The following is a 228,050-nucleotide window of genomic DNA, read 5'->3' as shown; positions in this document are numbered from 1 at the left end:
CACTTCAATCATCCGGCCCTGCACCCAGAGCGCCTGTTCGAGGCGCTGCTGGACGTGGCCGGCGGCCTGATGACGTTTTCCAAGAGCTGGACCCTGGCCGACCTGCCCAGTTACCAGCACCACGATCCCGGCCCCGCCTTCGCCAAGCTCTACCTGCTCATCCGTGAGCTGCTCGACACCGTGATCTCGGCCAAGTACTTCGGCATCGCCCTGAACGAGGTGCGGCCCTGCTACCACATCGGCATGCTCGACTCGGGCAAGATCGACGACGACACCACCTTCTATATCGCCGTCTCGGCCGACATCCCGGCGGTGGAACTGGTCGACGTGGCACCGCTGCGCTTCAAGGTCGGCGCGCCGGACGACGTCGAGAAGTTCGTGCTGTCGGCGCTGCCCGGCGTGCGCCTGCAGTACACGCCGCAACCGCCGGCCGCGATTCCCGTACGGCCCGATACCTGCTACTTCATCCTCGAGGCGAAAGGGCCTATGTACGAGCGCATGCTCAAGGCGCAGTCGATCTCGATCTATGTGCCGGCCGGGATGAAGGAACTCAGGCTCGAGTTGCTGGCGGTGATGTCCTAGAGCGGAAAGCGCGCCGATGAGAGCTTTTCCCGATCCCGCCTCGCTCGGCCTGTTCGGCACGGGCCTGAGCCAGCACGCGCGGCTCCTCACCCTGGCCAGCAGCCAGCAAAGCGGCTTGCCGCAATCGCTGGTGGCGGAGCGGTTCGCGGGGCGCGAAGCCGTCAACGCCTTGTTCCGCTTCGAAGTCGATGCGCTCAGCACCTCGACCGATCTCGATCTGTCTTTGTTCATCGGCGAAGAGCTGACCGTCGGGCTGCTGCAGCCGGACGGCGGCCGGCGCGCCTGGCATGGCCTGTGTACGGCGGCGTCCTGGGTCGGCGCCGATGGCGGCGTGGCCCGCTATCGCATGGTGCTCGAACCCGCGCTGGCGCTATTGACGCTGCGGCGCGATTGCTACCTGTTCCAGAACAAGACCGTGCGCGACATCGCCTGTGAATTACTGGCCGATTATCCACAGGTGAATGTCGCGTTCGAGGTGACGCAGGAATTGCCGGTGCGGCCGGTATGCACGCAGTACCGAGAAAGCGATTACGACTTCTTCGTGCGGCTGCTGGCATCCGAAGGCTTGAGCTGGCGCTTCGACCATGCGCAGCCGCTCGATGCGGCCGCGGCCGACCACGGGCAGGCGCGGCACCGGCTGGTGATCTTCGACCGGCGCGCACGCATCCCCGCGATGCCAGGAGGCGCCACGCTGCGCTTCCACGGCGTGCGGGCGACCGAGCGCGATGACGCGATCGACGCCTTCCACGCACGGCGCAAGGTCACGGCGAACGGCGTCAGCATCAGCAGCTGGAATCCGGCGGTCTTGCTGGCGCCGGCGGCCGAGTTGACTTCGCACCTCGATGCGGGCGCGCTGCCTGCGCTGTCCGTCCACGATGGCAGCGGCGAGCGTGTCGGCGGCGAGACCGGTGCGGCGGCGCGCGCCCACAGCGAATTGATGCTGCTGGCGCTGGAGTCGGGTAACAAGGTCTTTGAAGGCGCGGGAGCCGTACGGCGGCTAGCGGCCGGATATGGCTTTACGTTGAGCCAGCACGATCGCTATCCGGCCGGGGCCGATGCTTTTACAGTGTTATGGGTCCAGCACGAGGCACGCAACAAGTTCGAGACCGGGATCGCGGGCGCGTCGAAACAGGTCGAGAACGGCAGCTACCGCAATGCCTTCGCCTGCGTGCGCGATGTCGTCGCGCTGGTGCCCGCCGCGATCGTGGCGCCGCATCCTTGCACGAGCCTGGGACCGCAGACCGCGCTGGTGGTCGGCTTGCCGAATGCGGTCGCCACCAACACGCGCGACCATCAGGTGAAAGTGCAGTTTGCGTGGCAGCGTGGCGTCAATCCGAACCCCGGCGGCGTATCTCACAACCTGGATGAGCGGGGCAGCGCGCCCGGCAACGATGCTTGCGGCAGTTGGATACGCGTGGCCGAGGCGCTGGCCGGCCCGAACTGGGGCAGCGTGTTCACGCCACGCATCGGCACTGAGGTGCTGGTCGATTTTATCGAAGGCGATATCGACCGGCCGGTGATCGTGGCCCAACTGCATAACGGCGTCGACCTGCCGCCGTTTTCGGCTGGCGTGGATTCCGGCGCCGAGCATGCCGGTGTGCTGTCGGGGATTCATAGCCGGAACTTCGATGGCGGCGGATTCAATCAATGGCAGGTGGACGACACGGCTGGACAGCTGCGCACGCGGCTGGCCAGCAGCAGCGCCGGCAGCGAACTCCATCTCGGTTACCTGGTCGAGCAACCGCCCGGGACGTCGCAACGCGGGCGCTATCGCGGCAGCGGCTTCGAGCTGCGCACCGATGCCTGGGCGGTCGTGCGCGGCGGTGAAGGCGTGCTGCTGTCGACCAGTGCGCGGCCGCAACTCGGGAGCGGGATCGCGTCGACGCAGATGGATGTGGCGGAAGCGCTGGCGCAGTTCAAGGCGGCGCAGTCGTTGGGCGATGCGCTGCGGGACGCCGCGACCGCGCAGCAGGCACTGTTTAGTAGCGATGCGGCAAAGGCGCAGGAAGCATTCATCGAGCAGATCGATCCGAAGGCCAAGGGCAAGTACGACGGTGCGGTTGGTGGGCAGACGGCGCTCAAGGCCAAGGCGGGGTCGCGCGAACTCGATGGCGGGCAGCCGGTCGAGAAGTTCGGCTCGGCGATCGTGCTGATGGATTCGGCGGCCAGCGTGAACTGGGCGACGCCGGCGTCGACCGTCGTCTATGCGGGGCAGCAGATGCAGTGGACGACGCAGTCGGATCTGCACATCGCTGCGGGGCATACGGTGTCGACCGTGGCGGGCGGCGCGGCCAGCCTGTTCTCGCATGCGGGCGGGATCCAGGCGATTGCGGCGAATGGGCCGGTGTCGCTGCAGGCACATACGGATGGGCTGGAGATCCTGGCGGACAAGGAAGTCACCGTGATCTCGGTGAATGATCGGATCGAGATCAAGGCCAAGGAAAAGATCGTGCTGCAGGCGGGCGAGTCGGCGATCACGCTGGAAGGTGGGGATATTACCTTTGCTTGTCCAGGAAAGTTCTCGATCAAAGGTGGTAAACACCAATTTGACAAAGGCGGAAGCAGCCCAGCCAGTTTAGGCAGTTTGCCCGACTCGGATGCAAATCTCTTTGATGAAGCTTTCATCATACGTGATAAGGCAACTGGCGCACCACTTTCTCACGCCGATTACAGAATCAAGCGCGAAGACGGAACATTTGAGTATGGGAAAACGGATGGGAACGGCCTGACTCATATCGTCAGATCTGCCAAGCCAGAAACGGTGACTATCGAGGTTAAAGAATGACGAAGACGCCGACCGGAACAATCAAATGGGCGAATATCGGATCCTCAAGTACTTCGCCTGTTGAGCAGACAGTCAGAAGAATCGTAGAGCTGGACGTCTTCTATCTTGTTATAGGCTTTGAAGTAAATAGCGCCGATGCTTTCAAACATGAAATTCATGATCTCGCAATTGATTACGGCCACGCATTTTATTATGTCGTTAAAAATCTTAAAATAGTTCAATCCTTCAGCTTTGGACCTCATGGCCTTGGAAAGATAGGTTGGCTTGATAAAGGCCGAAGCACGGGAAAACAGATATATACCGTTGGCGCCATAAAAAAGGATGGAGTCAAGAATTCACGACCTGGCACTGCTGACTACGAGATCACTGAAAAAGTAAAATCTTTCAAAATTCCGATAACTGGAAAACAGGCAGATGCACTGATTCAAAACACTAATAAAGCACGAGCTGAGATATATAGTGGAAAATTAACCTACTCGGCAATAGTTAACGACACGTGCGCCGAAACTGCGAAGGAAATTCTCGACGATTCTAATATCGACACGCCCAGCGGCTTTGGCTGGATCAAGCATAGCAGCATCTCCGAGATTCCGATTGCATACGCTGTCAATCCCTACAAATGGCATAGAGCCTTCAAGGCCTCATACGACGAAGTTACTTTTCGTCCGGGTGATCCTCCCACATGGAGGCCGATAGTTGGCGAAGCTGATCCTATATATGGAACTCTATCATCGGCCAAGTCCGAATCAATTACTTAACTGTGGTTATGATTTCAACCCGACATCTACCTCTTCTCGTCATCATTCCGTTTCTTATGAGTTGTAAGGAGAAATCCTCTTCGTCGGTTGCACAGAAACTGGCTGAAATCGATCAAAGCCCGAGGACAGGCATGAACCAGATATCCATCCCCAATAAATATGACGACAAAAACATTCTTGAAATTCCATCCATAGTGGAGATGAATGATGACCAGAGGTCATATTTAATAAAATTGCTCTCCTCCATTCGTAGCGTCATTGATACGAGTTCCACACTGGAAATTGAAGAATCGAAAATTTTAGGCGAGGGCGATTTCTTCTGGCCCAAAGATCCGCAAAAGCCAGTCATGCGGTCAAAATTTTATTCGGCAGAAAATTTTCAGATTCGCGGGACTCGTCTACAAATAAGCAGGGAAGACATTTCACAAACATGGAACAAGGCCGGGATTTCAGTAACTCCTCAAAACTTTCCTATTGGTGTTTTTTCGATGAATCTTCCTGAACAATTCTATAACGACTATGTTCTCGTACATTCAGAACAGGAAAATCGACCAGAACATGGAATTAAAGACCCGATAGTCTTTGTTTTCGCCCACAGAACCGACAAGAAATTCTTTATGAAACTTGAGGCACGACGTGATGTAGCTAATGTTGCTGATGCTTTTCCCAAGAGCTTCCACGCGCTATGGTTTGAGCGAAAATGAACGATCTCGTCTTATGACAGCCACTCTATATATACCAACCACAGTAAAAAAATCATATATATATCTTATGACAAACCTCATTACCCGCATAAGCGAGGCACTTTGTTGTTAATCAGGTGAATTCCAGATCACATAATTAACGTTATCCAGACGAGGAAAACCATGCCAGGAGCAATCATCAGGCTCGGCGACAAGACTTCCCACGGCGGCGTCGTGCTCGAAGCCTCGCCCCACAGCGATATCGACGGCGTCGGCATCGCCCGCATGGGCGACAAGACCAGTTGCCCGATGCACGGCCCCGGACCGATCGTCGAAGGCGATGCGACCCTGATCGTCGACGGCAAGGCGGCGGCGCGGCATGGCGACAAGACCGCCTGCGGCGCCACCCTGATCGCCGGCCAGCAAACCACCATCGATCAGGTCTGATCCATGTCCACCACCACCACATTGCCACCGGCCCAGGGCTGGCTCAGCCGGATCGGCGGCAGGCTTGGCCGCCAGGCCGCCGCCCCTGCGCTGCCGCAAGCAGCCATCGAGGAACGGCGCAACCCTCCTGCGGTTCCCCCTTTAGCCATCCTCGCCGGCGCGCTGCGCACACCCCATGGCGCATCCGCCGGGGAACTGAACGCCGCACTGGCCGCCAACAAGGTCGATGCCGACCTCGATCGCACACTGGTGGACGACGACGGCCTTCCGGTCATGAGCGTGCGCTGCGGGCAGGCCATCGATGAACCGGTGCGCGAAGAAATCGCCGACTGGCTGACGGCCCACGCCGCGCCCGTGCCGCACTTGAGCGACGAGCAATGGCGCGCCCTGGTGCTCGGCACCGCCGTCCTGCGCGAGCTGGCCGGGCACGCCGCGGCGACCCTGCTACAGCACGACGGCGGCGCGCCAGCCTTGCAACTGGCGCCGGTGCTGCCGGACGACTGGCTACCCGAACAGCGGCAGGCAGCATCGATGTGGTGGCAGCAGGTGCTGGTCCAGTCGGGCTGGCCCGCGGCGCAGGCCGCCGTGGTGACGCCGGAATCGCCGCCGGCCTTCATCGCGCGCTTCGCACATGAAGCGGTGACGTCCACGACGCCGGTCGCCACGATCCTGCTCGCCTGCGCCTCGCATATCGGGCAGGAGACGGTCGACCGCTGGGCGGCGGCTGGCACGCTGTTTACGTCGGTTCACCCGCGCGGCCGTATTCCCGGCGAAGGCGCGGCTGGCCTGCTGCTGGCGCCGGTCGCGGGCGACGCCGGCCGCGTGAACCTGAGCCTCGACATCGAGGCCCGCGATCCTTCGCTCGCCAACCAGAAGCGCCTGTCCCATGACCAGCTGAACACGCTCGCCGAACGCCTGCTGCAGGGCGCGGCGGTGGCGCCGGCCGACATCGCCATGATCGTCGCCGACACCGGACCGGATACGCGGCAGGTGCTCGAACTGATGGAGTTCGCCAGCGCCAGCGCGCCGCACCTGGACAATGCCAGCGACATCGTGCGCCTGGGCCCGGCCTGCGGCGCATGCGGCGCGGTGCCCTTCGTCGCCGCGCTGGCAGTAGCGGCGCATGCGGCGCTGGAACACGGTGCGCCGCTGCTCTGTGTGAGCAATGACAACCCGGCCTTGCGCGCGCTGGCCCTGGTGCACCCCTTCCCGCCGTCCCAGGATGGATCATGAACTCACCCTACTATGCACCGTCTGGCCGCCTGCCGGTACAGGCCGTCGTGCTGGCCGCGGCCGGCGCGCTGCTGGTCGCCGTCCCCGCCTGGCTGTACGCCTGGCTCACGATCCACTCGCCCTTCGTCCTGCTCGACTGGTTTGCCATGATCGCTTTCGCGGTCGCCATGGGCTGGGTGGCCGAGCGCGCGGCGCGGCGCGGCAAGGCGCGCCATCCCGTGTGGATGGGGCGGCTGGGCCTGGCGATCGGCATCGCCGGCTGGTACGTCCACTGGGCTGCCTGGCTGGCCATCGCCGACGCGGGCAGCTTCACCGCCCTGCTCGCCGATCCGCAGGCCATGTGGCGCTACGCGATGGCCCTGGCGGACAGCGAAGTGCGCCGAATCGCCGGGATGCGGATCGAGAGCAGCGTGCTCGTCGCCGGCTGGATCGTCGAATTCATCCTGCTGACCATGTTGCCCCGCTCGCTGGCGCGCGGCGCCGCCGAAGCGCCGTTCTGCGAGCTGACGAATACCTGGGCGACGTCGTTCGCGCTGCCACGCAAATTCGCCTGGATCGACGAGCCCCAGGTCGTGGTACACCGGCTCGAAACGGCGCCCGGCCAGCTGCTCTCCATCCTCGACGCCTGCTGCGGGAAGGACCCGGTCCGCTACTGCGCGGTGACGCTGTACCGTGGCGGCGGCGACCCGTTCATCTCGATCGACAACGTCGAGGTCAGGCGGGACGCGAAAAAGGAAAAGACGACCACGCGACCGGTCCTCGCCTACCTGCGCCTGCCGGACATGGATGCCGACCGGCTCATCGAATACTGCGCCGTATCTACTCCCGAATCGATGCCGGAATCGACGCCAGGGTCGACGTCGGAATCGCCGCCCGCACCGGACGATCCGCCGGAACTGGTCGAGGCCATCGGCCACCTGACCGCAGGCCGCTTCGAGCAAGCGCTGGCCGGCGCCACGCCCCATGTCGCAGCGGCGCGCGACGAGCTGCGTGTCGATGCGATCCGCCTGTGCGCGTTTGCCAACGCCCGCCTTGGCCGCTGGTCCGAATCGCTGCGCTACTGGAATGCCTTGTTCGACGCCGAGCCCACTGCCTTCCATGCCTCGCAAGTGGGATGCTGCTACGCCATGACCGGCGAGTGTACCCAGGGCCAGGCGTGGATCGCCAGGGCGCGCGCACTCAATGCCGATTCAGACGAGATGCCCGACCCACAGATCGTGACCAGCTATATCTCGGCCTTGACCCAGGCCGGCCAGCCGGCGCGGGCCATGCCCTATCTCGAGGAAATCCGCGCGCTCTACACCGGCCTGGGCGTCATCGATCCCACCTTGCTGTTCGTGCGCCGCATCCCGCTGTTCGGCACCTTCCTGCAGAATAGCCTGCCCATCGTGCGCGCCGTGCTGGGCGACGCCGAAGGACGCGCCTGGTACACCGCCATGCTGGCCCATCTGGACCAGGCCGGACAGGACGAACTGGCATCCTGGCTCGACGCCAGTTTTGTCTCGATGACATCGAGCACGGTGGCGCCAGCCTGAAATAGCAGCAAATCCGCGACACTTGGCGGCATTCTTCTAATGCCTTTGAGCAACTAAACCATCGTCTCGCGTATGATGGAGAGCCTTACAACGAACATCCTGGCGCGGTATGAAAACGGATATGGCACACCTGGACGTGACGTTTGACGACGTCAGCGAGGCGGCCGACACCCTACAGAACGACAAGCAGCAGGTCACGATCGAGGCGGTGCGCGGCCTGATCGGCGCCGGCTCGACCAAGACCATCCACCAGCACCTGGCCGCCTGGCGCGCCAACCATGCCAAACCGGCCGAGCAGCCGAAGGCGGAAATGCCGCCCGAACTGCTCGCCGAGCTGGGCCGCTGGGCCCAGCAGTATGCGCAGGATGCCGGCGCCGGCATGCGCGACGCGCTGGCGCGCGCCGAGAGCGATATGGACGCGCTGCTCGCGGCCGGTAACGAACTCGAAACCGAGCGCGACGGCCTGAACGCCGATCTGACGGATGCGCGGGTCGCGCGCGAACAGGCGCAATTGATCGCCGATGAGCGCAACGAAGAGATCGAGCGCCTGACGGCCGAGCTGCGCAATGCGCGCCAGATCGCGGCCGACGCGCTGGTCGGCAAGGCCAAGGATCAGCTGGCGATCGACGGCAAGGATGCCCAGCTGGCCGACCTGCGCCAGCAGCTCGAGCGCAATGTGGCGGCCACGGCGGCCGAATCGGATGCGCGCCTGCGCGCCCAGATGGAGCTGGTCGGCGTCACGACCGAGCGCGACAACCTGGCGGCCGAGGTCCAGGAAATGCGCATCAAGCTCGACACCTCGCGCACCGAGCGCAGCAATCTGCGCGCCGAACTCGAAGCCCTGCGCACGCGCAAATAAGGCAATCGGCACGTCATCAAAGCCGCATAAAAAAAAGGCCTCGGTGCTGTCAAGCACCGAGGCCTTTTTGTCGGCTGCGGCATGCGCCGCAGCCATTCTCTACACCATCACTCCTGGCCAGCCGCCGGCACATCCAGCGTGACCGCCTTCAGGCCCAGCACGGCGCTGCTCTGCTGGCGGATCTGGTTGGCGAAAGCAGGATCGTCGTTCAGCTTGCGGCCGTACGAAGGAATCATTTCGTGCATCTTGGCTTGCCATGCAGGCGTTTCCAGCTTGTCCTTGAAGGCCGATGCCTTGAGCACCTTCAGCATGATCGGCGCGGCGGTCGAGGCGCCCGGCGATGCACCCAGCAGGGCAGTAATCGAGCCGTCGTTCGATGCCACGACTTCGGTGCCAAACTGCAGCAGGCCGCCCTTCTTCGGGTCATCCTTGACGATCTGGACGCGCTGGCCGGCATTGACCAGTTCCCAGTCCTCGAGCTTGGCTTCCGGGAAGTATTCACGCAGGGTGGCCACGCGGTCTTCCTGCGAGTTCATCACCTGCTCGACCAGGTACTTGGTCAGCGGGATGTTGTCGATGCCAGCTTGCACCATCGGACGCACATTGCCGGTGCCGATCGAAGCCGGCAGGTCGATCCACGAACCGTTCTTGAGGAACTTGGTCGAGAAGGTCGCGAACGGTCCGAACAGCAAGGCTTTCTTGCCGTCGATGATGCGGGTGTCCAGGTGCGGCACCGACATCGGCGGCGAGCCGACCGAGGCCTTGCCGTACACCTTGGCGTGGTGCGCCTCGATCAGCGCCGGGTTGGTGGTCACCAGCCACTGGCCGCCGACCGGGACGCCGCCGTAGCCCTTGGCTTCAGGAATGCCGGTCTTTTCCAGCAGCGGCAGCGCGCCGCCGCCGGCGCCGATGAACACGAACTTCGCGCTCACGGTCTTGAGCTTGTCGTCCGCTAGGTTCTTGACGGTCACGTTCCACAGGCCATTCTCGCCACGCTTGATGTCCTGCACTTCGCTGCGCAGGCTCAGGGTCATGCCGTGGGTGCCGGTCAGGTGCTTGACCATGCTGCGGGTCAGGGTGCCGTAGTTGACGTCGGTACCGATGTCCATGCGGGTCGCGGCCACTTTCTGGTTGGCGTCGCGGCCGTTCATGATCAGCGGCGCCCACTTGCGGATCGTCTCGTGATCCTCGGTGAACAGCATGCCCTTGAACAGGTTTTCCTTTTGCAGCGCGGCGTAGCGCTTGCGCAGGTAGTTGATGTTGTCGTCACCCCAGACAAAGGCCATGTGCGGCACATTGTTGATGAAGGTGTTCGGCGCGCCCAGGTATTGCTTCTGCACCTGGTAGGCCCAGAACTGCTTCGAGATTTCGAACTGTTCGTTGATGTCGACAGCCTTCTTGGTGTCGATGGTGCCGTCCGGCATTTCGGGCGTGTAGTTCAGCTCGGCGAAACCGGAGTGACCGGTGCCGGCATTGTTCATCGCATCGGAGCTTTCGGCCGAGACCGAATCCATGCGCTCGTACATCTCGATCGTGAGTTCAGGATCGAGTTCCTTGAGCATGGTGCCGAGGGTGGCGCTCATGACGCCGGCGCCGATCAGGACGACGTCGACCGGCTTGTCATTGGAAGGAGCGGGTGCTTTGCTGCACGATGCAACGATAAAGCAAGAAAGGACAACGAGAAGCGAGGTACGCATACGAGTATCACCTGAAAAATGTTTGCGATGGCCTGGCATGCAATCAGATTTATAAAGTTCAACGGCTCGGTAAAGGAATGTCTCCACACCGCCTGCTGGCGGCATGGAAGCACCGATAAGGAACGGGTTGTCGGGACCTGTCGCGGTCATTGAAAACAGCAACAAAACTCGGCAACCGACGCAGTGCGAAGGCGAGGCAACGGTCGACTCGATAACAGTCAAACCGGCTTTGCAGGCAACACGGATATGACGCGCTGACATCGATTGTCAGGCGGGCCAGTCGATATCCCTGGCGTCCATTGAGCGGGAAGTCCTATAGAGGACTGAGCGGAGTATAGCCCAAACAAATCAGGCTTGCGCGGGCCGCTGTCGGTAAACGGGTCGCTCTCAGTATTCGACCTGTTGCGTTCTAAGTAGTAGTACCGAGAGCCCGCCGCTACAGGCCGCTCGCTACAGTCCGCTCACCCGCCGGTCGAGCTGCTGGATGCGATTCTCGGCCGCTTCGGGACGTCCGAACAGATAGCCCTGGAAATGCGAACAGCCTTCTTCCAGCAGGCGCCGGAACTGCTCCTCCGTCTCCACGCCCTCGGCCGTGGTTTCGATCAGCAGGCTGCTGGAAAGACCCGTGATGGCGCGGATAATCGCCATCGCTTCCCGGCTTTCGCCGATCTCTTGCACGAACGATTTGTCGATCTTGATCTTGTCGAAGGGGAAGGAGCGCAGATAGCTCAGCGACGAGTAACCGGTGCCGAAATCGTCGAGCGAGATGCGCACGCCCAGTTTCTTCAACGCCTTCAAGGTGCGGATATTGCCATCGCTATTGTCGAGCAGGACCGACTCGGTGATTTCCAGTTCCAGGCGCGCCGCGGCCAGGCCGGAATCGGCCAGCGCCAGCGCCACCATGCTGACCAGTTCGCTGCTCTTGAACTGGACCGGCGACAGGTTGACGGCAATCGTCTCTCCATTGGTCCAGGTCGACGCTTCCTGGCAGGCCAGGTTCAATGCGCGCGCGCCGAGCTCGTGGATCAGGCCGGTTTCTTCGGCGATCGGGATGAAATCGATCGGCGCAATCGCGCCGCGTTCCGGATGCTGCCAGCGGATCAGGGCTTCGTAGCCCGAGATGCGGTTGCCGGCCTTCTCGATGATCGGCTGGTAATGCATCTGCAGCTCGCCGCGGTGCAGCGCGCGGCGCAGGTCGATCTCGATCTGGCGCCGCACGCGCGCCGCCGCTTCCAGCTCGGGACGGAATACCTCGTGGCGGTTGCGGCCGTTGCGCTTGGCTTCATACAAGGCCATGTCGGCATATTGCAGCAGTTGCTCGGCCGTGTTGCCGGCGGGCGCGGACAGGGCGATGCCGATGCTGATGCCGACCGCAAAACTGTGGCCGTCGATCGAGAACGCCGGCGCGACCGCCTCGATCAGGCGCTGCGCCGCCTGCTGCGCTTCTTCGAGGCGTTTTACGCGCGGCAGCACCACGGCGAACTCGTCGCCGCCGAGGCGGGCCAGCGTGTCCTGGTCGCGCAGGCATTTGCGCAGGCGGCTGGCCAGCATGAGCAGGATCTTGTCGCCAAAGCCGTGGCCGAAGGCATCGTTGATGTTCTTGAAATTATCCAGGTCGAGGCACAGGATGCCCACGCCCGAGCCGTCGTCCGCACTGTGCGCGATGGCGCTGTTGAGGCGATCGTTGAACAGGTTGCGGTTCGGCAGGTTGGTCAGGCCGTCGTGCTGCGCCATATGGTGGATCTGGGCGTAGGCCGCGAGCTCGTCGGTTACGTCTTCGGTGATGATCAGGACATAATCCGCCTCGCCATCGGGCTGCTTGCCCAGCACCGTGCGGCTGCGCAGGCTGCGCGGGCCGACCGAGGTCTGCACCAGCACGGCGTCATCGAAGCCGGCCCTGGCCGGCGCCGAGTTCGCCGTCTGGCACGCGATGTAGTCGGCCACGCCCGGGGCCAGGCAATCGCCGGCAACCAGGCCTTTCAAGTCGACAAAGGCCTGGGCGAACAGGCGCTGGGCCTGCTGGTTGGCCAGCAGTATGGTGCCGGACGCAACATCCAGCACCAGCACGCTGGCCGGGATATTGGCGATCACCGAATCGAGGAAATGCGACAGCGAACTCATCTGGCGGCTATAGGCCTCGGCCAGGTCCTTGGCCTCGACCAGCTTGCGCTGCTGCTGGTAGCGCTCGGTGATGTCGCGCGTGATCTTGGCGAAGCCGACCAGGCGACCGTCCTCGCTATGCACGGCATCGATCACGACGTGGGCCCAGAACGCGCTGCCGTCCTTGCGCACGCGCCAGCCCTGGTCTTCGAAGCGGCCGGTGCGGGTGGCGATCTCGAGGTTCTTGGCCGGCAGGCCGGCGTCGATATCGTCGCCTTGGTAGAAGCGCGCATAATGCTGGCCGACGATCTCGTCGGCGGTATAGCCCTTGGCGCGCTGGGCGCCGGCATTCCAGCTCGAGACGACGCCATCGGGCGTGAGCATATAGATGGCGTAGTCGACCACGCCCTGGACGAGCAGGCGGTACATCAGGTCGGGATTCTCGGAAGTCATAGGCATGGAAAGGGAGGATGGGCCGGCAAGCGCAAGTCCGGCAAGCGCCCAGATCGCAGTCCAGGGCTCGATTTCCCACTATACGCGGATTGATTCCACCAGGAAACTAGGCGCGGACATCGACAGACTGCATGCATGATAAAACAGACGCCGAGCTAAATTTATATACGCCTATAGATCGTCCCACGTGGTACGCGCCTGGTCTATCCGGGCATTTCATGAAAAGCCGGACTTGCGAGTCCGCTGCGATGCCGAGGCTCAGCAGAGCGCGCTGCGCGACCAGGAAGCGGCGCAGGGGAAGCCTCCCCAGCGCGCATGGTGAAAAAATGAAAAATGCCGGGGCTGGGCACGCCGGCGACATGGATCGGCTCGATCGCCTGCTCAGCGCGCTACTCACATGGACATGCCGATGCCCGGGATGACAGGCGGCGGGCATGGATGCCGACTGCGACAGAAACAGCCAGCGTCAGCAAGGCGGGCACGGCCCGGTCTGCGGCGCCATTCAAGACCAGCGTAGCCAGGGCCGCCACCATCACCATCGTACCGAGGGCAGCCCCGTAGACGCGGGTGCGTGGAAAGCCCAGCGCGATCGCCACCAGGAACTCGCAGGCGGCGGTCACGACATGAAAACCCTCCGGATATCCCCACTTGACGTAGGCCTGGGCACTGACGCCCGACGCGTTCGAGTAGGCCCCGAACAGGAAGAAAGCGGCCAGGGCCAACGCTACGCGGTTCCAGACAAGTGATTCACGCATGATGCGCTCCGTGTTCATGCCGCCGCTGCTTCGGCCAGCCTCGGATAGTCGGTGTAGCCCCTTGCGCCGCCACCGAAGAAGGTCGAGCTTTCCACGCTGTTCAAGGGCGCGCCGATGAGAATACGCTGCGCGAAATCGGGATTGGCCAGCACCATCGAGCCATACGCTTCGATATCCGCCAGGCCGCTGACGATATCGGTCCCGACCAGCTCGCGCGAACGGCTCGGGCGGTTCAGGATAAGCGTCTGGCGCCAGATGCTGCGCAGGTCGGACAGCAGCGCATCGTCGCCCCAGTGCATGACATCCAGGAAGGCCAGGCCCAGCTTGTCGAGCTCGGTCGCCAGGTAACGGTATAGCGCGGGACCGTCGGGGCCTTCCGCCAGGTCGCCCAGCGTGGCGCCGGGCGAGATGCGGAAACCGGTGCGATCGGCGCCGATTTCCGCGACCACCGCGGTCGCGATCTCGATGGCAAGACGCGCCCGGTTCTCGATCGATCCACCGTAGGCGTCGCTACGGGTGTTGGCATTGGCGGCGAAGAATTGCTGGAGCAGGTAACCGTTCGCGCCATGGATCTCCACACCATCGGCGCTGGCGTCGATGGCGCAGCGCGCCGCATGCCGAAAATCGTCGATAGTCGTCCTGATGTCGTCAAGCGTCATCTCACGCGGCACCGGAATGTCCTGCATGCCGTTTGCGGTGTGGATTTTCTGCTGCGCAGCCAGGGCCGACGGGGCGAGGGCCTGCAAATTCCCAGGCACATTGTCCGGGTGGGACATACGCCCGGAATGCATGATCTGGATGAACAACCGCCCATCTTTGGCATGCACGGCCGAGGTGATTTTCTTCCAGCTGTCGATGTGCGCTTGCGTGTAGATGCCAGGTGTCGAAATGACGCCCTGGCCGATATCGGACGGCTGGGTTGCCTCGGTAATGATCAGGCCGACTCCTGCACGTTGCTGGTAATACTCGGCCATCAGCTCGGTGGCCGTGCCGTCCGGGTTGGCGCGGCTGCGCGTCATTGGCGCCATTGCCAGGCGGTTTTCGACAGTGTAGCGGCCGACCTTGGTCGTAGAAAACAGCTTGTTCATTTGATACCTCCAATTTGAGAAGAAAGATGTACGCCGTCCGGCTTCAACCACGAGACGAGGCGAAATCGCTGCGATTTCATCATCTCAACCACCGTCATGTATCATCCGAAGAAACATCTTGACGTCAAGAGATATTATTCTCGTGATTTCTCTTGAGGTCAAGATAAATCAGGCATAGAATCTTTCTATGGACTTGGTAGATAAAATCGTGATGCAGTGGAAGGCGGCCCGACCCGATGTCGATACCGCCACGGTCGGTCCCATCGGGCGCCTGACCCGTGTTTGCAAAAAAATGATTGCCGTGGAAGAGGCGACATTTGCTCGGCATCAGCTGAACATGGCGGGCTTCGATGTCCTGTCGGCGCTGCGGCGCGCCCAGGCGCCGTATGCGCTATCGGCTGGCGAGCTGATGGCGTCGATGATGATCACGTCGGGGACGATGACCAATCGCATCGATCAGCTCGAGAAGGCCGCGCTGGTCACCCGTTCGGCGGATTCCGTCGATGCGAGGAAGACGATCGTGGCGCTGACGCCGAAAGGCCTGGCCTTGATCGACCAGGCGATCGTTGAACACCTTGCCACACAGAAGTCGCTGCTCGCGGGGATGAGCGACGAAGAAATCGAGCAGCTCGATCGGCTGCTCAGGAAACTCAGCGTTTCAGTAGGCTTGTGATGCATGCCGCCAGCCGGGACAGACGCTAAGTGAGCATGTCCGTGCGCCATGCGGCGGGCGTCGCGCCGGTCATCTTGCGAAAGGTCCGTCCAAAGTGCACCGCGTCGGCAAAGCCGGTGGCTTCGGCCACATCCTGCAGGCCGCGATTGGTATTGAGCAGCAAGTGCTTGGCGCGCTCGACACGCGACTGCAACTGCCAGCGATAGGGCGCCTGCCCGGTCGATGCCTTGAAGGCGCGGCTATAGTGCGACTGCGACAGGCCGGCCAGCTCGGCGAGGGTGGCCAGTTCGACCCGGGCCGGCATGTTCGCCTCGAGGAAGCTCATGGCGTCCCTGAGCTGGATTGGCGAAAGCTTTTGTTCGCTGCCCTTGGTCTCCCTGGGCCGTTCAAAGAGCTTCGATGCAATCGCCGCGGCGAGCGAGTCGCCATACAGCTGGGCGCTGGGATCGGCGTCGCCGATCGCATCCGTGAGCAGCCTGATCAAGGTCCACAAGCGCTCATCGGTGAAGCGAAAGCGCGGGATGTCCATCAGTCCCAGCGCATCGGATATTCCCAGGCGCTGCTGGAGCAGGCTTGCGTCGAAGTTGATCGTCGCGCACTTGAGATAGCGGGCATCCGCGGAATGCGCCCACAGCGGCATATCCGCCGGCGCGATATACAACGACCGCGGCTTGTAGGCCAGTGGATTGGGTTTATTGGGCGCCAGCCGGGCCTGGATATAGTCGCGTCCTACCTCTTCAAGCTGGGCGGCAAGCCAGGTCAGCTCGTGTGACCGCTCTACCGGAAACAGGATCCGGCCCGTGCAGGTGTATTCGTGCAGTTCGACGTGCATGCCATTCCAGGAACGGTTGATGGACGTGAACATGGCCACATTCTCGGGAAGTTCGAGTGCGTTCGACATAGGAATGAGACCGATTGCGACACGCCCCGTGAGGCGCATCCTGTTGATTTGATGGGAATCGCGTCATCGACACGCGCCCGGCGCCGTGTCCATTATGCTTGCCTGCCTGACATCGATCTAGCTGCAAGTTCGGGAACGCTGTGTCGCAGGATGCAGAACGCCAGGCCGATGCTCAGAAGCGGTACTGTGCGCCGAGGCTGATAAAGGTCAAAGCATCGTCGGCCTTCGTCTCGCGCAGGAAGGCGCCCGGCTGTCCGTAGGCGACCACCGCGGTCGAGGTCCAGCCGCGGGGCAGCGTCCAGGTGGCGCCGAGCGATGCGATGGTGGCGACATAGCGCGCCCGGCTGTCGCCGGCGGGCCGGATCAGCATGCCGTTGGGCGCATACACGCCGTCGCGGGTGCTGTGACGCCAGAAGAAATCCAGGCTGGCGTTCAGCTGGACGTCTGGCGCGAGGCGCATGGTCAGCGCCGGGTGGATGTTGAAGAAGTTGCGCGGCCCGAGCGTCGCTTCGTCGCCGAAATAATTACCGCGCGGGTAGAGGGAATTGAGGGTGCCGAGGCGGTTGTCGTCGGGATTCTTGTCGCCGCTGGCGACGGCGACCAGCAGCGCCACCCGCGGTTGTCCCGCCACGCCATCGAAGGTATACCCGGTGTCGGTGGCGAGCGACCAGGCGCGGATGCCGGCGTCGCCGAAGCGCCCGCCCTGCACGGCGGTTTCCCAGTTCCAGTCCCAGCCTTCACGGCCGCCGAACACGCGGGCGCCGACCGTCCAGCGGCGTTCGTGCGCCTCGCCCTGCACGTAGCGGGCGACGGTATCCTCGAAATGCAGCGCATAGATGTCCCAGGAGGTGAGGCCGCCAGTGCGGGTCGCGTAGACGCCGCGCAGTGCCTGGGTCGGCGACTGGACGTCATCGAAGCTGCCCGGCAGGTTCTGGCGCGGCGCCGCGGTGAAGACGTCGACCCGCCAGGCGCCGCCCCTTGCATAAGCGCGCACGGCTTCGAAGCTGCGCCGCACGTTCGGACCTTCGCGGGCGTCGACGACGCGTCCCGATCCGAACTGCAGTTCCTGGATGCCGACGCGCAGTCCGACCTTGCCTGCGCCGTTCCCGTTCGACTGCCATTCGACGAACAGGTTGGTGGGGTCGAGCCGGTTCTCGTCCACCGGGGACGGGCCGGCGCGGCGGCCGTTGGTGGTCGACCTGGACAGCTGGGCGAAACCGCGCCAGTGTTCACCGAGGCGCAGGTCGGCGAAGACCGACGCACGCTGCATCAGCACGCCCCAGCGGTCTTCCAGTTGCAGGCCGTAGCGCGGGTTGCCGGTGTGTTCGTAGCGTACGCGCAGGTCGCCGCCGATGCTCAAGCGCACGTGATCGGCGATCGGGCGGTCCTTCCAGCATGCGCTGCGGCTGTCGTTCTCGATGCAGCGCTGGCGCTGTTCGTTGAATGCATCGTCGAAGCGCAAGGGGCGGAACTGCGCGAGCGCGGCATCGGTCGCCAACAGCAGGGGAATGGCCAGCCACGCCGCGCGCAGGTTCACCTTACTTGGCCTGGTAATAGCCGCCGAAGTGCTTGATCGGCGACCAGGCGGGCAGGATCTCGGGCAGTTTCGGTGTCAGCGGCTGGTAATCCTGCGCGCCGTACACCACCCGGCCATCCAGCACGGTCAGGACCGACGAGACGGACTTGATCTGCGATTCCGGCACCGAGAAGTAGTCCCGGTCGAGCAGCACGAAGTCGGCCAGGTTGCCGGGGGCGATCATGCCCATCTCGGTTTCGGTGTTCATGAACCACGCCGCATTACGCGTGAACAGTTTGAGGGCTTCGGCGCGGGTCAGTCGGTTGTCCTTGGCGAGGATTTCGGCACCCGAGATCGACTTGCCGGACACCATCCAACTGATGCCGATCCAAGGGTTGAACGAGGCCGCCCGGAAGGCATCGGTGGTCATGGCCACAGGAATGCCGCTGTCGACGATATGGCGCAGGCGCGGGGTCTGCAATGCCTTGTCGCGGCCGTGGGTCTTGACGAAGCCGTCGCCGTGCAAGGCCATCTTGGTGTCCAGCGCGATACCGCCGCCCAGCGCCTTCACCCGGGCAATGTTCGCGGGGCTGATGGTCTCGGCGTGTTCGAGGCTCCAGCGCAGGCCGTCGATCGGCATGGTTTTGTTGAGCTTCTCGAGCGCATCAAGGAAGGGCGTGATGTTCTCGTCGTAGCTGATGTGCTCGCGGAAAGGAATACGCCGCTGGATCAGTTTGGAGATATCGCGCTCCACCAATTGATGCATCTTGGCCGGCTCGATGATGATCGCCGGACGGTCGAAGTTTTCGTGGTCATGCACCTCCACCGAGAGCAGTTCGCCGGCACCCTGGTAGGAATGGCCATGGGCCAGGTGCGGGTGCAGGTTGTGGCCGGGGCCGATCGGCGCGGTCTTCGTGATCGCGGTGATCTGCGCGTCCACCACGTTGAAGTCGGCGCCCTCGCCGAACTGGATGTCCATGAAGGGCATGCGGATGTTGAGGCGGTTGTCGCGGGCGAGGACGTCCACCGTGCGCTGGGCCTTGGGATAGCCACGGAAGCCCGTGCCCGCATCGACGATGGACGTGACCCCGACGCGGTTGAGACTGTGGACCGTCTGGACGAGCGAGCTCACTTCTTCATCGAACGTCAGCTGCGGCACCAGGGTCTCGATGGCGATGTACTGGAACGTGTTACCAATGATCACACCGGTATTCTTGCCCTGCGCGTCCTTTTCGAACTCGGTACCCGGCAAGACCGGGAACTTGTCGGTGCCCACGCCCAGCGCATCCATCGCCTGCTGGTTCAGGAAGGCGCGGTTATAGGCGTACTGCACGATGAACGGGCGATTGGGAACGGCCTTGCGCAGTTCGTCCATGGTGGGGAAGCGATTTTCCTCGAACTGGTAGGGAGACCAGCCGCCGACCACCTTGACCCAGTGGCCTTCCGGGGTGCGCTTGGCTTGTTCGGCCAGCATCGACAAGGCCTGGCGCAAGGTCGGCACGCCGTCCCAGCGCAGGGTGTAGTTGTAGCCGCCTTCGTTGAGTATGTGGGTGTGGGCGTCGATGATGCCCGGGATCAGGCGACGGCCGCGCGAGTCGATGATCCTGGTGTTGGCGGTTTTCAGGCTCAGTATCTCGGCGTCGGTGCCGACCGAGTAGATGCGGCCGTTCTTGACGGCCAGGGCGGATGCCGCAGGTTGGGCGGGATTGCCGGTGAAGATCTTGGCGTTGTGCACGATCATGTCGGCGCCGGGTGCTTCTGGCTTGGCTTGTGCGTGGGCAGTTGTCAGGCCATGCGCGACCATGAGTCCCATCAGTAGTAGTAGCTTCACTGTCATTCCCCATTCTTGGATTGAAAAGAACCGTGACGGGCCGGCCCGCGGGTGGGCGGGCCGAGCTCGGCAGCGGTGTGTGTTGAATGGGAAAGATGTTATCGACGCGGGGCGGGACAGTCACTGATCGTTCCTGCTGTTTGCAGGACGATTCGCGCATGGTGTTGAGGGTTCGAGCCGGATAGCAAAAAGCCCATGGACCGGTCGGTCATGGGCTTTCACGAATTAACACTGGAAGAAGGCGGCCGGGACCGCCGATTCCTTACTCGACGGTTACCGACTTCGCCAGGTTACGCGGTTTGTCCACATCAGTCCCACGCGCCAGCGCCGTGTGATACGCCAGCAGCTGCAGAGCCGCCACGTGCAGGATCGGCGACAGCAGGCCATAGTGCTCGGGCAGGCGAATCACGTGCAAGCCATCGCCCGAGGTAATGCGCGAATCGACGTCGGCAAACACATACAGCTGGCCGCCCCGCGCGCGCACTTCCTGCATATTCGACTTCAGCTTTTCCAGCAGCGCATCGTTCGGCGCGATCGTCACCACCGGCATCTCTTCGGTCACCAGTGCCAATGGGCCGTGCTTGAGTTCACCAGCCGGATAGGCTTCGGCGTGGATGTACGAAATCTCCTTGAGCTTGAGCGCGCCTTCCAGGGCGATTGGATAGTGGATGCCACGGCCCAGGAACAGGGCGTTCTCCTTGCGCGCGAATTCCTCGGCCCAGGCGATGATCTGCGGCTCGAGCGCCAGCACCGACGACAGTGCGACCGGCAGGTGACGCATCATCTTGAGGTGTTCGGCTTCCTCGGCATCGGTCAGGCGGCCATTGACTTGGGCCAGGGTGAGGGTCAGCAGGAACAGCGCGGCCAGCTGGGTCGTGAACGCCTTGGTCGAGGCCACGCCCACTTCGACGCCGGCGCGGGTGATGTAGGCCAGCTGGCATTCGCGCACCATGGCGCTGGTCGAGACGTTGCAGATGGTCAGCGTGTGCTGCATGCCCAGGCTGCGCGCGTGCTTGAGCGCGGCCAGGGTGTCGGCCGTTTCGCCGCTCTGCGAGATGGTCACTACCAGCGTATCCGGATGCGGCACGCTGTCGCGGTAGCGGTATTCGCTGGCGATCTCGACGCTCACCGGCACCTTGGCCACCGATTCGATCCAGTACTTGGCGGTGAGACCTGCGTAGTAGCTGGTGCCGCAGGCCAGGATCAGTACGCGGTCGATCTTCTTGAACACCGCATAGGCGCCGTCGCCGAACAGTTCGGGCATCACGCCGGTCACGCCTTCGAGGGTGTCGCCGATCACGCGCGGCTGCTCGAAGATTTCTTTTTGCATGTAGTGGCGGTATGGGCCGAGCTCGGCCGCACCGGTGTGGGCGTGCACGGTTTTCACTTCGCGCTCGACCGGACGGCCGTCGACGTCGACGATCCAGTAGCGGGCCAGTTGCAGGTCGACCACGTCGCCTTCTTCGAGGTAGATGATCTGGTCGGTGGTGCCGGCCAGCGCCATTGCGTCGGACGCGACGAAGTTCTCGTCCTTGCCCACGCCGACGATCAGCGGCGAGCCCTGGCGCGCTGCGATCACGCGGTGCGGTTCTTCGCGGCAGAACACGGCGATCGCGTAGGCGCCGTGCAGGCGCTTGACGGCTTGCTGCACGGTTTCGAACAGGTCGCCGCTGTACAGGTGGTCGACCAGGTGGGCGATGACTTCGGTGTCGGTCTGGCTGGTGAATTTGTAGCCCAGGCCGGTCAGTTCGGCGCGCAGCTCGTCGTGGTTTTCGATGATGCCGTTGTGGACAAGTGCGATGCGCGCATTGTCTTCGGTTGGCGAGAAGTGCGGGTGGGCATTGTGCGAGGCCGGGGCGCCGTGCGTGGCCCAGCGGGTGTGGGCGATGCCCGTGAAGCCGTCGAGGCTGGCTTCTTTGACTTGCGATTCGAGGTCGGCCACGCGCGAGGTCGAGCGCGAGCGGGTCAGGCGGCCGTCCAGGTGGATGGCCACGCCGCAGGAATCATAGCCCCGGTACTCAAGACGCTTTAGGCCTTCGATCAGGACCGGGGTGATATTGCGTTTTGCGACTGCTCCGACGATACCGCACATGGCTAACCTCACTTGTAATTAAACTGTTGAGTCTTATCGTAGAGCAATCGATATGAAATAAGCTTTCAGAGTGCAGCTAATTTTGTTAGATTATTTCATATGCAGATGAACAAGAAATCTTGTTTCATTTATTTGAGAATACTTATTGAATATTTCATGACGATGACCGATTCACCAGCGCTGGACGACCTCGATCGTCGCATCCTGAACATTTTGCAAACTGATGCATCGCATACGAACGCCGAACTGGCGGCCCTGGTGCATGTATCGCCGCCGACCTGCCTGCGCCGCGTGAAGCAGTTGACCGACAGCGGCGTTATCGAGCGCCAGGTGGCGATCGTGGCGCCCGACAAGGTCGGCAGCCGGCTGTCCGCCATCGTCGAGATCACGCTCGACGTGCAGGCTGCCGAGCGCATGGAAGAGTTCGAGCACCTGGCCGCCAGGGAGGCGGCCGTGCTGCAGTGCTACCGGGTGTCGCCAGGCCCCGATTTCGTACTCGTCGTGCAAGTTGCCGACATGCCGGCCTACCATGAACTGGCGCACCGGCTGTTCACGTCGCACTCCAATGTGCGCAACGTCAAAGCCTATTTTTCGACCCACCGCAGCAAGTTCGATACCCGGGTCGACGTCTGAATTGCCAGGTGCCAGCCTGTGGATAATATTGTGGAAGACCAGGTGGATGAACAGGGGGTAACCATGGGATTACCCTGTGTTTATCTTGTTCACTTCCTGTGATTACCCTGTCGATAGCCGGTGGATTACTTCTTCACTTTCACTGGCCGCGTCCATCCCTCGATGGTCATTTGCTTGGGCCGCGAGATAGTCAGCTTGCCGGCCGGCGCATCCTTGGTGAGCGTGGTGCCGGCGCCGATGGTCGCGCCCTTGCCGATCGTGACCGGCGCTATCAGCTGGCTGTCGCTGCCCACGAACACCTCGTCCTCGATCACGGTGCGGAACTTGTTGGCGCCGTCGTAGTTGCAGGTAATGACGCCGGCGCCGATGTTTACGCGCGAGCCGACGGTCGTGTCGCCGACATAGGCCAGGTGGTTGGCCTTGCTGTGCGCGGCCACGGTGCTGTTCTTGACCTCGACGAAGTTGCCGATATGGACGTCCTCGCCCAGCTCGGTGCCCGGACGCAGGCGCGCGTAGGGTCCGATCTGCGAGGCCGCGCCAATGGCGGCGCCTTCGATATGGCAGAACGGCTTGATATTGGCGCCCGCACCGACCGAGGCGCCGACCAGCACGCAGTTGGCGCCGACCTTGACGCCATCGGCCAGCTCGACCCGGCCTTCGAACACGCAGCCGACGTCGATGACGACATCGCGGCCGCAAATCAGTTCTCCGCGCACATCGATGCGCGCCGGATCCATCAAGGTCACGCCTTTTTCCAACAGGGCATGAGCGATATTCAACTGATGACGACGCTCGAGCTCGGCCAACTGCACTTTGCTGTTGACGCCAGCCACTTCCCATTCGCCCGACGGTTGCGCCGAGACGACCGGCACGCCGTCCGCCACGGCCTGGGCCACGATATCGGTCAGGTAGTACTCGCCCTGGGCATTGTTGTTGGACAGCGCCGCCAGCCACTTCTTGAGGTGGCGGGTCGGGATCGCCATGATGCCGCTATTGATTTCGCGAATCGCCCGCTCGGCCTCGCTGGCGTCTTTTTCTTCGACGATGCGCACGATCTTGCCGTCCTCGCGCACGATCCGGCCCAAGCCGAAGGGATTGGCCTGCTCGACGGTAAGAATGCCCAGCTTGTCGCTGCCGGCAGCCTCGACCAGGCGGCGCAGGGTGTCGACCGTGGTCAGCGGCACGTCGCCGTACAGCACCAAGGTAGCGTCCGCATCGTCCAGTTGCGGCACGGCCTGCATGACCGCGTGGCCGGTGCCCAGCTGCGGCTGCTGCAGCGCGGTGTCGATCGTGCTGTCGGTCTCTTGCGCCAGCGCGGACACCATCTCGGGCACCGCTGCGCCGCCGTGGCCGTAAATCACACATAATTTCTTCGGGCTCAGGCTACGGGCCGCATCGATGACGTGACGCAACAGTGGCTTACCAGCCAATGGGTGCAAAACTTTCGGCAGGGCAGACTGCATGCGTTTGCCCATGCCGGCGGCGAGGATCACAACGTTCATAAGCCGTTCTCAAAAAGTTGAAAATATGAAAAATTTTAGCATGCAGGATACCGTGTTCCGGCACACCTTTGCGCTATTGGCCATCGCCTTGCTGGCCCTGGCCGCCGGTTGCAGCACCATTCGCTTCTCGTACAACCAGGGCGATACCTTACTGTACTGGTGGATGGATTCCTATGTCGACTTTGAAGGACAACAGGCCAGCGTCGCCAAGCGCGACATCAATGGCTTGTTCCAATGGCACCGCCAGACGCAATTGCGCGATTACGCCTCGCTACTGGGCAATTTCCAGCAGAAGCTGGCAGGCAATCCCAGCCAGGCCGACCTGACCGGCGCCTACCGCGAAATCCGCGTGCGCGGCGAGCGCCTGGCCCAGCGCGCGGTGCCCGAACTGACAACGCTGGCCATGTCGATCACGCCCGAGCAGATCGGCAATATCGAAAAGAAATTCAAGGACAAGAACGACGAATACCGGCGCAAGTTCATGAGCGGCAGCGTCGAAAAGCGCCAGCGCGCGCGTTTCAAGAAATCGATGGAACAGATGGAGTTGTGGTTCGGCCGCTTCAGCAGCGAGCAAGAAGCGGCCCTGCGCCGCGCTTCCGACCTGCGCCCGCTCGACAACCAGCAATGGCTCGAGGAACGCCAGCATCGCCAGCGCCGTGTCTTGGCGCTGCTGCAAGAGGTACAGCAGAAAAAGCTCAACCGCGACCAGACCACGGCCAAGGTGCAGGGCCTGATGCGCGAGCTGTTTACGCGCATGGAGTCGCCCGAGCGCAAGGCCTTCTATGACGCCAGCATCGACCATACGACGAAATACATCCTGAGCGCGATCAAGCTGGCGACACCGCAGCAGAAGGCCCATGCACAGCAGCGCATGCAGGGCTGGATCAACGATTTCGAGGCACTGGCGGCAGGCAAATAAACCGGGCAGGGCGGCCCGCGCAGACGTGGAAACCTGCATGCTATAGTGCCGCCCATGCAAAGAAAGTCCACAAAATCGAGGCCCCAGGCCGCCAAGCCCCACGGCGCGCCGCGCATGGCCCAGCATCAGGTTCGCATCATCGGCGGCACCTGGAAACGCACCCTGTTGCCAGTGGTCGACGCCCTCGGCCTGCGTCCCACGCCCGACCGCGTGCGCGAAACCGTCTTCAACTGGATCAACCACCAGCTCGGCAGCGACTGGGACCAGGCCAGCGTGCTCGACCTGTACGCCGGCTCCGGCGTGCTCGGCTTCGAAGCGGCCAGCCGTGGCGCCGCCTTGGTGACGATGGTCGACAACCACGCCCCGGCCGTGCGCCAGCTGGAAGCCAACCGCGACAAGCTCAAGGCCGCCAATATCACCGTCCTGCGCGCCGACGCCTTGATCCTGGCGCGCGACCTGGCCACCCGCGGCCAGCGCTTCGACGTGATCTTCCTCGACCCGCCTTATCAACAGGATTTGTTGGCCAAGACCTTGCCGCTGTGCGCCGCGCTGCTGGCCGAGGGCGGCATGGTGTATGCCGAAGCCGAGACGCCGTTGCCGACCGAAGGCGATGAGGTTCCCGAATGGCTGCTCGGCTGGGAAACGGTGCGCGCCGACAAGGCGGGCATGGTGTATTACCATTTGCTGAAGCTGCAAGAAAAGCCTGTTTAGCTCTCGCCGATGCGGTAGATACTGCACAACCATTGGGCAAAACCCGCCCCGGCATGGGGCGAATGCCGTGTTTTCAGGCATAATGCGCGTTCCAACAGGGTGTCATATTTAGGGAGCCGCAATGGTTGTAGCCGTTTATCCAGGTACGTTCGATCCGCTCACCCGCGGCCACGAGGATTTGGTACGTCGCGCATCCGGCCTGTTCGACCGACTGGTGGTCGGCGTCGCCGACAGCCGCAACAAACGTCCGTTCTTCACGCTCGAAGAGCGCCTGGATATCGCCAACGAAGTGCTTGGCCATTACCCCAATGTGCAGGTCGAAAGCTTCTCGGGCCTGCTCAAGGACTTCGTGCGCAAGCACGACGCCCGCGTCATCGTGCGCGGCTTGCGCGCGGTATCCGATTTCGAATACGAGTTCCAGATGGCGGGCATGAACCGCTACTTGCTGCCCGATGTCGAAACCATGTTCCTGACCCCGTCCGACCAGTACCAGTTCATCTCGGGCACCATCGTGCGCGAGATCGCGCTGCTGGGCGGCGACGTGTCCAAATTCGTTTTCCCTTCGGTCGACCGCTGGCTGCAAAAGAAGATCGCCAGCCTGGCGGACGCCCCGAAGGCCTGATCCTCGAGACTTGCCATGGCCTTACTGATTACCGACGACTGCATCAACTGCGACGTCTGCGAACCCGAATGCCCGAACGATGCGATTTCGATGGGCGAAGAGTATTACCAGATCGATCCGCACAAATGCACCGAATGCGTCGGCCATTTCGATGAGCCGCAATGTGTGCAGCTGTGCCCGGTTGCCTGCATTCCCCTCAATCCGGAATGGCGCGAATCGCGCGAAGAACTCCTCATCAAGTACGAACGACTGACGGCCGACAAAGCCGTCGCCTGACCCCTCCCAAGCCGGCCTTCTCGCCGGCTTTTTTATTTCCTGCTGAGTTTCCTGAGCGCGTGCCGGATCGACCGGCATGCGGCGTCCGTACGTGCATGTGTTTCGCATTGCTCCACAATCCAGACTTGGTCTTCGCATTCCCGTGCTTTCCGGTCTACTACTTTCGCTCGGTCGAGACAAAACCATAAGTAAAATTTCTATCGATCTTAAATGTGAACTATGTCAACTTCGTTCTATTTACTATTAAATCACATATATATTACATTAAATAGGCGTATCTTTCGAAGATCAGGACACGACAGTTAGCGCTAGGCTTGTCCATTAAAATCGGCTAACATCTGCTCTATTCACATTATTATTAGCTCATCTATACCTCAACCCGCAATATCAGCCATTACATAAGGGTCATCGATTTTTGACTATTTGTGAATTTTGTTAAATCAAATGACCAAGAAAACCCCGGTAACGCAAAGTCACTGGGCGTGACGAGACAACCGGGCATTTTCGAGCCCGTCAAGAAGAAGTATTGAGAGCCTGCAGAAAGCAGGGACGAAAAAAAACGCGGCGTCCGTTTCCGGAGACCGCGTCAGGGGAGGAGTTCGGTGATAATCAGTGGCGGATGCCCATTGCGCGCGCTTCGGCGGCGTCGACCGGATCCAGGCCGGCCAGCTTGCGCTTGAGCGCCAGCGCTTCGTCCAGGGCGCGGCGGGCGGCGATCTCGGCCTTGGTGCGGCGTGGGCGCACGGTCAGGTACAGCGCGCGGCCGATGCCGACCAGCAGCGGACGGAAGAACAGGACGAAGCCAGCCAGCATGGCAAGATAGACGGTCGTGCTGAATACCTGGCCGTAAGGTACGGCGGCGGCGGCTTGGACTAGGGTGGCGGTGGAAGACATGATAGGCTCGTTCTGTTATTGTTGAGAACTATAGTGCGTCGCAACATATAAATCTAATTTTGTTCCCTGATGGCCCTTATACTGTTTGTGAATGATTTGCGGTACACTTGTATCCGTCACTTGTATTCACAACAGTTTTCTCCTGACTCCCATGAGCTTTCTGACGCTTGACCTGAATCTGCTGCGCGTATTCGACGCAGTCATGACCGAGCAAAACCTGACCCGCGCCGCCGGCCATCTGGCCATGACCCAGCCCGCGGTATCGAATGCGATCAAGCGACTGCGAGAAAGCCTGGGTGACGAACTCTTGATCCGCACCGCCTACGGCGTGAAACCGACTCCGCGTGCCGAAGCCCTATGGCCGGCCGTGCGCCAGGCCCTGGCGGCGCTGGAAGCGGCGGTGATGCCGGAAACCTTCGACGTCTCCAAGGCGCAGGCCACCTTCCGCATGGCGATGGCCGACGCGACCGCGGCGCTGTGGCTGCCGTCGCTGATGCGCTCGATCGAAAGCGAGGCGCCGGGCGTCAACATCCGCATGGTGCCGCTGACCACGCGCGAACCGCGTCCGATGCTGCTGCGGGGCGACATCGACCTGGCCGTCGGCTTCTTCCCCGGCGTCGCGGCCCAACTGTCGTACGAAACGGGCTCGCCGATCCGCCACGAGCGCCTGTATTCGGGCGTGTATGTCTGCGTGATGCGCAAGGATCACCCGCTGGCCAAGGAAAAGCTCGATCTCGATACCTATTGCAAGGCAAATCACCTGCTGGTGAGCTTCTCGGGCCGCGCGCATGGCCTGGTCGACGAGGCACTGGCCCAGGTCGGCCGCGAACGCCGCATCCTGCTGACGGTAAACCAGTTCTTCACGGCGGGCAGGGTGGTGGCGAACTCCGACCTGATTACCGTGTTGCCGAAGCACTTGATGGTCTCGACCGGCATGACCGACGTGCTGATCTGGAAAGAGCTGCCCCTGCAGCTGCCGGCAGTCCACCTGGACATGTTGTGGCACGAACGCGACGGCCGCAGTCCGGCCCACCGCTGGTTGCGCAAGAACCTGGAATCGATGGCGGAAAGCGCGTCCAAGACCGGGGTACGCAAGATCGTCTGACAGCGCCAGCGCGTCAAATTGCTTCACGTGAAACAAAAACGGCCAGGCGATATGCCTGGCCGTTTTTGTTTGCAGCGCTGTCGTGTGCTTAACGAATCGGCAGCTTGGTCGTGTTCTTGACCTCTTCCATCACCGCGTAGGTGTGGGTTTCGCGCACACCTTTTTGCAGCAAGGTCTTGCCCAGGAATTCGCGGTAGGCCGCCATGTCCTTTACGCGCGCCTTGACCAGGTAGTCGAAGCCGCCGGCCACCATATGGCATTCCAGCACCTCCGGGATCATTTGCACGCTCTGCTTGAACGCATCGAATACCTCGGGAGTGGTACGATCGAGTACGACCTCGATGAAGACCAGCAGCGACACATCGAGCAGCTGCGGGTTGAGCTGGGCCGTGTAGCCCATGATGTAGCCCGATTCGTGCAGTTTGCGCACGCGCTCGAGGCAGGCCGCCGGCGACAGGTTGACCCTCGCCGCCAGCTCCACGTTGCTGATGCGGCCGTCATTCTGCAGCTCTGCTAGAATCTTCTTGCTGATCTTGTCCAACATCGGGTGTCTCCCGTAAATATTATTCGGTCAGATTGTCGCATCAAAAACTATCTATTGCTAGTCTGGTTTAAAAACAGAATAAATCCAGAAGAAATCCTTCTACAATCGAATCATTTCCACCGACGTCCAAACCGCGCCGACCACCATTTGTGGGACGGCGCTTTTGCTGTACGGTGCCCTTCGTTGTGATATTTCTTTTGACTAGATAGCCATGCAGATTGCTGCTTCGCCGGCCTCCACCTTCGTCCCCTTCGACGCCCTCCACGCTGAAATCAAGCGCGAGCAGACGTCACTGCGCGCCGCCATCACCGCTGCCTACCGCCGCGAAGAAACAGAGGCCGTGCAATGGCTGCTGGCCCAGGGTGCCACACCGAGTGCGGACGCCCAGCCGCTGGCGCATCGCCTGGTCTCGAGCGTACGCGAAAAGCGTACCCGCGCCTCGGGCGTGGATGCGTTGATGCACGAGTTCTCGCTGTCGTCCGAAGAAGGCGTTGCGCTGATGTGCCTGGCCGAAGCCCTGCTGCGCATCCCGGACAGCGAGACCGCCGACCGCCTGATCGCCGACAAGATCAGCCGTGGCGACTGGCGCAAGCACCTGGGCGAATCGCCGTCGCTGTTCGTCAACGCGGCGACCTGGGGCCTGCTCATCACCGGCAAGCTGGTCTCGACCAATAGCGAGCAGGGACTCGGCTCGGCGCTCACGCGCCTGATCGCCAAGGGCGGCGAGCCGCTGATCCGCAAGGGCGTCGACATGGCGATGCGGATGCTGGGCAACCAGTTCGTCACCGGCCAGACCATCGACGAGGCCCTGAAGAACAGCCGCGAGAACGAGACCCGCGGCTACCGCTACTCCTACGACATGCTGGGCGAGGCCGCGCTGACCGAGAGCGATGCGAAGAATTACTACGCCTCGTACGAAGCCGCCATCCACGCGATCGGCAAGGCCTCGAACGGCCGCGGCATCAAGGACGGCCCGGGCATCTCGATCAAGCTGTCGGCCCTGCATCCGCGCTACAGCCGTGCGCAGTATGCGCGCGTGATGGGCGAACTGCTGCCGCGCGTGCGCAGCCTGGTCCTGCTGGCCAAGACCTATAACATCGGCATCAATATCGACGCCGAGGAAGCCGACCGCCTCGAGATCTCGCTCGACATGCTCGAAGCACTCGCCTTTGACCCTGAATTGGCCGGCTTCGAAGGCATTGGCCTGGTGGTGCAGGCCTATCAAAAACGCTGCCCGTTCGTGATCGACTACCTGGTCGACCTGGCCAAGCGCAGCGGCCGCAAATTCATGGTGCGCCTGGTGAAGGGCGCCTACTGGGACGCCGAGATCAAGCGCGCCCAGGTCGACGGCATGCCGGGCTATCCGGTCTACACGCGCAAGGTATACACCGACGTGTCCTACCTGACCTGCGCACGCAAGCTGCTGGCGGCGGCCGACCTGCTGTATCCGCAGTTCGCGACCCACAACGCGCACTCGCTGTCGGTGATCTACACCTGGGCCAAGCTCGCCAACGTCAGCAACTACGAATTCCAGTGCCTGCACGGCATGGGCGAGACCCTGTACGACCAGGTCGTGGGCAGCAAGAACCTCGACAAGGCCTGCCGCATCTATGCGCCGGTCGGTTCGCACGAAACCCTGCTGGCCTACCTGGTGCGCCGCCTGCTGGAAAACGGCGCCAACTCCTCGTTCGTGAACCAGATCGTCGACGAGAACGTGGCGATCGATTCGCTGCTCACCGATCCCTTCGAGGTCGCACGCGCCAGCGGCGGCAAGCCGCATCCGGCGATCGCGCTGCCGCTCGATATGTTCGGCGCCGAGCGCAAGAACTCGAGCGGCATGGACCTGGTCAATGAAGACATCCTGGCCAGCGTGGCCGACGGCCTCGCGCAGCAGCGCCAGCACGTCGCCGGCCCGCTGATCGCGGGTTCGGTCGACGCCGGCCAGCTTGCCAATGTGGTCAATCCCGCGGTCTCGAGCGATGTCGTCGGGCAGGTGAGCGAGGCCTCGCGCGCCGACGTCGAAACCGCCCTGGCCGCGGCCTGCGCTTTCGCCGGCGAATGGGCCGCCACCGCGACGCACGAACGCGCCGCCATCCTGCAACGCACCGCCGACCTGTTCGAGCAGAACGGTATCGAGCTGATGGCCCTGGCCGTGCGCGAAGCCGGTAAATCGCTGCCGAACGCGATCGCCGAACTGCGCGAAGCGGTCGACTTCCTGCGCTACTACGCGGTGCAGGTGCGCGGCTCGGCGCAAGCTGAGGCACTGGGACCGGTCAGCTGCATCAGCCCCTGGAACTTCCCGCTCGCGATCTTCACCGGCCAGGTCGCCGCCGCCCTCGCGGCCGGCAACGTGGTGCTGGCCAAGCCGGCCGAGCAAACCCCATTGATCGCCGCCCGCGCGGTGGAGCTGTTCCTCGAGGCGGGCATGCCGCGCGCCGCGCTGCAGCTGCTGCCGGGCCGCGGCGAAGTGGTCGGCGCCGCCCTGACGGCGGACAGCCGCATCAAGGGCGTGATCTTCACCGGTTCGACCGAGGTCGCCCAGCTGATCAACCGCACCCTGGCCAAGCGCGCGGAGCAGGAAGGCATCGACATTCCGCTGGTAGCGGAAACCGGCGGCCAGAACGCGCTGATCGTCGATTCGTCGGCGCTGCCGGAACAGGTAGTGCAGGACGTCCTCTCTTCGGCCTTCGACTCGGCCGGCCAGCGCTGCTCGGCGCTGCGCGTGCTGTTCCTGCAAGAAGACATCGCCGACAAGACCGTCAAGATGCTCAAGGGCGCGATGCAGGAACTGCGCGTGGGCAGCCCGGACCGCCTGGCGACCGATATCGGCCCGGTGATCGATGCCGAGGCTCAGCGCAACTTGCTGGCCCACATCGAGCGCACCAAGGCCACCGCGCGCAGCCACTTCGCGCTAGACCTGCCGGCGTCGGTGCTTGATGCCGGCACCTTTGTGCCGCCGACGGTGCTCGAAATCGCCTCGCTGGCGGAGCTCAAGCAGGAAGTCTTTGGCCCGGTGCTGCATATCGTGCGCTATCGGCGCGCCGATCTGCCTTCGGTGATCGATGCGATCAACGCCACCGGCTATGGCCTGACCCTGGGCGTGCACTCGCGCATCGATGAAACCATCGACACCATCGTCAACCGCGCCCACGTCGGCAATATCTACGTCAACCGCAATATCGTCGGCGCGGTGGTCGGCGTGCAGCCGTTCGGCGGCGAAGGCAAGTCGGGCACCGGTCCGAAGGCCGGCGGACCGCTCTACCTGAAGCGCCTGCAGCGCGGCGCGGCGCCGTTGATGGACCACGTGCGCCAACCAGAAGCGGCGCTCGAAGCCTTGCTCGGCTGGCTGCGCGCCAACGGCCAGCAACCGGTGGCCGCGCTGGCCGAAGGCTATGCGCGCACCTCGCTCAACGGCGTATCGATGGACCTGCCCGGCCCGACCGGCGAAAGCAACCGCCTGTCGTTCACGCCGCGCGGCACGGTGCTGTGCGCGCCGGGCACGGCGGCCGGCCTGCTCAATCAACTGGCAGCCACCCTCGCCACCGGCAACCGCGCGCTGGTGCTGGCGCCGACGCCGGAATCGATCCCGGCCGACCTGCCGCCAGCGGTGAAGGAACGCGTGCGCTTCGTGGGCAAGGAAGAGATCGACGCGGCCGACATCGCGATCGCGCTGGTCGAAACCGGCCTGGCCGGCTCGCTGCGTACCCAACTGGCGGCGCGTCCGGGTGCGATCGTCGGCATCGTCGACACCGACGTCCTGGTCCCGGTCGACCTGTGGCGCTTGATCGCGGAGCGCGCCGTCTGCGTCAACACGACGGCGGCTGGCGGCAACGCAAGCCTGATGACGCTGGGCCTGTAAGAATCGTCATCACACCGGGTGGGCGGGTTCTCCCGCCACCCGTTCCGTAGGGTTGGCGGCTTTGCCGCCGACGCGTTCAACAATGAATAGAACAGCAGGAGAGTCAGCAGCAGCACAACACAACAGGAGACAACCATGCTTGTAGGCGTTCCAAAGGAAATCAAGAACCACGAATACCGCGTCGGCCTCACGCCGCCTTCGGTCCACGAACTCGTGTCACGCAGCCACCAGGTCATCGTCCAGCAAGGCGCAGGCATCGATATCGGCCTGGATGACGCCCAGTACACCGCCGCCGGCGCCACCATCGTCGACAGCGCACAAGAAGTCTTCGCACGCGCCGACCTGATCGTCAAGGTCAAGGAGCCGCAAGCGGCTGAATGCGCGATGCTGCGCGAAGGCCAGATTCTCTATACCTACCTCCACCTCGCCCCCGATCCCGGGCAAACCGCCGCCCTGGTCAAGTCGGGCGCCGTCTGCATTGCCTATGAAACGATCACCGGCCCGGGCGGCGGCTTGCCCCTGCTCGCGCCGATGAGCGAAGTCGCCGGCCGCATGTCGATCCAGGCCGGCGCAGCCCACCTGGAAAAATCGCGTGGCGGCATGGGCCTTCTGCTGGGCGGCGTGCCCGGCGTGGCGGCCGGCCACATCGTCATCATCGGCGCCGGCGTGGTCGGCACCAATGCGCTGCAGATGGCGGTCGGCACCGGTGCGCGGGTCACGGTGCTCGACAAGAATGTCGACCGGCTGCGCCAGCTCGACCTGGTGTTCGGCAACCGCATCTCGACCCTGTTTTCCAATGGCCACGCGCTCGAGGAAGCCGTGCTGTCCGCCGACCTGGTGATCGGCGGCGTGCTGGTGCCGGGCGCCGCAGCGCCCAAGCTGGTCACGCGCGATATGGTGTCGCGCATGAAGAAGGGCGCGGTGGTGGTCGACGTGGCGATCGACCAGGGCGGCTGCTTCGAGACCTCGCACCCGACGACGCATGCCGATCCGACCTTCCTGGTCGACGGCGTGGTCCACTACTGCGTGGCGAATATGCCGGGCGCGGTGGCGCGCACCTCGACCTTCGCCCTCAACAACGCCACCATCGGCCATGCCCTGGCGCTCGCCAACAAGGGCTGGCAGCGCGCGCTGGCGGACGATATCCACCTGCGCCGTGGCCTGAACGTCTGCCAGGGCAAGGTCACCTTCGAAGCCGTCGCCCAAGCCCTGGGCTACGACTACATTCCGGCCGATTCGCTGCTGGGCTAGAGGGACTCGTGCGCAAGATCCCGGCACAGGCGCCGAGTGATATGAAAAGCATACTGCGCGGCCACCGACATCACGAAGCGCATGAAGTCGTGGGCCGCGTTTTCGTTGGCGTTGTCCGAGATCGCGCGGATGACGGCGAACGGCACGTCCAGTTCATGGCAGACCTGCGCCACCGCGGCGCCTTCCATTTCCACCGCGACCAGGCCGGGCAAGGCGTCGTTCAGCGCCTCGATCCGCAGCCGATCGTTGACGAACTGGTCGCCGCTGGCGATCAGGCCGCGATGCACTCGTGGCTGTGCGAGACCGAAGGCCTGTCTTTCGGATTCGGCGATCGTGTCCAGGAAATCGGATTCAAGGAAAGCGTGGGCGGCGCCGGACAGGCGCGTCGAGAATTGCTGGTCGGGCTGGAAATGCGTCTGGCCGGTGAGCGGCACCTCGAATCGCGGGAACAAGGGACTCGCATCCATATCGTGCTGGACCAGCGATTCTGCCACCACGATGTCGCCGACCCGGATCGTTTTATCCCCCGCACCGGCAACGCCCGTGAAGAGGATGTGCGTAACTCCGAACTTTTCCACAAGCGTAGTCGCGGTCATGGCAGCAGCAACCTTCCCAATACGCGATAAAACGCACACAGCGTCGATTTCCCACAGTCGTCCGACCCGGAACTCGCGTTTGCCGTAGATGAGCGTGGCGGGCCCTTCCATGGCTTCTACGAGCCCTGCCTGTTCTTCGTGCAAGGCGCTGATGATCCCTAGACGCATGTTTTTCTACTAATTGAAAAGGTGGAGAGACGTTTTGGGGCGTTGCAAGCCTTCCAGCAAGGCGCAGCATCGGCATGTGCTGCGAATCGCTTCCAGCGCCTCCTCGACGCTTCTAAAGGTCGTTCAGACAGGCAACTGTGCATAAGGCACGGATTGTACACAGCTTGTATCGCTTTCAGTTTGTCATGTGTGTTGCTCGAGGAACTTGCTGGAAGGGGTGATCGATCTGTTCTGGAAGACGCTTTTTTTTGCTTGCCCTGTGTTTGCTTATTTAATTAAGAGATATGTATACAAGATTGATAGTAGTAGGTAAACGCGACGTTCTCTGTGGATAAAGCCCGTTTACTCCACAGTATCAATGGTTTACGGCGTCGTTTACGGGCTGGAAAAAGCTTGCGTTCGGTTTGAACGATTCTTGGACAACAAATTCGCTTTCAGGAAAACCACCTGTTCTGCACATCTGCTCCTGTGGATATGCAGCGGCTTTTCCACAAGCCCGATCCAGTCAGCATTGCCAAGTCATCGTCGATCGTTGTGACTCCCCCGTTTTTGGCTTGCAGTCGGCGGATTGCGTTGACGATGGTGGCGGCGGATTTCCTATGTTGTTGTATCTAAAAGCTTGTATACAGAATGGTAGTAATAGTAAACGCATACGTCTTTGTGGATAAATCCAGTTTTTTCCACAACATCAGTAGTTTACGGTCGTGTTAACCCGCTGGAAAACGCTTGTGATGGCGCTGTAGGAAAACTGGATAGAAATTTCGGTGGTCGATGAAGCAGGGGTTTTTGCACATTCCATGCTGTGGATATGCATCGGGTTTTCCACAGCCCCCAGATTCCTATTCAAGCTGGTCACGCAGGATGAGGAATCGACTTGCCTGGCGATGAAGGCGACTGGAATGTTTGGCAGGCGCGTCAGCGATGTTCCGATTTGCCACGGGCTGGCGAATTTTTTTTTATTCGGGGCTCGCCAGGTTTACAACCAAGATCTGTATACAACATTGATAGTAGTGGTTAACGGCAGCAGCTTTCTGTGGACAAGCCCATTAAAGAGCGCGAAATCATGGATTTACGTCACGGATAAGTCGGTGCACTGCTGCGCAAACTCCTTGGTGGCAAATCTGGACAAGATTTTTGCCTGTGCAAAAAAGCCGAGTTCTACACAAACGATGCCTGTGGATATCAAATAGCTTATCCACAGCTGGGGTCTGGACAGGCGTTTACGTTCTGGTAAGCTGTATTTCCGTTGAGCTGCGGTACAGGGGAAACGAATGGACGTCGTGTCGCAGTACGCCAATGTCAATGGCTTGAACATGCATTACGTGACGGCCGGTGAGGGCGCGCCAGTTGTGCTCCTGCATGGCTTCCCGGATACCCATGCGATCTGGCGCCGCCAGATTCCGGCACTGGCCGCGGCAGGTTTCCGCGTCATCGCTCCCGATCTGCGCGGCTACGGCAAGACCGATATGCCGGGCGAGGCCGGCGCCTATGCGATCGATTTCCTTGCCGACGATGTATTGCGCCTGATGGATGCGCTGGGCATCGAGCAGGCGACCGTGGTCGGTCACGACTGGGGCGCCCTGATCGGCTGGCATCTCGCCATGCATGCGCCGCAGCGGGTCAGCCGCTATGCAGCGCTGTCGGTCGGGCATCCGAAGGCGATCGCAAAAGCGGGGCTCGGGCAGAAGCTGCGCTTCTGGTATATGGGCGTGTTCGTAACGCCGGTCCTGGCCGAAACGCTGTTGAAAGCCGGGAACTGGGCGGCCTTGCGATCGATGAACCGCAGCCGTGAACAGCAGCAGCTCTGGATCGATGCATTGGCGCCCCAGGGCCGCCTGACCGCCGCGCTCAATTACTATCGGGCGAACCTGAAGGCATCCAGCACACGCCGATGGAAGCCAGTCGATGTGCCGGTGCTGGGTGTCTGGAGCGAACACGATCCCGCATTGGGCGAGCGGCAGATGCTCGAAACACGCGAGCAATGCCGCGCTGGTTTCCAGTATGCGCGCATCGATGGTGTCGGTCATTGGCTGCAACTGTCGGGTGCTGAAAAGCTCAATACCCTGCTCATCGAATTCGCCACGACCACGGCTGCCGTCACGCCGGCGTGAGCCGCCGTAGGAGAGGGCGGCGCCGTGTCGGTACGGCATGCTTGCCGTAGAATATCGGCTCTGCACCTCCCCTGAAAGTCTTCCATGATCGATGTTGTTTGGCTTGGCGGCGCTGCCTTCGCTGCCGGCCTGGTCGACGCCGTTGTCGGCGGCGGCGGCCTGATCCAGCTTCCCGCCATGTTTTCCCTGTTGCCGAAGGAAGCGCCGGCGACCATCCTCGGCACCAATAAACTCGCAGCGATCTTCGGTACGAGCTCGGCAGCCGCCAGTTACGCGCGCCGGGTGCGGGTTGCGTGGAGCACGGCGGCGCCGGCAGCGATCGCCGCGTTTGCCTTGTCCTTTGTCGGCGCCTGGACCGTGACGCGGGTGCCGGCCGATTTCATTCGCGCGCTATTGCCATTCGTCCTGGTTGCGGTTGCCGTCTATACCTTCATGAAGAAGGACCTGGGTGCGGTGCATGCGCCGCTGCATAGCGGGATGGCTGAGCGTTACTGGGCGATCGGCATCGGCGCCGCCATCGGTTTTTATGACGGCTTCTTTGGTCCGGGCACCGGCAGTTTCCTGCTGTTCCTGTTTGTGCGCTTCTTTGGCTTCGATTTCCTCAGTGCGTCGGCGGCGGCCAAGGTGGTCAACGTTGCCTGCAATCTGTCGGCGCTGATGTGGTTCGGCTATAGCGGACATTTGCTGTGGCAACTCGGCTTGTTGATGGCAGGCTGTCAGATCGTCGGTTCCGTGATCGGCACCAGGCTCGCCTTGAAGCATGGCAGCGGTTTTGTGCGCAAACTTTTCCTGTTCGTCGTCACGGCACTGATTGTAAAGACAGCCTACGATTCTTTCACAAAGCTGGGCTGGTAAATCTGATTGTTCCACGTGAAACATCGAGACCGGGTTCAAGCCCGGCTTTTTTATTTGCCACTTGTTCCACGTGAAACACCAGCGTAATAACTGCAGAATAAGGTTTCACGTGAAACAAAATATGTCGTTTTCGCGGCGACCGAGAGTCCGGCAAGAAAAAAGAATCTATAATCGCGCATTAAGTCTCCTCGCCTCACATCCCATCATGCTATTTCCAACTGAATTCGACGTTATCGTCGTCGGCGGCGGCCATGCCGGCACCGAAGCAGCACTCGCGTCCGCACGCACCGGTCAACAGACCTTGCTGCTGACACACAATATCGAAACCCTTGGCGCCATGTCTTGCAATCCGTCGATCGGCGGCATCGGCAAGGGTCACCTGGTCAAGGAAGTCGACGCCCTCGGCGGCGCGATGGCCATTGCCACCGACGAAGCGGGCATCCAGTTCCGCATCCTGAATTCGTCCAAGGGCCCGGCCGTGCGCGCCACCCGCGCGCAGGCCGATCGCGTCCTGTACAAGGCGGCGATCCGCTCGCGCCTGGAAAACCAGCCGAACCTGTGGTTGTTCCAGCAGGCCGTCGATGACCTGATGGTGGAGGGCGACCGCGTGGTCGGCGCCGTCACCCAGGTCGGCCTGAAGTTCCGCGCCCGCGCCGTGGTGCTGACCGCCGGTACTTTCCTCGACGGGAAGATCCACGTCGGCCTGCAGAATTACTCGGGCGGGCGCGCCGGCGATCCACCGGCCACCTCGCTGTCCGCGCGCCTGAAGGAACTCAAGCTGCCGCAGGGCAGGTTGAAGACCGGTACGCCGCCGCGCATCGATGGCCGCAGCATCGACTTCTCGGTGCTGAGCGAACAGCCGGGCGACCTCGATCCGGTGCCGGTGTTTTCGTATATGGGCAATGTGGCGATGCATCCGCGCCAGGTGCCGTGCTGGGTCACGCACACCAATGAGCGCACCCACGACATCATCCGCGCCGGCCTGGACCGCAGCCCGATGTACACCGGCGTCATCGAAGGCGTAGGCCCGCGCTACTGCCCGTCGATCGAAGACAAGATCCACCGCTTCGCGTCGAAGGAGTCGCACCAGATCTTCCTCGAGCCCGAGGGGCTGACCACCAACGAGTTCTATCCGAACGGGATCTCGACCAGCCTGCCGTTCGACGTCCAGCTCGAACTGGTGCGTTCGATGCGCGGCATGGAGAACGCCTTCATCCTGCGTCCCGGTTATGCGATCGAATACGATTACTTCGACCCGCGCGGCCTGAAGGCCTCGCTCGAAACCCGCGCGATCAAGGGCCTGTTCTTCGCCGGCCAGATCAACGGCACCACCGGCTACGAAGAAGCCGCGGCGCAAGGCTTGCTGGCCGGCCTGAACGCGGCGCTGCAAACCCAGGGCAAGGATGCCTGGACGCCGGGCCGTTCGGAAGCCTACCTCGGCGTGCTGGTCGACGACCTCACCACGCAGGGCGTGGCCGAGCCCTACCGCATGTTCACCAGCCGCGCCGAGTACCGCCTGTCGCTGCGCGAAGATAACGCCGACATGCGCCTGACCGAGGTCGGCCGCCAGCTGGGCATCGTCGACGACGCGCGCTGGCAAGCCTTCGAGACCAAGCGCGAAGCGGTCGCCCGCGAACTCGAGCGCCTGAAATCGACCTGGGTCAACCCACGTATCCTGGCTGCGGCCGAATCGGAACGCGTGGTAGGACAGGCACTCGAGCGCGAGTACAACCTGGCCGACCTGCTGCGCAGACCAGGTGTCGAATACAACACCCTGATGACGATGCAGGGCGCCGAAGGCCAACCGCTCGCCGGTCCCGGCGTCGACGATCCGGCCGTGAAAGAGCAGGTCGAGATCCAGCTGAAGTATTCGGGCTATATCGATCGCCAGGCGCGCGAAGTCGAACGCCATGACCACTACGAAAACCTGAAGCTGCCCGAGAACCTGAACTACCTGGAGATCGCTGCCCTGTCGTTCGAAGTGCGCCAGAAGCTCGACAAGCAGCGGCCGGAAACCCTCGGCCAGGCCTCGCGCATTTCGGGCGTGACCCCGGCGGCGATTTCGCTGCTGCTGGTGCACCTGAAAAAACGCGGTGTCCAGGGCTTTGCTCCAACCACGGAGGCGGCGCAATGAAGTATGCGTTCGACCGCGATGCGCTGGCAAAGGTGCTGGCCGATGGCATCGCCGAGATGGGACTGGACGTCACGCCGGAACAGCAAACCAGGTTGATGGCCTACCTGCAGCTGATGCACAAGTGGAATGCGGTGTACAACCTGACCTCGCTGCGTGACCCGATGCAGATGGTGACCCATCACCTGCTCGATTCGCTGGCCGCGGTGCCGGCATTCGAGGGCGCGCGCAATGTGCTGGACGTCGGGGCAGGGGGCGGCTTGCCCGGCACCGTGCTGGCCATCACCCGCCCTGACATGAAGGTGGCGATGATCGACACCGTGCACAAGAAAACGGCCTTCCTCACGCAAGTCAAGGCGGAGCTCGGGCTGGCCAACGTCAGCGTGCACACGATGAAGGTGCAGGATCTGCAGGTGAGCGACAAATTCGACGTGATCACCTCGCGCGCGTTCGCCGACCTGTCCGATTTCGTCAACTGGTCGGGACACCTGCTGCAAGAGGGCGGTAAATTCATCGCCTTGAAAGGGGTGGCGCCGAGCGAGGAGCGCGAACGGCTTCCACAGGAGTGGAAAGTGATGGGTTTGCAGCCGCTACAGGTTCCAAGACTGGGCGCCGAGCGTCACCTGGTGTTCATAGTGCGAACCGGGTAAATCATATTAACTGTATAAACCGTTTATATCGTTTATATAGTATGAACCATTCAAATGGTTTGTACGGTATGAACGGTATGGCGTCTTGTAGCCGCTTTCAAGAAAGAGAATAGATGGCGAAGATTTTTTGCGTTGCGAACCAGAAGGGTGGCGTCGGCAAGACCACCACCTCCGTCAACCTGTCCGCGGGCCTGGCAAAGCTTGACCAGCGCGTGCTGCTGGTCGACCTCGACCCGCAGGGCAATGCCACCATGGGCGCCGGCATCAACAAGGCCGAGCTGGAATCGTCGATCTACCAGGTACTGCTCGGTGAGTCGGACGTGGCCGGGGCGCGCGTGCGTTCCGAGGCCGGCCGCTTCGACGTGCTGCCCGCCAACCGCGAGCTGGCCGGCGCCGAAGTCGAAATGGTCTCGCTCGAGAACCGCGAACGCCGCCTGAAGGATGGGCTGGCCGCGGTCGACGCCGACTACGATTTCATCCTCATCGATTGCCCGCCCGCGCTGTCGCTGCTCACCTTGAACGGCCTGTGCGCCGCGCACGGCGTGATCATCCCGATGCAGTGCGAGTACTACGCGCTCGAAGGCCTGTCCGACCTGGTCAACACGATCAAGAAGGTGCACGCCAACCTGAACACCGACCTCAAGATCATTGGCCTGTTGCGGGTGATGTTCGATCCACGCATGACCTTGTCGCAGCAGGTCTCGAACCAGCTCGAGCAGCACTTCGGCGACAAGGTGTTCAAGACCATCATCCCGCGCAACGTCCGCCTGGCCGAAGCCCCGTCCTACGGCATCCCGGGCGTGACCTTCGATCCGTCGTCGAAGGGCGCGCAGGCGTATATCGCCTTTGGCGCGGAAATGGTCCAGCGCATCAAGACCATGTAATCACCAAGAGAGCTGACACGACAATGGCAACCAAAAAACTCAAGGGACTGGGCCGCGGCCTCGACGCCCTGCTCGGCGGCGACATGGACGCCGCGCCCGCCGCAAGCAACCTGCCTTCGGTGCTGGCGGTCACCCAGATCCAGGCCGGCAAGTATCAACCGCGTACCCGCATGGACGAAGTAAGCCTGTCCGAGCTGGCCGCCTCGATCAAGACCCAGGGCATCATGCAGCCGGTGCTGGTGCGCCCGCTGCCGGCGGGCAGCGGCACGCCGTACGAGATCATCGCCGGCGAGCGGCGCTTCCGTGCGGCGCAGATGGCGGGCCTGGACGAGATCCCGGTGCTGGTGCGCGACGTCGACGACCAGGCCGCCGCCGCGATGGCCCTGATCGAGAACATGCAGCGCGAAGACCTGAACCCGCTGGAAGAAGCGCAGGGCATCCAACGCCTGATCTCGGATTTCAACTTCACGCATGAGCAGGCCGCGGGCGCGGTCGGCCGTTCGCGCAGCGCGGTGTCGAACCTGCTGCGCCTGATCAATCTCGCGCAGCCGGTGCAGACCATGCTGATGGCAGGGGATATCGACATGGGCCATGCCCGTGCCTTGCTCGCGGTCGATAGCGCGAACCAGATCGCGCTGGCCAGTCACGTCGTCGCCCGTCGCCTGTCGGTGCGCGAGACCGAGAAGCTGGTCGCGCGCGCGCTTGAGGAACAGAACGCGCCGGCCATGCCGGCACGCGCGAAGGACAAGCCGGGCGATATCGTGCGCCTCGAAGAAGAACTCTCGGATCGCCTGGCGACGCCGGTCGTGTTCAAGATGGGAACGAAAGGGAAGGGGCAGATGATCATCGACTTCGCCGACCTCGACATCCTCGACGGCGTGCTTGCACGTTTGCGCGCCTAAGAATGCGGAAAACGCAGGGAGGCTACCCGGTCGGTCGCGGTAGCCTCTGCGCGTTCGGCCGACCGCAGCGGCGATAGCGCTATCACCACTTTTGCTACCACCGAGCAACGTCAGTACACGCTCACTCACCTCGAATTGTCACATCCCCCGCAATACACCATTTCGCGTTAAGTTACTGAAAATATTGCTCATTCCGTCAGTAAATTGTCACATTTTCGTCATCTTTACGGAGCAGTTATAAGTTGCGAATCGTTTGACTCACGTCCGTATAACCACTTATAATTCCGGCGTTTCATGTAATTACCACATCGTAGTTCGTCCAAAATACGCTGGCTTAAGACCTAAAAGAATATGCTGCGTATCGTATCCCTGCAGTTGATAGCAACGGTAGTCGTTGGCGCCATCGCCGCACTACTGGGGGGATGGGCTGCGATGATTTCGGCTGTACTGGGCGGTTTGTGTTGTGTCGTGCCCAACGGGATCATGGCAGTGCGCTTGTTTGCCGCTTCCGCATCTGGAACGGCTTCTCCCGCGACATTTTTCATCTGGGAATTTGTAAAGATTGCATTGACGCTGGCGCTCCTGGGCGCGACGGCGTGGCTGTACCGCGATCTCAACTGGCTGGCACTGGTCGCCGGGATCATCGTGGCACTGAAAAGTTACATCATCTTATTATTTAGGCAATGACGACATGGCGACTCCAGTAGACGGCGCAGCGCACGCGCCCACCGCATCAGAATACATCGTTCACCACCTGGGCCACCTGAAGAACCAGTACCAGGTCGGTCCGGTCGATTTTTCGGTCATCCACTACGACACGATGTTCTGGTCGATCGCGATGGGCCTGACCGCCTGCCTGTTCATGTGGGCAGCCGCGCGCAAGGCGACGTCGGGCGTTCCTGGCCGTTTCCAGGCCTTCGTCGAAATGCTGTTCGAGATGGTCGATGACCAGGCCAAGACCATCGTGCACGGCGACCGCAGCTTCATCGCGCCGCTGGCCCTGACGGTGTTCGTCTGGATCGTCCTGATGAACGCGCTGGACTTGCTGCCGGTCGACATCTTTGCATGGATGTTCGCCGCCTTCGGCGTCGAGCACATCTTCCCGTATCACCGTGTGGTCCCGACCGCCGACCTGAACGCGCCGATCGGCATGTCACTGGGCGTGCTCCTGCTGATGTTCTACTACGGCATCAAGATCAAGGGCCTGGGCGGCTGGCTCCACGAGCTGTTCGCAGCACCGTTCGGCATCTGGATGGCGCCGTTCAACCTGCTCCTGAACATCATCGAATACGCAGCAAAAATGGTGTCGCTCGGTATGCGACTGTTCGGTAACATGTTTGCCGGCGAACTGCTGTTCCTCTTGATCGCACTGCTGGGCGGAACCGCGACGATGTTCGGTTTCATCGGCCACGTGATTGCCGGTTCCATCTGGGCGATCTTCCACATCCTGATCGTGATCCTGCAGGCATTCATCTTCATGATGCTGACGCTGGTCTACCTCGGTCAGGCCCACGAAGGCCACTGATCGGCGCCGCAAGCATCGAACTAGATAGTGGTTGTAAAGAAGTTGTAGTTTTTAATTTAGTTTTCAATTTAACTTTTGGAGTTTTTCATGACTGACCTTTCTTTTGTTGCACTGGCTTGCGGTTTGATCATCGGTCTGGGCGCCATCGGTGCTTGTATCGGTATCGCTCTGATGGGCGGTAAATACCTCGAAGCTTCTGCACGTCAGCCAGAACTGATGAACACCCTGCAGACCAAGATGTTCCTGCTGGCTGGTCTGATCGACGCGGCATTCCTGATCGGTGTTGGTATCGCCATGCTGTTCGCGTTCGCTAACCCGTTCGTTCCAGTCTAAGACTCGCGTCTCGAGATCTTGAAGGGCCGAACCAGTTTCTGGTTCGGCATCCGTGTTTCTGTAAGAAGGATAACCCCGTGAACCTCAATGCAACCCTGATTGCTCAGCTCGTGGTTTTCTTCATCCTGGCACTGTTCACGATGAAATTCGTGTGGCCGCCGCTGATGAAGGCGCTCGACGAGCGCGCCGCGAAGATCGCGAGTGGCCTGGCCGCCGCCGATCGCGGCAAGGCTGACCTGGCTGCCGCCGAAAAGCGCGTCCAGACCGAACTGGCTGGCGCCCGTGACGAAGTCCAGAAGCGCATCGTCGACGCCGAAAAGCGCGCGGCTGCGATCATCGAAGAAGCCAAGCGTACCGCCACCGAAGAAGGCGCACGCATCGTCGCTGCCGCCAAGGCGGACGCCGAACAGCAAGTGACTCGCGCGCGCGAAGAACTGCGTGGCCAGGTTGCAACCCTCGCGGTTGCCGGCGCCGAGCAGATCCTCAAGCGTGAAGTGAACGCAGCGGCCCACGCCGACCTGCTGTCGAAACTGTCGACCGAGCTCTGATCATGGCAGAACTCGCAACCGTCGCCCGCCCTTACGCCGAAGCGCTGTTCCGTGTCGCCCAAACCGGCGACCTGAACGCGTGGTCGGCCATCGCGTCGGAACTGGGCCAGATCGGCGCCAACTCCGATGTGCAGGCCTTCGCCAGCAACCCGCACGTCACGCACGCACAACTGGCGGACACGATTGCGTCGCTGGTCAAGGCTCCGCTGACTGCAGAAGCGAAGAATTTCATCGCGATGCTGGCTGAAAACGGCCGCATCAACCTGCTGCCGGAAATCAGCGCCCAGTTCGCGCTCCTGAAAAACGCCAGCGAAGGCGCAGCCGACGCGACCATCTTCAGCGCGTTCGACATGTCGGCCGACCAGCTGTCGCAGTTGGCCGCCACGCTGGAAAAGAAATTTGGCCGCAAGCTGAACCCAACGGTAACAGTGGATCCCTCGCTGATCGGTGGTGTGCGCGTGGTCGTTGGTGACGAAGTGCTCGATACCTCGGTACGCGCCAAGCTGCAACGGATGCACGTTGCACTGGCATCGTAATCGATAGTGTGCACTCGCATCGGCCGACGTCCCGCCCTTGCCCTACGCATCAAGAAACTATAATTGGAGTTAGCAAGCATGCAACTTAACCCATCTGAAATCAGCGAGCTGATCAAGAGCCGGATCCAGGGCCTCGAAGCCACTGCCGACGTCCGCAACCAGGGCACCGTGATCTCGGTCGCCGACGGTATCTGCCGCATCCACGGTCTGTCGGACGTGATGCAGGGCGAGATGCTGGAATTCCCAGGCAACACCTTTGGCCTGGCGATGAACCTCGAGCGCGACTCGGTCGGCTCCGTCATCCTGGGTGCTTACGAGCACATCTCGGAAGGCGACATCGTCAAGACCACCGGCCGTATCCTGGAAGTGCCGATCGGTCCTGAACTGCGTGGCCGCGTGGTCAACGCCCTGGGCCAGCCGATCGACGGCAAAGGTCCGATCGATGCCAAGCTGACCGCCCCGATCGAAAAGATCGCGCCAGGCGTCATCGCCCGCGAATCGGTGTCGCAGCCTATGCAGACCGGCATCAAGTCGATCGACGCGATGGTGCCGATTGGCCGTGGCCAGCGTGAGCTGATCATCGGCGACCGCCAGACCGGTAAATCGGCTGTCGCTGTCGACGCGATCATCAACCAGAAAGGTCAAGGCGTCACCTGCGTGTACGTCGCGATCGGTCAAAAAGCATCGACCATCAAGAACATCGTGCGCTCGCTGGAAACCCACGGCGCGATGGAATACACCATCGTCGTGGCCGCATCGGCGTCGGAATCGGCTGCAATGCAGTACATCTCGGCCTACTCGGGCTGCGCGATGGGCGAATACTTCCGCGACCGCGGCGAAGACGCGCTGATCGTCTATGATGACCTGTCGAAGCAAGCAGTTGCCTATCGCCAGATTTCGCTGCTGCTGCGCCGCCCACCAGGCCGCGAAGCCTACCCAGGCGACGTGTTCTACCTGCACAGCCGTCTGCTCGAGCGCGCAGCCCGCGTGAACGCCGACTACGTCGAGAAGTTCACCAACGGCGCCGTCACCGGCAAGACCGGTTCGCTGACCGCACTGCCGATCATCGAAACGCAAGCAGGCGACGTCTCGGCCTTCGTGCCGACCAACGTGATTTCGATTACCGACGGCCAGATCTTCCTGGAGACCTCGCTGTTCAACGCCGGTATCCGTCCTGCGATCAACGCCGGTATCTCGGTGTCGCGCGTCGGTGGCGCCGCCCAGACCAAGGTCATCAAGGGCCTGTCGGGCGGTATCCGTACCGACCTGGCGCAGTACCGTGAACTGGCTGCATTCGCGCAGTTCGCATCGGACCTGGACGAATCGACCCGCAAGCAGCTGGACCGCGGCGCGCGCGTGACCGAGCTGCTCAAGCAGCCGCAGTTCTCGCCGCTGTCGACCTCGCTGATGGCGGCATCGCTGTTCGCCGTCAACAAGGGCTACCTGGACGATATCGAAGTCAAGAAAGTGCTGCCATTCGAACACGGCCTGCACGCCTTCCTGAAGTCGGGTCATGCGTCCCTGCTGTCGAAGATCGACGAAACCAAGCAACTGGACAAGGACAGCGAAGCACTGCTGGCCGCCGCTGTTGCTGATTTCAAGAAATCCGGCGCATATTAATTGATGGACCGGCGCCGCCCGCGGGTGGCGCCGGTGCCCGGAAGGAGTAAGGACTCATGGCAGCAGGCAAAGAGATTCGTGGCAAGATCAAGAGCGTAGAGAATACGAAGAAGATCACCAAGGCGATGGAAATGGTCGCCGCATCGAAAATGCGCAAGGCGCAGGATCGCATGCGCGCCGCCCGTCCCTACAGTGACAAGGTTCGTAATATCACCGCCAATCTGGCCAACGCAAACCCGGAGTACACGCACGCATTCATGGCGCAAGCCAAGGGCGTGTCGGCAAAGACCGTTGGTTTCATCGTCATCACGACCGACAAGGGTCTGTGCGGCGGCATGAACACCAACATCCTGCGCCAGGTAACGCAGAAGGCGCGTGAGCAGGAGCAATTGGGCAACCGTGTCGAGGCTGTCGCCATCGGCAACAAGGGCCTGGGCTTCCTGAACCGCGTCGGCATGAAGCTGGTGTCGCAAGCGACCCAGCTGGGCGACGCACCGCAACTGGACAAGCTGATCGGACCGGTCAAAGTGATGCTGGACGCGTACCAGGAAGGCAAGCTCGATGCTGTCTACCTGTGCTACACCAAGTTCATCAACACGATGAAGCAAGAAGCAATGGTCGAGCAACTGCTTCCGCTGCCAGCCAAGGCGCTGGAAGCCGACGCAGGCGCCCATGGCTGGGACTACATCTACGAACCGGAAGCACAGGTCGTCATCGACGAACTGCTGGTGCGTTACGTGGAAGCGCTGGTGTACCAGGCGGTGGCAGAAAACCTGGCGTCCGAGCAATCGGCGCGTATGGTCGCGATGAAGGCCGCGAGCGATAACGCCGGCAGCGTCATCAGCGACCTGAAGCTGGTCTACAACAAGACCCGCCAGGCTGCGATTACCAAAGAACTCTCCGAGATCGTTTCCGGGGCTGCCGCCGTCTAACGGCGGCACCCGCACGATCAAGTAAAAGAATCTAACTATATATCTGAAGGAACGAACATGGCTGATGGCAAAATCGTTCAGTGTATCGGCGCAGTGGTTGACGTGGAATTCCCACGTAACGCCATGCCGAAAGTGTACGACGCACTGAAAATGGAAGGCTCTGACCTGACCCTGGAAGTGCAACAGCAGCTGGGCGACGGCATTGTCCGTACCATTGCGCTGGGCAGCTCGGACGGCATGCGTCGCGGCATGATCATCCAGAACACCGGCAACCCAATCATGGTCCCGGTCGGCACCCCGACCCTGGGTCGTATCATGGACGTGCTGGGCAACCCGATCGACGAATGCGGTCCGGTCAGCCACGAGCGCATGGCATCGATCCACCGCGATGCACCGGCCTACGACGAACTGTCGCCATCGACCGACCTGCTGGAAACCGGCATCAAGGTCATCGACCTGGTCTGCCCGTTCGCCAAAGGCGGTAAAGTCGGCCTGTTCGGCGGCGCCGGCGTCGGCAAGACCGTCAACATGATGGAACTGATCAACAACATCGCCAAGGCACACTCGGGTCTGTCCGTGTTCGCCGGCGTGGGTGAGCGTACCCGTGAAGGTAACGACTTCTACCACGAGATGGCCGATGCCAAAGTCGTCGACCTGGAAAACCCTGCCAACTCGAAAGTGGCGATGGTCTACGGTCAGATGAACGAACCACCAGGCAACCGTCTGCGCGTCGCGCTGACCGGCCTGACCATGGCCGAAGCGTTCCGTGACGAAGGCAAGGACGTGCTGTTCTTCGTCGACAACATCTACCGCTACACCCTGGCCGGTACCGAAGTCTCGGCACTGCTGGGTCGTATGCCATCGGCAGTGGGCTACCAGCCTACCCTGGCCGAAGAGATGGGCCGCCTGCAAGAGCGCATCACCTCGACCAAGACCGGTTCGATTACCTCGATCCAGGCCGTCTACGTCCCTGCGGATGACTTGACCGACCCGTCGCCAGCGACCACCTTCGCCCACCTGGACTCGACCGTCGTTCTGTCGCGTGACATCGCATCGCTGGGTATCTACCCTGCGGTCGACCCACTCGATTCGACCTCGCGCCAGCTGGACCCGCTGGTCGTCGGTGAAGAGCACTACGCCACCGCGCGCGCCGTGCAGAACACCCTGCAGCGCTACAAGGAACTGCGTGACATCATCGCGATTCTGGGCATGGACGAACTGGCGCCAGAAGACAAGCTGGTCGTCGCACGCGCTCGTAAAATGCAGCGTTTCCTGTCGCAGCCGTTCCACGTCGCTGAAGTCTTCACCGGCGCCCCAGGCAAGTACGTTTCGCTGAAAGACACGATCAAGGGCTTCAAGATGATCGCATCGGGCGAGCTGGATCACCTGCCGGAGCAAGCGTTCTACATGGTCGGCACGATCGAAGAGGCTATCGAGAAAGCCAAGAAACTGGCTGCCTAAGTCGGCTTCTTCATTCACATTGAAGGACACACATGGCAAACACATTTCTCGTTGACGTAGTCTCGGCCGAAGAGCAGATCTTCTCCGGCCAGGCCGAATTCGTCGCGTTGCCGGGTGAAGCGGGTGAGCTGGGTATCTACCCGAAGCACACCCCGCTGATCACGCGCATCCGCCCGGGCGCCGTGCGCATCCAGGTGGCCGGCGGCGGCGAAGAGTTCGTCTTCGTAGCCGGCGGTATCCTCGAAGTGCAGCCGAACGGCGTGACCGTGCTGGCCGACACCGCGATCCGCGGCGCCGACCTGGACGAAGCGAAAGCAACGGCAGCCAAGAAGCAGGCTGAAGAGCTTATGCTGAACAAGGAGTCGACCATCGACTATGCGAAAGCCCAGGCCGAAATGGCCGCGGCGATTGCGCAGTTGGCGGCGATCCAGAAGCTGCGGTCGAAAGGCCGTTGAGCTGAACAAGCTCGGCAATGAAGAGGCAGCCTGCGGGCTGCCTTTTTTTATAGTCCTTGTCCAGCAGTCCGTCGGCCCGAATTGCCGTTCGTCGGATTTTTCACCGCTACCCATAAGGCAGAGTTACAGTATCAAGAATACAACTCGCCAAGAAGGGTAGTCGATCATGCTGAAACTCTCCGCCGTCGCCGTTGCTGTCATCCTGCTGTCGAATCCCGTGCTCGCGCAAGCGCAGCAGCCAGCCACCAAGGCCGCCGCCACGCAATCCCTGGCCGGCAAGCTCGATGCGATCTTCAAGCCCCAGTACAAGGCGGACGACCCCGGCGCCACGGTGATCGTGGTCAAGGACGGCAAGACGGTGCTCCGAAAGGCCTATGGCGCCGCCGACATCACGGCCAAGACCCCGCTGACGCCCGGCACCGTGCTGCGCCTGGGCTCGATCACCAAGCAGTTCACGGCGGTGGCGATCCTGATGCTGGCCGACGAAGGCAAGCTGGCCCTGAACGATCCGGTTACCCGTTTCTTCCCCGACTATCCTACCGGCGGCAAGGTCATCACGATCGAGCACCTGCTGACCCATACCTCGGGCATCGCCAGCTATACCAGCAAGCCGAACTATGTGGCGGGGATGGCGAAAGACCTGTCGGTCGCCCAGATGATCGACGGCTTCAAGAACGACCCGCTCGAGTTCGAGCCGGGCACCAAGTTCAACTACAACAACAGCGGCTACTTCCTGCTCGGCGCGATCATCGAGCAAGTATCCGGGCTCACTTATGCGAAGTTCCTGGAACAGCGTATCTTCACGCCGCTGGGCATGAAGGACACGGCCTATGAAGGCGCCGAGCGCTCGAACGCGCCACGCGCGGCCGGCTACAGCGCGCAAGAAAAGGGATACGGCCTGGCGCAGCCGCTGTCCATGAGCCAGCCGTATGCCGCCGGCGCGCTGGTGTCCACCGTCGACGACCTGGCGAAATGGGACGCCGCCATCGCGTCCGGCAAGCTGTTGAAACCAGCGAGCTGGAAGCTGGCCTTCACGCCCTACAAGCTCAATCCTGAGGAGTCGACTGATTATGGCTACGGCTGGGCGGTCGGCAAGCTGCAAGGCACGCCGGTCGTCCACCACGGCGGCGGCATCAACGGCTTCCGTACCTATGCGCTGCGCCTGCCGGAACAGAAGGTCTTTGTGGCGGTGCTGTCCAATTCCGACAGCGGCAATGTCCACCCCGAAGTGCTGGCCAAGAAGGCGGCGGCGCTGGCGATGGGCAAGCCGTTCATCGAGCCGAAGGAGATCGCGCTCGATGCGAAAGCGCTCGATGCCTTCGCCGGCATCTACGAGACCGACGACGAGGATAAACGCAGCTTCACCACCCGCGACGGTAAGCTCATGATGGCGCGTGGCGACCGCTCGCCGGTGGCCCTCAAGGCCTATTCGAAGAATGGCTTCTACGTTCCGGGAACGCTGGCGCGCTTCGAATTCGAACGCGATGGGGAGGGCAAGGTCAGCCACGTCACGGTCGACAACGAAGGCGAACGGGTGCGCAGTGTGCGCATCGGCGATGCGCCGCCGGAACGGGCGGCGGTCAAGGTCGACAACGCCCGCTTCGATGCCTGGGCCGGCACCTACCAGCTGGCGCCGCAGTTCACGATGGCGGTCAGCCGCGAGGGCGATCGCTACTATGCGCAGGCGACCGGACAGGCCAGGGTCGAGATCTTCCCGGCCAGCGACGACGTGTACTTCTCGCGCGACGTGAATGCCGAGATCCGGTTCGAGAAGGCGGCCGATGGGGCGCCGCGGCTGGTGCTGCACCAGAACGGCCAGGCCACGCCTGGCACACGCGTAAAGTAAGCGCTAACTGAACAGGCCGCGTTCTAGCGCGCGGCCTGCTCCTGCGCCAGGCGCAAGGCCACCTTGTGCCTGAAATAATCGTCTTTCACGTAGCGGTACAGGTTCTCGCCCGGGCACACGGTCTTGTCCGAATAATCGCGGTGGCTCTGGATGTCGTCCAGCGAGACCTTGTGTTTCGCCGCCAGCATCGCCATCAGGCGCACCACGGCATCGAGCTGCTGCCGGTTCGGTTCCACCTCTTCGAAATTGCCGACCACCTCGATCAGTGCATGTCCCTTCGGATCGTAGTCGGTATTGGTGTCGCCGGCATACGCGATATCGCGCGCACCGTAGATGCGGCCGTCCAGGTCGATCACGTAGTGGTAGGGGATGTCCAGCCAACCCTTCTCGGCGCGCGACCAGGCCTGCAGGCGGCGCAGGTAGGCTTGCGGATCGGTGCCCGGCTTGAACGGCTCGCCCTGGTGGTGCAGCGTGATGTGGGTGATCTGGTGGCGGCGCGCCCTGGCCGCATCGGACGGCGTGCCGCCCCAGCTGGCAACCGGCACGATGGCGCGTTCGACGTCGTGCAGGGAATCGGCGCCGTGCGCACTGGCGATCGAAAAGGCCAGCGCAAGAAAGGCGCCGATACGCGAAACAGGTGCAAGGCTCATGTCGAACTATTCAGGATGGATGAGCCGTCATCTTTCCATGTTTGGCCGTGCAGCGCCAGTGCATACAAACTGATAAGCTGGACCCAACGATAACAACACCAAGACACCATGAGAACCATCGCCCAGATCCTCCGCGACAGCAAGACCATCGCCATCGTCGGCATGTCCAACAAGAGCGACCGTGCCAGCAACGAAGTGGGCGCCTACTTGCAGCACAAGGGTTACCGTATCCTGCCCGTCAACCCCAGCTATGCCGGCCAGGCCATCCACGGCGAGACCGTCTACGCCACCTTGCAAGACGCGGCCGACGCCCTGGCCAGCAGCGGCCAGCGCATCGACATCGTCGACTGCTTCCGCAAGTCCGAAGACATCGGGCCGATCGCGCGCGACGCGATCGCGGTGCGCGCCGGCTGCCTGTGGATGCAGCTCGACATCGAGAACCAGCCAGCCGCCGACCTGGCGCGCGCCGCCGGGCTGGATGTCGTGATGAACCACTGCATCAAGATCGAGCATCGCAGCCTGGAAGAATAAAAGGGGATGGTTGCCGGGGGTGCGGCTTGCGCTACAATCGTCGCACCTCAATCCCGTCAATACCACGCCATGATCAAGACCATCGCCCTGCTGCTCGCCGCCACGGCCGCCATCAGCGTTACCCAGCCAGCACGCGCGCAGGCCGCGCCGGTCGCAGCACTGACCAAGAGCCCGGCCGCATGCCCGGCCGTGCTCAAGCACAGCTTCAAGCGCCTGCAGGACGAAGCGCCGCAAGACCTCTGCCAGTACGCCGGCAAGGTGGTGCTGGTGGTGAACACGGCCAGCTACTGCGGCTTTACCAAGCAGTACGAAGGCCTGGAAAAAATCTACGCCAGGTACAGCGGCCGCGGCCTGGTGATCCTGGGCTTCCCGTCGAACGACTTCGGCCAGCAGGAGCCGGGCAGCGCCAAGGAAATCGCCGACCTGTGCTTCAACACCTATGGCGTCAAGTTCCCGATGTTCGCCAAGAGCTCGGTGAAGGGCCCGCAAGCCAATCCGCTGCATGCGCAGCTGATCAAGGCCACCGGCCAGGAACCGAAGTGGAACTTCACCAAATACCTGATCGGCCGCGACGGCAAGGTGCTCGACTACTTCCCGAGCAAGGTCACGCCTGAAGACCCGCAGCTGACCGGGAAGATCGAAGCGGCCCTGTAATCGTTCAGCGCAGTGCCAGGTGCAGGATCGGGTAGGGCTTGCCGAACGGGTCCTGCCCGGAACGTCCTTGTACCGCGAATCCCATGCGCTCGTAGAAGCCGAGCGCCTGCCCATTCTGCTCGTTGACGTCGACCCGCGTGGCGCCCAGCGTCGCGATCGCGAATTCCACCAGGGCCCGCCCGGCGCCCTGGCCGCGGTGCTGCGGATCGACGAACAGCATCTCGATCGTTCCCTCGCTCACGCCCATGAAGGCGCAGGCCTGGCCGGCGGCGTCGCGCACGCAATGCAGCGGCGTGAACTCGCGCAACGTGCGCTCCACGATCGGCACCAGCAACAGGAAATCGTCCGGATTCAGGAAGTCATGGGTCGCCTGGACCGATGCCTCCCAGATGTCGAACAGGCGTGGAATGTCGTCGCTCGAAGCGATGCCGATACTGCGCATGGTGCGTCCTTTCGAATACCTATCCTCGGTCAAAGATATAACCTAGGAGATAGGCGTTTTATAAACCACACTAATAGCATGGTCATTTTGATGTACATCATAGTTCGTTTTGCCTCACATCAATAAGCTTACCTTCGTTGCAGATGACATAAAACGAAGAAAGGTAAGAAAAAGATGAAAACGACGATGAAAACCGTGCTGGTGGCTCTGATCGCCTTGAGCGCTGCGCAAGCGATGGCCCAGGAATCCCCATGGCTGGTGCGCGCCCGCGCCGTGCACGTCGATCCGGACAACAAGTCGACGCCGATCGGCGGCGTCGGCGCGGCGGACCGCCTCGAGGTGAGCAGCAAGACCATTCCCGAGCTGGACATCAGCTATTTCCTAACCCCGCACATCGCGGCCGAACTGGTCCTGACTTATCCACAGAAGCACAAGGCCCGCCTGGACGGCGCCGAGATCGGCACCTTCAAGCACCTGCCGCCGACCCTGAGCCTGCAATACCACTTCGCCCCTGGCGCGGCCATCAGCCCATATGTCGGCGCCGGCGTGAACTATACCCGCATGTCGAGCATCAAGCTGCTCGATGGCGCCGGCGACCTGGAAAACGATAGCTGGGGCCTGTCACTGCAGGCCGGCGTCAACTTCCGCCTCGATGAACACTGGTCGATCAATGCCGACGTCAAGAAAATCAATCTGCGCAGCGATGTGTATGTCGGCGGCGCCAGGGCCAGCCACCTGAAGGTCGACCCGGTCCTGGTTGGACTGGGCGTCGGCTACCGCTTCTGAGAGGAGCACCGATCACGTCCGCCCGTTTCCCTGCGCGAGCTTCCAGCAAAAGCAGCGGGCATGGAGACGGGCAGGACGTGAATCACCGGCGTCAAGCCACTTTCAGCACCAGCAGTACCAGCACATTGTGCAGCGCATGCGCCACCATCGGCACCACGAAGGCGCGCTGCCGGTCGACCTCGAACAGCCGCGTGAACGCATAGCCGTGCACCAGGAACAGGGGCAAGGCAATGAAGCCCCACAGCATGCTGTTCAGGGAATGAAATGCGCCCAGCACCAGCGCGGCCAGCATGATCGAGTGGTGTTCCTTCTGGCGCTTGCGCAGGTGGATGAGGATCGCGCCGAGCATCAGCGTTTCGATCACCGGACTCACGACCAGCCACGTGAACGGCTCCATATCCCGCTGCAGGCCGGCCGGGAACACAGTCAGGAACAGCGCCGCCACCAGCGCCACCGGCAGCATGGCATAGCCGAACAGCCACAGGCCCGCGCGCCAGATGCCCGGCCCTGACATCTTCTCTACAAAACGGATGCGGTCGATGAAGGCCGCACTCATGGCGCGTTTGCAAGGACGGCGCGCAGCGGCCCGCGCAGGGCATTGCAGACCACGATGTCGTCGGCCTGTTGCAGCATGTCGCGCGTGATCGTGGCTTCGCGCGCATTCCAGGCCGGTGCGGCCAGCAGCACGCCGCGCATCACGCCCGGCAGCACGCCGGCCGACAGCGGCGGCGTGAGCCACGCCTCGCCGAAGCGCAGGAACACGCTGCTGCGTCCTCCTTCCGTCAATTCATCGCGCTCGTTGAAGAACAGCGCATCGAAGGCGCCTTGCGCCTCGGCCGCCTTCCACGCCGCATCGTAGCGGCTGCGGATGCTCGTCTTGTGGCGCAGGAAGACTTCGCCGCCGTGCGTCGGCTCGGCCGCCAGCAGCAGCGTGACCGGCTCGTGCAATGGCGCCAGCTCGCCCGACGTCAGCGTCAGGTCTCCGGTATGCGACACGGCCAGGCGCAGGCGGTGCAATACGTCGGAGGGTAGCGCCTCGCTGGCTTCCAGCAGCGCGACGTGGGCCGCGCCGCGGTCGAAAGCGAAACCGAAATAGGCGCAGGATGCGGCCAGGCGGTCGAGATGCTGTTCCAAGTGGCGGCAGCCATGCTCGCGCGAGGCGCGGATTGTCTCGAAGAGGGTGAATTCGTTGGACAGGCCAGTCAGGAAGCGCGCCTTCAATTGGCATTCGGCGAATTCGGATGGCGCATCGCTGTCGTACACGATGCCGGCGCCGACGCCTAGCTCCCCACGCCGGACACCGTCTCTTGCGGCATCGAGCGCCAGGGTCCGGATCGGTACCGACAGGCAGAAGTCGCCGAAGGCGCGGCCCGGCGGCGCCGGATCGAACCAGCCGATCGCACCGGTATAGATGCCGCGCGCCTCGGGCTCGAGTTCGTGGATGATCTCCATCGTGCGCCGTTTAGGCGCGCCGGTGATCGAGCCGCAGGGATACAGGGCATCGAAAATTTCGCCCAGGTCCGCGTCCATGCGCAGGCGCGCCTGCACCGTGGACGTCATCTGCAGCACGGCGCCATAGCGCTGCACCTCGAACAGGGCGGGAACCTCGACGCTCCCGGTCTGCCCCACGCGACCGAGGTCGTTGCGCAGCAGGTCGACGATCATCAGGTTTTCGGCGCGGTTCTTGGTGTCCTGCGACAGCGCCAGGGCGCGCGCCGCGTCGACGTCAGGGTCGCCGCTGGCCGGCGCCGTGCCCTTCATCGGCCGCGCCTGCAGCAGGCCCGCTTCGTGGCGCACGAACAGCTCGGGCGAGAACGACAGCAGCGCGCCGCCGCCAGGCAACGACACCAGCGCGCCGTACGGCACCGGCTGGCGTGCGCGCAGGCGCGCGTACAGGGCGAACAGCCCGCCGAAGGCGTCGAAGCGCAGGCGGTAGGTGTAGTTGACCTGGTAGGTGTCGCCGGCCGCGATGTAGTCGCGGATGCGGTCGATCGCAGCGGTGAATTGCGCCGCGTCGACATTGGCCGCGATGCCGGCCACCCCGGCCAGTTCGCTGTCCATGGTCCGCGTTACCAGCCACGACGCGACCTGCTCGCCCGTCATCTGCTCGCAGTGCGTGAACAGCAGCACCCGCGCCAGTGGACCATCCAGCGGCCGTGCAGGCAATCCCTGCAGGTGCGCGCCCAGCTCGTAGCTCAGCAGCGGCACCGCGTGCAGGCCGTCCTGCAAGGCCTGCGACAGCGCTGCCAGGAGCGCGGGCCAGCCGGCGCCGTCCTCGCACGCCAGCGTGCCCGCATGTCCGCTGTACAGGCGCGAGCGGGCTTCCCCGGCGGCGCCGGCATCGTCCAGCAGCGCGAAGACTTCGCCGGTATCCATGCCCCCGATTCTACGCCGCCAGCAGCAGGGACAGCTGGAGCGACGTGCCTTCGGCCGGATTGAGCTTGAAGCCGGTCTTGGCGAAGCGGTGCCAGCGGCCGGTGACGTAGTTCACCAGCAGGCTGGCGCGCGCCGCGACGTCGGCTTCCTGGCCGTGTCCCTGCGTGACGGCCAGGCGCAGCGCGCCCTTGAAGGCCAGTTCGACCTTGTCGTAGAACCCGTTCATGCGGTGCTGCAGGCGTTCGTCTTCATTGACCAGCGCATCGCCGATCAAGACCCGGGTCATGCCCGGATTGTTGGCCGCGAAGCCGAGCAGCATCTGCAGCATCGCGTGTGCCTGTTCGAGACCGCCTTCTTCTTTTTCGGTGATCTGGTTGATCACGCCGAATACCGACGATTCGATGAACTCGATCAGCCCCTCGTACATCTGCGCCTTGCTGGCGAAGTGGCGGTACAGCGCGGCTTCGGACACCGACAGGCGCGCCGCGAGCGCGGCGGTCGTGATTTTCTCGCCCTTGGGCTGCTCGAGCATCGAGGCCAGGGCCTGGAGGATTTGCAGCTTGCGCTGGCCTGGCTTCGTGCTTGCCATGGGATCCCTAGGGTGTGTTATTGGAACGACGCAGCCCGGAGAGCCGCGTCGGAAGTTGCCGCACGGATTTTACTTTGACATTGACGTAACCGGGGCATTTCAAGGTCCTCGGAAGCGAGGCTTTTCCAATCGGATCGCTGATCCGGAGATATTGCGTGACCCAAACTGTGCGCAGGCCGAGCTGGCGCGCGGTGCGCAGGTTGGCCAGCGTGTCCTCGACCAGGATGCAGCGCTGGGCCGCAATGCCGTGCTTGCGCAGCAGGCGGCGCAGCATCAGCTTCGACGGTTTGGGCCGCAACTGGCCATGCACGTGCATGTGCTCGATCGCCACATGCTGCGAGAAATGATTGTGCAATTTCAGGCGGCGCACGATCTCGGTCGAATAGCTGTTCGGCGCATTGGTCAGCAGGATCTTGCGGCCCGGCAGGCGGCGCAACAGGCGCGCCAGGCCGCGCTCGGCGCGCAGCAGGGCGTCGAGGGGGCCGATATCGTGGGTCTGGTGCAGGAAATCCTTCGAACACACCTGATGGTGGCGCATCATGCCGAGCAGGGTGGCGCCGTAGCGCTTCCAGTAGCCGAGGCGCGCGGCGTCGACCATTTCTTGCGTGGCCGGCACGCCGTCGATGCTCAGCACGCGCGCGATATACGTGTTCATATTGGCGCTGATCGCCGGGAAGATCGCGTGCGAGGCGTCGTGCAGGGTGTTATCGAGGTCGAATAGCCAGACCGGGGCTTGGAGCGAAGAGTGGGACACGGGAATTCAATCGCAGTGGATGCAACACGCGATTATGCCAGCGGCGCATGACAACGTCATGGAGCGAGGAAAAACAGAAGGGGGAGGGGTATTGCAGGAAGAAATGGTGCCCTTGACGTGGATTGAACACGTGGCCTCTCCCTTACCAAGGGAGTGCTCTACCACTGAGCTACAAGGGCATCTTGTTTTTCGTGGCGACTGTTGCCGCCACAAAAAATTTAGTGAGACCGGATCATAGTGCCAAAAGCCTGTTCGGTCAAGACTTCGAGCAGTAAAGAGTGCTCGATGCGGCCATCGATGATGTGCACGGTGTTCACGCCCGACTTGGCCGCGTCCAGTGCCGACGAAATCTTTGGCAGCATGCCGCCCGAAATCGTGCCGTCCGCGAACATCTCGTCGATTTCGCGCGCCGACAGGTCGGTCACCAGATTGCCCGCTTTATCTTGCACGCCGGCGATGTTGGTCATCATGATCAGCTTTTCGGCTTTCAGGATTTCCGCGATCTTGCCGGCGACGACGTCGGCATTGATGTTGTAGGCCTGGCCGTCCTGGCCGAAACCGATCGGCGAGATGATCGGGATGAAGGCGTCGTCCTGCAGCGCTTTCACGACGGCCGGGTTGATCGCTTCGATCTCGCCGACGAAACCGATGTCGAGGAACTCGCCCGGTTTTTCCTTGTCAGGCATCGCCATGCGGCGTGCGCGGATCAGGCCGCCGTCCTTGCCGGTCAGGCCGACCGCCTGGCCACCGTAGTGATTGATCAGCATCACGATGTCTTGCTGGACTTCGCCACCCAGCACCCACTCCACCACTTCCATGGTTTCTTCGTCGGTGATGCGCATGCCCTGCACGAAGGTGCCCTGCTTGCCGATCTTCTTGAGCGCATTGTCGATCTGCGGGCCGCCGCCGTGGACCACGACCGGGTTCATGCCCACCAGCTTGAGCAGGATGACGTCGCGTGCGAAGCCGTGTTTCAGGCGCTCTTCGGTCATGGCATTGCCACCGTATTTGATGACGATGGTCTTGCCGTGGAAGTTGCGGATGTAGGGAAGCGCTTCGGCCAGGATCTGAGCCTTCAAAGCCGTCGAAACGGCGGTCAAGTCGTCAGGTTGGTCGTCGGTCTTCAGGCTGGTCACTTGAGCGTTCATGGAGGGTCCAAAATAAATGTCGCGAGATTTTACAGCCATTGTCGTAAAACCAGCGTAAACCTTGTGGGGAAAGGGCGGCGTCCTGTTGTATTTTATGGCAGCAATCGGTACTTTATCAGTTATGAGTATTTGTACGCGCTGCGGCGCTGAATTTGGGTGTGCGATGACGGATGGCGCCGGGGAGCCGTGCTGGTGCACCAGCTTGCCGCCGGCGGTGGCCGTGCCGCAAGAGGCAGTCGGCTGCTGGTGTCCGGCCTGCCTGCGGGCACATATCGCTGCCCACCCCTCACCACCGCCGGCAACGACGCACTGACACCTCAGCGCCGCGTGCGGAAGAAGCGCATCATCTCGCGGCTTGCGTCCGGCCCCTTGCCATCGGTATAGCTACCGCGCGCATTGCCGCCGAACCAGGCGTGGCCGGCGCCATGCACCAGCCAGTGCTCGGCCTGCACGGTACCGTCCTGGTCCGGATACAGGGTGCGCGTATAGGCGTGGCCGTCCGGCACCCGGCCAGGTTCGGCCATGCCTGGTTGAGCCAGGTGGCGCGCGCCTTGCGCGACCAGTTCATCGCCATTGGCCGGATGCACGGTGGTGTCGCGGTCGCCATGGAAGACGATGATCGGCAGCGGTTGTCCGCCGCCGTCCTGGCTGCGCCGGAAATCGCCCTTCATCGCCGCCAGCGCCGACGACAGATCGTTGGCCGAGGCAAACGGCAGGCCGGAATGCACGCCCACTGCCGCATACAGCTCGGGATACAGCGTGCCCATGATGGTCGCCATCGCGCCGCCGGCGGACAGGCCCGCCACATACACCTGGGCCGGGTCGACCGCGTGGCTGGCCATGATCGCCTGCGTCATGCCGGCGATGATCGAGGGCTCGCCTTCGTCGCGGCGCTGGTCGACCGCATTGAACCAGTTCCAGCAGCGCGAGGGATTCGCGCCCTTGCTCTGGGCCGGATACAGCACCAGGCAGCCGAACTCTTCGGCCAGCGCATTCATCTGGGTGCCGTTGGCAAAGTCGTCCGGGTCCTGGGTGCAGCCGTGCAGCATCACCAGCAAGGTCGCCGGGGCGCCGTTGTAGCTGCCCGGGATATAGAGCTTGTACTCGCGGCGGCCGGCGGCGTTCACGTGGAAACCGTCGACGAAGTTGCCGGCATGGCGTTCACGCGCCGGCTGCACCGGCGCCGGCGCGGGTGGCGCCGTAAAATCGCGCAGCTGGCGCTGGGCCACCCGCTGCATGGCCGCCGCATTCTTCATGGCCTGCTGCACGGCGGCGCCGGGCGCGGCCGGTCCCGTGCGCCACAGCGAGCGGGTAGCCGAGCGCATCTGCGCCAGCAGTAGTCGGTTGAGTTTCATGGCAATCCTTTTTGTGCACTGCACCAATTTCAGGCCACGAGCTTACACCAACCTGTCAAACGCTGCCGAACGAGTTGCTGCGGCATTTCTGAGATTTATTTACCCACAGGTCTCCACGTATTCGACGGCCGGTTTGACGCCGGCGCGCATGCGCTTGATCTTTCCCTGGCTGGCCTCGAAGATCAGCGCCTTGTCCTCACCTTGCGGTAGCACCAGGTATTGGCCGTTCTTGTCGTATTTGTGCAGTTCGCTGCGCATGGCCGGGGCATGGCGTAGCGCCACCTTGGCCGACATGCGGGCCGTGATGCCGGCGCTGTTGCGCACCACGCCCTTGGCGTCGGCGCGCGTGATCACGCCGTTCTCGACCATGAAGCGCACTTGCGGATAACGCTTGAAGCCGACCATGGAACAAGCCGGATCGGCGGGCCGCGGCGTGGCGCGTTGACCAAGCTTGTGCTCGACCTGGTCGAGTCGTTGGCCAAACTGGATCTTGCCGTAGCCGTCGGGCGACAGGGTCTGGCTCGATGCGGTGGCGGAAACGCCCAGCAGGGCGGTCAGTACGATGAAACGAATTTTCATGGGTCACCTCGTGCAAAATGGCACTGTATTGACGAGTATAGTGACTCACAAGCAAAAACGGCGCTGGACTGCCGAACACGCGATAATGCGGCTCCACTACACCTTCGCACCAGGCTTTAAGGCAATGGCTCCAGAACTGCAAACTCCCGTCCCTTCGCCCTGCATCAATATCTGCAAGATGGTGCCCGAAACCGGCCTGTGCCAGGGCTGCATGCGCACGATCGACGAGATCCGCGCCTGGCGCAATGCGAGCGAGGACGACAAGCGCGCGATCTGGGCCGAGATCCGCCGCCGCGAAGCCGCGCTGTTCGGCGCCGACTGAGGCCGGGCCATGGACCTGCGCTTGCCCCCGTCGGTTCATGTGCTTGAGCGCAATTGGCTGTCGTCAAATAACGTCCTACTGATCGGGCCTGGCGACACGGCCCTGATCGACAGCGGCTATGTCACCCACGCATCGCAGACGCTGGCGCTGGTGCGCCATGTGCTCGGCGCACGGCCGCTCGACCGCCTGCTCAACACCCACCTGCACTCCGACCACTGCGGCGGCAACGCGGCCCTGCAGGCGGCCTATGGCTGCCACACGGCGATCCCCGCGCTGGATGCCGACAAGGTCGCGCGCTGGGACGACGACGCATTGAGTTTTCGCGCCACCGGCCAACAATGTCCGCGCTTCGGCTTCGATGGCGTGCTGGCGCCCGGAGACGTGCTGCGGCTGGGCGGCCTGCGCTGGCAGGTATTGGCCGCGCCGGGCCACGATCCGCATGCGCTGCTCATCTTTTGTGCAGAAGAGGGCGTGCTGGTGTCGGGCGATGCGCTGTGGCAGGACGGTTTTGGTGTGATTTTCCCCGAACTGGCCGGCGAACCCGGTTTCGATGAGGTCGGGGCTACGCTCGAGCTGATCGACAGCCTGGCGCCGCGCGTGGTCATTCCGGGCCATGGGCCGGTGTTCGGCGACGTCGATGCCGCGCTGGAGCGGGCCAGGCAGCGCCTCGACTACCTGGCGGCCGACCCGGCGCGCAATGCGCGCAACGCGGTCAAGGTGCTGGTCAAGTTCCTGTTGCTCGAGCGTGGGAAGATTGCCTTGGCGACGTTGCCGGGGCTGCTAGCAGCCATCCCGTTGATCGAGCGGGTGCGGTCGGCCATGCTGGGAATGGATGCGGACGAGCTGGGGGAATGGGCCGCCACGGCGCTGGTGCGCGCCGGCGCCGCACGGATCGAGGGTGAGCATTTGCTCGATGTTTAGAGCCTATCCCGGTAGGTGGGAGTCGCTCCTGGCGCGCCTGGCTGGCGTGTGCTGCGTTGCTCGTCGTTGCATGGCTCGCCATGCGGCCTCCTCGCGCCTTGCCCACGCCAGCCATGCATCGCCTACGCGCATGTCGCCATGAGCTTCCCCCCACCTACCGGGATAGGCTCTTAGAGGAAGGCATCTATCCACATCGATCTAGCACGACCGTTCTTTTTTCGGCGCTATAATGATTTGATTCACTATCCAACCACCGAGAGCTGCCCATGACGATGCCCGCCGTGCTGCAAGACCTGTCCCTTCCCGTGATCGCTTCGCCGATGTTCATCGCCAGCGGTCCCGCCCTGGTGGCGGCCCAGTGCAAGGCCGGCATCGTCGGTTCTTTCCCGGCCCTGAACGCCCGCCCGGCCGAGCTGCTCGACACCTGGCTGACCGATTTGCAGCGCGAACTGGCCGAGTACGCGGCCGCCAATCCGGGCGCGAAAGTCGGGCCGATCGCGGTCAACCAGATCGTCCATCAATCGAACGACCGCCTGGCGCACGACGTCGAGGTCTGCGTCAGGCACCAGGTGCCGATCATCATCTCGTCGCTGCGCGCGCCGCCGCGCGAGATGATGGACGCGGTGCATTCGTATGGCGGCATCGTGATGCACGACGTGGTCTCGATCCGCCATGCCGAGAAGGCGCTGGAGGCGGGCGTCGATGGCCTGATCCTGGTGGCCGCCGGCGCCGGCGGCCATGCGGGCGCGCTGTCGCCGTTTGCGCTGGTGGGCGAGGTACGCAAGTTCTTCAAGGGGCCGATCGCCCTGTCCGGATCGATCGCAACGGGCGACGCGATCCTGGCCGCGCAGGCGATGGGGGCCGACTTCGCCTACATCGGTTCGCGCTGGCTGGCCACGAAGGAGTCGAACGTCAGCGATGGCTATCGCGATGCGATCGTCGAATCGAGCGCGGCGGACGTGGTGTACACCAACCTGTTCACCGGCGTGCACGGCAACTACCTGAAGAAATCGATCGTGGCGGCCGGGCTCGATCCGGATAAGCTGCCTGAATCGGACAAGAGCAAGATGAGCTTCGGTTCGGGCGCGGCCAAGGCCTGGCGCGATATCTGGGGCGCGGGCCAGGGCGTGGGCCTGATGGACGACGTGCCGACGGTGGCCGTGATGGTCGAGCGGCTCAAGCGGGAATACGACGCGGCGCGTGCGCGGTTGGCGTTGTAGGCACGTGATTGCGGGCGCTGGTTGAACGCGTCGGCGGCGAAGCCGCCAACCCTACGCCGGCTTCAAATCCTCGGGCCGGATCGTCCACAAGCCCGGCAGGTTGCGCCAGTAGCCATACACGTCCATGCCGAAGCCGACCACGAATTTGTTCGGCAGGGTCAACCCAACCAGGTCGGCCTCGATCGGCTTGGCGCGGCCCAGGTCCTTGTCGGCAAATACCGCGACGATCACCTCGGCCGCGCCCATGTCGAGCAGGCGCTGCTTGACGTGGGCCAGGGTCTCGCCTTCGTCCAGGATATCGTCCACCACCACGATCTTGCGGCCGACCACGTTCTGGCGCGGGATCACCTTCCAGACGATCTCGCCGCCGCGGTCTTCGTCGCCATAGCGGCTGACATGGATGTAGTCGAAGTCGAGCGGGAAGGTCAGTTGCGGCAGCAGGTGGCCGGTGAACACCACCGCGCCGCCCATCACGCCCAGCACCAGCGGGAACTCGGCCGCATCCTCGGCGCCGAAGCGGGTGTTGAGTGCATCGGCAACGCGCCGCACGGCGGCATTCACTTCAATGGGTTCGACGATCTCGGTGGCATTCGCCAGTAGCGCTCGCGCGCGCTCGTGGTGGAATTCGTGCATGGTCTTCAGGGTCAGTTGAGTGCCTGGCCATTATGCGTCATCCGACAGAGGCATGCGTTCCCGTTGGCCATTCGGAAGGATTGCGGCGTATGATACGTGGCTTGGAAAACCAAACCGACGCACTTAGCCATGTCCCATAACGAATTCCAGGCCGCACGTGCAGGCCGCCTCGCGCAACTGCGCGCCGCCATGGCGCGCCACGGCATCGACGCCTATATCGTCCCGTCGAGCGATCCGCATCTGTCCGAATACCTGCCCGGCCACTGGAAGGGCCGCGAATGGCTGTCAGGCTTCACCGGCTCGGTCGGCACCTTCATCGCCACCGCCGGTTTCGCCGGCGTCTGGACCGATGGCCGCTACTTCACCCAGGCCGAGACCGAACTGGCCGGCTCGGAGATCGCGCTGATGAAGATCCCGGGCGCCGCGAGCCAGTTGCACGTCGACTGGCTGGCCGCGAACCTGGCCGTGGGCCAGACCGCTGCGGTCGATGCGCGCGTGCTGGGCCTGGCCGGCGCCCGCCTGTTGGGCGATGCCTTGAAGGCCAGGGGAGTCAACCTGCGTACCGACATCGACCTGCTCGATGAGGTGTGGAGCGAGCGTCCATCGCTGCCGACCGAGCCTGTCTTCGAACACCTGGCGCCATACGCGACTGTCAGCCGCGCCGACAAGCTGCACGCCACGCGCGCTGCGATGGAAGCGCACGGCGCCGGCTTCCACTTCATCTCGACCCTGGACGACATCGCCTACCTGTTCAACCTGCGCGGCGCCGACGTCAGCTTCAATCCGGTGTTCCTGGCGCATGCGCTGATCGGCCGCGGCGATGCGACCCTGTTCGTCCTCGACGGTAAAGTGCCTCAGGATGTGCGTGCCCGCCTCGAGGCCGACGACGTGCACCTGGCGCCGTATGCGAACGCCGTGCATGCGCTCGAATCGCTACCAGAAGGCGCGACCCTGTTGCTCGACCCGCGCCGCGTCACCTCCGGCATGCGCGCCGCCGTGGCGCAGGGCGTCAATGTGGTCGAGGCGATCAACCCGACCACCTTCGCCAAATCGCGCAAGCTCGACAGCGAAGCGGTCAATGTGCGCGCCGCGATGGAACAGGATGGCGCCGCGCTGTGCGAATTCTTCGCCGCGCTCGAGCCGCTGCTGGCCGATCCGAACCGCACGCCAATCAACGAAGTCGACATCGACACCCGCATCGTCGCCGCCCGTGCGCGCCGTCCGAATTTCGTCAGTGCGAGCTTCTCGACCATCGCCGGCTTCAACAGCAATGGCGCGATCATGCACTACCGCGCCGAGAGCGCGAGCTGCGCGGTCATCGAAGGCGACGGCCTGCTGCTGATCGACTCGGGCGGCCAGTACCTGGGCGGCACCACCGACATCACGCGCGTGATCCCGGTCGGCACGCCGGGCAGCGCGCAGATGCGCGACTACACGCTGGTGCTCAAGGGCCTGATCAACCTGTCGGCCGCGCGCTTCCCGCGCGGCACCCGCGCGCCGATGCTCGACGCGATCGCGCGCGCGCCGATCTGGGCCGCCGGCATCGACTATGGCCACGGCACCGGCCATGGCGTCGGTTATTTCCTGAACGTGCACGAAGGCCCGCAGACGATTTCGCCGGCGGTGCCGCCGGAACCGCATACCGCGATGGAGCCGGGCATGATCACCTCGATCGAGCCGGGCATCTATCGCCCGGGCCGCTGGGGCATCCGCATCGAGAACCTGGTGCTGAATGAACATGTCGAAACGTCCGAGTTCGGCGAATACCTCGGCTTCGAGACCCTGACCCTGTGCCCGATCGATACGCGCTGCCTCGATAAATCGTTGCTGCGCCCCGACGAAATCGCGTGGCTGAACGACTACCACGCGACCGTGCGCGCGCGCCTGACGCCGCACGTCGAGGGCCCGGCCTTCGAGTGGCTGATGCTGCGCACGGAGGCGATCTGATATGGCCAGCTCGCGTTCCACCCGTGCCAGCACCGCCGTCGAGCGCCTCAAGCAGCGCACCGGGAACAACCTGTACTCGATGGCGCGCACCGGCGACGGCCACTTCTACCTGTCCGAAGCGCCCGGCAGCCCGCCGCTGTGCCCACCGATGGAGCTCGACGACTTCGTCGTCTTCGTCAAGGGACTGGGACCGCAGGAGCAGCCGCGCATCAGCAAGAACGACCTGGCCTTCGAAAAGCAGCTGGTCAAGAAGAAGCCCTGAGGCTTGACGCAATTCCAACGCGATAGCGCATGACCGAATACAACCTGATCGCGGCCTATTGGTCGAAGAACGAGCTGTTCACCAATGGCCTGATCCTGTTGCACCTGGTCGGGGCCTTGCTGCTTGGCCTGCTGGTCGGCTACGAGCGCGCCTACCACGGCCGCGCGGCCGGCATGCGCACCTATGGCCTGGTGTGCATGGCCTCGGCCGCGCTGACCATCCTGGCCGGCTATCCAGACTTCTGGTACGGTGGCCATTCGGGCATCCTGGCGCCGATCGATCCGACCCGCATCATCCAGGGCGTGGTCACCGGCATCGGCTTCCTCGGCGCCGGCGTCATCATGCGCGACGGCTTCAATATCAGCGGCCTGACCACGGCCGCCTCGATCTGGGCTTCGTCGGCGATCGGCATCCTGATCGGCGTCGGCTTCTATCTCGCCGCGATGGGCCTGGCCTTCCTGTCGGCGATGATCATGATCTACCTGAATCGCCTGGAGACCTTCCTGCCGTCGCGCCATGCGGTGGCGGTGCGGATGCGCTTCAAGCAGGAGTTCATGCCGCGCGAAGATGCGATCCGCAAGCTGGCGCTCGAGCGCGGCTACGAGATCGCCGGCAGCTCGCTGACCATCAGCAGCGACGAAGGCCGCCAGGAATGGCGCTTCGTGGCGCTGGCGCTGTCGCGCAAGACCGGCGCGCCGCTGTCGGAGCTGGCGCGCGAGCTGGCGGCCTTTGACGGCGTCGACTCCTTCCAGCTGTCGCACGCGCGTAACTGATCCATCAAGTTCGCAAGACCAAAACAATGCCAAACGGGGTTTTCCAATGGACGCACAAGCAGTTCTCGATTTCTGGTTCCTGCCATCTTCGAACGCAGGCCACGGCAAGCAGCGCGCCGAATGGTTCCGCAAGGACGACGCCTTCGACGCCGCGATCCGCGAACGCTTCGGCGCGGCGATCAACCACGCGATCGCCGGCGGCCTGCGCGAATGGGACGAGCAAGGCCCGCGCGGCGTGCTGGCGCGCATCCTGGTGCTCGACCAGTTCACCCGCAACGCGTATCGCGGCACGCCGGAATCCTTCGCCGGCGACGCACTGGCCTTGAGCGCCGCGCGCCAGCTGGTCGAATCGGGCGCGCACCTGGACTTGAGCCCGTGGGAGCGCTCTTTCGTCTACATGCCGTTCGAGCACGCGGAAGACGCGCGCATGCAAGAACAGGCGGTCGACCTGTTCACCGAGCTGGCCGCCGCGCACGAAGGTTTTGGCCAATCGCTCGACTACGCGCACCGCCACCGCGGCGTGATCGCTCGCTTCGGCCGCTTCCCGCACCGCAATGCCATCCTGGGCCGCGCCTCGACGCCGGAAGAACTCGACTACCTGTCCCAGCCCGGTTCGGGCTTCTGACGTGGCGTCGACCCTGAACCTGATCGGCGCCGGCCATGTCGGCAAGGTGCTGGGCCGGCTGTTTTCGCACGGCGGCATCCTCGAAGTGCAGGACGTGCTGACCCGCTCGCAAGCCAGCGCCCGGGCGGCGGTCGATTTCATTGGCGCCGGCCAGGTTTGCGCCGATCTCGCGGCGCTGCGACCGGCCGATATCTGGCTGCTGGCCGTGAGCGACGACCAGATCGCGCCGATGGCGGCGGCGCTGGCGCAGGCGCAGCAGGACAAGCTGCGCGATGCGGTGGTGTTCCACTGCAGCGGCGCCAAGGCCTCGAACGAACTGCAGGCACTGCGGGACAGGGGCGCGCTGGTCGCCAGCGTGCACCCGATCCGCAGCTTCGCCGATCCCGACGCAGTGGCGCTCGACTTCACCGGCACCTATTGCGGGACCGAGGGTGACGCGGCGGCGCTGGCGCGCCTGACCCCGGCCTTCGAGGCGATCGGCGCCCGCCCGGTGCCGATCGATGCCGCGGCCAAGACGGTCTATCACGCGGCGGCGGTGTTCGCCTCAAACTACCTGACTACGGTGCTCGACGCCGCCTTGCGCGCCTACCAGGCGGCCGGCGTGCCAGAACATGTGGCGCGCGAACTGGCGCGCCCGCTGGCCAGCGAGACCATGGCCAATGTGTTCCGCCTTGGTCCAGCAGCGGCCCTGAGCGGCCCGGTGGCGCGCGGCGACCATGCGACCGTGGCGCGCCAGCAGCAGGCCTTGCTCGAGTGGGATGAAGCGACCGGCAAGCTGTATGAGGCGCTGCTGCCGTTGACGGCCGACCTGGCGCGGCGCAAGCGCGCCGGCGATTGAGCGCCTCATTTTTTTGCCATTCCAATAACGAAGGAAAAACACGATGTTCTTTACCGCCTGGGCCACGCTCGCTGTTCTCGGTGTCTATTTCTGGACCTGGGGCGTCGCCGGCTATGCTCGCGTGCGCTACAAGGTGCCAGCGCCATCGATGGACGGTCCCGAAGCGTTCCAGCGCGCCCACCGTGTCCAGATGAACACGCTGGAAATGCTGCCGCTGGTACTGGTGCCCCTGTGGCTGTGCGCCAGCTTCCTGGGCGATGTGTGGGCGGCGGCCGGCGGCCTGCTGTGGTGCCTGGGCCGCATCCTGTACGCGCTGGGCTATTACCGCGACCCGGCCAAGCGTGAAGCAGGCTTTATTTTGGGCATGCTGGCTTGCGCCGCGCTAATCGGCGCCACAGTTGTTGGTTTATTGATGCGCTAACGCCAAGAAACCCAAGACAAAGGTCGACAAAGTTCCCGTATGGAAATATGCTTGAGGACTGACTGACTAATAAGCATTGCGCGTCCTGTCCTGTAGGTCACTGGCGCGCCAGGAGAACATCTATGTTGTTTCTGAAGAGCACGAGTGTAACCAAGGCACCAGGGATTTATGAGGTCGACATCGCCGCCAAACCGCCGGGCAAGACCTTTGGCGTGTTCCTGGCCACCGACCCGGAAAACCCCCCGAACACCGTGCTTGCCGGCCTTGCCGAGCTGGGTTTCCACAACGTCCACCAGCAAAACTACGTTCACCGCGACAAGGGCAAGGTGCTCGACCTGCACTTCCAGAAAGATGGCACCGATATGTTCAAGGGCTGGAAGGCGGAAGAGTGCAGCGCCAACCTGGCCGCCATCGATGCCCTGTTCGGCAATGTCGGCATCAAGGTGGCGCCACGCGTGATGAGCCTGGCCGAAGCCTACGCCTGATTCTCTACCCCATCACTTCCAGGTGATACAGGGCCCAGGGGCAAGCGCCGAAACGTTGCGCCACCGGGAGCGCTGCCATTTGCGGCACCCGGTCGGCGTCATATACGGCCCATAGCGGCCCCAACCCGCCCAGCGGGATCGGCTTGCCATCCAGGTGGGTGGCGACGATGAAGTTCCACGCCCGCAATTGCCACATCTCGAGCACGGCCGCATAGCCGTCGACCGCCCGCATCAACACCTTGGCCGCATCGCGCGGCCTGGCGCCGGCCTGGGCCAGTACCTCGGCCAGCAAGGGCCCGCGCAGGGTGTGCGGCTTGCCGTCGTATTCCAGGGTCGGGCGGATGGTGCGCGCCGGCAGGGCGGCCAGGGCCGCGAAGTCCAGGGCATAGGCCCGGTCGAAGGCCAGCTTTTGTTTCGCCATCATCTGGTCGAGCGCCGGATCGAGGGCGCCGCGGTTGCTGCGCGTGATCGCGCCGGTGATGGTCAGCAGCGTTGGGCCGGCCGCTTGGGCCGCCGGTCGGCTGGCGAATGCCGGCGCCACGCCCGTGACTAAGGCGGCGCCGAGGAAATGGCGTTTGTCCATGCGAGAATGCGGTATTGGTGGAAAGTCCACCATGATAGCCGTGGTTTTTACTCTTGTTATTGACGATGGATTTGTTTGCCGCCGACGCCATATTGCGTCCGATCCCGTTCGAAGACGGCCAGCTTGCCTGGATGCCCCAGCTGCCGCTGCCCTGGTCCAATGCCGAGGTCATGGCGCGCCTGATCGCCGAGACCGCTTGGCGCGAAGAGACCGTGGTGGTCTATGGCAAACGCCATCTGCAGCCGCGCCTCTCCGCCTGGCATGGCGACGCGGCCTATACCTATTCGGGCCTGCGCCTCGAGCCATTGCCATTGACGCCGCTGCTCGAGACCCTGCGTGGCGCGGTGCAAGCGGCCACCGGGCAGTCCTTCAACAGCGTCCTGCTCAATTATTACCGCAACGAGCGCGACAGCATGGGCATGCACAGCGACGATGAACCGGAACTGGGGCCGCGACCGGCCATCGCATCGCTCAGCCTGGGCGCCGCCCGCACCTTCATCCTGAAGCATAAACACAACAAAAAGACCGTGCGAGTGGATCTGACGGATGGCAGTCTGTTGTTGATGTCCGGTGAAACCCAGAAATATTGGTTGCATGGCATCAATAAGATGACACGCGCGTTACAAGCGCGGGTCAACCTAACTTTCAGGAAAATCATCTAAACTGGCTTCAACCTCTTCGATCCACGCAGAAATATTAATAACCGGCCGGTCAGTAAGTTACACTTTCTTACAGTTCTTACTGAATCACCACTTACTTGACGTTTCGGCAGTGCTATCTTGGTCACATCGCGATTCGTTGGGAATCACGAGCCAGATGAACAAGAAGAGGAATTGAGATGAAAAAGCTGATCGTTGCACTGCTCGCTACCACCGCCGCTGTGTCGGCAGTCCAGGCACAAGAATTCACCCCACGCGCCTATGTTGGCGTCGGTGCGGTGGCTACCGATTATGAAGCCCGTGTCCCAGGTGCAACCAGCGCCGACATCGATACCATCAAGGCATCGGCCAAGCTGTTCGGCGGCTACGAGTTCACCCCGAACTGGGCAGTCGAAGTCGGCCACACCGACTTCCGTAGCGCCGACATCTACTACAGCCTGGGCGCCGCGAACGCCAGCGGCCAGGTAGATGGCCGTTCGACCTACGTCGCTGCCAAGTTCAGCTCGCCGCTGACCGAGAAGCTGGTCGGCTACGCCAAGCTGGGCGTGTCGCATGACGTCAACGAACTGTCGGCCTACAATGCTGTGCTGAACCGTCGTGACAGCGACAACAACGCCTACGGCGCCCTGGGCGTGCAGTACAACATCAACCAGGACGTGGCAGTGATCGCCGAATACGAACGCTTCGGCGGCACCCGCGACTTCGGCGTGCGTCCAAATGCACTGACCATCGGCGCGAAATACTCGTTCTAAGCCGAGCGTGTAGCAAACGAAAAAGGCCCTGCGGGGCCTTTTTTCGTTGCTGGACGAGGCGATATGAGCGGGGACATCTACAGCCGCGCCAATGCCTGGCCTTGCGGCCGATGCACCCACGGCGGCACGATGATCGCCACTTCGGGCGCCGCATGCCCGGCCGAGATGAAGCGGTGCAGCGACGACCAGGGCCAGTGCTGCGCCTCAAGGCAATGGCCATGGCGCACGGCATCGGTGTGGACGTAGTCGACCAGGGCCGCGTAATCGTCGTCCGGCCCCACCCGGTAATGGCGGTAGTGGCGCTCCCACACCGCGCCGTCGTCGACCTCGGGCCGGCCGGTCTTGCGCAAGGCCTTGGAAAAGGCGATCTTGACCGCCCGCCAGCGGCTGGAGCAATCGTGGTCGCCCGGGGGCAGGGTCCAGATCGCATGGGCGTGATCGGGCAGGACGGCCCAGGCGTCGACATGGAAGGGACGGCGCGCACGCGCCAGCCGCATGGCTTCGCCGAATGCGGAAATCTGCTCCGTCAGCAGCATGCTGCCGCGATCGAGCAAGCGCACTGTGAAAAAGAAAGTCCCACCCGGAACCCGGTTGTCGCGGTAATTGAGCATGGTCTGGCCGGCGCCGCGCGCGCAATGCGGCTGCGGTCGACAAGCTTTCGAGAGTCCTGATACTCCAGAGTTTTACACAATTTACATTCAGACCGCGTTCCGTTTCCGCTAATAAAAAAGCCTGCCGAATGGCAGGCTTTCCCTTATGAAACAGACACTTGCAACCTGTCTATATTTTCGATCAGGTCGTCAGCGGCTTGTAGCGGATACGCTTTGGCTTGGCGCCTTCTTCGCCCAGGCGTTTCTTCTTGTCGGCTTCGTATTCCTGGTAGTTACCGTCGAAGAAGGTCACTTGCGAATCGCCTTCGAAGGCCAGGATGTGGGTGGCGATGCGGTCCAGGAACCAGCGATCGTGGGAGATCACCATCACGCTACCGGCGAACTCGAGCAGCGCGTCTTCGAGTGCGCGCAGGGTTTCCACGTCCAGGTCGTTCGACGGTTCATCGAGCAGCAGGACGTTGCCGCCTTGTAGCAGGGTCTTGGCCAGGTGCAGGCGGCCGCGTTCACCGCCCGACAGGTTGCCTACGATCTTCTGTTGGTCGGAACCCTTGAAGTTGAAGCGGCCCAGGTAGGCGCGCGACGGCATCTCGAAGCGGCCGACGCTGAGCATGTCGGCGCCGCCCGAGACGTCTTCGAACACGGTCTTGGCATTGGCCAGTTCGTCGCGGTGCTGGTCGACCAGCGACACGCGTGCGGTCTGGCCGATCGCGACTTCGCCGCTGTCCGGCTGTTCTTTACCGGCGATCATCTTGAACAGGGTCGACTTACCGGCGCCGTTGGGGCCGATGATACCGACGATGGCGCCTGGCGGCACGGTGAACGACAGGTTGTCGATCAGCAGGCGCTCGCCGAAGGCCTTCGAGACGTTCTTGAATTCGATGACTTCATTGCCCAGGCGCTCGGCCACCGGAATAAAGATCTCTTGCGTCTCGTTGCGCTTCTGGTATTCGAACTCGGACAGCTCGTTAAAGCGGGCCAGGCGGGCTTTCGACTTGGCCTGGCGCGCCTTCGGATTCTGGCGCGACCATTCCAGTTCTTTCTGCAGCGCCTTCTGGCGCGCCGATTCGGTCGATTCTTCTTGCTTGAGGCGGGCTTGCTTCTGGTCCAGCCACGACGAGTAATTGCCCTTCCATGGGATGCCATGGCCGCGGTCCAGTTCCAGGATCCATTCGGCGGCGTTGTCGAGGAAGTAGCGATCGTGGGTGATGCCGACCACGGTGCCCGGGAAGCGCAGCAGGAATTGCTCGAGCCACTCGACCGATTCGGCATCCAGGTGGTTGGTCGGTTCGTCGAGCAGCAGCATGTCGGGCTTGGACAGCAGCAGTTTACACAGCGCCACGCGGCGCTTCTCGCCACCCGACAGCACGCCGATCTTCTGGTCCCACGGCGGCAGGCGCAGTGCGTCGGCCGCCATTTCCATCTGCAGGTTCAGGTTGCCGCCATCTGCCGCCGCGATGATCGATTCCAGGCGTTCCTGTTCCTTGGCCAGCGCGTCGAAGTCGGCGTCTTCTTCGGCATAGGCGGCGTACACGGCTTCCAGCTTGGCTTGCGCCTCGAAGGCTTCGCCCAGGCCGGATTCGACCTCCTGGCGCACGGTTTTTTCTGGGTCGAGCTGTGGTTCTTGCGGCAGGTAGCCGATGTTCAGGCCCGGCATCGGGCGCGCTTCGCCCTGGATGTCGGTGTCGATGCCGGCCATGATCTTGAGCAGGGTCGACTTGCCCGAGCCGTTCAGGCCCAGCACGCCGATCTTGGCGCCCGGGAAGAAGGACAGCGAGATGTCCTTGAGAATTTGACGTTTCGGCGGGACGATTTTGCCCACGCGGTTCATGGTATAGACGTAATTGGCCATGCTTTGACTCTGATGTTGTTTAAGGTGCACAGGATACGACAGAACCCGCGCCCGACACAGGATTTCTTGGCCGATGCCATGGAAATCCCGTGCGACGCTGCGCGCGATCAGGTCTTGGCGGCCGGCGCCGACCGGCGCAGCAGGCCTTCGCCGGCGAACAGCAGCAGCGCACCCCAGATCAGCGCGAAGCCGACCAGGCGATCGGCGCTGAAGGCTTCCTTGAACAGCCACACGCCAAGCAGGAATTGCAGGGTCGGCGACAGGTATTGCAGTAGTCCCAGGATCGACAGCGGAATCCGGCGCGCGCCGCTGGCGAACAGCAGCAGCGGGATCGCGGTGAGCGGACCGGCCATTACCAGCAGCACGCGCGTCAGGTCGGAATCGGTATTGATGAACACGTTCTCGCCCTGCACCGTCAGCCAGATGACGTAGGCGGCCGCCAGCGGGAACAGCACGATGGTCTCGAACGACAGGCCCTCGAGCGCGCCGAGCGCCGCGGTCTTGCGCAGCAGGCCGTAGCTGCCGAACGAGAAGGCGAGGAACAGGGCGATCCACGGCACCGTACCGGTCTGCCAGGTGAGCCACCCGACGCCGAGCGCGGCGATGGCGATCGCCACCCACTGCACGCTGCGCAGGCGTTCCTTCAAGATCAGGTAGCCCAGCATGATGTTGACCAGCGGATTGATGAAATAGCCGAGGCTGGCCTCGATCACGTGGTGGTTGGCGACCGACCAGATGTACACCAGCCAGTTGGCGCTGAGCAGCAGGGCCGATAGCACGAAGCTGAAGAATACCCGCGGCTGGCGCACGACACTCAGCCACTTCCACTGGCGCCGCAATATCAGCACGATCAGCAGGAAGCCGAGCGACCACAGCATCCGGTGCGCCAGGATCTGCATCGGCGGTACCTCACCCAGGGCGTGGAAATAGATGGGGAACAGCCCCCAGCAGAGAAAGGCCAGGGCCGCGTAGATGATGCCGGAACGCATGGGGGATGGGGATTGGATTGCAGGGATAACATTATCCCTGAAACCGCACAGGGCTGCTGGCGCGGGCCTGTATTTGCACCAGTGTATGATGCACAACGAAATATTCTTGCTTTTTTCCAGCCACTATTTTATGGTGCGCCGCACCAATACAAAAGCGATGGTGACATCTTGACATCAGATAGCAAGAAAAGCAGCCTGGCTGCGCTCACCCTGGCCGCGGTCGGCATCGTCTACGGCGACATCGGCACCAGCCCCCTGTACACGCTGCGCGCGGTATTCGACGATACCCACGGCCTGCCGCTGAACACCCCGAATATCCTCGGCGTCATCTCGCTGATCTTCTGGGCGCTGACGGTCATCGTTTCGCTCAAGTACGTGACCCTGGTGCTGCGGGCGCACAACCGCGGCGAGGGCGGCATCATGGCCCTGATGGCGCTGGCGACCACCTCGGTGGCGCGCAATTCGCGCTGGAGCTTCCCGCTGCTGGCGATCGGCGTCATCGGCGCCACCATGTTCTATGGCGATAGCGTGATCACGCCGGCGATTTCGGTGCTGGGCGCGATCGAGGGGCTCGAGGTGGCGGCGCCCGGCATGTCGCACTACGTGGTGCCGCTGGCAGTCGTGGTGCTGGTGGCCCTGTACAGCGTGCAACGGCACGGCACGGCCGGCATCGGCCGCTTCTTCGGTCCGGTGATGCTGGTGTGGTTCCTGGCCCTGGCCGCGATGGGCATCGTCAATATCCTCGAATCGCCCGAAATCCTGAACGCGCTCAATCCCTGGCATGCGGCGCACTTCATGCTGGACAATAAACTGCTGGCCTTCATCGCGCTCGGCGCGGTGGTGCTGGCGATTACCGGCGCCGAGGCGCTGTATGCCGACATGGGCCACTTCGGCGCCAAGCCGATCCGCACCGCCTGGTTCCTGATCGCCTACCCGGCGCTGACCCTGAACTACCTGGGCCAGGGCGGCCTGTTGATCGCCGACCCGGGCGCGGTCGAAAACCCGTTCTACCACCAGCTCGGCACCTGGAGCGTGATCCCGCTGGTGATCCTGTCGACGATGGCGGCCGTGATCGCTTCGCAGGCGACGATCTCGGGCACGTATTCGATGACCAAGCAGGCGATCGCACTCGGCCTGCTGCCGCGCATGCGCATCATGCATACCTCGGAAAGCGAGATCGGCCAGATCTATATCCCGGCCGTCAACTGGCTGCAGCTGGCGGTGGTGCTCATCGCCGTGATCGGCTTCGGCTCGTCGGACGAGCTGGCCGGCGCCTACGGCATCGCGGTCACGGCGACCATGACGATGACCACCGTGCTGACCTTCTTCGTCACCCGTTACCGCTGGCGCCTGCCGCTGTGGTTGTGCGTGGGGGCGACCGGCGTCTTCCTGGTGATCGACGTGCTGTTGTTCTCGGCCACCAGCACCAAGATTTTCCACGGCGGCTGGTTCCCGCTGCTGATGGGAGGCGTGCTGCTGACCTTGATGCTGACCTGGAAGCGCGGTCGCGGGCTGGTGTTCGAAAACCTGCAGAAACACGCGATCCCGCTCGACGCCTTCATGGAATCGCTGTTCGTGGCGCCGCCGACCCGGGTGCCGGGCACGGCGATTTTCCTGCGCGGCGAAAGCGATGGCGTACCACATGCGATGTTGCACAACCTGTCGCACAACAAGGTGCTGCACGAGCGGGTCGTGTTCCTGACTGTGCACATGCGCGAAGAACCCTGGGTACCGTTCGAAGAACAGATCGACATCGTCGACCTGGGCCACAACTGCTACCAGCTGAACATCCACTACGGTTTCAAGGACGAGGCCGATATTCCGGACATCCTCGACCGCTGCGCTGCGCTGGGCCTGTCGTTCGAGATGATGGAAACCTCGTTCTTCATCGCGCGCCAGACCGTGATCTCGGCCCCCGGCGGCGGCATGGCGCCGTGGCGCGAGCACCTGTACGTCGCGATGTCGCGCAATGCGCGCAGCGCGGCCGACTATTACCAGATCCGCAGCAACCGGGTGATCGAGCTGGGGACGCAGATCGAGATTTGAGCCCGAAATGGGGCTGCCCGGAAGGTCTTCCTTTCGGGTGTTGTGCAAAAACGTCAGCTTTGCTAGCAGGCCCTCATTGCTAAACTACAATTATTAGACAAATTATGGACAGTTTCATGCGACTGATTCGATAAGGTACGGGGCTTCGTTGCACAAACCTTGTTTGCCTTTCCTTGTCGAGGACACCCCATGAAGCTGAAGTTCCCCCTGATCGCCGCCTTTGCCGCCATGCTCGCCCTGACCGCCTGCGGCGGCGGCAGCGACGACGATAACAAGCCTGTCGTCAGCAGCCCTGCCACGCTGACCTTCAAGGACGATACCGTCGGCACCGGCGCCGTCGCGGCCAAGGGCAAGCGCGTCACCACCCAATACACGCTGTGGCTGTACAACGACAAGGCCGCCGACTTCAAGGGCACGCGCATGGAGGCGGGCGAACTGAAACCCTTCGTCCTCGGCGACGGCAGCGTCATTCCCGGTTTCGACCAGGGCGTCACCGGCATGAAGGTTGGCGGCAAGCGCACCGTCCTGGTCCCGTCCGGCCTCGGCTACGGCGCGCCGGGCCGCGGTCAGATTCCGGGCAATTCGGGCCTGGTGTTCGAGATTGTCCTGAGCAAGGTCGAGTAAGCGGGCGCACCGCGTCGCGATCCACGAACCGGGGCCATGCCCCGGTTTTTTTTCGCGCACGGCTGAGCCGGCGCACATGCTGGCGGGCGGCGGCGGGCCATGCTCGGGGCTTTTCATGCCGAGCCGATCATGCGATCTTTCATCTTGGTCATTGTCCTCCTGCTGCCGCCCTTGGCGGACGCCGCGCCGCCCGGGCCAGTGCCGGCCAAGGTATTTGCGGCCTGTAGCGCCGCTGCGCCGGTCCCGCCCGGCGAACCGCCAGCGTGGCTCCTGCTGGCGGCGGCGGTGATCTTACTGGGCGCTGGCCGGGTGGCAGCATCCTGACGCCAAGCGCCTGCGTCGGCGATGCGTCGCCATGTTGCCGCAATGCGCAGCAGGTATGCTCGGTCGAGCGCGCCATGCTGCGCGCCCTTGTCCATGGAAAATGCCCGATGAGAATCCTGCTGGTAGAAGACGAAACCGAATTGGCCGCCACGGTCGTCGGTGCGCTCGAACGCGAGAAATTCGTCGTCGATCACGTCGACAGCCTGGCGCTTGCGCGCGAGGCGTGCCGCCTGCATGCCTACGACCTGGTCCTGCTCGATCGCACCCTGCCGGATGGCGATGGCCTGACGCTGGTGCCCGCCTTGCGCGCCGCGATTGCCGGCCTGGCCGTCATCGTGCTGAGCGCGCGCGGCGACCTGCTCGACCGCGTCGCCGGCCTCGACGAGGGCGCCGACGATTACCTGGTCAAGCCCTTCGCGCTCGAGGAATTGTTCGCGCGCATACGCGCGGTGCGGCGCCGCCCCGCGGAACTCGGTCCTGAAGAAATCCACGTCGGCGCGCTCGTGTTCGACATCGCCAACGACGAGGCGAGCGTGGCCGGCCTGCGGCTCGATCTCGCCCGGCGCGAGCTGCGCGTGCTGGCCACGCTCGTCAAGCGCCGCGGGCGCACCGTGCCGCGCGAAACGCTCGAGCAGGGCGTATACGGCTTCGACGATGTGATCCAGTCGAACACGCTCGACTCCCATATCTCGCGCCTGCGCCGCAAGCTGGCCGCGGCCGGCGCACAAGTCGAGATCCACGCGATCAAGGGCGTCGGCTACCTGTTGCAGGCGCGGCCGTGAAGCGCAGGCCGCCATCGCTCAAGCGGCCGCTGATCGTCCAGCCGCTGCTGTTCCAGCTCGCCATCCTGGTCGTCAGCTTTCCCATCATCGTCGCGCTGGCGCTGCGCGCCGACAGCGGCGGCGCCTACACCGACGAGCGCATCACCCCTGTGATCGCCGCCGCCATTGTGCGCGCCGACGATGGCGGCCTGGCGGTGCGCATGACGCAGGAACTGGCCGCGCTGCGCGCCGAGACGCCGGCGATGTGGTTCGTGGCCGAAGACGACGATGGCCGCCGTGTCAGCTTCGGCCAGGTGCCGGCGGAGTTTGCGGCTTCGACCGGCCTCCTGCGCCATCTTTCCTACGGACATGTACGTGACCGCTTCGCGCCCCATGCGCTGAGCGCCGTGATCCGGCGCGAAGACTCGCCCGCCGGACCGGTAGCGATCCTGGGACATGGCAAGCTGGTGCGAATAGACATTACCGTCATCGCGGCCTCGGGTGTCACGGCCCTGCCGATCTTTTTGGTGATGGTCGTGGTGTCGCTGGTCGTCATCCCGTGGATCGTGCGGCGTTCTCTGGCCGGCGTGGCCAGGATCGCGCACGAAGCCGAGCAGATCGACGCCGGCCGGCGCGGCATGCGCCTGAGCGAAGCGCAGGTGCCGGCCGAGATCGCACCGCTGGTGCGCGCGGTGAACGACGCCCTCGGCCGTCTCGACGAAGGCTACGAGCGGCAGCGGCGCTTCATCGCCTCGGCCGCCCACGAATTGCGCACGCCGATCGCCATCCTGCGGGTCAAGGTCGATGCGGCCGACGACCCGGCCATGCGCCGGCTCGGCAGCGACGTCGAACGGCTGGCCAACCTGGCCGAACAGATGCTCGACCTGCAGCGCCTGGATGCCGCGCGCCACGACGACGAAGTCGACCTGGCCGCGCTGGCGCGGCGCGTGGCCGGCGAACTGGCGCCGCTCCTGATCGCCGCCGAGCGCACGATCGAGGTCATGGTCGAGCATGCACAAGCGATCCAGGGCGATGCCGGCGCGCTCGAGCGGGTGTTGACGAACCTGGTGCAGAACGCGATCGGGCATGGCGGCCGCCATGTGATCGTGCGCGTGCAGGGCGCGGCGTTCGAGGTCGAGGACGACGGCCCGGGCATCCCGCCCGAAGAGCGCGAACGCGTGTTCGAACCGTTCCACCGCCTGCGTCCGCGCTCGGCCGGCAGCGGGCTTGGCCTGCACCTGGTGCAGCAGGTGGTCGAGCGCCACGGCGGTCGCGTGGCGCTCCTCGGCGCACCCGGCGGCGGCACGCTCGCGCGCGTCGAATTGCGCGCGGCGCGGCCCGCCGCGGTCGATAAGCCGTGAGCCCATGATCCTGCAATCCCGGGCTGTTCTACTGTCTTGTGTGGCGACGCCACGCCTGGCGGCCACGATGGTCGTGCGCCGGGCTATCCAGACAGGAGAACTACAGAATGAACCGAACTTACCTCAACGCGGGCCGCCCGCTATCGACGCTGGCTCTCGTCGCTGCGCTGGGCGCGGGACTTGCCGCATGCGAGTCGTCGGAACAACGGCGCTACGCGAACCTCTCCGAGGATAACAATACCTGCGCCACCTTCGGCGCCGGCCAGGGTTCGCGCGACTACACCGATTGCATGCTCAAGCAGCAAAGCCGGCGCGATAGCGAAAAGCTCAATGCGCTCGAGCGCCAGCGCATCGCGACCCAGAACAGCAAGGACAGCCTCGAGATGGTGCGCAAGCTCGAGTGCGACCGCGAGGCGAAGAAGGACCGCGAGGCCGGCCGCCGGCCGCGCAACTGCCACTGATCCACGCGATCAGCGCAGCATATCGATGTGCATGATGCCATCTTCGTCGTAGGGTTCCGAGACGGTCTGGAAGCCGAAGCTGCCGTAGAAGCGTTCCAGGTATTGCTGGGCGCCGATGCGGATGCGGTGGCCCGGATGCAGTGCCTCGGCCTGGCGGATGCCTTCGTCGATCAGGGCGCGGCCGGCGCCGGTGCCGCGCGCGGCCGGGGTGGTGATCACGCGGCCGATCGACATCTCGTCGTACTTGGCGCCCGGCGCCAGTACGCGCAGGTAGGCGGCCAGGCTGCGCTTGCCGTCCACGGTGCGCCAGCCCAGCAGGTGATGGGCATCGAGGTCGTGGCCGTCGATGTCGGGATACAGGCAGGTCTGCTCGAGGATGAAGACGTTCTGGCGCTGGGCCAGCACTTCGTACAGGTCGAACGGAGACAAGTCGGCGAAACGCGAGAATTGCCAGTCGATCAGGCTAGGGGTGGTCATGGATGCGAAGCGGTGGTGGTTGAATGTGAAGCGAATATCATTCTGCGGCGGTCTCGAAACCTTCCAGCACGTTGACGGTATGGATGCCGAGTTCGGGACCTGGATTGCCGCCCTCGAACATGAAGGCCGTCGGCAGCCCCAGGTGGGCGATGCGTTCGCCGATGCGCAGGAAGTCGCCGCCCTGCAGGCCGAAGCGCGGATCGCGCCCTTGCGCGACCGTATCGACGCCGAGCGACACCACCAGCGCCTGCGGCCGCGCCATCGCGATCTTGAGGCAGGCCGTTTCCAGCGCCGCAAACCAGGCGCCGCTGCCGCAACCGGGCGCCAGCGGGATGTTCATGGTGTGGCCGACGCCGGCGCCGCTCCCGGTCTCGTCGGCATGGCCGAGATAGAACGGATACTCCAGGCGCGGGTCGGCGTGGATCGAGACGAACAGCACGTCGCTGCGGTGATAAAAAATGCTTTGGGTGCCGTTGCCGTGGTGGTAGTCGATGTCGAGTATGGCGACCCGTTCCAGGCCGTCGTCCAGCAGGTGCTGGGCCGCCAGCGCGGCATTGTTCAGGAAGCAGGAACCGCCAAAGAAATCCGCGCCCGCATGGTGGCCCGGCGGACGGGTGAGCGCAAAGGTGCCGCGCTCGCCGCGCTGCAGGGCGTGGGCCGCGTTGACCGCGCAGTCGGCGCCGGTCTTGGCCGCGATCCAGGTGCCGCCCGTCAGCGGGGTGCCGGCGTCCATCGAATACAGGCCGAGGCGGGCGCAGAAGTTCTCGGGCTCGACGTCGTCGCGCAGGGTGCGTACCGGCCATACCGCCGGGAAGGCATCCTTGCCGGCATTGCGCGCGTCGAGACCGATCCACTCGCTCCAGGCCGTGCGCAGGAAGTGCAGGTAGCGCGGGCTGTGCACCCGCTCGAGCGTCATGAGGGGCACGCCGTGCGGCGTGACGATCGCGCCCAGGCCGCGCCGCTCGCATTCTTTCAGCACGATGGCGGCGCGCTCGGGTTTTTCGGAACACGGCACCAGCTCGCCGCGATGGATCTCGACGCGGCCGTCATGCTGGGCATGGTGTTCGTTGTAAAACGTGAGCAAATGGTCCTCGCGGCTGCGGAATCGATCGGGCACCGCGACTGGCGGCTATCTTAGTTGTTGGAGCATAGCTTACTGCTGTTGTAGGCCGCAACAAAGGCGTCGAAGCTGCCGGTATCGGTCGCTTCGATATTCGCCTGCTCGGCGTGCGAGCTGGCCGCCATCTCGTCGAACAGCGCCTCTTCGGCCGGCATCAACGGGCTGTCGCGGAACGTGGCCGCGTGCAGGCGGCTCTGCTGCAGGCCGAAGGCCGCGGCCGAGCCGAGCGCGCGCACTTCTTCCAGCACCCGCGCCGACGGGGTGAGTGCAGGATCCTCGACCTTCGCCTTCTGCTTGCCGAGCGAAGCCTGGTGCACGTCGCCTTCGTTGTGCTGGTCGTCCAGCAGCTGCGCCACCGGGCGGATGCGCTCGATCAGTTCCAGCGCCCATTCGGTGAGCGGCACCTCGAGGCCGTCGCGGGTCAGGGTCAGCTCGGGGCGGCGCCCTTCCTTGACGGTGCGCGCGAAGTTGCGGGCGTGCAGCTGGCTGTCGTGGGCGCTGATGAGCGGGCTTTCTTCGAGTGCGCAGAACAGCAGGAAGGCATCGAGGAAGCGGCCGGTGTCGAGGGCGATGCCGACCGGCTCGAACGGATCGACGTCGAGGCAGCGCACCTCGATGTACTGCACGCCGCGGTTGCACAGGGCCTGCACGGGACGCTCGCCGGTGCGGATCACGCGCTTGGGACGGATGGTCGAGTAGTACTCGTTCTCGATCTGCAGCACATTGGTCGACAGCTGGATCCATTCGCCGTCCTTCTGCGTGCCCAGTTTCGCATAGGGTTCGTAGGGACGGTTGACTGCATCCATCAGGCTCGTGACATAGCTTTCCAGGCTGTTCTCGTGCGGACGCAGGCCCGACTGGGCATCGTTCTGGTAGCCCAGGTCGCTCATGCGCAGGCTGGTCGCGTACGGCAGGTACAAGGTGTCGTCGGACAGTGTCTCGAGATTGTGTTCGCGGCCGCGCAGGAAGCCGGTAGTCAGGGCCGGGGTCGCGCCGAACAGGTACATCAGCAGCCAGGAATAGCGGCGGAAGTTGCGGATCATCGCGATATAGCTCTCGGACTGGAAGTCGCGCAGCGCGTGGCGGCGTTCCTCGGTGACCCCTTCGTCTTGCGCGAACAGCTGCCACAGCCGTTCCGGCAGCGAATAATTGTAGTGGATGCCGGCGATGCATTGCATCGCCTTGCCATAGCGCAGGGCCAGGCCGCGCCGGTACACGTGCTTGAGCATGCCGATATTCGAGGCGCCATACCAGGCGATCTCGATCTCTTCTTCGGGCGGCAGTTCGCCCGGCATCGACACGCCCCACAACATCTCGTCGCCCAGCTTGGCATAGGCATAGCGGTGGATCGCATCGAGGCGGTGCAGCGCCAGCGCGATATCGTGTTCGGCCGGGGTGATGAATTCGAGCAGCGCCTCGGCGTAGTCGGTGGTGATGTGCGGGTGCGTCAGGGCCGAACCGAGTGCCGGGGAGTGCGGCGTGCGCGCCAGTTGTCCCGCTGCGTCGACGCGCAGGGTTTCGCGTTCGATGCCGCGCAGGCCCTGGCCCAGCAGGGCGCGGTGTTCGTCGTCGTCGAGCATGGCCAGGCGGCGGTTGAATTGGTTCGACACGGTGTTTCCTTTCTTATACTGCTATTTCGATTGGAGCAGAGATTAACCGAAAAACGGACGGCGCGTTCGGGCGCCCCTCATTCAACCCAGGCCGGCGCCCGGACGGATTTGCGCACCGGCGGCGGCGCCGGCAGGGCGGGTGGTTCGAAATCGGGCGACGGGCCCGGGTCGTAGCCCGGCGGCAGCTCGCCGTCGAGCAAGAAATCGAAATCGAAGGCCGGCTCCCAGCCCGGCATCGGCCGCGATTCGAAGTCGGCGTTGAAGGCCGCGTCGATGCCGGTGTCGGCCCCGGCGTCGGCTTGCGCGGCGGCGGCGCGCGTCGCCGGATCCTTCTCGGCCGCGATCCAGCGCCCGATCCGGCTTCCCAGCTCGGACAGCGGCAGCGCGCCGCCGCCCAGCACGGCGTCGTGGAAGCGGCGCAGGTCGAACTGCTTGCCCAGCGCGGCGCGCGCCTGGGTGCGCAGCGCCAGGATGCTCAGCTGGCCGACCTGGTAGCCCAGCGCCTGCGCCGGGCGCGCGATATAGCGGTCGACCTCGGCCTCGTTGTCGCGCGGCGGATTCGCGGTGTGCGTGTTCAGGTAATCGATCGCCTGCTGGCGCGACCAGCCGTGCGCGTGGATGCCGGTGTCGACCACCAGGCGCGCGGCGCGGAACATCTCTTCGTTCAGGTGGCCGAACAGCGAGAACGGATCCTGGAACAGGCCGAGTTCGGGGCCCAGGCTCTCGGCATAGGTGGCCCAGCCTTCGCCGAAGGCGTCGTACCAGCCGTGGCGCCTGAATGCTGGCAGGTCGAGCTCCTGGGCGCCTGCGGCCTGCAGGTGGTGGCCCGGCACCGCCTCGTGCAGGGCGATGGTGTCGACCTGCCAGATCGGGCGCGCATCCAGGCGCGCGGTGTCGACCACCAGCGCGGCGGTGCGCTGTGCGCTGCCGGCTTCGTAATAGGCGGCCGGCTGGCCGCCGCCGGCACTGTCGCCCATCGGCTTGACGACGATGCCGGCCGCCGGGACCAGCGTGGCCACGCGGCCGACCCTGGCCTGGGCCAGCGCCAGCGTGCGCCGGTAGCGGTCGAGCAGGGCCGCCGCGTCGGTGAAGAACAGGCGCCGGTCGCTGCGCGCGAAGGCGATGAATTCGGGGAAGCCGCCACGAAAGCCGGTGCGCGGGATCAGGCCTTCGATCTCGGCGCGCAGGCGCGCTACCTCTTGCAGGCCGAGCGCATGCACCTGGGCCGGCGTCATGGCGGTGGTGGTGCTGTCCTTGACCAGCTGGGCATACCATTCGAGGCCGCCCGGCAGCGCCGCGGCGCCGATGCTGTCGCGTGCACTCGGCACGTATTCCTGGCGCAGGAAGTCCTCGAGCCTGCGCAGGCCCGGCGCCACCTGGCCGCTCAATGCCGCCTTGCCGGCCGCGCGCAACTGCTCGCGCACCTCGGGCGCGATGGTCGCCGGGATGCGCTGGAAGGGTGCGCCGAGCGGGCCGTCGACGAGCTTTTCGCGCAGTGCGCGCAAGGCGTCCGGCACCGGCGCGATGGCGGCTTTCGGGATCGTCCAGCCGGCTTGCCTGCCGGCGCGCAGCTGCTCGAGCAGGCCGTCGACGTGGGCTGGCAGCGCCTGCAGGCGCGCCAGGTAGGCCAGGTAGTCGGCGTCGTTCGTGAACGGCATCTGCGCGACCAGGCGCGGCAGCCGCACCTGCAAGCCGTCGTAGGCGGTGATCGGCAGCGGATCGAAGGGCCTCGAGGCGCCGGCCGCGACCAGGCGCTCCTTGTCGGCCACGAACAGGTCGTAGGACACCTGCTCTTCGCCGGCCAGCTGCGTGCGGTCGATGGCCTGGGCCGCCGCCAGCATCGCGCGTTCATGCGCGAGCGCGGCCGCGCGGCCGGCCAGCGTGGTATCGGCGAGCCAGGCGTTGTAGCGATGCACGCCCAGGGCGGTGGCTTTTTCGGGAGCATGGCGCAACTGCCACTGCCAGTCGCGTTCATACAGCTGCGCGGCCTGTGCGGACGGCGTCTCGGCCGCCTGCACGGTGGTGGCAGGCGTCGTGCTGACCATAGGCGCGCCGGCGCCGCAGGCCAGCGGCGCGAGCAGCATGAATGAGGCGAACAGGATGCGCATGCAGGCTCCGGAATCTAGACTGGTCATTTTAACAAGCCCATCCAGGAAGCGCGCGCCTTAGGAAGCCATCGCGCGACGACCTCCGCTCACGCGTTCGATGCCGGCCAGGTCGCGCCAGCTCTGCACCTCGTTGAAACCGCGCGCCTTCAGCATGGCGCGTACCGCCTCGGCCTGGTCGTATCCATGCTCGAGCAGCAGCCAGCCGCCGTGTTCCAGGTGCGGCGCGGCGCCGTCGACGATGGTGCGCAGGTCGGACAGGCCGTCGGCATGGTCGGTCAGGGCGTCCACCGGCTCGAAGCGCAGGTCGCCCTCGCCCAGGTGGCGGTCGCCCGCCACGATGTACGGCGGATTCGAGACGATCAGGTGGAAGCGCTCCCCGTTCAATACCGCGTACCAGTCGCTACGCAGGCAGCGCACGCGCGCGCCGTTGGCGGCGGCATTGGCGCGCGCGATCTCGAGGGCCTCTTCGCTGACGTCGAGCGCCGTGACCTCGGCATCCGGCCGCGTATAGGCGATGGAAACGGCGATGGCGCCGCTGCCGGTGCCCATGTCGAGTACGCGCTGGCCAGTGGCCAGGCGCTCGAGCGCGAGTTCCACGATCAGTTCGGTGTCGGGGCGCGGGATCAGCACCGCCGGGCTCACCTTGAACGGCAGCCCGAAGAATTCGCGTTCGCCGACGATGTAGGCGATCGGCTCGCCGTCCAGGCGGCGCCGCACCAGGGTGTCGAGATGCGCCGCTTCGTCAACCGTCAGCACGCGTTCGGATTGCGTGATCAGGGCCACGCGCGGCAGGCGCAGCGCATGGCACAGCAGGATGCGGTTCTCGAGCGGATCGAGCGGCAGCGACAGCCGCACCTGCCCGAGGGTGGCGCCGGCCTCGATCATGCGCGCCCGGTGCGCGATGTGCGCAGCAGCACCCAGCCCAGCAGCACGGTCAGCACCACGAACCAGACCGCCGACCATTGCGGGATCGCCAGGCCGAGGATGGCGTCGGTCGCGCCTTCGCACAGGCCGTCGGCGCGGAACAGCCACGGCAGGTATTCGGCCGTCGGGATCTTGTTGAGCATGGTTTCCATCGGATCGATGCCGCACGAGAAACCGGGATTGGCGATCACGTACAGGTGCTTGCCGACCGTGACCAGGCCACCGATGGCCGCCAGCAGGGCCAGGATCGCGCCGGCGCGGATCTTGCCGCCGATGGCGCCGGCCAGGGCGCACACGCCGACTGCCAGGAACAGATAGCGCTGGATCACGCACAGCGGGCAGGGCCGCATCTCCATGGCGTGTTGCAGGTAGAGGGCGAAGCCGATCAGCGCGAAGGAGATCAGTGAAATGGCGAACAGGACCTGGCGGTTGGTGGGCATGCGTGGCTTTCTCAGAACGTGTACCGGGGGCGAAGCAAGCTTATTCTCGCACGAAGCGGCCATGCCCGACGTCGTGCATTTTCAATCTGGCAACTTAACAATGACTTAAGTCAGCTTATCGCTTTTAGTCGCCCAGCGCCGCCAGCAGCTCGGCCTGGTGTTCCTGGGCCAGCGCATCGGTCAGTTCCTTCAGGTCGCCGTCCATGATGAAGTCGAGCTTGTACAAGGTCAGGTTGATGCGGTGGTCGGTCAGGCGGCCCTGCGGGAAGTTGTAGGTGCGGATGCGTTCGCTGCGGTCGCCCGAGCCGATCAGGCTCTTGCGGGTGGCCGCTTCCTTCGACTGCTGCTCGCGCAACTGGGCGTCCTTCAGGCGCGCCGCCAGCACTTTCATGGCCGAAGCCTTGTTCTTGTGCTGGCTGCGATCGTCCTGGCATTCCACCACCAGGCCGGTCGGCAGGTGGGTAATCCGCACCGCGGAATCTGTTTTATTGATGTGCTGGCCACCGGCGCCCGAGGCGCGGTAGGTGTCGATGCGCAGGTCGGCCGGGTTGATGTCGACGTCCTCGACTTCGTCGGCCTCGGGCATCACCGCCACCGTGCAGGCCGAGGTGTGGATGCGGCCCTGCGTCTCGGTGGCCGGCACGCGCTGTACGCGGTGGCCGCCCGATTCGAATTTCAGCTTCGAATAGGCGCCGTTGCCGACCACGCGCACGATGACTTCGCGGTAGCCGCCCAGGTCGGACGCCGACTCGGACACCATCTCGACCTGCCAGCGGTTGCGTTCGGCGAAGCGTGTGTACATGCGCAGCAGGTCGCCCGCGAACAGGGCCGATTCGTCGCCGCCGGTGCCGGCGCGGATCTCCAGGAAAATATTGCGCTCGTCGTTGGCGTCCTTCGGCAGCAGCATTTTCTGCAGTTCCAGCTCGAGGCCCGCCATGCGCTCCTTCGCGGCCCCGATTTCTTCCTGGGCGAAGTCCTTCATCTCCGGATCCTGCAGCAGCTCCTGCGCCGCTTCGGTATCCCCGAGCGCGCCCTGGTACTGGCGATACACGTCCACCAGCGGCGCCAGCTCGGCGCGCTCGCGCGACATCTTGCGGTAGCTGTCCATGTTCGCGGTGGCGCCTTCGCTCATTAACAGTTCATCCAGCTCGACGAGGCGGTTGGCGAGTTGGTCCAGCTTGAACAGCATGGAAGGTTTCATGGGCAGTCTCGGAAAATAACGGGAATCGGCATGGCCGCGTGGCGGCCGGGATGCGTCAGGGACGACGCGGGCGGGCAAGGCCGCCGACAGGACAGGGGCGCTAACGGCGGCCGCGGAACATCTGCGGCAGCAGGTCGGCCAGGCGCGCGCGGTCGTCGCCCTCGGCCTGGTGCAGGGCCTGCTGCGGGCCGTGCAGGAACTTGGCGGTGAGGCCTTTCGACAGTGCTTCGAGCACCGCTTCGGCGTCGTCGCCGCGCGCCAGCATCTTGCGCGCGCGCTCCAGTTCGGCCTGGCGCAGCAGCTCGCCCGACTGTTGCAGGTCGCGGATCACCGGCACCACGGCGCGGTCGCCGACCCAGTGCATGAAGGACTGGACCCGGGTCTCGATGATGGCTTCGGCCTGGCGCACGGCGGCCTGGCGGCTTTCCATGCCGGTCTGCACCACCTGGGCCAGGTCGTCGACCGTGTACAGGAACACATCGTCCAGGCGCGCGACTTCGGGTTCGATATCGCGCGGCACCGCCAGGTCGACCATGAACATCGGGCGGTGGCGGCGCGCCTTGACGGCGCGCTCGACCAGGCCCTTGCCGATCAGCGGCAGGGTCGAGGCGGTGCACGAGATCACGATGTCGAACCCCTGCAGGTTGTCCGGCAGGTCGGCCAGGCGGATCGCGCGGCCGTTGTAGCGCGTGGCCAGCGCCTCGCCGCGCTCCATGGTGCGGTTGGCGATGGTGACCGACTTCGGATTCTGGGCCGCGAAGTGGGCCGCGCACAGCTCGATCATCTCGCCGGCGCCGATGAACAGCACGTGCTGGTCGGCGATGCGGTCGAAGATGCGGTGCGCCAGGCGCACCGCGGCGGCAGCCATCGACACGCTGTGGGCGCCGATCTCGGTGGTAGTGCGTACTTCCTTCGCGACCGCGAAGGTGCGCTGGAACATCTGGTGCAGATAGGTGCCCAGGCCGCCGGCGGCGTCGGCGGTGCGCACCGCGTCCTTCATCTGGCCCAGGATCTGCGGCTCGCCCAGCACCATCGAATCGAGGCCGGAAGCGACGCGGAAGGCGTGGCGCACGGCGTCGTCCTGCGGCAGCAGGTACAGGTGGGGGCGCAGCTCGGCGTAGTTCAGGGCATGGTAGTGCGCCAGGAACTGGGCGGAAGCATCGAGAGGATCGGGCAGCTTGATGGCCGCATACATCTCGGTGCGGTTGCAGGTCGACAGGATCGCCGCTTCTTCAGCGCCATTCGATCCCTGGCGCGCGAACCAGCCGCGCGCCGACTGCACCGCCGTGCCGATCTGGTCGGGGGCGAGCGCCAGCTGCTCGCGTAGCGAGACCGGTGCTGTGGTGTGGTTCAGGCCGACGGCAAGCAGTTGCATTTCGGGGGGAAGGCGAGGGTCAATGGACTGGCGCCATTATACCCTCTTGCTGACAGGGTTTCAGGCGGGCCGCCTAGGCGCCGAGCTTTTCCAGCCGGTAGCCATAGCTGTAGACCGGCACAAGGCGGAAACCGTTCTCTGGCCGAAGATGGAGCTTGTTGCGTACGCGCGAAACGTGGGTATCCATGGTGCGCGATGGCACGTCGTTCTCCCGGACCCACACGGATTCGTGGATGTAGGCGCGCGACAGCGGGCGGCCGATATTCCTGAAGAACAGCAGCGCCAGCGAGAATTCCTTCTGGGTCACGTCGATCACCGAACCGTCCTTGAGCAGGCGGCCCGGGCGGGTCTCGAAGGTGTAGGGACCGAATTGCAGCTGCTCGGCGCTGTTCTGCGACGGGTAGGCGCGGCGCAGCAGGGCCGAGACGCGCGCCACCAGCTCGCCGCGGCGCAGCGGCTTGACCAGGTAGTCGTCGGCGCCGGCGGTGACGCCGGCGATGATGTCGTCCTCGGCGTTGTTCCCGACCAGGAACACGGTTGGCGCGTTGGAGGCCAACTTTTCCTTGGCGCGGCGCAGCACTTCGGCGCCGTCCATATCGGGGACATTCCAGTCCATCACCAGCATGTCCGCACTGTCCTTGCGCAACTGCCCCAATAAATCCTTGGCGCTGTCATACGATTGACAGCTGTGGCCAGCAGCGCTGAGGACCTGGCAAATCAGGTCAGCTTGGGGGCGGTCTTGCTCCAGTACGGCGATCTTCATGACAGGGCGAAATATTGATAGGTTGCCTATGTAGGAAGATTCCTACAAAGTTAAACCAAATATATCAGACTTTCACAAAACGATGCTACTGATAAACATCGCCTGGACACCAAAAGGTGACATTTGTACTATAAGACTGTTGTGTTAAAGGGACCACGCAGAAAATCTCCCCACTGGCGTAGACTGAATTTCATATGTCATTCAGATAATGTAGAGGGGGGAAATTATGTTGTTTACACGTAAAAAGGTGACGGTTCCCGAAGACCGCATACCCGTCAGCGGCGCCGAGATCGACTCCACCCGCACTCATTGCCTGGCCCTGGTCAAGAAACGCGCCGCCATGTCGGCGGCGGTGGCCGCGGTGCCGGTGCCCGGTCTCGACCTGCTGGCCGACATCACTGGATTCGCCGCCCTGGTCGACCAGGTCAATGCCGAATTCGGCCTGACCCAGAAGCAGATCGAGCGCCTCAATCCGCGCATGCGCGTGATCGCCTACAAGGCGGCGGCCTCGGTCGGCGGCATGCTGGTCGGCAAATTGGTAACGCGCGGGGCGGTGGCGCGCCTGTTCAAGGTCGTGGCGGGCCGGATGGCGGTCAAGACCACGGCCAAGATGGTGCCGCTGGCCGGCCAGATCGCCTCGGCGGCGATCGGCTACACGCTGTTCAAGCGCATGGGGGCGCAGCACGTCGAAGCCTGCGTCAAGGTGGTGCGCGAGCTGGAGCGGGCCGAGGCGGAAGGCGAGGCGCCGCGGCCGGTGGAGCCTGGCGATGAAGATACCGCCACCCCGCAAGTGAACGGCGGGGCGGTCAGCGGGCCGGCGAAGGAGCCGGTACTGGTGATGTGATCAAGCGACTTTCGGAAAATCGACTACCGTATCGTTGATCCGGTTGAACAGGTTGGTCAGGGTGATCGCCGTGATCGCCAGCGTGACGTCGACGATCTGGGCATCGGTGATACCGGCCGCCTTCACCGCCGCGACCACGCTCGCCTCCACCGTGCCGCGGCTCGTCACCAGCTCGCGGGCGAAGTCCGCCAGCGCATCTTCGCGGGCGTTGCCGGTGGCGCGCCCAGCGCGCACGGCGGCCAGCGCGTCAGGCTGCAGGCCGGCCATCTTGCCCATCAGGCTATGCGCGGCCACGCAATAGTCGCAGCCGTTGGTGGCGCTGACCGCCAGCTTGATGACTTCGATGTCGCGCGCCGACAGCGCGGTTTTCTTCAGGCTGGCATCCAGCGCCAGCACCGCTTCCAGCACCACCGGGCTATTGCTGCCGATGTCGCGGTAGGCGTTCGGCACCTTGCCGATGGCGCCCTGGATGGCGGTGAACAGCTGGGCGGCGGCGCCGGTGGCGTCCGGGACGGGGTGGGAGGCGAGACGGGTCATGATGAGCTCCTGTTCAAGTATTTGTTGGGTTTGCCTGGCTGGCTGCCTGATGTGTTGCAGCCATGAACCCAGTATAGGCAAGCCCATCGATACTTTGAATGCTTTAACTCTGCTAAAAATTGCCCGATCGTCTCAGGCTGACAATGCTCTCCACCAAAGAAAATGCCCGCGCATGGCGGGCATCGTCGGACAGCGACGGCGGCCGGATCAGGTATCCGGCAACACCACGTTCACGTCCAGCACTTCCAGGTTGCCCTGGCGGTCGAGCGAGACCTTGATGTCGTCAGGATTGACCTTGACATACTTCGAGATCACCGCGATCAGTTCCTGGTGCAGGGCCGGCAGGAAATCCGGACCGGCGCGGTTGGTCCGTTCGCGTGCAATGATGATCTGCAGGCGTTCCTTGGCGGCTGTCGCGCTCTTCTTTTTTTCGGGGAAGAGGAATGAAAGCAATGCCATCTCACTTGGCTCCGAAAATGCGCTGGAAGATGCCCGGCTTTTCGTAGTTGGTAAAGCGCAGCGGACGCTCTTCGCCCAGGAAGCGCGCGACGACGTCCTCGTAGGCATCGGCCACGTCGGTGCCCTTGAAGTGGATCGCCGGATTGCCCTGGTTCGAGGCGTGCAGGACCGATTCCGATTCCGGAATGATGCCGATCAGCGGGATGCGCAGGATTTCCTGCACGTCCTGGTATGACAGCATCTCATCCGCTTCGACGCGTTTCGGCGAGTAGCGGGTGATCAGCAGGTGTTCCTTGACCGGCTCGCTGCCGCTCTGGGCGCGGCGCGACTTGGCCTGCAGGATGCCCAGGATGCGGTCCGAGTCGCGCACCGACGAGACTTCGGGATTGGTGACCACGATCGCCTCGTCGGCGAAGGTCAGCGCCATCAGCGCGCCATGCTCGATGCCGGCCGGCGAATCGCAGATGATGAACTCGAAGTCCATCTTGACCAGGTCGTTGAGCACGCGCTCCACGCCTTCCTCGGACAGCGCGTCCTTGTCGCGCGTCTGCGAGGCCGGCAGGATGAACAGGTTTTCGCAGTGCTTGTCCTTGATCAGCGCCTGGTGCAGGGTCGCTTCGCCGTTGACGACGTTGATCAGGTCGTACACCACGCGGCGCTCGCAGCCCATGATCAGGTCGAGGTTGCGCAGGCCGACGTCGAAGTCGATCACTGCCGTCTTGTGGCCACGCATGGCCAGCCCGGTGGAGAAGCTAGCGCTCGAGGTCGTTTTGCCCACACCGCCCTTGCCGGACGTCACAACAATAATTCTTGCCACAAAAAAGTCCTTTACAGTATCTGTTCAGTTCGGGGATCAGGCGCGGGGAGCCGGAGCCAGCGATTGGAGTTCGATCCGGTCGCCGACCAGCCGGATCTGCGTTGGCTGGCGCGACAGGTCTGATGGGAAACCTTCGTCGAACGTGCGGTACACGCCGGCGATCGAGACCAGCTCCGGCTGCATCGACAGCGCGAAGATGCGGGCGTCGGGATTGCCGGAGGCGCCGGCCAGTGCGCGGCCATTGAGCGGCGCATAGACATGGATGCTGCCGTCGGCGATCAGTTCGGCGCCGTTGTTCACCACCGCAGTGACGATCAGGTCGGTGCCGCGCGCATAGATGCGCTGGCCGGCGCGCACCGGCGTGTCGACGACCAGGGGCAGCGTGGCCGGGGCCTGGGCTGCGGCCGGCTCTGGGGCTGGCGTCGGTGCCGGTGCCGGCGTAGGTATCGGTTCTGGCGCGGCAAGCGCAGGAGCGGGTGGCGCAACCGCATGGCCGCCGGCGCGCGCGCCGCTCGATCCGTCGTCCAGCGCCAGACCCTGGGCCCGGATGGCGTCGATCATGGCCGGGCTGGCGCCGCGCACGGCGACTGCGTTCAGGCGGTATTTCTTGAGCAGGGTCACCAGCGCCGCCCAGTCGAGCCGGGGCGCCACGGGCGCGATCGCGGCCACGTCGATCACCGCGAACTCGTCCTCGAAAAAGTCCGATACGCCGCCCGTCATCTGTTCCAGGGCCGCGTCGATGGCTTCCGGGTCGGCCGAGTGCAGGATCGTGGAAATGGCGACGACCGTGGAAATCTTGATTTCGATGGGAAGCGTGGTTTTAGGCATAAAACGGTCTGGTTGGCGTTGCGCTTGTGCATTCTACTGTGAAAATTGTAGAAAAGGACAGGCGCGCACGCATCATTCCTAACGGAAATTGAACGTTTGCCAGCAACCAAAAATTAAGTCATGCGCTAGATCAAATGCACACAATTGGCTTATTGTTTTCGATGAATAAACTGCTAAGATTGCTGTTGCTTAAACATCAGCATGGGCTCCTCATTCTGTTACTCGAGGTTTTATCGACCCCATGCACAGGGCGCTCTTGCCTTGCATGGGGCGCCCGGTCCGAGGGAATGTTGAATAACGCCGGCCGTGGCCGGCTGAACGGAGATTGAAATGGAAGACGTAGTCATCGTAGCCGCCGGTCGCACCGCAGTCGGCAAGTTCGGCGGCACCCTCGCCAAGATTCCCGCCGCCGAGCTCGGCGCGCAAGTGATCAAGCACCTGCTGGCCAAGACCGGCATCGCTCCCGAATCCGTCAGCGAAGTCATCCTGGGCCAGGTGCTCACCGCCGGCGTCGGCCAGAACCCGGCGCGCCAGGCCGTCATCAAGGCCGGCCTGCCCGACATGGTGCCCGGCTACACCATCAACAAGGTCTGCGGCAGCGGCCTCAAGGCCACCCACCTGGCGGCCCAGGCGATCCGCTGCGGCGACGCCGAGATCGTCATCGCCGGCGGGCAAGAGAACATGAGCGCTTCGCCGCACGTGCTGGCCGGCTCGCGCGACGGCTTCCGCATGGGCGACGCCAAGCTCACCGACACCATGATCGTCGACGGCCTGTGGGATGTCTACAACCAGTACCACATGGGCGTCACCGCCGAGAACGTCGCCAAGAAATTCGACATCTCGCGCGCCGAGCAGGATGAATTCGCGCTGCAATCGCAGCTCAAGGCCGAAACTGCCCAAAAAGAAGGCAAGTTCAAGGACGAAATCATCCCGGTCGAGATCGTGACCAAGAAGGGCACGACCGTCTTCGACACCGATGAATACCCGAAAGCCGGTAGTACCCTCGAGGCGCTGGCCAGCCTGCGTCCAGCCTTCAACAAAGAAGGTTCGGTCACCGCCGGCAACGCATCCGGCATCAACGATGGCGCCGCCGCCGTGATCATGATGAGCGCCTCCAAGGCCAAGGAGCTGGGTCTCACCCCGCTGGCGCGCATCAAGGCCTATTCGTCGTCCGGCCTGGACCCGCAAATCATGGGCATGGGCCCGGTCTCGGCCTCGCAGCTGTGCCTGAAAAAGGCCGGCTGGACCCACGAAGACGTCGACCTGATGGAAATCAACGAAGCCTTCGCCGCCCAGGCCATCGCCGTCAACAAGCAGATGGGCTGGGATACCTCCAAGATCAACGTCAACGGCGGCGCGATCGCGCTGGGCCACCCGATCGGCGCCTCGGGCGCCCGTGTGCTGGTCACCCTGCTGCACGAAATGATCCGCCGCGACGCCAAGCGCGGCCTGGCGAGCCTGTGCATCGGCGGCGGCATGGGCGTGGCGCTGGCGGTCGAACGCGACTGATTTCGGCCAGACGGTATAGTGCGGCGGCACGCTGCAGCGAAGCGGCGCCGCCGGTTTCACATGTTTGACACAATAAAACTGGAGAAGACAATGGCTCGAGTAGCATTAGTAACCGGCGGCATGGGCGGCCTGGGCGAAGCGGTGTGCATCAAGCTGGCCGCACTGGGATATCAGGTCGTCACCACTTTCTCGCCGGGCAATACCAAGGTCGACGCCTGGCTCGGCGCCATGAAAGAGCAGGGCTTTGACTTCAAGGCCTATGCCTGCGACGTGGCCGACTACGACGCCGCCCAGGAATGCGTGCGCCAGGTGATTGCCGACGTCGGTCCGATCGACGTGCTGGTCAATAACGCTGGCATCACCCGCGACATGACATTCAAGAAGATGGACAAGGTCAATTGGGACGCCGTCATCAAGACCAACCTCGACTCCGTCTTCAATATGACCAAGCCGGTCTGCGACGGCATGGTCGAGCGCGGCTGGGGCCGCATCATCAATATCTCGTCGGTCAACGGCCAGAAGGGCGCCTTCGGCCAGACCAACTACTCGGCGGCCAAGGCAGGTATGCACGGCTTCACCAAGGCGCTGGCACTCGAGGTGGCGCGCAAGGGCGTGACCGTCAATACGATCTCGCCCGGCTATATCGGCACCAAGATGGTGATGGACATCCCGAGCGAAGTGCTCGAGACCAAGATCATTCCGCAGATTCCGATGGGCCGCCTGGGCAAGCCAGAAGAAGTGGCGGGCCTGGTGGCTTTCCTGTCGTCGGATGAGGCTGCATTTGTCACGGGCGCGAATATCGCGATCAATGGCGGACAGCATATGTCGTGATTCGATCTGATCACTGGTCATGAAAAATGCCGTTCAGCGCATGCTGAACGGCATTTTTCATGGATGGTACGCGATTACAGGGCCGATTCGTAAGCGCCAACGTCGATGGTCTTGACCGCCGGACGGGCCGCAGCCGTAGCGCTGTGCTGGTAGACATAGGCCGGTTTGAGCGAGATGCCGCTGCTCGCCTTGCCCGGCGCCGAGCCGGCATTGACCACCATGGCGTTTGCGGTCGGACGCAGGTCCCAGGCAGCGCGGTTGACGAAGCCTGGCGCCACGGAACGGTAGTTGGTCTTTTCGACGGCGCCGACCTGGTTGGTCACGGCCCCGGTACCACTGAAGATATTGTTCTGCAGAAGAATCTTCTTGGTCACTTTCGAACCGATCAGCACGAAAGTTCCACGTGCGCTGTCATCGTTCAGGAAGGTATTGTTGACGACATATAACTCATGGCTTGGGTTGCCAGCGCCTTCCATCCCGTAGGCGACAAGATTCGAATTGCTGTGCGCGAGCGGCTGGTGAATCACATTGCCGATGATGTAGGACGTGCCCGCATTTGGCAGGTCGATTTCGTAGCTGGGTTTGCCACTCGCCGTGGTGCCGGTCTGGCCTGGCACGGTGCTCGAAAAGCGGTTGTAGGCGATCGTATTGATGCGCGCGCGCGATTTGAGGTTATGGCCGGCATCCGCATCGTGCGAGAAATTGAAGCGGAAGACCAGGCTGCCAGCCTTACCGATATACAGGTTGTGCGTCTGGCCGGTACCGTTGCCGTTGTGGCCGAACTCGCTGTTTTCGATCACGATATTGCTGGCGGTATTGACGCCGCTCAGAATACCATTCTCGTTGTCGTGAATAAAAGCTTTGCGCAGGGTGAAGTTGGTGCCTTCAAGGCGCAAAGCGGCGCCGTTGCGGTCGGGAACCTTGGACCCGAACATCTCGACGTTCTCGATAATGATGTCATTGCCTTGCACCACCCAGGTGCCCTTGCCGAGTGCATTCTTGCCGCCGGCATCGATCTTCGGGCGGCCGTTCACGCCGCGAATAGTCAGCTTGTTCTGCTTGATGGCGCAGACATCGCCGCGATAAGTGGTGTTGCCAGTGATATTGACGGTGTCGCCAGCCTTTGCGACGGCGAACGCCTTGCACGGGGTGGTATAGGTCTGGCCAGGGCCGACGGTCAGGGTCGCGGCGCTTGCAGGAATCGCGATGGCGGAGCCGAGAAGAGCGAGGACGGTGCTGAGCTGGATGGTGTGACGTGGAGACATGTTTTTCCCTAGAGTATGGACAAATGTTACTTGTGCAATGGAATGCGCGAAACATTTACTAGGATAACTGATGCAGTTAGGAAAAAATGTTACAGGTTGTAACATGGTATTTTTCACAATTGGTGGCCCCAGGGACCTTGGCCCCTGCCTCGATCTACAATGGCATCCATCGATATTTGCCGGGAGAGACTCATGCACACCTTGCCCCATGGCGGCCTCGCCCTGTCCAGCTTGGACGAACAATTGCTGCTTCCCGGTATCAAGGGCCTGCCCTTGCAGGCGCCGCTGCGCCAGGGGGCGATCGGTGTGCAGGGCTGGAATGTGTTGCGCAGCGACACCAGTTTCCCGGTCGCCGTGCTCAAGGAATCCGCTCTGCGCCATAACCTTGCGTGGATGCACGCTTTCTGCGAACGCCACGGCGTCAGCCTGGCGCCGCATGGCAAGACCACGATGAGCCCGCAGCTGTTCGGCGCCCAGCTTGCCAACGGCGCCTGGGGCATCACCCTCGCCACCGCGACCCAGGTGCAGGTCGCCCACCGCTTCGGCGTGCGCCGGGTGCTGCTGGCCAACCAGCTGGTGGCGCGTGCCGATATCGCGGCGCTGCTGGCGCTGCTGCAGGGCGATCCGGATTTCGACTGCATCGTGCTGGCCGATTCGCAGGTCGGCGTCGATCGCCTGGCGCAGGCGGTTGCCGCGCACAGGCTGGCGCGACCGCTGCCGGTGCTGGTCGAGCTGGGCCTGGCCGGCAAGCGCGCCGGCTGCCGCAGCGACCAGGAAGCGATGGCCGTGGCGCGCGCGATCGCCGCCGTCGACGGCCTGGCGCTGGCCGGCTTCGAGGGCTACGAGGGCCTGCTCGTCAGCGACGACCGCGCCGCCGACCTGCGCCAGGTCGACGATTTCCTGGCGCGGCTGGTCGGGCTGGTGCGCGGCGCCGATGCCGAGGGATGGTTTGCCGCGTCCGAGATCCTGGTCTCGGCCGGCGGTTCGTCGTATTTCGACCTGGTGGCGCGCGGTTTCCAGGACGTCGCCGGCCTGTCGCGCCCGGTGCGCGCCATCCTGCGCAGCGGCTGCTACCTGACCAGCGACCATGGCATGTATGGGCGCCATCTCGCCGAGCTCGATGCGCGCGCGGGAGGGCAAGAGCAAGGGCTGCGTCCCGCCCTCGAGGTCTGGAGCTGCGTGCAGTCGCGCCCCGAGCCGACCCTGGCCATCCTCACCATGGGCAAGCGCGACGCTTCGTATGACGCCGACCTGCCGGTCCCGCTCCACACGGCGCGGCCCGACGGCGATGGAGCGCCAGCCGGGCTGCCGGCCAGCTGCGCCATTGTCAAGATGAACGACCAGCACGCCTACCTGCGGCTGCCCGAGGGCGACCCGCTGTGCGACAGCCTGGCGGTCGGCGACCTGGTCGGCTGCGGCATCTCGCATCCCTGCACGACCTTCGACAAATGGCCGCTGCTGCTGGCGGTGGACGACGATTACACGGTGCGTTACGCGCTCAATACCTTCTTCTGAAAGCCGGTGTCGTTACGCTACAATCGGCTTCTTGAATCACTGCCAACAAGAGCCGCCATGCCCGTCACGCCGCCGTCGCTGTTCCCGCCGATCCAGCCCATCCGCCACGGCATGCTGGCGGTCGACGAGATGCACACGATCTACTGGGAAGAAGTCGGCAATCCGGACGGCATCCCGGTGCTGTTCCTGCACGGCGGCCCCGGCGCCGGCCTGTCGCCCCAGCACCGCCGCTTCTTCGATCCGCGCGCCTACCGCGTGATCCTGTTCGACCAGCGCGGCGCCGGCAAGTCGACGCCGCTGGGCGAGTGGCGCAACAACACGACCCAGCTGCTGATCGAGGACATCGAGCGCCTGCGCGCGCTGTTCGGCGTCGAGCAGTGGCTGGTGTTCGGCGGTTCCTGGGGCTCGACCCTGGCGCTGGCCTATGGCCAGGCCCATCCCGCGCGCTGCCTGGGCTTCGTGCTGCGCGGGATCTTCCTGTGCACCCGCGCCGAAGTCGACTGGTTCATCAACGAGGTACGCTGGTTCTATCCCGAGCTGTACGAGGAATTCGTCGCTCCGATCCCGCTCGATGAGCGGGACGACCTGTTGAAAGCCTATGCGCGCCGCCTGCTGTGCCACGATCCCAAGGTCTACTGGCCGGCGGCGCGCGCCTGGAGCCGCTTCGAGGGCCGGCGCGTGTTCTTGCTGCCGCAGCCCGAGGAAGTGTCGAACGATACGCTCGACCTGGGCGTGGGCCGGCTCGAATCGCATTACATGCTCAATGGCGCCTTCCTTGAAGAAGACCAGCTGCTGCGCGACCTGGGGCGCATCGTCCACCTGCCGGCCCTGATCGTGCAGGGGCGTTATGACGTGATCTGTCCGCCGTTGTCTGCCTGGCGTCTGCATTCGGCGTGGCCGGGGGCGAAGCTGGAGATGATCGCCGATGCGGGGCACGGGGCGCTGGAGGCGGGGATTGCGCGCGCGCTGGTGGCGGCGACCGAGCAGTTCAAGCGGCATCGGCGCTTCGAATGAGGGGAACCATGATGCGGGCTGTTACACTATGCGTCGTGGGGTTGGACGCGTCGGCGGCGAGCCGCCAACCCTACGGCCAGACACACTACAACAATACGAACGTGTTCTTATGAATATCCAGATCAGCGACATCGGCCACGTCATCCAGCTGGCGATCGCCCCGGTTTTTCTGCTCACCGGCGTGGCCACCAAGCTGACCGTGCTGACCAACCGCCTGGCGCGCATCATCGACCGCACGCGGGTGCTCGAGGACCGGCTCAAGGTCAGCCCCAACGCCGAGTTCTCCAGCGAACTCGAACTGCTCTACCAGCGCTCGCACCTGATCAACTTCGCGATCGCCTCCAGCACCGCCTGCGGCCTGCTGGTGTGCGTGGTCATCGCGATGCTGTTCGCGGGCGATACCACCGGCATTCCGCTCGACCAGTACATCGCCGCCTGCTTCGTGTTCGCGATGCTTGGCCTGATCAGCAGCTTTGTCTATTTTTTGCGCGAGATCTTCATCGCCTCGCGCTTCATGCGCATGCAGCACCAGCAGATCATGCTCATGCAGCCACCGCCGCCACCGCCATCGCCACAGGCTTGACGGCGCGGCACGAAAGAATCTTATGCACGACTATCAACGCCCGCCGACCCTGCACCGCTACGCGCTGCGCACCGAGCTCGAAAACGCGCTCAAGAACGGCCAGTTCCGCCTGGAGCCCAACGGCGGCTTCCTGAACGTCTCGTTTTCCACCGTCTGGGACAAGCGCCTGTTCGACGTCATCACGCCCAGCGACGCCTGCCTGGTGATCCACAATACCGAGGAATTCGGCGAGCGCCTGCACCGCGCGGTGCAGCGCATGCTGCCCAACTGGGCCGGCATCGACGGCGCCATCGAGTACGGCACCCGTTCGCCGCTGGGCGCCGCCTTTACCAAGAGCGCCGGCCAGGCGCGCGAACAGGAATGGCAGTTCGCTTGGCGTCCGATGTCGCCCGGCGCCAGCCTGAATCCGGTGGTGGTCAGCATCGGCAGCATCGAGAGCTTCGCTGAACTGCGCGACCGCGAAAGCCACCTGGCCTGAACTTTAGTACCACGGCTCCAGAAAATCGCGGTGTAATGCCGCGATGACAACGACCGCCTACCCCAACCTGCTCGCGCCGCTCGACCTGGGTTTCACCACCCTCAGGAACCGCGTGATCATGGGCTCGATGCACACCGGGCTCGAAGACCGCTTCTACAACTACGGCAAGCTGGCCGCCTTCTACCGCGAACGCGCGCGCGGCGGCGTGGGCCTGATCGTCACCGGCGGCATCTCTCCCAACCGCCAGGGCTGGCTGCTGCCCTTCGGCGGCACCCTGAACTCGGTCTTCGACGTGCCCAATCACCGGCGCGTCACGCGGGCGGTGCACGAAGAGGGCGGCAAGATCCTGATGCAGATCCTGCACGCCGGCCGCTACGGCTACCAGCCCTTCGTGGTGTCGGCGTCCGCTATCCGCTCGCCGATCTCGCGCTTCAAGCCCAAGGCGCTGACCGAGGCCGGCATCGCATCGACGATCCGCGCCTATGTGCGCTGCGCCAAGCTCGCGCGCAGCGCCGGTTACGACGGCGTCGAGATCATGGGCAGCGAAGGCTATCTGCTGAACCAGTTCCTGTGCGCGCGCGCGAATCGCCGCACGGATGGCTGGGGCGGACCGATCGAGAACCGCATGCGGCTGGCGGTCGAGGTGGTGCGCCGCATCCGCGCCGCGCTCGGTCCCGATTTCATCCTGATGTATCGCCACTCGGTGCTCGACCTGGTCGAAGGCGGCAATACCTGGGACGAGATCGTGCTGGTGGCCAAGGCCCTGGGGGCCGCCGGCGCGACGATCCTGAACACCGGCTATGGCTGGCACGAGGCGCGCATCCCGACCATCGTCACCTCGGTTCCGCGCGCGGCCTTCGCCGACATCGCCGGGCGATTGCGCAAGGAAGTCGGCATTCCGGTCGTGGCCTCGAACCGCATCAATATGCCGGGCGAGGCAGAAAATATCCTGGCGCGCGGCGACGCCGACCTGGTCTCGATGGCGCGGCCCTTCCTGGCCGATCCCGATTTCGTCGTGAAAGCCGCCACTGGCCGTGCCGACCAGATCAATACCTGCATCGCCTGCAACCAGGCCTGCCTCGACCATACTTTCTCCAACCGGCGTGCGACCTGCCTTGTGAATCCGCGCGCCTGCCATGAGACCGAACTCGTCTACCGCAAGGCCGCCGCGACGCGCCGCATCGCGGTGGTCGGCGCCGGACCGGCCGGCCTGTCGGCGGCGACGGTGGCGGCCGAGCGCGGGCACCGCGTGACCCTGTTCGACGCCTCGGCGCGCATCGGCGGCCAGTTCAATATCGCGATGCGCGTTCCCGGCAAGGAGGAATTCGCCGAGACCATCCGTTATTTCGGGCGCCGCCTGGAATTGCTGGGCGTCGACATACGCTTGAATTGCCTGATTACGCGCGAGGAGCTGCTGGCGCAAGGCTTCGACGAGGTGGTGGTGGCGACCGGCATCCGCACGCGCCAGCCGGCGATTCCTGGCATCGACCATCCGATGGTGCTGAGCTATCTCGACGTGCTGCGCGAGGGCCGCCCGGTCGGCCGGCGCGTGGCCATCATCGGCGCCGGCGGCATCGGTTTCGACATGGGCGAATTCCTGGTGCACGATCCGAAGGTACCGCTGCCAGTGCCTGCCGGCCATTGGATGCAGGAGTGGGGCGTCGATCCGCTGGGGGCCACGGCCGGCGGACTGGCGCCGCCGGTCGCGCCGCAGCCGCCGCGCCAGGTCTGGCTCCTGCAGCGCAAGAGCACGCGCCCCGGCGCCGGCCTGGGCAAGACATCCGGCTGGGTGCACCGCGCCACGCTCGCGCGCAATGGCGTGACCATGCTGGCCGGCGTGCAGTACGAGCGCATCGACGACGCCGGCCTGCACATCACGGTGGGGGGAGAGCAGCGCCTGCTCGAGGTGGACAATGTGGTGATCTGCGCCGGGCAGGAAAGCCTGGCCGAACTGATGCCGGCCGAAGGGGCGACCGGCGGGCCGCGCTTCTACAAGATCGGCGGCGCGGCGCTGGCGTCCGAGCTGGATGCCAAGCGCGCGATCCGCGAAGGAGCGGAGCTGGCGGCGCGCCTGTAGCCGCCGGGGGGCGTAAATCCCTGCCGCACGGTTCGATGCCGTCAGACTCGTAGAACGGATGAGCTATATACTGTCGCTTGAGCAAATGACAAGACCTGCGCCCTCAGATCGTTGGCAGTGCAAAGCTACAGGCTCGTCTTGAAATCTACCTTCATTTTGGAGAAATCTTGTCCACCGACATAGCGATCCCAGCCATCGAGCAGATGCTTGCCGACGACGCCTACCGGCAAAAGAAGCAGCAATGTGCCCAATTTGCCGAAGAGCGTTTCTCCAGCCTGCTGGCTGACCTGGCAAGGGATATCGACACCCTGCACGCGTCGCATGGACCGATATCGCTGTATGTGCTCGATTCGCTGCCATCGGTTTATCTCGATACACTGGCCGCTTTGTCCCCGGAAGAAAGCGGACTGCTGGCCAAGCACATCGTCGCGTCGCGCCTGGAGGCGCTGCCTGCGAACTTGATAACATGGGCTTTGCCGCCTGGGATCGTGCTGCAGTATATCGATGCCGTGCGCTATATGACGCAGTCGATCGTGAGCCAGGGTGATGCCGAGTATGGCGATGTGCGTTCCAGCTATTTTGACCGCGATTTGCGCCTGACCTCGGGACTATCGCTTCCCCTGGGGGCTCAGATCATCGATCTGCGTGTATGGGCGCCGCGCACGCTTTACCGTAACAAGGGGCTTGTCGAAAACCTTCGCTGCCTGCTATTCGTCAAACTGCACCTGCGCGGCCTGGGGCCGTTGGTCAGGATTCACGCGGATAGCAGGATGGCAGGAAGTTTTAACGAAGAAGGCAGGATCGCCTGCTTCCTGCAGATTGCGCAGCTCATGGCGCTGATGCCGGACATTCGTGGTTTCATCGGTACGAGCTGGTATTACGACCCGCAAGTCAAGACGATCAGCCCCAAGCTTGCTTATCTCTCGCGTATTCCGATGGAGAATGGCGCGTTTCTCCGTGTCGATGGCAGCGGTGACATCCATACACAACGTGCACTGGAGCGTTCGCCCACGCGGCGCCAGCTGTTCGAAGAGGGTAAATACAAGCCGGTATGCGCGACCATGATCTGGACCAGGGAAAAACTGATGGAATGGGCAAGGAAATATGAACGCAGTCATTGATCGTGCAGTAAGCGCATTCGAAACGCGGCGCTATCGGCTATTGAACAGGCGCGAACGCGATATCGTGTACAAGGGTGGCGCGGTTTCATTCACTTTCGACGATTTTCCGCACTCGGCCCTGGACGGCGCTGCGATGCTCGAGGAACGGGGATGGCGCGGTACGTTTTATTTGTCCACGGCCCTGGCAGGGCATGACAGCAATGTCGGACAGATCGCGGACCTGGCCAGCGTGATGGCATTGCACGCAAGAGGGCACGAGATCGGGAACCACACCGATTCGCATCTGCGTTGCCAGGGCGCGCCGAAGGCAGTGCTCAAGCGCGAGCTGAAAGCCAGTGCCGACGCGCTCGCGCCAGCCGATGGAAACCGCAGCTTCGCCTTTCCGTTCGGCGCCTACGATGCCTCGGCTTTGAATGTATTCAGCGGCAGCTTCGATACGTTGCGCACCGTGCAACGCGGGGTCAATCATGGCCGGGCCGACCTGAATCTGTTGAAGGCCAATCCGATCTATGAATCCACGCAACTCGATACGGTTCGCATGCTGCTGGACGAGACGGTTGCAAATGACGGCTGGCTGATATTCTACACACACGATGTATGCGCGCGGCCGTCCGATTTTGGCTGCACGCCGGCCAGGTTCGACCAGGTGCTCTCGCTTGTGGCCCAGCGCGGACTCGCGGTTGAAACGGTCGCCGGAGTATTCGCCTCGCTGTAGTGCCGGAGACACGAACAATCAGGGCTCATCTCTGATCGTTAGCGCCGTCCAGGGAGATAGCGCTCAACAATTTACAATATGAAAATTACAACGAAATTCGTGGATTTCGTTGAGCGGCTATGCTACGCTTGCCGGACCACCCCCGTCACAGATCGATCGCTCACGGTTTGGACCCTCACCCGATATGGAGGCGATTATCAACACCCCTTACGTTCCGCCAGTCGTCGCCAGGAGCGCCGACAATGTCATCGTCATGGAATTCAACGAGTTGTGCCCATCGCTGCTCGACCGTTGGATGAACGAGGGCCGCTTACCGAATTTCAAGCGCTTGCACCAGCAGAGCGATGTATTCGTGACCGAGGCCGACGTCAAAGATCCAGCCCAGCTGGAACCCTGGATCCAGTGGTATTCGACCCACACCGGCTTGGCGTATGACCAGCATCAGGTCTATCACTTGACCGAAGGTGCGCATGCGAAGCATGAAGATATATATCAGACGCTCATGCAGGCCGGACGCAGTGTGTGCTGTTTTGCCGGAATGAATGTGCGTGGCTTCGCCAAACCAGGTTCAGTGTTCGTTGGCGATCCCTGGACCGAAAACGGAGACGCTTACCCGGCCGAATTGAATACGTATAATCGCTTCGTTAGCCGCAACGTGCGCGAATACTCGAATCCCAACGACCGGTTGACAGCAAAGGACTACGCAGGCTTCCTGGGCTATATGCTCGGGCATGGATTACGCCTGTCGACGATCCGCAGGCTCGCTACCCAGCTGGTCGTGGAACGCACCAGCGACAGACGCCTGTCGTACCGGCGCGCATCCTTGCTCGATCTCATGCAGTTCGACGTCTTCCGCTGGTACTACAAGCGCAACCGGCCCTCGTTCGCTACTTTCTTTATCAACAGCACCGCGCACATGCAGCATGCCTATTGGCGCCATCACGATCCCGATGCGTTCGAGGTCAAGCCGCGCGCTGACGAGATGTCGGTGTATGGCGATGCGATCCGGTCTGGCTACGAGGCGATGGACAAGCTGGTCGGTGAATTCCTGGAACTGGCGCAGTCGACCGGAGCCAGGCTGGTGTTCATGACGGCGCTCAGCCAGCAGCCTTTCCTGCGCCTGGAGTCCAAGGGTGGACAGAAGTTCTATCGCCTGCACGATGTCGAACGCTTCCTGCGTCAGTGGAATATTGCTTACACCGAAGTCAGTCCGACCATGACCAACCAGTACCTCGTGCGTTTCAATAGCGCAGAAGAGGTCCGGGCTGCACGTGAACAGCTTTCGGCATTCACCATTGAAAATGGACAGCGTGTCATCGACATACGCGACGCCGAAGACAACGCCTTGTATTTCGGTTGCGGCCTGCATGGCAGCGTTGCCAAGGACAGCCAGGTCAACGATCAGCTCGGGGGCAAGCAGGTCAAGTTCGGCGATATGCTGTACGCGATCGACGTGATGAAAAGCGGTTGCCATCACCCGCACGGCGCCTTGTGGATTACGGGTGGCAGCGGCGACAGGCATGCATCGCTGGTGTCGATTCTGGACGTCTATCCAACCCTTCTCGACCTTCTCGGCGTCGACAAGCCAGCCACCGGAGAACGCCGTGGCGCGAGCCTGGCGCCCTTGCTCAAGGATGCTGTGGTGGCAGGGCCAACGACGGTCTCCCAGCCGGCAATGGCTTAGCAGCTATCATCCAGGCACTGGGTGGCAAGGCGCCGTCCAGTGCCTGCCAGCCTATTTCTTGCGCACGACCACGCAACCGATCGAATACCCGGCGCCGAACGAGCAGATGACGCCATTGGCGCCCGCCGGCAAGTCGTCCTGGTATGTATGGAAGGCGATGATCGAGCCGGCCGACGAGGTATTGGCGTAGCTGTCCAGGATCACCGGCGCTTCGCCCGGCTCGGCATCGCGGCCCAGCAGGGTGCGCACGATCAGCAGGTTCATGTTCAGGTTGGCCTGGTGCAGCCAGTAGCGCGAAACATCTGCCGTGCCCAGGCCGGCCGCCGCCAGCGTGTCGGCGATGGTCTGCGCCGCCATCGGGCAGACTTCCTTGAACACCTTGCGGCCCTGCTGGCGGAACAGTTTATCCGGCTGGCCGATGCCCGCTTCGTCGAAGCGGTTCATGAAGCCGAAATTGTTGCGGATATTGTTCGAGAAGCTGGTCTTGAGGCGGCTGTCGAGGATTTCCCACTGATGCGCGCTGGTCGCGGTTTCCGCCGCCTCGATCACGATTGCCGTGCAGGCGTCGCCAAAGATGAAATGGCTGTCGCGGTCGCGGAAGTTCAGGTGGCCGCTGGTAATCTCGGGGTTCAGCACCAGCACCGCGCGGGCGCGGCCGCCGCGCACCGCGTCGACCGCGGTGGCGATGCCGAAGGTGGCCGAGGAACAGGCCACGTTCATGTCGAAGCCGAAGCCGTCGATACCCAGCGCCTCTTGCACCTCGACCGCCATCGCCGGATAGGCGCGCTGCATATTGCTGCAGGCGACCAGCACCATGTCGATGTCTTGCGGCTCTTTGCCGGCACGTGCCAGCGCTTCGCGCGCCGCCGCCACGCACATCTCGGCCTGCAGCGAGATCTCGTCGTCGGCCCGTTCCGCGATGCGCGCCGTCATGTGGGTCGGATCCAGGATGCCGCTCTTTTCCATCACGTAGCGCGACTTGATGCCGGATGCCTTTTCGATGAAGCCGCTGCTCGACGGTTCCAGCGCCGTCACCTCGCCCGCTGCGATTTTCTCCGCGTGCTCCCGGTTGTGCAGGTCGACATAGGCGTTGAAGGCTGTCACCAGCTCGTCGTTCGAGATGGCGTGCGGCGGCGTGAAGAGGCCAGTGCCGCTGATGACGACAGGTTTCATATTCAGCAAACTTTCAAGGAAAATAGGCGCGGTTGCCCGCAAGATGCGCCGATTCTACACGCTCGGCGCGGGCGTGGGAATCGGCCGCGGCAGGGGACAAGCGGGGAGTTTCAGTGCGCTTGCTGGGCCAGCGTGGTGGCGGCATTGGCGCGCTTGGATAGCACGACTTTCTCGCCCTTGAGGTGGCGCAGGGCCTGGGCCAGCTGGAAGTCGTCCGCGCTGCCGTAGTCGAGCGGCTTGCGGGTGCGCGCCTCGGCGAGCAGACGCATCTGCTCTTCGATATCGTCCTCGCGGGTGGCGACTTCTGGACCGGAACCGTTCGACAGGTGGTGCTGCAGGTCGGCTTCGCGCATGCGCAGGGCGTTCAGGCCGTCGCCTTCGAGCGTTTCGTCGACCGGGAAATCGGGCACGATGCCGCGTGCCTGGATCGAGCGGCCGGCCGGCGTGAAGTAGCGCGCCGTGGTCAGCTTGACCGCGGCGTCGCGCCCGATCGGGCGGATGGTCTGCACCGAGCCCTTGCCGAAGGTCTGGCTGCCGAGGATGGCGGCGCGCTTGTAGTCTTGCAGGGCGCCGGCCACGATCTCGGACGCCGAGGCCGAGCCGGTATTGACCAGCACTACCATCGGCAAGTCCTTGAAGCTCGGGGGCAGGCTGGCCAGCGGGTCGGCGCCGCTGCGCAGCATGTAGAACTCGGGGCGGGCATAGAAGCGCTGGCGCTGTTCAAGCAGCTGGCCGTTGGTCGACACGATTTCGGCGTTCTTGGGCAGGAAGGCTGCGGCGACGCCGATCGCTCCCTGCAGCAGGCCGCCCGGATCGTTGCGCAAGTCGAGCACCAGGCCTTTCAGGTCGGGGTCTTCGCGGTACAGCGCCTGCAGTTTGGCGGCCATATCGTCCACCGTCGGCTCCTGGAATTGCGCGATGCGCAGCCAGGCGTAGCCCGGTTCGACCATCTTCGCCTTGACGCTCTTTTGCACGATCTCGCGCCGCTCGATGGTGAAATCGAGCGGCTCGGGCGCGTCCTTGCGGGCGACGGTGAGCGTGACGCGCGTGCCCGGCTCGCCGCGCATGCGCTTGATGGCGTCGTCGATCGGCGTACCCTGGACCGGGTGGCCGTCGATGCGGGTGATCAGGTCGCCCTCCTTGATGCCGGCGTGGTAGGCCGGTGAATCTTCCATCGGGGTGACGATCTCGATATAGCCGTCTTCGCTCACGGCGATCTCGATGCCGACGCCGACAAAGCGGCCCTCGGTGCCTTCGCGCAGCTCGCGGTAGGCGCGCGGATCGAGGTAGGCCGAATGCGGATCGAGCGAAGCGACCATGCCGGCGATCGCCTCGGACAGCAGGGCCTTGTCTTCGACCGGTTCGACATAGGTGGACTTGATGACGCCGTAGACGTCGGCCAGCTGGCGCAGCTCGGCGATCGGCATGCCGGCTTCGACCGGCGGCTTGAAGGCGAGGGCCGAGAATTGCATGGTCAGGCCGACCCCGGCGATGACGCCCAGGCCGACGAGGCAGGAATTCTTGAAGGTGGAGCCCATGGTTGATCCGTACGATGGCGTCTGCAAGCGGTGCGACCTAGCCTGGCAGGCGCGAGCTTATGCCTGAGGTAGCGCAAGGCCAGTATAAACCGGTTCGCGCGCGACCGCGGGCGGCGGCGCAAAAGCGGTCGACACCGACGGCGGCAGGGGAGGGGACGCGTGCGCCAGGTAACGGCTTGTTACACCCGGCCCGGCGAAGGTAAGCAATTGTAAGAGTAAGGGAGCGTGCGGATGAGGCAGCCTATAGTTGAACCAGTTTTTCTCTCTCTCCACTCTTGAAGTGGTCTTTGCCCGCGGCCTCCACCGCGGGCTTTTTTCTTTCCGGCCCTACTTTTGCAAACCGCGCGATCTGCACGGCTGCCTCTTCACGGATTGTACATTCCACGGCGCAGGACACGGGATGCACATATCACCTTGTTGTCACCATCCAACACATGCATATACGAAAACACATGTGTGCCGTGTATCGAAAAGTAAAAATCTTTGCTCTGCAGGCGAGGTCGTTTGCCTTCCCGCTAGAATGTTCTTTTGCCGGTGCGTAGCAGGCGCATCCGGCCGGACTCGAATAATCCCTGCAATCACACTCTGCAAGTAAGGAATTTCCCCGTGAAGCGACACCTTCTGAGCACCCTGACCCTGTCCCTGATGGCAGCCTTCGCCTTGCCCGCCATCGCCGCCGATGCCGCGCCAGCCACCGCGGCCACCGCGAGCGCCGCGGCCGGCGTCATCTCGGGCATCGACACCCAATACATCGACACCAGCGTGCGTCCGCAGGACGACTTCTTCACCCACCTGAACGGCAAGTGGCTGAAAGAGACCGAGATCCCGAGCGACCGTTCGAGCTGGGGCACCTTCATGAAGCTGCGCGAAGACACCACGCCGCAGCTGCTGGCCATCATCGAAGCCGCACAAAAAGACACTGGCGCCAAGGCGGGCAGCGAAGCCCGCAAGATCGGCGACCTGTACGCCAGCTTCATGGACGCCGAGCGCCGCGAAAGCCTGGGCTACAAGCCGCTGACCGGCGAGCTGTCGCGCATCCGCGCGCTGAAGGACAAGAAGGGCATCCCGGCCCTGGCGGCCCACCTGGCCAGGATCGGCGTCTCGAGCCCCTACGGCATCTACGTCGGCCAGGACATGCGCGAGTCGACCAGGTACGCCACCTATATCAGCCAGAGCGGCCTTGGCATGCCCGACCGCGACTACTACCTGAAGCAGGACGACGCCAAGCTGGCGGAAATCCGCGCCAAGTACCAGCAGCACGTCGAGAAAACCCTGGCATTGGCCGGCGAGAAGAACGCCGCAGCCCAGGCCAAGGCGATCGTCGACTTCGAGACCGAGCTGGCCAAGGTGCAGTGGACCAAGGTCGAGAACCGCGACCCGGTCAAGCGTTATAACAAGATGAGCGTGCTTGATCTGGCCAAGCTGGCGCCGGGCTATGACTGGAAGGCGGCTCTCGCCGCCGCCGGCGTGGGCAACAAGCTCGACACCATCATCGTCAACCAGCCGAGCTACTTCACGGGTTTCAACGAACTGCTGGCGAAGACCGACCTGGCGACCGTCAAGTCCTACTTCGAATGGCAGCTGCTGCGCGAATACGCGCCTTACCTGTCGAAGGCCTTCGTGGACGCGGACTTCGCCTTCTACGGCACCGCGCTGACCGGCGTGGCCGAGCAGCGTCCGGAGTGGAAGAAGGGCGTGGCCACGGTCGAAGGTGCGCTGGGCGAGGCGCTCGGCAAGCTGTACGTGAAAGAACACTTCCCGGCCGAGCGCAAAGAACGAATGGAGCAGCTCGTCAAGAACCTGATCATCGCCTATGGCCAGTCGATCGACAACCTGGAGTGGATGAGCCCCGCGACCAAGAAGGAAGCGCGCGCCAAGCTGGCCAAGTTCACGCCCAAGATCGGCTATCCTGACAAATGGCGCGACTACGCGCGCCTGGCCATCAAGCGCGACGACCTGGTCGGCAACGCGATGCGCGCCTCGACCTTCGAGTACGAGCGCAATATCGGCAAGCTGGGTAAACCGATCGACCACACCGAATGGGGCATGACGCCGCAGACCGTGAACGCCTACTACCGCAGCACGATGAACGAGATCGTGTTCCCGGCCGCGATCCTGCAACCGCCGTTCTTCGACATGCGCGCCGACGACGCCGTCAACTATGGTGCGATCGGCGCCGTGATCGGCCACGAGATCGGCCACGGCTTCGACGACAAGGGCAGCCAGTCGGATGGCGACGGCAACCTGCGCAATTGGTGGAGCGCCGAGGACAAGGCCGCGTTCAAGGCCCGCACCGACAAGCTGGTCAACCAGTTCAACGGCTACGCCCCGCTGCCGGGCTATAACGTCAACGGCGAGCTGACCCTGGGCGAGAACATCGGCGATAACGCCGGCCTGGCGATCGGCTACAAGGCCTACAAGCTGTCGTTGAACGGCAAGCCGGCCCCGGTGATCGACGGCCTCACCGGCGACCAGCGCTTCTTCATGGGCTGGGCCCAGGTGTGGCGCTCGAAGATGCGCGAAGCGCAGCAGATCAACCAGGTCAAGACCGACCCGCACTCGCCGGGCCAGTTCCGCGCCAACGGCACCGTGCGCAATATGGCCGAGTTCTACGAGGCCTTCGACGTGAAGCCGGGCGACAAGATGTACCTGCCGCCTGAAGAGCGCGTCATCATCTGGTAATCTGGTCCCATTGACGGGCCGGCGTCATGAGCGCCGGCCCGTTTTGCATTGCACTCACAACAAAGAGAGAGAGAACCCATGAAACGACATCTGTTCAGCGCCGCCGTACTCGCCCTGGTGGCTTCGTTCGCGCAGGCCGAATCCGGCGCCGCCGCCGCTCCTGCCGCCGCTACCGCGGCCAAGACCGGCGCCGCCTCGTCGGGCATCGCTACCCAGTACATCGAAGCGGGCGTGCGCCCGCAAGACGATTTCTTCGAACACCTGAACGGCAAGTGGCTCAAGTCGGTCGAGATCCCGGCCGACAAGTCGACCTGGGGCGCCTTCCACCAGCTGCGCGACGACACCCTGCCGCAGCTGCGCGCGATCATCGAGAAGGCCGCCATGGAAAAGAGCGCGGCCAACGGCACCGAAGCGCGCAAGATCGGCGATTTCTACGCCAGCTATATGGACGAAGCGCGCCTCGAGCAGCTGGGCGCCAAGCCGCTGGCCGGTGAACTGGGCAAGATCGACGCGCTGAAAAACAAGAATGAACTGCCGGCAATGTTCGCCCACCTGGGCCGCATCGGCGTCAATGTGCCGTTCGTGTTCTTCATCCACCAGGATGCCAAGGATTCGACCAAGTACGTGGCCGACCTGTACCAGGCCGGCCTGGGCATGCCCGACCGCGACTACTACCTGAAACTGGACGACGCCAAGCTGGCCGACACGCGCGCCAGATACCAGCAGCACATCGAGAAGATGCTGGCGCTGGCCGGCGGCAAAAACGCGGCAGCCGATGCGAAAGCCATCGTCGAACTGGAAACCGAACTGGCCAAGGTGCAGTGGACCAAGGTCGAAAACCGCGACCCGATCAAGACCTATAACAAGGTCGAGCTGTCCAAGCTGGCCGCCATGGCGCCGGGCTATGACTGGCAGCAGTGGCTGAAGGCGTCCGGGCTGCAGGGCAAGGCCGACTACCTGATCGTCAGCCAGCCGACCTACCTGAAAGGCTTCGCCGACGTTCTTGGCCGTATCCCGCTCGAGACCTGGAAAGCCTACCTGCAATTCCAGACCGTGAACGGCTACGCCAACTACCTGTCGAAGGCCTTCGTCGACCAGCGCTTCGCCTTCAATGGCACCACCCTGGCCGGCATCCCGCAACTGGAACCGCGCTGGAAGCGCGGCGTCTCGACGCTGGAAGGTAGCCTGGGCGACGCGGTCGGCAAGCTGTACGTGGCCAAGCACTTCCCGGCCGAGCGCAAGGCGCATATGGAAGTCCTGGTCAACAACCTGCTGGCTGCCTACAAGGACTCGATCGACACGCTGGACTGGATGAGCCCCGCGACCAAGAAGGAAGCGCAGGCGAAGCTGGCCAAGTTCACGCCGAAGATCGGGTACCCGAACAAGTGGAAGGATTACGCGGCCCTGACCGTGAAGCGCGACGACCTGGTCGGCAACGTGATGCGGTCGCGCGAAGTGGAATACAAGCGCGAGCTGAATAAACTGGGCAAGCCGATCGACCGCGACGAGTGGGGCATGACGCCGCAGACCGTCAACGCCTACTACAACCCGGAACTGAACGAGATCGTGTTCCCGGCCGCGATCCTGCAGCCGCCGTTCTTCGACGCCAATGCCGACGACGCGGTCAACTACGGCGGCATCGGCGCCGTGATCGGCCATGAGATCAGCCACGGCTTCGACGACCAGGGTTCGCAGTACGACGGCGACGGCAATATGCGCAACTGGTGGACCGAGGAAGACGGCAAGCGCTTCGGCGAAAAGACCAAGGCGCTGATCGCCCAATATGCGGCCTTCAGCCCCCTCGAAGGCTATAACGTCAACGGCGAACTGACCCTGGGCGAGAACATCGGCGACAACTCGGGCCTGGCGATCGCCTACAAAGCCTACAAGATCTCGCTGAAGGGTAAACCTGCGCCCGTCATCGACGGCTTGACCGGCGACCAGCGCTTCTACATGGGTTGGGGCCAGGTGTGGCGCACCAAGATGCGCGAGCCGGCGCAGATCGCCCAGATCAAGACCGATCCGCACTCGCCGGCGCAGTACCGGGCGAATGGCACCCTGAAGAACCAGCCTGGCTTCTATGAGGCGTTCGGGGTCAAGGCGGGCGACAAGATGTACCTGGCGCCGAAGGATCGCGTGATTATCTGGTAATCGCGGCGCCTGGCTGAACTGGTGGCCGGCCGTGAAAGTGGCCGGCCATTTTTTCTTTAGCTCCGATCGGGGGGCGCGTCCGGAACCAGGGTACCGGCTTTTCCTGCCACAAACCGCTGGTAGAACAAAGCAGGGAGGCTCAGGCTGGCGACGACGGCGATGATGTAAAGAGCTTGTGCAGTCGTGCTGAAGTTCAACGCGACGAACCGTCCGACCGGTTTCAAAAGATAAATAATGACTATATGGAAGGTGAACACCTGTATCGAGTAAGTGCCGATAAAGCTCAGCCAGGGAAGTCCACTGTTTCGCGGGATGACGCGGAGCAATGAAAAGAGTATGACCAATTGTGCGGCCACGTTAACGATGCGCAACAAGCCGAGATTGGCCTTGCCAAAGTAATGGTGCATTTCATCCGGCAGGTCGATGACCGCATGGCGGGCCAATAGCAGCACCAGTGCGATTCCCAGGGCGACCAGAAATTGAGAATTGCCTTTGAAAAAATCGACTTTCTTTTGTGTCTTGTGGACATAGCCGAAGTAAAGACCAGCTACCCACAATAGTTGCCAGCTGAGCGGATTGAAGTATCCATCGCTCCCGCGCATGTCCAGCGCCTCCGCCAGCAAGCGCACCGGATCAATATAGTTCCCCAACAACCAGAGTACGACGCTTGCAGCGAAGACGGCCAGACCTTGGCGATGGTCTAGGCATACAGTACCAGCGGGCTCAGCAGGGCGAAAACTATATACATTGGCAGGATATCAAAATAGACCGGTTGATGCACCAATAATAGGGTGCCAATAATGGTCCACAATATTTCTTCAGTATTATTCTTAACGAAGAAGCGTTTGCCAAAATATTCACCATAAGATGGAATCAGGATGGCGATCGAAAGCAGGAGTGCGAACGCAAGAATATGGTATTTGTAGATCTTGAATGCCCGTTTGCCAGAGGTGCGTAACCTCGCCATGAATGGTTCAAATCCCAGCTTGGATGTAATCGCGTAGGTATATCCGGACAGCACGATAAATCCCTCTGCAGCCGTGACATAGCCAAAGGGCTGAGCGGCGAATAAGGTTAGTGAACCACCCAAATGATTCAGCGTCATAATGATCAATAGAATGCCTCGCATCGTATCGAGTCGGATATCGCGTTTGTTTTCAATGATGAGATTTGACATGTTTAGATTCATGACAATCGTCCCTTCTGAAGCTGCGGGGCAAGGTCTGCGAAAAACGCCTGAAATATTGACGAGATTATATCATTGAGCGAGCTTTATGCATTTATATTGTTGCAGAATAGAATTTATTTCCAAAAAAAAACATTTCCGGGTATTTTTAGTTTGGAAAGCCGAGGTTGTTACAGAGGCCGATAAGACTTGCACACGTAGAGCCGCGCCAGTCGTGAGAATTGCCCTATAATTGCTCAAATAGTAAGATCACACCGGCGTGGCCAATGGCTTTGCCCTACGACCGAGATGTCGTTTCCGACCATGCACCTATCTGTATTCAATCATGTCGATAGCCGCCCTACGTCCTAAAATCGCCGTCCTGTATCTCGCGAGATGCCTGGGACTGTTCGCCCTGGGACGCCATCTCACTGCCAAGCGATTGCGTATTCTCTGCTATCACGGCGGTTGCTTGGGTGACGAACTTGGTTACAACCCGAAGCTGTTCATGTCGACCGAGACTTTTCGCAAGCGTATTGCCTGGCTCCAAACCAAAGGCTATTCACCCGTGCGGCTGGACGATGCGGTACGCACACCAGACGCCAACCGTGGACGGCTGGAAGTCGTCGTGACATTCGATGACGGCTGGTATTCCACCGGCCGAGAATTATTGCCGGTGCTCGCCGGACAGCAGATCCCCTCCACGCTTTACTTATGTACGCGGCATTTTCTTGAGGGATGGCCGGTATTGAATGTCGCAACGCGCTATCTGTTGTGGAAGGCCGCACGCAGGCGGGTGAAGCTGGAGGGGTTCGGCGCCAAGGTGGATGGCGAACACGATCTGGCGATACCTGCCGCGCGCGAATCGCTCGCGCAGGGTGTGGTGGCGGCGTTCGCGCCGCTGGCCACGGACCGCAGCGCAGTATGTGCAGCACTGGAGCGGCTTGCCACTGCTGTCGGCCTCGACCCCGCCGAGTTGGACCTGGCAAGCCGCCGCTTCGACTACATGACGCCGGAAGAAGTCCGTTCAGCGGCCGCCAGTGGCTGCGCCATCGAACTACACGGGCACGACCACTATTATCCCCGCGGCGCCCCGGAGCGTTTCCGCGCCGACTTGAGCCGTTGCGATGAAGTGATTACCGGCCTGGGCTTGCCGAAGCCGCGTCATTACTGTTATCCAAGCGGATCGTTCGACGAAGGAGCGGCGGTGGTGCTCGACGAGCTGGGTGTGGCGTCGGCAACTACCTGCCTGCCCGGTCTGGTCCATGACAGTTCGCCGCCAAACTCATTCTACCTGTCGCGCTTCCTCGATGGAGAAAGCATCCATCAGCTCGAATTCGAGGCCGAAATGAGCGGCTTCGCCGATTTCCTGCGGCGCCTGAAGGGCCGGCGATTCAGCCTTCCCGTAGCAGCGAAGCCGAAAACGTCTGCGCCCACTCCTGCTGGCGACGCCTTCCCCAAATAAGCATGTAATTCTTCGGCCGGTAGCGTCCTTCTTCATACAATCGGCGCCGGGTGGCCGACTTCGCGAGTGCATTGTCGATCGCTTCGCCGCCGCTGGCCACATAAAGTAGCTTCGCCCCGCCGCGTAGCGGCACCTCGCGCAGATAGGCGAGGCGCGGGCTCACCGTGGCTAGCGCGGGATCGTAAAACCAGCTGCTGCCAAACATCCCCAGCACCTCCGGAAACAGTTCGTAGAGCTCCGCGCAACATCGGTAGCACTCGTTCGAACCCTCCTCGTTAAACGTTTCCAACATGAACTTGTGAGTATGAATCTGGAAATAGGGGCGAAAGCCACCGATCGACGCGATCGCGCTCGTACTGCGCAGCCAGTCGGCAGGTGTACCGCGGCCGAGCAGGGAACGTGGTACACCGCAACGCGGATCGACCAGACGCGCGCCGGCAACGTAAAGACGCAAGGTGGCGATGCCGAATTCTTTGTGGAAGAGGTCGTGGTCAAGATGCAGCCAAGGCGAGTCCTCTTCGTGGGAGATAATTCTTTTAAATTGCTGTAATTGTTGCGCAGCAATCCGCGCTGGCAGCCGTTTCAGGCCTTGCTCGCCGACGGTCTTGGCAATAGCGTGCAGGATCACGGCGCGAAGAAATGCCCTGGCACCGGCATCGCCTGTCTTGTCGCGAACGGCGGACAGAATGGCGCTGGCGGCCTGGGTAAAAACCTTGTACCCATCAAGGGCGCCCGTGCCCGGCGCTTCGTGGATAAAGCGGTCGAGCAACGAGATGGCGTCTGCCGTGCCCAGTGCGGCCAGCAGCCGGTCGCGCTCTGCAATCGCGGAGCAGTTCAGTTTGTCTGGATCGATTTGCATCACGAAAATTCGTTGCGGTAACATGCCAATATAACATCGTTATCAAACATCATCATGGGTCAGCTACGAATTCCTGACTGCAGTTGCGCCACAAAAAAAAGCCATTCAGTCGACTGAATGGCTTTTTTCGGCAGCGTCGCCGCCAGCGCTTCAGATCGGCGGAGCCAGTCTGTTCACGTACAGATGATTACCGCGGGACGATGGCAAACTGTGGCGAGGTGCCGAAGTTTGGCTTGACCGGACGATTGTAGAACAGTTTCCAGGCAGGGGCAGCGGCGCTACCGGTCACATCAGTGGCGTACGCCAGGGCAGGCTGCATATTGGCGGTATAACCGATGACGCTGGTGCCATACCCTTTCATTTCGCCGACCTGGATCTTGAATGCCTTGGCCATCGCGGTGCTACCGCATTCCAGCTTCTGGATGTCGGCCGAGTGGTTAGCCTGATAAGCCTGCGCCATGCTCGTATAAAGCGGGCTGGTCTTCGAATCGCGGAGCACCATCGCGTAGATCGCGGCATCAACCCAGCAAGTACCAGGCGCGATCATGCGCTGGATCGAGAATTTCGCCTTCCATTGGAGCAGAGGCTTGGCTTCTGCGAATCCCAGCTCGGCGGCATGGCCGACGGCAGAGGTGAAGAAGTCGTCCTGCCACGGAGACAGGCCACGGCCGCCCTCGTAGGCCATTGCATAGCCATGGGTCATGACGCCAAACGGATTGGCTACGCCGCTGTTCGTATAATTGGTATTGTACCAATCGAGATTGCTCTTCACGATGGCGGCGAAGTGGCTCTTCAGGCGATCGCTGTCCGGCGAGATATAGGCGGCTTCGCTGACGGAGCGCAGGCTCCAGGCCTGGCTGCGAACCTGCTCCGGCTTGAACAAGCCCTTGATATTCTCGCGATAACCGGGATTGCCGTTGAACGAGTTATACATGGCCCAGAACTGCAGCTCTTCCAGGTAATAATGGTCGCCGGTTACGATGTATGGAAGATACGCGAAGTTCGGCTGATGCGAAGTGTCGTGCGAGTACGGCGACTTGCAGGCATTGGTCGCAGTGCATTTCGGGAACGCTTCGGCCTTTTTTGTCTTCGGGTTCTTGGTATCGCCCGGAGTACCCAGAATCGTCATGTATGGATAGTCGAGCAGGCTGATCGGCTGATCGGTATCGCGGTCACGGTAGTGCGACGACCAGCTGCCGGCAAGATCCGCCGTCCCCAGCGTCATTTCCTTGATGCGCTTGTCCATGGTCAGCAGATAGGTTGCAGTCCAGCCCGGCAGCAGGCCGATATCGTCACGGCCGCCCGTCGAAGGCATGTATGGATTTGCGAGACCAACATTCATTGGCTGTACCGACGAATTAGACCACCGTTTTTGCCATGCGGCTAGATTCGATTCAGTGAAGCTAGTCGTCTGGTCATAATTTGGCACTGCACGGGTATCGATCAGATACTTGGTATTGTGCTTGATATGGATCGCCGGCTCGGCGCCGTTATTCCAGAAGACTTTACGCCAGCGGGCATGGTGATAATGTTCCATTGCAGGCTTGGCATATACCGCCTTGCCATTGACAAGGATTTCTGCGTCATAAGTGAAATTGCGCGGGGCCGCTTCGTAAGCCCAGTTATTTTCGATAATGACATCGACGCGCGCACTCTTGATTGCGTCATACCAGCGAATTGCAAACCGTGCGGTCAGATGTGGATGGGCCTGGCCAGTACTGGTTTTCAGCGGAGCGCTGACTTGCCATTCGCTCACGACAGATCCATTCAGCCAAGTCGAGAACTTGCCGCTCTTGAGGAGTTCATCGGCGCTGGCGGAGTAACGAACGCCATCGATGGTGGCGGCGAAGGATGCCGTCAGGCCGCTGTTCAGGGCAGTGTTGGGGCTGGCGGCTGTTTCCGCAGTTCCGGCGCCGGTCATCAGCTTCAGCGTGCGCGAGCCGCTCAGCGATGGGAGAACACCGGAGATAATGGCATGGCGCACGGAACCGTCGGCATGGCTGGCCTTGATGTCCATCTGGAGCGGCACGTTCGTGCCATCGTCGAGTTGGCCGGAAAGCTTGGTACCAGCGGCGATGTTGCCTTCAGCGAATACCTGACCGAAGGTAACCGGTACATTGCTTTGCGCGCCAGCAGTGCTTTCGACGATCACATCCGTGATCAGGCGTGCTGTTTGCACGGGAGGTTTGTTGGCCGGCGAAACACCTGGCTTATCGGTGACGGGCGTACCGCGACCGGGAAGAATAGCGGAGTGCGACTGGGATTCGGATGCCAGCGTTTGTACAGTATCCACTGCACTACCACCACCGCCGCAGGCGACAAGTGCAGTGCCGCAGAAGACAGTAGACAGGATGCGGACGATCATCGAAACGGAAGGAAAGTTCATGGTGTAGGGCTCTTCAAGTGTTGCCGTGCAGCACTTAGTGACTGTAGGAAACTAGAAGGTTACACAGATCGCTAAAACATTCCTAGCGGAATCTCTCCTCTTTTTATGACGTGTCTCAAATCTTCTACGTAAACTTTTCCCCTATACAACGCATATTATTTGTTTGAATACGAAAACACCGAATTATTTGTAGATTTGGCATGCATGGAGATTAACTCGTGTTTGTTCTGCGCAACGTATAGTTTTCATACGGGAATATGCTGACAGAATCAATAGCGCTGAAGATTTAACAATTCTTATTCGAGTTATTATATTCAGGAGCGGAACAAGGTATTCGTATTGACGTCAGGTTAGCGACGAAAAGCGAATTGCTCCCCCGCGTAGCGCAGATGGCATTGGCCGGTCGAGCTACGTGCGGCGCTCGCAGCAGGCATGGATGAGGAATTCAGGGAGATGAGCTGCCAACATGCCAGCCAGCGTAGCGAAGACTGCATGCAACGGGGACGCAAGCAGGATGCAGCAAGAACCGGTCGAGTTACCATAGACCATGCATGAGCTGCAACCGGTACTGCCCGGGGAGAAACGCGCCGCCGGGACCGGCGGCGTTGGTCAGGCTGCTACTGGACTGTCGGATCCGCCGCGGCTCCAGCCGTCGCAGCAGCAGCCGGTGCAGGCTCGGCTGGCTCGGCGAATTTGGCTCCGCTCTTGTTGGACATGAATACGACCGCCCGCGCGACTTCGATATCATCCAAATCCGGGTTGCCGCCTTTGGCCGGCATGGCGCGAATACCGTCGATGGCATGCTTGAGCAAGGTATCGTAACCCTGCGCCAGGCGGCTGCTCCATCCGGCGTTGTCACCGGTTTTCGGTGCGCCAGCCATGCCACTGTCATGACAGGCAGCGCAGGTAGTAGTGTAGACGGCGGCGCCGGCCTGGAGTACCCGCGGAGCGTTGGCATCGATCAGGGTAAAGCCTTGTTCCGCCACCGGTTGTACGCGCGCGGCTATCGCTTCAGACAACTGACCTTCTGAACCAGCTCCAGTTGTCGGGGAGCTGGTAACGAAAGTCACTAGAAGGATGATACCGAGAACGATAATCAGGAAAAATCCGGTTACTGCGACAACCAATTGTTTTGGTGTACGAATAAGTGATTGGTGCTCTTGTGCGTCGCTCATGATTTCCCTAATTGAATAAAAAAACCCGGTGTCGAGACGTCGGCAGTACCTTTTCGCGGCGTCCGCATTGTATTCGCGGACGATTATAGCCCTCTAGCTTGCCTTGTGTAACTAAAATAAGTAGGACCAAAAGGTGGTTTTCATGGACGTCAGCGGCGAAATTCTGTATCCTTCGCACTCGTCATTCCCCGCGCGGCTGTAGCTCAGTGGATAGAGTATTGGCCTCCGAAGCCAAGGGTCGCTGGTTCGATCCCAGCCAGCCGCGCCACATTCGTACCCGTACCAGCGCTTGTCCAGTAGAGCTCAGGCCAATCGGTGCGAGTCTCCTGATTCGCTGTCACTCAGCGAGTCCTTTGCGAGAGCGCGGTAGTTCCGCAAGTTCCCAGGCACATGCTCACCCCGTAAGCGCTTCTTGCGGTGGGATTTCAAGAATCGCGAAGTCGATGTAGTCGGGCTTGTTGTTGACTTCGATGATGACCGGCCCTGTATCCGTGAGTGCGACGTCGACACCGAGATAACGGGTGGAAGGGAACGCCGCTAAGGTTCGGCATGCCACCTCTTTTGCCTCTTCCCAGAATGGGACAAACACACCGTCGATCGGGGATCCATGGTCGGGATGCGTCACGAATTCCGATTCGAGCTTGGGACGATGGCCAGGGCCCAGGCGTCCGGTGTGAATATCGGCGACTGACCACATTCCGCCAGCACCTACATTGTCGACCAGGGTTCCCGATCTGCCAATCCGCGCGAATGCGCCAAAGGCACGCGGCGGACCATCTTCCGGTTGATACACCATCATCCGTATCGTATTGACACTCGAGGGATTAAGCGCTTGCATCGTTGGGTGCTGCACGATGTATTCCTGGAGGATTCGATTCCCGTGGTAAGCATACTGTGCATAGCGTGTTACGAAATCGCTGCAGCTGATGGTTTCGTCCGTGCCAAGCAGGCGTAGTCGCGGCACGGTGTCGCCATGGATGACATCGCATGCAACAAAGCCGCGGCCGTTCCATCCTTCGACTTCCTTGGCACAAAAACGCGCGATCGGCTCCTGGCTGAGGAAGCGTTCCAGGTCGGCTCCGCTGCGCAAGGGCCGGCCATGCATGTCCAGGCCTTTTCGCGCACACAGGTGACCGAAAGTACGTGGGGCAGGGATGCCCAGCAGCTTGAAGAGGGCCGCTTCGGGGAGTTTGTTTTGCGGCAGTTTGCTATAACGCGGATCGTTTAGTTGCGACACGCGCTTCTGATATAACTTGTGACCGTAGAATCCCTTCTTGAACGACATCGTGCGATCGCTGCGGCTTAAGCCTGCGTCAAAATAATAGCCCGGTCCGAAGCCGCGGGTGAGATACAGGTAGCCGATCTCGTAAACCTTGCGCAGGACGGGCACATCGCGCCCCTTATTGTTGTCGAATATTCGTTGGACGAGCTTGGAGATCTGGATCATGACATTTCCGGAATGAAATCGTCGTGGAAGCGATAGCGTGGGACAGCGCAGACAAGCGCAATATAATTTATATTATATCAATATTTTCCGCCTGGCTCCTGCTGCATGTACTTCAAAAGCGCACCTATAGCGTGATATAGCGACGCAGGTGCGGACCGATGGCGTTTGCGACCGGCAATGGCAGCTTTTGCCACGCTTGTTCGACTACTGAGCGCAGCTTGCCGCCGCCCGTGCCGATTCCCTGCATCCTGGGGTGGCCGTCATCGTTCCATTCGCGCCAGTCGAGTAGCACCGGTTGAGCACCCCACTGTTTCTTGAACTTGAACGTTCCTTCGCCATGCGTGGAACGTCCAAAATCGAACTCGCGCACGCCCTGGCCGCACAGATGTGCCTGAATCGTCCAATACAGCAGCATGTTAGGGGACATTGGATTGAACTCGACCAGTGTCGATGCCCACGGGATGGCTGCCGCAGTCTCGCAACGCAGCACCAGGCCGGCGCCGACAGGCTTGCCCTGGTGCCTGACCACCGCAATGAAAGCATCCTGGCCATAATGGCGACAGACTGCTTCGAACCACGCCTTCCCATGGGGTGGACTTCCAAGGCGCAACATATTACGGCTGTAAACGTCGTAGAAGGCGCCGAGTGCAGCCGCTCCGGTTTCGATCGCGCAAACGAGCCCGTTCTTCTCGGCCTTGCGGATCTGGCTGCGTAGTTTCGGCGGATAGCTTTGCATCAAAGCATCCGCGTTTTCAGGTAAAGCGACGAGCATGCGTACCTTGCGACCGGCGAGATCGGCATCGGACAGGGGAACCGGCGCCGAGTTGCGTGTCTCCAGGCCGGCCGACCCGGACGCTGCGACGGCCCGCGCCGCATAGGTTTCCAGCACTGCGGCCAGGTCCGGCGCCGTTGCCAACGCTCCACCCACATCGCAAAAAGGCAGGGCACTGCAGCTCTCCCTGACCAACGGACGCCTGATAACCGACCATGCCAGGCACCCCTGGATGCCGTATCCAGTCCTGGCAACGGCAATCTTGCTTTCGTGGCCATAGGCGTCATAGACCGCGGCACGCCAGGCGCTCAGATGGTAGGGCGATGCATCTGGCCTGGAGCGGACGAAGGCATCGATCGCGATGCGCGTCGATGTTGTATCATTTTCAACAGAGAACGATGGATGGGTCAATGACACTCCAGAACTTGCGTGTAAGAACGAATTTCAAGAAATTATTTTACAATAAATGCAACTTGGGCAGCCGCGTTGTTGCGTCTAGGATGCTTTGGCGCACGATTCAATGTCTATAAGTATCTAAAATGTTGGAACTGTTAAGATACTGCGCATCAGCCTTGTTTATCGACACCTGTCCCCCGGCGCGGACTGGCTCTTGCGGGGCGACCTCCATGGCACCGTGGCATTCCGGTGCGTGCATTTATGCAATGCCGGCTTCACGATCCTGTCACGACGAGATGACAAGATTGTTATTCCTGCGTTGCCCGGCGCCGACAGTCACATCATGTAAGTTGAGTAAAATTACCGATTAATGCTATAGTGTGTTAATAATATAGCAAAACTTTATTCTTTAGCGGAACCTGATAATGAAAGTAGATGACGTTATTGCCGTGGTAGGCTTGGGCTATGTCGGCCTGCCTTTGGCAGTGGAATTTGGCAAGAAACGTCGCACTATCGGCTTTGACCTATCGGCGGCAAAGGTCGACAGCTACCGACAGTTGGTCGACCCAACCGGCGAGGTATCGACCGAAGACCTGGGCGCCGCGCGTCACCTGGAAGTGACAACCGATCCCGCCATGCTGGCACACGCCGATTACATCGTCGTGGCCGTTCCAACGCCGGTCGATATTGCCCACAATCCCGACTTTACTCCGCTCATCGGGGCCAGCAAGGCGGTCGGCGCGCATATGAAGCATGGCGCGACCATTATCTATGAGTCGACCGTCTATCCCGGCGCCACCGAGGAAGTTTGCATTCCCCTGCTGGAGCAGCAATCCGGCCTGACCTGGAAACAGGATTTCCACGTCGGTTTTTCGCCCGAACGGATCAATCCGGGCGACAAGGAACATACGCTGACCACCATCCTGAAGGTCGTCTCGGGCGACGATGAGGAGTCGCTCGAGCGTATTGCCCAGCTGTACGAATCGGTTATCACCGCCGGTGTCTACCGCGCGTCCAGCATCAAGGTGGCCGAAGCGGCGAAGGTCATCGAGAATACCCAGCGCGACCTGAACATCGCACTGATGAATGAGCTTGCGATCATCTTCGACAAGATCGGGATCGATACGCTCGAGGTACTGAAAGCCGCAGGGACGAAGTGGAATTTCCTGCCGTTCCGCCCTGGCCTGGTGGGTGGTCACTGCATCGGCGTCGATCCCTATTACCTGACGCACAAGGCCGAGATGATGGGCTACCATCCGCAGGTGATCCTGGCCGGCCGCCGCATCAATGATGGTATGGCGAAATTCGTTGCTGAAAAGACCGTCAAGTCGATTATTTCGGCGGGTTTTCACGTCAAGGGGTCGAAGGTCAATGTGATCGGCCTGACGTTCAAGGAAAATTGTCCTGACCTGCGCAATTCCAAGGTCGCCGATATCGTGCACGAACTCGGGACCTACGGCGTCGAGGTCCATGTATGCGATCCGCTGGCCGATGCCGACGAAGCCCGCCATGAATATGGCATTGCGCTGGAGGACTGGGACAGCCTGCCGAAAGCCGATGCGGTGATCGTCGCCGTGCCGCACAAGGAAGTGCTGGCATTGTCGCTGGTCGATTTCCAGGCCAAGCTGAACGACAATGGCTGCTTTATCGACGTCAAGTCCCAATTCGATCCGAAAGCGCTGCTGGAGGCCGGCTACTGCGTGTGGCGTCTCTGATTTTCCGGTCGTAGCGGTCTGTTGCATTCGCCGGCCGCAACCCTTGCGGGTTAACGAATCCAAGAAAGTGTCTGATAGTGAACAAGTACGAACAAGTCCAGCAGTCCCTGCTGCAGCACTCACACCACTGGCTGGTAACCGGTGCTGCCGGTTTCATTGGTTCGAATCTGGTCGAAGCCCTCCTGAAGCTGAACCAGCGCGTTACCGGCCTGGATAATTTTGCGACCGGACATCGCCATAACCTGGACGATGTGAAAGCATCGGTCGGCGCCGATCGCTGGAACAATTTCAGCTTCATCGAGGCAGATATCCGTGATCCGGCGGCCTGCGCGCTCGCCTGCGAGGCCGTGGACTTCGTGCTGCACCAGGCTGCGCTGGGCTCGGTGTCGCGCTCGATCGACGATCCGCTGACGACCAATGCAACCAATATCGATGGTTTCCTGAACATGCTGGTTGGAGCGCGCGAAGGCGGCGTCAAGCGCTTCGTGTATGCGGCGTCGAGTTCGACCTATGGCGACCATCCGGCGCTGCCGAAGGTGGAAGAAAACATCGGCAATCCCTTGTCTCCGTATGCGGTCACCAAGTACGTGAACGAACTGTATGCAAACGTGTTCGGCCGTACCTATGGCCTGCAAACCGTTGGCCTTCGCTATTTCAACGTTTTCGGGCCGCGACAGGATCCGAACGGCGCCTATGCCGCCGTCATCCCTCAATGGGTGGCCGCGCTGATCCGCAACCAGGCCGTGCGCATCAATGGCGATGGCGAGACCAGCCGCGATTTCTGCTTCATTGATAACGTAGTGCAGGCCAATATACTGGCCGCAATGGCGCCAGCCGACGCCGCAGGCCAGGTATGCAATGTCGCGCTCGGAGAGCGTACCACCCTGAACGAGCTGTTTGCGATGATGCGCGACGCGCTGTCGCCACGCTTCCCGCATGTGGCGCAGCTCCAGCCGCAATACGGCGAGTTCCGCCGTGGCGACGTTCGCCATTCGCAGGCTGATATCGGCAAGGCCTCGGCCTTGCTGGGCTATCAGCCGACACACCGCATCGGCGCTGGCTTGACGCAGGCCATGGATTGGTATGTGCGCGAGCTGGCCTAGGCAATCGCATGATCATGCATAACCACATCAGGCAAGCAATAATAAAAACGGAGGCGCATCGTGTTTAGGATCTCCAATCACTACGTATCGAAGATTGTGTTCGTACTGCTGTTCGTCGAGGTATTGGTGCTGCTGGGAGCGGCCTATGTCGGCGTCGCGGTGCGCATGATGGAGTACGACGGAGCCGTAGTATCGTTCGACCACCTGTTCACCTCGGCATTTGCATTCGCCGCCGCGATCATCTTCAGCATGAGTGCGATGGGCATGTACCAGCTCGACTACGACGAAGGCCTGCGCCATCCCTTCTTCATGAAACTGATGCCGTCGTTCGTCATGGGTTTCATCATCCTGGCGCTGGTGTTCTACGTGGCGCCCGAGCTGTATCTAGGGCGCGGCACGATGCTGCTGGTATTCGCACTGGCAGGTTGCGGCATCTTCGTGGCCAGGATGGTGTTTTTCAAGACTTCTGAGGCGCGCCTGCTGCAAACCCGCATCCTGTTCCTGGGTGGGGGCCCGCTGGCCAAGGAATGCAGCGAGCTGGCCACCCGCAAGTCGCGGTACCACAAATACGATATCGCCGGTTTCATCCCGAATCCGAGCGAGGAAGTGTGCGTTGCCCAGTCGAGCGTCCTGACCATGCGCGATGGCGATACGCTCGTCAGACTGGCGCGCAAGTATGGCGTGAGCGAGATCGTGGTATCAGTGCAGAACCGGCGCGGCGGCTTCCCGATCAAGGAACTGCTCGACTGCAAGCTGCAAGGCATTCGCGTCACCGACGCCGCCACTTTCTTCGAGCGCGAAACCTGCCAGATCCGGGTCGATTCGCTGCAGCCTTCGTGGTTGGTATTCGGCGGCGGTTTCGACCAGAGCTATGTGCGCACCTTCATGAAGCGCAGTTTCGACCTGGTGTGCAGCGTCCTGATCCTGCTGGTGACCTTTCCGCTGATGCTGCTCGCTGCGCTGGCGGTGTGGTTCGAAGACCGCGGCCCGGTGTTCTATTCGCAGGAACGGGTTGGCAAGGATGGCAAGATCTTCCGCGTGCATAAATTCCGCTCGATGCGCGCCGACGCCGAGAAAAACGGCAAGCCGCAATGGGCCGCGCAAAACGACCCTCGAGTGACACGTGTTGGCAATTTCATGCGCAAGACGAGGATCGACGAATTGCCCCAGATCCTGAATGTCTTCGCCGGTGAAATGTCGTTCGTCGGACCACGTCCGGAGCGTGCCTACTTTGTCGAGCAGCTCATTGAAGTAGTCCCTTATTACAATGTCCGTCATAGCGTCAAACCAGGAATTACCGGTTGGGCCCAGGTGCGCTATGGGTATGGATCGTCGGCCGAGGATGCGCTGCAGAAGCTGCAGTACGATCTGTATTATGTGAAGAACAATAGCTTGTTCTTGGATATCCTGATACTGATCAATACCTTGAAGGTCGTCCTCTTCCGCAGCGGCCGTTGATGTGTCGCGCGTTCCGGCGGCGATGCCGCCGGTTTTCCGTTTACCTTCCTGAACATCCATGGACGTCGCTTCGCTGACCGGTATTGTCGTGTATAGCCATGCGCTGGCGGCCGTCTGCTTCGCGGTGCTGGGCATACCACTGCTGCTGCGTGTCGACTCGCCGCCGCGCGCGATACTGGCGCTGGCCTGCCTGCTGACGGTACTGTGGTCGGCGGTGCTGGCGCGCGCCGCCAACCACGGAGTATCGTGGGCGGAACTGATGAGCGTGTTGGAGATCCTGCGCAACGCCGGCTGGTCCCTGTTCCTGCTGGTGCTGCTGGACAACTGGAGCAGTCGCGAGAGTCGCCTTCCGTTCGGACTGCGGCCCGGGCTGGTGCTGGCAGCCTTCGGCTACCTTGCATGCCTGCTCGCCAGTGTGATGGGTTTCTGGAGCCTGTCATCGGTGCGCGAAGAGAGTCAGATTCCAGGCGTGGCGCGTGTCGGCATGGCGATCTGGGGCATGCTGCTGGTCGAACAGGCTTATCGTAGCCGCTCGCTCCAGCAGCGTTGGGCGGTCAAGTTTGCCTGCCTTGGCATCGGCAGCATGTTCGCCTACGACTTCTACCTGTACAGCCACGCCATGCTGTTCCGCGAGATCGACCCCGACATCTGGGCTGCGCGGGGCCTGGTCAATGCCCTGACCGTGCCGCTGATCGCAGTGTCGCTCGGACGCAGCAAGTCCTGGGCTGCGCCGCTGGCCCTGTCGCGGCGGGCGGTATTCCACTCCGCCGCCCTGTTCGGCTCCGCTGTCTATCTGCTGGCCATGGGCTCGGCCGGATACTACCTGCGTTTCGTCGGCGGTAACTGGGGTACGGTGATGCAGGTGGCGTTCCTGTTCGGTACCTTGATCTTGCTGGGTACCATCCTGTTTTCCGGCACCTTCCGGGCCTGGCTCAGGGTCATCATCAGCAAGCACTTCTATCGCTACAAATACGACTATCGGGAAGAATGGATGCGCTTCACGGGCGCCCTGGCCCAGCCCGGCCCGGGCCTGGGAGAACGGGTGATCCAGGCGGTGGCGGCACTGGTCGAGAGTCCGGGAGGTGTCCTGTGGCAGCGGCGTGAATCGGGTTGTTTCGAACCGGTCGCGCACTGGCATATGCAGGCATTGCCCTCGTCCGAGCCGGCCGATTCGACCTTTTGCCGGTTCCTGGAATCCAGCCAATGGGTGATCGACCTCGACGAATACGATGCGATGCCCGAGAAATACGATGCGCTGGCGCTGCCCGCATGGCTGGCCGGTTATCCGCGCGCCTGGCTCGTGGTGCCGTTGATCATGCATGGCAACCTGTCCGGCTTCGTGCTGCTGCATTCCGCACCCACTCCCATCAAGCTGAACTGGGAGGTCATCGACCTGCTCGGCGTGGCCGGCAGCCAGGCCGCCGCCCATCTGGCCCAGCAGCAGGCTGGCGAGGCCTTGCTGGTGGCACGCCAGTTCGAATCGTTCAACCGCATGTCAACTTTCGTCGTGCACGACCTGAAGAACCTGGTGGCCCAGCTGTCGCTGATGAATGCGAATGCCGCGCGCCACAAGGACAATCCCGAATTCCAGGCCGATATGCTGGAAACGATCGACTTCTCGGTACAGAAGATGAAACTGCTGCTCCAGAAGCTCAGCCGCGCGGGCAACCAGGAGCGCCCGCTGCCGCTGATGGTCGAAGACGTGGTGCGCCAGGCGCTCGCGCTCAAGAGCGCGTTCGAACCGCATCCGCGCCTGCATGTCGCCACGCGCGGCCTGCGCGTGCTGGCCGAGCGCGAGCGCCTCGAAAGGGTGGTGGGACACCTGATCCAGAATGCGATCGAAGCAACGCCGCGCAGCGGCAGCGTGACCATCCGTGTCGAGGGCATGGATGGCAGCGCGCACGTGGAGATCGCCGATACGGGTGAGGGCATGAGCGAGGAATTCATCCGCGAGCGCCTGTTCAAGCCGTTCGAGTCGACCAAGTCGGCGGGGATGGGAATCGGCGTATTCGAAAGTCGCGAATATATTAACGAACTGGGCGGCAGCCTGGAGGTGAACAGCACGCCAGGACGCGGCACGACCTTCCGGCTGGTGCTGCCGCTGCATCGACAGGAAACGCAAACGGCTACCAAGGCCGCTTGAGACAAGGATTACCGTGACAGAGAACAAACCGAAACTGCTGGTCATCGAGGACGATCCCGGCTTGCAAAAGCAGCTGCGCTGGAGCCTGGATGCTTACGATGTGGCGGTCGCGGGGGACCGCGAAGCCGCGCTGGCCCAGATCCGGCGCCATGAGCCTGCCGTCGTCACCATGGACTTGGGCTTGCCGCCCGATCCGGACGGTTCGACCGAGGGCCTGGCCACCCTGCAGCAAATCCTTGCGCTGGCGCCGGACACGCGGGTGATCGTCCTGACCGGCAACCAGGACCATGGCAACGCGGTCAAGGCGATAGCGATGGGCGCCTATGACTTCCATCAGAAGCCGGTCGACCCCGAAGTCCTCAACCTCGTGATCCAGCGCGCCTTCTTCCTGCACAAGCTGCAGCAGGAAAACCGCCGAATGCAGCAGGCGAGCGCGGATTCGCCGCTGGGCGGCGTGGTGTCGCGCGACCCGGGCATGCTCAAGGTCTGCCGCAATATCGAGAAGGTGGCGCCGACCTCGGCGTCGGTCATGCTGCTCGGTGAGTCGGGCACCGGCAAGGAAGTGCTGGCGCGCGCCGTGCATGCGCTGTCGCCGCGCGCCAAGGAACGCTTCATGGCGATCAACTGCGCGGCCATTCCCGAGAACCTGCTGGAAAGCGAATTGTTCGGCTACGAGAAAGGCGCCTTCACCGGCGCCGCGAAGCAAACCAAGGGCAAGGTCGAGCTGGCGCACGGCGGCACGTTCTTCCTCGACGAGGTGGGTGACCTGCCCATGGCGCTGCAGGCCAAGCTGTTACGCTTCCTGCAGGAGCGCGTGATCGAGCGGGTCGGCGGGCACGAGGAAATCCCGGTCGATGTGCGCATCATCTGCGCCACCCACCAGAAGCTCAAGGATTTGTGTGCCCAGGGACGCTTCCGCGAAGACTTGTATTATCGCCTGTCGGAGATCGTGGTGACGATCCCGCCGCTGCGCCAGCGCGAGGGCGATGCAGCCCTGCTGGCCCACCATTTCAAGAACAAGTTCTGCGCACAAGAGGGACGCGGGACGATGCACTTCGCCCCGGATGCGATCGCGGCGATCGAGACCTATGCCTGGCCGGGCAATGTGCGTGAAATGGAAAACTACATCAAGCGCGCGATCATCATGGCCGACGGTAACACGATCGTCGCCGACGATCTGGGATTGCCTGGCGAAGGCGCCGAGGAAGAGCCGATCAATCTGCGCCAGGTGCGCGACGAAGCCGAATACCGCGCCATCGTGAAGGCGCTGGCGCGGGTCGACGGCAATATCGTCAAGGCGTCCGAAGTGCTGGGCGTCAGCCGCCCGACCCTGTACGACCTGATGGGACGACACGGCATCAAGGCCGGCGCGTGAAGCTGGCCGCGGGCCTGCTGCTTGCGGGCGGCCTGCTGGGCCTGGCAGGCGCCGGTGCCGCGCTGTGGGTGCTCGACGCCCAGGGCGTCACGCCGCGCACGCTCGGCCCCTATCTGCAGTTTCGTGCCAGCGGCCACAATACGATCATCGAAGAAAGCGGACGCCTGGCAAATGCGGTGCTGACCCGGCTCGATCGGGGAGATCCGCGTGCGGCCTTGCTGCCGCCGCTGGTCATAGGCGCCCAGCCGCAAGCGGCGCCAGCACCGCACGGTGGACGCACGGTGCTGGTTGCGAGCGCGGATGAAGCGCAACGCGCCGTGCGCACCGCGGCGCCAGGAGATGTCATCACCTTTGTCCCCGGCGACTACCGCATCGCGGGCCGCCTGTACGCGGCGCGGCCCGGTACCGAACAGGCGCCCATCGTCGTGCGTGCCCCTGAGCCAGGCAGCGTGCGCATCGCCTTCGCATCGGCGGAGGGATTTTCGGTATCGGCGCCTTACTGGCGTTTCGAGAACCTGGATATCCGCGGCGCCTGCCGCCACAACGCTTGCGAACACGCTTTCCACGTGGTCGGGAATGCCCACCACTTCGTCGCGCGCAACAACACGATCCGCGACTTCAATGCCCACTTCAAGATCAATGGCGAGAAAGGGCGGTTTCCCGACCACGGCCTGCTCGAATCGAATACGCTGGGCAACGATGCGCCGCGCCCGACCAACCGGGCAGTCACGCCCATCGACCTGGTGGGCGCCAGCGACTGGATCATCCGCGCCAACCTGGTGAGCGATTTCATCAAGGCCGATGGCGACCGCATCAGCTACGGCATCTTCGCCAAGGGAGGCGCGCAGCGCACCGTCATCGAGCGCAACCTGGTCGTCTGCGAACAGCGGCTGCGGGGGCAGCCGGGGCAGCGGGTCGGCCTGTCTTTCGGCGGGGGCGGCACGGGCAGGCGCTATTGCCGCGATGGGCGCTGCATCACCGAGCATGACGACGGCCTGATGCGCGCCAACCTGGTGCTGGCGTGTTCCGACGCCGGCATCCACCTCAACAGCGCGGCCGGCAGTCGCCTGGTCGACAACACCTTGCTGGACACGGCCGGCGTGCAGGTGCGGTTCCCGGAAAGCATGGCGCTCATGGACGGCAATCTGGTGGACGGACCGATTCGCGAGGACGACGGCGGCGCGGTGCGCGCGACGCCGCACAACCGCTCGACCGCGATCGGCTGGCTGTATGCCGGTCGTCATCCGCAGCGCGCGCTGTTCTCCGACCCGGCCGCCTACGACTTGCGCTGGCGTGGAGAGCCGCCACGCCGCGCCCAAGACGCCGCCTTGCCCGACCTGTGCGGCAAGGTGCGCGGCGCCGCCGCCGCCTTCGGCGCATTCGACGATTTTGCGCACTGTCTTCGTGGCGATGAACGCGAGCGTCCGGGCGGTTCCTAGTGCTTCCCTAGAGCGCGCGCAGCCAGTCGCGGGTCGCTTCGACCGCCTGGGTGTGCCAGGCGCGGCGCGACAGGGTATGGTCGGCCTCGCGCAGGTCGCGCCGGGTGAAGCGCGTTCCAGCCAGCAGGCGCCGCCATGCGCCGGGCTCCCGGCCCAGGTCATCGAACTCGCGCGCAGTGAGATCGGCCCCGCTCAGCAGCAACAGGACCTGGCCCGGGAAGGCCTCAAGTGCACTGTACATCCGATCCGGCAGGCTGGCGCCGGCCGCGGCGTCGGTCGCAGGAGCCTGGCGGCGGGCCGTCGCAATGGTGCGCGCGAGCGCCCCAAGCGCACTGCGCCAGTCGAAGCGGCCGCCGGCGATCTTGCGCCAGAGCGCCGGATCGAACAGGCGTGCCCGGTAGTAGTGCCGCGCCAGCGCCTGGGCCGCGCCCTGTTCGGTGCGTACCCAGGGGTTGAGCAAGGCCAGGCCGGCCACGCGGGAGTCGCGCGGCGCGTACAACGCGGCCGCGGTGGCGCCGTCGCACAAGCCCCACAGCACCACACGCTCCAAGCCCGGCACTTCCAGGAAGAAGCGGTCGATGGTCGCGCCCAGGTCGTCTTCGAGATGCTCGAAGCCGGGCGCCTCGCCTTCGCTGTCGCCCATTCCGCGCTGGTCGAAGCGTAGCACCGGGATCCCGGTCGCGGCCAGGTCGCGCGCCAGTAGCGCGAACTGGCGGTGGCTGCCGGCGCGGTATTGCGCGCCGCCCACGACGATCACCACGCCGACCGGGCCTGGCGCTGGCGGCAGGCTCAGGATGCCGTACAGCGCGGCCTTGCCGCAGCCATAGCGCAGCGCGCGTTCATGCATGCTGGCATCCCTCGAAAGCGTCGAGGCTGGCCTGCAGCAGGGCCGGCGCCCGAGTCAGCTCGGGCGTGGACCAGAACGGCGGACCGACCACCAGTTGCTGGATCACAGTGGTCCCGGCGTCGCGCCACTGCTGGGCGACGCGCACCGCCGCCGGCGACAGGGTGCGTCCTTCCTGGGCCGCCAGCTCAAGCCAGTGCACCGGACAAGGCGGCGCCAGCGCCGTCGCCTGGGCCGCATCCATGCCACTGGCGAGGTCCCGGGTCAGGCCATAGCCGGCCACTTCGAGCGTCTCGCCTGACTGCAGGCGTGCGCGCAGCGCCCGGACGTCGTCGCGCGCGCCGCCCTGCAGCATGTCAGCCGCCAGGCGCAGGCGCAGGAACTGATTCAGGTGGGCGGCGCCATCGGGCACCGGCTGCCACAGTAGCAGGCGCGCCGGCGGCGGGCCGGTGCGGCGCGCGGCGTCCAGTGCCAGCAAGCCTCCCAGCCGCAATCCCCACAGGCCAGCGCCAACCCCGGCATGCGCTTCCAGCCACGCGCGGCCGGCCGCGATATCGCGCAGCCAGCCGTCCCAGCTGGCGTCGACGAAGTCTCCGCCGCTGTCGCCGCAGCCATGCAGGTCGAGCGCCAGGACCGCGATGCCGGCCGCGGCGAAGGCGCGCGCCTGCATCGCCGCCATCTGGCGCGACCGGTTCATTTCCTCGGCCAGCGGATGGATGTAAACCAGGCTGGCGCGACAGGGAGCGGCCGCGGCGTGGTACAGGCAAAAGCGGGGGCCGTCTGCAGTCTCGAGAAAGAAGGGTTCGGCGTGCCCGGATCCAACAGGCGACATGCTATGCAGTGCGCGCGGCCACGAAATCGGCCAGGCTGCCGACCGTGGCGAAGGTGCTGGCGCTCAGGTCGTCGTCGTCGATTGCGAAGCCGAAATGTTCTTCGAGCGCGGCCACCAGCGTCACCACCGCCATCGAATCGAATTCGGGCAGGTTGCCCAGCAGGGGCGTGTCGGCGTCGAGCCCGGCGCCGCGCGGCCCTAGCCCGAGCACGTCGGTAAGGATGTTCTTGACTTGTTCCAGGTGGGTCATGATATGGATTCTTCGGTTGGGGCGCGGGCGCTTCCCTTGCGGCGTGCATCGAGCAGGGCATGCAGCCGGCGCAGGACGGGCCAGCGATAATAATTAACATGGTACATAGTGCGTACCTCATCCGTCCAGCGCGTGTGCCAGTCCATCACGCGGCCGTAGAATTCCAGCCGCTCGAAACGGCCGCCATCGAACAGTGCGCGCATGGCTTCCTCGCGCATCAGGAGGGCCGGCGACAGGCCGGTCGGCGCATCCTCGTCGTAGGCGGTCTTGAGCACGACGATGCTGGCGGCGTCTTCCACGCACAGGTCCATCGCCACCAGCCGCTCGCCGACATGATAGCGGTAGACGCTGGCGGCGTCGCGCGCAGCCATGGCTTCCAGCATGTGGCGGTAGAAGGCGCCCTGGGCATCGTCCGCGCGCACCGCGCTGCCGGCGCCGGCCTTCCAGCCGCTGCCTTCGAGCCGGCTGTAGTCGGCTACCGCCTGCGCCATCGCGCAGGGCGCGCGCACGATCTCGAGCCGGGTGGCGATGCCCTCGCGCTCGAGACGGCGGCGCTGCTTCTTGAGGTTGGCGCGAAGATTCTTTCCGCGCGCCTCCCAGTAGCGCTCGAAACCACCGGCGAGGGTGATGCGCGCAGTGCGGATGTAGTCGAGGGTGCGCAGGCGCGGCCCCGGCGCCGGACGCGCCATGAGCATGGGATCCATCTGGGTGAGCGCGCATACCAGGGGCAGGCCGGGCAGGGCCGCGACCAGGCCGTGCACCAGCCGCCCGGTGTCGATGCCGGGCAACTGCAGCCAGAGGCCCAGCGGCGCCTGGGCCGGCTGGAAGGTTTGCCAGCTGCCGCGCCGGGTCGGTCGCAGGACCGCCATCGCGATTGTCCGGTCCGCATCACGGCATTCCAGCAACAGCTCGTCGCCGCGCGCGAATGCCGCCAACAGCGGTTCGACGAAGGAGGGCGCCAGCAGGCAGGAGGCGCCGGCCGCGGCGTGCAGCGCGGCCCAGGCGGGCATGCCGTCGGCGCTCGCCGGCACTGGACCGGCCGTCCACTTCATGCGCGCACCGCCCGGCGCACGGCATCGACCAGCCAGCGCAATTCGTCCTCGCGCAACTCCTGGTGACAGGGCAGGCCGAGTACATGGCGCGCTAGGCGAGCGGCATTGGCGCAGGTGGAAGGACCGACGCCGCTCGCCAGCGGATGGCCGAAGCGGGTCAGTGGAACCCCCTCCCGCGCCAGGCGTTGCGCCAGGGCGTCCGGGTCGTTGGCCAGCAGCGGGAACAGCCAGGGGCAAGTGGACTGCGGCAATTCGCGGTGGAGCGGGCGCACCCCCGGCAGGCCTGCGATGGCGTCCTGCAGCCGCAGGTAGTGCGCGCGCCGGCGCTGCGCGATGCGCGTCGGCGACGACCAGCGCAGGATGGCGCGCGAGGTCAGCGACGCGCGCTTGTCGGTCCAGCGCGGATCGAGATCGAGGCTGCTGTCGGAGGAGCCGGGCGCCAGCCGGGGCGTGGCCGGACGCCGGCGCTTGAGCGAGTTCCATAGCCCTTCCTTGGCGCGCAGCGGCAGCCACAGCGCGGCGCGCAGGGCGCCCAGGCGGCCGTAGCCGAAACCGCGTTCCAGCGTATTGAGCGCGGCCTTCATCTCGAACGCTGCCCCGGCCGAATACAGTGCGACGCCGTCCAGCGAATGGCGCGCCGAGACCAGGGCGCCGCCTTCGTAGACCGGTAGGAATTTCATGGTGCTGGCCGCGGCGTAGTCGCCCCAGGCGCCCAGCGGGCGGCCGTCATGCTCGCCAATGAGGGCGTGGGCGCAGTCCTCCAGCAAGGCGAGCCCGTGGGCATCGCACAGGGCGCGCAGGGCGGCCAGAGGCTGGGCGAAGCCAAAGAAGTGGGTCGCCATCACCGCCCTGGTGCGCGGTCCGATACGGGCCGCCAGGTCGGCCAGGTCGGCCTGGGCATCCGGCGCCACCCGATAGAACACCGGCAGCGCTCCCCTCCACAGCACCGGCGGCACCATCGAGCCGCTGTGATACGCAGGCAGCAGCACTTCGTCGCCGGGCCCGACGCCAATTTCACGCAGCGCCAGCGCCAGCGCCACCCGGCCGCTGGTAACGAGACGCACCTCTCCGGCATCGAGCACGGTGGCCGCGCGCGGGCCGGCGCCGCGGCGCAGGGAGTCCAGCGACAGGACGGGCGCCAGGGGAATCACGGGCCGGGGAAGATGCGTGTTGGCAAGCATGGCTTAGTATAATGCCAAGCCGCGCCAAGCGTGGGGACGTGTGCGGTGCGGTAGCGAAATGGTAAGATGACAGGTTGCGGCGGTTCACCGCTTTTCCATTCCAACCCCGTTCGCCATGGCCGACCTGATCCACGATTTCATCTTCGACTCCGCCCGTCGTACTCCTGCCGCAGAAGCGCTGGTCGATGGCGCGCGGCGTCTCGACTATGCGGGCCTGGCCGATGCCGTCACCCACGCCGCCGGCGCCCTGATCGACGCCGGTCTCGCGCGTGGCGAGCGGGTCGCCGTCTACCTCGACAAGCGGGTCGAGAATGTAGCGGCGATGTTCGGCGCCGCGCTGGCGGGAGCGGTGTTCGTGCCGCTCAATCCCCAGCTCAAGCCGTCCCAGGTCGCGCACATCCTGGCCGATTGCGAGGTCCGCTGCCTGGTCACGTCTCCCGAGCGCCTGGCCCAATTGGCGGATGCGCTTGACGGCTGCCCCGCCCTGGCGACCGTGCTGGCGACCGGCGCCGCGCCGCAGGCCGGATTCGCGGACCAGCGCATTCGCGCCTGGGATGCGTCCCAGCGCCGTCCGGCGCCGGCCGAACTGGCGGCGCGGCGCGCGATCGACGCCGACATGGCGGCCATCCTGTATACCTCGGGCAGCACCGGCATGCCCAAGGGCGTGGTGCTGTCGCACCGCAACCTGGTGGCCGGCGCCGCCAGCGTGGCGTCCTATCTCGCCCTGGCGCCGGGCGACCGGGTGCTGGCGGTGCTTCCACTGAGCTTCGACTATGGCCTCAGCCAGCTCACCTGCGCGTTCCTGGCTGGCGCGACCGCGGTCCTGATGAATTATCTGTTCCCCAGGGACATCGTGGACATGGTGGCGCGCGAGCGCATCACCGGACTCGCGGCGGTCCCGCCGTTGTGGCTGCAATTGATGGGACTGGACTGGCCACGCGATTGCACGCTGCGTTACCTGACCAATTCTGGCGGCGCCTTGCCACGCGCGGCCGTCCAGGCGCTGAGACAGGCGCTGCCGCAAGCCGAGCTGTTCCTGATGTACGGCCTGACCGAAGCCTTCCGTTCGACCTACCTGCCGCCGGCCGAACTGGACCGGCGTCCGGATTCGATCGGACGGGCGATCCCGAATGCCGAAGTAGTGGTGGTGCGGCCCGACGGCACGCCTTGCGCGCCGGACGAGCCGGGAGAACTGGTGCATCGCGGCGCGCTGGTGGCGCAGGGTTACTGGAACGACCCGGACAAGACCGCCCAGCGCTTCCGTCGGGCCCCTGGCCGGAATCCGGGCCTGCCGCTGGCCGAGATGGCGGTCTGGTCGGGCGATACGGTACGCATGGACCACGAGGGCTACCTGTATTTCATCGGGCGCGATGACGACATGATCAAGGTCTCGGGCTACCGCGTCAGTCCCACCGAGGTCGAGGAGGCCGCCTACGCCAGTGGCCTGGTGGCCGAAGCGGTCGCCTTCGGCGTGCCGCATCCGGCGCTGGGCCAGGCCGTGGTGTTGCTGGCGCTGCCGCACGATCCCGGGCTGGAAGGGGCCGCGCTGCTGGCCCATTGCCGGCGCAGCCTGCCTGCCTGGATGGTGCCGGCCCACCTGGCTTTGGCCGGACAGGCTTTCCCGCGCAACCCGAACGGCAAACTCGACCGCAAGCAGTTGCGCCAACCCTACCTGAACCTGTTTGGGAGCATTGCATGAGCAGCATCCGGCCCGTCCACGCCCCGCAATCCCTGTTCGCCGTCGCTGACGGCTGCCTGCAGGTCAATGGCATTCCCCTGCCACGCCTGGCGCAGCGGGTGGGCGCCACGCCATTCTATGCCTACGACCGCAACCTGCTGACGACGCGCGTGGCCGAAGTACGGCGCCACCTGCCGCCGGCGGTGGCCCTGCACTATTCGATGAAGGCCAATCCGATGCCGGCTGTGGTGCAGCACATGGCGGCGCTGGTGGACGGCATCGACGTCGCGTCGGCCGGCGAGATGAAGGTTGCGCTCGATACCGGCCTGGATCCGGCGCGCATCAGCTTCGCCGGTCCCGGCAAGCGCGACGCCGAACTGGCGCAGGCGCTGGCCGCCGGCGTGTGCGTGCACGTGGAATCGGAGCGCGAACTGCATGTGCTGGCGCGCCTCGGCGCCGAGCTGGGAATCGCGCCGCGGCTGGTCTTGCGCATCAATCCCGAATTCGAGCTGAAGGGTTCCGGCATGCGCATGGGTGGGGGCGCCAAGCAGTTCGGCATCGACGCCGAGGATGCGCCACGGGTGCTGACGCTTGCCGCCAGCCTCGGCCTGGACGTGCTGGGCTTTCACATCTTCGGCGGCTCGCAGAGCCTGAAGGCGGACGCCATCGTGCAGGCCCAGGCCCAGACGCTGGAACTGGCCGTGCGGCTGGCCGCGGCCAGCCCGGCGCCGGTGCGCATCCTGAACATCGGCGGCGGTTTCGGCATCCCGTATTTTCCCGGCGAGCAGCCGCTCGACCTGGCGCCGATCGGGGCCGCCCTCGATGCTGCGTTACCGGCGCTGGCTGCGGCGTTGCCCCAGGCGCGCCTGTCGGTCGAACTGGGCCGCTACCTGGTCGGCGAAGCCGGGATCTACGTCGCACGCGTCATCGACCGCAAGGTGTCGCGCGGCCAGGTCTTCCTGGTGACCGACGGTGGCCTGCACCACCACCTGGCCGCTTCCGGCAACTTCGGGCAAGTGATCCGCAAGAATTATCCGGTCGCGATCGGCAATCGCATGGACCAGCCGGCAGGCGCCGAGGTGTCGGTGGTCGGTCCCCTCTGCACGCCGCTCGACCTGCTGGCCGAGCGCATGGCCTTGCCGGACGCCGCACCGGGCGACCTGGTGGTCGTGTTCCAGTCCGGCGCCTACGGCCGCTCGGCCAGCCCGGAAGGTTTCCTCAGCCACCCGCAGGCAGCCGAGGTGCTGGTCTAGTGTCCTGAATTGAAGATTCGTTGAATAAATGCGGCGAGAATCGCCCCGATACTGCGTCGCAAATGCGCGCAAGGCCCCGGCCTTGCTGTGCTTTGCTCCTTGTCTCGGGCCGATTTCGCCACATTTACTATTCAACGAACTTCCAATTCAGGACACTAGCGCCCTGGCGCGCTCAGGTTTTCGGCGTCGGACGACGCCGCAGGCCGCGCAGGCGCTGCATGACGCGCTCGAGCACGAACCATTCGGCGCTGCCGGCAGGCATGCCCGCCAGGCGCCAGGCCAGCAGGACCACCACGATATAGGTCACGGCGCCTGCCAGGCTGTCGAACAGCAGGCGCAACAACGGCGGATGCGCCAGCACCAGTGTGTCTGCCCAGTAGACCGCCGCATACATGACGATCACGCCCAACGCCGGCCGCCACAGCACGGCGAGCACCGTCCCGTAGCCGAAGCCGAGCAGGCGCCGCGTCACGGTCATGGTATAGGGCACGGTGACGGCATGGGCCACCAGGTAGGCGTAGCCGGCGCCGTTCACGCCGATGGTCGTCATGAACAGGTACAGGCCGGGCAGTAGTACGGCGACGAACAAGGCGGCTGCGGAAGTGGTCTTGCGCGGATGGCCCAGCGCCAGCCAGACGACGCCGTTATTGCCCTGGGTGGCCGCCAGCGCGCCGTGGATGGCGAGCAACTGGATCAAGGGAATCGCCGCGATCCATTTTTCTCCCAGCGCGGTTAGCACCAGGGGCGTCGCTACCGCGGCAATGCCGATACCGAGCGGCATCACGGTAAGCGCAATCAGGCCGGTCAGCTTGAGAAAGGCCTGGGCCACCTCCTCGATGCCTTTCATGCGCGAAAAGCCGGGAAACATCACCCGGTTGATCGGCGCCACCAGCTCGGTCGACGGCAGGATCGAGATCTCGTGCGACACGGTGTAGATGCCCAGTTGGGAGGCGCCGAACATGCGGCCGATGATGAAGTTGCAGCTGTTGCGCTGCAAGAAGAACAGCATGTTATTAATGAGCAGCCACTTTGAGAAGCCGAACAACTCACGCGCGGCCGCCAGCGACAGGCGCGGTCGGTAGCTGTTCATGGTATAGCTCATGATGACCGAGATCATCCGTCCAACGGTCATTCCGGCCAGAAGCGCCCAGTAGGAACGCAGGAGCCAGGCCCCGGTGACGGTCACGATGAAGGTCGCGATACGGCGGGCAAAGATGAACTTGAATTCCTTGTCGAAGGTCAGGTCCTTGCGGAACGCCACCACGCCGACGTTGGTAAAGGCGGTGACGAAATACGAGATCGACAGCACGTACATGACCGTGGTCAGGCGCGGTTCGCTGTAGAAACCCGCCGCCGGCTCCGCCAGTACGAGCAGCAGCAGTCCGCAGGTCAGGCCGAAGATCACGTTGAAGGTCCAGACCGTATCGTAGTGCTTGCGCTCGGCCTTGCGGTTCTGGATCAGCGCCATGTCGAAGCTGAATGCGCCGAGCAGGTCGAGGAAGCCGCCGATGGCGGTGGCCATGGCAACCAGGCCAAAGTCTCCAGGCACCAGCAGGCGTGCCAGGATCAGGGTGCTGATGATGCCGATGAAACGGTCGACCAGGCGGGCGCCGACCATCCAGAATATGCCCGCGCTGACGCGCTTGCCGATATTGTCCATGCTTGCAATCGTGGTGAGTGGTGATCAGGTGCTGGCCGGGGATGGCTTGCGCATCCAGGCTCCCACCAGCCTGCGCGAGTACAGCAGGTAGCGCCAGCCGCCGGGCAGGGCCAGGCTGGCGCGATGGTATTTCCAGGCCAGACGCAAGTCGCCCGCAGCACGGCTGTGTTCGCTGGCAGTGTGCAGGGCGCGCCCGAGCTTGACCCGCAGCGGCTGCACGGCATGCTCGGGCAGCGACAGGACCAGTACCCGCTGCAGGATGTCCAGCTCGCTACGCAGGTAGGCGCTGCTCTTCGACAGCGAGCGCGGGGTGTCGTGTACCCGGTAAGTAGGCAGGTCGAGGAAACGCATCGACAGCCGGGCGGTCAGGCGGAAAGCCAGGTAGGTCCATTCCATATATTGCGCCGGATCGGCAAAATAGGCCGGCCCGACGCTGGCGGAACGAAACAGGCCGGAACAGGAACCCATCCAGTTCTGGGTACACAGCGCCAGCAGCGGGTCGCGCCGGATTTCGGCAACGTTGCCGATGGTGAGGCTGTCCCCGTCCGGCCCGGCGCGATAGCCGTTGGTCACCACGAAATCGAGCGCGGGATCGTCCAGCATCGGTGCGACGCGGGCGGCCAGCGCTCCGGGCAGGTATTCGTCGTCGTCGTCCAGGAAGCCGAAATAGGGACTGTCGAGCAGCTCGCGGCCGGCCAGCTGCGCCAGCGGTGCGCTGCCTTCGCTGCGGTAGTGGACCGTGACGCCGGTCATGGTCCGGAGCGCGGCCAGGCAGTCGGCATCGTAGCGCTGGCCGTTGACGACCGCCAGTACGTCGGCATCGACGCCAGTCTGGGCCAGCACGCAGGCGATGGCGCGCCGGAGGGTTGTCCAGCGCTCGCGTTCACAGGTGGTCGGGATGACGATGGTAATGCGCGGCAGCGGGCTGCCGCCTGGTTCATGCAACATGGGGCTTGTCGAGTTTGTGCGGGGCCGGTTCGAGGATCTCGTCGAATACGGCGGCCAATTGGTGGGCGCGGTGTGCGCGCGATGAGCGCGCGATCAGTTCGGGCGTAGCGACGTGGGCTTCGCCCGAACGCACCGCGGCGAGGAAGCGCTCGAGCGCTCCGGCAATGTGCTCGGCGTCGCCGATCTCGGCCTGGTCCGTGAAGCCGGCAGCCGACAGCACGCGCGCGGTCTCGCCGTTACGGTCGACCAGTCCAAACAGCGGCTTGCGGGCACGAAAGTATTCATAGACCTTCGCCGGGAGCTGGGAATTGAAGGGCGTACCCTGGAATACCAACAGGCCGTCCGCGGCCAGCATTTCGCGCAGGGCGTCCTGATAGGGTACGGGCGGCAGGGCGCAGGCGATGTCGGCCACGCCGTAGCGCTCGATCAGTCCCGTCACCGCCTCGACATTGCCGGGTGCGCGCAGCACCACGCGCAGGCTGGCGCCGTCGATCGTTCCCGCGCGCTTGAGACGGGAAAGGGCGTCGAGGAAGGCCGACGGATCGCGTCCGGTGTCATACAGCACGCCGCTATGCAGCAAGGTCAGCGGCCCGCCTGGCGCGGCTGCGGACGGCGCGGCGTGCAGGCCGGCGCCGGCGAAGCTGTCCTCATCATAGCCATTTTCGATGACCACGAACTTGTCGGCAGGTTGTCCCGGAAAACGCGTGCGGTAGGACTGCAGGGCGCTCTCGGTAGTGAAGACCGCCTTGCTGCAGCGTTCGATGGTCTGGCGCTCGATCCAGGCGAACAGGGCGCGCGGCAGCCTGCCAACCGGGTAGGAGCTCTGCACCATCGGATCGCGGAAATCCGCTACCCATGGCAAGCCGGTCAGCCGTTTCAGGGTCAGGCCGATCAGGTGCGCGCTGGCGATCGGGAAAGTGGACCAGATCAGGCGCGGCTGCTGGCGGCGCACCAGGCGCAGCCCGGCCGGGACAGCGCCGAACCACCACGAGCTCCATCGGTCGGGCAAGGCCAGCAGGCTTGGATAGCGGCCGCGGAAGCCGAGATGCAGCTTGGCGTCGAGCGCGAACGGACGCTCGACCAGCAGGCGCTGCGGCACGCTGGCGAGCTGGGCCGGGTTCTGCCTGGCATAGGCGCGCGGATTGGCCGACATGACGATCGGCTCCCAGCCATGCGCGTCCAGGTTGCGGGAAAAGCTCAGGGTACGCTGGATGCCGCTGCTGCCTGCCTGTGGCGGGAAATGAAACGCGATAAGGAGTGCGCGCTTGTGCATGGAGTCTTCCTGGTGTGTGGTGACTGCGGGCGCCGCCCGTTCGCCCTGGGCGATCCAGCTCAGCAGGCGCAGGCCGAAGCCCAGTGGCGTGCGGTCCCAGGGCCGGCTGCGCGGCAGCTGGAAGCGGTCCTTGCCGCGAGTGACGGCGCCGATGGCGGTGGTGAAGGCGGCGGTGAAGCCGGCTTCGCGCACCATCTCGACATGGCGCGCATCGTAATCCTTGCCGACCTTTCCGTTGGGGTAGGCGAACAGTCGTACTTGTTTGCCGAGCATGGCTTCAAGCTGCTTCTTGCCCTCGGAAATCTCGAACCGCGCGGCCTGGTCGTCCAGGCTGGTCAGGATCGGATGCGAGACCGTGTGCGCGCCGATCTCGATGCCGCTGCGGTCGAGCTCGGCCAGCATCGCCGGCGTGAGCATCAGCGGATCCTGGTCCCGGCCGCACATGCGGTCGAGCCGTTCCACCAGCGCATGGCGCGCCTCGGGCGGCAGGTATTTGACGGTTTCGATGATCCTGGCCATCGTCTGCTGGCGTCCCTGCATCGAGGCCAGCGAATAGACGCCCAGGCCGAGGTCCTCGAGGTCGAGCGTGGCGTAAGGCATCGAGTGCAGCGCATGGATGATGCGGTCGTTCCACATATTCCTGACATCGGGACCGATGAAGCCGCTGGTGACGAACACGGTCGCGGGCAGGCCGAGTTCGCGCAGCACCGGCAGGGCCAGGTCATGCACCGAGCGGTAGCCGTCGTCGAAGGTGATGCACACCGCGCGCGGCGGCAGCGTTCCTTGGTCGAGCGCGCGCAGGGCGTCATGCAGCGGCAGCACGTTGAAGCAGCGCGCCAGCAAGGCCATTTGCCAGCGGAAGGCGACCACGTCGGGTTCCGATTCCAGCATCGGATCGGGCTTGGCCAGCACCCGGTGATAGTTCACCACGACCAGTCCGCGCTGGCGCTGCGTAGCGGCGATGAGGGCGCCGGTCCCGCGCAGCAGCGCCGCGCCGAGGTGGCTGCGGTAGACCGGGGCCGTCATCGGATCCTCCGGAACCGTATCCGGGCCGGGAACGAAGCGACTGGGCCGCGCGCCTTCGCTGGAGCGCGGCGGGATGGATATGAAAGGATCACTGACTGGTTCATCGATTCTGGGCCTGGCGCTCATGATAGCCGTTCTGGGTGACGCGACGGCGCGACGGCGGGCCGCGCTGGCGTGGGCGCGGGCGCGGGAGGCGCCGCATGCGCCGGTATCGCGGCGGCGGCGATGGCGGCCGGCAGGACTCGCTTCTCGAGCACGACCACCAGCCCGAATAGCGCGAAGATCAGGTCGAAGTAGGCCAGGCTGAGCGCCGCGCCGCCCACCGCGTAGGCGAAGATGCTCAGCTGGAGCATGGTGGCCACGTTGGCGATCCATGGTTCGGCGCCGATGCGCCGGGCGCGTACCGCGACCTGGCGCGCCTTGTAGAAGCTCAGGCCCAGGCAGCCCACGAACAGGGCCAGGCCGCCGAAGCCATGGTCGCTCAGCACCTGGAAATAGATGCTGTGGGCGGCGCGCGCGTAGTTCGCGTTCGGCAGGAGGTCGCCGGTATGGAACCAGGGATACGAGAAGAATTCGCGTGACATCTCCTGCCAGACCGGGAAATACTCGAGCGACTTGAAGCCGCCGCCGAAGAACGGATGGTTCATGGCCATGATGAAGCTGATCTTCCAGGCCACCACGCGGGTCATGAACGACTGGTCCTGGTCGGCTTCGCCGATCGTGTCGATGCGCGACGACCAGTCCGAGGACACCACGTAGGACATGCCGGCGACCAGCACCGCGATGAAGATCGACAGCAGGATCTTGCGGTCGCTCTTGAGATAGAGATAGGCGCCGAGGACGGTCAGCGCGACGAAGCCGCCGCGCGACTGGGTGCCGACCACCGCGATCACCACGAAGGCCATGGTGCACAGCAGGCCGAAGCGCAGTGCCTTGGACAGGCGGCCGTATTCCGCCAGCAGGTAATAGCAGAATGGTAGCGTCATGCAGAACGCCAGGGCCAGGTCGTTGCGGTCGCCCAGCACGTGCGTAGGCAGGCCCACGATCTTGTGGCCGCCGCCGCTGACCAGGTACTTGAGCGCTTCGAGGTTGGCATAGAAACCGATCGACAGGACCAGGCACCACAGCATGAAATCGATGTGCAGCTTGTCCCTGATCGTGAGCACCACGAACAGGAACAGCATGATCACCTTGAAGAACCGGTTCCAGTACTCCCAGGTGACGTCCGGATTGCCGATCGTGGTCACCGAGCTGAGGGTGGTCCAGGCAAAGAACAGGAGGATCAGGGCTCCCACGCCGCCCAGTTCGACCTTTGGCTTGTGCTTGTAGGCCAGGTAGCTGAGAAACCCGACAAAGGTGAACAGCAGGTTGTAGCGGATCGATCCGGCGATGCCGTAGACCCAGCCATTGGGAAAGAACATCGCGGTCCAGAGCCACATGCCGGCCGCGATGAATGGCCGCTGGGCCATGGCATACAGCATGACCGGCAATAGGCACAACAGCAAAAGGTCACGCATCGCGGCGCCCCTTGGCGGCATCCTGCCGCTCTTTTTCCTTGCGCTTTTCAGTCTTCAGCGCCCAAAGGCATAGCCCGGTCACCGCAATGAGGTCAAGCGCCCACAAGATCGATTCCATCGTCGTTCATCCATTCTCGTGTGGTTGGCTCAGGATCGTCCCGGGAGATCGGCCCCGTTCTTGCGCAGGAAAGCTTCGAACATCAGTACCGCCCACAGTGCGGTACTGTGGTCCTTGGCGCCGGCCACGTGTTCGTCGATCATCAGCCTGAGATAGTCCGGATTGAAGATGCCGGTGTCGAGCAGCAGCGGGTTGAGCACGGCGCGCCGCATCGATTCGCGCAGGGGGCCTCTGAGCCAGCGCGCCAGCGGTATCGAAAAGCCCATCTTCTTGCGGTACAGGATGTCGTCCGACAGATAGGGTTGCAGGGCCTTCTTGAACACATGCTTGCCTTCGCCGTTGCGCAGCTTGGACGAGGATGGCAGGCCGGACACCCATTCGACGAACTGGTGGTCCAGCAGCGGTACGCGCACCTCGAGCGCATGCGCCATGCTGGCGCGGTCGACCTTGGTCAGGATGTCGCCCGGCAGGTAGGTTTTCATGTCGATGTACTGCAGCACCGACAGCGGATCGTCGGTAGGCGCGTTGGCAGCGTGGCCGCGCATCACTTCGGCCGCGCGGTAGCCTTGCAGCTGGCCGCGGAAGCCGCTCGAGAACAGCTGGTCGCGCACGCGGTCGACCAGGATCGAGACACCGTGGAAGTAACCGTCGACCAGGTCGCGCGCCAGCGCCTCGAAGGTGGTCTTGGCGCGGAACATGCGCGGCGCCCAGTCGGCCTTCGGGTAGGCGGAACCGAGGAAGCCGAATACCGGCTTGCGCAACGCCAGCGGCAACATCGAGCGCACCTGCTGCTCGCCCATCGCCATCCGGTAGCGCCGGTAGCCGGCGAAGTTCTCGTCGCCGCCGTCTCCCGACAGCGCCACCGTGACGCGTTTCCTGGCCAGTTCGCAGACCCGGTAGGTCGGGATCGCCGAGCTGTCAGCATAGGGCTCGTCGTACAGGCCGGCCAGCAGGTCGACCAGGCCGTAGTCATCCTGGTCCACGGTCTCGCACTGGTGGCGGGTCTTGTATTGCTCGGCGACCTGGCGCGCATAGTGCGATTCGTCAAAGGCGCTATCGGTGAAGGCGATCGAGCAGGTATTGACCGGCTCTCTGGTCAAGCCGGCCATCATCGCCACGATGGCGCTCGAATCGACGCCGCCCGACAGGAAGGCGCCGAGCGGCACCTCGGCTTCGAGCTGGCTTTCGACCGCCTCGCGCAGGCGCGCCACCAGCTCTTCTTCCATCGCCTGCTGCGACATCGGCGCATGCGGCGTGAACGGCACGTCCCACCAGCGGTGGGGGACTGCGGTGGCAGGATCGCCGCCGGCGCGCAGGGTCAGCGCATGGCCGGGCGCCAGCTTGAACGCATGCTGGAAGATGGTGCGCGGCTCCGGCACGTAGCCGTAGGCGAAGTATTCCTCCACCGCGCGTGGCTCGACCGCGCGTGGCAGCTCGGGGAACGAGAGCAGCGACTTGAGTTCCGAGCCGAACACGAAGCGGCCGTCGGGCAGGGTTGCGTAATGCAGGGGCTTGATGCCGAGGTGGTCGCGGGCCAGGAAGAACGTTCCTTGCCTGCGATCCCAGATGGCGAAGGCAAACATGCCGCGCAGGTGCTTGACGCAGTCTTCGCCCCATTGTTCCCACGCATGCACGATGGTCTCGGTGTCGGAGCGGGTGCGAAATACATGGCCCAGTGCCGTGAGTTCGGCCATCAGCGCCCGGAAATTATAGATCTCGCCGTTGAATACGGTAACCACGCTGTGGTCTTCGTTGAACAGCGGTTGCTGGCCGGCAGCGAGGTCGATGATCGACAGCCGGCGGTGGCCCAGGCCCACGCCCGGCTCGAGGTACACATCGCCTTCCACTGGGCCGCGGTGGAACTGGGTCTGGTTCATCCGCTCCAGGGCCGCGCGATCGATATCGCGCATGCCCCGCGGGTCAAATATGCCAACTATTCCGCACATGTTCGGTTCATTTCTTCAGGATTGATGGTGACGGCGCGAAGCCGGTCGTAGAGCCCAAGATAGGCGCCGACCATGGCCGTGACGCTGTAATGCTGTTCGATGCGCAGGCGGCCAGCCATTCCGTGGGCGCGCGCCAGCGCTGGATCGGCGACATAGGCCGCCAGCGCGTCGGCCAGCGCCGCCGGATCTGCGGGCGGCACCAGCCGCCCATGGACGCCGTCCTGGACCACGTCGGGAATGCCGCCCACGCCGCTGGCCACCACCGGCAGCGCGCAGGCCATTGCTTCCAGCACGGTCACCGGCGTGCCTTCGGCGAGCGAGGACAGCGCGAACAGCGAGAAGTCGCGCATCAGCTCGGGAATGTCGTGGCGCGCGCCGGCCATCCAGACCAGGTCCTCGATGCCGGCCGCGCGCACGCGTTGCGCGAGCTGCTCGCGCAGCGGACCGTCGCCGACGACCACCAGCCGCAACGCGCCGGCATGCGCCGGCATGCGCCGGCACAGCAGGGCGAACGCGTCGACCAGCGTGGCCTGGTCCTTGACCTCTTGCAACCGGCCGACGGTGCCGATCACGAACGGACGGACATCGTCCGGGGCCGCCCCCCTGGCTGCGGGCGCGAATCGGCCGGTGTCGACGCCGTTCATGATCAGCTCGGTCTTGCGGGCCGGAATCCCGACCACGCCGGTCAGCCAGCGCGCCAGGTCGTGCGATACCGGCACGAAGCGGTCGATCCACGGCGCCAGCGCGCGCCGCAGCAGGTTGTGCTTGCGGTTCAGGCCCTGTGGATCGCGAGCGTCGCGCCCGTGCTCGGCGTGGATGCGTACCGGCACGCCGGCGGCCCAGGCCGTGAATGCGTATTCGGCGCAGGCGAAGTTATAGGTGTGCAGGATGGCCGGACGCAGCCTGCGCAGCAGGCGAAACAGGTCAAGGTGGATGCCGGGCGCGAGGCCGGGTGGCTTGTCGAGCGCGAATAGTTCGACGTCGCTGCGCCGGATCTTGCGCGCGAACTCGGTATAGCCGGTCAGGCATACCACCGCATGCCGATAGCGCTCTGCCGGCATGTGGTTGATGCACTCCACCAACAGGGTTTCCAGGCCGCCGAAGTCGAGCCGATAGATCACATGAACCACCAGCGCAGGTGCGCCCGGGGCCGTGCAGGCTGCCGTCATGTCAGCGCTCCCGGGCGGCGTCGAGTGTGGCTTCCAACGGCGTCATGTTGGCGTCCAGGAAGGCACGCATCGCCGCGCGCGCGCTTTCGCGATCGTCGGTGAAAGGCGCCGCGAGCAGCACCGCCGCGCCGTCGTCGCCCTGCATCAGCAGCTTCGACTTGGCCTGCAACAGCTTGCCGGCGTAGTCGTTGGCAGTATAGCGGCCATCGATCCACAGCCAGTGCCAGACCAGGAATTGCTGGCCTGCCGGACCCTTCAGCCGCCCTTCGCGCAGCGCCAGCGTGCGTCCGCCGATGGTTTCCGAGCGCGCGGCGGAGCCAACCTGCAGGTATTCGTCGCCACGCTGCTCGAGGCGGTTGGTCGAGCTGATCAAGACCTTGCCGCGCTCCTGGTTGCGGTAGTACAGCAGGTGCAGGGTCACCGCCTGGCCGGCGTTGCCGGCATAGCCGCCGCCGAGCCGGGCATCGGGCGCAGCGTAGCCCGGGACCCAGTTCGCCAGCAGCGCGGGCTGCGGCGCCTTGCGCCAGGCCAGGCGGCTGTCGTCGAGGACGACCGGCGCCGGATTGTGGTTGGCGCGGTCGGCCACGGCCGCCAGCACCGGCCACAGCGCGGATACCGCGATCGCGGCAAGGGCCGCACCGGCCAGGGGACGCGCGACCAGCAGGCCCGACGGCGCACCGGCGCCGGCGGCTTCGGCCGCCGGCGGGTCCTGGCGCCAGAAACTGCCGATCCAGAACATGACGAACATCACCAGGCCGAAGAACAGCCACCCATAGATCAAGTGGTCGACGCCGGTGGCCAGTTGCATGCTGCTGTGATGGCCGATCATGACGATCATGTAGGCGCGCAAGCCATTGGCGACGATCGGCACCAGCACCGATAGCGCGACGAAGATGGCGCGCCGCTTGAGCGACGTGAAGCTCAGGTAGGAGTACAGGCAGCCGAGCGTGATCGAGGCAATCAGGTAGCGCACGCCGCTGCAGGCCTCGACCACCGACCAGTTGCCGGTTGGCAGTTCGAAATAGGTGCCGTTGCGCAGCACCGGAATGCCGCTGGCGCGTACCGCGGCAACCGTGAAGTCAGCGGTGAAATTGATCAGGTGCGGCACGAATGCTTCCCCGAAAGGCACCGCGAACAGCAGGAAACCGAGCGGGAACGCGAACTTGCGTGCCAGGCGCCAGCCCAGCACGGTCAGCGCGGCCAGCGGAATCATGGCCACGAAGGCATACTGCATCACCACCTGCACCTCGCCCATGCGCGCCAGCAGCCAGCCGAAGCCGCACAGCGCAAGCAGGCCCAGCGCCGGCCAGCAGGGCTGGGCCGGGATGCTGGCGAACACTTCACGCCGGCGCCAGATCAGATACACGCTGATGGGCAGGATGATGTAGCCATGGGCAAAGGTTTCAGAGCTGTTCCAGATCGCGACCATCGAGGCCGCCGTGCCCGCGTAGATCAGGAACGGCGCCAGCACGGCGGCGAGGATCGCCAGTGTGGCCGGCAGCGGGAAGCGGGATGGGGCGGCGCCGGCGAGCGCGGTGGATTCGTTCATGTGCATTCGAGCCTCGCTTCGATGCGTGAGAGATGGGCGGGCCAACTGTAGTTGCGCACTACGCAGGCGCGCGCGGCGCGGCCGATGCCGGCATCGGGGGCCTGCAGCGCGCGCGCCACCGCGGCCGCATAGTCGGAGGCCGCATCGGCCACCAGCAGGTCGGCGCCGGGACTGGCGTCGATGCCTTCGAAGGCCTGGGGCGAGGCGATCACCGTGCGCGCCATGGCCATTGCTTCAAGCACCTTGTTTTGAATACCCCGCGCGATGCGCAGCGGTGCGACCGCCAGCGCGGCATGCGCCAGGTAGGGGCGGACGTCGGGTACGGTACCGGTGACGACGATGCCGGGCCGTTGCGCCAGCGCCTGTACCGCCGGAGCGGGACGCGCGCCGACGATGTAGAAACGGGCCTCGGGCAGTTGCGCCAGCACTAGCGGCAGCACATGGTCGGCGAACCACTCGACGGCATCGATATTGGGCCAGTAATCCATGGCGCCGGTAAACACCAGCGGCAGTTCGCCCGGGCCGAACGGAGAGGCATGGCTGGCGTCGGGACTGAAGTAATCGGTGTCGACGCCGTTGTTGAAGAAGCCGATGCGGGCGGCGCTCTCGGGCGCCAGCTGACGGAACAGCTCGGCCTCGGGGGCGGACACGAACAGCGAGGCGTCGAACTCGGCCGCGATCGCACGTTCATAGGCCAGCAGCTTGCGGGCTTCGTGGCGATAGAGCCAGTTCAGCGGGAAGGATTTCTTGTCGGCGTACTGGCGCCACTTGTCCGAGTCGACGTCGCAGAAATCGATCACGCGGCGCGCCTGCGCATGCCGTTCAGCATACTGCGCCATTACCGATGAAAACATCATGATGCGTGAGATGTCGTGCGCGGCGATGGTGCGGTCGACCCAGGCGCGCATGCCTGCATCCTTGTAGAAGCCGCGCGACAGCGAAGCGCCGCTGGCCAGGGCGGCAAGGCTGCGCAGTCGCCCCTGCAGCGGGCCGAGGCGCGCGAAATGGCTGCTGGCGCACAGCGCTTCCATGGCCGGCACGTGCTTCCAGTCGTCCGGATCGTCGACGAAGCTGCCGAGGTGCACGCGGTAGCGCTGCGCCAGGTGCTTGAGCAGGTGGTAGGAGCGGATCTTGTCGCCCTTGTTGGGCGGGAAAGGTATGCGATGCACCAGCAGCAGCAGGTCTGGTCGCGGCGCCGCCGCGGCTGCCCGGCGTGGGTCCAGCGCGGCTTCGATGATCGACATCAGCGCTGTTCCAGGAAGATCGCGTCCATGCGGTCCCACGCGAAGTCGCGCGCCAGGGCTTCCAGGCGGCGCTCCATGCGGTCGATGTTCACGTAATGCCGGAAGCGCGCCTTGGCGCCCAGTCCTTCCGGACGCGGCTGACCTGGGTCGACTTCCCACGGATGGAAATAGAACAGGGCGGGCTCGCCATCCTCGCGATTGACCTTTTCCATCATCCAGCGCGACAGCGCATACGGCAGTAGCCGGAAATAGCCGCCGCCGCCAGCGGGAAAATTGCGTCCGGCGAGCTTGAGCGTGGTGATCGGCACTTCCAGCAGGCCGTCCGGGCCATTTGGATAGAAGGCGAAGCGCGGCGCATCGGGCATGCCGTAGTGGTCATGGGCGATCGGATAGATGCTCGAGCTGTACCGGTAGCCCGCCTCGTGCAGCGCGTCCAGCGCCCACAGGTTGCCGTGGCCGATCGAGAAGCTCGGTGCGCGGTAGCCGACCACCGCCTGGCCGCCGATATCTTCCAGCAGCGCCTTGCTGGAGCGGATGTCGTTGTCGAACTCGGTGCGGCTCTGGTCCGAGGCGCGCAGGTGGCCGTAGCCATGGCTGGCAAGCTCGTGGCCGGCGTCGACGATGCGGCGCACCATGGCGGGATAGCGTTCCGCGATCCAGCCCAGGGTGAAGAAGGTCGCACGCACGCCATGGCGCGCGTACAGCGCCAGGATGCGCTCCATATTGGCTTCGACCCGGCACTCGCGGCTCGGCCAGCTGGCGCGGTCGATGTAGGGGGCAAAGGCCGATACCTGGAAGTAGTCCTCGACGTCGCAGGTCATGGCGTTGCGAATGCGCTCGCCCGGGGCGGGACGCGGCCGGGCTGGGGGAGCGGTCATCTTCATTTCCGGCTCACTCCTGGTTATCGATGTGGTGAGAAGCCGCGCCGGGCGGCGTGGCGGCGATTTTCTTCAGGATCGACAGCACTGAGACAATCGATTTTTCAAGACGCATCATGCGCTCGTCGAGCTGCTCGACACTGGCGCCGCGGCGCTCGGCCGAGCCGTGCGCACGCTCGCTGGCGCCATTGGGATGCGCGGCGGCGAGATCGGGCAAGCCCGCATCGTCCGGCGCCAGGAATTCTTCCGAGATGTCGCGCACCACCTCGTTGATGTGCGCCTCGCCGAAGGCCTGCAGCTCTTCCAGGTAACCCATCAGGAGCACGCGGTCCATCAGCGTATTGGTCTTGCGCGGGATGCCGCCGCTGTAGGCATAGATCGCGGCTTGGGCGCCGTCGTCGAAGGATGGCGCACCCTTCCATCCAACCGTGGCCAGGCGATGCTCGATATAGGCGCGCGTTTCTTGCGCATCCATCGGTCCCAGGTGGTAGCTGGCGATCACCCGCTGGCGCAGCTGCTGCATGGTCGGGCTGTGCAGGGTGGCGCGAAATTCCGGCTGGCCCAGCAGGAAAGTCTGGAGCAGGGATCGGTCGTCGGTCTGGAAATTTGACAGCATGCGCAATTCCTCGACGGTGCGCGCATTGAGGTTCTGGGCTTCGTCGATCACGAGCAGGGCGCGCTTGCCCTGGCGGTCGACACTGCGCAGGAATTGCTCCAGGCGGTTCAGCAGCTCCGCCTTGCTGGCGCCCTCGTAGGGCAGGCCGAAGGCCGAGACGACCATGCGCAGCGTGTCTTCCGGGTCGAGGCTGGTGTTGACGATGTGCGCCGCCACGATCTGGTCCAGCGGAATGCGGTTGAGCAGGTTGCGTACCAGCGTGGTCTTGCCGGCGCCGACTTCGCCGGTGATGACGATAAAGCCCTCACCCTGCGACAGCCCGTACTCGAGATAGGCCATGGCGCGCTTGTGGCCCTTGGAGCCGAAGAAGAAGTGCGGGTCCGGGCGGAGCTGGAAGGGCTTGGCCGACAGGCCGTAGTAGGTTTCGTACATCTTGCGCGTTCCATTAAAACTTCATGTTCACGGATGCCACGAGCGCGTGCTCGGTGTAGTCGGTGCGGCCGATGATATCGCCGCCGCCGCTGCGCCGCCGCAGTTCGAGTTCACCCTGCAGGCTGCGGCCGAAACGGCGGTTGACGCCTGCCGACAGCAGCCGCTGGCGATCCTCGAAGCCGGTCGTCAGCGACTCGCGGTAGCGATAGTCGGCCTTGGCGAAGGCATTCGAGCGCCCGTTCAGGCGGTAGGTATAGAGCAAGTTCGCGCCGCTCATGCGCACGTTGTCGTTCAGCGTTCCGAGCTGGGTGCCCAGCAGCGGGCTGTCGCTGCGCTGGTCTGACAGGGCGATGCTCTCACCGCGGTACAGACTGGCCACGCCGGTGCTGCGCGCGCGGTTGAATGCGAGCGATGCGCTCAACACCTTTTGGCGGGCATAGCGGTTGCTCAAGAAATTGATGTTGTCGACCAAGCTGGTCGGCAAACCATTGTCCAGCATATACGCCTGGATCACGCGCTGGCGCACGACCGGATCGGGAATATTGGCGCTGAACAGGCGGTCGAGCATCGATGCGGTGTCGACCGTGGCTGGCAGCAGGAATTGCGACCGGCGCGAGGTGATCGTGTCCGCGTAGCGGATTTCCCATACCGAGCCGCGGCTGCGGTGCAGCGCTGCCAGCGAACCGGTATTGCCGTACAGGTGGCGGCCAAACGAGGCCTGCACGCTGCTGCGCAGTGTCGGCGCCCAGACCGCGCCAAGGCTCCAGTTATGGCCCTTCTCGTCCGGGCCAGGGCCTTCGAAGTCGTAGCGGTCGTAGCCGGCGCTGGCGGTGCCCGCCAGCGTGCGTGTGAACTGGTAGCGCATCGTGGCGTTGAAGAGCTTGCTTGACGACTCGCCGACCAGCTCGTTGTTGAGCTGCTGGTCGACGTAATTGAGCCCCCAGCTGAATGCCTGTCCGGGCACGCCGTGCGCCAGGTTGAACAGGACCGTGCTGCCCATGCTGCTGCCGAACGCGCTATTGCCGCTGGATTCCACTGAGTCGCGGCTCAGGCGCAGCAGCGCCGTCGTGCCGGCGCCGAAACGGCGCACCAGGTAGGGGCTGACGCCCCACGAGCGGACATCGGTCTGGTTGGCGCGCGAGAACCTGTTCTCGGCGCCCGGGCCGAAAGGCAGGATGGCCTGGCGACGCGACCCTGCCGTGAAGTCGATGTACAAAAGATCTTGTGCAATCGTGTTCTTCATCATGGCCGAATAGCGGCGTACGCTGTCCGTCAGGTTGAGTCGGTCGTCCTTGTTGGAGTAAAGGAACTTGCTGAATTCGGCCGTGGCATAGGCTTCGGTGCGCCGGGTCTTGCCGGATACCGTGAAGCCCGGACGCAACTCCGTCACCCATTGGTTGCTCGCGAGATCGTCTTCACGTAGGGAAACGTTGTCGGTATAGGTCTCGCTCAGGTCGACCATCGGCGTAAACGTCCACTGGGCCTGGCTGGCAGGTGCAACAGCGAGCAGCGCCGCCGCCAGCGGCAGCAGGCGCGGCAGCGACCCGAGCGCAGTGCGCATGCGGCGCTGCTTAGCCATAGTGATAATCATACGTCTCTTCAATGCCCGGGATGTCCCTGGTCTTGTTGTAGATGAGATTGATGTTGTCGAAGCCTTCGAGGCGGTGCAGCGCGTCCTTCACCGCCTGCTGGGTCGTCGTCTGTGCTTCCACGACGACCACGATCTGTCCCATATGGCTGGCCAGTTCGCGCGATTCGCTGGTCAGCAGCAGCGGCGGGGAATCGAAGATGATCACGCGATCGGGATAGCGGTTTGCCAGCTCGTGCAGCATCGACGTCATCGTCGAGCTGGCAAGCAGTTCGGTCGCATGCGGCGAAGCGGTGCCGGCTGGAAGGATTGCCAGTGTGTCAATATTGGTGCGGAGGAGTACATCGCCCAGGTCCAGCTTGTCATCGAGCAGGATATCCATCAGGCCGCGCTGTTGGGGCAAGCCCAGCGTGCGCAGGACCGAAGGCCGGGCGACGTCGGCATCGACCAGCAACACCGTATGATCGAGTTCCATGGCGATGCTCATGGCCAGGTTGATCGAGCAATAGGTCTTGCCTTCGCCTGGCAGCGCACTGGTCATCATGATCAGGTTGGCCGGATTCCCTTTGGGGCTGGGAGGGCCGAAGGCGCGCTTGAGCAGCGGGCGCTTGATGATGCGGAATTCTTCCAGCAGGTTGGTGCGGCCGCCGGCGGCCGTCACCATGCCCTGCTCGCGCAGGCGGTCAAGGTCCAGCTCGATCCTGCGCGTGCTGCGCCGCTCGTCGCCTGCGGCAGGCAGTTGCGACGCAGCCGGCGCTGCCGACAGTGCGGCCGCTGCCGCATCGGCGTGCACATTGATGTCGGGGTGTTCCACCGCTGTCGGCTGGAGGCGAGCTTCGCCGGCTGGTTGGGCAGCATGGCGCTGCTGGTCGATGCGGCTGGCCGCTTTTTCGATAATGCTCACATTCGCTCCTGGGCTACGGCCTTAGATGGGACGGAAAAGAATGATGGCGACGCCAGCGGCGTAGGCGCCGAACAGCATCAGCACCGCGGTCGCCAGTCCGGCCAGGCGACGCTTGCGCAGCACCGTCTGCTCACCGGTCCAGGTCATGCTGATCGAACCGAGGATCGGGAGGCCGGTCTCGTCCCGCAGCGCTGCCTGGCTGAGGAACGTCGGACGAACTTGACTCATCAGGAATGCGCCGGCCAGTCCGGCCAGCAGTGCGATGGCGAACACGGCGCTCGCCAGTTGCAGGCGATTCGGTCCGGAAGGCGTCAGCGGCGCCAGCGGCGGCTCGATCACGCGGAAGGTCAACATGTCCGTGGCGACCGACAGGTCACCCGACATCCGGGCCGATTCACGGCGTTGTACCAGCTTCTGGTAATTCTCGCGGTTGACTTCGTAGTCCCGGTTCAGCTGTGCCAGCTGTGCCTCGATCTCCGGCACCTGGGCGCTGTCGCCACGCAGCCGGACCAGGCGTGCATTGTATTCGGATACGCGGGCCTGCAGCGAGGCCACGCGTGCCTCGGCTTCCGACAGCGCTACGTTGAGCTGCTGCAGCATCGGGCTGTAGCTGGCGCCAGGATCGCTACTCGGCTTGAAGTTCTTCTCGGCGTCGGCCTTGCGCTGTAGCAATTGCTCGAGCAGGCGGCGGTTGGCGACGATGTCCGGATGCTGCTCGGTGTACTGTGTGCGCAGGGCGTCCAGCGTCTTGTTGACGCTGGCGATGCGCTCATCCATTGCCGGATCGGCGATGACCGGCAGTGCGCGGCTGCCCGGCGCGGCGCTGGTATCTCCCGAAATCCTGCGGCGGATGGCATTGCGCGCCTGTTCGGCTTCGGCCAGTTCCAGCCGCGCCTGGCTCAAGGCTTCGCTGGTGGAGACCATTCGCGCGTTGTAATCGGCGCCTTCCCGTGGCAGGGAGCCCATGTGGCGAATCTTGAATTCCTTGAGCGAATTCTCGGCCTCGGCCAGGCGCTCTTCATAGGTGCGGATCTGGTCGTCGATGAACTGGATCGCTTTTTGGGAATCCTGCTTCTTGCCGCTGAAGCTGCCCTCGACGAAGATGGTCAGGAAAGCTTGCACCACGTCCCGGCTCTGCTTGGCGCTGCTCCCGGTGTAGCTGATGGTATAAATGTTCTCGCGTTCGGTGCCGGCCAGCTTGATGCGGGCAATGACGTCGTCGACCACCTTGTCGAATGCCTTGCCGTCGCGGGCTCCGACATCGAGATCGGTCTCGCGTACGACGCGTTCGACGTTCGGACGGCTGATCAGGGTACGGCGCATGAACCGGACCTGCTGGTCGAGGTTGGGCAGGGTCGTCATGCCGGACATGAGCGGCTTGAGGATGCTCTGTGTATCGACGTAGACACGCGCCGACGCTTCATACTGGTTGGGCAATTGGTACACTACAGCCCAGCCAGCCAGGGCCACGACCCAGGAAATGGCGACCGCGTACCACCGATACTTGCCAAGTGCTTTAAGAACATTAAGAACCAAGGCTTTGATTTCGGCCATTATTTCATCTCGCCAGTCATCGCCGGCAGAGCCGACTTGGGTGAATAAACATCTTGCATGATCGCTTGTGGAGTGAGCAATTGCAATTGCAGGTTGGCAAACCACCCGAATAGATGCGCCTGCTGCCTATTTCATGCAACACAAATTCTTTACTGCAACGACGAATGGCCTGAAATAGAGCAACCAGTTGTCGTAAAGTTGCATTATCGCAAACATACGGGGATTTGTGTGCTTGTATGTTGCGAAACTTTTTTCAGCCCCGTAAGCGATGAAGTGCGGCAATAGTTGCTGAAAGTAAAACATGTTTATTGTAATGTTTAACTTCAGAAAGGGCCTGCACGATTGGCACTACGTCTGCAACATTTACACCATTACGATGAAATTCTCATGAAGCGTCGAACTCTCATTTCGCATGGCGTGATGCTTGCCATCGCAGCCGTCCTCCCCACGCTAACGGTCGCCGCCGATCTGTCGGATACGGTCGCCGCCGTCAAGCCCTCCATTGTGGGAGTCGGTACGCATCTACAGACACGCAGCCCGGCAATCGTGTTTTCGGGAACAGGTTTCGTCGTCGGCGACGGCCTGAGCGTGATTACGAACGCGCACGTCGTTGCCGATAAACTGTCAACTCAGGGCAAGGAAACGCTGGGGATCGTGGTCCGGGATGGCGACCGGATCCTGTTTCGGCCTGCAACCCTGGCCGCCCTCAACCGCGACCATGACCTTGCCCATCTACGGCTGAGCGGCGCGCCCTTGCCGGCGCTGCGCCTGGCCGAGCGGGACGAGGCACGTGAGGGACAGGCGCTGGCCTTTACTGGATTTCCTTTAGGCATGGTTCTCGGACTTTACCCTGCTACCCACCGCGCCCTGCTGGCAGCCATCACGCCGATCGTCCGTCCCTCACTCGCTGCGCGCAGACTCGATGCCCGGGCGATCGCGCAGTTGCAAAAAGCCCCGTTTTCGATCTACCAGCTCGACGGCACTGCCTATCCTGGCAATAGCGGCAGTCCGGTCTACGATCCCGCGACAGGGATCGTGGTGGCGGTTATCAATATGGTATTCGTAAAAGGCCTGAAAGAAACTGCGATCAGCGCCCCCAGTGGGATCACCTACGCTGTCCCGGCCAGCCATGTCAGGGCGCTGTTGCAGCAACCATGAGGTGTCTAATGGCCGAGCACAATTTATGTGTGCACGGCGTTTCTTGAAAGACTCTGTTATACAATAGCGGCAGTTTCGATGGTTAAATAACAATTTTTTGTCCGCAAGCCGGCATGCCATGCGCAGCGCGGCAACGAGGGAGAATCAAGGTGAGCAAAACGATGTATATGATGAAATCGATGGTTGCAGCGGGTATCGCTGCTTGCATGCTGCTACTGGGCGGATGCACGACACCTGCGGTGCCTGCGACGGCTGTCCTGGCTCCCATCAACCCCGATTATCTGATCGGGCCAGGCGATGCAGTCAACATCATTGTTTGGCGCAATCCTGAAGTATCGATGTCGGTTCCAGTCCGTCCTGACGGCAAGATCACTACGCCCCTGGTCGAGGATCTTCCGGCTGCCGGCAAGACCTCGACCCAGCTGGCACGCGATATCGAGCAGGCCCTGGCCCAGTTCATCCAGCAGCCGGTCGTCACGGTCGTGGTCACCAATTTCATTGGCAATTTCAACGAGCAGATCCGCGTAATCGGCCAAGCCGCCCGGCCACAGGCGTTGCCATACCGTCGCGACATGTCCTTGATGGATGTATTAATCGCTGTCGGCGGCGTGACTGAATTTGCAGCTGGAAACAAGGCGAGCATTGTGCGCACCGTGGATGGCAAGCAAGAAAAGTTCACTGTGCGGTTGGACGACCTGATCAAGGATGGCGACATCTCGGCCAACCTGGCAATGCGCCCAGGCGACATCCTGATCATTCCAGAAAGTTTCTTCTAACTAGCCCACCCCGGCCTGCGGCAAACTGCCCGGGCCGGCAGCTTGCCGGCGAACGCCGGCAAGTGCACATCCAGCATTCAGCCTGTTCTTTCTTTCCTTGTTTCCAGTTCGGCATTTGACGAGCATCCGGTTTGATGTCAATATGACATTAAATTCAGGAAATAAATCTATTGGAAAGACAAGTCGCGTATTTGTCGCCCGATCCTCCCCATTTTCGATGTCAGGACTGTCGTGTTACAACTCCTTAAGTCTCTCAAGAATCAATTTTCATCCGGACCAGCCCTGACGGCGATGGCGAAGGCCGAGCTGGACGCCGACCGCCGCGGCCTTCCGCTGTCCGACCCGGGCCCGGAAGCGGTGATCGCTGTCTGCACTCGGTGGCTGTGCATGGCGCAGGACAAATCGGCATCCCGGGACGGCGGGGTGGCGCGCGACTTCAGCCTGCAGAAGGGGTGGGCAACGTCGTACCCGGAAACCACTGGCTACATCATTCCCACCATGATCACACTGGCGCGCCGCAATGGCGACCCCACCCTGCATGAGCGCGCCCGCCGGATGCTCGACTGGTGTGTCGCCATCCAGTTCGCCGATGGTGGTTTCCAGGGAGGCAAGATCGATGCCCTTCCCAAGGTGCCGGTCACTTTCAACACCGGCCAGATCCTGATCGGACTGGCCGCGGGCGCCGCGGAATATGTCGATCCCCGCTACCTCGACGCCATGCATCGCGCCGCGGCCTGGCTGCGCGACAGTCTCGATCCCGACGGATGCTGGCGCAAGCATCCGACGCCGTTTGCCAAGCCGGGCGAGAAAGCCTACGAGACCCATGTGGCGTGGGGTTTGTTCGAGGCGGAGCGTGTCGCCCCCGGCCATGGTTATGGCGAGGCCGGCCTGCGCCAGGTCGACTGGGCCCTGACCAAGCAGCAGCCGAATGGCTGGTTCGGATCGAATTGCCTGACCGATGCCGAGCATCCGCTTACCCACACCATCGGTTATGTGCTGCGCGGGGTGCTGGAAGCGCATCTGCTGTCCGGGCGGGCCGACCTGCTGCAGGCCGCCGTCCGCACCGGGAACAGCCTGGTCGATGCAATCGGCGCCGACGGCTACCTGGCCGGCCGCCTCGGCCGTGACTTCAAGCCAGCGGTTGATTACGTGTGCCTGACCGGTTCGGTGCAGATCGCCCACTGCCTGTTCCTGCTGCATCGCCTGACCGGCGAGGCGCGCTATCTCGAGGTGGGCCGCAAGCTGACCGCCTTCGTGCGCCGCACCGTGCGTTTCGACGGCCTCGAGGACGCGGTAGGCGGGATCAAGGGTTCGTTCCCGGTCGATGGCGATTACGGCCAGTGGGAATACCTGAACTGGGCAGCCAAGTTCTGCATCGACGCCAACCTGCTCGAACTGGCGCTGGTGGCCGAGCCGGCTCATGCTTGAGCCGCTCAAGCGCGTGCTCAGGGCCGCGCGCGAAACCATGCGCCGGCGTCGCAGCGAATCGCAACTACGTGCCTCGGGCCCGCACGTGACCCGCGCGGCGCTGGCGCGCGACCTGGGGCGGCTCGGCATTCGCCATGGCGATAGCGTGTTCCTGCATTCGTCGCTCAAGAGCCTCGGTTACGTGGAGGGCGGGGCAGCAGCGGTCATCGGCGCCTTGCAGGATGCGCTGGGCCCGGAGGGGACACTGTTGGTGCCGACCTATTACATGCCGGCCGGCAGCGTCAGGGCGACCTGCGAACTGGAAGGCTACGTCTTCGATCCGCGCATCCATGGCACCAATATGGGGCGCCTGCCCGAAGCCTTCCTGGCCGGCCCGGCGACCCACCGCAGCGTCCATCCGACGCACTCGGTGGCGGCCTGGGGCCGGCATGCGCAGTACCTGACCGAGGGGCATCACCTCGCGCCCTCGATCTTCGGCGAAGGTTCGCCCTGGCAGCGCTTCGTCGGGATCGACGGCGCGAAAGTGCTGGGCCTGGGTATATCGATGGGACCGGTCACCTTCTACCATGTGGTGGAAGACGCCATGGGCGAGGCCTTTCCGGAACCGGTCTGGGATGCGCGCGGCTACCGGCTGCCATGCCTCGACCGTAATGGCGCGCGCTGGGAGGTGCCGGTGCGCCCGTTCGCGCCCGAGGTCGCTGCACGCCGCATCGACTATGCCGCGCGCGGCGACCTGCGCGATTATTTCCAGCGCGAGTTCGAGCGCAGCGGCCTGCTGGTAAATGGCAAGGTCGGGTCGGCCGGGGCATGGTACATTCCGGCGCGTGGCTTCTTCGACCACCTGCACGCGCTCGCGGGGCAGGGCATTACCATCTACTCCACGCCCGAGCAGCTGGCGGCGCGTCCGCTGTCCTGAGAAGATCCCCAGCATGAAAAAAGCCGCCCGGTGCGAACCGGGCGGCTTTTTTACCACACAGGCCGGTCTTCACCGGCCCGGCAGGATTACTTCTGCAGGCGCTTGCGGCGATAGGCGCCCAGGCCCAGCAGGCCAAGGCCCATCAGTGCCAGCGAACCTGGTTCCGGCACTTCGGCAGGAGCGCCGCCGAAGTTGGTGATGCCGCTTTCTTCGGTGACGGCGACGACCGTCGGATCGACGCAGCCCTCGGTATTGCAGGTCGCACCACCGGTGGTGTTGTTGAATGCGTTGAAAGTGGCGGTGAAGAACGGATCTGGCTCCACGAAGAACGATTGGCCGGCTGTGGTCAGCTCGAAATTGGTATTCACGTTCTGGAAGGCGCCACCCAGATTGTTGAGGCCAGCGGTACCGGAAATGATGCTCCTGACGACGCCGATTTCGACCCGGCCGTCATCGTTCGTCACGGTTGCTGCATTGTCGAGGGATGCAAGATTGAAGCTCGCGCCAAGACCGGCATGTGCCCACAGCGAGAGGTCGATCGAATTGATCGCGCAAGAAACATCGATGCCCAGTGCGCCTTTGCAGGTAAAGGTCTGGGTGAAGGTGGCATACAGGTTGTAATTAGTACCCAGACCCGACGTCAAACCCGGGATACCGACCGACGAACCGCCTTGGTTCAGCGAAAACCCTTCGTAGCGGATCCAGCCCACGCTGGTATATTGGTTTTCGCCTGCCGTTTTCCTGATTTGGACCGATGACTGCCCAGCCATGCTGCTGGCATCGAATTGCTGGCTGAAATTTGGAATGCCATTTGGACCAGGCACATCCAGGCCATTGGAACGTGGGTCGACGGTGAAGACCGGCGCTGCTTGGGCAGCCGCTGCCATGGTCAGGAAGGCGCCGGCAATCAGGGTACGCAGCGTGCTCTTGGTATTAAACATTTGTGAATCTCCAGTATATATTGACCTATATGTCTCGGGCTCGATACTCGGGCATTCCCAAGGGTGACTGCTTTGATGACGCTACGGCTGATGATTTGTATATTGCCCGCCGAAGTACGCACAGTTAAACTCGCTCGCATCTTCAGGGTGTAGCCATTGACGATCATTGCAAGAGTTATGTAGCAAGCAGCGTGCCAGCAGGATGAAAACCTTTTAAAATCATATGGTTGGCGATAGACTGACGTTCCAAGTAACTTTTTCTAGCACAGCGATGTAAAAAATATCGACAGAATATTTTTGCATTTCGTTTCTCCAGGAAAAATAAGATGCCTAGCTTCAATTTAATTAAGACCGTGGTTCGCGAGATGGTGACCAGCGAGCGCAGCCCGCGCGTGACCGAGCCCGACCTGGTGATGGACGATCCGGAGAACGTGGCCGCCTACGTGGAGGCGGGCCGTGAGCATGCCGTGATGGCGCCCGTCTACCTGTTTCACTGTGCGAATGTCTGCGAGGTCATCCGTCCCGGCGACACAGTGGTCGACCTCGCCTGCGGTCCGGCCAACCAGCTGGCGATGGTCGCGCGCCTGAACCCGGCCACGCGCTTCATCGGGGTCGACCTGTCGGCACCGATGCTCGAGCGGGCGCGTGAGCTGATTGCGCATCAGGGCTTGACCAATGTCGAATTCCGCCATGGCGACATCACCGACCTGTCGTCGTTCGGCGACAAATCGGTGGACGCCGTCATGTCGACAATGGCCTTGCACCACCTGCCGACACTGGACATGCTGTGCCGCACCTATGCCGAGGTGGCGCGCATCTTGAAGGATGGGGGAGGCGTGTACATGGTCGATTTCGGCCATCTCAAATCGGCGCGCTCGATCGATTATTTCGCCTATCAATATGCCGACAAGCAGCCGCAGCTGTTCACCGAGGACTACTACAATTCATTGCGCGCAGCCTTCTACCCCGACGACTTCCGCCAGGCGGTCACGCCGCTGGAAGGCCGCGCCAGGTTGTATTCCACGATTGCCCTGCCATTCATGATGGCGCTCAAGAGCGCGCCGCGGCGTGCGGCCGACCCCGCGCTGGCGGCGGAACTGAAGCGCATGCGGCAGCGATTACCAGAATGGCACAAGCACGACTTCACCGACCTGCGCCGCCATTTCGGCATGAACCGTATGCATTGCTCGTTGATCGAGTGAACAGCGGGTTCAGCGCCGGATCAGTAAGTCTTCCAGCGGTCGCCGTTCCGAGCGCGCCCGGGGCAGCTGGCCGGCGCCGAGCCGGCCCATATAGACCGGGGTGCCCGGCCCGTCGTAGATCAGTTCCTGCGCGCGCCCGCGCAGTCGCGCTGCAGCTTCGAACAAGCCGGGTGTCCGGGTAAACTCACGCCGGTCGAGCACGTACTTCGAGAAGATCAGCGGCGTCATCTCGGGCTGCATCACCAGACCCAGGTGGGTCAGCGTCAACCAGAAGCGCTGCACCGCGCGTCCCGCCTCGACATAGTCGTCGATGCCGTGCGGCGCGCTGCGCGCCTTGAGCACGAAGTGGGCGGCGCAGGCAATGCCTGGAACCAGGTCCATCTGCAGGCGCGGGGCCCAGGTGCCCATCAGGCGGTTCATCGTCGATAGCCGGTTCCAGCTCACCATGGCCCATTTCATGAGCTTGAGGGTGCCAGGATCGACGCCCAGCGCCTGGTCCGGCACGCGGTCGCGGCTGGTCCGTGCATTCCATTCAATGATGCGGGCATGTACCTGATAGGCCTCTGGCATGGTCAGGCGCAGCCTGGCGTTGTCGTACATCAGGCGTGCGGTCTTGAGCTTCGGGCCGAAGCCTTCGATCCAGCTGAGCGTGTAGGCCGGGCCGGCGGCGGCTTCCAGCGCGCGCTTCTCGTCGCCATTCAATGGCCGTGTGCTCATCGGCCGGCGCTGCACGCTGCGGCGGGCAATGGCGCCGGCCAGCGGGCTCGGGGCGATGCTGGCATCAGCGCTGAAGCGTACGTCGAACAGCGGCTGCTCATCGGGGGTGCCTGCGCGGCGCCGGGCGTCGGCGCGCAGGCCGTGCACGCTGGCGGCGATGGACATCGTCTCGAGCAGCGCGCCGACCGAGATCTGGCTCGGATGGCCGTCCAGGTCATAGACGGTATCGGTGCGCGTATCGCTGGCGTGCACCACCACATGGTCGGGCGCGGCCAGCTCGAAACGCCAGGGCTGCGTGTTGTCGCCGCTGGGCGCCCAGCGCGCGAGGTCGAGGATCTGGAGCAGGGTAGGTTCGGCAATCATTGCGATGGTTCCTGCAGTTCGCGTGTCATCTGGCGCTTGGCGACCGCGATCATCAGGCGGTGCAGCGGGTTGCGGTTGCCGCCCGGGCGCCAGGTCCGGGTCAGCTTGTTGCGGTAGGCGTCGAACTGCATACCATGCGGCGCCGCTCTTACCTCGCCCCGGCGCAGCAGGATCTTGAGTGCCTCGGTAGCGGCGATACCCGCGCATAGCTGGCAAGCCATGATGGTCGAGGGGCCGCGTCGTTCCTTGAAGTTCACCGCCGCCGGCAGCACGAGATAGGGACGATGCAGGCCTGCCGGGGCGAGCCCCACCACGAAGCGGATTGCCTTGTCCAGCTCCGGAAGGTCGCCCCATTGGAAGTATTCGTCGAAACTCATCTGGCCCGGCATGAAATTGAGCAGCGCAGCGCCCATGCCGAGCGGCGCGACCGTGGTGGCCGGGATCGCACGCGCGGCGCAGGCCGCGAAGGTGCGCTGGCGGATGTCGAAAGCGAAGAAGTCCAGTCCGTCCACGTACAGGTCGACCCCGTCCAGGAAGGCGTCCAGGTTTTCGGGATTGATCCCCTGCTCGAAGATCCTGATCCCGATCTCGGGATTGATGTCCTTCGCCATGCGTGCCAGCACCTCGGCCTTGGGCTGGTCGAGCGTTGACATCATGGCGCCCACCTGACGGTTGAAATTGACCAGGTCAAAGGTATCGAAATCGGCAATATGGAACGAAGCGACGCCCAGGCGCGCCAGGGTCAGCAGGTAAACGCCACCCACGCCGCCGCCGCCCGCGATCGCCACCCGCTTGCCGCGCAGCGCAGCCTGTTCGTCGGGCGTGACCCAGCCGAGATTGCGGGCGAAGGCCCGCCCATAGTCGAACGATGTGCTCATTGCCTGGTCATCCATGCGAAGCCGTCGAATGCTTAGTCGGCGTGGTCGTGTTCCATGCGCAGCAGTCGGGCGACGATGCCGCTTTCTTCGCGCGGGGAAAAGAAAAAGGGATAGAAAGAGCGGTTGCTGGCATCGCTGCCAAAGGTACCGCCATGCTTGAGGATTTGTTCGGTCGCGTACGCCAGGCGCACGCGCATCAGGTAGGCCGGTGCGTTCACACGCGGATTGGTCTTGAGTTCTCCGATCTGTTCGAAACCAAGCATCCTCTTGTAGAAACCGCGGTGACGCGGATTGACTTCGATGATGATATCCGAACAGCCATGCACATCGCGGGCATAGATCACCGCCAGGTGGAACAGGTTGGCCAGTGAAGCCTTGGAACGAACCGATGGATCGAACGCCAACTTGGTAAACTCGGACAGCTTGGCGCCTTGCTGGCGCAGGGCGTCCAGCTCGCTCTTGAAAATCTCGTCGGCCATCAGGCCGACTTCGGAGTCCATGCCGAGACTGAGGGTTCCGACCACATCGCCCTTGTCGGTCGCGGTCAGGACAATCCGGTTCGGGTCGTCACCCGTCTGGTGGGTGCCCGCATAACCGCGCCATGCGTACATCTTGTTGATGAGCATGCTGGCCGAATTGCGTCCCTCAGTGGTATCGAGAAGCCGGATTCCAAATGAATCTTGGTTCACAATTACGTCCTCTATATCTGAGGCCGTCATCTTATCCTGTTCTTCCGAAGCACGGCTGTTCAGCAGCGAATCTGCGGGAAAAGCCTCTGAATTCTCTTGTTCCTGGCTAGTCATCGACGTTTTCCTTCGGCTCGACTGGATGATCAAGACTCATTAAACTGTGTCCAAACAGTTATTTATTTCTAAATAGATATTAGTCCTTTATAAAGATTTGCGCAATGCGCGTGCGTCTTCGAGTTGGGGGAAGGCTGTGTGCTCTGCCAAGAGCTTGTCCAGGGCGTTGCGCGCGCCTTCCTTGTCGCCGGCCTTGGCCATGCCGACCGCAAGGTGATACGAAATTTCGGGTGCGTTCGGTGCGGACGCTGCTGCTTTTTTCAGCAGTGGCAAGCCGCGCTCGGTATTTCCCTGCTCGACCAGCAGCCAGCCCAGCGTGTCCATGATGGCCGGATTGTCGCCAGCGATCTTGGCGGCCCGTTCGGCAGTCGCCAGGGCCCGCGGGTCCTTGGCCTGGCCATAGGCCCAGGCCAGGTTGTTGAGGGCCATCGGATCTTGCGGCGTACGCTCGATGATTCCTTCCAGCACCGGAATCGCCGCCTTGGCATCCTTCGCACCCAGATACATATTCGACAGGTAATGCGCTGCGCCGATATCGTTTGGATGGGCTTTGTGCCATGTGGCAAGTCGGCGTGTGCCGTCTGCCGGCTTGCCGGATACCGCCAGTGCCTGGGACAGCTTGATGACGATCGGTGTCGCCGGTGCGATCGCCAGTGCCTTCTCATAGGCGGCAGTGGCCTGGGGGCCCTGGCGCTTGAACAGGTAGGCATCGCCTTCCAGCACATAGCCGAGCGGGTTCTTGGGAAAATCGTTCTGGGTGTCTTTCGCCAGCTTCAGCGCCTCGGCCTGGCGGTCGCGCCGCAGCGCAACCTCGACCGCGGCGGCGCGTGCCGGCGCCAGGTCCGGCTGCTGGGCGATGGCGCGCTGGAGATTGGCGGCTGCCGCGGCTTCGTCCTTCATCAGCACGTTCACACTGGCCAGGCGCACATGGGCCATGCCGTTCGTCGGCTGCAGCGTGATCAGTTTGCTGTAGGTGTCGACGGCGCCAGGAAGATCCTTGCCCACGACCTGGGTTTGTCCGAGCAGTTCGAGTACCCCGGGATCGGCCGGATGGTTGGTTTGCAGCTTGCGCGCAAGTGCCTGCGCCTTGGGCGCCTGTTCCGTCGCCAGATAGTGCCCACCGAGCCGCAGCGCAGGGCCGAGTGCGGTCGGATTGGCGTCGCTGGCTTTCTCGAGCCAGGCGGTCGCCTCCGGAACGCGCTTTTGATGCATTTCCAGCGCGGCCAGCGCGGTCATCGCGTCGATGCTGTTCTTGTCCTTGTCCAGGACAGCCATGAAGCGCGCCCGGGCGGCGTCCGGCTTGTTGTCCTGGATGTCGAGGCGCGCGAGATTGGTCACGGCCGGCATGAATCCGGCTTGCAGCGCCAATGCCTTCTCAAAAGCGGAGCGCGCGGCGGCCGTGTTCCCCTGGACGACGTAGACGGCGCCCTTGAGCTGGTGGACCTGCGGATTGTCCGGCTGCTGCTTCTCCAGCGCCTCGACGGCTGCCAGGGCCTTTTCGGGGCGTTTCATGCCGATCTCGGTCTGGACCAGGGCCGTGGTAGCCTGGACCGACTTCGGATCCAGCTTCGCACCCAATTCGAGGTCGCTCAGGGCGCCGGCGCGGTCGCCCTGCGCCAGCTTCGACAGTCCGAGCGAAGTCCGTACTGCCGATGCCTGCGGGCTCAGTGCGGCTGCCTGCGCGAGGTAATCGCTGGCCTTGTCGAAATCGCGCACCTGCATATAGGACTCGCCAGCCAGGGCCAGCACCTGCGCGTCCTTCGAGGCATCCTTCAAGATCGGGGCCAGTGTCTCGACCGCTGCACCGGGCTGGGAATTCTTGAGCTGTGCCTGGGCCAGCAGTTTGCGCGCATAGACGTTGTTCGGGGCGCTTTCCAGGTATTTTCGTAAATGCTGCTCGGCCTGGTTGGTATTGCCCAGTGCCAATTCCGATGCGCCTGCCAGCAACACGCTTTGCAGGTGGTCGGGAGCGACTTTCAGGATTTTCTGCAGCGATTCCTTCGCTGCGGCGTGTTTGCCTTGAGAAAATTCGAACATCGCGCGGGTGTAGACCACCATCAAGCTGCCTGGCGAATTTTTCTCCGCAGCTTGGACTTCCACCTTCGCCGCATCGAATTTGCCGCGGCCGATCTCGATATTCGCGCGCTCGATATGCGCGGTGCGATGATCCGGCTTGAGCGCCAGGGCTTGGCCGAATGCGGCCAGCGCTTCATCGGTCTTGCCTTGGACACGCAAGATCATCCCGTGCATCATGTGTACCTCGGGATTCCTGGCGTCCTTGGCCACCGCCTCGTCAACATAGCGCACGGTAGCGTCACGGTCGCCGCGCGAGATGGACAGGCGCGCCATGCCCATTAGGGCCTCGCCCGAGTTCGGATTCGCTGCCAGTGCCGCTGCGTATGCTTGCTGTGCTTCTTCCGGTTTGCTGCTGCCCAGCAGCGCGTCGCCGCGCAGCGCCATCAGCGGTGCTGATTTGCCAGCCACTTCCGGCGTGACCAGTTCCAGCACCTCCTTGAACTTGCCCTGCTGGGCCAGGGTCCGGCCCAGCAGCGGCAGCACCCGCTCGCCCGGGATGCCGAGATCGCGCGCGCGGCCCAATTCCTTCTCGGCCGAGGCAAGGTCTCCGCTCGACATCTGCAGGGCGCCCAGTGCCAGGCGCGCTTCGCCGTCTTCCGGGCTGTTCGCCACGGCATTCTTGAGCTGGATCAGGGCTGCCTTGACGTCGCCTTTTTGCTGGTAATCCTTGGCCTCTGCCAACAGCGTTTCGGTCGACTGGGTGCGGTTGCAGCCAGCCAGGCCGACGGCGAGAAGGGCGCCGGTCAGGACGGCGACGGTGAGTTTGTGCTTGGTGGGATGGCGCGGCATGTGGGATTCCTCGGGCAGTGGAGACGGTCGTTTCGCTGGATAAGCGAAATTCCTCAACAACAAATAATACCTGAAGGAACAGCTCATCCAGTGTACAAACGGACATGGCTGTTGCAAAACTTACCCGATTCTTGTACTGCGAGCGATAAATAAATTGCTATTCATTAAGTTACTCGGGGTCGCGTCGCAGACGCTGCAGCAAAGCGTCCACATTCTCCCCCACCGGCAAACCGTGGCGCCGCAATAGTTGCACGTGCAGCACGAGGTTTTCCAGCACCAGCTTGGCCGACACCGCCAGCAAGGTCAGGCTGCGGTCTTCCTCGCTGAAGCTTTCCATCGCCGCCGCCATCTCGCACAGATGGTTGGCGACAATGGCGCGCATCTCGTCCTCGGGGAAGGGCAGGTCGGCGAAGTCGATCGGGTCTTCCCGTTCGACTTCGCGCATCAGCGCGGCGAGCTGGTCGGGCTGGATGGTCATCGGAGGCTCCGTGGTGGACACGGAACCATTCTATGCCGTCCCTAGCGCACGATCACTACATATTGCGCCGATACTGCCCCCCCACCTCGAACAGCGCCGTCGTGATCTGCCCCAGCGAACACACGCGCACCGCGTCCATCAGGCGCGCAAACACGTTCTCGTTGTCGATCGCGGCCTGGCGCAGGGCAGCCAGGGCGGCCGGCGCCGCATCGGCATTGCGGGTGTGGAAATCTTGCAGGCGCTGCAGCTGCGATTGCTTCTCGTCGTCGGTCGAGCGCGCCAGTTCGATGGTCGCCGGGGCGCCCGCGCCCTTCGGGTTGCGGAAGGTGTTCACGCCGATGATCGGGAGCGTGCCGTCGTGCTTCTGGTGCTCGTACAGCATCGACTCTTCCTGGATCTTGCCACGCTGGTAGCCGGTTTCCATCGCCCCCAGCACGCCGCCGCGCTCGGCGATGCGCTCGAATTCCTGCAGCACCTGCTCTTCGACCAGGTCGGTCAGCTCGTCCATGATGAAGGAACCCTGGTTCGGGTTCTCGTTCTTGGCCAGACCCCATTCGCGATTGATGATCAGCTGGATCGCCAGGGCGCGGCGCACCGATTCGTCGGTCGGCGTGGTGATCGCCTCGTCATAGGCATTGGTGTGCAGCGAATTGCAGTTGTCGTAGATCGCGATCAGCGCCTGCAGGGTGGTGCGGATGTCGTTGAAGTCGATCTCTTGCGCGTGCAGTGAGCGGCCCGAGGTCTGGATGTGGTATTTCAGCTTCTGCGAGCGGTCGTTGGCGCCGTACTTGTCGCGCATCGCCACCGCCCAGATGCGGCGCGCCACGCGGCCCAGCACCGTGTACTCCGGGTCCATGCCGTTCGAGAAGAAGAACGACAGGTTCGGCGCGAAGTCGTCGATGTTCATGCCGCGCGCCAGATACGCTTCCACGAAGGTGAAGCCGTTCGACAGGGTGAACGCGAGCTGCGAGATCGGGTTGGCGCCTGCTTCGGCAATGTGGTAGCCCGAGATCGACACCGAATAGAAATTGCGCACGCCGTGGGTGACGAAGTATTCCTGGATATCGCCCATCACCTTCAGCGAGAACTCGGTCGAGAAGATGCAGGTGTTCTGGCCCTGGTCTTCCTTCAGGATGTCGGCCTGCACGGTACCGCGCACGGCGGTCAGGACCCAGGCGCGGATCTTCTGCTCTTCGTCCTGCGTCGGCTGGCGCCCGTTGTTCTCGGCGAACTTGTCGATCTGCTGGTCGATGGCGGTGTTCATGAACATCGCCAGGATGGTCGGGGCCGGGCCGTTGATGGTCATCGACACCGAGGTCGACGGGCTGCACAGGTCGAAGCCGTCGTACAGCACCTTCATATCGTCCAGGGTCGCGATCGACACGCCCGAGTTGCCCACCTTGCCGTAGATATCGGGCCGCAGCGCCGGATCGGCGCCGTACAGGGTCACCGAATCGAAGGCGGTCGACAAGCGCTTGGCGTCCATGCCGGTCGACACCAGCTTGAAGCGGCGGTTGGTGCGGAAGGCGTCGCCTTCGCCGGCGAACATACGGGTCGGGTCTTCGCCTTCGCGCTTGAAGGGAAACACGCCTGCAGTGTAGGGGAAACTACCCGGTACGTTCTCCAGCATCAGGAAGCGCAGGATCTCGCCATGGTCTTCGAAGCGCGGCAGCGCCACCTTGCGCACCGGGTTGCCGGACAAGGTGGTCGACACCAGGCGCGTGCGGATCTCCTTGTCGCGGATTTTCACCACATGCTCGTCGCCCGCGTAGGTCGCCTGCAACTGCGGCCAGGACGCGACCAACGACTTGGCTTCGCCGTCCATCGCATTGTCGCGCTCCGCGATCAGGTCGTCGAAGTCGATGCTCTTGCCGGCCGCGGCCAGCATGCGCTTGGCCTCCTGCAGCTGCTGGCGCTCGCGCGCGAGCTTGACCTGCTTGCCGACCGTGCGGTGGTAGCCGCGCACGGTGTCGGCGATCTCGGCCAGGTAGCGGCTGCGCGCCGGCGGCACGATCACGTTCTTGCCGCTCGAATAGCGCTGGGCGGGCGCCTGCAGGCTGCCCGTCTCGACTGGAAGGCCCAGTGCGGCCAGTTTCGGCAGCAGGCCGTGGTAGAGGGCGGTCACGCCGTCGTCGTTGAAGCGCGAGGCCTGGGTGCCGTAGACCGGCATCTGGTCTGGATTCACGGACCACAGCTCGCGGTTGCGCTGGTATTGCTTGGCCACGTCGCGCAGCGCGTCGAGGGCGCCCTTGCGGTCGAATTTGTTGATCGCGATGAGGTCGGCGAAATCGAGCATGTCGATCTTCTCGAGCTGCGAAGCGGCCCCGAATTCCGGGGTCATCACGTACATCGACGTGTCCACGTGCGGCACGATGGCGGCGTCGCCCTGGCCGATGCCCGACGTCTCGACGATCACCAGGTCGAAGCCGGCCACCTTGCAGGCGGCGATCACGTCGGGCAGCGCCTGCGAGATCTCGGAACCGGCTTCACGCGTGGCCAGCGAGCGCATGAACACGCGCTGCTGGCCGTTCCACGGATTGATCGCGTTCATGCGGATGCGGTCGCCCAAGAGGGCGCCGCCCGACTTGCGGCGCGACGGATCGATCGAGATCACGGCGATGTTCAGGCGGTCGCCCTGGTCGAGGCGGATGCGGCGGATCAGTTCATCGGTCAGCGACGATTTGCCGGCGCCGCCGGTGCCGGTGATGCCCAGGGTCGGCACGCGCAGCGTGTCGGCCGTGTCCAGGATTTCCTTGCGCAAGGCCGGGTCGACCTTGCCGCTTTCCAGCGCCGTGATCAGCTGGGCCAGCGGGCGGTGACGGTCGGCGATGTCTCCTTCGCGCAGCGCCGCGAGCGAGGTCGGGGCGTAGGGCGACAGGTCGACGTCGCAGGTCTCGAGCATCGAGCGGATCATGCCGACCAGGCCCATGCGCTGGCCGTCTTCCGGGCTGAAGATGCGGGTCACGCCATACGCGTGCAGGTCCTCGATCTCGCTCGGGACGATCACGCCGCCGCCGCCGCCGAACACCTTGATGTGGGCGCCGCCGCGCTGGCGCAGCAGGTCGATCATGTACTTGAAGTATTCGACGTGGCCGCCCTGGTAGCTCGAGATGGCGATGCCCTGCGCGTCCTCGGCCAGCGCCGCGGTGACCACCTCGTCGACCGAGCGGTTGTGGCCGAGGTGGATCACCTCGGCACCGTTCGATTGCAGGATGCGGCGCATGATGTTGATCGAGGCGTCGTGACCGTCGAACAGCGAGGCGGCGGTGACGAAGCGGACCTTGTTGGCAAGGCGTGGCTGCTCGGGCAGGTCGAGCTTGGCCGCGGGTCTCGCTTCGGAAATGATGTCGTTCATGGGGGAGGGTCCTTGTGTGCGGTGAGGACGGGGTATGCCGGTACGGTATATGACGTTAACGTTAACGTCAAGACTGCGGCGAAGTAATGCGGCGCTGTTCGACCCATTTCACATTGTGTATCTGTAGGGCAACAAGAAGTTCCATTTCGCAAGGTACTTGATATACTCGGCGCATAAGGCAATCCAATTCGGGAAGAAACCCAGATGCTGAAAAAAGTGGATTCTTCACAGCTCAAGGTAGGCATGTTCATCCACGATCTCGATTGTGGCTGGATGGAGCATCCCTTCGTCCGCAACCGCTTCCTGGTTACAGACGAGGACGAGATCCGCAAGATCGTCGCGGCCCGGATCCGCGGTGTCGTGATCGATTGCAGCCGCGGCCTGGACGTGGACGCGCCGACCCTGGCCGAAGCCGAGGCCGCGACCGAGGCCGAGGTGGCGGCGCTGGCGTCCAGCGTGATCAGCCGGGCCAGGGTGCCGCTGGGCGAAGAGCTGCAGCGCGCCGCCAACGTGCGGCGCCAGGCGCTGGGCCTGGTGCGCAGCGTGATGCAGGACGCGCGCCTGGGCAAGGCGGTCGAACTGGGCGAGGTCGGTCCGGTGGTGCAGAACGTGACCGAATCGATCCTGCGCAACTCCGGAGCCTTGCTGAGCCTCCTGCAGATCAAGAACAAGGACGACTACACCTTCCTGCATTCGGTCAGCGTGTGCGCGCTGCTGGTCGCCTTCTGCCGCTCGCGCGGCATGATCGATGACGTGATCTACCAGGCCGGCCTGGGCGGCCTGCTGCACGATACCGGCAAGGCGCTGGTGCCGGACGCGATCCTCAACAAGGAGGGGCGCCTGAGCGACGAGGAATTCGATATCGTCAAGCGCCATCCGCGCGACGGCCACGACATCCTGGTTCGTACCCAGGGCATCGGACCCATCCCGCTCGACATCACCCTGCACCACCACGAGCGGCGCGACGGCAGCGGCTATCCGGAACGCCAGGCCGGCGACGGCATCAGCGAGCTGGCGCAGATGGCGGCCATCGTCGATGTCTACGATGCGATCACCTCCGACCGCTGCTATCACAAGGGCATCGCGCCGGCTGAGGCGCTGCGCAAGATCTACGAGTGGAGCAAGTTCCATTTCAATCCCGCGCTGGCCCAGGAATTCATGCGCTGCGTCGGCATCTACCCGGTCGGCACCCTGGTGCTACTGGAGTCGGGCCGGCTGGGCGTGGTGGTCGAGCCGCACGAATCGAGCCTGCTCACGCCCAAGGTCAACGTGTTCTTCCACGCGAAGAAGCAGGTGTACATCCGGCCCGAGACGGTCGACCTGTCGCGCGCGCTGGGCTTCGGCGGCGGCGACAGGATCGTGCGCCACGAGTCGGCCGCCAAATGGCGGGTCGAGCCGCAGCGCTTCATGCAGCTGGCTGAAGCCTGATTACAAGCCGCCGGCGCAGCGCAGGGTGGCGCCGGTGACGTAGCTGGCCTGCGGCGACAGCAGCCACAGCACCGGTTCCGCGATTTCTTCGGGCGTTGCCAGGCGGGCCATCGGGATCTTCGGCGCAACCCGCGCCGGTGACGATCAAGACCTTTTCCATATTGCCTCCTTCGCGCCAGTGTCGCGCGCGGCGGCGCTGGGCGCAAGCGCGGCCGGCGCATGCGATTCATGCGTTTGACGCATGGATCGCATGACAAATCGGCGCCATTCCCTGCTATCTTCGTTCCTATACTGTGCGGATGCGATTTCACCGGAGCGCAATGCCCATGTCCATGTCACACGCGCTCGAATTCTGGTTCGAGTTCGGCAGCAACTACAGTTACCTGAGCGCGATGCGCATCGAGCGGGCGGCCCAGGCGGCCGGCGCGCCGCTGGTGTGGCGGCCGTTCCTGCTCGGCCCCGTGTTCCGCGAACTGGGCTGGGAGGGTTCGCCGTCCCTGGCCCAGCGCGAGAAGGGCGAGTACGTGTGGCGCGACATGGCGCGCCGCGCGGCCAGATACGGCTTGCCGTTCCGGCGCCCTGGCGTGTTCCCGCGCCGCGCGCTGCTGCCGATGCGGGTGGCGCTGCTGGCCGCGCGCGAGCCATGGATGGGCGAGTACTGCCGCCGCATCATGCACCTGGCCTGGGCCGAGGACCGCGAGATCGACGATCCGGCGCCGGTGCTGGCGGCGCTCGACGGCCTGGCGCCCGACCCGCAGGCATGGGTGGATCTGGCCGGCAGTGAAAACGCCAAGGCCGCGCTGCGCGAACAGACCGCGCAGGCGCGCCGGCTCGGCATCTTCGGCGGGCCCAGTTTCATCGTTGACGGCGAGCTGTTCTGGGGCGACGACCGGCTCGAGGATGCACTCGATGCGGCGCGCGCGGGGGGCGGGCGATGCGCCTGAACGCGCTGCCGCCGCTCGACGCCCTGAAGGGCTTCGTGGCCACCGCGCGGCGCGGCAGCTTCACCGCCGCGGCCGACGACTTGTGCCTGACCCAGTCGGCTGTCAGCCGCCAGATCCAGAGCCTCGAGCAGCGCCTCGGCGCGCCGCTGTTCGTGCGCGGCAAGCGCGGCATCGCGCTCACCGCGGCCGGCGAAAGCCTGTATGCGATCGCCGCGCCGATGCTGGCGCAGCTGGCCGACTTCGCCGCCGCGCTGCGCGCCGCGCCGCCGTCGAACCCGGTCACGATCGCGGCCGGCATCGGCGTGGCCGCGCTGTGGATCCTGCCGCGCCTGGGCGCCTTCCAGGCCTTGCATCCCGGCGTCGACGTGCGGCTGGCGGCCGGCAATGCCCTGTCCGACCTGGAGCGCGAGGGCATCGACCTGGCGATCCGCTACTGCGATGCGGCGCAGGCCCCGCCGGGGGCGCTGCACCTGTTCGACGAGATCGTGGTGCCGGTCGCCAGCCCGGCGCTCGCGGCCCGGGCCTTCGCCAGTCCGGCAGCCCTGCTGGAGCATACGCTGCTCGAACTGGACGACGCGCCGCGCACCTGGCTGCACTGGCCGACCTGGCTGCGCATCCATGGCATGCGCAGGACAGCTGCGCGCGCTCTCCATTTCAACCAGTACGACCAGGTGGTGCAGGCCGCGCTCGAAGGCCACGGGGTGGCGCTGGGCCGGCTGGCGCTGGTCGAGCCCATGCTGCGCGCCGGCCGCCTGGCGGCCCTGCGCGACGGCGCGCGGCGCGTGCCAGGCCGCGGCTACTGGCTGCTGGACGGTCTGGAGGCCGACCGCCCGGACGTGGCAGTGTTCCGTGCCTGGCTGCTGCACGAATTGGCGCACAGCCGCGCGCGGATCGAGGACTACGGCGTCCCGGGCGCATGAATCGCGTCATGCGCGCCGCGCATGGCTGGCCTGAAAAATGGCCGTTTGCCGCCATCCGGCGTGCTCGCAATACTGGCCGCTCCAACACCCGCGTCGCGCTGGCGCTGCAAAACCTGGTGTGGGGCATCGCCCAGCCGCTGGCCGGCTGGATCGCCGAGCGCCATGGCTCGCGGCGCCTGATTTTCGGCGGCTGCCTGCTGTATGGCCTGGGCATGGCCGTGATGGCGCATGCCGCGACGACCCTGCAGCTGGTGCTGGTGCTGGGCGCCGGCCTGGTGGGTCGGGGTCGCCCTGGCCTGCACCGCCTTCGGCGCCATCTACGGCGCGCCGGGCCGCATGCTGGCGCCGGAACAGCGCGGCTGGGGCCTGGGCCTGGCCGGGGCCGCGGCCGGCGTCGGCCAGTTCGCGTCGATCCCGGCCGCCCAGGGCGCGGTCGGGACGTTCGGCGTGTCGGGCGCGCTGCTGATGCTGGGGGCGGGGATCGCTCCTGTGCGTATGCGCGCTGGCGCTCGGCTGGGCGCTGGCGCGCATGCTGCGTCCCGAAGCCGCGCTCGGGCTGCTCGGGATGTTCGCGCTCTGTTAGCGCGGGCTCAGAAGAATTCGGCGGTGTCGTTGACGGCCACGGTCTGCAGCAGCCCGCCCTCGACCAGCTCTTCGTAGTGGCAGACGCGGTTGCGGCCGTGGGCCTTGGCGTAGTACAGGGCCTGGTCGGCGTGGCCGAGCGTGACCACCGGCGAATCGGCCGCGCTGACGCTGGTGAAACCGATGCTGACCGTGACCTGGCCCACCTGCGGAAAGTCGTGGTGCTCGACGTCGGCCCGGAAGCGGTCGATGATGCGGCGCGCGTTGTCGAGGCTGGCCGAGCGCAGCAGCACCACGAATTCCTCGCCGCCGAAGCGGAATACGCGGTCCTGGGCGCGGAACGACGATTGCAGCAGGTTGGCGATCAGGATCAGCACTTCGTCGCCGTACAGGTGGCCGAAGCGGTCGTTGACGCCCTTGAAGTGGTCGACGTCGACCACCGCCAGCCACTGTTTTTCTTCGCCATGCGGCTGGCGCCGCTCGGCCTGGCCGTGGTTCGAGGTATCGGTCTCGGAGGCGTGCAGCATGCGCGCCAGCTGGTCGTCGAAGGTCTTGCGGTTGAGCAGGCCGGTGAGCGAATCGCGCTCGCTGTAGTCGAGCAGGTTCTGGAAGTTGCGGTACACGCTGACGATCCCGTTGACCATGTACAGCGCTTCTGGAGAGAACGGGTTGGCATGCACGATTTCGAGGCAGGTGTCGGCCTTGTCGCCGAACCAGATTGGCAGCCACAGGCGGCGCAGGCCGTCGGCGCCGATGCTTTCGGCGCGCACGTCGTGGCGCCGCAGGCAGGCCTCGAGTTCGGGATAGAGCGCGATCGGCTCGCCCGGACCGCTGTCTTGCGGCTCTTCGGGGCAGGCCACGCCGCCGGCATGGATGCAGGCGCGCGAACGCACGAAATACTGTTCGCCGACGTTCGCGACGGCGAGCACCCGGGTGCGGGCCGCGCCCGACAGTTCCTGGACCGCCGAAATCACGGAGATGTCCAGCATGGTGTGATCGCGGTGGCCGGTCATGTCCACCATGTGTCGCAGCAGGGAATCCATGTCGTCGTTGTCAGACCAAGCAAGAAGGGTAACCGGGAGAGAACAGGTGGACAGCACCGAAGGGGGCAATGCGCCGGTGGCGGCGGTGCCGTATTTTTCAGCGGTCAAGCAAAACAGCATAATGCTTTTTTGTATTACCGGCAACTATTCTTAACAATATTTATTCGTGCTTGCCCCTGGTGTGACACATCGCAGGCCGAGCTTGTTTCTTATCAGAAGCATGGATTTCCATATGGAAAAGTTGTGGATGGTCAACTTGCCGTGTGGCACTAGTCGCTAAAGTGAACTCACTGGCAAACGTAACACAGCAGTAGCGACGGGGCCCAGTCGCAGCCAGTATTTCCTCAACCATCAATAAGGAGTTTGTCATGAGCACGATTACCTCCGCCATCAAAGCGTTTTTTGCCGACGAGAACGGTGTGACTGCCATCGAGTATGGCCTGATCGCCGCCCTCATCGGTGTCGTGATGGCCGGTGTTGCTGGCGAAGTCGGTGACAACATCGAGGCGGCCTTCGTCTACATCCGCGATCAGCTGGTGATCGAGCCGTAATGTGGCTGCCCCCCGGGACGCGGTTCGGCCCTGGGGGGCTTTTTTTTCGTGGAGTCCGATCATGGCTGTCGCACTTTACCTCGATACGCTGCTGTTGCTGATGGTGACGGCGGCGGCGGTCAAGGACCTGGAGAGCCGGCGCATCCCGAACCGGCTGCTGGCCGCCGGCATGCTCGGCGCCCTGGTCCTGCACCTGCTGTCGGTCCAACCCTTGACGGGACTGCTCGCCTGGCTGGGCGGCGCGGCGGCCGGCCTTGCGATCTTCCTACCTTTTTACCTGGTCCGCGGCATGGCTGCCGGGGACGTCAAGATGATGGCCGCGGTCGGCGCCTTCGCCGGTCCCGGCGACGCGCTGCGGATCGCCATCCTGGCCTGGTGCGTGGGCGGCGTGATGGCGCTGGCCGTCATCGTCTTCAAGGGCCGCCTGCGGATGGCGGTGGCCAATATGTGGGCGATCCTGCGGCCCATGCTGCTGCGCCTGCCGCGCGCGCCGGAGCGCGCGGCAGGCGCCGGCGGCCAGCCCAGCGCCGGCGCGATTCCGTATGGCGTGGCGATCGCCGCCGGCACCATCGCGCTGCTGGTCGGCCGCTACGCCGAGCGGCCGCTGTTATGAACCGCGGGTCGGGCCTTTGTCAGGTATCAAGTGCCTGATGAGGCCGCTCGTTAGAATCAAATCAAGGTTTTCCGAACCATCTTTCATGGGCAGGAGGCTTCATGATGGGAATGTTGTCGGCCACCACGGCTGCGGCCGGGCACGAGGCGCTGGCCTGCGTGCCTGGCGCCGGCGCGCCGGCCGCGGATGGCGACGTGGCCGCCGTGCTGCCGCGCCAGCCGCGCACCGTGCGCGACACCGGGCTCGATCCGCGCCTGGTGACGGGGCTCGTGCTCAAGGTCCTGCATGCGGGCGGCAAGACGCCGCTGTCGCTGCTGACCGGCCGCCTGCGGCTGTCGGTCAGCGTGGTGCGCGAAGTGCTGCAGGGCCTGGTCGCCGGGCAACTGGCCGAAATCGCCTGGTCGGGCGAGACCGATATCGACGTGCACTACCAGCTGACCGTGGCCGGCCAGCGTGCGGCCGCCGAACATCTGGCCGAGTCGCGCTACGCCGGCCCGGCGCCGGTGACCCTGGCGGCCTGGCGTGCGGTGGTGGCGCACCAGTCGCAGCGCCGGCCGGATGCGCCGCGCGTGGCGCGCGCCGAACTCGAGGCGGTGCTCGACGGCGACGGCCTGGAAGCGCCGCTGCGCGAACTGATCGGCGCGGCCCTGTATTCGGGCCGGCCGCTGCTGTTGTACGGCCCGTCCGGCAGCGGCAAGACGACCTTGGCGCGCAAGTTCGCGCGCCTGCGCCAGGACCCGATCGCGGTGCCGCACGCGGTGCTGGTCAACCACGAGATCGTCCAGCTGCACGATCCGGCGCTGCACCCGTCGCCGCTGCAGATGCGCGGGATGGAAGAACGCCGCAGCAGCGATGCGCGCTGGCTGCTGTCGCAGCGGCCGCTGGTGCACGTGGGCGCCGAGCTGGCGCGCGACATGCTGGACCTGCGCGTGGACGCCGCCAGCGGCGTGCTGCGCGCGCCGCCCCACATCGTGGCCAATAACGGCGTGCTGGTGCTGGACGACCTGGGGCGCCAGCGGGTGCCGGCCGGCGAACTGCTGCACCGCTGGCTGGGCGCGCTGGAAGCGGGCCAGGACCATGTAACGGTGCCGCACGGCCCCAGTCACGCGCTGCCGTTCGATGTCGACCTGGTGCTGGCCACCAGCCTAGCGCCCGAATCGGTGCTGGACGACGCCTGCCTGCGCCGCATCGGCTACCGGATCGCGGTCGGGCCGCTGTCCGAAGCGAGCTACCGCGCGCTGCTGCGGCGCCAGGCGCGGCTGCGCCGCATCGAACTGGACGAACCCGCGCTCGACTACCTGGTCGGCGACCTGCATCGCCGCACCCGGCGTCCGCTGCTGGCAGCCTATCCGCACGAGCTGCTGGGCCGGATCGCCGATTTCGCCGGCTTCGCCGGCCGCGCGCCGCGCTGCGACGTGGACGGCCTGGTGCAGGCCTGGAGCAGCCTGTTCGGGGCCAGCGCCCTGCCGCCCGCGCTGCCTTCATCCCATTCTTCGGCGGTCGACCGGGAAACCAGGCAGGGAGATGCGCGATGAAGAACAAGCGTGCCGTGATCATGATGGCGCTGGCGGTGGTGCTCGGCCTGCTGGCGGTGGCGCTGGCGGCAAGTTGGCTGCTCAATGCCCCGGGCGCGACCACCGGCCGGATCGTCGTCGCCAGGTCCGACGTCGACATCGGCCAGCGCCTGGCGCCCGAGATGTTCAAGCTGGCCGACTGGCCGGCCGGCAGCGTGCCCAAGGGCGCCTTCACCGATCCCTCGCCGCTCGGCGGACGGGTCCTGAAAAGCAGCCTGCTGGCGGGCGAACCGATCAGCGAAGCCAAGCTGGCCCCGGCCGGCACGCTGGGCGGCCTGTCGGCCCTGATCGCCGAGGGCAAGCGCGCGATCACGGTGCGCGTCAACGACGTGATCGGAGTGGCCGGCTTTACCCTGCCGGGCAACTACGTCGACATCATCGTCAGCACCGAGACCGTGCCCGACCCGAACGCGGCCCGGGCGCGCGAGCAGAGCATCTCGAAGATCGTGCTGGAGCGGATCCTGGTGCTGGCGGTGGCCCAGGAAGTCAGCCGCGACGAGACCAAGCCCAAGGTGGTCAATGCCGTCACGCTCGAGGTCACCCCGAGCGAGGCCGAAAAGCTGGACCTGGCGCGTAGCGTCGGCACCCTGTCGCTGGCGCTGCGCAACCAGGTCGATCCGGCCGCCGCCGCGACCCTGGGGGCGACCAAGGAAAACCTGCTGCCGGCGCTTGCCGCGCGCGTGCCCGCGCCGGTGGTGCGCGCGCCGCCGCGACCGCGCATGCAGCAGGCGCGCGCGCCGGCCCCGCCCAAGCGCGATTGCATCAGCGTCATCAACGGCCTGCACGCGTCGCAGGAATGCTTCTGACCACCGACTGGATCGATCATGAAACGTCTCACGATCATATTGCGCACTGTTGCCGTTGTTGGGACTTTGCTGGGCAACGCAAGCGCCAGCGCCAGCGCCAGCGCTGCGCCGGTCGGCGAGCAGGGCTGCCGCGGCGAGGCCGCGCGGCCGGCCACGATGGCGCTCCAGATGGGCAAGTCGACCATGCTGCGCCTGCCCGAGAAGGTGGCCCGGCGCAGCGTCGGCAATCCGGCCGTGGTGCAGGCCATGCTAGTCGCCCCCGACACCCTGTACATCGCCGGCGTCGATGTCGGCAGCACCAATATGATCGTGCAGGGCCGCAGCGGCTTGTGCAGCGTGATCGACATCACGATCGCGATTGACCCGAGCGGCCTGGAAGCCACGCTCAAGGCGGCGATGCCGGACGAGCAGGACATCCGGGTGATGGCGGCCAACGACAGCCTGATCCTGAGCGGCACCGTCAGCGACGCCGGCGCCGTGCTGCGCGCGGTGGAACTGGCCGGCGCCTACGTGCGCCGCCCCTTGCGCCAGTTGCCGGCGGCCGACAAGGAAAACGAGACCGACGGCGTGATCGTGGTCGGCAAGAATGGCAATAGCGGCAGCACCGGCGGCGGGGGCAATGCCGGGGCCAGGGTGGTGAACCTGCTGTCCGTGAGCGCGCCGCAGCAGGTGCAGCTCGAGGTCAAGGTGGCCGAGGTCTCGCGCACCCTGCTCGAACGGCTCGAGACCGGCACCCGCTTCAGTTTCGGTTCCGGCAGCTGGACCACCACCCTGGCCACCGATTTCCTCACCGGCCTGGCGCGCGGCGGGCTGTCGGGAATCAAGACCAACGGCAACCGCTTCGGCATCGAGGCCGACAAGCTCGATGGCCTGGTGCGCATCCTGGCCGAGCCGAACGTGCTGGCCATCAGCGGCCAGGAAGGCTCGTTCCTGGCAGGCGGCAAGTTCTACATCCCGGTATCGCAGGACGATGACCGCGTGACCCTGGAAGAAAAGGAATTCGGGGTCGGCGTGCGCTTCACCCCGACCGTGCTGTCGGGCGGGCGCATCAACCTGAAGGTGGCGCCCGAGGTGTCCGAGCTGTCGCGCGAAGGGATCGGCATCAGCGCCAATGGCATCAACGGCACCGCCATCATGCCGCTGGTGACCACGCGCCGCGCCAGCACCACGGTGCAGCTGCATGACGGCCAGAGCTTCGCGATCGGCGGCCTGGTGCGCAACAACCTGGTCGCCAACCTGAAAGGCTTGCCGGGCCTGGGCGAAGTGCCGGTGCTGGGCGCGCTGTTTCGCAGCACCGACTACCAGCAGGACCGCACCGAGCTGGTGTTCGTGATCACGGCGCGCCTGGTCAAGCCTCTGCCGGGCGGCAGCCACGCGCTGCCCACCGACGGCCACGTCATGCCGTCGCGCGCCGGGGTGATGCTGGGCGGGCGGCTGGAAGGCGCACCGTCCAATGCGGCGCAGCCGGCCGCCGTACCGCCCGCGACCGCCGGCACGGTATCCGGTAGCTTCGAACTCCAATAGGGGAAACAGCGATGCGAACCACATTCACACAATGGGCGGCGCTGGCGCTGCTCGCCTGCGGCGCGCCGGGATGCGTCTCGACCACGCCCGACTGGGACAGCCATTTCGGCGCCGCTACCCGCGGCAACCTGGCGGCCCAGGTGCTCGACCCGGCCGCCGGCGCCAGCCGCAACCCCGCCCTGGGCCTCGACGGGCGCGCCGCGCGCTCTGCCATCGACAACTACCAGCGCTCGTTCGTCAGGCCCGAGGGCCAGCCGGCCGCGATGGTGGACCAGTGATGGCCGCGCGTGCAGCCGGGCTGCAGGCGCGCATCGGCTGCCGGGGGATGCCATGAGAGCGCTCCTGATCAGCCGCGACAGCCATCTGTACGCGGAACTGGCCTCGCAGGGCGCCGCGCGCCTGCCGCCGCTGCACCTGGCCGCAACCCGCGCCAGCCTGCGCGAGGCGCTCGACCGTCCGGAGCCGGACGCCCCGCAACTGGTGATCGTCGACGCCAGCGGCCTGGAGCCGCTTGAGGCTGGCCTGCTCGAGCGCCTGGGCCGCCAGTATCCGGGTTCGCAGCTGATGCTGCTGACCAACCAGCACCAACCCGAGCTGTTGATCACCGCGATGCGCGCTGGCGTGCGCGAATTGCTGCAGCTGCCGCTGGTGCACCGCGCCTTCCACGAAGCGATGGACCGGATCGCCGCCGCCGCCGGCGTGTCGAGCCTGCGCGAAGGCAAGGTGCTGGCCTTCATCGCCTGCAAGGGCGGCAGCGGCGCCACCTTCATCTCTGCCAATTTCGGCTATGCGCTGGCGACGCTGGCCGGCAAGAAGGTGTTGCTGATCGACCTGCACGGCCAGTTCGGCGACGCCGCCCTGTACGTGTCGGACCAGAAGCCGGCCATGACGATGTCGGATGTGTGCGCCCAGATCGCGCGCGTGGACGCGCCGTTCCTCGAATCGTGCCTGGTGCACGTCACGCCGGGTTTCGGCGTGCTGGCCGCGGCCGACGACCCCGGCCACGCGAAAGAGGCCAAGCCGGAACACATCGATACCATCCTGCGCGTGGCGCGCCAGAACTACGACTATGTGCTGCTCGACGTCGGGCGCCAGATCGACGCGGTATCGCTGCGCGCGCTGGACGTGACCGATACCATCTATCCGGTGCTGCAGCTGGCGCTGCCCGACATCCGCGACGCGCGGCGCCTGCTCGACATCTTCCGCTCGCTCGGCTACGTGCTGGACAATATCCGGCTGATCGTCAACCGCTACGAAAAGGGCGGCAAGCTGCGCCTGCAAGACCTGCACGCGGCGCTCGGCTGCGAAGTGGTGCATACCTTCCCCAATGACTACGTCGCGGTGACCGATTCGGTGAACCAGGGCGTGCCGGTGCTGCAGCTGTCGCGCTCGAGCTGGGCCGCGCGCAGCCTGGCCGAGATGGTCGAGCTGGTGACCGCGCACCGGGTCCAGGAAAGCCGCGGCCTGCTGGATCGCCTGTTCGGGCGCCAGGAAGCCGATTACTAAGCCAACCCACGTTGGAGCAGCCCATGTCCCTTCGCGAACGACTTGCGCTCAGCGGCCAGGAACGCATCAATGGCAGCGACATCGAGCTGCAGGATGTGCCGAACCAGGCCTACCAGGAACTCAAGAAGCTGATGCACCAGATGATCCTCGACCGGATCGACCTGGAGCGCCTGAAGCGCCTGACCGCCGAGCAGTTCAAGCACGAGCTGGCGCTGCTGGTCCAGCGCATCATCGAGGACGAGCGCATCGTCCTGAACCAGCACGAGCGGCACCACCTGGTGCTCGACATCCAGCACGAGATGCTGGGCTTCGGCCCGCTCGAGCCGTTGCTGGCCGACCCCTCGATCTCGGACATCCTGGTCAATACCTTCAACAAGGTCTACGTCGAGCGCCGCGGCCGGCTCGAGCTGACCGAGATCGCCTTCCACGACAACGCCCACCTGATGAAGATCATCGAAAAGATCGTCTCGCGCGTGGGCCGCCGGGTCGACGAGTCGAGCCCGATGGTCGACGCCCGCCTGCCGGACGGCTCGCGCGTGAACGCGATCATCCCGCCGCTGGCGGTCGACGGGCCGATCCTGTCGATCCGCCGCTTCGGCGGCAGCCCGCTGACGGTGCAGAACCTGCTCGAGTACAAGAGCATGACCGCGCCCATGATCCGGGTGCTGGAAGGGCTGGGCACGGCCAAGGTGAACATCCTGATCTCGGGCGGCACCGGCAGCGGCAAGACCACCCTGCTCAACCTGATCTCGGGCTTCATCCCGGCCTGCGAGCGGGTGGTGACGATCGAGGACGCGGCCGAGCTGCAGCTGCGCCAGCCGCACGTGGTGCGCCTCGAGACGCGCCCGCCCAATATCGAGGGCAAGGGCGAGGTGCCGCAGCGCGCGCTGGTGCGCAACGCGCTGCGCATGCGGCCCGACCGCATCATCCTGGGCGAGGTGCGCGGCCCGGAAGCGCTCGACATGCTGCAGGCGATGAACACCGGCCACGAAGGCTCGCTGGCCACGATCCACTCGAACACGCCGCGCGACGCGCTGTCGCGGCTCGAGAACATGGTCAGCATGGCGGCGGTGAACCTGACGCCGCGCGCGATCCGCCAGCAGATCGTGTCGGCGGTGACGGTGGTGGTGCAGGTCTCGCGCCTGACCGACGGCACCCGCAAGCTGGTCAGCCTGCAGGAAATCACCGGCATGGAGGGCGAGATCATCTCGATGCAGGAGATCTTCCGCTTCGAGCAGCGCGGGGTCGACGTCGACGGCAAGGTGCTGGGCCAGTTCAGCGCCACCGGCGTGCGCCCGCGCTTCGCCGACCGCCTCAGGCTGTTCGGAGTGCCGGTACCGGACGATTCGTTCGATCCCGACCGCAGGTTTGACTGAACTGGGCGACCGGGAGCGCGCATATGGATGGCTTGTTCTATGGTTTCGTGGTGCTGGTGTTCGCGGCCGTGATCTTGGCGGTCGAGGGCTTCTACCTGTGGTGGATGAGCACCCACGGCGCGGCGGCGCGCCGCATCGCGCGCCGCCTGCAGGTCATGTCCGGCGGCCTGCAGGGCCGCAGCGGCGAACGGATCTCGATCCTCAAGCAGCGCCGCTACAGCCGCATGCCGGCGCTGGACCGCCTGCTGCACCGTTCCAGGCTGGCGCGGCGCATCGATGCGCTGCTGGTGCAGGCCGGCGCCACCTGGTCGGTCGGCCAGTTCCTGGCCGCCTCGCTCGGCTGCCTGGTCGTGGCCCTGGTGCTCACGTCCGGCGCGGTGGGCGCGGTCGAGGTCCCGCTGCCGGCGCGCATGCTGGCCTGTGCCGTCGGCCTGGGCCTGCCGTGGTGGCTGCTGCTGCGCATGCGGATGCGGCGCCTGGTGCGCATCGAGCACCAGCTGCCCGAGGGGGCCGACTTCATCGCGCGCGCGCTGCGCGCCGGCCACTCGTTCACCAATGTGCTGCAAATCGTCGGCAACGAGCTGCCCGAGCCGCTGGCCGGCGAATTCCGCATCACGCGCGAGGAAATCAACTACGGGGTGCCGATGAACGAAGCCCTGCACGGCCTGGCCGAGCGCATCCCGCTGACCGACCTGCGCTACCTGATCATCGCAGTGCTGATCCAGCGCGAGTCGGGCGGCAACCTGGCCGAAATCCTCGGCAATATCAGCCAGATCATCCGCGCCCGCCTGAAGCTGGTGGCGCACGTGCGGGTGCTGTCGGCCGAGGGGCGCATGTCGGCCTGGATCCTGGGCCTGCTGCCGTTCGGCGTGATGGGCGTGATGCTGTTCAGCAGCCCGGCCTATGTGAGCATGCTGTGGAAGGATCCATCCGGCGTGCGCCTGCTGTGGTATGGCCTGGGCATGATCTTGTTCGGCGTGGTGTGGCTGCGCAAGACCATCCGTATCCGCGTGTGAGGCCGCCATGACTTTTTCCCAATTCATCTTCCTGCTGGTCGTGTTCGGCGTCGTCTGCCTGCTGGCCTGGGTCGCGCTGGTCCTGTTCGCGCCGCTGGCCCTGCGCGAGCGGCTGCGCCGCTTCCTCGGCCAGCGCGACGGACAAGAGCCCGGCGTGCGCTGGATCGAGCGCGTCGCCAGCGTCGCCCGGCCCCTCACCAGGCTGTCGATTCCCGACGAAGGCTGGGAAAAATCGACGCTGCGCACCCGCTTCATGAACGCCGGCTGGCGCCATCCGTCGGCGCCGACCCTGTACTTCGCTTCCAAGACCGCGCTGGCGCTGCTGGCGCCGGCCCTGTGCGCGCCGTTCCTGGTGCTGTACGGCCACGGCCTGGATGGCGGCAAGGTGCTGGGCATCCTGCTGCTGGCCGCCGCCTTCGGCTATTACGCGCCGAACGCGGTGCTCGAGCGGCTGGTCAAGCGGCGCCGGCGCGAGATCTTCGAGACGATTCCCGATGCGCTCGACCTCTTGACCGTGTGCGTCGAGGCCGGCCTGAGCCTGGAGCGGGCGCTGGTCAAGGTGGCCGCCGAGATCCACATCAAGAGCGTGGTGCTGGCGCAGGAACTGCAGCTGGTGCTGATGGAAATGCGCGCCGGCTTCAGCAAGGAGAAGGCGCTGCGCAATTTCGCGCTGCGCTCGGGCGTGGACGACGTCGACACCCTGGTCGCGATGCTGATCCAGTCCGAGCGTTTCGGCACCAGCGTCGGCGACTCGCTGCGCGTGCATGCCGAGAACCTGCGCCACAAGCGGCGCATGGTGGCCGAGGAGACCGCGGCCAAGATCGGCCTCAAGCTGCTGTTCCCGCTGATCTTCTGCATCTTCCCGACCTTGCTGATGGTCTTGCTCGGCCCGGCCGCGATCCAGATCTCGCGCACCCTGGGCGCCTTGCCCATCGGGCGCTGAAAGGAGCTTTACCATGCGACGCACCCTCAGGTTGACCCGGCTGGCGCTGCTGTGCGCGGGCCTAGTGGCGTGTTCCCCGTTCGGCTGGCGCACCGCCCACGATACCGGCGCCCAGGCCGAACAAACCTATCTTGCTGGCCGCACGCAACACCTGGCCCATCAGCCGGATGCGGCGCGCGCCGCCTACGAGGCAGTGCTGCGGCTCGCCCCCGGCCATCCTGGCGCCCGCAACGGGATGGCGACCCTGCACGCCACCGCCGGGGAATTGACGCCGGCGATCGCCATCTGGCGCGACCTGGCCGCCGGCATCGGGCTGGACGCGGGGCCGGGCAAGGCCTACCTGCTGGGCAACCTGGGCCAGGCCCTGCTGCTCAATGGCGAGCATGACGAAGCACGGGCGGTGCTGGAGGGCGCTTGCCTGCTCGACCCGCTCAATCCGCGTTCATGGCAGCTGCTGGGCGACGCCCTGGCTGCCCTGGGACAGGAAGAACGCGCGCGCCAGATGCAGCGCCAGGCGGCGACCCTGCGCGGCCACGACCTGCGCGCCGATTTCGCCGCCGTGACCGGCGGCCGCACCGGGGTTGCGAGGCTCGACCAGGCCCTGGCGACGCCGACGCCGCAGGCCCAACCCGACTGGGCCCAGGCCTGGATCGTCGTTGGCGGGGAGGGCATGATGGAATTGCGGCGCACGCCGTCCATGCAGGAAGCACAGGCAGCGCAGCCGCAGCCGCAGCCGCAGCCGCAGCCGCAGCCGGGAATGCCCGAGATCGTGCGCCTCGAGATCCGCAACGGCAATGGCGTGACCGGCATGGCGCGCGCGCTGGCGCAGCGGATCGATGAACCCGGCGTGCGGGTGACGCGCCTGTCGAACGAGCCGGGCTTCGCGGTGCGCCACACCCGCATCGAATACGAGGCGGCTTATCTCGACGCCGCGCGCAGGCTGGCGCAGCGCCTGGGCAGCGCCCACTTGCAGGAAGTCGGCGCGCGCGCTCCGGCCAACCTGCGCCTGGTGCTGGGCCGCGACCTGGCGCGCCACGGCACTGCGCTGCGCCTGCAGCCGGCCGCGGGCCGGCCGCAACAGCTGGCTTACCGGTAGCGTTCCAGCCACCAGCCGTATTGCGGCGGCAGGATGGCGAAGGGATTCTCCACGCCCAGCTCCTTGGCGGCGCGGAAGGCGTAGTGCGGATCGGCCAGGTGTTCGCGGCCGACCATCACCAGGTCCACCTGCTCATCGAGCACCGCCTGGTTCGCCACCTGCGGATCGCCGATATACCACGACGATGCCACCGGCAGGCCGGCTTCGTTCCTGACGCGGCGGGCGATCGGCGCCAAAAAGCCCGGACCCCAGGGAATCTTGACGTCGGGGACGGTGAAGTTGACGCTTACGTTCAGCATGTCGAGGCCGGCGTCACGCATGCGGCGCGTCAGCTCGATCGATTCGGCCAGCGTCTCTTCGTCGCGGCCGTCGAATTCGATCACGCCCATGCGCGCGGTCAGCGGCAGGTGTTGCGGCCACACTTCGCGCACCGCGGCCAGGGTCTCGAGCAAAAAGCGTCCGCGGCCATCGAGGTCGCCGCCGTACTGGTCGTCGCGGCGGTTCGAATGCGGCGACAGGAAGGACTGGGCCAGGTAGCCGTGGGCGAAGTGCAGTTCGAGCCATTCGAAGCCGGCCGCCAGGGCGCGCCGCGCGGCGTCGACGAAGCCCTGGCGCACGCGCGCGATGTCGTCCAGGGTCATCGCGTGCGGCACTTTCGGCAGGTCGCCGCCGAAGGCCAGGGCCGATGGCGCGATGGTCTGCCAGCCGTCCGGCGCCTCGTTCGGGATATGCGCATTGCCGTCCCACGGACGGTTGGCGCTAGCCTTGCGGCCGGCGTGGCCGATCTGGATGCCTGCCACGGCGCCGGCGGCCTTGATCCCGGCCGCGATGGCGGCCATGCCGGCCACCTGTTCCTCGTTCCACAGGCCGGCGCAGCCCGGGGTGATGCGGCCTTCCGGCGTCACGGCCGTGGCTTCGACGATCACGAGGCCGGCGCCGCCGCGGGCGATCGAGGCGTAGTGGGCGCGGTGCCAGTCATTGGTGACGCCGTCGACGGCGCTGTACTGGCACATCGGCGGCACCGCGATGCGGTTGCGCAGGGTAAGGGATTTGAGGGTGAAGGGCGTGAATAATGCGGTCATTGGTGCTTTCCAGGTGATGCTTCGAACGGCGACGACAGTGGCGCACCGGGCGGCGTGGCCGCTCGGATGTCCATGGTCGCTGTGGGAAGAAGGTCGGGATGTTGTCGAATCGGTCCTGGCATGCACCCTGTATCAGGGTTGCGTGCCTGGCCGTATTCTCGCACCGATGCGGATTGTCTGCAGGCGGCGGCCAGAATCCTGGCCGCCGCCTGCCTTCCAGGCCGTCAGGGCGCGGCCTTGCGATACACGCGCACGTAATCGACCAGCATCTGGCGCGGGAACGGCGTGCTCGCATCCGGATAGCCCGGCCAGTAGCCGCCCACGGCCAGGTTGAGCAGCACAAAGAAGGGATGCTCGAACACCCACTCGCCCTTGACCGTCCCGGGTGTGGCGGTATGGTAGTGGATGCCGTCGCGATACCAGCGGATCTGCTTGGGCTCCCATTCGACGGCGAACACATGGAAGTCGTCGCCGTATTCCGCGCCATTGAGCGCGATCGGCTTGCTGAACGCATGCTCGCCCGAGTAGCCCGGCCCGTGCAGGGTGCCGTAGGCATTGGCCGGCTCCTTGCCGATGATTTCCATGATGTCGATCTCGCCGCTCTTGGGCCAGCCGACCTGGCCGATATTCGCGCCCAGCATCCAGAACGCCGGCCAGATGCCCTGGCCCTTCGGCACCTTGATGCGCGCCTCGTAGCGGCCGTACTGCGTCTCCTTGAGTCCGGCCGTCTTGAGTCGCGCCGAGGTGTAGTCCTTGCCTTCCCAGGCTTCCTTGCGCGCTTCGATCACCAAGTGGCCGCCTTCCACGCGCACGTTCTCGGGCCGGCCGGTATAGAACTGCATCTCGTTGTTGCCCCAGCCATGGCCGCCCGTCTCGGTGACCCACTTGCTGCGGTCCAGCGCCGCGCCGTCGAATTCGTCGCTCCAGTCGAGGGCCCAGCCGGGCAGGGTGGCGGAGGTGGTGGCGGCAGGCTGCGTGGCGCAGCCGGCACTGACGGCCAGCGCGAGCAGCGCAGCCAGTTTGCTCAGGGTTTTCATGCGTCTCCTTGTTGACTGCTATCGAGCCGTCATCGCGCCGCGGGCTTGCCTGCCGGCTGCTGCCTGACGTGCTTCATGATGTTGAGGAAGGTATCGGTCCAGTATTGCTCGCGATGCGCGGCGAGGAAGCGCAGCAGCTCTTCGTGCGCCTGTGACGACACGCTCAGGTGGTCGCCGCCGATGCCGTGGAAGGTGAAGGCAATCATGGTGCCGCGTTCGCCCGCCTGCTTGACCTGCGCGATCAGCTCCGCGCCGCTGGCGCCCACCGGCGCGTGCGAGGTCACCCGGAACGGATCGACCGCCGCCATCGACGCCGGTATGGCCGGTCCATTGCCGGCCTTGATTGCCACGAAGTGGGCGTGCAGCGGCGGCAGGTAGTCGCCGCCAACGGCCTTCACGTCGAAGCAGGGCGCGGTATAGGTGCGCTCGTGGCGGCCGTCGATCGCGGCCAGCATCGTATTGCCGAGCAGGACCTGGTCGCGCATCTGCTCGCGCGTGGTGGTGTCGAGATCGCGGTGCGGTTCGACCCAGTCGCGGCCAGGGCCCGCGCCGGAGCATTGGTGGAACAGGCTGTGGTTGCCCAGCTCGTGGCCATTCGCGGCCGCCGCGCGCCAGTCCTGCATGCGCGCCGCCACCGGAGGGCTGGACAGCTGCAGGTAGAAGGTGCCCTTGATGCCATGGCGGTCGAGGGCGGGAATGGCGTTGTCGAGCTGCGAATCGAGCGCGTCGTCATAGGCCAGGCTGACCGCCGCGCGCGCGCCGCCGGGCCAGGCGAAGGCGGTATCGGCGAGCTGCGCCGCCGCCTGCGCGGGCCCCGTCATGACGAAGGCAGCGCTGGCCGCGAGCATGCCGGCGCGAAGGGTGACGCGACTCGCGAGGCGGGCAAGAAAATGGTGCATCGATGCTCCAATTTGGAAACGTTACCATTGCGACAAGCCGACTATAGCACTGCCAAAAAACCAGTGTCAACGAGGGAAACGACAGCAGGCCTGACAAGCTGATCACCATACCTCGCTCTGGTGTTGCACCAAAGTGTTGCAAAACTACGTCACATACCCGGAGGGCACGATGGATATTCCGTTGACAATTTTTTTTCCTAACCCTAATATTCAGACAAATACATGGAAACGTTTCCATGTTTCGAACGAGTCAGCTTCGATCCCCGCATGGCACTGTGATCCCAGGAGCCGAGGACAAATGAACCAGCGCGACGCGCACCAGGCAATCCATGCAGCGAGGCCGCCGGCACAACCGGCCGGCTTCGCTGCGTCGCTTGGCGCGGCGCCGCGCACATGCCCAGTCGGGAGGTGACAGGGCAAGGGTGAGTAGCAACGAGTAGCAACGGAAGTGCGGCGCAGGCGACGACGCGTCCGGTTGGCGGAGACACCGTGGCTAGGCGACGGTCATATTTATAAAAAGACAGGAGAAGACATGTACTACCCAAAGGCTAAACAGACCTTGATCAGCCTGGCAGTTGCCAGCGCCTGCTCGGCATTCATTCCGGCATTCGCGCAGGAACAGGCGACCCCGCCGGCCGACACCGCGACCAGCGCACCCACCCAGGCAACCGACGCCGCCAGCAACCCGACCGGCTCGATCACCGGCCCGGCACAGCCGGCTGCCCAGACCGTGGTCGTGACCGGCATTCGCGCCAGTCTCGAATCGTCGATGAACCTCAAGCGCAATGCGCAGGGTTTTGTCGACGGCATCGTCGCCGAAGACATCGGCAAATTCCCCGACACCAACCTGGCCGAATCGCTGCAGCGTATCTCGGGCGTGTCGATCGACCGCGAAATCGGCGAAGGCTCGAAGATCACCGTGCGCGGCGTGGGCCCCGACTTCAACCTGGTGCTGCTCAACGGCCGCCAGATGCCAGTCTCGAACCTGGGCGACCGCAACGGCCGCGCCTTCGACTTCGCCAACATCGCCTCGGAAGCGATCTCGCAGCTGCAGGTCTACAAATCGAGCCGCGCCGAGACCCCGACCGGCGGCGTCGGCGCAACCATCAACGTGATCACCGCGCGTCCGCTGTCGCGTCCCGGCATGCAAGCCAGCATCGGCATCAAGGGCGTGCATGACACCTCGGCCACCAACCTGCCGGACGGACTGCAGAGCGGCGACAAGGTCACCCCTGAAGTCTCGGGCATCTACTCGAACACCTCGGCCGACGGCCGCTTCGGCATCGGCATCTCGGCCAGCTACCAGGAACGCAACCTGGGCTACAACCGCGCCTCGGTGCCGAACGGCTGGAAAGGCCCGTTCCGCGGTAGCGACACCCAGTGGGGCACGATCCCGCAACCGGATGCGTCCGGCGCGACCCCCGGCATCATCAACCGTCCGGGTCCGAACGACCTGTACCAGGTGCCGCAAAACCTGAACTACAACCTCTCCGGCGTGCAGCGCGAGCGCACCAACGGCCAGGTGGTGTTCCAGTTCGCCCCGACCAAGGACCTGACCACCACCCTCGACTACACCTACTCGGAAAACCGGATCCACACCCGCCGCAACGACATGTCGGCATGGTTCAACTTCGGCCCGTCGTCGAGCAGCTGGACCGATGGCCCGTTCGCATCGCCGCTGACCTACACCGAGATCATCCCGCTCGGCGCCAACGACATCGCCATGGGCGCCTCGGACTTCGCCACCAAGAGCGAGAACAAGTCGCTGGGCTTCAACGCCGCATGGCGCGTGAACTCGGCCCTGCGCCTCGAGCTCGACGCCCACAGCTCGTCGGCCGAATCGACCCCGGACAGCCCATGGGGTTCGAGCAACGTGATCGGCACCGCCAGCTTCAGCCGCGGCAACACCACCGCCGACTTCTCGCAGGACTTCCCGGTCCTGTCCATCGAAGGCGCGGACTTCTTGCGCTCGCCGCAGCAGGTCACCGGTTCGGTGTTCGAGAACGGCTACATGAAGACCGAAGTCGACCAGGTGCAGACCCACGGCAGCTGGAAGGTGCTGGAAGCGTCCGAATTCAAGTTCGGCGTCGGCGCCACCAAGGTGAAATACCGCTCGGCCTTCTCGGTCCAGCAGCGCGACACCTGGGGCGGCGCGACCCCGGACTTCAATTACCCGGCCAGCCTGTTCACCCCGGACAGCCTCTCGAAGTACTTCGATCAGATCGACGGCAGCGGCAACCCGAACCTGTTCAACCGCTTCCACACCTTCAACTTCGGCCAGATCCGCGACATCGTGGCCCAGGCCTCGGGCCTGCCGCACCTGTACCTGCCGAAGACCACCTACGACACCGACCGCCGCACCGAAGAAAAGTCGAAGAGCCTGTACCTGCAGTTCAACACCGAGTGGGATACCCGCTGGCCGATCAACACCGCGCTCGGCGTGCGCTATGAAAAGACCGACGTCAGGTCGAGCGCGCTGGTGCAGGTGCCGACCGCGATCAGCTGGGTCTCGCAGAACGAGCTGCCGGTGGTGTTCGGCGACTCGGGCTTCACCACGCTGGACGGCAGCTACAACCACGTGCTGCCGAGCTTCGATGCCGACATCGCCTTCCGTCCCGACTTCAAGGGCCGCTTCAGCTATGGCGAGACCATCGGCCGTCCACGCTACGACCAGATCGCCGGCGGCCAGGTGCTCGACACGCTGGCGCGCGTCGAAGGCGGCACCGGCTCGCAGGGCAACCCGGCGCTGGAGCCGGTCAAGTCGAAGAACATCGACCTGGCGCTCGAGTGGTACTACGGCCGCCAGAGCTTCGTCTCGATCAACCACTTCCGCAAGCATCTGGACAACTACGCCGGCCAGTCGCAGATCATCGCCCAGCCGTTCGGCGTGCGCACCCCGGTGGGCGGCGCCTACTGGAACGCGGCGCTGGCCAACGGCTGCGTGGTGGCCGACACCACCTGCATCCGCAACTACATCTTCCGCAACTTCAACGGCCAGGAAGGCGTGGTGCGCGGACCTGACAACGCGACCGGCGACGCCACCGGCACCATCACGGCAATCGGCAGCGATCCGATCGCGGACTTCCGCATCACCTCGTACTCGAACCAGAAGAAGGCGCGTATCCGCGGCCTGGAATTCAATGTCCAGCACATGTTCGGCAACAGCGGCTTCGGCATCCAGGCCAACTACACCTACGTCAATTCGGGCCTGAAGTACGACAACAACAGCTTCGGCGAGCAGTTCGCGCTGGTCGGCCTGGGCGACTCGGCCAACCTGGTGGGCATCTTCGAGAACGACAAGTGGAATGTGCGCGCGGCCTACAACTGGCGTGACGAGTTCCTGTCGTCGACCTTCGACGGCCAGGGCCCGAACCCGAACTACGTCGAAAAATACGGCCAGCTGGACCTGAGCGTGGGCTACAACGTCAACCAGAACCTGAGCCTGTCGTTCGAGGGCATCAACCTGACCGACGAAATCCAGCGTACCCACGGCCGCACCAAGAACCAGGTGCTGTTCGCGACGCAGTCGGGCCCACGCTATATGGTGGCCGCACGTTACAAGTTCTGATCGGGGCTTTGCCTGTGCCGCCGTTCGGGAGTAGACTTCCCGGATGACGGTATTGACGGCGGGTCGGCAACAGCCGGCCCGCCGTTGTCGTTTCACTGACACCCATTACAAAGACAACGAGACATCCATGCCCAACATCGCCCTGCTGAACAATATCGAGCACAAGGACCTGCGCATCATCCCCGGCCACCGCCCTGGCCTGGGCAGCGAAGTCGCCTGGGTGCCTACCTTCGCCGACGAATTCCGCTCGCTGCAGGCCCATTATCCGATCATCTTCCGCCAGCTGGACGACGGCGCCAATTACGAGGCGATCGCGCTGCTCGGCTTCCAGCAAGACGAGAACCTGTTCCTCGAAGATGGCCGCTGGGACGCGCCGCTGGTGCCGTGGCTGCACGAGCGCCTGCCGTTCTACATCGGCCGCAACGGCGACGAACTGATGATTCAGGTCGACCTGGATCACCCGCGCATCAGCACGACCGAGGGCGAACCTGTGTTCAAGCCGCATGGCGGCAATACCGAATTGCTCGACAAGATGAGCCAGACGCTGTCGAACATCCACAACGGCGTGCAGGCCAACGCGGGCTTTCTCGAGGCCCTCAAGCGCCACGAGCTGCTCGATTCCTTCGTGCTCGACATCGAGTTCGACAACGGCGAGAAAGCCCGCGTGGGCGGCTTCTTCACCATCCATGAAGAACGCCTGGGCGCGCTCGATGGTCGCGCCATCGCCGAACTGCATGCGGCCGGCTACCTTGCGCCGATGTATTTCGCGCTGGCCTCGCTGTCGCACTTGCGCGACCTGATCGACCGCAAGAACCGCAGGAACAGCCGTGAAGCCGCCGGCCGCTAAGGCCATGCGCGAGGTCGCCGGGCTGCGTCCCGCCGACCTCGGCCCCGACATCCTCGCTTCCACCGAGCCGCTGCTGCTGCGCGGCCTGGTGGCCGACTGGCCGATGGTGGCCGCCGCCCGCACGTCGCCGCAGGCCGCCATCGCCTACTTGCGCCGCTGGTACGTCGACGCCACCGTCAACGCCATGCTCGGCGCGCCCGATATCGGCGGCCGCTTCTTTTATAACGAGGCGATGGACGGCTTCAATTTCCAGCCCATGCGGGTGCGGCTCGACGCCGTGCTGGGTGAGCTGGAACAGCACCTGGCCACGCCAAACCCGCCGGCCATCTATGTCGGCTCGACCACGATCGACGGCGCGCTGCCGGGCTTTCGCGCCGAGAACGACGTCGACCTGGGCCCGCGCGACCCGCTGGCCAGCATCTGGATCGGCAACCGCACCCGCATTGCGGCCCATTACGACTTGCCGGACAACCTGGCCTGCATCGCCGCCGGCCGCCGCCGCTTTACGCTGTTCTCGCCCGGCCAGCAGCACAACCTGTATATCGGCCCGCTCGACCTGACGCCGGCCGGCCAGCCCATCAGCCTGGTGGATGTCGCCAATCCCGATCTCGCGCGTTTTCCACGCTTTGCCGAGGCGCTCGAACACGCCCAGGTGGCCGAGATGGCGCCCGGCGACGCGATCTTCATACCGAGCATGTGGTGGCACCACGTCGAGGCGCTGGACGGCTTGAATGTGCTGGTCAATTACTGGTGGCGCCAGTCGCCCGACTGGATGGACACGCCCAACAACGCCCTGATGCACGCCCTGATGACGGTGCGCGACCTGCCGCCCGCCCAGCGCGCGGCCTGGGCCGAGCTGTTCCGCCACTATGTGTTCGAGGCAGACGACAGCACCGCGGCGCATATCCCGCCCGCCGCGCGCGGCCTGCTGGCGCCGTTCGACGACAACGTCTCGCGCATGGTGCGGGCGCAGCTGCTAAAGCGCCTGAACCGATAATGAAAAAAGCCCGCAGCATGCTGCGGGCTTTTTTTTTGGCGGCGACGTCGATTACTCGGCCGCGACCTTCTCTTTGTGCAGGTTGGCGTACTTCACGCCGTAGTACATGATGAACAGGTAGCAGGCCGCCGGCACCAGGAACGAGATCTGCAGGCCAATGGTGTCGGCCAGGATGCCCTGCACGAACGGCACCACGGCGCCGCCGACGATGGCCATGCACAGGATGCCCGAACCCTGGCCGGTGAACTTGCCCAGGCCGTGCAGCGCCATGCTGAAGATGGTCGGGAACATGATCGAGTTGCACAGGCCCACGGCCACGATCGCCCACATCGCCAGGCTGCCTTCGGTGAAGGTCGCGACCAGCACCAGCGTGATCGAGCCGAGCGCGGTCACGGCCAGCGATTTACCCGGGCTCACGTAACGCATCACGGCAAAGCCGATGAAGCGGCCGACCAGGGCGCCGCCCCAGTACATGCTGACGTAGCGCGCGGCGTCGGCGTGCGACAGGCCGGCGATATGCGGCTCGCCGATGAAGTTGATCAGGAAGCTGCCGATGCTCACCTCGGCGCCGACGTACAGGAAGATGCCCAGCGCGCCCAGCACCAGGTGGCGGTACGACATCGCGCCGCCCTTGGCGTCGACCGCCGCGGTGGTGTCTTCGAAGGCGATCTTCGGCAGGCGCGCCATCGCGAACAGCACCGCCAGCAGCGCCAGCGCGGCGGCCAGGCCCAGGTAGGGGCCCTGCACGGCGGCGGCTTCGGCGGCCTTGTGCGCGGCCTGCTCGGCCGCCGGCAGCAGCGCCAGCTGGTCGGCCGAGAGGACCACGGTCGACAGGATCAATATGCCGCCCAGCGCCGGCGCCACCGTGGTGCCGAGCGAGTTGAAGGCCTGGGTCAGGGTCAGGCGGCTGGCAGCGGTGCGCGCCGGGCCCAGCGCGGTGACGTAGGGATTGGCCGCCACCTGCAGGATGGTGATGCCGCTGGCCAGCACGAACAGGGCGAACAGGAACATGCCGTAGCCGCCGTTCGAGGCCGGGTAGAACAGGGCGCAGCCGGCGGCCGCGATCAACAGGCCCGTGACGGCGCCGTTCTGGTAGCCCAGGCGGCGAATCAGCGCGCCGGCCGGCAGCGAGACGATGAAATAGGCGCCGAAGAAGCAGAACTGCACCAGCATCGCCTGCATATAGGTGAGCGTGTAGATCGACTTCAGGTGCGGGATCAGGACGTCGTTGAGCGACGTGATCAGGCCCCACATGAAGAACAGGATGGTGACGATGACCAGCGCACCGGTGTGCTGGTTGTGTTCCCCTTCCACGGCAGCGCTGGCCACGGTCGGGTTCTGGGATGGGTTCTGCATGAAGTCTCCGTTGTTATTGCAGAGTTGCGACGCGATCCGACAGCATAGCCGAAACCCCACGCAATGCGGGATATTGTTCGGTGATCAACCAGGTCGGAATGCGCGCCAGGTAGGCGCCCAAACGGCCCTTGTCCTCGAAGCGCGCGCGGAAGGCCGACTGTTCGAACAGGGGTCCGAGGCGCGGCACGATGCCGCCGCCGATATACATGCCGCCGGTCGCGCCCAGGGTCAGCGCGACGTTGCCGGCCACGCTGCCCAGGATGGCGCAGAACACCTCGACCGAGCCGCGGCAATCGCTCGATGAACCATCGAGCGCCGCGCTGCTGATGTCGGCGGCCTTGAGGCGCTTGCCGCTACGGGCCCAGTGGATCAGTTCCAGGCCCATGCCCGACAGCAGGCGCTCGGCCGAGACATGGCCGTATTCTCCCCACAGCGCTTCCAGGATCGCCACTTCGTCGCGGGTCACTGGTGCGAAGCTGACGTGGCCTCCCTCGCCCGACAATGGAATCCAGCGCTCACCGGCCGGCACCACGCCCGAGACACCGAGGCCGGTGCCGGGGCCGATCAGGCCGATCGTCCGGTTCGGCAGAGCGACGCCGCCGCCGACCTGCTGGCGCTGGCTGGCGGCCAGGTGCGGCAGCGACATCGCCAGCGCGGCGAAGTCGTTCACCATCAAGAGGGTGGTCAAGCCCAGTTCACGGCGCAAGGCCTCGATCGAGAACTGCCAATGGTGGTTGGTCATCCTGATCTCATCGCCCTCGACCGGATTGGCGATCGCGATCGCCGCATGGCGGACGGTGTCGACCGCCAGCCCACGCCCGCGGGCGTTCGCCAGATAGGCGCGCATCGCCTCGCCCAGGGTAGGGTAGGCGCTGGCCGCCAGCACCTCGATGTCGTCGAATCCCGCGCGGGAATCCGACTGGAGGGCGAAGCGCGCGTTGGTGCCGCCGACGTCCGCCAGCAGCCGCAGCTCCCGTGTCACTTCAGTTCTCCGCACTGCACGGAGCCGGCTTCCTTCGCCGCGCCGCCGGCGATCTCGATATTGGCAAAGGCCGCCGCGAAGGCCGCATCGCTGGTGACGGCGAACGGCGTGTCGACCTTGGCCAGGTCGACGCCCTTGGCAGTGAAGCACGACAGCGGAATCGCCACGGTGTTCTTGGCGCCGACGGCCAGGCGCTTGAACAGGGCGGTCGCATCGAGGTCGACGCTGGTGGCGCCCTGGCGCATCGACAGCGTCACCTTGCCGGCCGGGGCCTTGGCGACGATGGTGTCGAAGCGCAGCGCGCCATCCTTGACCGCCGCCGCCGGCAGCACGATGGCGCGCGCGCCGCGTGCTTCCAGGGTCGCCGGGCCGGTCCAGTCGCCACGCTTGGCATCCTGCTGGGTGTTGACCTGGGCGGTGGTGACGGTGATGCCCGGCAGCTTGAAACTGGCGTTCAGGTCGGCGCCGAGCACGGTGGTTTGCTGGCCGCTGCGGATCGCCAGCGGATAGCTGGTGCGGTCGGCCTGGCTGAACACCGGGAAGGTATTGCCGGCGCTGCAGCCGCCTTGCGGGATGGTTTCATCGAGCTTGCCCAGCTTGGAGCGCGTGCCCGCCTTCAAGCCGTAGCCATAGGCGAACAGCGGCGCATAATCCTTGTCGCCCACGTTCAGCTTGACCTGGCAGGCCGACTTCGGCCACGAGAACGGCAGCACGCCGCGGAAGTCATGGCGTTGCTGGCCTTCGACCAGCAGGTCCGACACGCCCTTGCCCTCGGAACCCGGCAGCCAGGCCGAGATGAAGGTGTCCGACAGGTTGAGCAGGTCGTTGGCATACACCGGACGGCCGGTGACCATCACGGTGACCACGGGTTTACCCTTGCCGCCGACGGCCTTGAGCACGGCCAGGTCTTCCGGATAGCGGCTGCTGTGGCGCAGCGTGCCCGATGGGTGGATGTCGCCGTCGCCTTCGGCATACGGACGCTCGCCGATCACGGCCACCACGACGTCGAACTTCGCCACGTCGACGCCTTTCGCGTCCAGGCTGAAGGTCACATTGTCCTTGCCTGCTGCCTCGCGGATGCCAGCCAGGATGGTGTCGGCATTCTTGAAATCGGCATTGGTGGTGGCGGTGCCCTGCCAGGTGATCGACCAGCCGCCGCTCTGGTTCGACAGCTCGTCGGCGCTCTTGCCGACCACCAGGATCTTCTGGCCGCGTTTCAGGGGCAGGGCCGGGCCCTCGTTCTTGAGCAGCACCAGCGATTCGCGCACCGCCTGGCGCGCCAGGGCGCGCGCCTGCATGGCGTCGTCCTTGCCGGCATGGGCGTTCTGCACCGGGCTCTTGTCGAACAGGCCGGCGCGCAGCTTGACGCGGATGATGCGGCTGACGGCATCGTCGATGCGCGACATCGGGATCTCGCCTGCTTCGACCTGCTTGATGGTGTTGGCGATGAAGGCCTTCCAGTCGTCCGGCACCATGATCATGTCGTTGCCGGCGTTGATCGCCTGGGCGCAGCTGTCGTTGCGGCAGCCTTTCACTTCGCCGATGCCGTTCCAGTCGGTGACGACGAAGCCGTCGAAGCCCATCTTGACCTTGAGGATGTCGGTCAGCGCGTACTTGCTGCCATGGAGCTTGCCATGTTCGGTACCGCTCGCGGTATCGGTCCAGCTGTTAAACGAGGACATCACGGTCTGGGCGCCCGCCTCCAGGGCCGGGAAGTAGCCGGCGCCGTGGATATTGATCAGGTCTGCTTGCGAGGCCTCGGTCACGCCGCGGTCCTTGCCGTTCCTGGTGCCACCGTCGCCGATGAAATGCTTGGCGGTGGCGATGGTGTTGGCGTCGTCCTTGAACACGCCCTGCATGCCCTTGACGTATTCGCCGGCGTAGCTGCGCACGACTTCCGGATGCTCGGCATAGCTTTCGTAGGTGCGGCCCCAGCGGTCGTCGCGCACCACGGCCAGGGTCGGGCCGAACACCCAGGCGATGCCGGTCGCGCGCACTGCCCTGGCGGTGGCGGCGCCGATCTCGCGCATCAGCTGCGGATTGCGCGCCGCGCCCAGGCCGATATTGTGCGGGAACAGCGTGGCGCCCGGCACGTTGTTGTGGCCATGGACCGCGTCCGTGCCCCACACCACCGGTACCTTGATCGCCATGTCGGTCTTCATCGAGGCCTCGTGGTAGGCCTGGGCTAGCGCCAGCCATTCTTTCGCATCGGCCGCCTTGTTATTGTTCGGCCAGCTGCCGCCGCCATTGAGCACCGAGCCGAGGTAGTACTTCGTCACATCCTCGGGTTTGGTGGTCTTGATCTCGGGCTGGGTCATCTGGCCGACCTTCTGGGCCAGCGTCATCTTGCTCACGATTTCCCTGACCCGCTTCTCGATCGCTTCGTCCTTCTTGATGGCGCTGGTCACGCGCGGCCAGTCGGCCAGTTTGGTGTCGACCGGCGCGGCGGCGCCGCAGAGCGCTGGCATGGCCAGGGCGATGGAAAGGGCCAGCGTGGAAGGACGAAGCTTGATGATCATGGGTTGTCTCGCTTTATTGTTCGTTGAAGTCGTTGAAGTAAGGGCTCATTCCTGGCGCAGGAAGGAACCGTACCATTTCCCGCTGTTCTTCAGGCGGCGCTGCTGTGTGGCGTAGTCGATGTGCACCAGGCCGAAGCGGCGCTGGTAGCCTTCGGCCCACTCGAAGTTGTCGAGCAGGCTCCAGGCGAAATAACCCTTGATCGGGGCGCCCTGGGCGATCGCCTCCTTCATGGCCGCCAGGTGGCGTTCGAGATAGTTGCGGCGCTGTTCGTCGTCGATCTCGCCGTCCGGGCCCACCACGTCCTCGAAGGCCGAGCCGTTCTCGGTGACGTACATCGGGCCCGGGTGGTAGTCGTTCTCGATGCGGGTGAGGAGCTCGGTGAAGCCTTCCGGCGACACCGGCCAGCCCATCGCGGTGATCTCGCCGCTGGTGGTCGGCAGCACTTTCGCGTCGAGCGGCGCGTGGCCGGCTTCGTGCTTGATCACCTCGGGGAAGTAGTAGTTCACGCCCATGAAGTCGGTCTTGACCGCGATCGCTTCCATGTCGCCAGGTTCGACGTCGGGCGCCGCGGCGCCGAACAGTTCGCGCGTGGCGGCCGGATAGCCGCGGCCGAACAGCGGGTCGAGGAACCAGCGGTAGCGCAGGCCGTCGTGGCGCTCCATCGCGGCCTTGTCTTCCAAGCTATCGCTGGCGGCGCGCAGCGGGTGCAGGCTGACCGCCAGGCCTACTTTCGCATCCGGCACGTTGGCGCGAATGAGCGGCACTGCCTTGCCGTGCGAGACCAGCACATTGTGTGCGACCTGCAGCGCGGCTTTCAGGTCGGTCTTGCCCGGCGCATGCCAGCCTTCGAAGTTGCCGATGATCGAGGTGCACCATGGCTCGTTGTGGGTGATCCAGTGCTTGACCCGGTCGCCCAGGGTGCGCGTCATGACGTCGGCATAATCGAGGAAGGCGTCGATGGTGGCGCGGTTTTCCCAGCCGCCTTCGTCCTGCAGCGCCTGCGGCAAGTCCCAGTGGTACAGCGTGGCCCATGGCTGCAGCCCGCGCTCGAGCATGCCGTCGACCAGGCGCGAGTAGAAGTCCAGCCCCTTCTGGTTCGGCTGGCCCTTGGCGCCGGTGTAGATGCGCGGCCAGGCGAACGAGAAGCGGTAGGCGTTCAGGCCCATGCCGCGCGCGATGTCGAAGTCTTCCGGCCAGCGGTGGTAATGGTCGCAGGCATTCATCCCATCCGAACCGTCGCGGATCGTGCCGGGCGTGGCGGCGAAGCGGTCCCAGATCGATTCCACGCGGCCGTCTTCACGGCCGGCGCCTTCGATCTGGTAGGACGAGGTGGCGCAGCCCCACAGGAAATCGCGGGCGAAATCGCTGCGCTGCGGCGCGTGAGGCTCGGGTCGGTTGGCAGTGGTCATGGTCTCGCTTCAGTTTATCCAGGTGTTCTAAGTTAAATATGGGGCAAGCTTACCAACACATTGGAAAGCTTTCCAGTCTGATGCCAAAAAAATGGCCGCGTGCGGCCCGCGGGAGCGCCGCATGCTGCCTCATTTCTTGTTACCGCCAGCCTTGGTGCTGCGCTTCGGCCTTGCGGGCTTGTCGCCGCCGATCCTGGCCAGCGAGGCGCGCAGGGTCACGCCGACCGGGAACTGGCGCGCCACCGGGCGCTTCAGGTCGTAGCAGCGATTGAGCAGGGCGTTGATGCCGTTCTGCGTCATCTCGCGCCACGGCATGTGCACCGAGGTCAGGCGCGGCGCCGAGAACTCGGCGCTCGGCGTGTCGTCGTAGCCGATCACCGACAGGTCGCGCGGCACGCTGATGCCGGCTTCCTGGAAATAGGACAGGGCGCCGACCGCCATCTCGTCGTTGGCGCAGAACAGGGCGGTGCACGGCGTCTTCGATTCGACCAGGGCCTTGGCCGCATGCCAGCCGCCCTGCGGCGAGAAGTCGCTCTCGACCAGCCATACCTTGTCGGTGTCGACGCCGGCATCCTTCAGTTCGTGCATGAAGCCATCGATACGTGCCACGTTGTCGACCAGCGCATTCGGGCCGGCGACCACCGCGATGTCGCGGTGGCCGTGGTCGAGCAGGGTGCGCGCCGCCAGGCGCCCGCCCTGCGCGTGGTCGACCGTGAAGCATTGTTCGGGGATGTCGCTGAAGGCGTGGTTGAGCGCGACGATCAGGCGCCGCTTGCCGCCCAGGGCCGCGATGTCTTCGTCGAGCAGGGCGCTGGTCATCATGATCAGGCCGTCGCAGCCGCGTTCGATCAGGAACTCGATGCCCTCGATCGCCTGGTTGCGGGCGTCGCCCAGGCCGACGCCGAAGGCGACCACCATGTGCAGGCCGGCCGCGCGCAGCTCGGTGTCGATGATCTGCAGGATCGGCGTATAGAAGGTGCCGGACAACACGGGGATGTAGACGCCGACCATGCGGCTGGTGCCGGACAGCAGGGCGCGCGCCGCGTGCGAGGGCCGGAAGCCCAGCTCGTCGATCGCCTTGCGCACGCGTTCGAGCGTGGCCGGCGATACCGAGCCCTTGCCGCTGACCACGCGCGAGGCGGTGCCGAGACCTACTCCAGCCAGCCGCGCTACGTCCTTGATTGTCGCCACCGCAGTCCCTATCCGATAAAGTCGTTAATCAAACCAACCGCCAAGCATACTGCATCCGCGTGCCGATGGCACCTCTTGCTCACAGCCGCTGCCCGTTTTTAGGGTCGAACAGCGAAACACGGGCGGCGTCGATCGCGAAGCGCACCGCCTGGCCGGACGCCAGCGGCCGCGCGTCGTGCACGATGCAAGATAGCGCCTGGCCGCTGCAGTCGAGCCACACCACCTGGTGATTCCCCATCGGTTCTACCAGGGTCACCGTCGCGTGCAAGGGGCCATTGTCATCGACGTGGATGTGTTCCGGGCGCGCGGCCAGGGTCACCGCGGCGGCAGCCTTGCCGCCCGCGAGGGACAGCGTGATCGCGCCGGCAGAAAAGCATCCCTGCGCATCGATGCTGCCCTCGACAAAATTCATCGAGGGCGAGCCGAGGAAGCCGGCCACGAAGCGGTTGGCAGGCAGGTCGTAGACCTCGGCCGGGGTGCCGATCTGCTGGATGCGCCCCGCCTGCATCACCACGATGCGGGTCGCGAGCGTCATCGCCTCGGCCTGGTCGTGGGTGACATAGACCATGGTCGATCCGAGCGTCTGGTGCAGCATCTTCAGTTCGCGGCGCAGTTCGGCGCGCAGCTTGGCGTCGAGGTTCGACAGCGGCTCGTCGAACAGGTAGACGCCGGCTTCGCGCACCAGCGCGCGGCCGATGGCGACCCGCTGGCGCTGGCCGCCCGAGAGCTGGGACGGCTTGCGCTCGAGCAGGGCGTCGAGCTGCAGCATCTCGGCCGTCTTGCGCACGCGGCGTGCTACTTCCGCCTTCGGCGTGCCGGCAATTTTGAGGCCGAACGACATGTTCTTCTCGACCGTCATGGTCGGATACAGCGCATACGACTGGAACACCATGCCGATTCCGCGCTCGCTCGGGTCGGCATGGCTCATGTCACGGCCGCCGATCTCGATCGCGCCGCCGGACAGGTCGATCAGGCCGGCGATGCTGTGCAACAGGGTCGACTTGCCGCAGCCCGAAGGGCCGAGCAGCACCAGGAATTCGCCCGGCTCGATCTGCAAATCGAGATCGCGGATGATTTCGTTGCTGCCGCGGGTGATGCACAGTTTGCGCAGGTGGACGTTGGACATGGACGGCTTATCCTTTCACGGCGCCGGCGGCGATGCCGCGCACGAACCAGCGTCCGGAGATGAAGTAGATCGCCAGCGGCACCGCGGCCGTCAGGATGGTCGCGGCCATATTGACGTTGTACAGGCGGGTGCCGGTGGTGGTGTTGATCACGTTGTTCAGCTGGACCGTCATCGGAAGGTTCTCGCGACCGGCAAACACCAGGCCCAGGATGTAGTCGTTCCAGACGCCGGTGACCTGCATGATCGCGGCCACCACGATGATCGGCAGCGACATCGGCAGCATCACTTGCAAGAAGATGCGCCAGAAGCCGCCGCCGTCGATGCGCGCGGCCTGGAACAGCTCGTGCGGCACCGAGGCATAGTAATTGCGGAACAGGAGGGTCATGAGCGGCATGCCGAAGATGACGTGCACCACCACGATGGCCGGCAGCGAACCGAACACGCCGGCGTGCGCCATCATCCACACCAGCGGATAGATCATTACCTGCACCGGGATGAAGGCGCCGGCCAGCAGCACGCCGAACAGCAGGTTGGCGCCGCGCGGACGCCAGAACGACAGGGCGTAGCCGTTGACGGCGCCGAGCAGGATCGGGATCACGGTGCTGGGCACGGCGATCGCCACCGAATTCCAGAAGCCATGGCTGACCTCGCCCCAGGCCGTGCGCCACGGCTCGAGCGTGGCGGCGGCGGGCAGGGCGAACACATTGCCCATGCGGATTTCATCCATCGGCTTGAACGAGGTGACGATCATGACGTACAGCGGCAGCAGGAAGAACAGGGCTGCGCTGAACAGGAAGGCATACACGCCGATGCGCGCCGGCGTGAACAGGCGCTTGCGGCGGGTGGCGGCGGGGGCGTTTGCGATCGGCATGGGAGGGGCGACGGCGCGCATCTGGTTCATCCTTTGCCTCCGGCGAGGCGCGCGCGGCGGCTGCGCGCATAGGCATACGGCGCGAGCAGGGCCAGCACCGGCACCAGCAAGGTCACCGCGCCGGCCGAGGCCAGGCCGATGTTCGAGCGCAGGAACAGGTGGTCCATGATGAACTTGGCCGGCACTTCGCTGGCGATGCCGGGGCCGCCCTGGGTCATCGCGACCACGGCGTCGAACAGTTTCACGACCGCGGTGGACAGCAGCAGGAACACGGTGGCGACCGAGGGACCGAGCATCGGCAGCACGATCTGCAAATAAACCCGCCAGGCCGGAATGCCGTCCAGGCGCGCGGCTTTATAGATTTCGGGATCGATGCCGCGCAGGCCGGCCAGCATCAGCGCCATCACCAGGCCCGAGGCCTGCCACACGGTGGCGATGACGACGGTATAGATCACCAGGTCCTGGTGCACGATCCAGTCGAACGAAAAATTCTCGAAACCCATCTGGCGCACGGCGCCTTCGATGCCGCTGCCGGGCGCCAGCAGCCATTGCCATACCAGGCCGGTGGCGATGAAGGACATCGCGTACGGGTACAGGAACACGGTGCGCAGCAGGCCTTCGCCCTTGACGTTCTGGTCGATGAAGACGGCCAGCAGGAAGCCGATCACCATGCAAGCGACGATGAAGGCGACGCCGTAGATGGCGAGGTTGTGCAGCGACAGCAGCCAGCGCTCGTTGTCGAACAGGCGCACATACTGCGCGGCGCCGATGAAGTTATCGGACGGGAAGGTGCGCGAGGCGGTGAACGAGGTGCGCAGGGTCCACAGCGCGCCGCCGATATAGGCGCCCAGCACCACCAGCGCCATGGGCAGGAGGGCAAAGTGGGGCGTGAGGCGGACGTAGAGGCGTTGGGCGAGCATGGCGTCAGTACTTGAGGGCGTTGGCGATGCTGCGCTGGACCTTGTCCACCTTGATGTCCATGTTCCAGTAGGCGGTCAGGATGTCCTGCATGGCCCCGTTCTGGTCGGGCGTCAGGTAGACCTCGGTGACGCCGGCCTGGCGCGTGCGGTCCTTGATGATCTCGATGCCTTTTTGCGCGCACAGGTCGAGCTGGGCCGCATCGGCATCCTGGCGCACGGGAATCGAGCCTTTCAGCTTGCTGAACGTAACCTGCAGGTCGGCCTGCGACACGACCTTGGCCAGCAGTTGCTGGGCCTTGACGGCATCGGCCTTGTCGGTGCGCGGGAACACGAAGACGTCGCCCTGCATCAGGTAGGGGGTGTCTGACTTGAGGCCCGGGATGCAGCCGTAGTGCTGGCCGGGAAGCTGGCCGGCGTTGGTGAATTCGCCCTTGGCCCAGTCGCCCATCACCTGGAAGCCGGCGCGGCCAGCGATGAGCATCGCGGTGGCGTCGTTCCAGTTGCGGCCCGGCGAGCCCGCATCGACATAGGACTTCATGCGCTTGAAGGTGAGCAGCACATTGCGAAATTGCGGCGACAGGATCGTGGCCTGGTCACGGTCGCGGATCACTTTCAGATACAGCTCGCGCCCGCCGATATTGGCCAGCAGGGCCGAGAACAGGATGTTTTCCTGCCACGATTGGCCGCCGTGGGCCAGCGGCACCAGGCCGGCGGCTTTCAATTTGTCGAGGGCGGCGAACAGTTCGTCGATGCTGGCCGGCTCCTTGTCGATGCCGGCCTTCTGGAAGGCGGCCTTCGAGTACCAGATCCAGGTCTGCATATGGATGTTGAGCGGCACCGCGTAATAGTGGCCGTCGTGCTTGATCACGTCGATCAGCGGCTCGGGCAGGATGCGGTCCCAGTCCTGGGCCTTGGCGACCAGGTCGACGTTGTTGAGCATGTCCTGCTCGATGACGTCGGTGAACTGCTTGGAGGTGTTGAACTGGGCGGCGGTCGGCGGATTGCCGCCGATGATGCGGTTGATGGTGACGGCGCGCGACTGGTCGCCGCCGGCGATGGCGCTGTCGATCCACACGCCGCCGGCATCGCGGTAGGCCTGGGCGACCTGCTTGACGGCGCTCGATTCGCCGCCGGAGGTCCACCAATGGATGACTTCCGCCTTCGGCGCGGCGGCATGGGCCGGCGCGGCGCCTGGCGCGAAAGCAGCGGCGCACAGCCATGCGCAGGCTGCAGCCAGTTTGCGGGGTAGGACCATCTTGTCTCCGTTGGTGCCGTTATTGTTTTGGTAAGTTGGAAACGTTACCATCGGCTTTGATCCGACTATAGCATTGCGTTAATTCAGGGTCAAATTAAACTTGCAATATGTCATTTTGGCATGAATCTTCAGGAATGTTTCAGGTTTGGCGTTGCCTTATGCTCATATTTACGGGGATACTCCCGGGAGCTAGGGGGTATCGCTATGCCGTCGTGCAGCGACCTTGTCATCATAATAATTATTCGAGAGACCGACCATGCACAGTGCAATGGCCACCACCGAGATTTACCTGATCGCGATGCTGCTGATCTTCGCCGTGCCCTACCTGATCTGGCGGCTCGGCAATACCGACTACTGGGCGCCGCTGGTGATCGTACAGATTATTACCGGCGTGCTGTTGGGGCCTGGCGTGCTGGGCAAGGCGTATCCCGAGTATTACAGCTTTGTCTTCAATCCCCAGGTCATCCAGTCGCTGAACGGGATCGCCTGGTGGGCGGTGATGATCTTCGTGATGCTGGCGGGGATCGAGCTCGATCTGAAAAAAGCGTGGGAACATCGGCGCGAAAGTTCCATCACAGCCGGGCTGGCGCTCGGGGTGCCGCTGGTGTTCGGCAGCATTGCGGCCGCGGGCATGCTTGGGTACGCCGGCTGGATCGGCCCCGAGGCGCAAAGCTGGCAGTTCGTGCTGGGCGTCGGCATGGCGTGCGCGGTGACGGCGCTGCCGATCCTGATCCTGCTGATGGAAAAGCTGGATATCCTGCGCCAGCCCCTGGGGCAGCGCATCCTGCGCTACGCCAGCCTGGACGATATCGCGATCTGGGGCGTGCTGGCGCTGATCCTGCTCGACTGGGAGCGGGTGGGGCGACAGCTGGGGTTCTTCCTGGTGTTTATCGTGGCGACCAGGCTGTTCCGGCGCTTGATGGTCAGTATTCCTGAGCGGGATCGGTGGTTCGGGATGCTGGTGTGGCTGATCATCTGCGGCTTTGCGGCCGATTGGGCTGGCTTGCACTATATGGTGGGGGCGTTCCTGGCCGGCGCGGTGATGGATGCGGACTGGTTCGATCAGAAGAAGCTCGATTTCTTGCGCCACAATGTGCTGCTGGTGATGATGCCTGTCTATTTCTTGAGCACGGGCTTGCGGACGAATTGGGATGTGGGTGGTACTGCCGTCTTCATTGCGGCGGCGGTATTGCTCGCAGCGTCGGTGTCGGGCAAGCTGGTGGGCGTGCGGATTGCTGGCCGCATTCTCGGCTGGAGCCGTGAAGAAGCATCGATCATCGGCTGGCTGTTGCAGACCAAGGCGCTGATCATGATCATTTTTGCCAATATCCTGCTCGACAAGGGCGTCATCACCAGCGAGACCTTCACGGCATTGCTGCTGATGGCGATCGGCAGCACCATGATGACGATTCCGGTCGTGTATCCGAAACTGCGGAGGACGCCGCGACTCGTATCGAGTTCATCCTGAGTAGAGCCAGGTAGCCCTCTCCAGATTCTATTCATTATTCTATTCATGATAGTATTCATTACTAGCACTTCTTCCTATGAGGAGACGCGCCTTTTTTCTATTCATAAAACTGCTCTGAGAGATGTCGAAGAATCAAAACATGGAGAAGCTTCAGGAGCTATTGAAGCGCAAGCCAGAAGCGACATCGGCCATCCTTGCCGCGCTGGGCATCAGCCAGCCGACTTTTTCACGCCTGTGGTCGACAGTCAGGGATGGCGTCGTGCTGGGTGCCGGCAAGAACCGGCAATACGCTCTACGGCGTCATATTCCAGGCGTTGATGCGCCTGTCCCACTATTTCGCGTTCTGGAGAATGGGAAAGTCGAGCAATTGGGACAGTTGCATCTTCTCGAGGGCGGCTTTTATGCCCTGACTCCGATGGAGGGGACGACTTACCTTCTGTATGAAGGGATGCCGTATTTCTTGCATGATCTTCGCCCTCAAGGTTTTCTAGGACGCATGGAGCCAGGCAAGCATCCGGAGTTGGGCCTGCCGGCGGATATCCTGCGGTGGACGGCCGAGCAAGTGTTGATCTACCTGTCGCACCGCAGCGAGCATGCGGCCGGGAACCTTATCCTTGGAAATGAATCCTTCGCGCGCCATGTCCAATCGACGAGCACCGAAGAGGATACGGTGCTGGAGTCGGAGCGAGCCCAGCGCTATTCACGCATGGCTGAACATGCGATGCAAGGGGACGCACCCGGCTCGTCGGCCGGCGGCGAGCAGCCCAAGTTTACCGCTCTGGTCGACCGCATGGATGGGCACCAAACGATCGAACATGTCATCGTCAAGTTTTCACCGAAGGTCGATAGCCGCAACGGACGCCGCTGGGGCGACTTGCTGGTCTGCGAGAACCTGGCGCTGGAGGTCCTCGGCCGGCATGGCATCGCCGCGGCCAGGACATCGATTCTCGAAGGGGGCGGCCGGGTATTCCTGGAGGTCGTGCGCTTCGACAGGGCCGGCTTGAAAGGGCGTCGACCGATGGCGACCTTTGCTGCGCTTGATGGCGATTTGGGAATGATGGACAGGAGCTGGACTGCAGTTGCTCATGAGCTCGGGCGCCTCAAGGAACTTCCACCGCAGGACATCGAGACGGTCGAAAAACTCGACCTCTACGGAGCGCTGATCGGCAACACGGATAAGCACCACGGTAATATTGCCGTCGCCTGGACGTTGGAACGAAGACATCGCTTGCTGGATGCCTACGATATGCTGCCCATGCTGTACCGTCCAAATACCCACGGCGAAATCGTGGCGCGGGAGTGGAAGCCCGACTTGAGCAGGCTCGCGCTGCGACACCTGGCGCTCTGCCACGACATGGCCAGCCAGTTCTGGAAGGCGGTGCTGGACGATCAGCGGATTTCGCGCGACTTCAAGGAAACCGTAGCGTGGCCGCACCTGGCGACCTTGCAAGCCTTGGGGCCCGCGATTGGCTGAGAAATACGCGCGATTCCTGGCGCTTCAGGTATCGACACAGCCGCTGGAAAGCAAAAAGCCCAGCCATTGAGGCTGGGCCAAGTGCTGGTGTTACTGGTGCCGACTGCAGGACTCGAACCCGCCACCTGATGATTACAAATCAACTGCTCTACCTGATGAGCTAAGTCGGCGTGACCTTAAGACAACGATTATACGCTATTTGATCCGGGTCAAGGTCGGACGTCCACCCTTCTTGGGCGGCTCATCATCCCCGCCAGGCGAGCCCGGCGGCGCATCAGCCACCACTGGCGAATCCACACCCTTCGACGGCACAGCCGACAACGCCGGCGCAGCCGGCGCACTTTCGACAGACGTGTCGGACGATGCCTGCGCATCCGCATCCGGCGCCGCCCCCACCTCGAACGCCATCCCCTGTCCATTCTCATTGGCATAAATCGCCAACACATTGTGCACAGGGATATAGATCTCTCGCGACACGCCATTGAAGCGCGCGCGGAAGTGGATTGCGTCGTTGTCCATCTTCAGCCCCGATGTCGCGCCGTAGCTGATGTTCAGGATGATCTCGCCCTTGCGCACATACTCCATCGGCACCGTGGTTCCCCCATCGACCTTGACGGCGATATAGGGCGTGAAGCCGCTGTCCGTGCACCATTCATAGATGGCGCGCAGCAGGTAGGGTTTGGTGGAGATTTCTGCCATGGTGGTGTTGTCCAGGAATACAGGCTGTCACGCCAGTCTACCGGATTCGCCTTGAAGGCGTCCAACGACCGGCGTGGTAAAACGGTAAAGCAAACAGGGCAGGATACAAAGATCCCGCCCAGAACACATCAACGACGCATCACTTTCTCGGATGGCGTCAGCGCCTCGATGTAGGCCGGACGCGAGAAGATACGCTCGGCATACTTCATCAACGGCGCGGCGGTCTTCGACAGCTCGATGCCGTAGTGGTCCAGGCGCCAGAGCAGCGGGGCGATCGCCACGTCCAGCATCGAGAACTCGTCACCCAGCATGTACTTGTTCTTGAGGAACAGCGGCGCCAGGGTGGTCAGGCGATCGCGGATTTCGGCGCGCGCCTTGTCGTGGTTCTTGTCGTTTGCCTTGTTGCGCTCGCTTTCCAGCGTGTGCACGTGGACGAACAGCTCTTTTTCGAAGTTGAACAGCATCAGGCGGGCACGGGCGCGCATCAGCGGGTCGGCCGGCATCAGCTGCGGGTGCGGGAAGCGCTCGTCGATGTACTCGTTGATGATGTTCGATTCGTACAGGATCAGTTCGCGCTCGACCAGGATCGGCACCTGGCCGTACGGGTTCATGGTCGAAATATCTTCCGGCTTGTTGAACAGGTCGACGTCGCGGACCTCGAAGTCCATGCCTTTTTCGAACAGGACGAGGCGGCAGCGTTGGGAAAACGGGCACGTGGTGCCGGAGTAGAGAACCATCATGGTTTATAGTTCCTTAAGAAACAAAGGGGTGGAGCGACAAAGCACCCTCACCCCATAGAAATGATTGCCCGTATTATAGCCAACCGGGCAATGAAAGCGAATTACTTCACTTCTTTCCAGTACGATTCGTTCAAACGCCAGGTCAGGAAGACGAACACGGACATGAACAGCAGCACGATCACGCCCAGCCGCTTGCGGGTGTTTTGCGCCGGTTCGGCCATCCAGACCATGTAGGCGACCAGGTCGGCGGTGGCGGCGTCGAACTCCTGCTGGCTCATGGTGCCGGGTGATATCTGCTCGAAGCCGGCGAACTTGTGCACCATCTTGCCCGGCTCGTGAGGATCGGCCTCTTCGGCGAACTTGGCGACGCGTACGCCCTGCTGCTGCCACATCGCATGCGGCATTGCAACATTCGGCACCACCATATTATTCCAGCCGGTCGGGCGGGTCTCGTCCTGGTAGAAGGTGCGCAGATAGGTGTACAGGTAGTCGGCGCCCGAGCCCGCAGGAGACGCCTTGGCGCGCGCGATCACCGACAGATCCGGCGGCACCGCGCCGAACCAGGCTGCGGCATCTTTCGGACGTATCGCCGTCGTCATCATGTCACCGACTTTGTCGGCAGAAAACAACAGATTTTCGCGGATCTGGTCTTCCGACAGGCCGAGGTCGCGCAGGCGGTTGTAGCGCATCGATGCCGCCGCATGGCAATTCAGGCAATAGTTGACGAAGATCTTGGCGCCATTCTGCAGCGACGCCATGTCGTTGCGGTCTGGCGCGCGGTCCAGCGGGACGCCGCCTTCGGCGGCGAAAGCCAGTCCCGGCACCAGTGCCAGGACTGCAATCAGTTTCTTTGCAAACAATTTCATGTCGTGTCCTTGTGCTCTTGTCCGGTGATCAATGCGGGGTGAAGGTGACACGGGTCGGCACCGGCTTGAAGGTGCCCATCGTGCTCCACCACGGCATCAGGAGGAAGAACGCAAAGTAGGCCAGCGTGCACACTTGCGAGATCAGCGTGAAGGCGGCGGTCGGCAGCTGGGTGCCCAGGTAGCCCAGGGTCACGAACACCAGCGCAAACAGGGCATACACCCACTTGTGCCAGTTCGGACGGTAGCGCAGCGACTTGGCCGGCGAATGGTCGAGCCACGGCAGGCCGGCGATGATCATCACCGACGAACCGAACAGCACCACACCCCAGAATTTCGCGTCCAGTACCTGCGGCAGCATGCCGACGATCAGGATCAGGCCGACCACGGCGATGATCGCCTTGGTGCGGAACGCCAGCCTCGATTTCAGCCAGATGAAGGCGACATACAGGGCGATTGCGCCCATCAGCACGTACATGAAGTCGGCCGTGGTGGCGCGCAGCACCGAGTAGAACGGGGTGAAGTACCAGGTCGGCGCGATGTGCGGCGGGGTCTTCATCGAGTCGGCCGGCAAGAAGTTGTTGTACTCCAGGAAGTAGCCGCCCATCTCGGGTGCGAAGAACACGACTGCCGAGAACAGCAGCAGGAAGACCGAGACGCCGAACAAGTCCTTGGTGGTGTAGTAGGGGTGCGACGGGATCGAATCGAGCGGATGGCCGTCCGGGCCCAGGTGTTCCTTGACCTCGATGCCGTCCGGGTTGCTCGAGCCGACTTCGTGCAGCGCCGTCAGGTGGGCGGCCACCAGGCCGATGATCACCAGCGGCAGCGCGATCACGTGGAAGGCGAAGAAGCGGTTCAGGGTGGCGTCGGAGACGACGTAGTCGCCGCGGATCCACAGCGACAGGTCTTCGCCGATCACCGGAATCGCACCGAACAGGTTGACGATCACCTGGGCGCCCCAGTACGACATTTGCCCCCATGGCAGCAGGTAGCCGAAGAAGGCCTCGGCCATCAGGCACAGGAAGATGCCGAAGCCGAACAGCCAGACCAGCTCGCGCGGCTTGCGGTAGGAACCGTACATCAGCCCGCGCGCCATGTGCAGGTAGACCACGATGAAGAAGGCCGAGGCGCCGGTCGAGTGCAGGTAGCGCACCAGCCAGCCCCACGGCACTTCGCGCATGATGTACTCGACTGAGCCGAAGGCCAGCGCGGCGTCGGGCTTGTAGTGCATCGTCAGGAAGATGCCGGTGACGATCTGCAGCACCAGCACCAGGGCCGACAGCGAACCGAACAGGTACCAGACGTTGAAATTCTTGGGAGCGTAGTACTTGCCCCATTGATCGTTCCACAGCTTCGATGCGGGGAAGCGGTCGTCGACCCAGGCCAGGGCTTTCTCGTGTGCCGGCGCGTCGGCCGGCAGCTTGGTCTCCTTGAATGCACCCATGTTTATGCCTCGCCTTTCTCGTCTTTGCCGATCACCAGCTTGTTATCGGAGAGATACATGTATGGCGGGACGTCCATATTCGTCGGCGCCGGCTTGTTCTTGAACACGCGTGCGGACAAATCGAAGGTCGAGCCATGGCAGGGGCACAGGAAGCCGCCCGGCCAGTTGTCGGGCAGGTTCGGCTGCGGGCCGGAGGCCAGGCGCGAGGAGGGGGAACATCCGAGGTGAGAACAAATTCCGACCGTGACCAGCACTTCCTTGTGCTCGGCGCGCGATCGGAACGCGTTCTTGGCGTATTCCGGCATCGGCAGCTGGAATACCTTGTCGGAGGCGGGGTCGGCCAGTTCACCCGCGTCTTTCTCGAGCGTGGCCATCATTTCGGGAGTGCGGCGCAAGATCCAGACCGGCTTGCCGCGCCATTCGACGACTTTCATTTCACCGGGAGCGACGTCGGAGATGTCGACTTCAACCGGGGCTCCCGCCGCTTTTGCGCGCTCGGAAGGCTGGAAGGTGCTGACCAGGGCTCCCGCCGTGGACACACCGACGACGCCACCGGCCGCGCATGTCGCGACCAGCAAACCGCGTCGGCCCGAATCGACCTGCTTTTCATTACTCATACCAACCCCACTCCGTGAATATACGAATTTTAAGAATTAATAGCGAGCTTCCAGCATCCAAAATTATATGTGAACGGCAATACCTGAGGGAAAAAAATTGTCTGGCCTACACGCTTTGGCAGAATGGTCTTTTGTGCTCCTGCAGCATTTGGCTGTAAGACAGCCTCCGGAGCGTTCGGGTATCATGCAAAGGCTTGTATCAACAACAACGAGGGAGTCCCAAATGGCGATGATGGAAGAGTTCAAGAAATTTGCGATGCGCGGCAATGTGATCGATCTTGCCGTCGGGGTGATTATCGGTGGCGCCTTCGCGCGGATCACTGACTCGCTGGTCAAGGACATCGTCATGCCGCCCATCGGCGCCGTGCTCGGTGGCCTGGACTTCGCTAACTATTATATTCCTCTCAACAACCAGGGCTATAACCTCCCCTTGGCAGAGGCGCAAAAGGCCGGAGCTGTGTTGGCATACGGTAATTTCCTGACCATTTTGCTGAACTTTATCCTGCTCGCCTTCATCATCTTCCAGATGGTGCGCGTGATTAACCGCCTGCGCGGCCCGGCCGAAGAAGCCAAGCCAGCAGCGCCAGTCACGCCGGAAGATATCGTCTTGCTGCGTGAAATCCGGGATTCCCTCAAAAAGTGAAAGACGATATCGTCCACGAACTGCGGCGTCCGCATCCTTTGCGGCGCTTTTGGCTGCTGTTCGCGCAGGCGGTAACGATCGCGCTGGCGGCCTGGTTCGTGGTCGCCGCCCTGCGTCCCGAATGGCTCGAGCGTCAACCGGATAGCGTCGCGGTCGGCGCGTCGGGCAGCCCGGTGCCCATGCTGCAGGCGCCGTCGCGGCCGGCGGCCGGCAGTTTCCGCGATGCAGCAGCCAAGGCGATGCCGGCGGTGGTCAATATCTATACGAGCAAGGCCTCGCGCCAGTCGCATCCGCTGCTCAAGGACCCGTTCTTTCGCCGCTTCTTCGGCGACCGTGCGCCGCCCGACGAGCAACTGGCCAGCCTCGGCTCGGGCGTCATCGTCAGCAGCGACGGCTATATCCTGACCAATTTCCATGTGATCGATGGGGCCGACGCGATCGAGGTCGGCCTGGCCGACGGCCGCAAGGCGGTGGCGCGCCTGGTCGGCACCGATCCCGAGACCGACCTGGCCGTGATCCGCGTGAGCGAACGCAACCTGCCGGTGATGGTGCTCGGCGACCCCGAGGGCGCACGGGTGGGCGATGTGGTGCTGGCGATCGGCAATCCGTTCGGCGTCGGCCAGACCGTCACCCTTGGCATCATCTCGGCCCTGGGCCGCAACAACCTGCACATCAACCATTTCGAGAATTTCATCCAGACCGATGCCGCGATCAATTTCGGCAATTCGGGCGGTGCGCTGGTCGATACAGACGGCCATTTACTGGGTATTAACTCGGCGATTTATTCGCAGACCGGCGGCTCGGTCGGCATTGGCTTCGCGATCCCGGTGTCCACCGCCAAGACGGTGCTCGACTCGATCGTCAAGCACGGCAGCGTGGTGCGCGGCTGGATCGGCATCGAATCGCAGGACATCACGCCCGAGCTGGCAGACAGCTTCGGCCTGGCCAAGCGCAGCGGCGCCATCATCGCCGGCGTGGTGCGCGGCGGACCGGCCGACCGCGCCGGCATCTTGCCGGGCGATATACTGGTGGCCGTGGGCGGCGAGCAGGTGGCCGACACCAGCGAGATGCTGAACCTGATCGCCCAGCTTGCGCCGGGCGCGAAGACGACCATGACCATCCTGCGCAAGCAGCGCGAAACCACGGTCGATGTGACGGTGGGCCGCCGGCCGCGCCAGGCGCAATAAACCCTGATTATCGAAACCCAGAACCACCATGCATCTGCGCGACCTGACGCAATACCTGACCGAACTGAGCGAAAACAATAACCGGCCCTGGTTCCTTTGGAATAAGCCGCGTTATGACATCCTACGCACCGAATTCGAGGAAACGGTGACGGAGCTGATCCGCGCACTGACGAAGTTCGACAAGCAGGTGGCGGCCTGCAATCCCAAGAAGGCGATGTTCCGCATCCACCGCGACACCCGTTTTTCGAAGGACAAGACGCCGTATAAAACCCGGTTTTCAGCCGGGATCACCCCGCACGACAAGCGGCGCCCGAGCGCGGGCGGCGGCTCGACCTATTATTTCCATATCGAGCGCGATGGCACCTTGGGCTTCGGTGTGGGCGAATACCTGCCGCCGCCGGCGCGCCTGAAGGCGATCCGCGAGCATGTGGTCAACGATGCGACGGGTTTCGCGAAAGTATTGAAGAATAAGCATCTTCGCGCCACCTATAATGACATGCTGGAAGAGGACAAGTTGCAGCGCCCTCCCAAGGGTTTCGATCCCGATCATCCGCATGTCGATTACCTGAAACTGAAAAGCTTCTTCGTGTGGACCGAGGTGAAACTGGATCTGAACGCACCGGATCAACTGGTGCCGCGGCTGGCGCAAGGATTCCAGGACGCCTATGCGCTGGTCAGCTGGCTGCGCAGCGTGCCGGAACCGCAAGAAGAAGCGAACGAATAGAGGAGGGCGACATGGCCTTGCATCACGCAGTATCCGGCGAAAAGATTGCTTTGCAACGCGGCGACGACGACATCGCCCATTTCACCTCGGTGGCCCTGGTCAAGACCGAGCATATGGAACTGATCCGGCTGGTGCTGCCGGTCGAACGGCCGATTCCCGAACACCGGGTCGACGGTGAAGTGACGATCGTGTGCCTGGAAGGCGAAATCGCGGTCGACGCCCACGACAAGACAACCAATCTGCAGCCGAGCGAGATGGTCTACCTGGCGGGCGGGGTGCCGCACACGATCCGCGCGGTGAGCGATGCGGTGGCCTTGATGACCATCCTGATGGGGCCAGAACGCTCCGGCGGCCCGAGCGACGATCCGAGCGGCGCGCCGCATTGATCGACGGCGGCGGGGTTCGCCCCGCCACCGCCACATGCGCCGTTACGCCAGCTCGACCCGCGGATCCCGCGCCAGCAGCTGCGCCGCCATCTGCGCCGCATCCACGTCATCGAACAACACGCTGGCCACCGCCTCGGTGATCGGCATATCGACCCCCATCCCGCGCGCCAGCTCGCGCACTGCCTTGGCGCAGGGCACGCCTTCGGCCACATGCCCCAGTTCTGCCACGATCGTGCCCAGCGCCTTGCCTTCGGCCAGCGCCAGGCCCACGCGCCGGTTGCGTGACAGGTCGCCGGTGCAGGTCAGGATCAGGTCTCCCATCCCCGACAGTCCCATGAAGGTGCCCGGCTGGGCGCCCAGCGCCAGCCCGAGGCGGGTGATCTCGGCCAGGCCGCGCGTGATCAGGGCGGCCCTGGCATTCAGGCCCAGGCCCAGGCCATCGGCGGCGCCGGTGGCGATCGCCATCACGTTCTTGACCGCGCCGCCCACTTCCACGCCGACCAGGTCGTCATGCGAGTAGACGCGCAGGTTGTCGCCATGGGCCGCCGCCACCACGCGCTCGCGCAGTTCGGCATTCGCGGACGCCACGGTCAGCGCGCACGGCAGGCCGCGCGCCACTTCTTGCGCGAACGAGGGGCCGGACAGCGCCGCGCCCGGCACGCTGTCGCCCAGCACCTGGGCCACCACCTGGTGCGGCAGCAGGCCGGTGCCGGCTTCGAAACCCTTGCACAGCCAGACGACATTGGGGATGGCGCGGCCGCGCAACTGCTCCAGCAGCGGGCGCAGGCCGGCCACCGGGCAGGCCAGGATCAGGAGCGGCGCGTCTTGGTCGACACCTGGCGCCACATGGGCCAGCGCCGCCTCGAAGTCGGCGCTCACCCGCAAGGCGTCCGGCAACGGATGGCCGGGCAGGTAGGCCAGGTTGTCGCGCGAGGCTTCAGTATCCGCCATCTGCTTCGGATTACGGCCCCACAGCAGCACGTCGTGGCGCGCGGCCAGCGCGATGGCGACAGCCGTGCCCCAGGCGCCGGCGCCGAGGACGGTGATCTTGGTGTTGGGTTTATTCTGTTGCATGGAACTCCTGGTGGATTTACAGGCCCCAGATGTCCGAGACCTTGATATAGCCGACAACGCCGTCGCGATGGCGCACGCGCGCCCAGACGAGGGCATTCGGATCGGCCAGTTCAAGCAGAACGCCCTTGTCGGCCGTCATCAGGACGGTCGAGGTGTCGTCGGGGCCGGCATGGACCCGGCCCCCGGGCTTGCGTACCAGCACATTGCGCCGGGCTGCCAGGCCCCGGGCCGGGGTCCAGGCCACGTCGCCGTTCATGTCGCGCACCTTGACCCAGTCGCCATAGGCGATCATGACCTCGAGCGGCATGCCGGGCGGCGCCAGATACAGTTTATTTCCCTTGGCCGAAGGCGTCTCGTACAGGATCGCCGGGGCAGTGCCGACCGTCTTGAAATCGAAGGCGAAAACGCTCGGGGCCGCCAGCACTGTCAGCGTGAACAGTGGAGCACCTGCAAGAAGTCGGGGAGAGAGCATGGCGGACCTGGATTGTGGGTGAACCGCGACGCCGGAGGGCTGGCACGAACGCGGCGTGAACCGCGTCCGTGGAGAAGTGCTTAGTTTGCCGGTGCGGCGGCAGCTGCTTCGGCCATGGCCTGGGCGCGCTGCTGGTAGAAGGCTTCGAAGTTGATCTCGGCCAGGTGCACAGGCGGGAAGCCGGCGCGGCTGATCACGTCGGCGATGTTCGCGCGCAGGTATGGGTAGATGATGTTCGGGCAGCCGATGCCCAGCAGCGGATCCATCTGCTCGGCAGGAATGTTGCGGGCTTCGAAGATGCCAGCCTGCTTGCCTTCCACCAGGAACGCGACCTTGTCCTTGACCTTGGCGGTGACGGTGATCGTCACGGTCGACTCGTAGATGCCTTCGGCGATGCTTTCGGCGCCGACGTCGAGCGACACTTCGATTGCCGGCGCTTCCTGTTCCAGGAAGATCGATGGCGAATTCGGTTGCTCCAGCGACATGTCCTTCAGGTAGACGCGTTGGATTTGGAATACTGGTTGCAGAGTTTCGTCAGACATGGAACGCTTTCTAATAATAGTGGGGAGCGGCTGGCCGCTCCGGGTGCATGGTCGGGCGCGACTGCGGGCCAAACGCGACGACAATTGTAGCAAAATCAACTTGGAAGCAATAGCGCCTTGCCGCCGCATTCAACCTGGTTAGCTTACTCGCCCTTGAGCATCGGGTCCAGGCGTCCGGCCTGGTCCAGCGCATACAGGTCGTCGAAACCGCCGACGTGGGTGTCGCCGACATAGATCTGCGGAACCGTGCGGCGGCCGGTGCGCTGCATCATGATCTGGCGCTGTTCCGGGTCGAGGTCGACGCGGATGCGTTCGATGTCATGCACGCCCTTGGCTTCGAGCAGGCGCTCGGCGCGCACGCAATAGGGGCAGGCTGCGGTGTGGTAGAGAACGACGTGGGCTGTCATGATGAATCCTTTCGTGTCTGCCGGCCCGAAACGCCGGGCCGGCGGGTTTACTTGGCGACTGGCAGGCCTGCAGCCGTCCAGGCCGTCAGACCGCCTTCCAGGCTATGGACGTCTTCGAAGCCGGCCGCCTGCAGCTGGCGTGCGGCCTTGTCGCCGCGCGCGCCGGTCTGGCACACCACCACGACGGTACGGTTCTTCGACTTGTCCAGTTCGCCGATGCGATTGCCCAAGTCTGCCAGCGGGATGTGTTTCGCGTCGCGCAGGTGGCCTGCCGCGAATTCGTCCGCGCTGCGTACGTCGACCACGGTGGTCTTGCCGCGGTTGATCATCTGCGTCACCTGCAGCGGGGTCGCGCGTTTTCCGCGCGGCGCCAGTGCCGGCCACAGCAGGGCGACGCCGGAAATGACAGCGATCGCCACGATGAAAATATTATCGAGTATGAAATTCACAAGGGTTCCGTTGGTTGAACTGAATCGGGGCATTATAAAATAGAAGAGGAACCGGACTTCAATCTGACTTTGCGAGAACAGACACCCATGTACAAGATCGTATTCATGCGCCACGGCGAATCCACCTGGAACCTCGAAAACCGCTTCACCGGCTGGACCGACGTCGACCTGACCGAAAAAGGCGTGGCCGAGGCGAAAACCGCCGGCCGCGTGCTCAAGGAGGCCGGCTTTACCTTCGACGTGGCCTATACCTCGGTGCTCAAGCGCGCCATCCGCACCCTGTGGCTGGCGATGGACGAGATGGACGCGATGTACCTGCCGGTCAAGAATGACTGGCGCCTGAACGAGCGCCACTACGGCGCCCTGCAGGGCCTGGATAAAGCCGAGACCGCCGCCAAGTTCGGCGACGAGCAGGTGCTGGTCTGGCGCCGCAGCTACGACACCCCGCCGCCGGCGCTGGAAAAAGACGACCGGCGCACCTCGTTCGGCGATCCGCGCTATGCCAGCCTGGCGGACGACCAGATCCCGCTGACCGAATGCCTGAAGGACACCGTGGCGCGCGTGATGCCGGCCTGGAACGACGAAATCGCCCCCGCGATCCGCGCCGGCAAGAACATCCTGATCTCGGCCCACGGCAATAGCCTGCGCGCCATCATCAAGATGCTGGACAACATCAGCGACGCCGACATCGTCGGCCTGAACATCCCCAACGGCCAGCCGCTGGTGTATGAGCTGGACGCCGACCTCAAGCCGATCAAGCACTACTACCTGGGCGACCAGGACGCGATCGCCGCCGCCATGGCGGCCGTGGCCAACCAAGGGAAGGCAAAGTAAGTCTTGCGTTTGCCATCCATGAAGGGAGCCGGTAGCGTGCTCTTGAGTACGCTGCTGGCGGTCGCGCTGTCCGGCGCGTTTGCCACCGACGCCTGGGCCCAGCGCCAGACCGAGCGCAGCCGCCAGAAGGCGGCGGCCGAGAAGCAGCGCGCCGGCATCCAGCAAAAGCTGCAGGCGATCAAGCGCGACATCAGCCAGACCGAAAGCGCCAGGGAAGACGCGGCCGACACGCTGGCCGAGTCCGAAGCCGCCATTTCGGACGCCAACCGCGCACTGCGCGACCTGCAGCAAGAGCAGGGCGTGACCAACACGCGCCTGCAAGACCTGGCCGCGCAGCAGGAACAGCTGAACCAGACCATCGCCGCCCAGCAAAAGCAGTTGGCGAAGCTATTGCGCGAACACTATGTGGCTGGCAACGAAGACCGGATCAAGCTGCTGCTGTCCGGCGACAACCCGAACCGCATCAGCCGCGACTTGCAACTGATGGCCTATGTCTCGCAGGCCCAGGCGCGTTTGCTGGGCTCGCTGCGCGGCAACCTGGTGCAAGTCGAGGCCAACCGCGACCAGGTCGAGAACGCCCAGCAAGAGCTGGAAGAAATCGCCCAGGAACAGCTCGACCAGAAGGCACTGCTGGAAAAAGAAAAAGCCAAGCGCGCCGCGCTGCTCAACAATCTGTCGACCCGCCTGGCCGACCAGCGCAAGCAGGCCGATCGCCTGGAGCAGGACGAAGAACGCATGTCGGGCCTGGTCACCCGCCTCGAGCGCCTGATCCGCGAGCAGGAAGAAGCCGAGCGCAAGCGCCAGGCGGCCCTGGCCGCGAAACGCGCCAAAGCCAAGGCCGCGGCCGAGGCGAAAGCGAAGGCCCTGGTGGCGGCGCGCGCGAAAGCAGCGGCCGAGAAGGCCGAGCGCGACCGCGAACGCGAGCGCATCGCGCGCGAAAACGCCAAGCCGGGCGCCAGGCCGCAGCCGATGCCCGCGCCGATCAAGGAAGCGCCGATCGTGGCCCAGGAGCCGGAACAGGAAGACCCGGGCCCGAGCGAACCGCCGGCGCCGATCCTGGGACCGGCCGCAGCAAGCGGTTCCTTCACGGCGCTCAAGGGCCGCATGGCAAGCCCGGTCAACGGCAGCATCGCGGCCCGCTTCGGCGGACGCCGCGGCGACGGTCCGACCTGGAAGGGCAATTTCATCAAGGCCGCGGAAGGATCCGAGGTGCGCGCCGTGGCCCCGGGCCGGGTGGTGCACGCCGACTGGATGCGGGGCTTCGGCAACCTGATCATCATCGACCACGGCGACGGCTACCTGACGATCTACGGCAATAACCAGTCGCTGCTCAAGCGCCCGGGCGACAGCGTGCGCGCCGGCGAGGCGGTGGCCAGTGCGGGCAATACCGGTGGCAACGAGGAATCGGGGCTATACTTTGAGCTCAGGCATCGCGGCAAGGCCATCGACCCGGCGGGCTGGGTCAGGTTCTAGGTATAACAAAGGTCAACATGGGCATGAAAGCAAAGCATTTCGGGCTGGTCGGCGTGGGTGTGCTGGTCGGCGTGGCGGCATCGTTCCAGCTGTCGGCCCATGCGCAAAAAACCGGTGCGCCCCTGCCGCTCGACGAACTGCGCCAGCTTGCCGATGTCTATGGCCTGATCAAGACCGACTATGTCGAGCCGGTCGAGGATAAAAAACTGCTGTCCGAGGCAATCGGCGGCATGGTCGCCTCGCTCGACCCGCACTCGGTCTACCTCGACCAGAAGGCGTTTCGCGATATGCGCGAGGCGGTGCAGGGCAAGTTCGTCGGCGTCGGCGTCGAGATCTCGAACGAGGACGGCTATATCAAGGTGGTGTCGCCTATCGAGGACACGCCCGCCTTCAAGGCCGGCGTCAAGCCGGGCGACCTGATCACCCGCATCGATAATGTCCCGGTGCGCAATATGTCGTCCGACGAGGCGATCAAGCGCATGCGCGGCAAGGTCGGCAGCAAGGTGACGCTCACCATTGCCCGTCCCGGCGAAGACAAGCCCTGGGTGGTGCCGATCGCCCGCCAGGAAATCAAGGTCGTCAGCGTCAGGGCCAAGATGGTCGAGCCCGGCTACGCCTGGTTGCGCATCAGTCAGTTCCAGGAGAACACCCTGGACGAGCTGGCCAAAAAGACCAAGGAACTGTACGCCGAACAACCCGATATCAAGGGCCTGGTGCTCGACCTGCGCAACGACCCGGGCGGCCTGCTGCCGGGCGCGATCGGCGTCTCGGCCGCCTTCCTGCCGCAGCCCGACCAGGTGATCGTCTCGACCAAGGGGCAGGTGGCGGATGCGAACCAGGCCTTCTATGGCCGGCGCGAATTCTATGCCCAGCGCGGCGACCCGCTGGCCGGCTTGCCGGCCGGCCTCAAATCGGTGCCGATGGTGGTGCTGGTCAACGGTGGCTCGGCATCGGCGTCCGAAATCGTGGCCGGCGCGCTGCAGGATTACCAGCGCGCGATCGTGATGGGCAGCCGCACCTTTGGCAAGGGCTCGGTGCAGACTTTGCGCCAATTGTCTGAAGACACCGCGATCAAGCTGACCACGGCCCGCTACTACACGCCGAAAGGCCGGCCGATCCAGGCCACCGGCATCGAACCCGATCTGCGGGTCGACGAGAGCGCCGAGGGAGACTTGCTGAACGCCCTGCGCGTGCGCGAGGCCGACCTGCAGCGCCACCTGGTGGCCGAGGGCAACCAGAAAGAAACGCCGGCCAG

The 228,050-nt window shown here is 64.0% G+C and carries 208 protein-coding genes, 3 tRNA genes and 1 pseudogene (2 of these 212 running past the window's edge); 109 read left to right on the top strand and 103 right to left on the bottom strand.

Annotated features, from left to right (window positions below; translation table 11 throughout):
• From tssK to E8M83_RS07215, 8 genes are all read left to right on the top strand, one after another.
• A protein-coding gene (gene tssK, locus E8M83_RS07250; protein WP_137172680.1) for a type VI secretion system baseplate subunit TssK crosses the window boundary here: on the top strand, positions 1-582 show its 3' portion. Its footprint begins 759 nt before the window's first position; the window shows 582 of its 1,341 coding nt (coding positions 760-1,341); its start codon lies beyond the left edge, outside the window; its stop codon occupies positions 580-582.
• 16 nt (positions 583-598) lie between these two features.
• Positions 599-3,367, top strand: coding sequence for a type VI secretion system Vgr family protein (locus tag E8M83_RS07245; protein ID WP_137172679.1), 2,769 nt, complete (start codon positions 599-601; stop codon positions 3,365-3,367).
• Positions 3,364-4,125, top strand: coding sequence for a hypothetical protein (locus E8M83_RS07240; protein ID WP_137172678.1), 762 nt, complete (start codon positions 3,364-3,366; stop codon positions 4,123-4,125). Before E8M83_RS07245 ends, E8M83_RS07240 begins: the two co-directional genes overlap by 4 nt.
• Before the next feature lie 131 nt (positions 4,126-4,256).
• Complete coding sequence (locus E8M83_RS07235; protein WP_137172677.1) at positions 4,257-4,829, top strand: hypothetical protein; 573 nt, start codon at positions 4,257-4,259, stop codon at positions 4,827-4,829.
• Positions 4,830-4,991: 162 nt separating this feature from the next.
• The gene (locus tag E8M83_RS07230; protein WP_137172676.1) at positions 4,992-5,255 is read left to right on the top strand and encodes a PAAR domain-containing protein; all 264 of its coding nucleotides are present in this window, start codon (positions 4,992-4,994) and stop codon (positions 5,253-5,255) included.
• A 3-nt stretch (positions 5,256-5,258) separates the two neighbouring features.
• Entirely contained in the window at positions 5,259-6,488 is a 1,230-nt protein-coding gene (locus E8M83_RS07225) for a hypothetical protein (protein WP_137172675.1), read from the top strand.
• Positions 6,485-8,023, top strand: a complete 1,539-nt coding sequence (locus E8M83_RS07220) for a M48 family metallopeptidase (RefSeq protein WP_137172674.1) — start codon at positions 6,485-6,487, stop codon at positions 8,021-8,023. Before E8M83_RS07225 ends, E8M83_RS07220 begins: the two co-directional genes overlap by 4 nt.
• A gap of 121 nt (positions 8,024-8,144) precedes the next feature.
• Positions 8,145-8,882, top strand: a complete 738-nt coding sequence (locus E8M83_RS07215; RefSeq protein ID WP_229491445.1) for a DNA-binding protein — start codon at positions 8,145-8,147, stop codon at positions 8,880-8,882.
• Positions 8,883-8,989: 107 nt separating this feature from the next.
• Here the strand turns inward: E8M83_RS07215 and mqo are convergent, their stop codons facing one another.
• The 4 genes from mqo to E8M83_RS07195 all read right to left on the bottom strand — a co-directional run bounded on the left by mqo (position 8,990) and on the right by E8M83_RS07195 (position 14,975).
• A complete protein-coding gene (gene mqo / locus E8M83_RS07210) occupies positions 8,990-10,579 on the bottom strand; it encodes a malate dehydrogenase (quinone) (protein ID WP_137172672.1) in 1,590 nt (529 codons plus the stop codon).
• A 450-nt stretch (positions 10,580-11,029) separates the two neighbouring features.
• Positions 11,030-13,138, bottom strand: a complete 2,109-nt coding sequence (locus E8M83_RS07205; protein WP_137172671.1) for an EAL domain-containing protein — start codon at positions 13,136-13,138, stop codon at positions 11,030-11,032.
• A gap of 383 nt (positions 13,139-13,521) precedes the next feature.
• The gene (locus E8M83_RS07200) at positions 13,522-13,887 is read right to left on the bottom strand and encodes a DoxX family protein (protein ID WP_170976717.1); all 366 of its coding nucleotides are present in this window, start codon (positions 13,885-13,887) and stop codon (positions 13,522-13,524) included.
• 14 nt (positions 13,888-13,901) lie between these two features.
• Complete coding sequence (locus tag E8M83_RS07195) at positions 13,902-14,975, bottom strand: alkene reductase (RefSeq protein WP_137172669.1); 1,074 nt, start codon at positions 14,973-14,975, stop codon at positions 13,902-13,904.
• 187 nt (positions 14,976-15,162) lie between these two features.
• Between E8M83_RS07195 and E8M83_RS07190 the strand changes: the two genes are divergently transcribed.
• The gene (locus E8M83_RS07190) at positions 15,163-15,648 is read left to right on the top strand and encodes a MarR family winged helix-turn-helix transcriptional regulator (protein WP_137172668.1); all 486 of its coding nucleotides are present in this window, start codon (positions 15,163-15,165) and stop codon (positions 15,646-15,648) included.
• A 25-nt stretch (positions 15,649-15,673) separates the two neighbouring features.
• On the opposite strand, the gene E8M83_RS07185 is transcribed toward E8M83_RS07190, so the two are convergent.
• The 4 genes from E8M83_RS07185 to glmS all read right to left on the bottom strand — a co-directional run bounded on the left by E8M83_RS07185 (position 15,674) and on the right by glmS (position 21,988).
• Entirely contained in the window at positions 15,674-16,513 is an 840-nt protein-coding gene (locus E8M83_RS07185; protein WP_206077432.1) for a helix-turn-helix domain-containing protein, read from the bottom strand.
• Between the two features lie 208 nt (positions 16,514-16,721).
• On the bottom strand, positions 16,722-18,086 hold the full coding sequence (locus E8M83_RS07180; RefSeq protein WP_170976716.1) for an alginate export family protein: 1,365 nt from the start codon (positions 18,084-18,086) through the stop codon (positions 16,722-16,724).
• 1 nt (position 18,087) lies between these two features.
• Positions 18,088-19,896 carry an amidohydrolase gene (locus tag E8M83_RS07175; protein ID WP_206077431.1) on the bottom strand — a complete coding sequence of 603 codons (1,809 nt, stop codon included), beginning with the start codon at positions 19,894-19,896 and terminating at the stop codon, positions 18,088-18,090.
• Between the two features lie 262 nt (positions 19,897-20,158).
• A complete protein-coding gene (gene glmS, locus E8M83_RS07170; RefSeq protein WP_137172665.1) occupies positions 20,159-21,988 on the bottom strand; it encodes a glutamine--fructose-6-phosphate transaminase (isomerizing) in 1,830 nt (609 codons plus the stop codon).
• A 162-nt stretch (positions 21,989-22,150) separates the two neighbouring features.
• On the opposite strand from glmS, the gene E8M83_RS07165 reads away from it, so the two are divergent.
• Positions 22,151-22,621, top strand: coding sequence for an Lrp/AsnC family transcriptional regulator (locus E8M83_RS07165; RefSeq protein ID WP_137172826.1), 471 nt, complete (start codon positions 22,151-22,153; stop codon positions 22,619-22,621).
• A 125-nt stretch (positions 22,622-22,746) separates the two neighbouring features.
• Here E8M83_RS07165 and glmU read toward each other — a convergent pair whose 3' ends face one another.
• Positions 22,747-24,123 (bottom strand): bifunctional UDP-N-acetylglucosamine diphosphorylase/glucosamine-1-phosphate N-acetyltransferase GlmU, encoded by a 1,377-nt coding sequence (gene glmU / locus E8M83_RS07160; protein WP_137172664.1) that lies wholly within the window; start codon positions 24,121-24,123, stop codon positions 22,747-22,749.
• A 25-nt stretch (positions 24,124-24,148) separates the two neighbouring features.
• On the opposite strand from glmU, the gene E8M83_RS07155 reads away from it, so the two are divergent.
• From E8M83_RS07155 to E8M83_RS07140, 4 genes are all read left to right on the top strand, one after another.
• Positions 24,149-25,042 carry a DUF6279 family lipoprotein gene (locus tag E8M83_RS07155; protein ID WP_229491443.1) on the top strand — a complete coding sequence of 298 codons (894 nt, stop codon included), beginning with the start codon at positions 24,149-24,151 and terminating at the stop codon, positions 25,040-25,042.
• A 114-nt stretch (positions 25,043-25,156) separates the two neighbouring features.
• A complete protein-coding gene (rsmD, locus tag E8M83_RS07150; RefSeq protein ID WP_137172663.1) occupies positions 25,157-25,753 on the top strand; it encodes a 16S rRNA (guanine(966)-N(2))-methyltransferase RsmD in 597 nt (198 codons plus the stop codon).
• A 121-nt stretch (positions 25,754-25,874) separates the two neighbouring features.
• Positions 25,875-26,375 carry a pantetheine-phosphate adenylyltransferase gene (gene coaD, locus E8M83_RS07145; protein ID WP_137172662.1) on the top strand — a complete coding sequence of 167 codons (501 nt, stop codon included), beginning with the start codon at positions 25,875-25,877 and terminating at the stop codon, positions 26,373-26,375.
• A 15-nt stretch (positions 26,376-26,390) separates the two neighbouring features.
• The gene (locus E8M83_RS07140; RefSeq protein ID WP_137172661.1) at positions 26,391-26,651 is read left to right on the top strand and encodes a YfhL family 4Fe-4S dicluster ferredoxin; all 261 of its coding nucleotides are present in this window, start codon (positions 26,391-26,393) and stop codon (positions 26,649-26,651) included.
• A gap of 609 nt (positions 26,652-27,260) precedes the next feature.
• Here the strand turns inward: E8M83_RS07140 and E8M83_RS07135 are convergent.
• Complete coding sequence (locus E8M83_RS07135; protein ID WP_137172660.1) at positions 27,261-27,545, bottom strand: hypothetical protein; 285 nt, start codon at positions 27,543-27,545, stop codon at positions 27,261-27,263.
• A 151-nt stretch (positions 27,546-27,696) separates the two neighbouring features.
• Between E8M83_RS07135 and E8M83_RS07130 the strand changes: the two genes are divergently transcribed.
• Positions 27,697-28,650, top strand: coding sequence for a LysR family transcriptional regulator (locus E8M83_RS07130; protein WP_137172659.1), 954 nt, complete (start codon positions 27,697-27,699; stop codon positions 28,648-28,650).
• Between the two features lie 88 nt (positions 28,651-28,738).
• Here the strand turns inward: E8M83_RS07130 and E8M83_RS07125 are convergent, their stop codons facing one another.
• Positions 28,739-29,194 carry an Lrp/AsnC ligand binding domain-containing protein gene (locus E8M83_RS07125; protein WP_005664065.1) on the bottom strand — a complete coding sequence of 152 codons (456 nt, stop codon included), beginning with the start codon at positions 29,192-29,194 and terminating at the stop codon, positions 28,739-28,741.
• 211 nt (positions 29,195-29,405) lie between these two features.
• On the opposite strand from E8M83_RS07125, the gene putA reads away from it, so the two are divergent.
• Complete coding sequence (putA, locus tag E8M83_RS07120; RefSeq protein WP_137172658.1) at positions 29,406-33,053, top strand: trifunctional transcriptional regulator/proline dehydrogenase/L-glutamate gamma-semialdehyde dehydrogenase; 3,648 nt, start codon at positions 29,406-29,408, stop codon at positions 33,051-33,053.
• A 135-nt stretch (positions 33,054-33,188) separates the two neighbouring features.
• Complete coding sequence (ald, locus tag E8M83_RS07115; protein ID WP_137172657.1) at positions 33,189-34,304, top strand: alanine dehydrogenase; 1,116 nt, start codon at positions 33,189-33,191, stop codon at positions 34,302-34,304.
• On the opposite strand, the gene E8M83_RS07110 is transcribed toward ald, so the two are convergent.
• A complete protein-coding gene (locus E8M83_RS07110; RefSeq protein WP_137172656.1) occupies positions 34,301-35,068 on the bottom strand; it encodes a 5'-methylthioadenosine/adenosylhomocysteine nucleosidase in 768 nt (255 codons plus the stop codon). The genes ald and E8M83_RS07110 overlap by 4 nt on opposite strands.
• A 764-nt stretch (positions 35,069-35,832) precedes the next feature.
• Between E8M83_RS07110 and E8M83_RS07105 the strand changes: the two genes are divergently transcribed.
• The 17 genes from E8M83_RS07105 (at position 35,833) to E8M83_RS07025 (ending at position 51,857) form a co-directional block, all read left to right on the top strand.
• Positions 35,833-36,258, top strand: coding sequence for a hypothetical protein (locus tag E8M83_RS07105; RefSeq protein WP_137172655.1), 426 nt, complete (start codon positions 35,833-35,835; stop codon positions 36,256-36,258).
• 81 nt (positions 36,259-36,339) lie between these two features.
• Positions 36,340-37,179, top strand: a complete 840-nt coding sequence (locus E8M83_RS07100) for an alpha/beta fold hydrolase (RefSeq protein ID WP_137172654.1) — start codon at positions 36,340-36,342, stop codon at positions 37,177-37,179.
• Between the two features lie 84 nt (positions 37,180-37,263).
• Positions 37,264-38,034 (top strand): TSUP family transporter, encoded by a 771-nt coding sequence (locus tag E8M83_RS07095; protein WP_137172653.1) that lies wholly within the window; start codon positions 37,264-37,266, stop codon positions 38,032-38,034.
• A 205-nt stretch (positions 38,035-38,239) separates the two neighbouring features.
• Positions 38,240-40,168 carry a tRNA uridine-5-carboxymethylaminomethyl(34) synthesis enzyme MnmG gene (gene mnmG / locus E8M83_RS07090; protein ID WP_137172652.1) on the top strand — a complete coding sequence of 643 codons (1,929 nt, stop codon included), beginning with the start codon at positions 38,240-38,242 and terminating at the stop codon, positions 40,166-40,168.
• Positions 40,165-40,815: a 16S rRNA (guanine(527)-N(7))-methyltransferase RsmG gene (gene rsmG, locus E8M83_RS07085; RefSeq protein WP_137172651.1), complete on the top strand. Its 651-nt coding sequence runs from the start codon at positions 40,165-40,167 to the stop codon at positions 40,813-40,815. The genes mnmG and rsmG overlap by 4 nt, the downstream gene beginning before the upstream one ends.
• Before the next feature lie 113 nt (positions 40,816-40,928).
• A complete protein-coding gene (locus tag E8M83_RS07080; protein ID WP_137172650.1) occupies positions 40,929-41,699 on the top strand; it encodes a ParA family protein in 771 nt (256 codons plus the stop codon).
• Positions 41,700-41,722: 23 nt separating this feature from the next.
• Positions 41,723-42,601 (top strand): ParB/RepB/Spo0J family partition protein, encoded by an 879-nt coding sequence (locus E8M83_RS07075; protein ID WP_137172649.1) that lies wholly within the window; start codon positions 41,723-41,725, stop codon positions 42,599-42,601.
• A 351-nt stretch (positions 42,602-42,952) separates the two neighbouring features.
• The gene (locus E8M83_RS07070) at positions 42,953-43,288 is read left to right on the top strand and encodes an ATP synthase subunit I (protein ID WP_137172648.1); all 336 of its coding nucleotides are present in this window, start codon (positions 42,953-42,955) and stop codon (positions 43,286-43,288) included.
• Between the two features lie 4 nt (positions 43,289-43,292).
• Positions 43,293-44,126, top strand: a complete 834-nt coding sequence (gene atpB, locus E8M83_RS07065; RefSeq protein WP_137172647.1) for a F0F1 ATP synthase subunit A — start codon at positions 43,293-43,295, stop codon at positions 44,124-44,126.
• A gap of 87 nt (positions 44,127-44,213) precedes the next feature.
• Positions 44,214-44,459, top strand: coding sequence for a F0F1 ATP synthase subunit C (gene atpE, locus E8M83_RS07060; RefSeq protein ID WP_005664041.1), 246 nt, complete (start codon positions 44,214-44,216; stop codon positions 44,457-44,459).
• 77 nt (positions 44,460-44,536) lie between these two features.
• Positions 44,537-45,007, top strand: coding sequence for a F0F1 ATP synthase subunit B (locus tag E8M83_RS07055; RefSeq protein WP_137172646.1), 471 nt, complete (start codon positions 44,537-44,539; stop codon positions 45,005-45,007).
• 2 nt (positions 45,008-45,009) lie between these two features.
• Positions 45,010-45,543 (top strand): F0F1 ATP synthase subunit delta, encoded by a 534-nt coding sequence (locus E8M83_RS07050; protein WP_137172645.1) that lies wholly within the window; start codon positions 45,010-45,012, stop codon positions 45,541-45,543.
• A 78-nt stretch (positions 45,544-45,621) separates the two neighbouring features.
• Positions 45,622-47,163 (top strand): F0F1 ATP synthase subunit alpha, encoded by a 1,542-nt coding sequence (atpA, locus tag E8M83_RS07045; protein ID WP_123068511.1) that lies wholly within the window; start codon positions 45,622-45,624, stop codon positions 47,161-47,163.
• Between the two features lie 56 nt (positions 47,164-47,219).
• Entirely contained in the window at positions 47,220-48,095 is an 876-nt protein-coding gene (gene atpG / locus E8M83_RS07040) for a F0F1 ATP synthase subunit gamma (protein ID WP_137172644.1), read from the top strand.
• A 57-nt stretch (positions 48,096-48,152) separates the two neighbouring features.
• Positions 48,153-49,556, top strand: coding sequence for a F0F1 ATP synthase subunit beta (atpD, locus tag E8M83_RS07035; RefSeq protein WP_123068513.1), 1,404 nt, complete (start codon positions 48,153-48,155; stop codon positions 49,554-49,556).
• Positions 49,557-49,588: 32 nt separating this feature from the next.
• Entirely contained in the window at positions 49,589-50,011 is a 423-nt protein-coding gene (locus E8M83_RS07030; protein WP_137172643.1) for a F0F1 ATP synthase subunit epsilon, read from the top strand.
• Positions 50,012-50,177: 166 nt separating this feature from the next.
• Positions 50,178-51,857 carry a serine hydrolase gene (locus tag E8M83_RS07025; protein ID WP_137172642.1) on the top strand — a complete coding sequence of 560 codons (1,680 nt, stop codon included), beginning with the start codon at positions 50,178-50,180 and terminating at the stop codon, positions 51,855-51,857.
• Between the two features lie 23 nt (positions 51,858-51,880).
• Here E8M83_RS07025 and E8M83_RS07020 read toward each other — a convergent pair whose 3' ends face one another.
• Positions 51,881-52,507, bottom strand: coding sequence for a peptidoglycan recognition family protein (locus E8M83_RS07020; RefSeq protein ID WP_137172641.1), 627 nt, complete (start codon positions 52,505-52,507; stop codon positions 51,881-51,883).
• Positions 52,508-52,615: 108 nt separating this feature from the next.
• On the opposite strand from E8M83_RS07020, the gene E8M83_RS07015 reads away from it, so the two are divergent.
• Both E8M83_RS07015 and E8M83_RS07010 read left to right on the top strand, forming a co-directional pair.
• Positions 52,616-53,038: a CoA-binding protein gene (locus E8M83_RS07015; RefSeq protein WP_137172640.1), complete on the top strand. Its 423-nt coding sequence runs from the start codon at positions 52,616-52,618 to the stop codon at positions 53,036-53,038.
• Between the two features lie 69 nt (positions 53,039-53,107).
• Positions 53,108-53,692 carry a glutathione peroxidase gene (locus E8M83_RS07010; protein ID WP_137172639.1) on the top strand — a complete coding sequence of 195 codons (585 nt, stop codon included), beginning with the start codon at positions 53,108-53,110 and terminating at the stop codon, positions 53,690-53,692.
• A gap of 4 nt (positions 53,693-53,696) precedes the next feature.
• Here E8M83_RS07010 and E8M83_RS07005 read toward each other — a convergent pair whose 3' ends face one another.
• Positions 53,697-54,134 carry an acetyltransferase gene (locus tag E8M83_RS07005; protein ID WP_137172638.1) on the bottom strand — a complete coding sequence of 146 codons (438 nt, stop codon included), beginning with the start codon at positions 54,132-54,134 and terminating at the stop codon, positions 53,697-53,699.
• Positions 54,135-54,308: 174 nt separating this feature from the next.
• Here E8M83_RS07005 and E8M83_RS07000 point away from each other — a divergent pair, with 174 nt between their 5' ends.
• On the top strand, positions 54,309-54,920 hold the full coding sequence (locus E8M83_RS07000) for an OmpW family protein (RefSeq protein WP_137172637.1): 612 nt from the start codon (positions 54,309-54,311) through the stop codon (positions 54,918-54,920).
• A gap of 91 nt (positions 54,921-55,011) precedes the next feature.
• Here the strand turns inward: E8M83_RS07000 and E8M83_RS06995 are convergent, their stop codons facing one another.
• The 6 genes from E8M83_RS06995 to argB all read right to left on the bottom strand — a co-directional run bounded on the left by E8M83_RS06995 (position 55,012) and on the right by argB (position 59,787).
• Entirely contained in the window at positions 55,012-55,476 is a 465-nt protein-coding gene (locus E8M83_RS06995) for a type II CAAX prenyl endopeptidase Rce1 family protein (protein WP_137172636.1), read from the bottom strand.
• Positions 55,473-57,296, bottom strand: coding sequence for an aminodeoxychorismate synthase component I (gene pabB / locus E8M83_RS06990; protein WP_137172635.1), 1,824 nt, complete (start codon positions 57,294-57,296; stop codon positions 55,473-55,475). Before pabB ends, E8M83_RS06995 begins: the two co-directional genes overlap by 4 nt.
• Before the next feature lie 10 nt (positions 57,297-57,306).
• Positions 57,307-57,885, bottom strand: coding sequence for a nucleoid occlusion factor SlmA (gene slmA, locus E8M83_RS06985; RefSeq protein ID WP_137172634.1), 579 nt, complete (start codon positions 57,883-57,885; stop codon positions 57,307-57,309).
• 7 nt (positions 57,886-57,892) lie between these two features.
• Positions 57,893-58,639, bottom strand: a complete 747-nt coding sequence (locus tag E8M83_RS06980) for a pyrimidine 5'-nucleotidase (protein WP_137172633.1) — start codon at positions 58,637-58,639, stop codon at positions 57,893-57,895.
• A 104-nt stretch (positions 58,640-58,743) separates the two neighbouring features.
• Positions 58,744-58,818 (bottom strand) — tRNA-Thr (locus E8M83_RS06975).
• Positions 58,819-58,857: 39 nt separating this feature from the next.
• Positions 58,858-59,787 (bottom strand): acetylglutamate kinase, encoded by a 930-nt coding sequence (gene argB, locus E8M83_RS06970; protein ID WP_137172632.1) that lies wholly within the window; start codon positions 59,785-59,787, stop codon positions 58,858-58,860.
• A gap of 94 nt (positions 59,788-59,881) precedes the next feature.
• On the opposite strand from argB, the gene E8M83_RS06965 reads away from it, so the two are divergent.
• Positions 59,882-60,100 (top strand): cysteine-rich CWC family protein, encoded by a 219-nt coding sequence (locus E8M83_RS06965; protein WP_307721850.1) that lies wholly within the window; start codon positions 59,882-59,884, stop codon positions 60,098-60,100.
• Between the two features lie 4 nt (positions 60,101-60,104).
• Here E8M83_RS06965 and E8M83_RS06960 read toward each other — a convergent pair whose 3' ends face one another.
• Positions 60,105-61,142: a PHB depolymerase family esterase gene (locus E8M83_RS06960; RefSeq protein WP_137172630.1), complete on the bottom strand. Its 1,038-nt coding sequence runs from the start codon at positions 61,140-61,142 to the stop codon at positions 60,105-60,107.
• A 99-nt stretch (positions 61,143-61,241) separates the two neighbouring features.
• A complete protein-coding gene (locus E8M83_RS06955) occupies positions 61,242-61,721 on the bottom strand; it encodes a hypothetical protein (RefSeq protein ID WP_137172629.1) in 480 nt (159 codons plus the stop codon).
• 124 nt (positions 61,722-61,845) lie between these two features.
• Here E8M83_RS06955 and E8M83_RS06950 point away from each other — a divergent pair, with 124 nt between their 5' ends.
• From E8M83_RS06950 to E8M83_RS06940, 3 genes are all read left to right on the top strand, one after another.
• Entirely contained in the window at positions 61,846-62,043 is a 198-nt protein-coding gene (locus E8M83_RS06950; protein ID WP_137172628.1) for a DUF1289 domain-containing protein, read from the top strand.
• A 9-nt stretch (positions 62,044-62,052) separates the two neighbouring features.
• Positions 62,053-62,964, top strand: coding sequence for an MBL fold metallo-hydrolase (locus E8M83_RS06945; RefSeq protein WP_137172627.1), 912 nt, complete (start codon positions 62,053-62,055; stop codon positions 62,962-62,964).
• A 266-nt stretch (positions 62,965-63,230) separates the two neighbouring features.
• Positions 63,231-64,184: a nitronate monooxygenase family protein gene (locus E8M83_RS06940; RefSeq protein ID WP_137172626.1), complete on the top strand. Its 954-nt coding sequence runs from the start codon at positions 63,231-63,233 to the stop codon at positions 64,182-64,184.
• 51 nt (positions 64,185-64,235) lie between these two features.
• Here E8M83_RS06940 and E8M83_RS06935 read toward each other — a convergent pair whose 3' ends face one another.
• The gene (locus E8M83_RS06935; protein ID WP_137172625.1) at positions 64,236-64,817 is read right to left on the bottom strand and encodes a hypoxanthine-guanine phosphoribosyltransferase; all 582 of its coding nucleotides are present in this window, start codon (positions 64,815-64,817) and stop codon (positions 64,236-64,238) included.
• A gap of 129 nt (positions 64,818-64,946) precedes the next feature.
• Here E8M83_RS06935 and E8M83_RS06930 point away from each other — a divergent pair, with 129 nt between their 5' ends.
• The 7 genes from E8M83_RS06930 (at position 64,947) to E8M83_RS06900 (ending at position 70,168) form a co-directional block, all read left to right on the top strand.
• Entirely contained in the window at positions 64,947-66,764 is a 1,818-nt protein-coding gene (locus E8M83_RS06930; protein ID WP_137172624.1) for an aminopeptidase P family protein, read from the top strand.
• 1 nt (position 66,765) lies between these two features.
• The gene (locus E8M83_RS06925; RefSeq protein WP_137172623.1) at positions 66,766-67,026 is read left to right on the top strand and encodes a hypothetical protein; all 261 of its coding nucleotides are present in this window, start codon (positions 66,766-66,768) and stop codon (positions 67,024-67,026) included.
• A 29-nt stretch (positions 67,027-67,055) separates the two neighbouring features.
• Positions 67,056-67,799, top strand: coding sequence for an MgtC/SapB family protein (locus tag E8M83_RS06920; protein ID WP_137172622.1), 744 nt, complete (start codon positions 67,056-67,058; stop codon positions 67,797-67,799).
• 46 nt (positions 67,800-67,845) lie between these two features.
• Complete coding sequence (locus E8M83_RS06915) at positions 67,846-68,424, top strand: DUF924 family protein (protein WP_137172621.1); 579 nt, start codon at positions 67,846-67,848, stop codon at positions 68,422-68,424.
• Position 68,425: 1 nt separating this feature from the next.
• Positions 68,426-69,262: a Rossmann-like and DUF2520 domain-containing protein gene (locus tag E8M83_RS06910; protein ID WP_137172620.1), complete on the top strand. Its 837-nt coding sequence runs from the start codon at positions 68,426-68,428 to the stop codon at positions 69,260-69,262.
• A gap of 43 nt (positions 69,263-69,305) precedes the next feature.
• Positions 69,306-69,683: an MAPEG family protein gene (locus E8M83_RS06905; protein ID WP_137172619.1), complete on the top strand. Its 378-nt coding sequence runs from the start codon at positions 69,306-69,308 to the stop codon at positions 69,681-69,683.
• A gap of 122 nt (positions 69,684-69,805) precedes the next feature.
• Entirely contained in the window at positions 69,806-70,168 is a 363-nt protein-coding gene (locus E8M83_RS06900; protein WP_137172618.1) for a hypothetical protein, read from the top strand.
• 4 nt (positions 70,169-70,172) lie between these two features.
• Here E8M83_RS06900 and E8M83_RS06895 read toward each other — a convergent pair whose 3' ends face one another.
• Positions 70,173-70,751 carry a molybdopterin-dependent oxidoreductase gene (locus E8M83_RS06895; protein ID WP_137172617.1) on the bottom strand — a complete coding sequence of 193 codons (579 nt, stop codon included), beginning with the start codon at positions 70,749-70,751 and terminating at the stop codon, positions 70,173-70,175.
• A gap of 65 nt (positions 70,752-70,816) precedes the next feature.
• Between E8M83_RS06895 and E8M83_RS06890 the strand changes: the two genes are divergently transcribed.
• On the top strand, positions 70,817-71,413 hold the full coding sequence (locus E8M83_RS06890; RefSeq protein ID WP_137172616.1) for an alpha-ketoglutarate-dependent dioxygenase AlkB: 597 nt from the start codon (positions 70,817-70,819) through the stop codon (positions 71,411-71,413).
• A gap of 176 nt (positions 71,414-71,589) precedes the next feature.
• Entirely contained in the window at positions 71,590-72,162 is a 573-nt protein-coding gene (locus E8M83_RS06885; protein ID WP_137172615.1) for a porin family protein, read from the top strand.
• A 77-nt stretch (positions 72,163-72,239) separates the two neighbouring features.
• On the opposite strand, the gene E8M83_RS06880 is transcribed toward E8M83_RS06885, so the two are convergent.
• From E8M83_RS06880 to rarD, 3 genes are all read right to left on the bottom strand, one after another.
• The gene (locus tag E8M83_RS06880) at positions 72,240-72,773 is read right to left on the bottom strand and encodes a transposase (protein ID WP_137172614.1); all 534 of its coding nucleotides are present in this window, start codon (positions 72,771-72,773) and stop codon (positions 72,240-72,242) included.
• Between the two features lie 181 nt (positions 72,774-72,954).
• A complete protein-coding gene (gene ettA, locus E8M83_RS06875) occupies positions 72,955-74,622 on the bottom strand; it encodes an energy-dependent translational throttle protein EttA (RefSeq protein ID WP_137172613.1) in 1,668 nt (555 codons plus the stop codon).
• Between the two features lie 107 nt (positions 74,623-74,729).
• On the bottom strand, positions 74,730-75,611 hold the full coding sequence (gene rarD / locus E8M83_RS06870) for an EamA family transporter RarD (protein ID WP_137172612.1): 882 nt from the start codon (positions 75,609-75,611) through the stop codon (positions 74,730-74,732).
• A 168-nt stretch (positions 75,612-75,779) separates the two neighbouring features.
• Here rarD and E8M83_RS06865 point away from each other — a divergent pair, with 168 nt between their 5' ends.
• Positions 75,780-77,657 (top strand): potassium transporter Kup, encoded by a 1,878-nt coding sequence (locus E8M83_RS06865; protein ID WP_137172611.1) that lies wholly within the window; start codon positions 75,780-75,782, stop codon positions 77,655-77,657.
• 189 nt (positions 77,658-77,846) lie between these two features.
• The gene (locus E8M83_RS06860; protein ID WP_137172610.1) at positions 77,847-78,281 is read left to right on the top strand and encodes an FKBP-type peptidyl-prolyl cis-trans isomerase; all 435 of its coding nucleotides are present in this window, start codon (positions 77,847-77,849) and stop codon (positions 78,279-78,281) included.
• A gap of 113 nt (positions 78,282-78,394) precedes the next feature.
• Here E8M83_RS06860 and E8M83_RS06855 read toward each other — a convergent pair whose 3' ends face one another.
• Positions 78,395-78,799 (bottom strand): hypothetical protein, encoded by a 405-nt coding sequence (locus E8M83_RS06855; RefSeq protein ID WP_170976706.1) that lies wholly within the window; start codon positions 78,797-78,799, stop codon positions 78,395-78,397.
• Between E8M83_RS06855 and E8M83_RS06850 the strand changes: the two genes are divergently transcribed.
• The 3 genes from E8M83_RS06850 to E8M83_RS06840 all read left to right on the top strand — a co-directional run bounded on the left by E8M83_RS06850 (position 78,746) and on the right by E8M83_RS06840 (position 81,188).
• Complete coding sequence (locus E8M83_RS06850) at positions 78,746-79,387, top strand: response regulator transcription factor (RefSeq protein ID WP_229491442.1); 642 nt, start codon at positions 78,746-78,748, stop codon at positions 79,385-79,387. The two genes, E8M83_RS06855 and E8M83_RS06850, sit on opposite strands and share 54 nt — an antisense overlap.
• On the top strand, positions 79,384-80,727 hold the full coding sequence (locus tag E8M83_RS06845) for a HAMP domain-containing sensor histidine kinase (RefSeq protein ID WP_137172607.1): 1,344 nt from the start codon (positions 79,384-79,386) through the stop codon (positions 80,725-80,727). Before E8M83_RS06850 ends, E8M83_RS06845 begins: the two co-directional genes overlap by 4 nt.
• Before the next feature lie 107 nt (positions 80,728-80,834).
• Entirely contained in the window at positions 80,835-81,188 is a 354-nt protein-coding gene (locus E8M83_RS06840; RefSeq protein WP_137172606.1) for a hypothetical protein, read from the top strand.
• Positions 81,189-81,197: 9 nt separating this feature from the next.
• On the opposite strand, the gene E8M83_RS06835 is transcribed toward E8M83_RS06840, so the two are convergent.
• The 9 genes from E8M83_RS06835 to E8M83_RS06795 form a co-directional block, all read right to left on the bottom strand.
• Positions 81,198-81,665 carry a GNAT family N-acetyltransferase gene (locus E8M83_RS06835; RefSeq protein ID WP_170976715.1) on the bottom strand — a complete coding sequence of 156 codons (468 nt, stop codon included), beginning with the start codon at positions 81,663-81,665 and terminating at the stop codon, positions 81,198-81,200.
• 37 nt (positions 81,666-81,702) lie between these two features.
• Positions 81,703-82,749: a histone deacetylase family protein gene (locus tag E8M83_RS06830; protein WP_137172605.1), complete on the bottom strand. Its 1,047-nt coding sequence runs from the start codon at positions 82,747-82,749 to the stop codon at positions 81,703-81,705.
• A 50-nt stretch (positions 82,750-82,799) separates the two neighbouring features.
• On the bottom strand, positions 82,800-84,395 hold the full coding sequence (gene gshA / locus E8M83_RS06825; RefSeq protein WP_137172604.1) for a glutamate--cysteine ligase: 1,596 nt from the start codon (positions 84,393-84,395) through the stop codon (positions 82,800-82,802).
• Between the two features lie 77 nt (positions 84,396-84,472).
• On the bottom strand, positions 84,473-86,503 hold the full coding sequence (locus E8M83_RS06820; protein ID WP_137172603.1) for a DUF885 family protein: 2,031 nt from the start codon (positions 86,501-86,503) through the stop codon (positions 84,473-84,475).
• Positions 86,504-86,560: 57 nt separating this feature from the next.
• A complete protein-coding gene (gene prmC, locus E8M83_RS06815) occupies positions 86,561-87,388 on the bottom strand; it encodes a peptide chain release factor N(5)-glutamine methyltransferase (RefSeq protein WP_137172602.1) in 828 nt (275 codons plus the stop codon).
• Positions 87,385-87,867 carry a disulfide bond formation protein B gene (locus E8M83_RS06810; protein WP_137172601.1) on the bottom strand — a complete coding sequence of 161 codons (483 nt, stop codon included), beginning with the start codon at positions 87,865-87,867 and terminating at the stop codon, positions 87,385-87,387. Before E8M83_RS06810 ends, prmC begins: the two co-directional genes overlap by 4 nt.
• A gap of 124 nt (positions 87,868-87,991) precedes the next feature.
• Positions 87,992-89,068: a peptide chain release factor 1 gene (prfA, locus tag E8M83_RS06805; RefSeq protein WP_137172600.1), complete on the bottom strand. Its 1,077-nt coding sequence runs from the start codon at positions 89,066-89,068 to the stop codon at positions 87,992-87,994.
• A gap of 100 nt (positions 89,069-89,168) precedes the next feature.
• On the bottom strand, positions 89,169-90,443 hold the full coding sequence (gene hemA, locus E8M83_RS06800; protein ID WP_137172599.1) for a glutamyl-tRNA reductase: 1,275 nt from the start codon (positions 90,441-90,443) through the stop codon (positions 89,169-89,171).
• Positions 90,444-90,516: 73 nt separating this feature from the next.
• A complete protein-coding gene (locus E8M83_RS06795) occupies positions 90,517-91,206 on the bottom strand; it encodes a response regulator transcription factor (protein ID WP_137172598.1) in 690 nt (229 codons plus the stop codon).
• A 247-nt stretch (positions 91,207-91,453) separates the two neighbouring features.
• Here E8M83_RS06795 and E8M83_RS06790 point away from each other — a divergent pair, with 247 nt between their 5' ends.
• Positions 91,454-92,050: a hypothetical protein gene (locus E8M83_RS06790; protein WP_229491441.1), complete on the top strand. Its 597-nt coding sequence runs from the start codon at positions 91,454-91,456 to the stop codon at positions 92,048-92,050.
• On the opposite strand, the gene E8M83_RS06785 is transcribed toward E8M83_RS06790, so the two are convergent.
• The 4 genes from E8M83_RS06785 to minC all read right to left on the bottom strand — a co-directional run bounded on the left by E8M83_RS06785 (position 92,051) and on the right by minC (position 94,691).
• A complete protein-coding gene (locus E8M83_RS06785; protein WP_137172596.1) occupies positions 92,051-92,587 on the bottom strand; it encodes a carboxymuconolactone decarboxylase family protein in 537 nt (178 codons plus the stop codon). It lies immediately after the preceding gene.
• 207 nt (positions 92,588-92,794) lie between these two features.
• Entirely contained in the window at positions 92,795-93,046 is a 252-nt protein-coding gene (minE, locus tag E8M83_RS06780; protein WP_005663943.1) for a cell division topological specificity factor MinE, read from the bottom strand.
• A gap of 1 nt (position 93,047) precedes the next feature.
• Positions 93,048-93,863: a septum site-determining protein MinD gene (minD, locus tag E8M83_RS06775; protein ID WP_137172595.1), complete on the bottom strand. Its 816-nt coding sequence runs from the start codon at positions 93,861-93,863 to the stop codon at positions 93,048-93,050.
• Positions 93,864-93,899: 36 nt separating this feature from the next.
• Positions 93,900-94,691, bottom strand: a complete 792-nt coding sequence (minC, locus tag E8M83_RS06770; RefSeq protein ID WP_137172594.1) for a septum site-determining protein MinC — start codon at positions 94,689-94,691, stop codon at positions 93,900-93,902.
• Between the two features lie 330 nt (positions 94,692-95,021).
• Here minC and E8M83_RS06765 point away from each other — a divergent pair, with 330 nt between their 5' ends.
• Positions 95,022-96,200: an acetyl-CoA C-acetyltransferase gene (locus tag E8M83_RS06765; RefSeq protein WP_137172593.1), complete on the top strand. Its 1,179-nt coding sequence runs from the start codon at positions 95,022-95,024 to the stop codon at positions 96,198-96,200.
• 90 nt (positions 96,201-96,290) lie between these two features.
• The gene (gene phbB, locus E8M83_RS06760; RefSeq protein ID WP_137172592.1) at positions 96,291-97,031 is read left to right on the top strand and encodes an acetoacetyl-CoA reductase; all 741 of its coding nucleotides are present in this window, start codon (positions 96,291-96,293) and stop codon (positions 97,029-97,031) included.
• A gap of 74 nt (positions 97,032-97,105) precedes the next feature.
• Here the strand turns inward: phbB and E8M83_RS06755 are convergent, their stop codons facing one another.
• Positions 97,106-98,401: a hypothetical protein gene (locus tag E8M83_RS06755; protein ID WP_229491440.1), complete on the bottom strand. Its 1,296-nt coding sequence runs from the start codon at positions 98,399-98,401 to the stop codon at positions 97,106-97,108.
• Positions 98,402-98,488: 87 nt separating this feature from the next.
• Here E8M83_RS06755 and E8M83_RS06750 point away from each other — a divergent pair, with 87 nt between their 5' ends.
• The 8 genes from E8M83_RS06750 to E8M83_RS06715 all read left to right on the top strand — a co-directional run bounded on the left by E8M83_RS06750 (position 98,489) and on the right by E8M83_RS06715 (position 107,483).
• Positions 98,489-99,811, top strand: a complete 1,323-nt coding sequence (locus E8M83_RS06750; protein WP_137172591.1) for an amino acid deaminase — start codon at positions 98,489-98,491, stop codon at positions 99,809-99,811.
• A 57-nt stretch (positions 99,812-99,868) separates the two neighbouring features.
• Entirely contained in the window at positions 99,869-100,825 is a 957-nt protein-coding gene (pip, locus tag E8M83_RS06745; protein ID WP_137172590.1) for a prolyl aminopeptidase, read from the top strand.
• Positions 100,826-100,934: 109 nt separating this feature from the next.
• Entirely contained in the window at positions 100,935-101,408 is a 474-nt protein-coding gene (locus tag E8M83_RS06740; RefSeq protein WP_137172589.1) for a DUF2721 domain-containing protein, read from the top strand.
• Positions 101,409-101,430: 22 nt separating this feature from the next.
• Complete coding sequence (locus E8M83_RS06735; RefSeq protein WP_137172588.1) at positions 101,431-101,886, top strand: hypothetical protein; 456 nt, start codon at positions 101,431-101,433, stop codon at positions 101,884-101,886.
• Positions 101,887-101,929: 43 nt separating this feature from the next.
• Positions 101,930-103,963: an NADPH-dependent 2,4-dienoyl-CoA reductase gene (locus tag E8M83_RS06730; RefSeq protein ID WP_137172587.1), complete on the top strand. Its 2,034-nt coding sequence runs from the start codon at positions 101,930-101,932 to the stop codon at positions 103,961-103,963.
• 167 nt (positions 103,964-104,130) lie between these two features.
• A complete protein-coding gene (locus E8M83_RS06725) occupies positions 104,131-105,084 on the top strand; it encodes a hypothetical protein (protein WP_137172586.1) in 954 nt (317 codons plus the stop codon).
• Entirely contained in the window at positions 105,068-105,799 is a 732-nt protein-coding gene (locus E8M83_RS06720) for a polysaccharide deacetylase family protein (protein ID WP_137172585.1), read from the top strand. The genes E8M83_RS06725 and E8M83_RS06720 overlap by 17 nt, the downstream gene beginning before the upstream one ends.
• Before the next feature lie 184 nt (positions 105,800-105,983).
• A complete protein-coding gene (locus tag E8M83_RS06715) occupies positions 105,984-107,483 on the top strand; it encodes a hypothetical protein (RefSeq protein ID WP_137172584.1) in 1,500 nt (499 codons plus the stop codon).
• 51 nt (positions 107,484-107,534) lie between these two features.
• Here E8M83_RS06715 and E8M83_RS06710 read toward each other — a convergent pair whose 3' ends face one another.
• Positions 107,535-108,656, bottom strand: a complete 1,122-nt coding sequence (locus E8M83_RS06710) for a beta-ketoacyl-ACP synthase III (protein ID WP_137172583.1) — start codon at positions 108,654-108,656, stop codon at positions 107,535-107,537.
• 110 nt (positions 108,657-108,766) lie between these two features.
• Positions 108,767-110,194 (bottom strand): S41 family peptidase, encoded by a 1,428-nt coding sequence (locus tag E8M83_RS06705; RefSeq protein ID WP_137172582.1) that lies wholly within the window; start codon positions 110,192-110,194, stop codon positions 108,767-108,769.
• 606 nt (positions 110,195-110,800) lie between these two features.
• On the opposite strand from E8M83_RS06705, the gene E8M83_RS06700 reads away from it, so the two are divergent.
• The gene (locus E8M83_RS06700; RefSeq protein WP_137172581.1) at positions 110,801-112,876 is read left to right on the top strand and encodes a M13 family metallopeptidase; all 2,076 of its coding nucleotides are present in this window, start codon (positions 110,801-110,803) and stop codon (positions 112,874-112,876) included.
• Positions 112,877-112,954: 78 nt separating this feature from the next.
• Positions 112,955-115,027: a M13 family metallopeptidase gene (locus E8M83_RS06695; RefSeq protein ID WP_137172580.1), complete on the top strand. Its 2,073-nt coding sequence runs from the start codon at positions 112,955-112,957 to the stop codon at positions 115,025-115,027.
• Between the two features lie 56 nt (positions 115,028-115,083).
• Here the strand turns inward: E8M83_RS06695 and opgC (E8M83_RS26455) are convergent.
• A pseudogene (opgC, locus tag E8M83_RS26455) lies at positions 115,084-115,716 on the bottom strand (OpgC domain-containing protein); the annotation flags it as partial.
• 11 nt (positions 115,717-115,727) lie between these two features.
• Positions 115,728-116,204: an OpgC domain-containing protein gene (opgC, locus tag E8M83_RS26450; RefSeq protein WP_170976714.1), complete on the bottom strand. Its 477-nt coding sequence runs from the start codon at positions 116,202-116,204 to the stop codon at positions 115,728-115,730.
• Between the two features lie 334 nt (positions 116,205-116,538).
• Between opgC (E8M83_RS26450) and E8M83_RS06680 the strand changes: the two genes are divergently transcribed.
• Positions 116,539-117,657 carry a polysaccharide deacetylase family protein gene (locus tag E8M83_RS06680; protein ID WP_137172577.1) on the top strand — a complete coding sequence of 373 codons (1,119 nt, stop codon included), beginning with the start codon at positions 116,539-116,541 and terminating at the stop codon, positions 117,655-117,657.
• Here the strand turns inward: E8M83_RS06680 and E8M83_RS06675 are convergent.
• The 3 genes from E8M83_RS06675 to E8M83_RS06665 all read right to left on the bottom strand — a co-directional run bounded on the left by E8M83_RS06675 (position 117,587) and on the right by E8M83_RS06665 (position 122,077).
• Positions 117,587-118,516: a hypothetical protein gene (locus E8M83_RS06675; RefSeq protein WP_137172576.1), complete on the bottom strand. Its 930-nt coding sequence runs from the start codon at positions 118,514-118,516 to the stop codon at positions 117,587-117,589. The two genes, E8M83_RS06680 and E8M83_RS06675, sit on opposite strands and share 71 nt — an antisense overlap.
• Before the next feature lie 187 nt (positions 118,517-118,703).
• Complete coding sequence (locus E8M83_RS06670; protein WP_229491439.1) at positions 118,704-120,902, bottom strand: hypothetical protein; 2,199 nt, start codon at positions 120,900-120,902, stop codon at positions 118,704-118,706.
• A gap of 617 nt (positions 120,903-121,519) precedes the next feature.
• Complete coding sequence (locus E8M83_RS06665; protein WP_137172575.1) at positions 121,520-122,077, bottom strand: cytochrome c5 family protein; 558 nt, start codon at positions 122,075-122,077, stop codon at positions 121,520-121,522.
• Between the two features lie 192 nt (positions 122,078-122,269).
• On the opposite strand from E8M83_RS06665, the gene E8M83_RS06660 reads away from it, so the two are divergent.
• Positions 122,270-122,345, top strand: a tRNA-Arg gene (locus E8M83_RS06660).
• A gap of 126 nt (positions 122,346-122,471) precedes the next feature.
• On the opposite strand, the gene E8M83_RS06655 is transcribed toward E8M83_RS06660, so the two are convergent.
• Together E8M83_RS06655 and E8M83_RS06650 are read right to left on the bottom strand one after the other, a co-directional pair.
• Positions 122,472-123,524: a sugar-transfer associated ATP-grasp domain-containing protein gene (locus E8M83_RS06655; protein ID WP_137172574.1), complete on the bottom strand. Its 1,053-nt coding sequence runs from the start codon at positions 123,522-123,524 to the stop codon at positions 122,472-122,474.
• A gap of 124 nt (positions 123,525-123,648) precedes the next feature.
• A complete protein-coding gene (locus tag E8M83_RS06650; protein ID WP_137172573.1) occupies positions 123,649-124,707 on the bottom strand; it encodes a GNAT family N-acetyltransferase in 1,059 nt (352 codons plus the stop codon).
• A gap of 410 nt (positions 124,708-125,117) precedes the next feature.
• Here E8M83_RS06650 and E8M83_RS06645 point away from each other — a divergent pair, with 410 nt between their 5' ends.
• The 6 genes from E8M83_RS06645 to E8M83_RS06620 all read left to right on the top strand — a co-directional run bounded on the left by E8M83_RS06645 (position 125,118) and on the right by E8M83_RS06620 (position 133,925).
• Positions 125,118-126,407 (top strand): nucleotide sugar dehydrogenase, encoded by a 1,290-nt coding sequence (locus tag E8M83_RS06645; RefSeq protein ID WP_137172572.1) that lies wholly within the window; start codon positions 125,118-125,120, stop codon positions 126,405-126,407.
• 74 nt (positions 126,408-126,481) lie between these two features.
• Entirely contained in the window at positions 126,482-127,510 is a 1,029-nt protein-coding gene (locus E8M83_RS06640) for an SDR family oxidoreductase (protein ID WP_373995035.1), read from the top strand.
• A 60-nt stretch (positions 127,511-127,570) separates the two neighbouring features.
• A complete protein-coding gene (locus E8M83_RS06635; RefSeq protein ID WP_137172570.1) occupies positions 127,571-128,968 on the top strand; it encodes a TIGR03013 family XrtA/PEP-CTERM system glycosyltransferase in 1,398 nt (465 codons plus the stop codon).
• 58 nt (positions 128,969-129,026) lie between these two features.
• Positions 129,027-131,111 carry an XrtA/PEP-CTERM system histidine kinase PrsK gene (gene prsK / locus E8M83_RS06630; protein WP_137172569.1) on the top strand — a complete coding sequence of 695 codons (2,085 nt, stop codon included), beginning with the start codon at positions 129,027-129,029 and terminating at the stop codon, positions 131,109-131,111.
• A 13-nt stretch (positions 131,112-131,124) separates the two neighbouring features.
• Positions 131,125-132,486, top strand: a complete 1,362-nt coding sequence (gene prsR, locus E8M83_RS06625) for a PEP-CTERM-box response regulator transcription factor (protein WP_137172568.1) — start codon at positions 131,125-131,127, stop codon at positions 132,484-132,486.
• A complete protein-coding gene (locus tag E8M83_RS06620; RefSeq protein WP_229491438.1) occupies positions 132,483-133,925 on the top strand; it encodes a right-handed parallel beta-helix repeat-containing protein in 1,443 nt (480 codons plus the stop codon). Before prsR ends, E8M83_RS06620 begins: the two co-directional genes overlap by 4 nt.
• A 7-nt stretch (positions 133,926-133,932) precedes the next feature.
• On the opposite strand, the gene E8M83_RS06615 is transcribed toward E8M83_RS06620, so the two are convergent.
• From E8M83_RS06615 to E8M83_RS06595, 5 genes are read right to left on the bottom strand one after another with little or no spacing between them, the layout of a single operon-like run.
• Positions 133,933-134,772, bottom strand: coding sequence for a hydrolase 1, exosortase A system-associated (locus E8M83_RS06615; protein ID WP_137172567.1), 840 nt, complete (start codon positions 134,770-134,772; stop codon positions 133,933-133,935).
• Positions 134,765-135,601, bottom strand: coding sequence for a hydrolase 2, exosortase A system-associated (locus E8M83_RS06610; RefSeq protein ID WP_137172566.1), 837 nt, complete (start codon positions 135,599-135,601; stop codon positions 134,765-134,767). Before E8M83_RS06610 ends, E8M83_RS06615 begins: the two co-directional genes overlap by 8 nt.
• Position 135,602: 1 nt before the next feature.
• Positions 135,603-135,851 (bottom strand): acyl carrier protein, encoded by a 249-nt coding sequence (locus E8M83_RS06605; RefSeq protein ID WP_137172565.1) that lies wholly within the window; start codon positions 135,849-135,851, stop codon positions 135,603-135,605.
• Positions 135,848-136,903 carry a GNAT family N-acetyltransferase gene (locus E8M83_RS06600; protein WP_137172564.1) on the bottom strand — a complete coding sequence of 352 codons (1,056 nt, stop codon included), beginning with the start codon at positions 136,901-136,903 and terminating at the stop codon, positions 135,848-135,850. The genes E8M83_RS06605 and E8M83_RS06600 overlap by 4 nt, the downstream gene beginning before the upstream one ends.
• Entirely contained in the window at positions 136,900-138,084 is a 1,185-nt protein-coding gene (locus E8M83_RS06595) for a DegT/DnrJ/EryC1/StrS family aminotransferase (protein ID WP_137172563.1), read from the bottom strand. Before E8M83_RS06595 ends, E8M83_RS06600 begins: the two co-directional genes overlap by 4 nt.
• Positions 138,085-138,199: 115 nt before the next feature.
• On the opposite strand from E8M83_RS06595, the gene E8M83_RS06590 reads away from it, so the two are divergent.
• Together E8M83_RS06590 and E8M83_RS06585 are read left to right on the top strand one after the other, a co-directional pair.
• Positions 138,200-139,783: an acyl-CoA ligase (AMP-forming), exosortase A system-associated gene (locus E8M83_RS06590; RefSeq protein ID WP_137172562.1), complete on the top strand. Its 1,584-nt coding sequence runs from the start codon at positions 138,200-138,202 to the stop codon at positions 139,781-139,783.
• A complete protein-coding gene (locus tag E8M83_RS06585; protein WP_137172561.1) occupies positions 139,780-141,015 on the top strand; it encodes a pyridoxal-dependent decarboxylase, exosortase A system-associated in 1,236 nt (411 codons plus the stop codon). The genes E8M83_RS06590 and E8M83_RS06585 overlap by 4 nt, the downstream gene beginning before the upstream one ends.
• Before the next feature lie 172 nt (positions 141,016-141,187).
• Here E8M83_RS06585 and E8M83_RS06580 read toward each other — a convergent pair whose 3' ends face one another.
• From E8M83_RS06580 to E8M83_RS06515, 14 genes are all read right to left on the bottom strand, one after another.
• Complete coding sequence (locus E8M83_RS06580) at positions 141,188-142,675, bottom strand: lipopolysaccharide biosynthesis protein (RefSeq protein WP_137172560.1); 1,488 nt, start codon at positions 142,673-142,675, stop codon at positions 141,188-141,190.
• Positions 142,676-142,699: 24 nt separating this feature from the next.
• Positions 142,700-143,623: a glycosyltransferase family 2 protein gene (locus tag E8M83_RS06575; RefSeq protein WP_137172559.1), complete on the bottom strand. Its 924-nt coding sequence runs from the start codon at positions 143,621-143,623 to the stop codon at positions 142,700-142,702.
• Entirely contained in the window at positions 143,613-145,922 is a 2,310-nt protein-coding gene (locus E8M83_RS26225; protein WP_229491437.1) for a polysaccharide deacetylase family protein, read from the bottom strand. Before E8M83_RS26225 ends, E8M83_RS06575 begins: the two co-directional genes overlap by 11 nt.
• 122 nt (positions 145,923-146,044) lie before the next feature.
• Positions 146,045-147,439: a putative O-glycosylation ligase, exosortase A system-associated gene (locus tag E8M83_RS06560; RefSeq protein WP_137172558.1), complete on the bottom strand. Its 1,395-nt coding sequence runs from the start codon at positions 147,437-147,439 to the stop codon at positions 146,045-146,047.
• Positions 147,432-147,557 (bottom strand): hypothetical protein, encoded by a 126-nt coding sequence (locus tag E8M83_RS26445; RefSeq protein ID WP_267874187.1) that lies wholly within the window; start codon positions 147,555-147,557, stop codon positions 147,432-147,434. Before E8M83_RS26445 ends, E8M83_RS06560 begins: the two co-directional genes overlap by 8 nt.
• Positions 147,558-147,586: 29 nt before the next feature.
• Entirely contained in the window at positions 147,587-149,503 is a 1,917-nt protein-coding gene (locus E8M83_RS06555; protein ID WP_137172557.1) for an XrtA/PEP-CTERM system amidotransferase, read from the bottom strand.
• Positions 149,491-150,672, bottom strand: a complete 1,182-nt coding sequence (locus tag E8M83_RS06550; RefSeq protein ID WP_137172556.1) for a TIGR03088 family PEP-CTERM/XrtA system glycosyltransferase — start codon at positions 150,670-150,672, stop codon at positions 149,491-149,493. Before E8M83_RS06550 ends, E8M83_RS06555 begins: the two co-directional genes overlap by 13 nt.
• Position 150,673: 1 nt before the next feature.
• Entirely contained in the window at positions 150,674-152,221 is a 1,548-nt protein-coding gene (gene xrtA, locus E8M83_RS06545) for an exosortase A (protein WP_229491436.1), read from the bottom strand.
• The gene (locus E8M83_RS06540) at positions 152,218-153,465 is read right to left on the bottom strand and encodes a TIGR03087 family PEP-CTERM/XrtA system glycosyltransferase (protein WP_137172554.1); all 1,248 of its coding nucleotides are present in this window, start codon (positions 153,463-153,465) and stop codon (positions 152,218-152,220) included. The genes xrtA and E8M83_RS06540 overlap by 4 nt, the downstream gene beginning before the upstream one ends.
• The gene (locus E8M83_RS06535; RefSeq protein ID WP_137172553.1) at positions 153,465-154,349 is read right to left on the bottom strand and encodes an XrtA system polysaccharide deacetylase; all 885 of its coding nucleotides are present in this window, start codon (positions 154,347-154,349) and stop codon (positions 153,465-153,467) included. Before E8M83_RS06535 ends, E8M83_RS06540 begins: the two co-directional genes overlap by 1 nt.
• A gap of 7 nt (positions 154,350-154,356) precedes the next feature.
• Positions 154,357-155,391, bottom strand: a complete 1,035-nt coding sequence (locus tag E8M83_RS06530) for an XrtA/PEP-CTERM system-associated ATPase (RefSeq protein WP_137172552.1) — start codon at positions 155,389-155,391, stop codon at positions 154,357-154,359.
• Between the two features lie 13 nt (positions 155,392-155,404).
• The gene (locus tag E8M83_RS06525; RefSeq protein ID WP_170976713.1) at positions 155,405-156,952 is read right to left on the bottom strand and encodes a TIGR03016 family PEP-CTERM system-associated outer membrane protein; all 1,548 of its coding nucleotides are present in this window, start codon (positions 156,950-156,952) and stop codon (positions 155,405-155,407) included.
• A gap of 10 nt (positions 156,953-156,962) precedes the next feature.
• Positions 156,963-157,883 (bottom strand): XrtA-associated tyrosine autokinase, encoded by a 921-nt coding sequence (locus tag E8M83_RS06520; protein ID WP_137172550.1) that lies wholly within the window; start codon positions 157,881-157,883, stop codon positions 156,963-156,965.
• Between the two features lie 21 nt (positions 157,884-157,904).
• Positions 157,905-159,437: an XrtA system polysaccharide chain length determinant gene (locus tag E8M83_RS06515; RefSeq protein WP_137172549.1), complete on the bottom strand. Its 1,533-nt coding sequence runs from the start codon at positions 159,435-159,437 to the stop codon at positions 157,905-157,907.
• Between the two features lie 387 nt (positions 159,438-159,824).
• Here E8M83_RS06515 and E8M83_RS06510 point away from each other — a divergent pair, with 387 nt between their 5' ends.
• The 4 genes from E8M83_RS06510 (at position 159,825) to E8M83_RS06495 (ending at position 163,715) form a co-directional block, all read left to right on the top strand.
• A complete protein-coding gene (locus tag E8M83_RS06510) occupies positions 159,825-160,595 on the top strand; it encodes a serine protease (protein WP_137172548.1) in 771 nt (256 codons plus the stop codon).
• A 167-nt stretch (positions 160,596-160,762) separates the two neighbouring features.
• Positions 160,763-161,371, top strand: coding sequence for an XrtA/PEP-CTERM system exopolysaccharide export protein (locus E8M83_RS06505; protein ID WP_229491450.1), 609 nt, complete (start codon positions 160,763-160,765; stop codon positions 161,369-161,371).
• A 231-nt stretch (positions 161,372-161,602) separates the two neighbouring features.
• Positions 161,603-162,799, top strand: coding sequence for a hypothetical protein (locus E8M83_RS06500; protein WP_137172547.1), 1,197 nt, complete (start codon positions 161,603-161,605; stop codon positions 162,797-162,799).
• Positions 162,792-163,715 carry an AAC(3) family N-acetyltransferase gene (locus E8M83_RS06495; RefSeq protein ID WP_137172546.1) on the top strand — a complete coding sequence of 308 codons (924 nt, stop codon included), beginning with the start codon at positions 162,792-162,794 and terminating at the stop codon, positions 163,713-163,715. Before E8M83_RS06500 ends, E8M83_RS06495 begins: the two co-directional genes overlap by 8 nt.
• 86 nt (positions 163,716-163,801) lie before the next feature.
• Here the strand turns inward: E8M83_RS06495 and pepA are convergent, their stop codons facing one another.
• Entirely contained in the window at positions 163,802-164,656 is an 855-nt protein-coding gene (gene pepA, locus E8M83_RS06490) for a flocculation-associated PEP-CTERM protein PepA (protein WP_137172545.1), read from the bottom strand.
• A gap of 326 nt (positions 164,657-164,982) precedes the next feature.
• Between pepA and E8M83_RS06485 the strand changes: the two genes are divergently transcribed.
• Complete coding sequence (locus tag E8M83_RS06485) at positions 164,983-165,858, top strand: class I SAM-dependent methyltransferase (protein ID WP_137172544.1); 876 nt, start codon at positions 164,983-164,985, stop codon at positions 165,856-165,858.
• 9 nt (positions 165,859-165,867) lie between these two features.
• On the opposite strand, the gene E8M83_RS06480 is transcribed toward E8M83_RS06485, so the two are convergent.
• The 6 genes from E8M83_RS06480 to icmF form a co-directional block, all read right to left on the bottom strand.
• Entirely contained in the window at positions 165,868-166,938 is a 1,071-nt protein-coding gene (locus E8M83_RS06480; RefSeq protein WP_137172543.1) for a nitroreductase family protein, read from the bottom strand.
• A complete protein-coding gene (locus E8M83_RS06475; RefSeq protein ID WP_137172542.1) occupies positions 166,935-167,816 on the bottom strand; it encodes a ThiF family adenylyltransferase in 882 nt (293 codons plus the stop codon). Before E8M83_RS06475 ends, E8M83_RS06480 begins: the two co-directional genes overlap by 4 nt.
• Before the next feature lie 32 nt (positions 167,817-167,848).
• Positions 167,849-168,619, bottom strand: a complete 771-nt coding sequence (locus tag E8M83_RS06470; RefSeq protein ID WP_229491435.1) for an N-acetyltransferase — start codon at positions 168,617-168,619, stop codon at positions 167,849-167,851.
• Positions 168,620-168,706: 87 nt separating this feature from the next.
• On the bottom strand, positions 168,707-171,484 hold the full coding sequence (gene prsT / locus E8M83_RS06465; RefSeq protein WP_137172541.1) for an XrtA/PEP-CTERM system TPR-repeat protein PrsT: 2,778 nt from the start codon (positions 171,482-171,484) through the stop codon (positions 168,707-168,709).
• Positions 171,485-171,653: 169 nt separating this feature from the next.
• Entirely contained in the window at positions 171,654-171,962 is a 309-nt protein-coding gene (locus E8M83_RS06460) for a hypothetical protein (protein WP_137172540.1), read from the bottom strand.
• A gap of 55 nt (positions 171,963-172,017) precedes the next feature.
• Complete coding sequence (gene icmF, locus E8M83_RS06455) at positions 172,018-175,317, bottom strand: fused isobutyryl-CoA mutase/GTPase IcmF (protein ID WP_137172539.1); 3,300 nt, start codon at positions 175,315-175,317, stop codon at positions 172,018-172,020.
• A gap of 204 nt (positions 175,318-175,521) precedes the next feature.
• Here icmF and E8M83_RS06450 point away from each other — a divergent pair, with 204 nt between their 5' ends.
• Positions 175,522-176,745: an HD-GYP domain-containing protein gene (locus E8M83_RS06450; protein ID WP_137172538.1), complete on the top strand. Its 1,224-nt coding sequence runs from the start codon at positions 175,522-175,524 to the stop codon at positions 176,743-176,745.
• Here the strand turns inward: E8M83_RS06450 and E8M83_RS06445 are convergent, their stop codons facing one another.
• Positions 176,746-176,862 carry an SDR family oxidoreductase gene (locus E8M83_RS06445; RefSeq protein WP_373995034.1) on the bottom strand — a complete coding sequence of 39 codons (117 nt, stop codon included), beginning with the start codon at positions 176,860-176,862 and terminating at the stop codon, positions 176,746-176,748. It abuts the gene before it with no gap.
• A gap of 209 nt (positions 176,863-177,071) precedes the next feature.
• Here E8M83_RS06445 and E8M83_RS06440 point away from each other — a divergent pair, with 209 nt between their 5' ends.
• Together E8M83_RS06440 and E8M83_RS06435 are read left to right on the top strand one after the other, a co-directional pair.
• Positions 177,072-177,689 carry a 2-hydroxychromene-2-carboxylate isomerase gene (locus E8M83_RS06440; protein WP_229491434.1) on the top strand — a complete coding sequence of 206 codons (618 nt, stop codon included), beginning with the start codon at positions 177,072-177,074 and terminating at the stop codon, positions 177,687-177,689.
• A complete protein-coding gene (locus tag E8M83_RS06435) occupies positions 177,680-178,609 on the top strand; it encodes a LysR substrate-binding domain-containing protein (protein ID WP_137172537.1) in 930 nt (309 codons plus the stop codon). The genes E8M83_RS06440 and E8M83_RS06435 overlap by 10 nt, the downstream gene beginning before the upstream one ends.
• Here the strand turns inward: E8M83_RS06435 and E8M83_RS06430 are convergent.
• Together E8M83_RS06430 and E8M83_RS06425 are read right to left on the bottom strand one after the other, a co-directional pair.
• Positions 178,588-178,926, bottom strand: coding sequence for a hypothetical protein (locus tag E8M83_RS06430; protein WP_137172536.1), 339 nt, complete (start codon positions 178,924-178,926; stop codon positions 178,588-178,590). The two genes, E8M83_RS06435 and E8M83_RS06430, sit on opposite strands and share 22 nt — an antisense overlap.
• Before the next feature lie 273 nt (positions 178,927-179,199).
• On the bottom strand, positions 179,200-180,234 hold the full coding sequence (locus tag E8M83_RS06425) for a GGDEF domain-containing protein (protein ID WP_137172535.1): 1,035 nt from the start codon (positions 180,232-180,234) through the stop codon (positions 179,200-179,202).
• Positions 180,235-180,602: 368 nt separating this feature from the next.
• Between E8M83_RS06425 and E8M83_RS06420 the strand changes: the two genes are divergently transcribed.
• The 11 genes from E8M83_RS06420 (at position 180,603) to E8M83_RS06370 (ending at position 191,239) form a co-directional block, all read left to right on the top strand.
• The gene (locus tag E8M83_RS06420; RefSeq protein ID WP_137172534.1) at positions 180,603-180,785 is read left to right on the top strand and encodes a Flp family type IVb pilin; all 183 of its coding nucleotides are present in this window, start codon (positions 180,603-180,605) and stop codon (positions 180,783-180,785) included.
• Between the two features lie 61 nt (positions 180,786-180,846).
• Positions 180,847-181,398 (top strand): prepilin peptidase, encoded by a 552-nt coding sequence (locus E8M83_RS06415; protein ID WP_137172533.1) that lies wholly within the window; start codon positions 180,847-180,849, stop codon positions 181,396-181,398.
• 101 nt (positions 181,399-181,499) lie between these two features.
• Positions 181,500-182,933: an ATP-binding protein gene (locus E8M83_RS06410; protein WP_137172532.1), complete on the top strand. Its 1,434-nt coding sequence runs from the start codon at positions 181,500-181,502 to the stop codon at positions 182,931-182,933.
• Complete coding sequence (gene cpaB / locus E8M83_RS06405; protein ID WP_137172531.1) at positions 182,930-183,778, top strand: Flp pilus assembly protein CpaB; 849 nt, start codon at positions 182,930-182,932, stop codon at positions 183,776-183,778. The genes E8M83_RS06410 and cpaB overlap by 4 nt, the downstream gene beginning before the upstream one ends.
• Before the next feature lie 18 nt (positions 183,779-183,796).
• Positions 183,797-185,302 carry a type II and III secretion system protein family protein gene (locus E8M83_RS06400; protein WP_170976712.1) on the top strand — a complete coding sequence of 502 codons (1,506 nt, stop codon included), beginning with the start codon at positions 183,797-183,799 and terminating at the stop codon, positions 185,300-185,302.
• 11 nt (positions 185,303-185,313) lie between these two features.
• Positions 185,314-185,580: a hypothetical protein gene (locus tag E8M83_RS06395; RefSeq protein WP_137172529.1), complete on the top strand. Its 267-nt coding sequence runs from the start codon at positions 185,314-185,316 to the stop codon at positions 185,578-185,580.
• Positions 185,581-185,632: 52 nt separating this feature from the next.
• Positions 185,633-186,808: an AAA family ATPase gene (locus tag E8M83_RS06390; protein WP_137172528.1), complete on the top strand. Its 1,176-nt coding sequence runs from the start codon at positions 185,633-185,635 to the stop codon at positions 186,806-186,808.
• A gap of 23 nt (positions 186,809-186,831) precedes the next feature.
• Positions 186,832-188,184, top strand: coding sequence for a CpaF family protein (locus tag E8M83_RS06385; protein WP_137172527.1), 1,353 nt, complete (start codon positions 186,832-186,834; stop codon positions 188,182-188,184).
• Positions 188,185-188,207: 23 nt separating this feature from the next.
• Positions 188,208-189,200, top strand: coding sequence for a type II secretion system F family protein (locus tag E8M83_RS06380; RefSeq protein WP_137172526.1), 993 nt, complete (start codon positions 188,208-188,210; stop codon positions 189,198-189,200).
• A gap of 7 nt (positions 189,201-189,207) precedes the next feature.
• The gene (locus tag E8M83_RS06375) at positions 189,208-190,143 is read left to right on the top strand and encodes a type II secretion system F family protein (RefSeq protein WP_137172525.1); all 936 of its coding nucleotides are present in this window, start codon (positions 189,208-189,210) and stop codon (positions 190,141-190,143) included.
• A gap of 13 nt (positions 190,144-190,156) precedes the next feature.
• A complete protein-coding gene (locus E8M83_RS06370) occupies positions 190,157-191,239 on the top strand; it encodes a LytR C-terminal domain-containing protein (protein WP_137172524.1) in 1,083 nt (360 codons plus the stop codon).
• Here the strand turns inward: E8M83_RS06370 and E8M83_RS06365 are convergent.
• The 3 genes from E8M83_RS06365 to E8M83_RS06355 all read right to left on the bottom strand — a co-directional run bounded on the left by E8M83_RS06365 (position 191,230) and on the right by E8M83_RS06355 (position 194,257).
• Positions 191,230-192,321 carry an NADH:flavin oxidoreductase/NADH oxidase gene (locus E8M83_RS06365; RefSeq protein ID WP_137172523.1) on the bottom strand — a complete coding sequence of 364 codons (1,092 nt, stop codon included), beginning with the start codon at positions 192,319-192,321 and terminating at the stop codon, positions 191,230-191,232. The genes E8M83_RS06370 and E8M83_RS06365 overlap by 10 nt on opposite strands.
• Before the next feature lie 224 nt (positions 192,322-192,545).
• The gene (locus tag E8M83_RS06360; RefSeq protein ID WP_137172522.1) at positions 192,546-193,358 is read right to left on the bottom strand and encodes a family 16 glycosylhydrolase; all 813 of its coding nucleotides are present in this window, start codon (positions 193,356-193,358) and stop codon (positions 192,546-192,548) included.
• A 29-nt stretch (positions 193,359-193,387) separates the two neighbouring features.
• A complete protein-coding gene (locus E8M83_RS06355) occupies positions 193,388-194,257 on the bottom strand; it encodes a polysaccharide deacetylase family protein (protein WP_137172521.1) in 870 nt (289 codons plus the stop codon).
• Positions 194,258-194,789: 532 nt separating this feature from the next.
• Between E8M83_RS06355 and E8M83_RS06350 the strand changes: the two genes are divergently transcribed.
• The 3 genes from E8M83_RS06350 (at position 194,790) to E8M83_RS06340 (ending at position 199,669) form a co-directional block, all read left to right on the top strand.
• Entirely contained in the window at positions 194,790-197,825 is a 3,036-nt protein-coding gene (locus E8M83_RS06350) for a TonB-dependent receptor (protein ID WP_137172520.1), read from the top strand.
• A 127-nt stretch (positions 197,826-197,952) separates the two neighbouring features.
• On the top strand, positions 197,953-198,672 hold the full coding sequence (locus E8M83_RS06345; RefSeq protein WP_137172519.1) for a SapC family protein: 720 nt from the start codon (positions 197,953-197,955) through the stop codon (positions 198,670-198,672).
• Complete coding sequence (locus E8M83_RS06340; protein ID WP_229491433.1) at positions 198,653-199,669, top strand: cupin-like domain-containing protein; 1,017 nt, start codon at positions 198,653-198,655, stop codon at positions 199,667-199,669. The genes E8M83_RS06345 and E8M83_RS06340 overlap by 20 nt, the downstream gene beginning before the upstream one ends.
• Positions 199,670-199,720: 51 nt before the next feature.
• Here the strand turns inward: E8M83_RS06340 and E8M83_RS06335 are convergent, their stop codons facing one another.
• From E8M83_RS06335 to E8M83_RS06295, 9 genes are all read right to left on the bottom strand, one after another.
• Positions 199,721-201,025: a sugar MFS transporter gene (locus E8M83_RS06335; RefSeq protein ID WP_137172518.1), complete on the bottom strand. Its 1,305-nt coding sequence runs from the start codon at positions 201,023-201,025 to the stop codon at positions 199,721-199,723.
• Between the two features lie 13 nt (positions 201,026-201,038).
• On the bottom strand, positions 201,039-202,007 hold the full coding sequence (locus E8M83_RS06330) for a glucokinase (RefSeq protein ID WP_137172517.1): 969 nt from the start codon (positions 202,005-202,007) through the stop codon (positions 201,039-201,041).
• Complete coding sequence (locus tag E8M83_RS06325; protein WP_137172516.1) at positions 202,004-204,526, bottom strand: glycoside hydrolase family 3 protein; 2,523 nt, start codon at positions 204,524-204,526, stop codon at positions 202,004-202,006. Before E8M83_RS06325 ends, E8M83_RS06330 begins: the two co-directional genes overlap by 4 nt.
• A 45-nt stretch (positions 204,527-204,571) precedes the next feature.
• Entirely contained in the window at positions 204,572-205,936 is a 1,365-nt protein-coding gene (locus E8M83_RS06320; protein WP_137172515.1) for a GH1 family beta-glucosidase, read from the bottom strand.
• Between the two features lie 129 nt (positions 205,937-206,065).
• Entirely contained in the window at positions 206,066-207,127 is a 1,062-nt protein-coding gene (locus tag E8M83_RS06315) for a LacI family DNA-binding transcriptional regulator (protein WP_137172514.1), read from the bottom strand.
• Positions 207,128-207,206: 79 nt separating this feature from the next.
• Positions 207,207-208,253: an ABC transporter ATP-binding protein gene (locus tag E8M83_RS06310; RefSeq protein ID WP_137172513.1), complete on the bottom strand. Its 1,047-nt coding sequence runs from the start codon at positions 208,251-208,253 to the stop codon at positions 207,207-207,209.
• 7 nt (positions 208,254-208,260) lie between these two features.
• Complete coding sequence (locus E8M83_RS06305; RefSeq protein WP_137172815.1) at positions 208,261-209,145, bottom strand: carbohydrate ABC transporter permease; 885 nt, start codon at positions 209,143-209,145, stop codon at positions 208,261-208,263.
• Positions 209,146-209,150: 5 nt separating this feature from the next.
• Positions 209,151-210,044, bottom strand: coding sequence for a carbohydrate ABC transporter permease (locus E8M83_RS06300; protein WP_137172512.1), 894 nt, complete (start codon positions 210,042-210,044; stop codon positions 209,151-209,153).
• 4 nt (positions 210,045-210,048) lie between these two features.
• Positions 210,049-211,299 carry an ABC transporter substrate-binding protein gene (locus E8M83_RS06295; RefSeq protein WP_137172511.1) on the bottom strand — a complete coding sequence of 417 codons (1,251 nt, stop codon included), beginning with the start codon at positions 211,297-211,299 and terminating at the stop codon, positions 210,049-210,051.
• A gap of 268 nt (positions 211,300-211,567) precedes the next feature.
• On the opposite strand from E8M83_RS06295, the gene E8M83_RS06290 reads away from it, so the two are divergent.
• Together E8M83_RS06290 and yjjJ are read left to right on the top strand one after the other, a co-directional pair.
• Complete coding sequence (locus tag E8M83_RS06290) at positions 211,568-212,767, top strand: cation:proton antiporter (RefSeq protein ID WP_373995031.1); 1,200 nt, start codon at positions 211,568-211,570, stop codon at positions 212,765-212,767.
• A gap of 139 nt (positions 212,768-212,906) precedes the next feature.
• On the top strand, positions 212,907-214,241 hold the full coding sequence (gene yjjJ, locus E8M83_RS06285; RefSeq protein ID WP_170976710.1) for a type II toxin-antitoxin system HipA family toxin YjjJ: 1,335 nt from the start codon (positions 212,907-212,909) through the stop codon (positions 214,239-214,241).
• 94 nt (positions 214,242-214,335) lie between these two features.
• On the opposite strand, the gene E8M83_RS06280 is transcribed toward yjjJ, so the two are convergent.
• The 6 genes from E8M83_RS06280 to petA all read right to left on the bottom strand — a co-directional run bounded on the left by E8M83_RS06280 (position 214,336) and on the right by petA (position 218,604).
• Positions 214,336-214,411, bottom strand: a tRNA-Thr gene (locus E8M83_RS06280).
• Positions 214,412-214,436: 25 nt separating this feature from the next.
• Positions 214,437-214,940, bottom strand: coding sequence for a ClpXP protease specificity-enhancing factor (locus E8M83_RS06275; protein WP_137172508.1), 504 nt, complete (start codon positions 214,938-214,940; stop codon positions 214,437-214,439).
• 128 nt (positions 214,941-215,068) lie between these two features.
• Entirely contained in the window at positions 215,069-215,680 is a 612-nt protein-coding gene (locus E8M83_RS06270) for a glutathione S-transferase N-terminal domain-containing protein (protein ID WP_005663771.1), read from the bottom strand.
• A gap of 101 nt (positions 215,681-215,781) precedes the next feature.
• Positions 215,782-216,546, bottom strand: a complete 765-nt coding sequence (locus tag E8M83_RS06265; protein ID WP_137172507.1) for a cytochrome c1 — start codon at positions 216,544-216,546, stop codon at positions 215,782-215,784.
• 28 nt (positions 216,547-216,574) lie between these two features.
• Entirely contained in the window at positions 216,575-217,987 is a 1,413-nt protein-coding gene (locus tag E8M83_RS06260) for a cytochrome b N-terminal domain-containing protein (protein WP_137172506.1), read from the bottom strand.
• Between the two features lie 2 nt (positions 217,988-217,989).
• Positions 217,990-218,604 carry a ubiquinol-cytochrome c reductase iron-sulfur subunit gene (gene petA / locus E8M83_RS06255; RefSeq protein WP_137172505.1) on the bottom strand — a complete coding sequence of 205 codons (615 nt, stop codon included), beginning with the start codon at positions 218,602-218,604 and terminating at the stop codon, positions 217,990-217,992.
• A 223-nt stretch (positions 218,605-218,827) separates the two neighbouring features.
• Here petA and mscL point away from each other — a divergent pair, with 223 nt between their 5' ends.
• Genes mscL through E8M83_RS06235 form a run of 4 tightly spaced genes read left to right on the top strand, consistent with a single transcriptional unit; the run spans position 218,828 to position 221,544 of the window.
• Positions 218,828-219,247: a large conductance mechanosensitive channel protein MscL gene (gene mscL, locus E8M83_RS06250; RefSeq protein WP_137172504.1), complete on the top strand. Its 420-nt coding sequence runs from the start codon at positions 218,828-218,830 to the stop codon at positions 219,245-219,247.
• A 38-nt stretch (positions 219,248-219,285) separates the two neighbouring features.
• Positions 219,286-220,434 carry a Do family serine endopeptidase gene (locus tag E8M83_RS06245; protein WP_137172814.1) on the top strand — a complete coding sequence of 383 codons (1,149 nt, stop codon included), beginning with the start codon at positions 219,286-219,288 and terminating at the stop codon, positions 220,432-220,434.
• Positions 220,435-220,462: 28 nt separating this feature from the next.
• Positions 220,463-221,158: a DUF2461 domain-containing protein gene (locus E8M83_RS06240; RefSeq protein WP_137172503.1), complete on the top strand. Its 696-nt coding sequence runs from the start codon at positions 220,463-220,465 to the stop codon at positions 221,156-221,158.
• 11 nt (positions 221,159-221,169) lie between these two features.
• Positions 221,170-221,544 (top strand): cupin domain-containing protein, encoded by a 375-nt coding sequence (locus E8M83_RS06235; protein WP_137172502.1) that lies wholly within the window; start codon positions 221,170-221,172, stop codon positions 221,542-221,544.
• A 42-nt stretch (positions 221,545-221,586) separates the two neighbouring features.
• On the opposite strand, the gene E8M83_RS06230 is transcribed toward E8M83_RS06235, so the two are convergent.
• The 5 genes from E8M83_RS06230 to E8M83_RS06210 all read right to left on the bottom strand — a co-directional run bounded on the left by E8M83_RS06230 (position 221,587) and on the right by E8M83_RS06210 (position 224,488).
• Entirely contained in the window at positions 221,587-222,618 is a 1,032-nt protein-coding gene (locus tag E8M83_RS06230) for an NAD(P)H-dependent glycerol-3-phosphate dehydrogenase (protein WP_137172501.1), read from the bottom strand.
• A 16-nt stretch (positions 222,619-222,634) separates the two neighbouring features.
• The gene (locus E8M83_RS06225; RefSeq protein ID WP_170976709.1) at positions 222,635-223,090 is read right to left on the bottom strand and encodes an SH3 domain-containing protein; all 456 of its coding nucleotides are present in this window, start codon (positions 223,088-223,090) and stop codon (positions 222,635-222,637) included.
• Positions 223,091-223,170: 80 nt separating this feature from the next.
• Positions 223,171-223,632, bottom strand: a complete 462-nt coding sequence (gene secB, locus E8M83_RS06220; protein ID WP_137172500.1) for a protein-export chaperone SecB — start codon at positions 223,630-223,632, stop codon at positions 223,171-223,173.
• Between the two features lie 143 nt (positions 223,633-223,775).
• Positions 223,776-224,039: a glutaredoxin 3 gene (gene grxC / locus E8M83_RS06215; RefSeq protein WP_005663754.1), complete on the bottom strand. Its 264-nt coding sequence runs from the start codon at positions 224,037-224,039 to the stop codon at positions 223,776-223,778.
• Between the two features lie 47 nt (positions 224,040-224,086).
• On the bottom strand, positions 224,087-224,488 hold the full coding sequence (locus E8M83_RS06210; RefSeq protein ID WP_137172499.1) for a rhodanese-like domain-containing protein: 402 nt from the start codon (positions 224,486-224,488) through the stop codon (positions 224,087-224,089).
• An 87-nt stretch (positions 224,489-224,575) separates the two neighbouring features.
• Here E8M83_RS06210 and gpmA point away from each other — a divergent pair, with 87 nt between their 5' ends.
• The 3 genes in view from gpmA to E8M83_RS06195 are tightly spaced (at most 18 nt apart) and all read left to right on the top strand, a layout consistent with a single transcriptional unit that may run on beyond the window.
• Entirely contained in the window at positions 224,576-225,322 is a 747-nt protein-coding gene (gene gpmA / locus E8M83_RS06205) for a 2,3-diphosphoglycerate-dependent phosphoglycerate mutase (RefSeq protein WP_137172498.1), read from the top strand.
• Between the two features lie 18 nt (positions 225,323-225,340).
• A complete protein-coding gene (locus tag E8M83_RS06200; RefSeq protein ID WP_170976725.1) occupies positions 225,341-226,795 on the top strand; it encodes a peptidoglycan DD-metalloendopeptidase family protein in 1,455 nt (484 codons plus the stop codon).
• A gap of 17 nt (positions 226,796-226,812) precedes the next feature.
• A protein-coding gene (locus E8M83_RS06195; protein ID WP_137172497.1) for a S41 family peptidase crosses the window boundary here: on the top strand, positions 226,813-228,050 show its 5' portion. The gene runs 232 nt beyond the window's last position; 1,238 of the gene's 1,470 nt are visible here — the first part of the coding sequence; it begins with the start codon at positions 226,813-226,815; its stop codon lies beyond the right edge, outside the window.

Source organism: Massilia sp. HP4, assembly GCF_005222695.1.
GTDB lineage: Bacteria > Pseudomonadota > Gammaproteobacteria > Burkholderiales > Burkholderiaceae_D > Telluria.
Note: the sequence above shows the minus strand (reverse complement) of the source record. Positions and strands in the feature narration are given on the sequence as shown.

Bases quoted from the DNA above. Each gene is read 5' to 3' on its own strand.
- E8M83_RS06345 (WP_137172519.1), top strand. From the start codon at position 197,953: ATGCCCAACATCGCCCTGCTGAACAATATCGAGCACAAGGACCTGCGC.
- E8M83_RS07205 (WP_137172671.1), bottom strand. From the start codon at position 13,138: ATGCCTATGACTTCCGAGAATCCCGACCTGATGTACCGCCTGCTCGTC.
- prsT (WP_137172541.1), bottom strand. From the start codon at position 171,484: ATGCCGCGCCATCCCACCAAGCACAAACTCACCGTCGCCGTCCTGACC.
- cpaB (WP_137172531.1), top strand. From the start codon at position 182,930: ATGAAGAACAAGCGTGCCGTGATCATGATGGCGCTGGCGGTGGTGCTC.
- E8M83_RS06965 (WP_307721850.1), top strand. From the start codon at position 59,882: ATGGCAGCAATCGGTACTTTATCAGTTATGAGTATTTGTACGCGCTGC.
- E8M83_RS26225 (WP_229491437.1), bottom strand. From the start codon at position 145,922: ATGACGGCCCCGGTCTACCGCAGCCACCTCGGCGCGGCGCTGCTGCGC.
- E8M83_RS07215 (WP_229491445.1), top strand. From the start codon at position 8,145: ATGGCACACCTGGACGTGACGTTTGACGACGTCAGCGAGGCGGCCGAC.
- E8M83_RS06705 (WP_137172582.1), bottom strand. From the start codon at position 110,194: ATGGGCTCCACCTTCAAGAATTCCTGCCTCGTCGGCCTGGGCGTCATC.
- yjjJ (WP_170976710.1), top strand. From the start codon at position 212,907: ATGGAGAAGCTTCAGGAGCTATTGAAGCGCAAGCCAGAAGCGACATCG.
- E8M83_RS07080 (WP_137172650.1), top strand. From the start codon at position 40,929: ATGGCGAAGATTTTTTGCGTTGCGAACCAGAAGGGTGGCGTCGGCAAG.
- E8M83_RS06795 (WP_137172598.1), bottom strand. From the start codon at position 91,206: ATGAAGATCGCCGTACTGGAGCAAGACCGCCCCCAAGCTGACCTGATT.
- E8M83_RS06675 (WP_137172576.1), bottom strand. From the start codon at position 118,516: ATGCAAATCGATCCAGACAAACTGAACTGCTCCGCGATTGCAGAGCGC.
- E8M83_RS06645 (WP_137172572.1), top strand. From the start codon at position 125,118: ATGAAAGTAGATGACGTTATTGCCGTGGTAGGCTTGGGCTATGTCGGC.
- E8M83_RS07000 (WP_137172637.1), top strand. From the start codon at position 54,309: ATGAAAACGACGATGAAAACCGTGCTGGTGGCTCTGATCGCCTTGAGC.
- E8M83_RS06450 (WP_137172538.1), top strand. From the start codon at position 175,522: ATGCTGAAAAAAGTGGATTCTTCACAGCTCAAGGTAGGCATGTTCATC.
- E8M83_RS06225 (WP_170976709.1), bottom strand. From the start codon at position 223,090: ATGCTCTCTCCCCGACTTCTTGCAGGTGCTCCACTGTTCACGCTGACA.
- E8M83_RS06540 (WP_137172554.1), bottom strand. From the start codon at position 153,465: ATGTCGATCATCGAAGCCGCGCTGGACCCACGCCGGGCAGCCGCGGCG.
- ettA (WP_137172613.1), bottom strand. From the start codon at position 74,622: ATGGCCAATTACGTCTATACCATGAACCGCGTGGGCAAAATCGTCCCG.
- E8M83_RS06470 (WP_229491435.1), bottom strand. From the start codon at position 168,619: ATGACTAGCCAGGAACAAGAGAATTCAGAGGCTTTTCCCGCAGATTCG.
- atpG (WP_137172644.1), top strand. From the start codon at position 47,220: ATGGCAGCAGGCAAAGAGATTCGTGGCAAGATCAAGAGCGTAGAGAAT.
- xrtA (WP_229491436.1), bottom strand. From the start codon at position 152,221: ATGAACGAATCCACCGCGCTCGCCGGCGCCGCCCCATCCCGCTTCCCG.
- E8M83_RS06605 (WP_137172565.1), bottom strand. From the start codon at position 135,851: ATGACCCACCTGGAACAAGTCAAGAACATCCTTACCGACGTGCTCGGG.
- E8M83_RS06310 (WP_137172513.1), bottom strand. From the start codon at position 208,253: ATGTCCAACGTCCACCTGCGCAAACTGTGCATCACCCGCGGCAGCAAC.
- E8M83_RS06765 (WP_137172593.1), top strand. From the start codon at position 95,022: ATGGAAGACGTAGTCATCGTAGCCGCCGGTCGCACCGCAGTCGGCAAG.
- E8M83_RS06665 (WP_137172575.1), bottom strand. From the start codon at position 122,077: ATGAGCGACGCACAAGAGCACCAATCACTTATTCGTACACCAAAACAA.
- E8M83_RS06755 (WP_229491440.1), bottom strand. From the start codon at position 98,401: ATGTTACAACCTGTAACATTTTTTCCTAACTGCATCAGTTATCCTAGT.
- E8M83_RS07240 (WP_137172678.1), top strand. From the start codon at position 3,364: ATGACGAAGACGCCGACCGGAACAATCAAATGGGCGAATATCGGATCC.
- atpD (WP_123068513.1), top strand. From the start codon at position 48,153: ATGGCTGATGGCAAAATCGTTCAGTGTATCGGCGCAGTGGTTGACGTG.
- E8M83_RS06275 (WP_137172508.1), bottom strand. From the start codon at position 214,940: ATGGCAGAAATCTCCACCAAACCCTACCTGCTGCGCGCCATCTATGAA.
- E8M83_RS06230 (WP_137172501.1), bottom strand. From the start codon at position 222,618: ATGCAACAGAATAAACCCAACACCAAGATCACCGTCCTCGGCGCCGGC.
- E8M83_RS06305 (WP_137172815.1), bottom strand. From the start codon at position 209,145: ATGCGCGCCGTCGCCCCTCCCATGCCGATCGCAAACGCCCCCGCCGCC.
- E8M83_RS06265 (WP_137172507.1), bottom strand. From the start codon at position 216,546: ATGAAATTGTTTGCAAAGAAACTGATTGCAGTCCTGGCACTGGTGCCG.
- E8M83_RS06260 (WP_137172506.1), bottom strand. From the start codon at position 217,987: ATGGGTGCATTCAAGGAGACCAAGCTGCCGGCCGACGCGCCGGCACAC.
- E8M83_RS06820 (WP_137172603.1), bottom strand. From the start codon at position 86,503: ATGCGCATCCTGTTCGCCTCATTCATGCTGCTCGCGCCGCTGGCCTGC.
- E8M83_RS06365 (WP_137172523.1), bottom strand. From the start codon at position 192,321: ATGACCGCATTATTCACGCCCTTCACCCTCAAATCCCTTACCCTGCGC.
- E8M83_RS06615 (WP_137172567.1), bottom strand. From the start codon at position 134,772: ATGCATGAACGCGCGCTGCGCTATGGCTGCGGCAAGGCCGCGCTGTAC.
- gpmA (WP_137172498.1), top strand. From the start codon at position 224,576: ATGTACAAGATCGTATTCATGCGCCACGGCGAATCCACCTGGAACCTC.
- rsmG (WP_137172651.1), top strand. From the start codon at position 40,165: ATGAAGTATGCGTTCGACCGCGATGCGCTGGCAAAGGTGCTGGCCGAT.
- E8M83_RS06295 (WP_137172511.1), bottom strand. From the start codon at position 211,299: ATGGTCCTACCCCGCAAACTGGCTGCAGCCTGCGCATGGCTGTGCGCC.
- E8M83_RS06995 (WP_137172636.1), bottom strand. From the start codon at position 55,476: ATGAGTGCGGCCTTCATCGACCGCATCCGTTTTGTAGAGAAGATGTCA.
- E8M83_RS06395 (WP_137172529.1), top strand. From the start codon at position 185,314: ATGCGAACCACATTCACACAATGGGCGGCGCTGGCGCTGCTCGCCTGC.
- E8M83_RS06880 (WP_137172614.1), bottom strand. From the start codon at position 72,773: ATGCTCAATTACCGCGACAACCGGGTTCCGGGTGGGACTTTCTTTTTC.
- E8M83_RS06475 (WP_137172542.1), bottom strand. From the start codon at position 167,816: ATGAGCACATCGTTCGACTATGGGCGGGCCTTCGCCCGCAATCTCGGC.
- E8M83_RS07190 (WP_137172668.1), top strand. From the start codon at position 15,163: ATGGACTTGGTAGATAAAATCGTGATGCAGTGGAAGGCGGCCCGACCC.
- minC (WP_137172594.1), bottom strand. From the start codon at position 94,691: ATGCCTAAAACCACGCTTCCCATCGAAATCAAGATTTCCACGGTCGTC.
- E8M83_RS06710 (WP_137172583.1), bottom strand. From the start codon at position 108,656: ATGAAACCTGTCGTCATCAGCGGCACTGGCCTCTTCACGCCGCCGCAC.
- E8M83_RS07110 (WP_137172656.1), bottom strand. From the start codon at position 35,068: ATGCGTCTAGGGATCATCAGCGCCTTGCACGAAGAACAGGCAGGGCTC.
- E8M83_RS07025 (WP_137172642.1), top strand. From the start codon at position 50,178: ATGCTGAAACTCTCCGCCGTCGCCGTTGCTGTCATCCTGCTGTCGAAT.
- glmU (WP_137172664.1), bottom strand. From the start codon at position 24,123: ATGAACGTTGTGATCCTCGCCGCCGGCATGGGCAAACGCATGCAGTCT.
- atpB (WP_137172647.1), top strand. From the start codon at position 43,293: ATGGCGACTCCAGTAGACGGCGCAGCGCACGCGCCCACCGCATCAGAA.
- E8M83_RS07230 (WP_137172676.1), top strand. From the start codon at position 4,992: ATGCCAGGAGCAATCATCAGGCTCGGCGACAAGACTTCCCACGGCGGC.
- E8M83_RS06385 (WP_137172527.1), top strand. From the start codon at position 186,832: ATGTCCCTTCGCGAACGACTTGCGCTCAGCGGCCAGGAACGCATCAAT.
- E8M83_RS07100 (WP_137172654.1), top strand. From the start codon at position 36,340: ATGGACGTCGTGTCGCAGTACGCCAATGTCAATGGCTTGAACATGCAT.
- E8M83_RS06375 (WP_137172525.1), top strand. From the start codon at position 189,208: ATGACTTTTTCCCAATTCATCTTCCTGCTGGTCGTGTTCGGCGTCGTC.
- ald (WP_137172657.1), top strand. From the start codon at position 33,189: ATGCTTGTAGGCGTTCCAAAGGAAATCAAGAACCACGAATACCGCGTC.
- mnmG (WP_137172652.1), top strand. From the start codon at position 38,240: ATGCTATTTCCAACTGAATTCGACGTTATCGTCGTCGGCGGCGGCCAT.
- E8M83_RS07030 (WP_137172643.1), top strand. From the start codon at position 49,589: ATGGCAAACACATTTCTCGTTGACGTAGTCTCGGCCGAAGAGCAGATC.
- E8M83_RS07220 (WP_137172674.1), top strand. From the start codon at position 6,485: ATGAACTCACCCTACTATGCACCGTCTGGCCGCCTGCCGGTACAGGCC.
- E8M83_RS06715 (WP_137172584.1), top strand. From the start codon at position 105,984: ATGGAGGCGATTATCAACACCCCTTACGTTCCGCCAGTCGTCGCCAGG.
- E8M83_RS07130 (WP_137172659.1), top strand. From the start codon at position 27,697: ATGAGCTTTCTGACGCTTGACCTGAATCTGCTGCGCGTATTCGACGCA.
- hemA (WP_137172599.1), bottom strand. From the start codon at position 90,443: ATGCAACTGCTTGCCGTCGGCCTGAACCACACCACAGCACCGGTCTCG.
- E8M83_RS07165 (WP_137172826.1), top strand. From the start codon at position 22,151: ATGACCGATTCACCAGCGCTGGACGACCTCGATCGTCGCATCCTGAAC.
- rsmD (WP_137172663.1), top strand. From the start codon at position 25,157: ATGGCCCAGCATCAGGTTCGCATCATCGGCGGCACCTGGAAACGCACC.
- E8M83_RS06935 (WP_137172625.1), bottom strand. From the start codon at position 64,817: ATGCACGAATTCCACCACGAGCGCGCGCGAGCGCTACTGGCGAATGCC.
- E8M83_RS07195 (WP_137172669.1), bottom strand. From the start codon at position 14,975: ATGAACAAGCTGTTTTCTACGACCAAGGTCGGCCGCTACACTGTCGAA.
- icmF (WP_137172539.1), bottom strand. From the start codon at position 175,317: ATGAACGACATCATTTCCGAAGCGAGACCCGCGGCCAAGCTCGACCTG.
- E8M83_RS06535 (WP_137172553.1), bottom strand. From the start codon at position 154,349: ATGAAGATGACCGCTCCCCCAGCCCGGCCGCGTCCCGCCCCGGGCGAG.
- opgC (WP_170976714.1), bottom strand. From the start codon at position 116,204: ATGTCAAATCTCATCATTGAAAACAAACGCGATATCCGACTCGATACG.
- E8M83_RS06410 (WP_137172532.1), top strand. From the start codon at position 181,500: ATGATGGGAATGTTGTCGGCCACCACGGCTGCGGCCGGGCACGAGGCG.
- E8M83_RS06945 (WP_137172627.1), top strand. From the start codon at position 62,053: ATGGACCTGCGCTTGCCCCCGTCGGTTCATGTGCTTGAGCGCAATTGG.
- putA (WP_137172658.1), top strand. From the start codon at position 29,406: ATGCAGATTGCTGCTTCGCCGGCCTCCACCTTCGTCCCCTTCGACGCC.
- E8M83_RS06750 (WP_137172591.1), top strand. From the start codon at position 98,489: ATGCACACCTTGCCCCATGGCGGCCTCGCCCTGTCCAGCTTGGACGAA.
- glmS (WP_137172665.1), bottom strand. From the start codon at position 21,988: ATGTGCGGTATCGTCGGAGCAGTCGCAAAACGCAATATCACCCCGGTC.
- E8M83_RS06900 (WP_137172618.1), top strand. From the start codon at position 69,806: ATGTTGTTTCTGAAGAGCACGAGTGTAACCAAGGCACCAGGGATTTAT.
- coaD (WP_137172662.1), top strand. From the start codon at position 25,875: ATGGTTGTAGCCGTTTATCCAGGTACGTTCGATCCGCTCACCCGCGGC.
- E8M83_RS06400 (WP_170976712.1), top strand. From the start codon at position 183,797: ATGAAACGTCTCACGATCATATTGCGCACTGTTGCCGTTGTTGGGACT.
- E8M83_RS26445 (WP_267874187.1), bottom strand. From the start codon at position 147,557: ATGGAATCGATCTTGTGGGCGCTTGACCTCATTGCGGTGACCGGGCTA.
- E8M83_RS06740 (WP_137172589.1), top strand. From the start codon at position 100,935: ATGAATATCCAGATCAGCGACATCGGCCACGTCATCCAGCTGGCGATC.
- prfA (WP_137172600.1), bottom strand. From the start codon at position 89,068: ATGAAACCTTCCATGCTGTTCAAGCTGGACCAACTCGCCAACCGCCTC.
- E8M83_RS07200 (WP_170976717.1), bottom strand. From the start codon at position 13,887: ATGCGTGAATCACTTGTCTGGAACCGCGTAGCGTTGGCCCTGGCCGCT.
- E8M83_RS07005 (WP_137172638.1), bottom strand. From the start codon at position 54,134: ATGCGCAGTATCGGCATCGCTTCGAGCGACGACATTCCACGCCTGTTC.
- E8M83_RS07070 (WP_137172648.1), top strand. From the start codon at position 42,953: ATGCTGCGTATCGTATCCCTGCAGTTGATAGCAACGGTAGTCGTTGGC.
- E8M83_RS06420 (WP_137172534.1), top strand. From the start codon at position 180,603: ATGAGCACGATTACCTCCGCCATCAAAGCGTTTTTTGCCGACGAGAAC.
- atpA (WP_123068511.1), top strand. From the start codon at position 45,622: ATGCAACTTAACCCATCTGAAATCAGCGAGCTGATCAAGAGCCGGATC.
- E8M83_RS06670 (WP_229491439.1), bottom strand. From the start codon at position 120,902: ATGAACTTTCCTTCCGTTTCGATGATCGTCCGCATCCTGTCTACTGTC.
- E8M83_RS06555 (WP_137172557.1), bottom strand. From the start codon at position 149,503: ATGTGCGGAATAGTTGGCATATTTGACCCGCGGGGCATGCGCGATATC.
- E8M83_RS06335 (WP_137172518.1), bottom strand. From the start codon at position 201,025: ATGCAGAACCCATCCCAGAACCCGACCGTGGCCAGCGCTGCCGTGGAA.
- E8M83_RS07245 (WP_137172679.1), top strand. From the start codon at position 599: ATGAGAGCTTTTCCCGATCCCGCCTCGCTCGGCCTGTTCGGCACGGGC.
- E8M83_RS06390 (WP_137172528.1), top strand. From the start codon at position 185,633: ATGAGAGCGCTCCTGATCAGCCGCGACAGCCATCTGTACGCGGAACTG.
- E8M83_RS07020 (WP_137172641.1), bottom strand. From the start codon at position 52,507: ATGAGCCTTGCACCTGTTTCGCGTATCGGCGCCTTTCTTGCGCTGGCC.
- mqo (WP_137172672.1), bottom strand. From the start codon at position 10,579: ATGCGTACCTCGCTTCTCGTTGTCCTTTCTTGCTTTATCGTTGCATCG.
- E8M83_RS06485 (WP_137172544.1), top strand. From the start codon at position 164,983: ATGCCTAGCTTCAATTTAATTAAGACCGTGGTTCGCGAGATGGTGACC.
- E8M83_RS06895 (WP_137172617.1), bottom strand. From the start codon at position 70,751: ATGGACAAACGCCATTTCCTCGGCGCCGCCTTAGTCACGGGCGTGGCG.
- E8M83_RS07050 (WP_137172645.1), top strand. From the start codon at position 45,010: ATGGCAGAACTCGCAACCGTCGCCCGCCCTTACGCCGAAGCGCTGTTC.
- E8M83_RS06610 (WP_137172566.1), bottom strand. From the start codon at position 135,601: ATGTCGCCTGTTGGATCCGGGCACGCCGAACCCTTCTTTCTCGAGACT.
- E8M83_RS06290 (WP_373995031.1), top strand. From the start codon at position 211,568: ATGGCCACCACCGAGATTTACCTGATCGCGATGCTGCTGATCTTCGCC.
- E8M83_RS06585 (WP_137172561.1), top strand. From the start codon at position 139,780: ATGAGCAGCATCCGGCCCGTCCACGCCCCGCAATCCCTGTTCGCCGTC.
- E8M83_RS06325 (WP_137172516.1), bottom strand. From the start codon at position 204,526: ATGATCATCAAGCTTCGTCCTTCCACGCTGGCCCTTTCCATCGCCCTG.
- E8M83_RS07235 (WP_137172677.1), top strand. From the start codon at position 4,257: ATGAACCAGATATCCATCCCCAATAAATATGACGACAAAAACATTCTT.
- pepA (WP_137172545.1), bottom strand. From the start codon at position 164,656: ATGTTTAATACCAAGAGCACGCTGCGTACCCTGATTGCCGGCGCCTTC.
- E8M83_RS06680 (WP_137172577.1), top strand. From the start codon at position 116,539: ATGTCGATAGCCGCCCTACGTCCTAAAATCGCCGTCCTGTATCTCGCG.
- E8M83_RS07075 (WP_137172649.1), top strand. From the start codon at position 41,723: ATGGCAACCAAAAAACTCAAGGGACTGGGCCGCGGCCTCGACGCCCTG.
- E8M83_RS06505 (WP_229491450.1), top strand. From the start codon at position 160,763: ATGATGAAATCGATGGTTGCAGCGGGTATCGCTGCTTGCATGCTGCTA.
- E8M83_RS06915 (WP_137172621.1), top strand. From the start codon at position 67,846: ATGGACGCACAAGCAGTTCTCGATTTCTGGTTCCTGCCATCTTCGAAC.
- E8M83_RS07095 (WP_137172653.1), top strand. From the start codon at position 37,264: ATGATCGATGTTGTTTGGCTTGGCGGCGCTGCCTTCGCTGCCGGCCTG.
- E8M83_RS06550 (WP_137172556.1), bottom strand. From the start codon at position 150,672: ATGACGGCAGCCTGCACGGCCCCGGGCGCACCTGCGCTGGTGGTTCAT.
- E8M83_RS06495 (WP_137172546.1), top strand. From the start codon at position 162,792: ATGCTTGAGCCGCTCAAGCGCGTGCTCAGGGCCGCGCGCGAAACCATG.
- E8M83_RS06355 (WP_137172521.1), bottom strand. From the start codon at position 194,257: ATGCACCATTTTCTTGCCCGCCTCGCGAGTCGCGTCACCCTTCGCGCC.
- E8M83_RS07015 (WP_137172640.1), top strand. From the start codon at position 52,616: ATGAGAACCATCGCCCAGATCCTCCGCGACAGCAAGACCATCGCCATC.
- E8M83_RS06925 (WP_137172623.1), top strand. From the start codon at position 66,766: ATGGCCAGCTCGCGTTCCACCCGTGCCAGCACCGCCGTCGAGCGCCTC.
- petA (WP_137172505.1), bottom strand. From the start codon at position 218,604: ATGAGTAATGAAAAGCAGGTCGATTCGGGCCGACGCGGTTTGCTGGTC.
- E8M83_RS06320 (WP_137172515.1), bottom strand. From the start codon at position 205,936: ATGACCACTGCCAACCGACCCGAGCCTCACGCGCCGCAGCGCAGCGAT.
- rarD (WP_137172612.1), bottom strand. From the start codon at position 75,611: ATGCGTTCCGGCATCATCTACGCGGCCCTGGCCTTTCTCTGCTGGGGG.
- E8M83_RS06425 (WP_137172535.1), bottom strand. From the start codon at position 180,234: ATGGATTCCCTGCTGCGACACATGGTGGACATGACCGGCCACCGCGAT.
- E8M83_RS07135 (WP_137172660.1), bottom strand. From the start codon at position 27,545: ATGTCTTCCACCGCCACCCTAGTCCAAGCCGCCGCCGCCGTACCTTAC.
- E8M83_RS06580 (WP_137172560.1), bottom strand. From the start codon at position 142,675: ATGGACAATATCGGCAAGCGCGTCAGCGCGGGCATATTCTGGATGGTC.
- E8M83_RS06300 (WP_137172512.1), bottom strand. From the start codon at position 210,044: ATGCTCGCCCAACGCCTCTACGTCCGCCTCACGCCCCACTTTGCCCTC.
- E8M83_RS06810 (WP_137172601.1), bottom strand. From the start codon at position 87,867: ATGCCCACCAACCGCCAGGTCCTGTTCGCCATTTCACTGATCTCCTTC.
- E8M83_RS06950 (WP_137172628.1), top strand. From the start codon at position 61,846: ATGGCTCCAGAACTGCAAACTCCCGTCCCTTCGCCCTGCATCAATATC.
- E8M83_RS06930 (WP_137172624.1), top strand. From the start codon at position 64,947: ATGTCCCATAACGAATTCCAGGCCGCACGTGCAGGCCGCCTCGCGCAA.
- E8M83_RS07140 (WP_137172661.1), top strand. From the start codon at position 26,391: ATGGCCTTACTGATTACCGACGACTGCATCAACTGCGACGTCTGCGAA.
- E8M83_RS06370 (WP_137172524.1), top strand. From the start codon at position 190,157: ATGCGACGCACCCTCAGGTTGACCCGGCTGGCGCTGCTGTGCGCGGGC.
- E8M83_RS06235 (WP_137172502.1), top strand. From the start codon at position 221,170: ATGGCCTTGCATCACGCAGTATCCGGCGAAAAGATTGCTTTGCAACGC.
- E8M83_RS06510 (WP_137172548.1), top strand. From the start codon at position 159,825: ATGAAGCGTCGAACTCTCATTTCGCATGGCGTGATGCTTGCCATCGCA.
- minE (WP_005663943.1), bottom strand. From the start codon at position 93,046: ATGGCATTGCTTTCATTCCTCTTCCCCGAAAAAAAGAAGAGCGCGACA.
- secB (WP_137172500.1), bottom strand. From the start codon at position 223,632: ATGTCTGACGAAACTCTGCAACCAGTATTCCAAATCCAACGCGTCTAC.
- E8M83_RS06435 (WP_137172537.1), top strand. From the start codon at position 177,680: ATGCGCCTGAACGCGCTGCCGCCGCTCGACGCCCTGAAGGGCTTCGTG.
- phbB (WP_137172592.1), top strand. From the start codon at position 96,291: ATGGCTCGAGTAGCATTAGTAACCGGCGGCATGGGCGGCCTGGGCGAA.
- pip (WP_137172590.1), top strand. From the start codon at position 99,869: ATGCCCGTCACGCCGCCGTCGCTGTTCCCGCCGATCCAGCCCATCCGC.
- E8M83_RS06960 (WP_137172630.1), bottom strand. From the start codon at position 61,142: ATGAAACTCAACCGACTACTGCTGGCGCAGATGCGCTCGGCTACCCGC.
- pabB (WP_137172635.1), bottom strand. From the start codon at position 57,296: ATGGATACCGGCGAAGTCTTCGCGCTGCTGGACGATGCCGGCGCCGCC.
- E8M83_RS06600 (WP_137172564.1), bottom strand. From the start codon at position 136,903: ATGAAGTGGACGGCCGGTCCAGTGCCGGCGAGCGCCGACGGCATGCCC.
- E8M83_RS06890 (WP_137172616.1), top strand. From the start codon at position 70,817: ATGGATTTGTTTGCCGCCGACGCCATATTGCGTCCGATCCCGTTCGAA.
- E8M83_RS06840 (WP_137172606.1), top strand. From the start codon at position 80,835: ATGAACCGAACTTACCTCAACGCGGGCCGCCCGCTATCGACGCTGGCT.
- E8M83_RS06560 (WP_137172558.1), bottom strand. From the start codon at position 147,439: ATGCGTGACCTTTTGCTGTTGTGCCTATTGCCGGTCATGCTGTATGCC.
- E8M83_RS06575 (WP_137172559.1), bottom strand. From the start codon at position 143,623: ATGTTGCATGAACCAGGCGGCAGCCCGCTGCCGCGCATTACCATCGTC.
- E8M83_RS06240 (WP_137172503.1), top strand. From the start codon at position 220,463: ATGCATCTGCGCGACCTGACGCAATACCTGACCGAACTGAGCGAAAAC.
- prmC (WP_137172602.1), bottom strand. From the start codon at position 87,388: ATGATCGAGGCCGGCGCCACCCTCGGGCAGGTGCGGCTGTCGCTGCCG.
- E8M83_RS06380 (WP_137172526.1), top strand. From the start codon at position 188,208: ATGGATGGCTTGTTCTATGGTTTCGTGGTGCTGGTGTTCGCGGCCGTG.
- E8M83_RS06460 (WP_137172540.1), bottom strand. From the start codon at position 171,962: ATGACCATCCAGCCCGACCAGCTCGCCGCGCTGATGCGCGAAGTCGAA.
- argB (WP_137172632.1), bottom strand. From the start codon at position 59,787: ATGAACGCTCAAGTGACCAGCCTGAAGACCGACGACCAACCTGACGAC.
- E8M83_RS06735 (WP_137172588.1), top strand. From the start codon at position 101,431: ATGCACGACTATCAACGCCCGCCGACCCTGCACCGCTACGCGCTGCGC.
- E8M83_RS06955 (WP_137172629.1), bottom strand. From the start codon at position 61,721: ATGAAAATTCGTTTCATCGTACTGACCGCCCTGCTGGGCGTTTCCGCC.
- grxC (WP_005663754.1), bottom strand. From the start codon at position 224,039: ATGACAGCCCACGTCGTTCTCTACCACACCGCAGCCTGCCCCTATTGC.
- atpE (WP_005664041.1), top strand. From the start codon at position 44,214: ATGACTGACCTTTCTTTTGTTGCACTGGCTTGCGGTTTGATCATCGGT.
- E8M83_RS06480 (WP_137172543.1), bottom strand. From the start codon at position 166,938: ATGATTGCCGAACCTACCCTGCTCCAGATCCTCGACCTCGCGCGCTGG.
- E8M83_RS06940 (WP_137172626.1), top strand. From the start codon at position 63,231: ATGACGATGCCCGCCGTGCTGCAAGACCTGTCCCTTCCCGTGATCGCT.
- E8M83_RS06415 (WP_137172533.1), top strand. From the start codon at position 180,847: ATGGCTGTCGCACTTTACCTCGATACGCTGCTGTTGCTGATGGTGACG.
- E8M83_RS06590 (WP_137172562.1), top strand. From the start codon at position 138,200: ATGGCCGACCTGATCCACGATTTCATCTTCGACTCCGCCCGTCGTACT.
- E8M83_RS06530 (WP_137172552.1), bottom strand. From the start codon at position 155,391: ATGTACGAAACCTACTACGGCCTGTCGGCCAAGCCCTTCCAGCTCCGC.
- E8M83_RS06360 (WP_137172522.1), bottom strand. From the start codon at position 193,358: ATGAAAACCCTGAGCAAACTGGCTGCGCTGCTCGCGCTGGCCGTCAGT.
- prsK (WP_137172569.1), top strand. From the start codon at position 129,027: ATGGACGTCGCTTCGCTGACCGGTATTGTCGTGTATAGCCATGCGCTG.
- E8M83_RS06200 (WP_170976725.1), top strand. From the start codon at position 225,341: ATGAAGGGAGCCGGTAGCGTGCTCTTGAGTACGCTGCTGGCGGTCGCG.
- E8M83_RS06885 (WP_137172615.1), top strand. From the start codon at position 71,590: ATGAAAAAGCTGATCGTTGCACTGCTCGCTACCACCGCCGCTGTGTCG.
- E8M83_RS07125 (WP_005664065.1), bottom strand. From the start codon at position 29,194: ATGTTGGACAAGATCAGCAAGAAGATTCTAGCAGAGCTGCAGAATGAC.
- E8M83_RS06515 (WP_137172549.1), bottom strand. From the start codon at position 159,437: ATGGCCGAAATCAAAGCCTTGGTTCTTAATGTTCTTAAAGCACTTGGC.
- E8M83_RS06860 (WP_137172610.1), top strand. From the start codon at position 77,847: ATGAAGCTGAAGTTCCCCCTGATCGCCGCCTTTGCCGCCATGCTCGCC.
- E8M83_RS06655 (WP_137172574.1), bottom strand. From the start codon at position 123,524: ATGATCCAGATCTCCAAGCTCGTCCAACGAATATTCGACAACAATAAG.
- E8M83_RS06920 (WP_137172622.1), top strand. From the start codon at position 67,056: ATGACCGAATACAACCTGATCGCGGCCTATTGGTCGAAGAACGAGCTG.
- E8M83_RS06905 (WP_137172619.1), top strand. From the start codon at position 69,306: ATGTTCTTTACCGCCTGGGCCACGCTCGCTGTTCTCGGTGTCTATTTC.
- E8M83_RS06730 (WP_137172587.1), top strand. From the start codon at position 101,930: ATGACAACGACCGCCTACCCCAACCTGCTCGCGCCGCTCGACCTGGGT.
- E8M83_RS06430 (WP_137172536.1), bottom strand. From the start codon at position 178,926: ATGGCGCCGAAGGCGGTGCAGGCCAGGGCGACCCCGACCCACCAGGCC.
- slmA (WP_137172634.1), bottom strand. From the start codon at position 57,885: ATGGCAAGCACGAAGCCAGGCCAGCGCAAGCTGCAAATCCTCCAGGCC.
- E8M83_RS06720 (WP_137172585.1), top strand. From the start codon at position 105,068: ATGAACGCAGTCATTGATCGTGCAGTAAGCGCATTCGAAACGCGGCGC.
- E8M83_RS06525 (WP_170976713.1), bottom strand. From the start codon at position 156,952: ATGCGCACTGCGCTCGGGTCGCTGCCGCGCCTGCTGCCGCTGGCGGCG.
- E8M83_RS06785 (WP_137172596.1), bottom strand. From the start codon at position 92,587: ATGACCCGTCTCGCCTCCCACCCCGTCCCGGACGCCACCGGCGCCGCC.
- E8M83_RS06595 (WP_137172563.1), bottom strand. From the start codon at position 138,084: ATGCTTGCCAACACGCATCTTCCCCGGCCCGTGATTCCCCTGGCGCCC.
- E8M83_RS06350 (WP_137172520.1), top strand. From the start codon at position 194,790: ATGTACTACCCAAAGGCTAAACAGACCTTGATCAGCCTGGCAGTTGCC.
- mscL (WP_137172504.1), top strand. From the start codon at position 218,828: ATGGCGATGATGGAAGAGTTCAAGAAATTTGCGATGCGCGGCAATGTG.
- E8M83_RS06440 (WP_229491434.1), top strand. From the start codon at position 177,072: ATGTCCATGTCACACGCGCTCGAATTCTGGTTCGAGTTCGGCAGCAAC.
- E8M83_RS06270 (WP_005663771.1), bottom strand. From the start codon at position 215,680: ATGATGGTTCTCTACTCCGGCACCACGTGCCCGTTTTCCCAACGCTGC.
- E8M83_RS07155 (WP_229491443.1), top strand. From the start codon at position 24,149: ATGAAAAATTTTAGCATGCAGGATACCGTGTTCCGGCACACCTTTGCG.
- E8M83_RS07010 (WP_137172639.1), top strand. From the start codon at position 53,108: ATGATCAAGACCATCGCCCTGCTGCTCGCCGCCACGGCCGCCATCAGC.
- E8M83_RS06835 (WP_170976715.1), bottom strand. From the start codon at position 81,665: ATGACCACCCCTAGCCTGATCGACTGGCAATTCTCGCGTTTCGCCGAC.
- E8M83_RS07185 (WP_206077432.1), bottom strand. From the start codon at position 16,513: ATGTTCACGTCCATCAACCGTTCCTGGAATGGCATGCACGTCGAACTG.
- E8M83_RS07225 (WP_137172675.1), top strand. From the start codon at position 5,259: ATGTCCACCACCACCACATTGCCACCGGCCCAGGGCTGGCTCAGCCGG.
- E8M83_RS06695 (WP_137172580.1), top strand. From the start codon at position 112,955: ATGAAACGACATCTGTTCAGCGCCGCCGTACTCGCCCTGGTGGCTTCG.